Genomic DNA, 230,686 nt, shown 5'->3' on the forward strand with positions numbered 1-230,686 from the left:
TCGGCGTGCCCTTCTTGCCCTCGTTGCTGGCGAGCCCGAGGTTCGATCGGATCGGCTGGCCGGCCTTCAGCCGGGCGAACACCTTGATCGCGAGCGGGGTGGCGAGCAGCGAGACCAGGAAGGCCACTCCGATGGCGACGATGACCGCCCTCATGCGGCGCCGCCCCCCGTCCCCGTCGGGTTGGTCCCGTCGCCGGCGGCGTCCGCGCGCAGCGCGTCGGCCACCTCCCACGTCCGGTACCGGGAGCCCTTCACCAGGACGACGTCGCCCGGCCGTAACTCGCTCCGCAGCACCTCGACGGCCGCCGCCTGATCGGTGAGCAGCACCGACTCTCCTCCCCAGTCACCTACCGATGTCGCGCCTTCGTGGATCGGCGCGGCCGGCTCGCCCACCACGAGCAGCCGGTCGACGCCCAGTTCGGCCGCGAGCCGGCCGACCTCGGCGTGCCCGTCGCGTTCGAAGGGACCCAGCTCGGCCATGTAGCCCAGCACCGCGACGGTGCGCCGCTCCCGCCCGATGCCGGTCAGCGCGCGCAGCGCGACCGCCATCGAGGCGGGATTGGCGTTGTACGAGTCGTCGATCACGGTCACCCCGTCGGCGCGTTCGAAGACGTCCATCCGACGGGTGGAGACCAGCCCCATGGCGCCCAGCGCGGTGGCCAGCTCGGCCAGCGGCATGCCCAGTTCGCGGGCCACCGCGGCGGCGGCGAGCGAGTTGGACACCTGGTGCCGGCCGGTCAGCCCGAGCCGCACCGGCGCGGTCCCCTCCGGGGTGACCAGGGTGTACGCGGGCCGCCCCCGGTCGTCCAGCGTCACGTCCTCGGCCCGCACGTCGGCGTGCGCCGCCTCGCCGTAGCGGACGACCCGGGCGACCGTACGCGAGGCCATCGCGTCGACCAGCGGGTCGTCGGCGTTCAACACGGCCAGGCCGTCGGCGGGCAACGCCTCGACCAGCTCACCCTTCGCCAGCGCGATCGTCTCCACCGAGCCGAACTCGCCGATGTGCGCCACCCCGACGTTGAGCACCACGGAGATCCGGGGCGGCACCACGTCGCAGAGGTAGCGCACGTGCCCCACCCCCCGGGCGCCCTTCTCCATCACCAGGTAGCGGGTCTCGGGCCCGGCCTGCAACGCCGTGTACGGGTGCCCCAGCTCGTTGTTGAACGACCCGGGCGGGGCGACGGTCGGGCCGAGCCGCGCGGTGAGCTGCGCGATCAGGTCCTTGGTGGTGGTCTTGCCCGACGAGCCGGTCAACCCGACGACGGTGAGCCCGGGCAGCCGGTCGACCACCGCACGGGCCAGCCGGCCCAGCGCGGCCAGCGCGTCGTCGACCAGCACCATCGGCACGCCGGGCACCTCCCGGGTGCCGAGTACGGCCACCGCGCCGGCCGCCACCGCGCCGGCGGCGTAGTCGTGCCCGTCCACCTTCTCGCCCGGAAAGGCGACGAAGAGCGCGCCCGGGCGCACCTTGCGCGAGTCGAACTCGACCGGGCCGGTGACCCGGGCCTGCGGGTCGGCGTCGGCCAGCCGCCCGTCGACCGCCGAGGCGACCTCGGCCAGGCTGAGCGGGATCACCGCTGACCCGCCGGGTCGGCGAAGCGGGCGCGCAACGCGTCGGCCAGCTCGGTGCGGTCGTCGAACGGGTGCACCTCGCCACCGATCTCCTGCCCGCGCTCGTGGCCCTTGCCGAGCACCGCGACCACGTCGCCCGGCTCGGCCAGCCGGACCGCCGCGTCGATCGCCGTCCGGCGGTCGGCCACCTCCTCGACGCGCGCCGTCGTGCCGGTGCGCCGGGCGCCGGCGAGCACCTCGGCCCGGATCGCCGCCGGATCCTCGGTGCGCGGGTTGTCGTCGGTCACCAGCACCACGTCGGCTCCCTCCGCCGCGGCGGCGCCCATCACCGGCCGCTTGCCCCGGTCCCGGTCCCCGCCGGCACCGATCACGCAGATCAGCCGGCCCGCGCTGAGCTCCCGCAGCGCCGCCAGCGCGGCGACGATCGCGTCCGCCTTGTGCGCGTAGTCGACCACGCCCCGCACCGCGCCGGGGGCGTTCACCAGCTCCAGCCGGCCGGGGACCCCGCCGCACGCGGCGACCCCGGCGGCGGCGGTCTCCGGGTCCACCCCGGCGGCGACCAGCACGGCGATGGCCAGCAGCGCGTTGGCCACGTTGTGCCGGCCCGGCAGCGCCACGCCGGCCGCCACGGTCAGCCCGTCCGGGCCGTGCGCGGTGAACCGCTGCGCGTAGCCCTCGCCGCCGACCTCGTCGGCCCACCAGGTGGCGCTCGGGTCGCCAGCCGCCGAGTAGGTGACCGTCGCCGGGCGGTACAGCGACTTCAGCGCCGGGTCGTCGTGGTTGAGCACCTCCACCGCGCAGCGCCCGTCGAACAGCTGCGCCTTCGCGGCGAAGTAGTCCGCCGTGTCGGCGTGGAAGTCCAGGTGGTCGGAGCCGAAGTTGGTGTAGCCGCCGACGGTGAACCGGACCCCGCCGACGCGGCCCATCGCCAGGGCGTGGCTGGAGACCTCCATGACCACGGCGGTGACGCCGCGCTCGCGGGCGGCGGCCAGCATGGCGTGCAGGTCGGTGGCCTCGGGCGTGGTGCGCACGCTGTCGATCGCCAGGTCGCCGAGGCGGGTCTCGACGGTGCCGATGAGGCCGGTGGTGTGGCCGGCGGCGCGCAGGCCGGACTCGACCAGGTAGGCCGTCGAGGTCTTGCCGGCCGTCCCGGTCACCCCGATCACCGTCAGTCCCTCGGTCGGGTCGCCGTAGACGGCTGCGGCGAGGGTGCCCAGCGCGGCGCGCGGGTCGGACACCACCAGCGCCGGCAGGCCCGCCTCGGCCGCCGCGTCGGCGCCCGCCGGGTCGGTCAGCACGGCCACCGCGCCGGCGGCCGCCGCACCGGCGGCGAACTCCGCCCCGTGCCGGCGGGCGCCCGGCAGGGCCGCGTACAGGTCGCCGGGGCGGACCTCCTGGCTGGCGTGGGTCACCCCGGTCACCACCAGCTCGGCGGCGCCCTCCGGGGGCTCGACGGCGAGCCGGGCGGCGAGGTCGCCGAGCCGGACACCGATCACGGTACGGGGACGAGGATTGCCGGGCACGGCGTCAGACCCTACCCGGTCGTCCGGTTCCGGCCGCACTGCCGCCCCGGTGGTTCGTCCGCACTCACCGATGATGTCGCGGCGTGGCCGCTCAACGCGGATAGACCGTGAACTTCGGGGCCTTCTCCCCACTCGGCGGTACCCCGTAGTGACGCAGCGTGAACTGCATCATGTCCCGGAACGCGGGGGCCGCGATGTCCCCGCCCCCGCCGGAGGGGGTGTGCGCGAAGACCGCGATCACGTAGCGCGGCTTCTCGGCCGGGGCCATCCCGATGAACGAGGCCACCTCGCCGAGCTGCTTGCGCCCGTCGACCAGCCGCCAGCCGGTGCCGGTCTTGCCGGCGACCCGCCACTCGGGGATCGCCGCGGCCCTGCCGGTCCCGTCCTCGACCGTGGTGACCGCCTCCAGGATGTGCCGCAGCGCCGCGGCGTTCTCCGGGCTGAGCACCGACCGGGTGACCGGAGGGTCGGTCGGCGTGCGCTTCCCGTCCGGCCCGATCACCTCCTTGACCAGGCGCGGCTGCACGTACGTGCCGTTGTTGGCGATCGTCGCGTAGACGGCGGCCATCTGCAGCGGTGTGGCGTCCACGCTGTGCCCGATCGGCACCGACCCGTGCGACGACCCGCTCCACTCGTCGAGCGGCAGCAGCCGCCCGCTGGCCTCGCCGGGCATGCCCACCCGCGTCGGCTCCCCGAGGCCGAAGCGCTTCTGGTAGTCGATGAGCCGCTCCGGGCCGAGCTTGTCGGCGATCTGGATGGTGCCGACGTTGGACGAGTACGCCATCATGCCGGGCAGGCTCATCCGCTGTCCGTGCGCCTTGTGCGTGTCGAAGAACGGGGTGTCGCCCTTCGTGATGCTGTTGGCGATCGGCAGCGTGGTGTCGGGGGTGATCACCCGCTCCTGGAGCGCGGCGCCGAAGGTGATCGCCTTGTGTACCGAGCCGGGGTCGACCACGAAGCTGGTGGCGGCGTCCTCCCGGTCCTTCGGGTCGCTCGGCGTGGGCTTCGCCGCGTTGTAGGTGGGGTGGCTGGCCTGGGCCAGCACCTCGCCGGAGGGGATCTCGATCACCACGGCGGCGCCGGTGCTGCCCTTGCTCTGCGCCATGTGCCGGCTCAGCATCCGCTGCACCATGAACTGCAGGTCGCGGTCGACGGTGAGCTGGAGCGAGCTGCCCGGCTTGGCCTTCGTCGTCTCGCTGTAGCCGCCGGGGATCGGGGCGGCCAGGTCGCCGAGGCCGACCTCGTAGACCCGCTTGCCGTCCTTGCCGCGCAGCACGTCGTCGTAGCGGGCCTCCAGCCCCTCCAGCCCGACCATGTCCTGGCTGGTGAAGCCGAGCAGGTTGGCCGCGAGGTCGCCGCCGGGCACCTCGCGCCGCTCGTCGCGGTGGGTGTAGATGCCGGGCAGCTCCAGCCCCGTGATCTTCCGGGCCCGGTCGATGTCCACCCCACGGGCCAGGTACTCGAACTGCGAGTCGACGCCGTTGACCCGCTTGCGGGGCTTCATCTTCTCGGCCAGCTCCGAGGCCGGCATGCCGAGCAGCGGGGACAGCGCCCGGGCGGTGGCCTGCTGGTCCTTGACCTGGGTGGGGTCGGCGTAGACGTAGCGCGCCTCGACGCTGTGCGCCAGCGGGGCGCCGGACCGGTCGTAGATGGCGCCGCGCGCCGCCGGCAGCGTGACGGTGCGCAGCCGGTCGGCGAGACCACCGCCGGCGTACGCCGGAGTCTCCACGGCCTGGAGGACCACCAGCCGGATGCCGATGACGGCGAAGAGCGTCAGGGTGAGCACGGTGCCCAGCCGCAGCCGGCGACGGGGATCGGCCAGCCGGGGCGGCTTCGGCGGCTTACGCGACGGCCGCCGGGCGGCCGGACGGTCCGGCCGGCGGGCGGGGCGCGGGGCGGCGCGGCGGCGCGGCGCCGCCGGCTCGTCGTCGTGGCGCGGGGTGCGGGGCGTGACGGTGCGGACGACCCCGGAGCGGCCCGCCGCCTCCCGCCGGCCGGCGCGGCCGGCGCCGGCGCGCCCGCCGTCGAGGACCTGGAGGGCGGGGCGGAACGGGTCGCCGGAGCGCGTGCTACGTGGCGTCCGGCGCTGCTCGGCGGGGCCGGCGTCGGCGTCCCGCTCGGCGCGACCGCCGGCGCGCTGCTCGCGCACGGTGCGCCCGCGCGGGGTGTACGCCCGGGCGTCGGAGATGCCACCGACCCCCGGCTCACCGGAGCGCGGCTCGCCGCCCCGGCCCCCGCCGTTGCGCGACGAACCGCGCCGGGAGCCTGTGGCGTCCCGGCGCGGTTCCTCCGATCTCGGCGGCACGGTCGTCAGCCTCCCGCGCCCTGCTGGCTGGTGATCGAGGGCTTGCCCCCGGCGGGCTGCGGCACGCCGATGACCTTGCCGTCGGGCAGCCGGATGTAGGCCGGCTCGCCCGCCTCCACCAGACCGAGCTGGCGGGCCCGGGCCTCCAGGTTGCCCGGGGCCTCCGCGTCGGCGATCTCCTTGTTGAGCTGCTGCTGCTCCACGTCGAGCTTGGCCTGCTGCTCCTGGAGCTTCTCCAGCCGGAAGGCGTTCTCGTTGATCTTCGTGTTGACCGCCAGGATGCCGAGCACCCCGCCGACCACCAGCACCAGCACCAGGGCGGCGAAGGGTGCCCGCGGCACCTTCACCGGCGGCGGCGGCGCCACCCGCAGCCGGGGCGGACGGGCCGTGCCGGCGCTGTCCCGCTCGGCCGGCCGCAGCGCGGCGCTGCCCTGGGTCGGGAACTCGCGCGCCCCCCGGGCGCGAGTCTCCCCCTGCCGGTTCGCGCGGTCCGCCCGCGGCGCGCCGGTCCCGATGCGCGTGGCCCGCTCCGCCGCGGTCCGGCCCCCCGACCGCGGTGCGCGCTGCCCGCCGCCGGCGATGTCCCGACGGTCGCGCTTGTCAATAGTCATGTCCCTCCCCCTCTTCGTCCGTCCCTGTCCCGTCCCCCGGGGTCCGTCAGATCCGTGTCGGATCCGGGAGACCCCGCCCCTGGTTGGTGCATCGCCTTGACCCGCCGGCGGTACCGTTCGCGGTCGGTGCCGCCCTGCTGTGCCGCGTCCGGGTCGAGTCGCTCCGCGGCCCGCAGCCGCACTGACGCGGCCCGCGGGTTCGCGGCGACCTCCGCCTCCCCGGGAAGTTCGGCGCCCCGGCTGAGGAGCCGGAACGTCGGACCGGACCCGGGCAGTTCGACCGGGAGGTCGACCGGGCCCTTGCTGCGGACCCGGTCGCTGAGCGCCGCCTTGGTGAGCCGGTCCTCCAGCGAGTGGTAGGACAGGACCACCATGCGGCCGCCCACGTTGAGCTTGTCGAGCGCGGCTGGCAGCGCCGTCTCCAGCGCTGCCAGTTCCTTGTTTACCTCGATCCGTAAAGCCTGAAACGTTCTCTTGGCCGGGTGTCCCCCGGTTCGTCGGGCGGGTGCCGGAATGGACTCCCTGACCAGTTCGGCCAGCCGCGCCGACGAGGTGATCCGGGCCCGCTCCCGCTCGCGGATGATCGCCGAGGCGATCCGGCCCGCGAACTTCTCCTCGCCGTAGACCCGCAGCACGCGGGCCAGGTCCGGATGGGCGTACGTGTTGACCACCTCCTCGGCGGTCACCCCCCGGGTCTGGTCCATCCGCATGTCCAGCGGGGCGTCCTGCGCGTAGGCGAACCCGCGGTCGGGTGCGTCGAGTTGCAGGGAGGAGACGCCCAGGTCGAACAGGATGCCGTCGATCGCCGGATAGCCCAGCCGACCGAGCACCTCCGGCAGCTCGTCGTAGACGGCGTGCTCCAGGTGGACGCGGTCGGCGAAGCGGGCCAGCCGGACGCGTGCGTGAGCGAGCGCCTCGGTGTCCCGGTCCAGCCCGATCAGCACCGTCTCCGGATGCGCCTCGAGCACCGCCTCGGCGTGCCCGGCCAGGCCCAGCGTCGCGTCGACGTGGACCGTCCGTCCGCCCCGGCCCAGCGCGGGGGCCAGCAACTCGAGACACCGCTCGAGCAGCACCGGCACGTGCGTGCCGCGTAGCTCCCCCATGTCGACCCCCACTGGTGTGAAACCTTCGTCCTTCACGCGTCTGTCGTCGGACGACGCCGTGCCGTCGTACCGCCAGATCCCCATCCGCTCTCGCCCCTCGGAGGCCGCGGCCCTCCGATCGGATCGTGCGCCTGGCACCGGGGAAGGGGTGCCAGGAACTCGAAAGCGGGTGGAGATCTCGCAGTACGTCGGGCGCCGTCACGCCCTACAGACCGCCGGGCAGCACCCCCTCCTCGATGTCGGCGAAGTCGTCTTCGCTCTCCGCGAGGTAGGTCTCCCAGGCAGCCTTGTCCCAGATCTCCACCCGGGTGCTCGCGCCGATCACGACCAGATCCCGGTCGAGGGCGGCGTAGTCCCGCAGGTGGGCCGGGATCGTCACCCGGCCCTGCTTGTCGGGAACCTCGTCGTGCGCGCTGGCGAAGAAGACCCGGCTGTAGGCTCGGGCCGCCTTGTTCGTCATCGGTTGCGCGCGCAACTGCTCCGCGATCCGCTGGAACTCGGGCATCGGGAAGGCGTAGAGGCAGCGATCCTGCCCTTTGGTTATCACGACACCCCCCGCCAGCTCGTCCCGGAACTTCGCCGGGAGGATCAACCGGCCTTTGTCGTCCAGGCGCGGGGTGTGGGTGCCGAGAAACATCGGCCCAACCCCCTCGCCCTTGAGCGGCGTTCGCGGCGCCGCTGACCCCCCGGGCCGGTGGGCCCTCCCGGCCTCACCACTGCGCCCCACTCTACTCCACTTCCCTCCACCCGCAACCAGAATCGCCCGCGTGGCGCGGCCTTTCGGCGCGCAAAACCGCACGTCAACGGGGGTGGAGCGGAGTGGAGGGCCGCGGGGTGCCCCGGGCCGGTCCGCTTTCCGACATAGATCGACTCCGTCCGGCTGAGCGCGTCCCGACCACCCCGCCGGACCACCCCGGCCGAACGGTTCGCCGTCGGCGGCGATCTGGCGGGGTCGCCGGTCCGGTAACCTCGCTCGGGTGACGGACGCGAAGATGCCCCTGCGGGCAAAGGTGGCAAGCTCGGTGTCGCGGACCGCCGCGGCGCTGTCGCGGGCCGCGGGGCGCGGTGACGGCTCGGTGATCGGCGGCTGGATCGGCCTGAAGATCGACCCGGACCTGCTGGCCCACCTGTCGGCTGGGCGCGCCATCGCCCTGATCTCCGGCACCAACGGCAAGACCACCACCACCCGGCTCACCGCGGCGGCGGTCGGGGTGCTCGGCCGCGTCGCCACCAACTCGTTCGGCGCCAACATGCCGACGGGGCACACCTCGGCGCTCGCCAAGGCCGGCAGCACGCCCTACGCGGTGCTGGAGGTGGACGAGCACTACCTCGCCCAGGTGCTGGACGCCACCGAGCCGCACGTGGTGGCGCTGCTCAACCTCTCCCGCGACCAGCTCGACCGGGCCAAGGAGGTCGCCATGATGGCGCAGCTCTGGCGCGCCGCGCTGGTCCGGCACACCAACGTCCGCGTCGTCGCCAACGCCGACGACCCGATGGTGGTCTGGGCCGCGACCCCGCCGCCCAACCACGACCACCGCATCGCCCCGCCGCAGGTCACCTGGTTCAGCGCCGGACAACGCTGGCACGACGACTCCTGGGTCTGCCCCGAGTGCGGCTCCACCATCCAGCGCTCCGGCGACCAGTGGTGGTGCAGCGGCTGCCCGCTGCGCCGTCCCGAGCCGCAGTGGACGGTGGAGGACGACGGCGTGCTCGACCCGACCGGTGCCTGGCACAAGGTCAAGCTCCAGCTCCCGGGCAAGGTCAACGTCGGCAACGCCGCGACCGCGCTGGCCGTCGCCGCCGAGTTCGGCGTCCGGCCCGTGGACGCGGTGCTCCAGCTCGGCAGCGTCACCTCCGTCGCGGGCCGCTACGCCCAGGTCGACCGGGACGGGCGCAACATCCGGCTGCTGCTGGCGAAGAACCCGGCCAGCTGGCTGGAGGCCTTCGACATGGCCGACGTCGCCCCGACGCTGCTCTCCATCAACGCCCGGGACCCCGACGGGCTGGACACCTCCTGGCTCTTCGACGTCGACTTCGCCCCGCTACGGGGCCGGCAGGTGCTGATCACCGGGGACCGCGCGTACGACCTCGCGGTCCGGCTCGAGGTCAACGACGTGCCCTTCCAGCATGTGCGGACGTTCGACGACGCCGTCCGGTCGGTGCCCCCGGGGCGCCTGGAGGTCATCGCGAACTACACCGCGTTCCAGGACATCCGAGCGGAGTTGGACCGTGTCAACTGAGAGCCTGCGCATCGTCTGGATCTACCCCGACCTGCTCTCCACCTACGGCGACCGTGGCAACGCCCTGATCCTCGCCCGCCGGGCGCGGCAGCGCGGCTTCCCGGTCGAGGTGCTGGAGGTGCGTTCCGACCAGCGCCTCCCCTCCACCGCCGACATCTACCTCATCGGCGGCGGCGAGGACGGCCCGCAGGCGCTCGGCGCGCAGCGGCTGCTCGCCGACGGCGGCCTGCACCGGGCGGTCGCCCAGGGCTCGGTCGTGTTCGGGGTCTGCGCCGGCTACCAGCTGCTCGGCACCTCCTTCTTCGCCAAGGGCACCCTCTGCGCCGGGCTGGAACTGCTCGACCTCTCCTCCGACCGGGGGCCGACCCGCGCCGTCGGCGAGCTGGCCGGCGAGATCGACCCGCGGCTGGGCGTGCCGGCGCTGACCGGGTTCGAGAACCACGGCGGGCGCACCCACCTCGGCCCGGGGGTCTCCCCGCTGGCCCGGGTCACCGCCGGGGTCGGCAACGACGGCGCCACCGAGGGGGCGTGGCGGGGCAAGCTGCTCGGCACGTATTCGCACGGCCCGGCCCTCGCCCGCAATCCCGCCCTGGCGGACCTCCTGCTGCGCTGGGCCACCGGCGCGCACCAGCTCCCGCCGCTCGACGACACCTGGTCGGACCGGCTGCGCGCCGAGCGCCGCACCGCGGTGGCCGCCGCCGCCCGGGCATGATCCCGGCCGTCCGGCGGCTGCTGCGGCAGCCGTCGGCCGTCCGGTTCGCCCTGCTGCTGCTCCTGCTCGCCTCCTTCGGGGCGGTGCTGCTCGTCGTCGACCTGCCCGAGGCGCGGGAACTGCCCGGGCTGGCCGACCGGCTGGGCGGCCTCGCCCCCGTGGCGGCGGTCCTCGGCGGGGCTCTGCTGCTGGTCGCGCTGGTCCCCCGGACCTTCATCACGCTCGCCTCGGGCGCGATCTTCGGTGCGCTGGAGGGCGCCGCGTACGCGCTGGGCGCCGCCCTGCTCGCGGCGGCGCTGGGCTTCACGGTCGGCCGCCTGCTCGGGCGGGACTTCGTCGCCGAGCGGGTACGCGGCCGGCTGGCCCGGTTGGACGGCTGGTTCGCCCGCCAGAGCGTCCTCGGCGTGATCACCGTACGGCTGCTGCCGATCGCCGGCTTCGGGCTGGTCAGCTACGGCTACGGCACCACCGGCGCCCGGGTGCTGCCGTTCCTCGCCGGCAGCGTGATCGCCTCCGCGCCCACCGCGTTCGGCTACGCGGCGGTGGGCGCGACGGTCACCTCCCCGGGCGACGTCAACTGGTTCGGCGTCGCGCCGGCCGCGCTCGGCCTGATCGCCAGCGTCGTGCTGATCCACCGCTGGTGGCGCGCCGAGCGGCAGCGCCGGCTCGGGCCGAGCTGAGGCCGGCGGTGCGCGGCGGATCGCCCGGAGCGGGCGGGGCCACGGGGCCGGAACACGAGGGGCGGCAGCCGGCCGGCGCCACCGGTCGCGTCGACCCGATCGCCGCCGAGGAGCGGCTGCGGGGCGGCTTCATCGCCGAGGTGGTCCGGGTCGGCGACACCGTCCGGCGTACGCCGCCGGAGAACGCCGAGTTCGTCGCCGCGCTGCTGCGACACCTGGAGCGGGTGGGCGCGGACGTCGCGCCCCGCCACCTCGGCATGGACGAGCGGGGTCGGCAGGTGCTCAGCCACGTCGACGGCCGGGTGCCGTGGCGGGACAGGGAGGATCCGGCGTACTTCGCCGACCCGGCGCTGACCCGGCTGGCCGAGCTGCTCCGGCGGCTGCACGACGCCTGCGCGGGCAGCCCGCTGGCCGCCGACGCCGAGACGGTCTGCCACCGCGACCTGTCCCCCAAGAACACGGTGTACCGGGACGCTCCCGCCGGCCCGCTGCCCGTGGCGCTGATCGACTGGGACCTGGCCGCGCCCGGCCGGCGGGTCGAGGACGTCGCCTTCGCCGCCTGGCACTGGGCGGCGGTGGGGCCGGCAGCCGACCCGGTGGAGCTGGGCCGGCGCGCCCGGCTGCTCTGCGACTCCTACGAGGCGGCCGGCCCGGGGTCGCCCGCGCTGCCCCGCGCCGAACTGGTCGACGTGATGCTCGCCCAGATCGACGGCACCTGGCGCGGGATCGCGGCCGGCGCGGAGCGGGGCGATCCGACCATGTGCCGGCTCCGCGACGCGGGGATCGCCGACACGGTGCGCCGCTGGTACGGCTGGCTGGGCGAGCACCGCCCGGTGGTCGCGGCCGCGCTGCGCTGAGCGCCCCGAGCGCGTCCGGTCGCGTGCCTCATCCCGCCGGGGAGACCAGCCCGGCCTCGTAGGCGGCGATGACGAGGTGCACCCGGTCGCGGGCGCCCAGCTTGCTGAACAGCCGGGCCACGTGCGCCTTGGCGGTGGCCGCGCTGATCACCAGCTCGGCGGCGATCTCGCCGTTGGACAGGCCCCGGCCGACGAGCGTCAGCACCTCGCGCTCCCGCTCGGTGACGCCGTCGAGGGCCCGGGTCGGGGCGGTGGGGGTCGGCCGGCGGGCGAACTCGGCGATGAGCCGGCGGGTGACCCCGGGGGCGATCAGCGCGTCCCCGGCGGCGACCACCCGGACCGCGCCGAGGATGTCGTCCAGTGCCATGTCCTTGACCAGGAACCCGCTCGCGCCGGCGCGCAACGCGGCGTGCACGTGCTCGTCGTCGTCGAAGGTGGTGAGCACGAGGACGCGGGTGGCGCCGCCGTGCGCGGTGATCGCGCGGGTGGCCTGGATGCCGTCCATGCCGGGCATCCGCAGGTCCATCAGCACCACGTCCGGCACGACCTCGCGGGCCAGCCGCACCGCCTCGGCCCCCGTACCCGCCTCGCCGACGACGTCGATGTCGGGGGCGTCGGCGATGAGCACCCGCAGGCCGGCGCGGACCAGTGGCTGGTCGTCGACGAGCAGCACCCGGACGCTCACCGGTCCCCCGCCCCGGTCTGCGCCCCGGCCGACTCCGTCGCCACGTGTGCTGCCGGTGCTGCCGGTGCTGCCGGCGCTGCGGGGGGTGCCGGCGCTGCGGGGGGTGCCGGTAGCCACGCCGCCACCCGGAAGCCGCCCTCGGGGCGGGGCCCGGCGTGGAACCGGCCTTCCAGCAGAGCGACCCGTTCGCGCATGCCGAGGATTCCGTGCCCCTCACCGCCGACCCGGGCGCCCCGGCCCTCGTCGACGATCTCCACGGCCACCTCGTCGGGGCCGTGCTCGGCGGTGACCCGGCACCGGTCGGTGCCCGCGTGCCGTACCACGTTGGTGAGCGCCTCCTGCACGATCCGGAACGCGGCGAGGTCGACCTCGGCCGGGACGGGCCGCCGCTCGCCGACGCGCCGCAGGTCCACCCGCACCCCCGCGTCGGCGGCAGCCGCGACCAGTCGGTCGAGGTCGTCCAGCCCCGGCGTCGGGTCCAGCGACGCCGACTCCGACTGCGGGCGGCGCAGCGCGCCGAGCGTACGCCGCAGGCCGGCCAGGGTGTCGCGGCTGGTCGCCTCGATGGTGGCGAGCGCGGCGCGGGCCTGGGCCGGTTGGGTGTCGATGACCCGGGCGCCCACGCCGGCCTGGATGGCGATCACCCCGATGCTGTGCGCGACCATGTCGTGCAGCTCGCGGGCGATGCGCAGCCGCTCGGCGGTGACCGCCTCGGCGGCGGTGTGCGCCCGGACGGCCGCGGCGTAGCCGCGCCGGGCCTGGACCGAGTTGCCGACCGTCCACGCGGTGACGACCGCCAGCACGGCGAGCGTGGCCCGGTTGATGGGGTCGCTGGCCGGGTTCACGAAGCCGGCGGTGATCTGCACGACGAGCACCGCGACGGCCACCGGCACCGAGACGCGGCGCGACCGGTGCGCCGCGATCAGCCCCACCACCAGGTCGATGGCCAGGAACTGCGCGTACCAGATGTCGGTCAGGTAGCCGCCCTCCGGAACGTTGACGGCTGCGGTGACCACGCACGCCGCGACGACCATCAGGGCCAGGGCGAGCACCGGGCGGCGGCGCAGCAGGCCGGCGGGCGGGACCACGGCCAGCAACGGCACCAGGTAGCGCTCGGAGAACCACCAGTCGCCGAACCCCACGCCGCCCCGGCTCGACGCGACGGCCGGGGCGAGCAGCACGGTGACGGGCAGCAGCGCGACGCCGACCCAGGGCAGGACCGCCCGCGCCAGCGACGCGGCGCGGCGTGGCAGCGGCACGGTGGCGTCCATGCGCACACGGTAGACAGCCCGTCGCCGCCCGCGCATCGGCCCACGGGCGTACGCCCCGGGGCGGGTCACCGGCCGCCGGGTGTGGCCGCCGGGGCGACGCCCCGCCGGCCGCCGCCCGGCAGCGTGGGGCAGGTGATCGAACTTCAGTCCCTGACGAGACGGTACGGCCGCACGACGGCCGTCGACGACCTCACCCTGACCGTGCGCCCCGGCCACGTGACAGGGTTCCTCGGCCCCAACGGGGCCGGCAAGTCCACCACGCTGCGGATGATCATCGGGCTCACCGCGCCGACCAGCGGCACCGTCACCGTGGACGGGGTCCGCTTCGCCGCCCGGCCACGCGGGCTGCGCCACGCCGGCGCGCTGCTCGACGCCGGGGACGTGCACGGCGGGCGCAGCGCCGTCGCGCACCTGTCGGCCCTGGCCCGCAGCAACGGCATCGCGCGCGCCCGGGTCGACGAGGTGCTCCGGGAGGTGGGGCTGTCGGCCGTCGCCCGGCGGCGCATCGGCGGCTTCTCGCTCGGCATGCGGCAGCGGCTCGGGATCGCCGCCGCGCTGCTCGGGGACCCGCCCGTCCTGCTCTTCGACGAGCCGTTCAACGGTCTCGACCCGGAGGGGGTGCGCTGGGTACGGGACCTGTTCCGGCGGCTGGCGGCCGAGGGGCGCACGGTCTTCGTCTCCAGCCATCTGATGAGCGAGATGCAGAACTGCGTGGACCGGCTCGTGGTGATCGGCCGGGGCCGGCTGATCGCCGAGCAGGGCCTCGCCGAGTTCGCCGCCGGGAACACCCGGGCCGACGTGACCGTCCGTACGCCCGACCCGGCGACGCTGTCCGCCGTGCTCACCGCCGAGGGCGCGCACGTCCGCCCGGACGACGCCGGGGTGCTCGTCGTGACCGGCCTGACGGCCGCGCGGATCGGCGACCTCGCGCTCGCCCACCGCGTCGGGCTGCACGAACTGACCGCCCGCACCGCCTCACTGGAGGAGGCCTTCATGGCACTCACCGCCGACAGCGTCGAGTATCTCGCCGGGGAGGGGACCCGATGACCGCCGTGACCGCGCCGACCCGCCGACCGACCAATACCGACGTCCCGGCCCGGTTCCGCGACCTGCTGGCCGCCGAGTGGATCAAGCTGTGGTCGCTGCGCTCGACCCGCTGGACGCTGCCGCTGGTCTTCCTGTTCGTGGTCGGGGTCAGCGTCAACGCCAGCCTCGCCGACCACCGGAACTGGCCGACGTACCCGCAGGAGCGCCGGGAGATGTTCCGCATGTACGGGCCGGTGCGCGACGCCTTCCCCGAGGCCGGCTACCTGCTGCTGATCCTCGCCTCGGCCACCATCGGCGCACTGACCATCGTCGGCGAGCACCAGAGCGGGCTGATCCGGGCCACGTTCGCCGCCGTCCCCGCCCGCCGCGCGCTGGTCGCGGCGAAGGCCGCCGTGCTGGCCGGGGTCATGCTCGTCTTCGGCACGGTCACCGCGACGACGTCGTTCTGGGTGTCCCAGGCGATCCTCGCCGACCGGGACGCCGGCTGGTCGATCGGCGAGCCGGGGGTGCTGCGCGCGGTCGTGGCGAGCGCCGCGCTCGTGCCGGTGTGCGCGCTGGTCGGGATGGGTCTGGGCGCGCTCACCCGGCACGCCGCCGGTGCGGTGGCCGGCGCGACGGCGGTGCTCGTGCTGGTGCCGATGACGGTGGACAGCGACGAGCACCGGTGGATCGCCGAGGCGTACAACGCCCTGCCCCTCGCCGCCTGGCTACGACTGCTCGAGGTGCATCCCGACGTCGTCAACCTGGACCCGTACCCGGCCACCGTCACCGGCTCCTGGCTGACCCTGGCCGCCTGGTCCGCGGCCGCCACCCTGGCGGCGATCACGCTGACCCACCGCCGCGACCCCTGACCCGGCCCGCCCCAGCGCGCGGCCCGGCCCGACCTGGCGCGTCGATCATGCAGTCGTGGTGCCCGGCTAATCCCGCCCCGGGGACCTTGTCCCCCACCACAACTGCATGATCGACCGCGCACGGCGCGGCGTCAGGCCACCACGGAGACCATGCGGCCCTTGATGACGATGACCTTGCGGGGTTCCTTGCCGGCCAGCGAGGACGCGACCGCCTCCAGGGCCGCCGCGCGGACGGTCTCCTCGGACGCGTCGGCGGGGACCTCGACGCGGCCCCGCACCTTGCCGTTGATCTGCACCGGGTAGGTCACCGTCTCGGCCACCAGCAGCGCGGGGTCGGCGGTCGGGAAGTCCGCGTACGTCAGGGAGGTGTCGTGCCCCAGCCGGCGCCACAGCTCCTCGGCGACGTGCGGGGCGAACGGTGCCAGCATCAGCACCAGCGGCTCGGCCACCTCGCGCGGGGTCTCCGCCAGCCGGGTCAGCCCGTTGGTCAGCTCGATCAGCTTGGCGATCGCCGTGTTGAACCGGATCGCCTCCATGTCGCCGCGGACCCCGTCGACCACCTTGTGCAGCAGCCGCCGGGTCGCCTCGTCGGCGGGCGCGTCGGTGACCCGCAGCGCGCCGGTCTGCTCGTCGACGACCGCCCGCCAGACCCGCTGCAGGAACCGGTACGACCCGACGACCGCCCGGGTCTCCCACGGACGGGAAACCTCCAGCGGGCCCATCGACATCTCGTAGACGCGGAACGTGTCCGCCCCGTACGCGGCACACATCTCGTCCGGCGTGACCACGTTCCTCAGGGACTTGCCCATCTTGCCGTACTCGCGGTTGACCTGGGTGTCGCCCAGGTAGAAGCCGCCCTCGCGCTCGGTGACCTCCTCGGCCGGCACGTAGGCGCCCCGGGCGTCGGTGTAGGCGTACGCCTGGATGTAGCCCTGGTTGAACAGCTTGCGGAACGGCTCGAACGACGAGACGTGCCCCAGGTCGTACAGCACCTTGTGCCAGAACCGCGCGTACAGCAGGTGCAGCACGGCGTGCTCGGCGCCGCCGACGTACAGGTCGGTGCCACCGCAGTCGCCCTCGCCGCGCGGCCCCATCCAGTACGCCTCGTTCTCCGCGTCGACGAAGCGCTCGGAGTTCGTCGGGTCCAGGTAGCGCAGCTCGTACCAGCACGAGCCGGCCCACTGCGGCATCACGTTGGTCTCGCGGGTGTAGCGCTTCGGGCCGTCGCCCAGGTCCAGCTCCACCTCGACCCAGTCGCGCCGGCGCGACAGCGGGGTCTCCGGGTTGCTGCCGGCGTCCTCGGGGTCGAACGTGCGCGGCGAGAAGTCGTCCACCTCGGGCAGCTCGACCGGCAGCATCTCCTCCGGCAGGGCGATGGCCGCGCCGGTCTCGTCGTACACGATGGGGAACGGCTCGCCCCAGTAACGCTGCCGGGAGAACAGCCAGTCGCGCAGCCGGTAGGTCACCGCGCCCGTGCCGTGGCCGTTGGCCTCCAGCCACTCGATGATCCGGGCCTTCGCCTCGGTCACCCCCAGGCCGTTCAGGTCCAGGCCGCGCTCGGGCGCGGCGCTGTTGACCGCCGGGCCGTCCCCGGTGTACGCCTTGCCGTCGAAGCCCTCCGAGGGCTGCACGGTACGCACGATCGGCAGGTCGAAGACCTCGGCGAACGCCCAGTCCCGCTCGTCCTGGCCGGGCACCGCCATGATCGCACCGGTGCCGTAGCCGGCCAGCACGTAGTCGGCGACGAACACCGGGACCTGACCGCCGGTGACGGGGTTGGTGGCGTACGCCCCGACGAAGACGCCGGTCTTCTCCTTCGTGTCGGCCTGCCGCTCGACGTCGGTCTTGGCCGCCGCCGCCTTGCGGTACGCCTCCACGGCCGCGCGCGGGTTGGCGTGCCCGCCGGTCCACGCGTCCTTCGTCCCCTCGGGCCAGGCCGCCGGCGCCAGCGCGTCGACCAGCTCGTGCTCGGGGGCCAGCACCATGTAGGTGGCGCCGAAGACGGTGTCCGGCCGGGTCGTGAACACCCGGATCGGCGCGACGGCGGTCGGGAAGTCGATGTGCGCGCCCGTGGAGCGGCCGATCCAGTTGCGCTGCATCAGCTTGATCGGCTCGGGCCAGTCCAGCGTGTCCAGGTCGTCCAGCAGCCGGTCGCCGTACGCGGTGATCCGCATCATCCACTGCTTCAGGTTGCGCTTGAAGACCGGGAAGTTGCCGCGCTCGGAGCGGCCGTCGGCGGTGACCTCCTCGTTGGCCAGCACGGTGCCCAGCCCCGGGCACCAGTTGACCGGCGCCTGCGAGACGTACGCCAGCCGGTGGTCGTCGACGACGGCCCGGCGCTCGGCGACGGACAGCTCCGCCCACGGCCGCCCGTCGGGCGTGGGCCGGTTGCCGCCCTCGAACTCGGCGATCAGCTCGGCGATCGGGCGGGCCCGCTTCGCCCCGGTGTCGTACCAGGAGTTGAAGACCTGCAGGAAGATCCACTGCGTCCACCGGTAGAACTCGGTGTCGATGGTGGCCACCGAGCGGCGCTCGTCGTGGGCCAGGCCCAGCCGGCGCAGCTGCGCCTTGTAGCGCTCGATGTTGGCCACGGTCGTGGTCCGCGGGTGGGTGCCGGTCTGCACCGCGTACTGCTCGGCGGGCAGGCCGAACGCGTCGAAGCCCATGGCGTGCAACACGTTGCGCCCCGCCATCCGCTGGTAGCGGGCGAAGCAGTCGGTGCCGATGTAGCCCAGGGGGTGGCCGACGTGCAGGCCCGCGCCCGACGGGTACGGGAACATGTCCAGGACGTACAGCTTCTCCGCCCCGGCGCGCGGATGACCGGGGTCGGCCAGCGGGCCGGTCGGGTTCGGGGCGTGGAACGTCCCCTCCCGCGCCCAGGCGTCCTGCCAGCGCTGTTCGATCTCCTCGGCCAGGGCCGCGGTGTACCGGAACGGGGGAATGTCGGCCGGTGCTGCCTCACTCATGGCGTCTCCTCGCTTCGCTCGTCGCCGCCGGCCACGCCACGGCCGGGCTGGGTGCTGACCTCGCTCGGCGCGGTCATGTCGGTCTGGCTCGGGTCTGTCCGCCGCCGGCGCCGCGCCGCCCGAGGGCCGGCGCCGGTGCCGGGTGCCGATCGCCGGGGCGTCCGGCGGAGGGCACAAAAAAGCCCCTCGCGCAGGAGGGGCCGCCGTGCTGTCGCGCGTCAGCGCATCAGCACGGCCCGGTAAGAAGCAGGAAGAATCCGGCCATGCCCGGGAGTGTACCCCGCCGTCCGGTCCCGCACGTCGCCCGCCGCCACGGGTCGGGACGGCGACACCGGACGTACGCGCCGCGGCAGCCCTTTGTGATCATCAACGGCACCGAGAGCGACGGTCCGATCCCCCGACCCGGCGAATGTTCGGTGCGTAACCGACCGTCTACCTGCGGGGGTCGGCGACGGCGACAAACATGGTTAGCCTGAGAGACCAGTGAGATTTCTGCGGCAGACGAGGCTCGGCGTCGCGAACCCTACGGCGGGTCCAGCTGCTCTATACAGAGCTGCCGTCCGGCGACGAGGAGGAGGCCCGTGACACAACAGACCAGGGACGAGGTGGGCGGCGTGTTGCCGCACGACGAGTTCCGTGCCGCCAGCGAAGCCATCGTGTCGAACATCGAGCAGGTCATCGAGGGCAAGACCGCCACCGTGCGGCTCGCCCTGGCCGTCCTGCTCGCCGAGGGCCACCTGCTCATCGAGGACGTGCCCGGGGTCGGCAAGACCAAGCTCGCCAAGGCCATGGCCCGGTCGATCGACTGCTCCGTGCGCCGCATCCAGTTCACCCCCGACCTGCTGCCCAGCGACGTCACGGGGGTCAGCGTCTACAACCAGGAGACGCACGACTTCGAGTTCCGCCCCGGTGCGGTCTTCGCCAACCTGGTCGTCGGCGACGAGATCAACCGCGCCTCGCCGAAGACGCAGTCGGCGCTGCTGGAGTGCATGGAGGAGCGCCAGGTCACCGTCGACGGCGTCACCTACCACCTCCAGACGCCGTTCATGGTCGTCGCGACCCAGAACCCGATCGAGATGGAGGGCACCTATCCCCTCCCCGAGGCACAGCGCGACCGGTTCACCGCCCGCATCGCGATGGGCTACCCGGACCCGAGCGCCGAGCTGGCGATGCTCGACGGGCACGGCGCGACGGACCCGCTGGACGAGCTGCGTCCGGTCGCCGACGCCAACACCGTGCGGCAGCTGATCGGCCACGTCCGGCAGGTGCACGTCGCCGACGCCGTCAAGCAGTACGCGATCGACCTGGTCACCGCCACCCGCGAGGCCGCCGACCTGCGGCTGGGCGCCTCCCCGCGGGCGACCCTCCAGCTCCTGCGCACCGCCCGCGCGGTGGCCGCCCTGGAGGGGCGCGACTACGTCCTGCCCGACGACCTCCAGGTGCTGGCCGTGCCGGTGCTCGCGCACCGAATCATCCCCACCGCCGACGCCCAGCTCGCCCGGCGTACGACCGACGCGATCGTCTCCGAGCTGGTGCACCGGCTGCCGCTGCCGCACGACCGCGGGCGCTCCCCGTACGACACCCGCCCCACGGGCGAGGGCAACGGCCGAGCCACGTACGAGCCGCGGAGGCGGTGACGTGCGCGACGGGCTGCGCGGGCTGACCACCCGCGGCCGTTCGTTCCTGGCGGCCGCGGTCGCGGCGGCGGTCTCGGCCGGCATCCTCGGCGAGAAGGACCTGCTCCGGGTGGCCGTGCTGCTGGCCATCCTGCCGCTGCTCGCCGCGGCCTACGTCGGGCGCAGCCGCTACAAGCTGGCCTGCAACCGGTCGCTGGACCCGCACCGGGTGCCCGTCGGGGCCAGCTCCCGGGTGGTGCTGCGGTTGCAGAACATGTCCCGCCTGCCCACCGGCACCCTGCTGCTGGAGGACCGGCTGCCGTACGCGCTGGGCAGCCGGCCCCGGGTGGTGCTGGAGCGGCTCGGCGCCCACCAGGCCAGCTCGGTGGCCTACACGGTGCGCGCCGACGTGCGTGGCCGCTACGAGGTGGGCCCGCTGGTGGTCCGGATGACCGACCCGTTCGGGTTGTGCGAGCTGAGCCGCGCCTTCCCGAGCACCGATCATCTGACCGTCATTCCACAGGTCACGCCGCTGCCCTCGGTGCGCCTGCCCGGCGAGTACGCCGGCAGCGGCGACAGCCGGGCCCGCTCGGTGGCGGTGCACGGCGAGGACGACGCCGCCACCCGGGAGTACCGGATGGGCGACGACCTGCGCCGGGTGCACTGGAAGTCCACCGCCCGCACCGGCGAGCTGATGGTGCGCCGGGAGGAGCAACCCTGGGAGAGCCGGGCCACCGTCGTGCTGGACACCCGCGCGTACGGCCACCGCGGCGACGGGCCGACGGCCTCCTTCGAGTGGGCGGTCTCCGCCGCGGCCAGCATCGCGGTGCACCTGCGGCAGGCCGGCTACAAGCTGCGTCTGGTCACGGGTTCCGGCGCGGACGTGGACGCGTCCGAGGCGGCCGGCGACGGGGTGCTCCTCGACCACCTCGCCGAGGTCCGGCTCGACAAGAACGGTGAGCTCACCACCCTGGTGCAGCGGGTCCGGCAACGGGCGGACGGCGGCCTGATCATCGGCCTCTTCGGCTCGGTGAGCACGGCCGAGGCCGAGCTGCTGGCCGGGCTGCGGGGCAACGGCGCGACCTGCGTCGGTTTCCTGCTCGACAGCTCCACCTGGCTGAACCTGCCCGCCAAGGCGCGGGCCGAGGCCGACCACGCCCACGGCGCCGCCGCGCTGGCCATGTTGCAGAGCGGCTGGCGGGTCATCGGCGTCGACCACGGCACGCAGTTGCCCGCGCTGTGGCCGCAGGCGGCCCGCGGCTCGCAGGGCTTCGCGCTGCGGGCGGCCATGGCCGAGACGGTGGCCGGCGGCATGCGATGAACGGAAGGGTCCCCTCATGATCGCCCACCGGAACCTGGGCTTCGTGGCCGCCGCGGCGACGCTGCTCGCCGCCGCGCCGCTGTCGGCCATCTTCGAACGCTGGACGTGGCTGATCCAGGCGACGATCGCGGTGGCCGTGGTCGCCGCCGTGGCCGCGCTCGCCCGGCTGGCGCGGGTTCCGCTCTGGGGCCAGGCGCTGGGCATGCTGGCCGGCCTGACGCTCGCCCTGACCTGGCTCTTCCCCGGCGGCACCGAACTGCTGGGCATCGTGCCCACCCCGTCGACCTTCACGCACTTCGGCGAGCTGCTCGACGGCTCGCTGGAGGACATGCGCTCGTACGGCGTCAAGGTCCCCGACACCGACCCGCTGCTGTTCGTCACGGTGCTCGGGATCGGCGGGGTGGCCGTGGTGGTCGACGTGCTCACCGTCGGGCTGCGCCGGCCGGCGCTGGCCGGCCTGCCGATGCTGGCGATCTACTCGGTGCCCGTCGCGGTCTACGTGGACAGCGTCCCGGCGGTGCCGTTCGTCGTCGGCGCCGCCGGGTTCCTCTGGCTGCTGGTGACCGACAACGTCGACCGGGTCCGCCGGTTCGGCCGGCGGTTCACCGGCGACGGGCGGGACGTCGACGTCTGGGAGGCCTCGCCGCTGGCCGCCGCCGGCCGGCGGCTGGCGGCGGTGGGTGTGGCCCTGGCCGTGGTGCTGCCGCTGGCCGTGCCGGGGATGACGGGCGGGCTGCTGGACACGCTGGGCGGTTCGGGCAACGGCAACGGCAACGGGCGCTCCGGGCAGGGCGGCACCGGCCGGATCGACCTGTTCGCGGCGTTGAGCGGGCAGCTCAACCAGTCCGAGGTCGCCGATCTGGTCAAGGTCACCACGAACGAGCCCCGCCCCTTCTACCTGCGCTTCGGCGTGGCCGACAAGCTCACGCCGAGCGGCTTCCGTGAGGGCACCCCCACGGGCCGGCCCGTCGACGACCTGCCGGCGCCGTCCGCGCGGGGCGCCGAGCAGCGGACGTACCAGGCCACGGTCGAGGTGACGAAGACCCTCAACATGCCGCTGCTGCCGGTCTACACCGAACCGGTGCGCTCCGAGGGCCTCAACGGCAACTGGGCGTACGACCCCAGCCTCCAGGTGGTCTTCTCCCACCGGGACAACTCTCGCGACAAGCGCTACTCGTTCGAGTACGTGCGCTCGACCTACACGCCGGCGGCCCTGCGCCGGTCGTCGCCGTTGCCGGCCGACCACGCCGTGCGGCGCCTGCATCCCGCGCCGCCGCCGGTGCCCGAGGTCGAGGAGCTGGTCTCCACCCTGGTACGGGGCAAGGACACCGAGTACGACAAGGTCCGTGCGATCTACGACCACTTCTCCGCGGACAACGGCTTCACCTACTCGCTCAGCACCAAGGGCGGCACCAGCGGGCGGGAGATCGTCGACTTCCTCGACAACAAGGTCGGCTTCTGCCAGCAGTACGCCGCCGCGATGACGTGGCTGGTCCGGGCTGCCGGCGTCCCGGCGCGGGTGGCGTTCGGCTTCGCCAACGGCAGCAACTCCGGCGACGGCACGTACACGTTGACCAACCGGAACCTGCACGCCTGGACGGAGGTCTACTTCAACGAGATCGGTTGGGTGCCCTTCGACCCGACCCCGGCGTACGGCGTGCAGGGCTCGACCCGGTCGGCCTGGGCGCCGGACATCGACGCCCCGGAGGCGGAGACGCCGACCGCAGGCCCGACGAGTGCCCCCGGCGACGTCGACCCGTCGGCCGGCCCGGCGGGGCCGGAGGGCCCCGAGGAGGACATCGACTCCGGCCTGGCCCTCGACGGCACGGCCCCGACCGACCAGGCTCCGGTCTGGCCCTGGTACGCCGCCGCGGCGGTGCTGGCCCTGCTCGCTCTGCTCGCCCTGCCGGCGCTGCGCCGCACGGCACTGCGCCGCAAGCGCAGCGGCCCGGCGAAACCCGCCGCGGCGGCGGTGCGCCCCGGGGCCACCGACGACGCGCCCGTCGACGGGCGACGCATGGTGGTGGTGGCGGACGCGGAGCGGGCGCGGGCGGACGCGCACGCCGCCTGGGACGAACTGCTGGACACGCTTGTGGACTACCGGGTCCGGGTGGACCGGACGGAGACCCCCCGGGCGACCGCCGACCGGCTGTCCCGGGAGGCGCTCACGGCCGACGCGGGGGCGACCACGGCGGTACGCCTGCTCGGCCGCGCCGAGGAACGCGCCCGCTACGCCCGCGATCCGCTGACCGGCGAGCAGCTCCTGCCGGCCCTGCGCACCGTACGCGCCGCGCTGGCCGCACAGACCGACCGGCGTACCCGCCTGGTGGCGGCGGTGCTGCCGCCGTCGGTGCTGCTGCGCTGGCGCACCGGCACGGCCGAGGCGTCGTCCCGGCTGGTGGCGGCGGGCGGTCGGGCCCGGCACCGGTTGCTGCGCTGGAACCCGCGTCGCCTGGTGGCCGGCCGCATGGCCCGCTGACCGACGGACGAACGGGCCGGTAGGGGCACCCGCCCCCGCCGGCCCGTCGCGTTCGCGGGGCTCCCGTCGCGGCACGGGCCTCGGTCGGCGAGCGTTCCAGGTTCTCCAGGTTCGCTATGCCGGGTGCCGGGCCGTCACGGCTCGATACCCCCGGGGGTCGGGCCGTCGGGCCGCCAGCCGACGGCCGTCAGGCCGACCGGCGTCACGGCCGTCAGGGCCGACGGGGCCGGCCGAATGCCGGACATCGGGAGATGCGGAGGATGCACGCCCCGGGGCGTGCGGAATCGTCGGTGGCCGCCGGGCGTCCCGGCGGCCGAACTTTTGTCCGCGCGGCCCGCCTCAGGGGCGGGCCGGGCTCAGCGGTGCCCCTCCGGGCGCTGCCGCCACCGGTCCTCCATCCGGTCCAGGATCGAGGGCCGACGACCCGACCGGCCGCGGGGGCGACGACGACTCGTCGTCCCGCCCACGACGTGCAGGTCCGGTGACTGCCCCCGACGGTGCGACTGCACCGCGAACGCGGCCGAGGCCAGCATGACGACGAAACCCGCCACTGCCAGCGGCGGAAGCTTGATCACCGCGCCATAGACCAACAGGGCCAGCCCAGCGATGATCACGCCGGCAGCGACGAGCAGGCGACGCCGCGCGTGGAAGCGCGGATCGCTGGCGCGCACGGCCGAGGCGAATTTGGGGTCCTCGGCAAGCGACCGCTCGATCTGCTCGAACAGCCGCTGCTCGTGCTCCGAGAGCGGCACGGCACTCCTCCCCGGTCACGTTGGTCGGCCCGGTCGGGCCGACAGACCGTGGCAGCCAACCGGCTGCTTACCCGCAAGTCTACGAGGGCCCTCGCGCGTCGGAAAGCGGGACGACCTACGGCCGGGGTGGATTTTCATTTCGTCGCCCCTCGCGGACCCCGAGCAGACTGGCCGGACCTATGACGGACCGCCCGAAACGGGCAGCGGCGGCGTCGGCTGCGGCCTCCGCCTCCCGCCAGCCCCGCTCGGGCGCACCGAGGGTGAGCTGCCGCGGGGTCTCCCGCGCGGCGGCGAGCCCCTCGACCCGTACGCCGACCAGACGGACCGGCTCAACCGGGTCGAGCGCGGTGTAGAGCGCCCAGACGGTGTCGAAGATCTCCCTGGCGACGTCGGTCGGCACGCCCGTCGTGCGGGAGCGGCTGACGGTGCGGAAATCGGTCAGCCGCACCTTGAGCGACACGGTGCGCCCGACCTGCCCGGCCCGGCGCAGCCGGATGCCGACCTTCTCGGCGAGGGCGAGCAGCGCCCGGCGGATCTCCAGCGGGTCGGTGACGTCCACGTCGAAGGTCACCTCGGCACCGATCGACTTCTCCGCCTGCTCGGGGCTGACCCGGCGCTGGTCGCGCCCCCAGGCCAGCTCGTGCAGGTGGGCGGCGGACGCGTCGCCGAGCGCCTTGCGCAGCATGCCGACCGGGGCCTCGGCGAGATCGCCGATCGTGGCCAGGCCCAGCCGCCGCAGCGTCTCGGTGGACCGCTCCCCCACGCCCCACAGCGCCGACACCGGCAGCGGGTGCAGGAACTCGAGCACCCGGGTGGCCGGGACGACGAGCAGGCCGTCGGGCTTGGCGCGGGTCGAGCCGAGCTTGGCCACGAACTTGCTCGGCGCGACGCCGACGGAACAGCTCAGCCCCTGCTCCCCCGCGACCCGCTCGCGGATGCGCCGGGCGATGGCGGCCGGCGGGCCGAAGAGCCGCCGGGCGCCGGCCACGTCGAGGAACGCCTCGTCCAGGGAGAGCGGCTCGACCAGGGGGGTGACGTCCCGGAAGATCTGCATCACCGCGGCGGAGGCCGCCGAGTACTGCGTGAAGTCCGGCGGCAGGTAGACCGCGTGCGGGCAGAGCGCCCGGGCCCGGGCGGTGGGCATGGCGCTGCGTACGCCGTAGCGCCGGGCCTCGTAGCTGGCGGAGCTCACCACCCCGCGCGGGCCGGTCCCGCCGACCACGACGGGCCGACCGCGCAGCTCCGGCCGGCGACGGACCTCGACCGAGGCGAAGAAGGCGTCCATGTCGACGTGCAGGATCGGGCAGCCGGAATCGTCGGCGTCCGGCCCGAACCGGGGATCGCCACCCCGGGGCAACGACTGGCTGCGGCCCATCCCCGCAGGCTAGCCCGGACCTGCGACATCCCCGCCCGGCGGGCCGGCGCGTCAGCCGCGTACGACCAGCAGCGGGATCGCCATCTCGGCCGCAGTGTCCGCCCCGTGGTACGCCACCAGCCGGGAGACCGCCGGCGGCTCGGAGCGGGAGGCGGTCACCGCGTACGTGCCGTTGCAGATCACCACCACGTCGCCGATGCGCGCCAGGTGTTCCTCCGCCACCGGACCGAACCAGCCGGCGGCCACCACCTCGTCGCGGGTACGCACCCGGGCCGCGTCGCCGAGCACCGCCGACCAGGAGGCCACCACGTCGTCCACGGCGCCGGGGGTGACGTGCAGGTAGCGGACCCGCGGCTCCCCGGCGACCACCTCCAGCCCGGCGCGCAGCCGGGGGTCGGTGTCCAGGTCGAAGCGGTCTTCGGCCGGCACGTCGAGCTGGCCGTGGTCGGCGGTGACCAGCAGCGCGGCGTCGGGCGGCAGCCCGTCGACGAGCCGGGCCAGCAGCCGGTCCACCTCGGCGGCGGCGATCCGCCAGGGCGCCGAGTCGACACCGCTGAGGTGGCCGTGCCGGTCCAGGTCGGGGTGGTAGCCGGAGACCAGGGTGGGCCCCGGCCCGGCGGCCAGGGCGGCGAGCATCCGTTCGGCGAGCGCGTCGACGCCGGTCGCGCCGCGGTAGTCGCCGCCCCGGTTGGCGGCCAGCGTCAGCCCGCTGCCGCCGAACTCCGGCCGGCTCACCACGGTCACCGCGACCCCGGCGACCCGGGCCCGCTCCAGCTGGGTACGCACCGGCTGCCAGCGCAGCGGCGCCGGATCGGCCGCCCACTCGATGTGGTTGAGCACCCGGTCGGTCCCCGGCACCCGCACCGTGAACCCGAGCACGCCGTGCGCGCCGGGCGCGGCGCCGGTGCCCAGCGTCACCAGGCTGGTCGGCGTGGTCGACGGGAAGCCGGAGGTCAGCTGCCGCCCGACGGTGGCGGCGAGCCCCACCAGGGTCGGCGCGTACGGGGCGGCGGTCGGGATCTGGTGCCAGCCGAGGCCGTCGACGAGCAGCACCGCGATCCGGCGTACCCCGGGCAGCGCGGCCCGCAGCCCGAGCGGGTCGGTGGCGCCGGGCACGTCGAGAACGGCGAGCGCGGACGGCAGGACGTCGGCGAGGCTGGCGTCGCCGTAGCGCGGCCCGACGATCTCCAGCGTGGGCCCGGGCGGGCGGGGCGGGTCGGTCACGGGCGGCGGGCGAACAGGTGCAGCTGGGCGGCGAGGTCCCGCCAGGGCGCCCGCGCGGCGAGCGCCCGCTCCAACTCGACCAGGGCGGCGGGCTGGCCGTCGGCGACGGCGGCGGGGAGCAGGTCGGCGAGCACGCGTACGCCGTGGATCTGCTCGACCGCGAGCCCGGCGGCGGTGAGCAGCGCGGCGGCGCCGTCGGCGTCGTAGCGCCGGCGCAGGGTGTCCCGGGTGCCGGCGGTGCCGGCCGGATCGGCGGCCAGCGCGGCGGCGACGTCCAGGTGCCCGTTCATGGCCCGGCCGAGCACGGCGGCGGCCCGGCCGGCGACGAGCACGCTCGCGGCGCCGCCCGGCCGCAGCGCGGCGGCCAACGCCGCCACCACCGCCGCGGGATCGTCGACGACCTCCAGCACGGCGTGGCAGAGCACCAGGTCGGCGCTGCCCGGCTCGACCAGGCCGGCGAGCGCGTCGCCGTCGCCCTGCACGGCGCGGACCCGCTCGGCCACGCCGGCCTCCGCGGCCCGGCGGGTCAGTGCGGCGAGCGCGTCGGGACTGGCGTCGACCACGGTGACCCGGTGCCCGGCCTGGGCCAGCGGCACGGCGAAGCCGCCCGTGCCGCCGCCGACGTCGAGCACGGTCAGCGCGGTGCCGGCGCGGCGCTCCAGCTCGGCGCGCAGCACCGACCAGATCACGGCGGTACGGGGGGTCAGCGGCGGCCCGGCGAGCCGGCCTGGGGTCTGCTCCACCCGGTCGAGCCTAGTCACCCGGTCCAGCCGCACCGCGCCGCACCTGTGGCGGCCCGGCCTGCTCCGGGTGGGAGATCAGGACTCGCCGGCTGCGGCGTCGTCCTCGGCCCGCGACCGCAGGGCGTTGGCCACCGGGCCCTCGACGATCTCGTACTCGCGCGGCTCCGTGTGGTGGCTCGGGGTCCAACCGGCGCCGAGCCGGGTCCGCCGGGAGTTCGCCACCCCACCGCTACGGTCGTTGTTTCCCATGATCGTTCGTCCCCCTCGTGCTCGCGCGGGCCACTCTGCCCACGCGAGCTGGAGTGTCCCTCCATCCGGCGCGGAAAACCGTAATGTGGATCACTGCCGTCAGCGGAAGTCGCGCGAGGGCGGACTGACCGGGGGCTCGATGGCGTCCAGCCGGTCGGCGGTGAGGTTGATCACTCCCTCGTGCCGCTGCAACCGCCCCCGCACCACCAGGGCGGCGCTCGTGCGGGCCACCCGCCGGTAGCGCTGCCACAGGCCCGGGGAGCAGGTGACGTTGAGCATCCCCGTCTCGTCCTCCAGGTTGAGGAAGGTGACCCCGCCGGCGGTCGCGGGCCGCTGCCGGTGGGTGACGATCCCGCCGACCCGGATGCGCCGCCCCGGCTCCACCCGACCGAGCCGGGCGATCGGCACCGCACCGAGCGCGTCGAGCCGGGGGCGGATGAAGCTCGCCGGGTGGCTCTCCGGCGACAACCCGGTCGCCCAGACGTCGGCGACCAGCCGTTCCACCGCCTCCATCCCGGGCAGGGTGGGCGCGGTCGCGCCGGTCACCGTGCCCGGCAGCCGGCCCGGCCGGTCCTGGGCCGCCGCGCCGGCGGCCCAGAGGGCCTGCCGCCGGGACAGCCCGAAACAGGCGAAGGCGTCCGCGGTGGCCAACGCCTCCAGCTGCGCGGCGGTGAGACCCACGCGCCGGGCCAGGTCCGGCATGTCGCGGTACGGCCCGCGCGCCGCCCGCTCCGCCTCGATCCGCTCGGCCACCCCGTCGCCGAGGGTACGCACGCCGGAGAGCCCGAGCCGGACGGCGGGCCCGTCCAGCCCCCAGGCGTGCGGCGGCTCCCCCGGCGCGCTGCCCCACCGGGTCCGCGGGGTGGACTCCAGCACCGCCAGCGCGCCGCTGGCGTTGATGTCCGGCCGACGCACCTCCACCCCGTGCCGGCGGGCGTCGTCGACAAGCGTCTGCGGCGAGTAGAAGCCCATCGGCTGGGCGTTGAGCAGCGCGGCCAGGAACGGCCCCGGGTGGTAGCGCTTGAGCCAGGAGCTGGCGTAGACCAGGTAGGCGAAGCTCATCGCGTGGCTCTCCGGGAAGCCGTAGCTGGCGAACGCGGAGAGCTTGTGGAAGACGTCGTCGGCCAGCTCGCCGGTGATGCCCCGCTCGGCCATGCCCGCGTAGAGCCGGTCGGCGATGCGGGCCATCCGCTCGGCGGAGCGCTTGGCGCCCATCGCCCGGCGCAGCTGGTCGGCCCCCGCCGCGTCGAAGCCGGCCAGGTCGATGGCGAGCTGCATCAACTGCTCCTGGAACAGCGGTACGCCGAGGGTCTTCTCCAGCGCGTTGCGCATCAGCGGGTGCGGGTAGGTCACCGGCTCCTGGCCGTTCTTGCGCCGGATGTACGGGTGCACCGAGCCGCCCTGGATCGGGCCGGGCCGGATCAGCGCCACCTCGACCACCAGGTCGTAGAACTCGCGGGGCTTCAGCCGGGGCAGGGTGGCCATCTGCGCGCGGCTCTCCACCTGGAACACCCCGACCGAGTCGGCCCGGCAGAGCATGTCGTAGACCTCGGGATCGTCCAGCGTCATGTCCCCGAGGTCCAGGCTCATCCCGATCATGTCGTAGCCGTAGTGCAGCGCGGAGAGCATGCCGAGCCCGAGCAGGTCGAACTTGACCAGGCCGACGGCGGCGCAGTCGTCCTTGTCCCACTGGAGCACGCTGCGGCCCGGCATCCGCCCCCACTCCACCGGACACACCTCGATCACCGGCCGGTCGCAGATCACCATGCCGCCGGAGTGGATGCCCAGGTGCCGGGGAAACGTCTGCAACTCGTTGGCGTACGCGACCACCTGCTCGGGGATGTCCGCCACGTCGACCGGGGCCACGGAGCCCCAGCGGTCGATCTGCTTGCTCCAGGCGTCCTGTTGGCCGGGCGAGAACCCGAACGCCTTGGCCACGTCCCGCACCGCCGAGCGGGGCCGGTAGGAGATGACGTTGGCCACCTGCGCGGCGTGCTCCCGGCCGTACCGGGCGTAGACGTGCTGGATCACCTCCTCCCGGCGGTCGGACTCGATGTCGACGTCGATGTCCGGCGGGCCGTCGCGCTCCGGGGCGAGGAAGCGCTCGAAGAGCAGCCGGTGCCGGACGGCGTCCACGTTGGTGATCCGCAGCGCGTAGCAGACCGCCGAGTTGGCCGCCGAGCCCCGCCCCTGGCAGTAGATGTCCTGCTCGCGGCAGAACGTGACGATGTCGTAGACCACCAGGAAGTAGCCGGGGAAGCCCAGCTCCTCGATCATGTTCAGCTCGTGGTCGAGCTGCGCGTACGCCCTGGGGTGCGCCTCGGGCGGGCCGTAGCGCTCGCGGGCGCCGGCGTGGGTCAGGTGGCGCAGCCAGCTCATCTCGGTGTGCCCGGGCGGCACCGGGTACGCCGGCAGCCGCGGCGCGACGAGCTGGAGGTCGAAGGCGAGTTCGGCCCCGAACTCGGCGGCCCGGGCCACCGCACCCGGGTACGCGGCGAACCGGGCCGCCATCTCGGCGCCGCCGCGCAGGTGGGCGGTGCCGGCCGCGGGCAGCCAGCCGTCGATCTCGTCCAGGCTGCGCCGGGCCCGAACGGCCGCGACGGTGGTGGCCAGCCGCCGCCGGCCCGGGGTGGCGTAGTGCACGTTGTTGGTGGCCACCGTGGGCAGGCCGGCCGCCGCCGCCAGCTCGGCGAGCGCGTCGTTGCGGTCGGCGTCCACCGGGTGCCCGTGGTCGGTCAGCTCCACCGCCACCGTCTCCGCACCGAACAGGGCGGTCAGCCGGTCCAGCTCGCGGGCCGCCGCGTCCACCCCCTCGGTGAGCAGCGCCGACGGCACGTGCCCCTTGCGGCAGCCGGTGAGCACCAGCACGTGGTCGCGCAACTCGGCGGCGATCTCCTCCAGCTCGCCGTAGACCGGGCGGCCCTTCTCCCCGCCGCGCAGCTGGGCGCGGGCGATGGTCGAGGCGAGCCGGGCGTACCCCTCGTGGCCGTGGGCGAGCAGCAGCAGGTGCCGCCCGAGCGGGTCGGGCTCGCCGTTCTGCGGGCCGGGCAGGCCCAGGGAGAGTTCGGCGCCGAAGATCGTCGGCAGGTGCAGCGCGCGGGCCGCCTCGGCGAAGCGCACCACCCCGTAGAAGCCGTCATGGTCGGTGACGGCGAGCGCGGTGAGGCCCAGCCGGGCCGCCTCCTCGGCCAGTTCCTCCGGGTGGCTGGCACCGTCGAGGAAACTGAAGTTGGTGTGCGCGTGCAACTCGGCGTACGGCACCGCGTCGTCGGGGCGGGCCACCTCGGGCGGCTGGTAGTGCTCCCGCTTGCGGCTCCAGGCGGGAGAGTCGCCGCCGTCGGCGTCCACGGCCAACGGGTCGACCACGTGCAGGTGCCGCTCGTCGCGCACCCGGCTGCCCTCCCCGACCCGCCCCTCCCCCAGCCCGCCCGCACCCCCTCGTTCCGCCTCCGACCGGCCCGTACCCGCTCGGCCCGTACCCGTCCGCCCCGCACCCGACCGACCCGCACCCGACCGACCCGCACCTGGCCGATCCTCGTTCGTCGCCCCCGCAGCCACGCCCGGCCGCCCCGCACCCGCACCCGCACCCGCACCCGCACCCGACCGATCCTCGCCCGACGCCCCCGCGCCCGGCCGGCCCACACCCGTCCCGCCCGCACCCGGCCGACCCGCGCCCGCACCAGATCGTTCCTCGCCCGAGGCCCCCGCGCCCGCGCCCGGCCGACCCGCGCCCGGCCGACCCGCGCCCGTCCCGCCCGCACCCGGCCGACCCGCGCCCGTCCCGCCCGCACCCGGCCGACCCGCGCCCGATCGGCCGGTGCCGGATTCCCGACCGGAGAGCACACGCTCCAACTCCGACCAGGGCAGCTTCGGGTTGTGGAAGCTCATCAGAGCCCCTCCGGGCGGGCAGCCGAAGAGATCTTGGCGAGTTTGAGCCCCTGGAGGGGCCGAAACTCACCAAGATCCGAGAGCCTGCGTCCGGCGGTCCCGTCAACGGGGCAACTCGACAGCGTCGGCGGGACGGCTGGCGAAGCCTCACGCTGGCCGAACCGACCCTCCGGCAGGGCATCGGACCGGCCGGGCCGAGCCGCCGGCAGGGGCTCAACACGCCCGGACCGAGCCGCCAGCAAGACTCCACCCCTGCCGAGCTGAGCCGCCGGCAGGGCTCCGCCCCGCGCAGACCGGGCCGCAGGCGAGGCTCCTCCCAGGCCGAGCCGACCCGTCGGCAGAGCGTCGGGGCGACCCGTCGGCAGGGGTTCAACACGCCCGGACCGGGCCGCCAGCAAGACTCCACGCCGGCCGAGCCGACCCGCCGGCAGGGCGTCGGGTCGAGCGGGGCGGTGAGGGCGGGGCGGGGGCCGGTCGATGACCGCGGGCAGGCGCTCAGTCATAGATCGCCTCCACCAGCCACCGCCCGGCCTCGACGGCGAGCAGCAGGGCCGTACCGTCGGCCAGGCATACCTGGAACCGGGCCCGGCGGCGGGCCTCGGACGGCGCCCACCAGCGCTCGTCGACCGGCCAGGGGCCGGCCCAGCCGACGATCTCGACCGGCCGGGCGGCGCCCACGGTCAGCCGGGCCGGCTCGGCGCTGACCTGGAGCCGCGCGCTGACCTCGACCGGTGTGCCGGCGGCGTCGTGCACGACCGCGGCGAGCGGGTCGGGCAGCACCACGGCCGGTGCTGGTGGCGGCAGGCGGCCCGGCCACGGCGGCGGGACGGGCCGGGCCGGAAGGCGTTCGTCGCCCCACGGCACCAGGCGCACCTGGTCGGCCGGTGAGCGCCCGCCGCCGAGCACCGCGGTGACGACCGCCTCGGGGCCGAGGATGCCCTGCACCCGGCTCAACGCCCGGTGCGCCCGCTCCCGCTCCTCGCCGGTCTCCCCCCACAGGCCGGGTTGCAGGCCGGCCTGTGCGACCACCCCGTCCGGGACCAGCCGCAGCCGGATGATGCCCGCCGTCGGGCGGGTCGGGCGGGTGCCGGCCCGGCCGGTGCTGCCGGACAGCCAGCCGTCGAGTTGCCAGCGCACCCGGTCGGCGATGGCCGCGGCGGTGAGCAGCCCGTCGTGCCGCCAGACCCGGTGCAGTTCCTGGCCGTGCGCGGTGACCGCCTCGATGCCGAGACGGGTGCAGGCCAGCCCGTGCGCGGCGAGCCGGTCGTGCAGCCGTTCGGCCAGTGCCCGGGCGGCGAAGGCCGCCGCGTCGACCCGGTCGAGCGGCTCGTCGTGGTCGGCGGTGACCGCGAGGTCGACCGGGGGTTGCCGGACTGCGAGTGGACGGTGGTCCCGCCCGGCCGCCAGCCGGTGGGCCAACGCACCGTCGAAGCCGAACCGGGCCAGCACGTCGCCGGCGGGCAGCGCGGCGAAGTCGCCCAGGGTGCGTACGCCGAGCCGGCGCAGCAGGTCGGCCAGGGCCGGGCGGCCGAGCGCCTCGACCGGCAGGTCGGCGAGGAACCCCGGTGTCCCGCCGGGCGGAACGACCCGTCCGTCGCGGGCGGCCAGCCCGGCGGCGAAGACCCCGTCGGCGATGCCGACCTGGCTCTCCACCGCGCAGGCCTGGGCGACGTGCTCGACGATCCGCTCGGCGGCCACCTCCTCACCCCCGAGGTAGCGGCTCGGCCCCCGGGCCGCCACCGCGCACGCGCCGGGGCGTACCACCTCGACGCCGGCGACCAGTTCCTCGACGGCGGCGACCACCGGTTCGAACGCCCGGGCGTCCCGCCCGGGGTCGTACTCGACGGCGGTGAGCTGGGGGCATCGGCCCTGGGCCTCACGTTTGCGCAGCCCTCGGCGCACCCCTTCGGCGCGGGCCCGCTCGGAGCAGGCGACCACCCGGTTGGCGTGCAGCACGGCGACCGGGTCGGTGGCCGGCACCCCGTCGACGATCTCCGCGGCGAGCACCGGCCAGTCCGGGCACCAGAGCAGCAGGGTCCGCACGGGCGCAGCGGTCACGTCGGACCGACCAGGGTGAGCGCGGCGGTCACGTCGGACCGACCAGGGTGAGCGCGGCGCGACGGGACGGGGCGGTGGGCGTGGAGGCGACGGCCGGGCCGACCTGGCGGAGCCGGCCGGCGGTCGACCGGCCGGTGGCGGAGACGGCGGCGGCGGGAGCGGAGCGGGGAATGACCCGGGTCAGCCCGTCCCCGGGCAGCCAGACCTTGATCTCCTTGGGGCGGGCGGCGGCCCCGCGGCCCCGCGCGGAGACGGTGACCTCGCGGCGACGCAGCCGGCCCCGCCCCTGCCCGAGCCCCTCCCAGGCGCCCCGGACCACCTGGAGGGTCACGTCCGCGCCGTCCCACCGCCCGTACGGGACGAGGACGCTGCCGCGCTGCCGGGCCCGGGCGGCCAGCCGGTTGGCGACCGAGGCGGAGACCGTCGTCGGCACGGCGGCGACCACGACGTCCACCCCGTCGATCAGCGCGGCGATGACGGTGGCCCACTCCGGGCCCGGGTGGGGCACCAGAGCGAGCCGGTCCAGGGCGATGCCCAACTCGGCGGCGGCGCCAGCCCCGAACGTCGGAACCCCGACCACGGCGCACCACGAGCCGGCCCGGGACGCCTCGGCGAGCAACGCCAGAACCAGCGAGGTGCCGCCGCTGCGCCGGGGCTGGCCGGTGGCCACCGCGATCGTGCTGCCCCGCCGCAGTCCCCGGTTGGGCAGCAGCCCGGTCAGCTCGGGGGCCACCGGCAACAGCCGGTGACCGGTCGCCGGGTCCGGCGCGCTCGCCGGGCGCACCAGACCGGCCAGTGCGGCGGAACCGACCACCATCCGGCCCGCCATCGGACCTACCCCCCGTCGTGCTGTCGGATCAGACGTGCGCGTGCCGCGCCGGGGCACCCGGTCGCCGTCGGCTGGCCGGGTGCCCGGGTCAGGCCGCGAGGCCGTCGAGTGCCGGTTGGTGGGCCACGCCGAGCGCGGCCTCCACGACCGTGACGAACTGCTCGGCGGAGCGCAGCAGGTCGTCGGCCTCCCGGGCGGTCACGACCCGTGGGATGCCGGCCTCGGCGGCGGCCCGCTTGCCGGCGCCGAGGGCGAAGAACCGGGCCCACTCGTCGAGCTCGGGGGCGACACCGGAGAGCAGGATCCAGACGCTGGTCACCCGGTGGCGTCGGGTGGGGGCGGGACGCGCCCGGGCAGCGAGCACGGCCGCGGCCGCGCGGAGCGCGGCCAGGTGGGCGGCGGCGTAGCGGAGGCCGTCGGGACGGGTCTGGGCGGCCTCGGCCAGCCCGCGCCGGGCCACCGCGAGAAGCTGGGCGGGGGTGCGGTGCGGCAGCACGTGCGCCGGCACCGTCGGTGCCTGAGCCGGGTTGGTCGGCATGGGACTGTCTCCTCCACGTGGCCGAGGCGCCGTCCCGGAGACGGCCCTGGGCCGCCGGCGGGACGCCGGGTCGAGTGGTGCGGAGGAAGACGCACCGGTGGGGTGGCCGGCCGGGTGTGGACGCTTCCCCACACCACACCCGGCCGGCGTTACCGGCGGGTTCGTCGCCCGCCGCCCGGGGGTCGTGGGCGGCGGGCGACGCTCCTGCCTGACGGGCCCGGACTCGCGACTGCCCGGGACCCAGGTGCGGCCCGCGGAGCCGCACCGCCCGGAGCCGCGCCGCGAAACACCGCCCCGGATGGTTGGAACGGGCGTTCGAGGCAATCGAACACTCGTTCTAACTACTGCTGACAGTACACCCTCCCTCCGACGAAAATGCAACGTGTGACGCGCGGACCTCGGTCGACGTCCCGGCAGGTGTCGGCCCCGGCGTCCGCCGCCGCGGCTGTGCTGGACGCCGGCAGGGGACCGCGGCGGTAGCCTCCGCTCGTGACAACCCCCCGCCCCGTCCTCGGGGTCGCCATGGTGCTCGCCTCGGCCGGGCTCTTCGCCGTCAACGGCACCGTCTCCAAGCTGGTGCTCCGCGCCGGCCTGGACGCCCCGCAGCTCACCCTGCTGCGCGCCGCCGGCGCCGTCACCGGGCTGCTGGTGCTGAGCGTGCTGCTGCGTCCGGGGGCCCGCCGGCTCCGGGCCACCCCCGGCCAGCTGCCGCTGCTGATCGGGTACGGGCTGGCCGGGTTCTTCGCCGTACCGATGCTCTACTTCGTCGCCATCTCCCGGCTGCCGGTCGGGATCGGGCTGCTGTTCGAGTACACCGCCCCGCTGCTGGTCGCCCTCTGGGCCCGGTTCGGTCAGCGCCACCGGGTGCGCCCGCGGCTCTGGGCCGGTCTGGCGTTGAGCCTGGTCGGTCTCGGCTGCGTGGCCGAGGTGTGGGGCGAACTGAAGCTGGACGGCCTCGGCGTGCTCGCCGGTCTCGGCGCCGCGGTCTTCCTCGCCGCCTACTACGTGCTCGGCGCACACGGAGCGGCGCGCCGGGACACGTTGTCGCTGTGCACCTGGGCGTTCGGCGCCTCCGCCGTGGCGGGCCTGCTCACCCGCGCGGTCACCGTGGGCACCGGCGGCTGGGAGCCGCTGGCCGCCGACACCGAGGGGGGCGTGCCCGTGGCGCTGCTCTGCGCGTACGCGGTGGTGCTCGGCTCGATCGCGCCGTACCTGCTGGTGGCCGGGGCGATGCGGCACCTGCCCGCGACCAGCGTCGGGATCATCGGCATGGCCGAGCCGGTGCTCGCCTCGGCGGTCGCCTGGGTCGTCATCGGCCCCGGTGAGGCCCTCAACACCGCCCAGCTCACCGGCGGGCTCCTGGTGCTGGTCGGCGTCGCGCTGGCCGAGACGGCCCGGGTCGCCCCGGCCCGGGCCACCGCTCCGCCCACCCCGGACACCGCTCCGCCCGCCCAGTACACCGCTCCGCCCACCCCGGACACCGGGCCGCCCGCCCCGGACGCCGCCACCGTCCCGCCCGGAGCCGGCCGGACGTCGCCCCGCCCCGCCCGGTCGGGGCCCGGCACGGCCGGCTGAGCCGCCGACCGGCGTACCGGGAAGAATGGTCGACATGCAGCCACACCCGAACGTGCGGGCGGTGCAGGACGTGCTCGACGCCGCGGGCGCCCGGGACGGGTCCGGCGCGCCGAGCCTCGTCCGCCTGCTGCCCGACGCGGTCCACACCGCCGCTGCCGCCGCCGAGTCACTCGGCGTCGCGGTCGGCCAGATCGCCAACTCGCTCGTCTTCGAGGCGGACGGCGCGCCGCTGCTGGTGCTCACCTCCGGCGCGCACCGGGTGGACACCGCCGGCCTGGCCGCGTCCATCGGGGTCGGCCGGCTGCGCCGGGCCACCCCGGAGTTCGTCCGCGCGCACACCGGGCAGGTGATCGGCGGGGTCGCCCCGGTCGGCCACCCGCGCCCGTTGCGCACCCTGGTGGACACCGCCCTGGAGTCGTACGACGAGATCTGGGCGGCCGGCGGCGTGCCGCAGGCGGTCTTCCCCACCACGTACCCGGAGCTGCTGCGGGTCACCGGCGGCGTCCCGACCGGGGTGGCGTGAGCGAGCGGAGCGCGCGAACCATGGGGCTCAGCAGCGCGGCGCCTCGCGCCGCCGTGGAGCGGAGCGAGGCGGTGGCGTGAGCGAGCGGAGCGCGCGAACCGTGGGGGCCGACGTCCCGGAGCTGGTCACCCTGCACGTGTGGCGCACCTCCCGCGCCGCGCTGCCCCGGGCGTTGACCCGGATGGCGGTCGACCCCCGCCGGCTGCGGGCCGTGCCCGGCGTGCGGTTCGGCAAGCTGCTCGGCACCGGGACCGGCACCGGCTTCGGGCCGGGCGACGCCGACCTCACCCGGTGGGCGGCGCTGACCGTGTGGGACTCCCCCGCCGCCGCGGCCGGCTTCGACGGCTCGCCGGTGGGACGCGCCTGGGCGCGGATCGCCCGCGCGTCCGTCCGGGTCGACCTGCGCCCGCTGAGCAGCCGGGGCGAATGGTCGGGGCGCCGGCCGTTCGGGGAGCCGCCCGGCGGCCGGGTCACCGGCCCGGTGCTGGCGCTGACCCGGGCCCGGCTGCGGCCCCGTCGGGCGGCCACCTTCTGGCGGGCGATCCCACCGGTGGCCGCCGCGCTGCACGCCGCGCCCGGCCTGCTGGCCCGCTTCGGCATCGGCGAGGCCCCGCTGGGCTGGCAGGGCACGGTGAGCGTGTGGCGCGACCCGGCGGACCTCGTGGCGTTCGCGTACCGTCACCCGGAGCACCGGGCGGCGATCATGCGGACCCCCACCGAGGGGTGGTACGCGGAGGAACTCTTCGCGCGGTTCGAGGTGCGCGACGTGGTGGGTGACCGGGCGGTGCTGGGGTGGGTCGCGGACGGCGACCCGGGAGCGGCGGAGGGTGTACGGGCATGAGGTTGGTGCGGTGGACGCCGGACGATCTCGTCCGACGGCTGGACGACGTGGTGGCCGTCTACGGCGAGGCGATGGGCTACCGCCCTGAGCTGCTGGAGTCCCGACGCGGCTACATCGCCACCCACGTACGCCGGCCCGGCTTCCGCGCCGTCGCCAGCCTGACCAGCGAGGGCCACCTGGCCGGCTTCGGCTACGGCTACCTGGGCGGCTCCGGGCAGTGGTGGCACGACCAGGTCTGGCGGGCACTGGACGCCCCGACCCGGCAACGCTGGCTGACCCACTGCTTCGAGGTGGTGGAGCTGCACGTCCGCCCGCCCGCGCAGGGGCACGGCCTGGGCGCGCGGCAGCTGCGGGCCCTGCTCAGCCTGGCGGAGGGGACGACCACGCTGCTCTCCACCCCCGAGGCCGACGAGCAGCGGTCCCGGGCCTGGCGGCTGTACCGCCGGTTCGGCTTCACCGACGTCCTGCGCGACTTCCACTTCCCCGGCGACGAGCGTCCGTTCGGCGTGCTCGGCCGGGACCTGCCGCTGGAGCCGCCGACACCCACCCCGCCCGGCCGGCCCGTGCCATGACCCGACGGCTGTCCTGGGCGCTGCTGGCCGTGCTGGTGCTGGCGCAGATCTGCTACCCGCTGACCACCGGGGAGACCCGGGCCCGGCTGACCGTCGCCACCGTCGTGCTCGGCTACCTGCTCTCGGTCGGCCACGCGCTGCTCAGCCGGGGCCCGCGTACGGCGGCGGCGCTGGTCGCGGTGGCCACGGTCGGCGGGTTCGCCATCGAGGCGCTCGGCGTGGCCACCGGCTTCCCGTTCGGCAGCTACGACTACTCCGGCGAGCTGGGGCCGAAGCTGGCCGGGGTGCCGCTGATCATCCCGCTGGCCTGGACCTGGATGGCCTGGCCGGCCTGGCTCGCCGCCACCCGGCTGACCGGCGGCGACGCCAGCGCCAGGCCCGGCGCCGGGGACGGGCCGAGCGCCGGGGACGCGCCGGGACGCCGGGGCGGGCGGTTCCCCGTCCGGCGGATCGCGCTGGCGGCCGTCGGGCTGGCCGCCTGGGACCTCTTCCTCGACCCGCAGATGGTGGCCGAGGGCTACTGGGTCTGGCGGGACGCCACCCCCGCGCTGCCCGGCCTGCCCGGCATCCCGGTGAGCAACTACCTGGGCTGGCTGCTCTTCGCCGTGCTGATGATGAGCGCGCTGCGCCCGCTGGCCGGGCCCGCCGTGGCCACCACCGACGGGCGGGACGGCCCGATGTTCGCGCTCTGGCTGTGGACGTACTTCTCCAGCGTGCTGGCCCACGCGGTCTTCCTCGACCTGCCCGCCTCGGCGCTCTGGGGCGCGGTCGGCATGTCGGTGGCCGCCGTGCCGCTGGCGGTCACGCTGATCCGCTCCCGCCGCGACGACCGGCACGGGACCCGTCAGCCGCAGCGCCCCGGCGTCGACGCGACGGCATGACCGCCGTCCTCGCGCTGCTGCTCGGCGTGGCCGCGCTGACCGCGCACACCCTGCTCAACGCCGGCCGCTGGCTGCGCCGCCCGGCCGAGCGGCCGGCGCCGGTCACCGAGCCGGTGGCGGTGCTGCTGCCGCTGCGCGACGAGGCCGCGCGGGTCACCCCGTGCCTGCGCGCGCTGCTCGCCCAGCGGGGCGTGCCCCGGCTGCGCGTGGTGGTGCTCGACGACGGGTCCACCGACGGCACCGCGGACGTGGTCCGCGCGGTGGCCGGCGACGACCCCCGGGTCACCCTGCTCGACGGGGTCGCCCCGCCGCCGGGCTGGCTGGGCAAGCCGCACGCCTGCTGGCAGCTGGCCACCCGGGCGGCCCCCGCGGCGACCGCGCTGGTCTTCGTCGACGCCGACGTGGTGCTCGCCCCGGACGCGGTCGCGGCGGCCGTCACCGAGCTGCGTGCCGCGCGGGTGACGCTGCTGTCGCCGTACCCCCGGATCCTGGTGGCGACGGTGGCCGACCGGCTGGTCCAGCCGCTGTTGCAGTGGCTGTGGCTCACCTTCCTGCCGCTGCGGGCGATGGAGCGCTCGCGGCGGCCGTCGCTGGCCGCCGCCGGCGGCCAGTTCCTGGTGGTGGACCGGGCCGGCTACGAGACCGCCGGCGGGCACGCCGTGGTGGCCGGGAAGGTCCTGGAGGACGTCGAGCTGGCCCGCGCGGTCAAGCGGGCCGGCGGCCGGATCGCCCTCGCCGACGGCTCGCGGCTGGCCGCCTGCCGGATGTACGAGGACTGGCCGCAGCTGCGCGACGGCTACTCGAAGTCGCTCTGGGCGACCTTCGGCAACCCGGGGGCGGCGGCCGCCGTGGTGGCCCTGCTGCTCCTGCTCTACACCGCTCCCCCGCTGCTGGCGGTCGTCGCCCTGGCCGCCGGCGCGCCGACGGTGGCCGCCGCGGCGCTCGCCGCCTACCTGCTCGGGGTCACCGGACGGGCGGTCAGCGCCCGGGCGACCGGGGGCCGGTGGTGGCCCGACGCGCTGGCACACCCCGTGTCGGTCGTGGTCCTCGGTTGGCTGACCCTGCGGTCGTACCATCTGCGAAAGCGGCGTCGCCTGTCCTGGCGCGGCCGCCCCGTCACCTAGGGAGGCGCGGCATGGCGCGGATCGTGGTCGTCGGCGCCGGGGTGGGAGGGCTGGCCACCGCCGCCCGGTTGGCCGCCACCGGGCACCAGGTCACCGTGCTCGAACGCGCGGGCACCGTCGGCGGCAAGCTCGGCCGGTACGTCCGCGACACGCCGGCGGGCGCGTTCCACTTCGACACCGGGCCGAGCCTGCTCACCCTGCCCGACGTCTTCCACGACCTGTTCGAGGCGACCGGCGCGAAACTCGACGAGTACCTGGACCTGACGCCGGTGGACCCGATCGTCCGGCACGTCTTCCCCGGCGGCGGCCCGGCCCTCGACTCGTGCGCCGACCCGGCCGAGTTCGCCGCCCGGATCGGCGCGGCCTTCGGCGACCGGGCCGCCGCGGACTGGCAGCGGCTGTGGCGCCGGGCCACGCGGGTGTGGCAGGCCTCGGACCGGGACATCCTGCGCCGCCCGATCGACTCCCCGCGGGACCTGGCCGCGCTGGCCTGGCGGCTGGGCGACCTGGCCGCCATCGGGCCGGGCCGGACGCTGCGCGGGCTGGGCCGACGGCACCTTTCCGACCCCCGGCTGCGGATGCTGCTGGATCGGTACGCCACCTACACCGGCGCCGACCCGCGCCGGGCGCCGGCCGCGCTGGTCGCCGTGCCCTACGCCGAGCTGACCTTCGGCGGCTGGTACCTGCGCGGCGGGCTGGGCACGCTCGCCGACGCGCTGCTCACCCGCTGCCTGGACCTCGGCGTGGTCGTGCGGACCGGCGCCACGGTCACCCGGATCGACGCCGCGGGCGGCCGGGTGCACGGCGTACGCCTGCGCGGCGTCACCGCCCCCGTCCCCGCCGACGTGGTGGTGGCCAACGTCGACGCGCTCACCCTCTACCGGGACCTGCTGCCCAGCCCGCGCCGGCTGACCGGGCTGACCGACCGCAGCCTGGCCGGTTTCGTGCTGCTGCTCGGCCTTACCGGGGACTCCGGGCTGGCCCACCACAACGTGTTCTTCCCCGGCGACTACGACGCCGAGTTCGACGCGGTCTTCGGCCACCCGGGGCGCGGCGTGCGGGCCCGACCGGCAGCCGATCCCACCGTCTTCGTCACCGTGGCCGACGACCCGGTGGTCCGGCCAGCCGGCCACGAGGCGTGGTTCGTGCTGGTCAACGCACCCCGGCACGGCACCGCCACCGGTGCCGTCGACTGGCGCCGGCCCGGCCTCGCCGAGGCGTACGCCGACCGGGTCCTCGACGTGCTGGCCGAGCGCGGCGTCGACGTGCGGGACCGGCTGGTGTTCCGGGAGGTCCGCACCCCGGCCGACCTGGACGACGCGACCGGCGCGCCCGGGGGATCGATCTACGGCACCGCCGGCGGCCTGCTGCGCCCGGCCAACCGGGGGCCGGCGCACGGGCTGTGGCTGGTCGGCGGCTCCAGCCACCCCGGCGGCGGCCTGCCGATGGTGACCCTCTCCGCCCAGATCGTCGCCGACGACATCGGCCCCGCCTGGTAGCACCGGCTGCCGGGTAAGGAAGGGCACTGGTCAACGCCTGAGGTAGCGGAAGGGCACCTTCCTGACACCACGGCACCCGGTCAGAGGCCGTTCGGACGGGCCCGCGCGCGGTCAGCCGGCGTCGATCAGGGCGCGGCGGACGGCGGAGAGCAGCTGGCCAAGGCCAAACCCGGCCAACAGCACCCAGACGGCGGTCGCCATGGTGATCGTGCCGGCCGGCAGGTCCGGCTCGATCAGCCCGGTCAGCCCGGCCAGCAGCAGCCCGACCAGGGCCACCGAGACCCGGGTGGGACGCTCCCCCACGGTCACCGCGCCGAGTTCCCGCATGCCGGCGGAGACCGCCCGGGCGCGGACGTACTCGTGCAGCCAGGAGAGCGCGCCGGCGGTCACGACGAGCGCCCCCGGCGCGCCGATCAGCCAGAACGCGGCCAGCCAGGCGACCTCGCCGAGCCGGTCGGCCAGCGAGTCGTAGACGTAGCCGAGCCGGGTGGTCCGGTTCGTGGCCACCGCCACCGCGCCGTCGACGCTGTCCGCCACCGCGGCGAGCAGCACGAACAGCGCCGCGAGGAAGGGACCGTTCTGCGGCCGTACGGCGAACAGCGGCACGCAGGCGCAGAGCAGCACGCCGACCACGGTGACCGGGGTCGGGCCGACCCGCAGCCGGCCCAGCACGAACCCGACGTGGTAGGCGAACCGCAGCCAGGCGCGGACGACGGGGGCCGCCGCCCGGGGGTCGAAGCCCCCGTGCAGCCGTGCCCAGGCCGTGGCGTACTCGTCCCAGTTCAGCTGTGTGCCCACCACGGAACAACCGTCGCACCGCCGTTCAGGTGTCGCGGCACCGGGGTCACACCCGCGCGTCGACCTGGAGGTTCTGCCACACCTCGCGGGTGGCGGTGGAACGGTTGAGGGTGATGAAGTGGATCCCCGGCACGCCCTCGTCGAGCAGCCGCCGACACATCTCGCTGGCCTGCTCGACGCCGAGCCGGCGCACCGCCTCCGGGTCGTCGGCGACCTTCGCGAACCGCTCGGCCAGGGCCGGCGGGAAGGGTGCCCCCGAGAGCTGCGTGGAGCGCTCGATCGTGCCGATCTGGGTCACCGGCATCACGCCGGCCAGGATCGGGGTGTCGCAGCCGGTGGCGGCGACCCGGTCGCGCAGCCGCAGGTAGTCGTCGGCGTCGAAGAACATCTGGGTGATCGCGAAGTCGGCGCCGGCCCGGCACTTGCGCACGAAGTGCTCGGTGTCGCTGTCGACGTCGGTTGAACGCGGGTGCTTGTAGGGGAAGGCCGCCACCCCGACGCTGAAGTCGCCGGCGTCGCGCACCAGGCGGACCAGGTCCTCGGCGTAGAGCACGCCCTCGGGGTGGCGCACCCAGTCGCCGCCCGGGTCGCCCGGCGGGTCGCCCCGCACGGCGAGCACGTTGCGCACCCCGACCCCGGCGAGCCGGCCGATGACGTGGCGCAACTCGGCCACGGAGTGGTTGACCGCGGTCAGGTGGGCCATCGGCAGCAGGGTGGTCTCGGTGGCGATCCGCTCGGTGACCGCGACGGTGGTGTCGCGGGTCGACCCGCCCGCGCCGTAGGTGATCGAGACGAACGACGGACGCAGCGACTCCAGCTCGCGGATCGCCTGCCACAGCAGCCGCTCGCCCTGCGGGGTCTTGGGCGGGAAGAACTCGAAGGAGAAGGTCGGCTGGCGGTCACGGATGAGCTCCCCGATCGCCGGCTGCGGATTGGGAAGGACCGATGGAAGACCGAGCGCCACGCCCCGACTCTAGCGGGCCGGGCCCTCCAGGCCGAGACCTTCCCACACTGGTGGACGCCGGACCGCACGGCCGCCGGCCCCGCCGGGGCCGGAAAGCGTCGTACCCCCGGAGTAGTCATGGGGTTGCGCGGGGTGGGCCCGGCCGGAAGGCCGACCCGCCGGGGGCACGCGCGGGGGTCAGCATCCACCGGTGGCGCACCGGTCCCGTTCCGGGGCCCGCGCCGCCGCCTCGCCGACACCGTCCCGGAGGACCGATGACGCCGCCCCCGCCGCCCGGCCCGCAACTGCTCGGGCCGCTGCTCGCCCAGCTCCGGCTGGCCCGGGGCTGGAGCCAGCTGCGGGTCGCGGCCGAGCTCTGCGCCGCGTCCGGCGTGCCGACCCTCAGCCGGCACGAGGTCTCCCGGTGGGAGCGGCAGCTGCGCCTGCCCGGCGAGTTCTGGCTGGGCTGGCTCGCCGTGGTCCTCGCGGTGCCGGCCGACCTGCTGGCCACCGCCGCGGCCCGCACCCGCAGCCTCGGTCCGCCGCCGGCCTTCGGCGGGTCCCGGCCCCGGTCGGCGCTGCTCGCCCTGGCCCAGCGCTGGCTCGCCGACCCGCGCGCCGTGCTGCTGCCCGGCACACCCGCCCGGCCCGCCGCCCGGGACGAAGGCGCGGGGCCGCTACGGCTGGCGGAGCTGCGCCGGCTCGACGACCTCGTCGGCGGGGCCGACCTGGCCGGGCTCGGGGCGTACCGGCTGGGACGGGCGGTGCGGGCGCTGTCCGGGTGCGCCCCCTCCGCACGCCCCCGGCTGCTGCCCGAGCTGGCCGAGTCCGCCCAGCTCGCCGGCTGGCTCGCCGCGGACGCGGGGGACGGCGCCGGCGCCCTGGACGCGTACCGGCTGGCACTGCGCGCCGCCGCGACGGCCGGCGACCCGTCGCTCGCCGGGCACGTGCTCGGCTCGGCCAGCCACCTGCTCACCGGCGTCGGCGACCCGGAGGGCGCGCTGGTGCTGGCCCGCACCGCGTACGCGGGGACACGGCGGTCGGCCAGCCCCGGCCTGAGGGCCCTGCTGCTGCACCGGGTGGCCCTGGCCGCGGCGCTCGGTGGCCGGGCGGGGGCGGCCCGGCAGGCACTCGACGCGGCCCGCCGGGTGACCGACGCACCGGAGCCGGGCCGGGAGCCACCGTGGCTCTACTGGCTCGACGGGCCGGAGTTGGCGGCGATGACCGGGCGCACGCTGGTCGCTCTGGGCCGACCGCTCCCGGCCGAGGCGCCCCTGCACGCCGTCCGGCGGCGCGGCCCCCGCACCTCCGCGATCTACGGCGGCTGGCTGGCCCGGGGCTACCTGCAACTCGGCGAGGTGGAGCGGGCCTGCGCGGTGGCCGGCGAGGCGCTGCTCGACGCGGTCCGCGCCGGGTCGCCCCGCGCGCTGGGCCAACTGGCCGACGTACGCCAGCGGCTGGCCGGGCACGGCGACGAGCCGGCCGTCCGGCGGTACCGGGCGCTCGCCGCCGCGGCGGCTCCGTACCTGCCCCGGCCGGGGCCGCCACCTGGGCCGGCAGGCCGGCAGGCTCCCACGTGGCGTGCGGCGCGTCGGCCCCCCGGTGCCGCGACGGGGTCCGCCCCGACCGGCTAGCGTCGTGGCGTGACCCACGCTGCTCCTGTTTCCCCCGTCGACCGCGCCGGGCTGCGCCAACGGATCGACAAGGCCCTGACCGAGTTCCTGGCGAGCCAGCGCGCCTGGATGGCCGGGGTCGACGACGCCCTGGCTCCGCTCGCCGAGGCGATCGAGGCGTTCGTCCTCGGCGGCGGCAAGCGACTGCGCCCGGCGTTCGCCTACTGGGGGTTCCGGGGAGCCGGCGGGGTGGACACCGACCAGGTGGTCACCGCCCTGGCCGCGTTGGAGTTCGTGCAGGCCAGCGCGCTCATCCACGACGACCTGATGGACCGCTCCGACACCCGGCGCGGCGAGCCGGCGGTGCACCGGCGGTTCGCGGCCCGGCACCGGGCGTCCGGCTGGGGCGGCGACGCGGACGGCTTCGGCGACGCGGCGGCGATCCTGCTGGGCGACCTGTCCCTGGTCTGGTCCGACGCCCTGCTGCACTCCGCCGGCCTGGACCCGCGCACGGTGGCCCGGGCCCGGCCGGTCTTCGACGCCATGCGCACCGAGGTCACCGTCGGCCAGTACCTCGACGTGCTGACCCAGGTCACCGGGGACACCTCGGTGGAGCGGGCCGGCAAGGTCGCCCGCTACAAGTCGGCGAAGTACACGGTCGAACGGCCGCTGCTGCTCGGCGCCGCGCTGGCCGACGCGCCGGCGGAGGTCCGGGCGGCGTACTCCGCGTACGGGCTGCCGCTGGGCGAGGCGTTCCAGCTCCGCGACGACGTGCTGGGGGTCTTCGGCGATCCCGCCCAGACCGGCAAGCCGGCCGGTGACGACCTACGTGAGGGCAAGCGGACCTACCTGGTGGCGGCGGCCCTGGAGACGACCGACGGGGCGGGCCGGGAACTGCTGCTCGGCGGGCTGGGCGACCCCGGGCTGGACGAGGCCGGGGTCACCCGGCTGCGCGAGCTGATCGACGGCAGCGGGGCGCTGGCGCGTACGGAGCAGCGGATCGGGGTGCTGACCGACACCGCGCTGGCGGCGCTGGCCGCCGTCGACCTGGACACCGAGGCCCGGCAGGCCCTGGTCGACCTGGCCATCGCCGCCACCCGCCGCGCCGACTGACCCGCTGACCGGCCCACCCGCGCGGGGGCGAGGGGCAGGGGCGGGTCAGAAGCCCAGGGCCTGGGCCCGGCGCTTCACCTCGCGGGCCTGGTCGCCTGCGAGCGCCTTCGCGGGGTTGCCGCCCGGCAGGGTGTCGTCCGGCTCGTAGAGCCAGCGCAGCGCACCCTCGTCGTCGTAGCCCCCGTCGGCCAGCAGGTTGAGCACGCCGGGCAGGTGCTTCAGCACCGTCTGGTTGGCCACCAGGTCGGCCGGAATCCGGCGGACGCCGTCGCGGCGTACCGCGATCAGCTCCCGGTCCCGGATCATCTGGTGGACCTTGCTGATCGACACGTCGAGGCGCTCGGCCACGTCCGGCAGGGTCAGCCAGTCGGCGGCATCGGCGGGGCCGGCGGATTCGGGGCCGGGCACGGCCCGGTCGGCGGGTACTGAGTCGGTCACCGGACCACCCTGCCATGTCCCGCCCGATCGGGGTCAACGGCACCCCCACGAGCCGGCTGAGCAGGGCCGGCGGGGGAAGCGAGCGCGGCGGGGCAGTCCTGGTCGCACCCCATCTGTAGCATCCTGTTCAACCTTCACCCCCTGGACACATAGACTCCCTGCCGATGGACACACAGGTCGCCGACACGTTGCTGGGCTCGCTGATCGACGGGCGCTACCGCATCCGCGGTCGCGTGGCCCGTGGCGGCATGGCGACCGTGTACACCGCCACCGACGAACGCCTCGAGCGCACCGTCGCACTCAAGATCATTCACCCGTCCCAGGCCCCGGAACCAGGGGCGCGGACGGCGGGCTTCGTGGAGCGGTTCACCGACGAGGCGAAGACCATCGCCCGGCTGACCCACCCCAACGTCGTCGCCGTCTACGACCAGGGCAAACACTCGGGCCTGCCCTACCTCGTGATGGAGTACGTCCGCGGTCGCACCCTGCGCGACGTGCTCGCCGAGCGGCGTCGGCTCAACCCCGACGAGGCGCTGGCCATCGCCGAGCAGATGCTCGCCGCGATCGCCGCCGCGCACCGGGCGGGGCTGGTGCACCGCGACGTGAAGCCGGAGAACGTGCTGGTCGCCGAGGCCCCCACCGGCGGCGCGGCCAACCTGGTCGACAGCGTCGTCAAGGTCGCCGACTTCGGGCTGGCCCAGGCGGTCGAGGCGAGCGCCGACGACGAGAACGGCAACCAGTTGATGGCCACGGTCGCGTACGTGGCCCCGGAGCTGGTCACCGACGGGCACGCCGACCCCCGCACCGACGTCTACTCCGCCGGCATCGTGCTGTTCGAGATGCTCACCGGTCGGGTGCCCTACGACGGGGACCGTCCGGTCGACGTCGCCTGGCAGCACGTCGACAACGACGTCCCGACGCCGTCGACCCTGGTGCCCGGCCTGCCCAGGGCGCTCGACGAACTGGTCGCCCGGGCCACCCGGCGTGATCCGGGCGCCCGGCCGACGGACGCCGGCGCGTTGCTGGCCGAGGTGCAGGCGGTCCGGGACGACCTGGGCGACGCGAACACGCGTACCGCCGTGTTGCGCCGGGTGTCCGACGAGCCGATGGCCGGGCCGACCATGATGGTCGCGGCGGTCCAGCCGGCCCAGCGGCCCGCCTGGGCCCGGCTGCCCGAGGGCGCCGCCCCCCGGGCGGGCCGTCGCCGGGCCGAGCCCGACGAGGACGAGGGCCTGTGGTCGCGGCTGTCCGCGCTGCGCGCCCGGGTGATGGGCGACCCGCGCGGCCGCAGGGCGGTCATCGCCGCCGCGGTGGTGCTGGTCCTGCTGGTCGCCGGCGGCGGCTGGTGGCTGGCGGCCGGACGCTACACGGAGGCCCCGCAGCTGGTGGCGATGACCAAGGCCGACGCGGAGGCGCAGGCCGCCCGCGTCGGGGTCGTCCTCAGCTACGCCGATCCGCGCTACGACGAGAAGGTCCCGAAGGACGCCGTCCTGGCGCAGGACCCGGCCTCGGCCACCCGGATCGTCAAGGGCGGCACGATCACGCTGACCCTCTCGCTGGGGCCGGAGCGCTTCCCGGTGCCCGACGTGGTGGGCAAGGAATTCGAGCTCGCCGAGGCGGACCTGCTCGACGCGAAGCTGGTGGTGGCGAAGGGCACCGCCCGCTACGACGACAACCTGCCCGCGGGCGTCGTGTTGGAGACCAACCCGAAGGTCGGCGCCGAGGTGAAGCCGGGCGACAAGATCACGGTCGTCCTCAGCAAGGGCAAGGCCCCGATCTCCGTGCCCAACCTGGTCGGCAAGAGCCTGGGTGAGGCCAAGACGATCCTCGCCCAGCTGGGCCTGGAGCTGGTGGAGCCCACCTACAAGGACTCCGACAAGCCCAGGGACGAGATCCTCGGGCAGAGCCCGGCCGACGGCACCGGGGTGGAGCGGGGAGCGAAGGTCAAGCTGGAACTCAGCAAGGGCCCGCCGCTGGTCGCCGTGCCCCGGGTCATCGACCTGCCCTGCCAGCAGGCCAAGCAGCTCCTGGAGAGCCAGGGCTTCCCGGTGGCGATCCAGTTCAACCCGAACGGCATCACCCGGTTCCAGAACCCGCCGGAGAACACGCAGGTGCCGCCGGCCACCCCGGTCACCCTCGGATGCATGTAGCGATGCCGGCACCGCAGCGGCTGGTCGGCTCGCACACGCCCACCTCCGGCGGCCTGGCGAGGGCCGCCCTGCCGTACGCCGACGCGGCCGGCTCGCGGGTCGTGCAGGTCTACGTGTCCAACTCGCGGGGCTGGGCGCTGCCGCCCGGCGACCCGGCCCAGGACGTGGCGTTCCGCGACGGCTGCGGCGAGCGGGGCGTGCCCGTCTTCATCCACGCGTCCCTGCTGGTCAACCTCGGCTCCCCCACCGCCAACACGGTCGAGCGGTCGGCGGAGACGCTCGCCCACGCGCTGCGCCGGGGCCGGGCGATCGGCGCCGAGGGCGTGGTCTTCCACGCCGGCAGCGCGGTCGACGAGGGGTACGCCGAGGCCGCCATGCGGCAGGTACGCGAGACGCTGCTGCCGCTGCTCGACGAGGCGGCGGCAGCGGACGGCCCGCGGCTGCTGGTCGAGCCGAGCGCGGGCGGCGGTCGCTCGCTCGCCTCGCGGGTGGAGCAGCTCGGGCCCTACCTCGACGCGGTGGAGCGGCACCCCTGGCTCGGGGTCTGCTTCGACACGTGCCACGCCTGGGCCGCGGGGCACGATCTGGCCGCCGAGGGCGGCATGACCGCGACGCTGGACACGCTCGTGGCGACGGTCGGGGCCGACCGGCTTCGGCTGGTGCACGCGAACGACTCGAAGGACCTCTGCGGTTCCACCCGGGACCGGCACGAGAACATCGGCAAGGGCACCATCGGCGAGCCGGCGTTCGCCGAGCTGATGGCGCATCCGGCCACCGCTGGCGTCCCGGTCGTGGTGGAGACGCCGACGGAGAAGCACGTCGGCCACGCCGCCGACATCGCCATCCTCAGGCGTCTGCACCCCTGACGCGGGGCCGGCGGGGCGGTCAGCCCCGCAGGACGCGGGTGAGGACCTCGACGGCGCGCTCGATGCCGGCGTCGTCGACGTCCAGGTGGGTGACCAGGCGGGCGGTGCGGGGGCCGAGCACCGAGACCAGGACGCCCTCGGCGCGGGCGGCGGCGGCCAGGGCGTGCGCGTCCAGCGGCGCCTTGGTCAGGTCCAGCGGCACCAGGTTGGTCCGGACGGTCGTGGCCAGCACCCCGAACGGGGCGATCGCCTCGGCGAGCCGGGCCGCCTTCGCGTGGTCGGCGGCGAGCCGGTCGACGTGGTGGGCCAGCGCGTACCGGCCGGCGGCGGCCAGGATGCCGGCCTGCCGCATCCCGCCGCCCATCCGCTTGCGGATCACCCGGGCTCGCGCGATCTTGTCGGCGCTGCCGACGACCAGCGAGCCGACCGGCGCGCCGAGCCCCTTGGAGAGGCAGACCGACAGGGTGTCGAAGAGGGCGCCGTACCCGGCCAGCGGCACACCGTCGGCGACGTGCGCGTGCCAGATCCGGGCCCCGTCGCAGTGCAGGGCCACGCCCGCGTCGTCGGCGACCCGGCGCAGCTCGCGCAGGGTGGCCAGCGGGATCACCCCGCCGCCGCCCCGGTTGTGGGTCTGCTCGACGGCGATCGCCCGGGTGGGGACCGCGTGGTAGCCCTCGGGACGGACCATCGCGGCGACGACGCCCGGGTCGATGTCCGCGCCCACCGGTGACCAGGTCCGCGAGGAGATGCCGCCGTACGCCGCAGCGGCCCCGATCTCGTACGTCACCACGTGCGCGTCGGCGTCGCAGAGCAGCTCGTCGCCCGGCGGCACCACCAGTTGCAGGGCGATCTGGTTGGCCATCGACCCGCTCGGGGCGAACAGCGCCGCCTCGTGCCCGAACAGCGCGGCGACCTCGGCCTCCAGCGCGTTGACGGTCGGGTCCTCGCCGTAGACGTCGTCGCCGACGTCGGCGGTGGCCATCGCCTCCCGCATCCCCGGCGTGGGCCGGGTCACGGTGTCCGAACGAAGATCGACGAATACGTCAGCCACTGTCATCCTTTCGGCTGCCGACTGCGGGGCTCACAAGCTCACTCCTCGCGTCAGCCACTGTCATCCCTCCGGCTGCCGGCTGAGGGGCTCGCACGTCAGCCACGGAGCATCTCCGCCACGAGGAAGGCCAGCTCCAGCGACTGCTGGGTGTTCAGTCGCGGGTCGCAGGCGGTCTCGTAGCGGCCGGGCAGGTCGAGGTCCTCGATGCCCTGGGCGCCGCCCAGGCACTCGGTGACGTCCTCGCCGGTCAGCTCCACGTGCAGCCCGCCCGGGTGGGTCTCCAGGCCCCGGTGCACCTCGAAGTAGCCGAGCACCTCGTCCACGATGCGGTCGAAGTGCCGGGTCTTGTAGCCGTTGGACGACTCGTGCGTGTTGCCGTGCATCGGGTCGCACTGCCAGACCACCTTGGCGCCAGCGGCGGTCACCTTCGCCACGATCGGCGGCAGGGCGTCGCGGACCCGGTGGTTGCCCATCCGGCTGATCAGGGTGAGCCGGCCGGGGACGTTCTCCGGGTTGAGCTTCTCGCAGAGCTCGATGGCCTCGTCCGGGGTCGTCGTCGGGCCGAGCTTCACGCCGATCGGGTTGGCGATGCGGGAGATGAAGTCGATGTGCGCCCCGTCGATCTGCCGGGTGCGCTCGCCGATCCACAGGAAGTGCCCGGACAGCCCGTACGCCCGGCGGTCGGAGACCCGGGTCAGCGCCCGGTCGTACTCCAGGGCGAGGGCCTCGTGCGAGCAGTAGAGGGTGACGGTGCGCAGCGCCTCGTCGTCGGTCATCCCGCAGGCCCGGATGAAGGCCAGCGCCCGGTCGATCTCGCGGGCGATCGCCTCGTAGCGCTCGCCGGCCGGGGAGTTCTTGACGAAGCCCTTGTTCCAGTCGTGCACGGCGTGCAGGTCGGCCAGCCCGCCGGCCAGGTACGCGCGAAGCATGTTCATCGCGGCGGCCGAGTTCGCGTACGCCCGGATCATGCGCTGCGGGTCGGCGGCCCGTGCCTCCGGCGTCGCCTCCAGCGAGTTGATCATGTCGCCGCGGTAGGCGGGCAGCCCGCGCGCGTCGGTCGGCAGCGACCGGGGCTTGGTGTACTGCCCGGCGACCCGGGCCACCTTGACCACCGGCAGCGAGGCGCCGTAGGTGAGCACAATCGCCATCTGGAGCAGAGTGCGGGCGTTGGCCAGCAGGTGGCTCTCGGTGTTGTCGACGAAGGTCTCCGCGCAGTCGCCGCCCTGGAGCAGGAAGGCCTTGCCCTCGCACACCAGCGCCAGCCGCTGCCGCAGTTGGTCGACCTCGTAGGGCGCCACCACCGAGGGCACCGTGTCGAGCACCTTGCAGACCTCGGCGACCTCCGCCGGATCCGGCCACGGCGGGATCTGTGTGCGCGGCAGCTCCCGCCAGCGGTCGAGGCCGAGGGCCGCGTCCTCGGCGGAGTCGACGGTCGGACGGCTGGTCTGCAGCCCAGGGCTGCCCACCGCGGGATGGCTCAGCTGATGCCACTCATGGCGCATGACAGAAAGCGTACGGCGAGCGGCCCGGCGACCGACCGGCGAGGGGGATGGTTCCGGCAGGTGAGAGCGGGCTCACCGGGAGACGGGTCAGGGGGTGGCGGCGGGGGCCGGGGTGTTGCCGCCCGGCGCCTCGGCGGCGATGCACCAGTCGGCGCCGTCGCGGGTGACCGTGAACAGCAGCGGCCGGGTGAGTGTGCGGGAGCCGGCGGCGACCGAGATCGACGTGCTCACCTCCTGGCCCCGGGGCCCGGAACGGATGTCGGTGATCTCGGCCTGCGGCACCGTGAAGTGGTCGGCGAAGTCGCCGTTGGGGCCGGTCGCCGCGGCGTCGAAGCTCTCCTGGAGGGCGGCGCAGAGCTGGCTGCGCCCGGCCGCGACGTCCTTGGCGGTCATCGCGTCGAGGTAGGCCTGCACCCGCTCCCGCGACTTCGTGGTGGCCTCCTCGGCCGGGGCCCGCCCAGGCTTGGTCGCCGGATCCTCCTCCTCGCCGATACCGCAGCCGAGCAGGACGAGGGGAAGGGTCCCGAGCAGCACGGCGCCCGCCGCGAGCCTCCCGCGCGTCGCGCGCATCGCCACCTCCGTCGCCGTGGACATCGAGCCCGTTGAGCGGCGAGTCTGTCACATCGACGCACGTGCCCGGACGCCGCCGCGCCCGAACCGCCCGGTCACCGGCACGCGACGTGCCCGTCACCGAACGCCACCGGACGCCCGGCCGGGCCGACGCGGGACACTCCCCCGCGTCGGCCCGGACACAGCGGGCGGGGAGGGACCGGTGCGTGGTCCCTCCCCGCCGTGTGGGTGGTGCGTCGGCCCTCGGCTCAGCCGAGACCGCCCTTGATGGCGCCGATCAGCTCGCCGTTGCCGGTGTCACCGGAGAGCTCCCAGAAGAACGCGCCACCGAGGCCCTGGTTCTTCGCGTACGTCATCTTGCCGTTGATCGTGGAGGGGGTGTCGTAGCTCCACCAGTTGCTGCCGCACTTGGCGTACGCCGTGCCGGCGACGGTGCCGTTGGCCGGGCAGGTGTTCTTGAGGACCTTGTAGTCCTCGATGCCCTGCTCGTAGGTGCCCGGGGCGGGGCCGGTGGCGGTGCCACCCGGGGCAGCCTGGGTCACCCCGGTCCAGCCCCGGCCGTAGAAGCCGATGCCGAGCAGCAGCTTGTCCGACGGGATGCCCTTGCTCTTGAGCTTCTGGATCGCCGCGTCCGACCAGAAGCCCTGCTGCGGGATGCCGGCGTACGAGGTGAGCGGGGAGTGCGGGGCGGTGGGGCCCTGCGCGTTGAAGGCGCCGAAGTAGTCGTACGTCATCGGCATGATCCAGTTGAGGTGCGTCGCGGCGCCGGCGTAGTCGGTGGCGTCGATCTTGCCACCGTTGCTGCCGTCCGCCGTGATCGCGGCGGTGACCAGCGCGGACGAGCCGAACTTCGACCGCAGCGCGCTGACCACGTTCTTGAAGGCGTTCGGGCCGCTGCTGTCGCAGGTGAGCCCGCAGGCGTTCGGGTACTCCCAGTCGACGTCGATGCCGTCGAAGACGTCCGCCCAGCGCGGGTCCTCGACCAGGTTGTGGCAGCTCTCGGCGAACGCGGCCGGGTTCTGCGCGGCCTGGGTGAAGCCGCCCGACCAGGTCCAACCACCGAAGGACCAGATCACCTTCAGGTTCGGGTACATCTTCTTGAGCTTGCGCAGCTGGTTGAAGCTGCCGCGCAGCGGCTGGTCCCAGGTGTCTGCGACGCCGTCGACGCTGTCCGCCGCGGTGTAGGCCTTCTCGTAGTCGGCGTAGCTGTCACCGATGGTGCAGCGGCCACCGGTGGTGTTGCCGAAGGCGTACAGGATGTGGGTCAGCTTGGCGGCCGAGCCGCTCGTGTGGATGTTCTTCACGTGGTAGTTGCGGGCGTAGACGCCCCACTGCGCGAAGTAGCCGACGACCTTCTTGCCGCCCGGGCCCGGCGGCGGGGTGGTCGGCGGAGGCGTGGTCGGCGGCGGGGTGGTGGGCGGCGCCGTGGTCGGCGGGGTGGTGGTCGGCGGCGCGGTGGTGGGGGGCGGGGTCCCGCCGCCGCACGCCGCGCCGTTGATCGTGCAGTTCAGCGGCGCCTTGTACGCGCCGGTGCCGTTGTAGCCCCAGCTGAACGAGGCACCCGCCGCGATCGGGCCGGCCCAGCTCTTCTTGACCGCGACGTAGTGGTTGCCGGTGCGCGTGACGTCGGCGTCCCAGGAACTGCTGATGCTGGTGCCCGACGGCAGGTCGAACTCGATGCGCCAGGTGCTCACCGGGGCGCTCGTCCCGTTGGTGACGGTCACCCGCGTCTCGTGACCGGTCCCCCAGTCCTGCGCCTTGGCGAAGCCGGCGGTCACGCTGCCGGCGCCGAACGCACTGGCCATCGGGACCGTGGCGGCGGTCACCGCCATCACGGCGCCGACCCAGAGGGCCCGGCGGAGCGATCTCTTCATGCGGCGTCTCCCTAAACAGTTAGGAAACTTTCCAGATTGTTGGTGAGACGCTACTCACGCCATCATCCATTCGTCAAGATGTCGATGTATCGATTTACTTTGGGAGCGCGACCAGCCCTCCGGCCGCTCCCCCGGGCGACGGCCCGGCGACGGCGCGTAGCCTCGACCCATGACCGTCTTCGACACCCGGATCGACGCCCTGGCCGGAGGTCCGGCCGACCTCGCGCGGTACCGCGGACGCGCCCTGCTGGTGGTCAACGTCGCCTCCCGCTGCGGCCTCACCCCGCAGTACGCCGGCCTCCAGGAGCTGCACGACGAGTACGCCGACCGCGGCCTGGTGGTGCTCGGCGTGCCCTGCAACCAGTTCGCCGGCCAGGAGCCGGGCACCGCCGCCGAGATCAGCGACTTCTGCCAGGTCAACTACGGGGTGACCTTCCCGCTGACCGAGAAGGTCGACGTGAACGGCCCCGGCCGCCACCCGCTCTACGCGGCGCTGGTCGACACGGCCGACGCGGAGGGCCACGCCGGCGACGTGCGGTGGAACTTCGAGAAGTTCCTCGTCGCCCCGGACGGCACGGTGGCGGCCCGGTTCGCGCCCACCGTCGAGCCCGGCTCGGCGGACCTGCGCGCCGCGATCGAGAAGGTGCTGCCCCCGGCGGTCTGAGGGCACCCGCCTCGGCCGTGCCACTGTGTGCCGAACGGACTACGATCGGCGACACCTGGTCCGAGTGGAGGGGGCGGGATGTTCTTCGCGGTGCAGCCGGCGCTCACACCGGGCCAGGTCCCGCCCGAGCACCACGTCAGCATCCAGCGTCCGCTCGACGCCGGTCGGGTGGTGCTCGACGCCGCCGTGCCCGACGACGTGCTGCGCGACCACAGCCGCCTGCGCCACGTCCCGCCGGCTCACGAGCACCTCGACGGCTCGGGACGGCACCGCTTCACGTTGGAGCACCTGCTCGGTCGGGTCGGCGGCGCGACGTCCTACATCCGCATGTCGCCCGAGGACCTGCCGCCGTTCGTCTGGGCACTCTTCGCGGCGGCCAGGCCGGTGGTGTTCGTCTGGACCGACCCGACGACCGGCGTACGCGTCGAACGGGTGGTGGCGGCGGTCCGGCGCGACGGCGATCCGGGTGGTCGGTCGGGGCGCACTCCGCCCGGCCCCCGCCGGCCGTGACCTCGCCTCAACCCTCGACGACGACGGACCCGGTCGGATTGGCCAGCGCGGCCCGGATCGGGGCGAGCGCGGCGGCGAACTCGTCGAGCTCCCCGGCCTCGTCCCAGAGCTCGGCCAGCTCGGACCCGTCGGCGAGCACCCGGTCCAGCGCCCGCAGGGCCAGCGCCGGCAGCTCCGCGGAGAGCGTGAGGCGCCCGCCGGCGGTGAGGAAGTCCGGCGCGTACGCCGAGTCGACCGACGGGCCGCCGGGGAGGTGCGCGGCGACCACCGCCGACGCCGCGACCGCCTTGGCGCCGGGCCACGAGTCCAGGAAGTCGCCCTCCCCCGCCGCCTCGCGCAGCGCCTGCTCGACCAGCAGGGGCCGTCGCTCCGGCGACGCCTCGTCGAGGCCGCCGCACCAGTCCGCAGCCACGTCGTTGTCGAACGGTCCCGCCGCCCACGCACCCATCGCACTCCCCAATCCGTGTTCGCAAGTGGAGGCAGGCTAGCCGCCAGGGCCGACACCGTTCCCGCCGCGACGGCGATGCGGGCCGCCCGGCGGGCGTTGTCCCGAAGCCGGCCCCCCGCGCCCGGGCCGGCAGTACGTTGGGCGGGCGGCGCACCGGACACCAGACGGAATTGTCGACCACACCGGTGGGGAATACCGTCGCCGCGAACGAGGTTGGGAAGCGACATGACAACTGTGGGACTGATCGGCAGTGGACACATCGGCAGCACGGTGGCGCGGCTGGCGGTGGCCGCCGGCTACGACGTGGTGCTGAGCAACTCGCGCGGCCCGGAGACCCTGAAGGATCTCGTCGAGGAGCTGGGCCCGCGCGCCCGGGCGGCCACGGCCGGCGAGGCCGCGGAGGCCGGCGACCTGGTGGTCGTCACCATTCCGCTGAAGGCGTACCGGGACGTGCCGGTCGAGCCGCTGGCCGGCAAGCTCGTGCTGGACACCAACAACTACTACCCGGAGCGGGACGGCCGGTTCCCCGAGCTCGACTCGGGCTCCACCACCAGCAGCGAACTGCTCCAGCGGCACCTGCCGCAGTCGCGGGTGGTCAAGGTGTTCAACAACATCTTCTTCAAGCACCTGCACGCGCTGGCCCGGCCGGCCGGCGCCGACGACCGCAGCGCGCTGCCCGTCGCCGGCGACGACGCGGGCGCGAAGGCGGAGGCCACCGCCTTCCTCGACCGGATCGGCTACGACGCCGTGGACGCCGGCGCCCTCGCCGAGAGCTGGCGCTACCAGCCGGACACCCCCGCCTACGGGACCATCTACTCGGCCGACCCGGCGGACTGGGAGCGCGAGGCGCCGGCCGACGCCGCCAGGGTGCGGGCCGCGCTGACCGAAGCCACCCGCTGAGCGGTCGCGCCACCGCCCCGCCGGTCGCACCGTTCGATCGGGTCCTGCGTCGCCGTCACCACGGGCGGTGCGACCGGCCGGGGCCGGGCTAGGCTGCGACCGTGCAGCTCACCACCGTGGACGACATCATCACGGCCGAGAGGCGCATCGAGGGGCGGGTCGCCCGCACGCCGCTGCTGCCCTGCCCCCGCCTCGGCGACCCGCTCCGGCTCGACCTCGCGGTCAAGGCGGAGAACCTCCAGCACACCGGCAGCTTCAAGGTGCGGGGCGCGCTGAACGCGCTGCTCGCCCACGTCGAACGGGAGGGGGCGCCCGCCGGGCTGACCGCCTTCTCCGCCGGCAACCACGCGGCGGCCGTGGCCTTCGCCGGTCGCGCCTTCGGCCTGCCGACGGTCGTCTGCATGCCACCGCACGCGGTGCCGACCAAGATCGAGGCGGTCCGGCGGTACGGCGGGGAGGTCGTCCTCACCGACGACCTGCTGGGCACCTGCCAGGCCCTCGCGGCGGAGCGCGGCTACCACCTCCTGCACCCGTTCGACGAGCCGGACGTCATCGCCGGCCAGGCCACCGTCGGCAGGGAGATCCTGGCCGACGGCCCGCCGCCGGAGCTGGTCCTCGTCCCGATGGGCGGCGGCGGGCTGATCAGCGGGGTGGCGTCGGCGGTCCGGGCGGCCGTCCCCACCGCCCGAATCGTCGGGATCGAGCCGGCCACCGCCAACGCGGTCGGCCACGCGCTGCGCACGGACGGCGACGCCCTCGCGGTACGGCCGACGTCGATCGCCGACGGGCTGGCGGCGCCGTTCGCCGGGCGGCACACCCTGGCGCACGTCCGCGCGCTCGTGGACGAGGTGGTCGAGGTGTCCGAGGAGGACATCCGGGCCGCCTGGTGGGAGCTGCTGGACGCGACGAAGCTCCTGGTCGAGCCGTCCGCCGCCGTCACCCTCGCCGTGCTGCGGGCTGGCCTGGTCGACGCCGCGCCGGGCACCCGTACCGTGCTCGTCATCAGCGGCGGGAACGTCTCCCCGGCCATGCTCGCGTCCCTGGCCTGAGCGCCACCGGCGCGGGGCGACGGGCGCCCGGCCCGCGCCACCGACCCGGGCGGGGCGACCCCGCCGCGGCGGATCAGACCGGGCGGCGGCCGGCGAAGCCGCACTCCACCCGGTGGTACCAACGCACGTCGGTGTCCCCCTCCAGCCAGCACCAGAGCACCTGCCGGCCGCCGCGCTCGCCGGGGAAGTCGAGCAGCACCGGCGCGATGCCCTTGACCTGGATGTCGTGGGAGTGCAGCTCCTCGACGAGGGCGTGCAGCCGCGCCTCCAGCCCCTTGACCTCGGCGAGCCCGCCGAGGGGGCTGGCGCCCCGGTCGGCCAGGTCGACGCGCAGCTCGGCCAGGTCGGCCCGCAGCCGGATCAGCTCATCGACGCGCGGGCGCAGGGTGGCGATCAGGTGGCGGGACTGGGCGAGGGTGAACACCGGGCCAGTATGGAGCACCGTCCGACCGGTGGGTCCGCACCACGCGCCGCAGGATCGCGGTTCAGAAAGCGCCGCCGGCCGGCCCCGTCCACCCCGGCTTTGTAGCTAACCTTCCTTGACGGGGCATCAACGTGTAGCTAAGTTTCGACCAAACCGAGGGAGGGTCGACATGGAGCGAAGGAAGTTCCTGGCCGGAGCGGGTGCGGTGACCGCGGGCGCGGTCGCGGCGACGGCACCCGGCGCGGCCGGTCACGCCGCGCCCGGCATCCGGCACGTGGAGACCGGGCTCGACGTGCTCGTCCGGTCCGACTTCGCCGAACTCGCCGGCCAGCGGGTCGGGGTGATCTCGAACCCCACCGGCGTGGACTCGGCCTACCGGCACCTGGTCGACCTGATGCACGTCTCCGGCACGGTGCGACTGGCCGCCGCCTTCGGCCCCGAGCACGGATTCCGTGGCTCGGCGCAGGCCGGCGGCAGCGAGGGCACCGGCATCGACGCCCGCACCGGGGTCACCGTCTACGACGCGTACGGCGCCTCGCTGGCCAAGTGGGAGACCATGTTCACCCAGGCCGGCGTCGACACCGTCGTCTTCGACATCCAGGACGTCGGCGCCCGCTTTTACACGTACATCTGGACCATGTACACCTCGATGATGGCCGCGGCCCGCGTCGGCAAGCGGTACGTGGTGCTGGACCGGCCGAACCCGGTCGGCGGCCGGGCCTACGGGCCGATGATGACCGCCGGCTACACCTCCGGGGTGGGCCTGAAGGAGATCGTCCAGCAGCACGGCATGACCGTCGGCGAGCTGGCCCGGTTCTTCAACGCCGAGTTCCTGCCCGCCGAGGCCGGCCGCCAGGTCGACCTGCACGTCGTGAAGTGCCGGCACTGGAAGCGCGACAAGCTGGCCGCCGACACCGACCTGCCCTGGGTGCTGCCCAGCCCGAACATGCCCACCACGGACACCGCGCTGGTCTACCCCGGCACCGGCCTGTTCGAGGGCGTCGCCTCGCTCACCGAGGGCCGGGGCACCTGCAAGCCGTTCGAGCTGATCGGCGGGCTGGCCGAGGACTTCGACTACCACTGGTCCGACCGGCTCAACGCCCGCGAGCTGCCCGGCGTCGAGTTCCGCGAGGCGTACTTCACGCCGACGTCCGCCGGCCAGAAGCCCGCGCTGCTCAACAAGCTCTGCGCGGGGGTCGAGGTCAAGGTCGTCGACCGCGCGAAGTACGACCCGATCCGCACGGCGGTCGCGATGCTGGTGGAGGCGCACAAGTACGAGGCGTTCGCGTGGCGGCGCGACTCGTGGGACACCGTGCGTCCGTACTGGATCGACAAGCTCACCGGGTCGCCGCGGCTGCGCACGATGATCGACGCGGGCGCCGACGTGGACGACGTGGTCGGCGCCTGGGCCGACGAGCTGGCGGACTTCAACCAGCTACGCAAGCCCCACCTGCTCTACTAGGAACGTCCGGCCGTCCGTCGCCCGGATCGCGGGCGACGGACGCCGAACGGTATCTGCGGATCGGTGCCCGCATGCCCACCTCGACTGCGGTCACCTGCCAGTCCACGTCGAGGCCGCCGCGATCCAGTTTTGCCCGCGACAGGTTCCGGCCAGCGCGGGGTCGGCGAGCCCCGACACCCGCTGCAACACCTCGCCGAAGTCCTGAGGAAGCCGATCGTCGAGGCGGTGCTTACGCCGCCAAGCCGCCCATCGTGGTTGCGCCAGCGTTGCATATCCATCGAGCGCGCGACTCAGCGGCTCAAGCGTCACCTCGCGGTACTCAGCGACCCGCTGCACCGCCGCCGCCAAGTCGTCGCCATCGACATCGTGCCGATTCGACAACAGGTAGACGTCGGCGAAATCGCGCCAACGGGTATTCGCCTCGCCGCGCTGCAGTGCCGTCACCAATTTCTCCGCGTGCACCATCGGAAGCGGATAGCCGGTGACGATGATTTCCCCGTCGAGCAGACGCGGCAGCTAGACCTGCTGCGGATCGGGCCAGATCGGGTCGCCCACGTTGACGTCGACGTGGAAGGTCAGACGCGCGGCGGCGAGAGTGCCGGTCAGTGTGACGCGGACTCCGGAGTACACGTCGTCGTCTCGGAGCCTGCGCCCGCCGCGTCGAACACGAGGCCGTCGTCGAGGTGCAGAGCCGCGATCTGGCGGACGATGCCGAGCACCTGGTCGGTGTCGTTGGAGATCCATCGACCTTGGAGATCCACGTCGCGGGTAGGCCGCCGGGCAGCGTAGGCGGCGAGTAGCACACCGCCCTTGAGAACGAGCTTGTCCGCGTACGGGGAATGAGTCACCCGGGCGAGGAACCCCTCCAGGGCGTAGACCTGGTGCAGCTCATCCGTGGGACGACCCGTGCGGCGGGCGAGGTTCTGCAGGTCGAGATAGGCGCGGCCAGCGACGGTGGAACGGGTCGGGCGTGCTGTCACAGCAGGATCTCCAGCGCCTCTCGAAGGGGGCGCTCGGCCTTGGGGAAGTGCCGAGCCATCGTCAGCAGCGCCGACGGCGATGCGCCGCGCCGCCGCAGCCAGCGCCTCAGCGACGCGTACGCCAGTTCCGGCCCTTCCTGGTGCCGCAGGCGGACGGCATCGAGGATGCTGCGCTCAGGGTTGTAGAGCCCGATCGAGGTCTCCGGATCCAGTCGCAGCTCGGTCCGACCGATCTGGAACGTGGCCGGGTCGAACCAGTGCCAGGCGACCGGCGAGGTGGTGGCAGGTCGATGCTGCCCGCGAGGTAGCGCGACGTCGATGCGAGAGGGGATTTCATCAGTAAGACCGTGCCGGGCAAGGGCCGTGACCAGGCATAGCGTGGCTGACGGAGCGCGACTGGCGACTTCGATCAGATCGATGTCCGCCGCCTCGGCATCAGGTCGCCGATAGAGACCTCTGCCGACACGTTCAACGAGCCCTCGATCGCGCAGCCGGTACAACTGCCACTCGGAAAGGCCGGCTTCGAGGGCTTGGGAATAGGTGAAGGTCGCCGGGAGCCCTTGCAGCGGCGTGTTCTCAGCCTCCGACCCGTCCGCCGACTTCACAAGGAAACTCTATACAGGTTGGCAGCACCTGTAGCGGATTTCCTTGCCTGTCTCCCAGCGCGTCTCGCCGCGAGGCCATTCTCCGAAGTGCCAGCGAGGGCATGGGTGGCGACCTGGGCCGGGCCCCCAGGTCGGGCCGCCGCCCACCCCAGCGGCACAGCGCCGCCCCCGGGACCCGACGGCCGACGACCGTCGGCGGTGCGGCTCAGTCCGCCTGGGCGGCCAGTTCGCGTGCCCGGTCCCGGGCCGCCTCCAGCGCGGCGAGCAGCGCCGCGCGTACGCCGTGCTTCTCCAGCTCGCGTACGGCGGAGATGGTGGTGCCGGCCGGTGAGGTGACCGCCTCGCGCAGCTTCACCGGGTGCTCGCCGGAGTCGCGCAGCATCACGGCCGAGCCGATGGCGGTCTGCACGATCAGCTCGTGCGCGACCTGCCGGGGCAGGCCGAGCAGGATGCCGGCGTCGATCATCGCCTCGACCAGCAGGTAGAAGTACGCCGGCCCGGAGCCGGAGAGGGCGGTCACCGCGTCCTGCTGGGACTCGGGCACCCGGACGGTCGAACCCAGCGGCTTGAACATCTCCTCGGCCAGCGCCAGGTGCGTGCCGGTGGCGTGGGCGCCGGCGGAGATCGCCGTCATCGCCTGGTCGACCAGGGCCGGGGTGTTGGTCATCACCCGCACCACGGGCGTGCCCTCGGGCAGCCGGCGGTTGAAGAAGCTGGTCGGCAGGCCGGCGCAGAGGGAGATGACCAGCTTGTCGGCGGGCACCTTCGGCCCGATCTCGTCCAGCAGCGTCGCCGCGTCCTGCGGCTTGACGGAGACGGCGAGCACCTCCGCCTCGGCCACGGCGGTGAGGTTGTCGACCACCCGGATCCCGTAGCGGGCGGTCAGCTCCTCGGCGCGGGCGGGCCGGCGGGCGGTGGCGAGCAGCCGGTCGACGGGCCAGCCCGACCGCAACAGTCCGGAGAGCATCAGCTCGCCGATCTTGCCGGCCCCGATGACCGCGACCGTGTGCACCGAACCCGCCATCGCCGTCGTACCCCCTCGAAGTGGACCGGCGTCGCGACGGGCCGGACGGCCCGCCGCGACGCCGGGGATGGATCAGCTGCCGAAGAAGACCTCGGCCTCGGCGTACCGCTCCAGCGGCACGGTCTTCAGCTCGCGGGTGGCCTCGGCCAGCGGGACGCGGACGATGTCCGTGCTCTGCATGGCGACCATCTTGCCCCAGTCGCCCTCGTGGACCGCGTCGATCGCCTGGAGGCCGAGCCGGGTGGCGAGCACCCGGTCGAAGGCGCTCGGGGTGCCGCCGCGCTGGATGTGCCCGAGCACGACGGTGCGGGCCTCCTTGCCGGTCTTGGCCTCCAGCTGCTCGGCGAGCCACTGGCCGATGCCGCCGAGGCGGACGTGGCCGAACGCGTCGAGTTCCTGGTTGTGCAGGACCATCTGGCCGTCGAGCGGCTGGGCGCCCTCGGCGACCACGACGATCGGGGCGTACTGGTGCTGGAAGCGCTTCTCGACGTAGCCGGCGACCTGCTCGACGTCGAACTGCCGCTCCGGCAGCAGGATCACGTTGGCGCCACCGGCCAGGCCGGCGTGCAGGGCGATCCAGCCGGCGTGCCGGCCCATCACCTCGACCACCAGGGTGCGGTGGTGGCTCTCGGCGGTGGTGTGCAGCCGGTCGATCGCCTCCATCGCGATGTTGACGGCGGTGTCGAAGCCGAAGGTGTAGTCGGTGGCGCCGAGGTCGTTGTCGATCGTCTTCGGCACGCCGATGACGTGGACCCCGAGCTCGTGCAGCTTGGTGGCCACGCCGAGGGTGTCCTCGCCACCGATCGCGATGAGCGCGTCCACGCCCTGAGCGGCGAGGTTCTCCTTGATCCGCTCGACGCCGTTCTCGATCTTGAAGGGGTTCGTCCGGGACGAGCCGAGGATGGTGCCGCCGCGCGGCAGGATGCCGCGGACCTCCGCGATGCCCAGGGGGCGGGACAGGCCCTCCAACGGGCCCTTCCAGCCGTCCCGGAAACCCACGAACTCGTGGCCGTAGCTGGCGACGCCCTTGCGGACCACCGCCCGGATGACCGCGTTGAGACCTGGGCAGTCGCCGCCGCCGGTGAGCACGCCGATACGCATGATCGCTCATCCTCCTGGGAGCATCAGGTGAAGCCCGATTTGCCCCAGGATATGTGTCGAATCAAGACCATCGGCGCCGTTGCCGGCCCGGGGCGGGCCGTCAGTGCGCACTGTAGTCGCCGCGGGCGTACGCCGACACCGCGCCCCGGGCCGGTCTCACCGGCGGACGGCCTACCGGTCAGTAGCTGACCTCGCGGTTCTCCCCCACCTCCGGCGGCTTGCCGGTCACCGCCGCCTTCGCGTAGCCGAACAGGTTCACCACGGTGCTCGACGGAGAGTCCCAGTACTCCGCCGATCCGGCGTGCACCCTGAGCAGGGTGAGTCCGGGGGTCTCCAGCCCGTCCGGGAACCAGGCCTTGAGCACCGGGTTCCACAGCTCCTCGGCCTTCGCCCGGTCGTACTCCTCCCGGGCCGTGCCCGCGACCGACACCCAGGAGTTGCGCCGGGAGTCGGAGAAGGAGACGTTGACCTCGGGGTTCACGCGGACCTGCCGGACCTTGGCGGAGTCGGCGTACGCGAAGAACCACAGGTCGCCGTCGAACTCCGCCTCCTGCAACCCCATCGGACGGCTCACCATCCGGCCGTCCACGGCGATCGTGGTCAGCATGCAGATGCGGGCCTCGCGGACCAGCTCGGTCACCCGGCGCCGGGCCTCGGCGGCGTTGGTCGGTTCGTTGCTCATTGGGACTCTCCCTCACATCGGCTCGACGTCGCACCGGTGCCCGGGACAGAACCGACCAAACCTACGAACCGGTCATCGCCCGCCACCGGGCCAGGTTGTGCCGGGCATCGACCAACGCGTCGTGCCGCGCCGCGTCGGCGTCCGGCAGCGGCGGCCGGCCCCGGTCGTCCCAGAGTTGGCGCAGGTCCTTGGTGAACCGGGGGATCTCCCGGGGCAGCGCCGGCATGGCGCCCCACAGCTGGGCCAGGGCGACGTGGTCGTACGCGGCGTACCAGGCCCAGAGCTCCAACTGCTCGCCCGGGCGGTCGCGGACCGGCTCGACGAGGAAGTCGTACAGCTCGTCGCGGATGCGCTCCCGGGAACGCCAGGCGCGGTTCGCCGGGGAGGGCAGCTTGTCGAGCACGTTGCGGCGCACCCAGGGCACGGCCCGCGAGTCGTCGAACTCGGTCGAGACGGCGTAGAACTCACGGCCGTACTCGTCGACGACGCCGATCGACACGAGGTCGACGAGCCGGCCGTCCTCGATGAACTCGCAGTCGTAGAAATAGCGGTAGACCATCGCCCGTCATCCTCGCCCACGCCCTCGGCGGCGCGACGACCGGGGCGGTCGGAACGCCTCCCACCGCGCCGGTCGTCGCAGCTCGGGAGTGTCACGGAAGTGATTTGAGGGGTGTACAGCAAGCGACCGGACCGTCATGATCTGATGTGTACCGCTACCGGACGCCGAACCGGTGTCAGTTCACCTCGTCGAGGGCCTTCAGGTTCACCCGGTGAGCGAGTTGTGGTCCTTGACCGGGGAGGGGTTGGACCGTGGAGATGCGCCTGCCGGAGCCTGGTGACGCGCTCACGGGCGTGGAGATGTTCGCCGGGCTGGAGCCGGAGGTCCGGCAGCGGGTGATCGCCGCGGCGGTCCCCCGCACATACCGCAAGGGCCAACTGCTCTTCGTCGAGAACGACCCCGGCGAGTCCCTCATCGTCCTGCGTCGGGGCGCGGTCGCGGTCTTCCGCACCGCGCCGACCGGCGAACGCGCCGTCCTGTCGGTCATCCGTCCGCCGGACGTGCTGGGCGAGGTCTCCCTGCTCGACGCCTCCACCCGCTCCGCCTCGGCCGAGGCGATCGAGGACTGCGCCGCGCTCGCGCTGTCCCGGGGCGCGTTCATGGAGCTGGTGCACTCCAACCCGCGCATCCTCGACGCGGTGATGCGCTCGCTCGGCGGGCTGATCCGCCGGCTGACCGAGCAGAACGCCGACCACGTCTTCCTGGACCTGCCCGGCCGGGTGGCCAAGACCCTGGTCCGGCTGGCCGGCGAGAGTCAGGCCCCGATGATCACCATCGAGCTCAACCAGAGCCAGCTCGCGGAGATGGCCGGCGGCTCGCGACAGAGCGTCAACCAGGCGATCGGGTCGTTCGCCAACCGGGGTTGGCTGCGCACCGAGGGCCGGCGCATCGTGGTCACCGACGTCGCGGCGCTGCGCCGCCGCGCCGGCATGAGCGAGCGCTGAGGCGTACGCGAAAAAGGGCCGGAGCAGCCGCTCCGGCCCTTTCGTGCGGGGTGTCAGGGAGTGTTGCTGCCCGGCCCGACCCAGTTGGTGCTGCCCGGCCCGACCCACTCCGTGCCGTCCTTGCCGCCACCGGACTGCTCGCTGACGATCCCCTGCGCCTGGAGCGCGGCCAGCGTGGCGGCGTCCACGTCGACGGAGTCGCCCGCGAGGTGGCTGACCCCGCTGCCGTCGGTCCAGTCGCTCTGCAACATCACGTACACCATCGGGAATCCCCCTGTGGTCAATGGTCGACATTCAGCCGCCTGACTGTAACCGTAGGGCCGCCCGGTGGACTGTCCACAAGCCAACAGCCCGGTACCCGACAGCTGGGCGGACGGCGATACTGACACCGGAACGGTGCCGATCACGGCACCGGCGGGATCGCGAGTGGAGGGCGTCATCGCCACGCAGTGTGACCGCTGTGGACGCACGGCCGCCGCGGGCGACCGCTTCTGCGGCGGCTGCGGCAACGAGCTGGGTGCGGTCTGTCCGCACTGCCTGCGCCCGCTCGCCCAGGACGTGGCGTTCTGCACCTCCTGCGGCGCCGCCCGGCCGGGGAGCGAGCGACAGCCGGCCCCGCAGGAGGACCGCCGCCGGGTCAGCGTGCTCTTCGTCGACCTGATCGACTTCACCCCGTACGTCGAACGGGCCGACCCGGAGCTGGTCCGCGGCATGCAGACCGGGTTCTTCTCGGCCGCCCGTCGCGTCGTGGGGCAGTACGGCGGGGTGGTCGAGAAGTACATCGGCGACGCGGTGATGGCCCTGTTCGGCGCGCCCGTGGCGACCGAGACCGACGCGCTGCGCTGCGTGCGGGCCGGGCTGGAGCTGCAACGGGTGCTGACCCGCTTCGCCCCCACCGGCGCCGACGCGCTGCGCTTCCGGGTCGGGGTGGCCACCGGCGAGGCGCTGGTCGACGTCGCCGCCGCCCGCGACGGCGGCCAGGCGATCGTGGCCGGCGACGTGGTCAACACGGCCTCCCGGATGCAGTCGGTCGCGCCGCCGGGCGGGGTGCTGGTCTGCGGCGTGACGCATGCCCTCACCCGGGACGCGATCCGCTACTCGGAGCAGCCGCCGGTCACCCTGCGCGGGCGCTCCACGACGACCGAGGTGTGGCTGGCCCTGTCCCCGGTCCGCCGGCAGCCGACGGACCGGCAGCCGGACGTCACGCCGCTGATCGACCGCGAACACGAGCTGGGGATGCTGGTCAACGCCCTGCACCGGTCGCTGCGCGACCGCCGCCCGCAGGTGGTGACCGTCTTCGGCCGGGCCGGGCTGGGCAAGAGCCGGCTGGTCCGGGAGCTGTACCGGCACGTGGACCAGCTGGTAGACGAGCCGCTGACCTGGCGGATCGGGCGGTGCCCGCCGTTCGGCGAGAACGTGACGTTCGCGGCGCTGGCCGACATCGTCAAGTCCGAGGCCGGCATCCTGGACACCGACCCGGCGTCGAGCGCCGCCCAGCGGCTCGCCTCGGCCGTCGGCGAGCTGGTCGGCCCAGGCGAGCGGCAGCGCCTCGTCGACGCCCTGCGGCCCCTCGTCGGGCTGCCGGGGACCGCGCTGCCGGCCGAGGAGACCGGGTCGGCGTGGCGGCGCTTCCTGCTCGCCCTGGCCGCCCGACGGCCGACCGTGCTGGTCTTCGAGGACCTGCACTGGGCCGACGACGCGATGCTGCGCTTCGTGGAGCTGCTCGGCACCGCCGCCCGGGACGTCCCGCTGCTGCTGCTCTGCACCGCCCGGCCGGAACTCGTCGACCGGGACCCGAGCTGGGCGGGGACGATCACCGGCTCGGTGACCATCACCCTGCCCCCGCTGCGGGACACGGGCATCGCCGCGCTCTACGCCCACATGTTCGGCCGGGCGGCCTTCTCCGCCGACATGCTCAGCCCGCTGATCGAGGTCGCCGGCGGCAACCCGCTCTACGCCCACGAGTACGTCCGGATGCTGATCGAGCAGGGCGCGCTGCGCCAGTCCGTGCGGGGCTGGTCGCTGGAGAAGCACCTCGACCTGCCGATGCCGGAGAGCGTGCACGCCGTCATCGCCAACCGCATCGACCTGCTCGACGCCAAGGAACGCACGGTGCTGCTGGCCGCCGCCGTGGTCGGCGTGCAGTTCTGGCCGGGGGCCGTGGCCGCCGCGCTCGGGCAGCCCGTCGAGTCGGTGGAGCGCGCGCTGCGCCGGCTGGAGCAGCGGGACTTTGTGCACGAGCAGGCCGCCTCCACGATGGCCGGGCAGCCCGAGTACCGGTTCCGGCACGTGCTGGTGCGCGACGTCTGCTACCAGCGGCTGCCCCGCACCGAGCGGGTGGCGCGGCACGAGCGGACGGCGCAGTGGCTGGACATGCTCTCGCAGAGCCGGGACACGGACCTGGCGGAGGTGCTGGCCCACCACCGGTGGGCGGCCCACGAGATCGCCCGGTCGCTGGGCATGGAGATGGCCCGGTTCGCCGGCCCCGCCCGGGCCGCGCTGCACCGGGCGGCCCGCCGGGCGTACGCGCTGCACAGTCTCGACGTCGCGGCGAGCCACGCGGGCCGGGCGCTCGGGCTGGCCGACGACTCCGACCCGCTCGACCGGCTCCAGCTCGAGCTGCTCAGCACCGAGATCTCCTTCTACCGCGACGGCAACGTCTTCCTCTCCGGCGGCGGGCCCGAGCAGGTGCAGGCGCTCGCCGACCGGCTGCTGGCGCACGACGACGACGCCTGCGCGGCGCGCGCCTGGACGCTGCTCGGTCAGGCCGCGTGGCTGCGCGCCGACCGGGCCGCCGCGCTCGCCTGCCTGGACCGGGCCGTCGAGCTCTTCGACCCGCTGCCGGACAGCCCGCAGAAGGCGGACGCCTACGCCGAACTGGGCCGGCTGCACATGCTCAACTATGAGCGTGATCCGGCGGTCGCCGCAGCCGACCGGGCGGCGGAGATCGGTGAGCGGCTGAGGCTGACCGAGACCCGCACCAACGCCCGGATCACCTCGGCAATCGCCCGCTACCAGGCGGGTGACCGGTCCGGCCTGGACGACCTGCACGCGATCGTCGAGCTCAGCCGCGCCAACCAGCTGATCGCCCTGCCCCGGGCCATGCAGAACCTCGCCTACGCCGTCTGCGAGGAGGGCGACTGGCTGCGCTCGGACGCCCTGCTCTCGTCGTCGCCAACCCGCAAGGCCAGCGGGCAGACGCTGACCACGAGCTACTCGGCCGAGGCGATGCGCGCCTGGTTCGAGGGCGACTTCGACCGGCTGCTGGCCGCCGCCGAGGCATTCGTGGACACCCCGACCGGCAGCTGGGACATGCAGGTCCGCGGCCTGCGCTCCTGCCTGCTGGTACTGCGCGGCGAGCGGGTGCCGCAGGCGCGCTCCCACTCGGACGACGACGCCGCCGCCACGTTCAGCGACGACGTGGCGGCCGCGCTCGACGCCGCCCGGCGCAGCGGTTTCCACCGGCCGCACTGGACGATGCTGGGGATGGGCGCGCTCTGCCGGGCCCTGCAGGGACGCCGGCAGGAGGCGACGGCGCTGATCGACGAGCTGGCCGACTCCTGGTCGGTGGTGCCCGCCATCGCCAGCGGCGAGTGGATCCCGGCGGCCGGGTACGCGGCCAGCCTCGCCGGGCGGGAAGCGGCGGCACGGGTACGCGCGATGCTGGACCGGGTGGGTCACCGCACACCCTGGTCCGAGGCGGCGCGCCGGACGGTGGCCGGTGCGCTGGCCGCCGCTGACGGCGACCACCGGCGGGCCGCCGAGCTGCACCTGGCCGGCGCCGAGATCTACGCCGGCATCCCGGACGTGACGGACCGGATGCTGGCGTTGACCTTCGCGACGGTGGAGCTGGAGCGGGCCGGCGAGTCGACGGCGGGCCGCCCGGAGCTGGCCGAGCTGCGCGCCTTCGCGCTGCGCAACCACGCCCCCGTCCTGCTGGACCTGGCCCGCCCCCCGACGACCGCCGCCGACACCGCCCTGGCCTGCTGACCGGGCGACGCGGGCGGGCGGCCCGTCAGGCGGGGACCGGCTCGCGGGGGACCGGGCCGGCGGGCGGGCTCTTGGCCTTCTGGGCGTACATGTCGACGTACTCGCGGCCGGAGAGCTCCATCAGCTCGTACATGATCTCGTCGGTCACCGCGCGCTCGACGTACCGGTCACCGGCCATCCTGGCGTAGCGCGAGAAGTCCAGCGGCGGGCCGAACCGGATCCGCACCCGGGCGATCTTGGGGATCAGCTTGCCGGGCGGCTGGATCTCGTCGGCGTTGAGCATCGCCGTCGGGATGACCAGGGCGCCGCTCTCCAGGGCCAGCCGGGCCACGCCGGTCTTGCCCCGGTAGAGCCGGCCGTCCGGCGAGCGGGTGCCCTCGGGATAGATGCCGGCGATGCCACCGGCGCGCAGTACCCGCAGCTGGGTGTCCAGGGCCGCCCTGGCCGCCCGGCCGCCCGAGCGGTCGACCGGGATGGTGCCGGAGCCGACGAAGAACATCTTCGTCAGCCAGCCCTTGACGCCCTTGCCGGTGAAGTACTCGGCCTTGGCGATGAACGTCACCCGCCGCTTCACGACCAGCGGCGTGAAGATCGAGTCGGAGAACGACAGGTGGTTGCTGGCGAGGATCACCGGCCCGGTGTCGGGCACGTGGTGCAGCCCCTCGACCTGCGGGCGGAAGACCAGCCTCAGCAGCGGGCCGAGGAGCACGTACTTCATCAGCCAGTACAGCACCGGCGTCCTTTCCAGAGGTGGTCGCGAGGCCGCCGCGTCGCCACGGGTCGTCGTGGGCATGAGCCTACGAACCCGATGCGTGCCGCCACAACGTGATCCGGCCCGCGTGGCGCGGAGCGTCCATTCCGGACAGCCGCAGCCGGGCGGCGGGCAGCCGGCGGGCGGGCGGTGTCGCCTGTCGACGTACCGCCGCCCGTCGCGGATACGGCGCGGGGCGACGGTCGGTCGGGACACCCGTCGGCCCCGCGCGAAGGCCTGCGGCACCTACGCTCGTGGTGTGCGGGTGGCCGGGGTGCGGCGGGGAGCGGGCAGGCTGGTCCGGCTGCCCCGGGCCGCCGTGCTGGACCTGCTCATCGGCGTCGCCGTCTCGGCCGTCGTGGCGGCGGCGATCACCGCGAACCTGGGCGGCGACCGGGGCCGCGACGTCCCCGCCTACCTGTTCGCCGTCGGGCTCGGCGCGCTCGTGCTCCTGCGCCGCCGCGCGCCGACCACCGTGCTGGTGGTGAGCGCCGCCGGCCTGGTCGCCTACTACGTGGCCGGCTACCCGCCGGTCGGGCTGGCCCTCCCCCTCGCCGCGGCGCTCTACTCGGCGGCCGAGGCCGGGCAACTGCGCTGGGCGGTGCTCGTGGGGCTCGGCCTGCTCGTCGTCTCCACCGCTTTCCGCACGGCGGACGGCGCGAGCGTCGCGTACCTCATCGGCTTCGAGCTGGCCTCCAGCGTCGCCATCATGGCCGCCGCGGTCGCCCTCGGCGACGGGGTCCGGTCCCGGCGGCTGCGGCGCCGGGAGCAACGGTGGCGGTTGCGGCAACTGGAACGCGACCACGCCCGGGAGGCGGCGCGCCGCGTCGAGGAGGAACGGCTCCGGATCGCCCGGGACCTGCACGACGTCATCGCCCACCACATCTCCGTCATCTCGCTGCACGCCGGCGTGGCCGACGAGTCCCTCGACGACGACCCGGCAACCGCCCGTGCCGCCCTGGGGCACGTCCGCTCGGCCACCACCCAGGTCGCCCGGGAGCTGCGCACCACCCTCGGTCTCCTGCGCGACCCGGCCGTGGCCGAGCCCCGGCAACCGGTGGCGGGGCTGGCCGGGCTGGACGCCCTGGCCGCCGGCGCGCGGGCCACCGGGCTGCGGATCGCCGTCCACCGGCAGGGCGAGCTGACCGGGCTGCCCGCCGCGGTCGACTCGACCGCCCACCGGCTGATCCAGGAGGCGCTGACCAACACCCTGCGCCACGCCGGCGCGAGCACCGTCGAGATCGACGTCGTCCGTGGCCCCGGCACCCTCGCCGTCGCCGTCCGCGACGACGGCCGTGGGCAGCGCCAGGACACCCCGCGCGGGTACGGGCTCGGCGGCATGCGGGAGCGCACCGCCCTGCTCGGGGGCACCGTCACCGCCGGCAACCGACCCGGCGGCGGCTTCGAGGTACGCGCCGAACTACCCCTGGGAGGGACCACGTGATCCGGGTGGGACTCGTCGACGACCAGCACCTGGTCCGCGCGGGGCTGCGCGCGCTGCTGAACCGGGCGCCGGACATCGAGGTCGTCGGCGAGGCGGGCGACGGCGACGCGGCGTACCGGCTGGCGGTCACCGAGCGGCCGGACGTCCTGCTGATGGACGTCCGGATGCCGGGCACGGACGGCATCGAGGCCACCCGGCGGATCGTCGCCGACGAGCGGCTGACCGGCGTACGGGTCGTCGTGCTCACCACGTTCGACACCGACGAGTACGTCTTCGAGGCGATCCGGGCCGGCGCGTCCGGCTTCCTGCTCAAGGACACCGGCCCCGACGAGCTGCGGGGAGCGGTGCGGATCGTCCGGGCCGGGGAGGCGCTGCTCTCCCCCGCGGTGACGCGGCGGGTCATGGCGGCGGTGCGCGCCGGCGGGCGGGAGCCGGACCCGGCCCGGCTGGGCTCGTTGACCGCCCGGGAGCGGGAGGTGCTGGCCGAGGTCGCGGCCGGCCGGTCGAACGACGAGATCGGCGCGGTCCTGCACATCAGCCCGGCGACCGCCCGGACGTACGTGAGCCGGCTGCTGGCCAAGCTGCACGCCCGGGACCGCTCGCAGCTCGTCGTGGCGGCGTACGAGAGCGGCCTGGTGCGGCCCGGCTCACCGCCCGGCCCGGGCTGACCGGCGCTCGGCGCGCTCGCCGGCACCGGCGGCCCCTCGGGCGGCACGGCGCCGCAGGCGGGCTCCGTTGAAAAACATTCAGCAAGAACGGACATAAATCCCCGGTCGCGACCTGCGGCAGGGCCTCTGACTTCGTACGCCGCGCCACAAGGCACTCCCGGAACGGGGTCCGGACGTGTCACGATTCAAGGCACGGCGTGCGGGTCGGCGCCGAGGGGGCTCAGGCGGCCGCGCCGCGGGCGCGTGATGAGGAGGATGTCCGGTGTCAGCGGGTGGGGCCCGCCGGGGACGGCGGGACAACGGGCTCGACGCGAGCGAGTACGCCATCGCCGGCGACGTGGATCCGCGCGTCGGTGAGCACCTGCTCGACGTCCTGGCCGCCGGTGGGATCGCCGCCTACCTCCAGCCCTCGGCCGACCTGAACCCGGTCACCCGCACCACCACCGTCCCGCCCCGCCCCGTCGACCGGCTCTACGTCGACCGGTCGCACCTGACGACCGCGCGGGACTACCTGACCCAGCTCGCGGACGAGACGGCCCCCGAGAAGCCCCGCGAGGACGAGCCGGACATCGAGGCCGAGTGGGCCCGTATCGTCGCCGGCTTCCACACCACCGCCCCCCGCGGTGGCGACAACCCGTGGCCCGCCGCCGAGGACGTGGACGACCCGCCCGGGCCCGCCGGCGGCCCGGTGACGCTCGGCACGCCCGACGAGCCCGCCGGGCCGACCGCCACCGACGTGCGACGGTTGCCGTACGCGGCCGACATCTCGGGCGTCTCCCTGTCGCGGGGCCGGCAGGACGAGCCGTCGCTGCTCGACGGGCTGGACACCTTCGGCGCGGACCTGCCCGACGACGAGGCGGAGGACGAGCGCTACACCCCGCCGCCGCCCCCGCCCCTGCCGCGCTTCTCGAAGTACACGGTGGTCGGGGTGCTGGCCATCGTGGTCGGCTTCGTGCTCTTCCTGTTCCCGTCGCTCTTCCCGGTGGCCGACCCGTCGGTGGTCAACCTGTTCGGGTTCACCGGCATCCTGGCCGGCTTCGTCTCGCTGATCTGGCGGCTGCGCCCCGGTGGCGACGACGACGAGCGCGACCCGGACGACGGCGCGGTGGTCTGACCGGCGACCCGTCCGCCGACTCTCCTGCCCGCATCCCGGGACGACGGACGCCCCGAGCCCGGTGCGCAACACTGGTGTAACTTACTGTCAGTAGGAATACCGCTGTCCGTCACATCCCTCGCTGACTGCCCGGTTGTTCCTCCGCTGCGGCGGTCACTCCCTGCTGATCGGAATGCCCGAGATGCGACAGAGTTCCCTCGTGGTGGTGGCCAACCGCCTGCCCATCGACGACAGTGTGGCGCCCGACGGTGCCTGCGAATGGCGCCGCAGTCCCGGCGGCCTGGTCAGCGCCCTCCATCCCCTCCTGCGACACACTCCGGCGACGTGGGTGGGGTGGGCCGGCGGCACCGGCCCGGCGCCGGCGCTGCCCGACGTGGACGGCGTCCGCATGCACACCGTTGCGCTGACCGCCGACGACCTGCGCGACCACTACGAGGGCTTCGCCAACGCCACCCTCTGGCCGCTCTACCACGACTCCGTGGAACAACCGGAGTACCACCGCAGCTGGTGGGAGGCGTACCAACGGGTCAACCAGCGGTTCGCCAAGGCCACGGCCGACGTGGCCGAGCCCGGCGCGGTGGTCTGGGTGCAGGACTACCACCTGCAACTGGTGCCCGGCCTGCTCCGGGAGCTGCGGCCGGACCTGCGGATCGGCTTCTTCCTGCATGTGCCGTTTCCACCGCCCGAGCTGTTCATGCAGCTCCCGCGCCGGGCCGAGCTGCTGCGCGGGATGCTCGGCGCCGACCTGATCGGCTTCCAGCGCTCCCAGGCCGCGCACAACTTCGCCCAACTGGTGGCGAAGGTGCTGGACGTCCCCGCCACCGACCGGCGGATCACCGTCGACGACCGGGTGGTCCGGATCGGCGCCTTCCCGGTCTCCATCGACACCGCCGAGATGGCCGCGCTGGCCGCCCGGCCCGACGTCGCCGACCGGGCCAGCCGGCTGCGCCGCGACCTCGGCAGTCCCGAGCAGGTGATCCTCAGCGTCGACCGGATGGACTACACCAAGGGCATCGAGCAGCGGCTCAAGGCGTACAGCGAGCTGATCGCCCACGGGCACGTCAAGGTGCGCGACACCGTGCTCGTGCAGGTGGCGGTGCCCAGCCGGGAACGGGTCGGGCAGTACCAGATCCTCCGCGAACGGGTGGAGCGCGAGGTCGGGCGGATCAACGGGGAGTTCGGCCGGGTCGGCGAGCCGGCGATCCACTACCTGACCCAGCCGTTCGACCGCGCCGAACTGGCCGCGCTCTACCGCGTCGCCGACGTGATGGCGGTGACCCCGCTGCGTGACGGGATGAACCTCGTCGCCAAGGAGTACGTCGCCGCCCGGGTGGACGACACGGGCGCGCTGCTGCTCAGCGAGTTCGCTGGCGCCGCCGCCGAGCTGCCGCAGGCGTACCTGGTCAACCCGCACGACCTGGAGGGGCTCAAGCAGGGGCTGCTCGCGGCGCTGCGGGCGGGCCCGGACGACCTCGGCGCGCGGATGCGGGCCATGCGGGCACACCTGCACCGGCACGACATCCGCGCGTGGGCCCGCTCCTACCTCTCCGCCCTCGACGAGAGCGGCTCGCTGCTGACCCGACTGGGCGCCGCCGGCTGAGGCCGCCGGCCCGGCCCGGGGCGGTCAGGGTCGGCTGGTCGGTCACGTTCGGCCGGTCGGGCCGGGGCGTCAGGGCCGGCCGGTCGGCGCGGGGTCCTTCTCCAGCCAGTCCAGGATCGCGTCGACCGGCTCCCGCCACCGGGCGTCGAGCATCATGTCGTGCCCCATGCCGGGGAAGAGCAGCGGGGCTGAGCCGTACCGCCGGGCCGCCCGGGTCAGCGCCGACGACGGCACGATCCGGTCGTCGGGGCTGCCCAGCACCAGCACCGGCGGGTCGCCCACCGCCGGCTCGGCGGCCCGCCCGGTCAGCAGCTGCCACTGGGCGCGCCGGCCGGCCCGCCCCAGCCGGCCCGCGTAGCCCCGGGCCTCCGCCTCGGGCAGCTCCCGGCTGAACAGCTGCCGGCGGTGTAGCCGCAGCGGCCCGCCGAACACCGCCGGCAGCGTGCCGACCGGATTGCGGCGCAGCGCCGCCCCGAACGTCGCCCAGCCGCCGAACACCGGCGCGACCAGCACCGCGGCCCGGGCCGGGTAGCGGGCCAGCGCGTGGGCCACCACGAGCGCCCCGGCGCCGTGCCCCACCAGCACCGCCTGGCGCGGCAGGCCCGCCGCCGCCTGGGTCACGTCGTGGGCGTACGCCCGCAGCGTCGCCTCCGGCGCCGGCCCGCTGTCGCCGTGCCCGCGCAGGCTCAGCGCGTACGCCGGGAAGCCCCGGGACGCGGCGTGGCCGAGCCAGTGCTCGGCGAACGCCCAGGCGCCGTGCCCGAAGCCCGGTACGAAGAGCAGCGGCGGACGTCCCTGTTCCACCTCGGGGGTCGCGCCGAGCACCTCACGCCGGACCGGGCGGACCGGGCGGGCCCACTCCCGCCCGCGCATGATCCGCACCTGACTCACTGTTCCGGCCTTTCGTTCGCGACTGCGGGGCTCCGCTGCGCTGCACTCCTCGCGCTCACCGCGCCCACCCTTCGTTCGCGACTGCGGGGCTCCGCTGCGCTGCACTCCTCGCGCTCACCGGGAAGCCTCCAGGTCGAGCAGCGCGCGTTGGACCGCGCGCAGGTAGTCGGCGTGGCCCACCTCGAACCAGTGCCGGCTGCTGTCCTTGACGGGCCCGGCGTAGCGCTCCCCCGCCTTCGCCGACACCCGGGCGGCGAAGGCCGCCGCCCGGTCGGGACGGGTCACGCGCAGCCGCAGCAGCCGGGCGAAGAGCACCGACTGCCAGTGCGACAGGGGGAAGATGCCCGAGTCCGGCTGCACCAGCCCGGCCACGGCCAGCGTGGGACGACCGGGGACGAAGGCGTTCAGCCAGAGCTTCGGGCGGCCCTCCCCCGCGTCGTCGCCGAGCACCTTCGGGTCGAGGAACTCGAAGCGCGGCAGGTACCCGGTGGCGAAGACGACCAGGTCCGGGTCGATCTCCCGGCCGTCGGAGAGCTCGACGGCGTACGGGTGGAAGCGGACGACGTCCGGCACCGGCGCGATCCCGCCGTGGCCCACGTAGTAGACGAGCTGGCTGTTGGCGATCGGGTGCGTCTCGTAGACCCGGTGGTCGGGCTTCGGCAGGCCGAACCGGGTCAGGTCGCCGACGGTCAGCCGCAGCGTCCAGTGGTAGAGCCACTGCCGCACCCGCAACGGCACGCGCAGCGCCAGCAGCGCGTCGTTGACCTGGTCGGCGGGGCGGCCGAGGACGTACTTCGGGGCGTACCAGTAGCCCCGGCGGGTCGAGTGCCAGCAGCGCGACGCCTGCTGGGCGGCCTCGACGGCGATGTCGCAGCCGGTGTTGCCGGCGCCCACCACCAGCACCCGCTTGCCGCGCAGTTGCGCCGGGTCCTTGTAGGACGAGGCGTGCATGACCTCGCCCCGGAACTCCTCCAGCCCCTCGTAGCGGGGCAGCTTCGGCGACCAGTTGTGGCCGTTGGCGATCACCACGGCCGCGTAGCGGGAGGTGCGTTCCGGGCCGTAGCCGCCGGTGCTGCGGGTGGTCACGTCCCAGCGGTCACCGGCCACGGGCTCCACCCGGACGACCTCGGTGCCGAACCAGATGTGCCCGCGCAGGTCGAAGTGGTCGGCGTACCGCTCGAAGTACGACAGCAGCCGGCTGTGGTGCGGGTAGTCCGGCCAGTCGTCCGGCATCGGGAAGTCGGGGAACTGGGTGAACGGCCGCGACGAGATCAGGTGCGTGCTCGCGTACACCGGGCTGCGGTCGTGCCGCCAGTTCCAGGCGCCGCCGACGCCGGTCTCCCGCTCGTAGCAGTCGACGCCGAAGCCGTGTTCCTTCAGGTTCTTGATCGCCGTCAGACCGCTGGCCCCCGCGCCGACGACGCAGACGGTGTCGCCCCGGTCGGAGACCGGCCGGCCGTCGCGGGTCAGGGCGAGAGTGCTCGCCTCCGGGTCGGGCCGGCCGTGGTCGGTGGAGGTGGACACCGGGATCTCCTTTTGTGCGGCACGAGTGCCGGGTCGCGCAGCATCCTCTCCACAACGGAGCGGGTTGTCCAGCCCCGGCCGCGACGGACGGTCAGTCGGCGGCCGGCAGCAGCAGGTCGACCAGGACCGGGAAGTGGTCGCTGGCGCGGCGGGTCTGCGGGGTGTCCACCACGTCGTAGTCGACCACGGTGATCCTCGGATCGACGAAGAGGGCGTCGATGCGCCGCCGGGGGTCCGCGCAGGAGTAGGTGAGCCGGTCGGCCCGGTCCATCGCCACGGCGGCGTCGGACAGCCCGCGCGCCACAGTGGCCCAGGCCGGCCCGTCCGGCCCTTCGTTCAGGTCGGCCGCGGCGACCACCGGGCTGGTGGCGGCGTCCAGCTCGCGCTTGAACAGCGCGGCCTGCGCGGGCCGCTCGGCCGGGTCGGTGGACAGGTGCGACCCGGCCAGGGTGAACCGGGCCGCCCCGGCGACCACGCACTCGGCGTACGCGGCGCCGCGCAGGTGCCGGCCGGGGGTGAGCGGGAAGCGCTGGCAGCGGTCGGCCACCACCCGCACCCGCAGGCTGGTCAGCAGCAGGTTGCCGAGCGCGGGCAGCCCGCCGGCGGCCACCACCAGGCCGAAGGACTCCGCCAGCGCCGCCGACTTCTGCCGCCACCGGAACCGGCGCGGCCCCTCCTGCACGATCACCACGTCCGGCCGGGCGTCGCGGACCACCGCCGCCAGCGCGGCCGTGTCGTCGCGCTGGCTGTGGATGTTGTACGACACGACGCGCAGCGGCACGCCCGAACTCTGCGTCACGGTCACCGCCTCAGATCCGGCGGGCCAGGTCGGCGGCGCCGATGACGCCGGCGGTGTTGCCCAGCTCGGCCGGGCGGATCTCGGCGACGGGGAGGCGGCTGCGCTGGGCGAGCGCGTCGGCGAACGACCGGCGGGTCGGCCCGAGCAGCAGGTCCCCGGCCTCGATCACCCCGCCGCCGACGACGAGCACCTGCGGGTCGAGGATCTGCGCCATGTCGGCGAGGCTGGTGCCGAGCCACCGGCCGACCTGCGCGAACGCCTCGGTGGAGACCGGGTCGCCGGCCTGCGCGGCGGCGGTGACCATGGGCCCGGTGACCGCCTCGGCCTCGCCGCCGGCCAGTTCCAGCAGGCCGGTGGCGCGGTGCGGCTCCTGCCGGGCGGCGGCGCGGGCGAACCGCACCAGGGCGCTGCCGCTGGCGTACTGCTCGATGCAGCCGAGCCGGCCGCAGCCGCACTGGTGGCCGTCCGGCACCGTCAGCATGTGGCCCAGCTCGGCGGCGATGCCGTTGGCGCCCCGCAGCAGTTCCCCGCTGAGCACGATGCCGCCGCCGACGCCGGTGCCGATGGTGAACATGACCATCGAGTCGTCGGCCTCGCGGGCCGCGCCGTAGCGGAACTCCGCCCAGGCCGCCACGTTGCCGTCGTTCTCCACGATCACCGGCAGGCCGGTGGCGGCGCTGACGTAGTCGCGCAGCGGCTCGTCCCGCCAGGCCAGGTTCGGGGCGAACAGCACGGTCGAGCGGCTGGCGTCGATCCAGCCGGCCGCGCCGATGCCGACCGCCTCGATCGCGTGCCCGGAGGCCAGCTCGCGGACCAGTTCGATGATGACGTCGCGGGTCTTGGCGACGTCGTCGGCGGGGGTGTCCCGTCGGGCCTGCACGAGGACCGTGCCGGCGGCGTCCACGACACCACCGGCCACCTTCGTGCCACCGACGTCGACTCCGATGGTCAGCGTCACCGCCGCCACTCCCCTCTGCTGTGCTGCCCGCACCGGCGCCGGCGGACGACCGGCGCGTGGTCGGGATGTGCGTTGGTCAGGCCCCGTCGCCCGGGGGTTGTCCGCCCTCGTCCCCCGGTGCCCGGGACGTGGGGACCACGGGCCCGTCGGTGGACGTCCGGACGGTCCCCGGGGCGGCCTGCCCGGCGACGTCGACGGGCGGTACGGCGGCCGGGGCGGCCTCGTCCTCCGCCCGCGTGGCGGCGGACCAGACGTCCCGTTCCGGTGCCGGCTGAGAATCATGCCCGCTACGGGTGGCCTCGCGCCACACGTGGTCGTCCCCGCCACCCGGAGCCGGGGTGGCCGCCGGCCCGGCGGGGGCGTCGGCGGAGGGCTCGGGCGGGGTGAACGCGCGCAGCAGGCTGGCCACCCCGGCGGCCAGGTCGCCCGCGCCGGTGGCGAGGCGCTCGGCGAACTCGGGACTCGGATCGCGCAGGGCGGCGATGCCCCGGCAGACCGGGCAGACGCAGCATTCGGCCGCGCCGGTGGCGAAACCGCCCGCGGGCGGCCCGGCCGACGCACCCGGGCTGCCGCTGTGACCGAGGACACTCGACACGATCCCACCGAGCGGACCCCACTGGCCGCCCTTCGAGCCGGCCGCGGCCAGCCGGGCGGCGGCCAGCGCCGTGGCGACCAGACGTTCGGCCTCTTCCCGGGCCGAACCCGGATCCGTTGCACCCATGGTCGGCTCCCCTACCCTGCCGCGGGACGCGTCACTGCGCCGCACCGGATGCTTCTACCCGGCGCTTGAGCTGCTTCAACGCGGTATCCATGATCATTTTTTCGGCCTTGCGGCGGAACATGCCGAGCATCCCGACGGAGAGCTCGACCTCCAGGGTGTAGGTCACCGTCGTGCTGCCGTCCTGGTTGCCGTCCAGGTCGTACGAGCCGCGCTGGAACTTCTGCATCTTCGAGGGCGCCACCAGGTGCCACTCGATCCGGGAGAGGTCCTCGGCGTACTCGTAGGCCAGCACGTACTCGTCGGCCAGCACACCGGCGTCGATCGTGAAGCGGACCTGGCTGGCGTAGCCGTCCTCGTACTCCTCGATCACCTCGACCCGCCGCATCGCCTCGGTCCACTCCGGGTAGCTCGGGAAGTCGCAGATGACCGCCGCCACCCGCTCCGGTGACGCGCCGACGACGATCGACTGGGTGGAGGTGTCCGCCATGCAGGGAGGCTACCCGGCACCGGCGGCGCCCACGCCGCGCCGCCCCCGGCACGCCGGATCGAAGCGTCCGGCGGCGACCGGCGGGCAGCCTGGGCGACCTGCCTTTTCGCCCCGGCCGCCGGGGCGGGTAGGTTTCGACGGAGCCGACCCGTGGTGGCGGCCCGCCCGGCCAGTGTGAGCACGAGGGAGTGCAGGTGCGCGAGTTCTCCGTCCCGCCGATCGTCACCATCGGCGACGCGGCCAACCTCACCGACCCGGTCTGGGACAACGCCGAGGTCGCACCGGACGCGGTCCAGTTCGTCCGCCCCACCGGCGCGGGGGAAACCTGGGCCGACGTCACCTGCCGGCAGTTCCGCGACGAGGTCGTCGCCGCGGCCCGGGGCCTGGTCGCCGCCGGCGTCCAGCCCGGCGACCGGGTCGGCCTGATGAGCCGCACCCGCTACGAGTGGACGCTGCTGGACTACGCGATCTGGGCGGCCGGCGCGGTCACCGTGCCGATCTACGAGACCTCCAGCGCCGACCAGACCGCCTGGATCCTGTCCGACTCCGGCGCGGTGGCCTGCGTGGTGGAGAGCAGCGCGCACGCCACCCTGGTCGCCGGCGTCCAGGACCGGCTGCCCGACCTGCGGCACGTCTGGCAGATCGACCTCGACGCCGTGGCCGAACTGGTCCGGGCCGGCGAGGCGGTCGACCCGACGGAGATCGACCGGCGGCGGGCCGCCGTCCGCGCCGACGACCTCGCCACCGTCATCTACACCAGCGGCACCACCGGCCGCCCCAAGGGCTGCGTGCTGACCCACCGGAACATGTACGCCGACATCGCCAACGCCGTGCCGGTGCTGCCCAACCTGTTCCGGCCGGGCGCCTCGACCCTGCTCTTCCTCCCGCTGGCGCACGCCTTCGCCCGGCTCATCCAGATCGGCGTGGTGCAGGCGCGGGCCACGATGCGGCACTGCGCGGACACCAAGAACCTGGTCGGCGAGTTGCAGGAGTTCCGTCCCACCTTCGTGCTCTCGGTGCCCCGGGTGTTCGAGAAGGTCTACAACGGGGCCAAGCAGAAGGCCGAGGCCGACGGCAAGGGCAGGATCTTCGCCCGCGCGGAGCAGGTCGCCATCGCGTACAGCGAGGCGCTGGAGACCCCCGGCGGCCCCGGCCTGGCCCTGCGCGTCCAGCACGCGCTCTTCGACAAGCTGGTCTACCGCAAGCTGCGGGCGGCGCTCGGCGGCCGGTGCCGCGACGCCATCTCGGGCGGTGCCCCGCTCGGCGCGCGGCTCGGCCACTTCTTCCGCGGCATCGGCGTGAACGTGTGCGAGGGCTACGGCCTGACCGAGACCTCCCCCGCCGCCGCCGCGAACCTGCCCGACGCCACCCGGATCGGCTCGGTCGGCCGACCGCTGCCGGGAGTCACCATCCGGATCGACGACGACGGCGAGATCCTGATCGCCGGCGATCTGATCTTCAAGGGCTACTGGCGCAACGAGGAGGCCACCGCCGAGGCGCTCAGCGCGGACGGCTGGTTCCGCACCGGCGACCTGGGCCAGCTCGACGACGACGGCTTCCTGAGCATCACCGGCCGGAAGAAGGAGATCATCGTGACGGCCGGCGGCAAGAACGTCGCCCCGGCCGTACTGGAGGACCAGGTCCGGGCCCACCCCCTGATCAGCCAGTGCGTGGTGGTCGGCGACCGGGCGCCGTTCATCGCCGCGCTGGTCACCGTCGACGAGGAGGCGCTGCCGCGCTGGCTCGCCTCGGCCGGCCTGCCCGCGGACACCCCCGTCGAGAAGCTGCGCGACCACGACGGGCTGCGCGCCGAGATCCAGGGCGCCGTCGACGCCGCGAACCAGGCGGTCTCCAAGGCCGAGGCGATCAAGGTGTTCCGGATCCTGCCCCGCGACTTCACCGAGGCGACGGGCGAGCTGACCCCGTCGCTGAAGGTCAAGCGGCAGGTGGTGCACAAGTCGTACGCGGCGGAGATCGCCGACATCTACCGGGCCTGACTACGATCCGTCACGTGCCCGCCTCGACGCCCCCCCGGCCCCAGCCGCAACCCCTCGCCGCCGCCGCGCGCGTGGTCATGCTGGCGCTCGTCGCCGTCCTGACCCTCTACGCCACGCACGACCCCGGCCAGCTCTGGTGGATCGCGCTGCTGGCGGTCGCCGGGCTGCCCGCCCTGCTGGCGCCCGAACACCGGCCCGTCGGCCCGCTCAGCCGGGTGGCCGAGGTGCTGGTGCTGGGGCTGGCCGCGAGCCAGGTCGCCGCCGTGGCCACCGTCGGCGGGGACGTCGGCGGGCTGGGCGCCTCGGCGGTGCTGCCCTACCTGGCGGTCCCGGTGACCGTCACCGCGCTGCGCCGCCGGTTCCGCGAGGGCGTCGCCCTGCTGGCCGTCGCGGCGGCCACCCTGCTGGTGGCGGGTGCCCTCACCGAGACCGACGGCCAGCGGCAGATCGGCGAACTCGGCTACCTGGTGATCTGCGCCCAGTGGCTGATCCTGGCCGGGCTCGGCCTCGCCGCCGCCAGCGGCCTGCACCGGGTCATGCAGGTCCGCAACGAGGGCAAGCCCCAGCCGTACGCCGAGGCGACCCGGCTGCTCACCCAGCTGCGTACCGTGGCCCGGCAGCTGCCCGGGGCCACCCTGGACCCGGGCGGCATCTCCGAGCACCTGCTGGAGGAGCTGCGCACCGTGGCCCGGGCGGACCGGGCGGCCGTGCTGTCGGCCAGCGGCGGCGGCCGGCTGGTGGTGCTCGCCCAGGTGGGCGTGGAACGGGTCGACTGGGAGACGACGCTGGACGCGGACTCGGCCATCGCCGACGCGTGGGCCAGCCAGCAGCCGCACACCGCCGCCCGCTCGCAGGCCCGGTCGCACCGCGGCGGCGACGTGTCCGCCCTGATCGTGCCGCTGGTGGCCGGGGTACGCACCGTCGGGCTGGTGGTGCTGGAGGCGGACGCGGCGCAGGCGTACCCGCCCGGCGTGGTGTCCCGGGTGACCGGGCTGACCCGCCCGGCCGCGCTGCGGCTGGAGGCGGCGCTGCTCTTCGACGAGGTCCGCTCGCTGGCCACCAACGAGGAACGGCAGCGGCTGGCCCGGGAGATCCACGACGGGGTGGCGCAGGAACTGGTCATGGTCGGCTACGGCATCGACAACGCCCTGGCGTACGTCGACGAGGACCCGCAGGAGACCGCCGAGGCGCTGCGCACGCTGCGCGGCGAGGTGACCCGGGTGATCACCGAGCTGCGGCTGAGCCTCTTCGAGCTGCGCAGCGAGGTGGACCGGCACGGCGGCCTGGCCGCCGCGATCGCCGAGTACGCCCGCACGGTCGGCGCCTCCGGTGGGCTGCGGGTGCACCTGTCCCTGGACGAGTCCACCGCGCGGCTGCCCGCCGCCACCGAGGCCGAGTTGCTGCGCATCGCCCAGGAGGCGGTCACCAACGCGCGCAAGCACGCGGGCGCGTCGAATCTCTGGGTCACCTGCGAGGTCGACCCCCCGTACGCGCAAATTGAAGTGTCGGATGACGGTCAGGGGATCGCTGACCAGCGGTCCGACGGGCACTACGGTCTTGCGATCATGGCCGAGAGGGCGGAACGTATCCGGGGCCGGTTGGAGATCAGGCCGCGGCAACCGAGCGGCACGACCGTGGCGGTGGTGCTCGGCTCCTCGCCCCGGCGCGATAACGTGCGCGGTAGCGCAGCGGCAGTAGAAGGGGAGTAACCCGAGGATGACCACAAGTCCGACACCGGCCACCCGTACCAAGGTCCTCCTTGTCGACGATCACGACCTGATCCGCAAGGGCCTGCGGCACGCGTTCGAGCGCGACCGGCAGTTCGAGGTCGTCGGGGAGGCCGCCACGGCGGCGGAAGGGGTGCGCCAGGCGGGTGCGCTGCAGCCGGACGTGGTGATCATGGACCTGCGGCTGCCCGACGGCAGCGGTCTGGAGGCCACCCGGGCGCTGCGCAAGTCGAGCGCCTCGATGGGCATCGTCGTGCTCACCATGTACGCCGGCGACGACCAGCTCTTCGGTGCCCTGGAGGCCGGGGCCAGCGCCTTCGTGCCCAAGACCGCGCCGGCGGACGAGGTGGTCGCCGCAGCCCGGCACGCCGCCTCCTCCCCCAGCGCCTTCACGGCCGCCGACCTGGCCGAGGCGATGAAGCGCCGGCTGGCCCCGTCCGGGCCGCAGCTCTCCCCGCGCGAGGGGCAGGTGCTGCGGCTGCTCGCCGACGGGATGAGCGTGGCGGGCATCGCCAAGCAGCTCTTCGTCAGCGAGTCCACCGCCAAGACCCACATCTCGAAGCTCTACGAGAAGCTGGGCGCGGCGAACCGGGCCCAGGCGCTGATGACCGCGCTGCGGCTCGGTCTGCTCGAGGCGCCGGACGCCCCGAAGTTCTGACCCGCTCCCGCCGGGAGCCCGACGACGTACCACCGACGGGTCCGCGACCGCCGAAGGGCGGCGCGGACCCGTCGTCGTCGCATCGAGCGGCGGCGTCGAAGGGCTCGCGGCGCGCTATGGTCTCCCGGGCGGTCAGCCGGCAGAATACCGGCGCGGGCAACGGTGTCCCGCACACCGACAGGAGGGGTGAACGCATGCAGCGGCCGGACTGGGCACCCGACGAGATCGACATCGAACGCCCCAGCGTGGCCCGCATGTACGACTACTACCTCGGCGGCTCGCACAACTTCGCGGTCGACCGGGCGGCGGCCCAGGCGATGGTGGCGGCGGTGCCGGAGGCCCCGCTGATGGCGCAGGCGAACCGGGCGTTCCTCCGCCGGGCGGTGCAGTTCCTCCTCGACGCCGGCGTCCGGCAGTTCCTGGACATCGGCTCGGGCATCCCGACCGTCGGTAACGTGCACGAGATCGCCCAGCGCGACGCCCCCGACGCCCGGGTGGTCTACGTCGACGTGGACCCGGTGGCGGTGGCCCACAGCCGGGAGATCCTGGAGGGCAACGACCGCGCCGTCGTGGTGCAGGAGGACCTGCGCCGTCCCGAGCGCATCGTCGCCCACCCCGACGTCCGCCGGCTGCTCGACTTCGACCAGCCGATCGCCGTGATGATCGTGGCGGTGCTGCACTTCGTGCCCGACGACGACCGGCCGGCCGAACTGCTGCGGACGCTGCGCGAGGCGCTGGCGCCGGGCAGCTACCTGGTGCTGTCGCAGACCAGCGGCGACGGCCGTGGCGACGACGAGCTGGCCGACGCCGAACGGGTCTACCGGCGGACCGACAATCCGCTGTGGATCCGCAGCCGCGGCGAACTCACCGCCCTCTTCGACGGCTTCGAGCTGGTCGACCCCGGCGTGGTCTGGGTGCCGCAGTGGCGCCCGGATTCCCCCGACAGCGCCGAGGACGCCGAGCGGGCGGCCTTCATCGGCGGCGTCGGGCGACTCGGTGGCTGAGCCGCCCGGGGCGACCACCGTCGCCCCGACCGGCACCACCGTGCGGCACCCGTCCTGCCCGGGCACCTTCGCCCGGGCATGGGCCAAGGCCGTCTCCGGCACCAGTTACCTGCCGATGACCCAGGCCCAACTGGAGGCGCTGCTGCAACGCCTCACCGAGGAACTCGCGGCGGCGCTGCTGGCCGAGCCGATCGACCTGCGGGTCGGCCACCGGGTGGGCACCGAACTGGTGGCCGCCCACATCGCCTCGGCCGAGGCGCTGGGTCGTACGGTCGAGGTCGTCCAGCTCCGGCTGGCCCGCGACCTCGGGCTGGTGGAGGAGGAGGTCGAGGACCGGCTGGCCCGGCTGCTGGCCGCCGTGACCACCGGTTACGCCCGCGCGATGCGGGACCGGACGCTGGACGAGCAGGAGACGATCCGCCGGGCCGCGATGACCGCCCGGGCGGAGGCCGAGCGGGCGTTGCGCAGCAGCGAGGCGCGCTTCCGCCACCAGGCCACCCACGACCCGCTGACCGACCTGCCCAACCGCACGCTGTTGACGGAGCGCCTCAGCGCGGCCATCGACTCGCCCGCCGGGGGCTCGGCGCGCCTCGGCGTCTGCTTCCTCGACCTCGACCGCTTCAAGGTGGTCAACGACTCGCACGGGCACCAGGTCGGCGACGGGCTGCTGGTGGCCGTGGCGAACCGGCTCCGCCTGGCCCTCGACGGGCACCTGGTCGCCCGGCTCGGCGGGGACGAGTTCGTCGTCCTGGTCGAGGGCACCACCGGCACCGACGACGCCGTCGCCGTCGCCGATGCCGCCCTCGCGGCGGTACGCGAGCCGGTGCTGGTGGACGGGCACGAGCTGAGCGTCTCGGCGAGCATCGGCATCGTCGAGCGGGAGGTCGCCGGCACCTCCCCCGGTGACCTGATGCGGGCGGCCGACAGCACGCTGCACTGGGCGAAGGCTGCCGGTGGCGCCCGCTGGGCGCTCTACGACGCCGACCGGGACCGCCAGGACCTGGCCCGGTACGCGCTCTCCGCGGCCATCCCCGCGGCGCTGGAGCGGGGCGAGTTCTACCTCGACTTCCAGCCGCTGACCTCGCTGCGCGACGGCCGGGTTCTCGGCATGGAGGCCCTGGTGCGCTGGCGGCACCCGGAGCTGGGCGTCCTACGGCCCGACAGCTTCATCGGGCTGGCCGAGGAGACCGGGCTGATCGTCCCGCTCGGCGGCTGGGTGCTGGCCGAGGCGTGCCGGCAGGCCGAGAGCTGGGCCGTCGGCACCGGGCCCGCCCCGTTCGTCAGCGTCAACCTGGCGGTGCGGCAGGTACGCCGCGCCGGTCTGGTCCAGGAGGTGCGCGCGCTGCTGCGGCACACCGGGCTGTCGCCGGAGCGGCTCCAGTTGGAGATCACCGAGAGCACGATGATGAGCACCGCCGAGGAGCCGGTCCGGGCGCTGCGGGTGCTCGCCGACCTCGGCGTCCGGATCGCCATCGACGACTTCGGCACCGGCTACTGCAACCTGGCGTACCTGCGGAACCTGCCGGTGACCGAGCTGAAGGTGGCCGGGGAGTTCGTGGCCGGGCTGCGGGCGCCGGAGGCCCGGGCCGACGAGCGGATCCTCGCCTCGCTCGTCTCGCTGGCGCACGCGCTGGATCTGACCGTCACCGCCGAGGGCGTGGAGACCGCCGGGCAGGCGGAGCGGCTGCGGGCGATCGACTGCGACGCCGGCCAGGGCTGGCACTTCGGCCGCCCGGACTCCGCCGAACGCGTCCTGGCCCGCCTGCGCTGAGACCGCGGCGCCGTCAGCCGGCGAGCAGGGCGGCCATCCGCTGCGCCTGCGCCTCCCAGCGCCACTCCCGCTCCACCCACGCGCGACCGGCCGCGCCGAACTGGCGGGCCAGGTCCCGGTCGGCGAGCAGCGTGGCCACCCGGTCGGCGAGCTGGGCAACGTCGCGGCCACGGACCACGAAACCGGTCTCGCCCTCGCGGACCGCGTCCGGCGCGCCACCGGAGTCGCCGGCGACCACCGGCAGGCCGGTCGCGGAGGCCTCCAGGTAGACGATCCCGAGCCCCTCGACGTCCAGACCCCGGTTGCGGGTGCGGCAGGGCATGGCGTAGACGTCGCCGGCGGCGTAGTGGGCCGGCAGCTCGGCCGACGGCACCGAGCCGGTGAAGACCACGTCCCGATCGACGCCCGTCTGGCGGGCCAGCTTCTCCAACGTGGCCCGGTAGGGCCCGCCCCCGACCACGAGCAGCGCGGCGTCGGGCACCCGGCGGCGGATCTCGGGCATCGCCCGGATCAGCATGTCCTGCCCCTTGCGCGGCACCAGCCGGGACACGCAGACCACCACCGGGCGGTCGGCCAGCCCGAGCCGGAGCCGGACCGGTTCGCCGTCGACCGACGGGTGGTAGGCGTCCACGTCCACCCCGGGGGCGAGCCGGTGCAGCTCGGTCACCCCGTGCAGCGCCCGCTCCAGCCGCACCCGGGTGTACTCGCCCAGGTAGGTCGTCACGTCGACGCCGCGCCCGATCCGCCGCAACGCGGCCCGGGCAGCCGGCAGCGCGGCCCAGCCGACCTCGTGCCCGTGGGTCAGCGCCACCGCCCGGCGGATGCCCGTCCGGCGGCGCAGGCCCGCGGCGAGCAGCCCGAGGGGGGCCGCCGCGCCGAACCACACCGTGTCGCAGTCGTACGCGCGCGCCAGGCGGGCGGCCCGGCGGGCCACGAGCGGCGTGGGCAGCAGCACCCGCGTACGGTCCCGGACCACCTCGAACGGCTGGTCGGCGTCGAACTTCTCCGCGCCCCGCCACGTCGAGGCGTAGACGACCACCGAGCCGGCGGGCTGGCGCACCGCGAGGTTGTGCACGAAGGACTGGATCCCGCCGGGGCGCGGCGGGAAGTCGTTGGTGATCAGCAGCGTACGGCTCATCGGCCGGCCTCCCTGGCGTGGGCGCGGGCGGCGGCCATCCGCTCGACCGTGGACGGGTGCGTGGCGGAGTAGAGGTACTCCCAGCGTGGCGGATCGGGGTCGGCGAGGTTGATGCCGGCGAGCCGCCGCTGCATCGCCTCGAAGGCGGCCGGGTCGCCGGTCAACGCGAGCGCGTGCGCGTCGGCGCGCGCCTCCACCCGGCGCGACATCAGCGCCTGCGCTGGCGCGGAGACCAGCCCGGCCACCGTCACCAGGGCCACCAGCAGGGGGAACGCGCGCGGCTGGGCGACCGAGTCGACGCCGGCCAGCCGCAGCAGCGGGCCGGCGGAGCCGAGCAGGTAGAGCGCGACCACCGCGGCGGCGGCGCCCAGCGCCCCGGTCAGCGTGCCGACGGCGACGTCCCGGTCCTTGGCGTGCCCCAGCTCGTGGGCCACCACGGCGGTCACCTCGGCCGGCGTCGCCTCGCGCAGCAGCGTGTCGTAGACCACCACCCGCCGGGTCGGCCCGAGCCCGGAGACGTACGCGTTGACCGCCCGGGTGCGGCGCGAGGCGTCGGCGACCAGCACGTCGCGCACCGGGACCCCGTCCCGGGCCGCCAGCTGCGTCAGCTCGGTGCGCAGCGGGCCCTGTTCCATCGGGGTGAACCTGTTGAAGACCGGTTCCACGAGCACCGGCAGCACGAAGGAGAGCAGCACCACCAGGGTCGCCGCGCCGGCCGCGCCGAACGCCCACCACCAGCGCGGCGACAGCCGGACGACGGTGTAGAAGCCGAGCAGCGCCACCGCTCCGATGACGGCGCTGACGGCGTACGACTTGAGCAGGTCGGCGGTCCAGCCGCTCCAGCCGTTGGTGCTCAGTCCGTAGCGGGTGAGCACGGCCTGCCGCCAGGCGGCGAACGGGAGGGTCACCAGGTCGGCGACGAGCACCACGGCGAGCCCGCCGAGGACGGCCTGGGCGGCCCAGTGGTCGCCGAACGGGCGCCCGGCCAGCTCGACGAGCCGGCTGCCCAGCGGGGTCAGGCCGAGCAGCAGGGCCACCAGCAGGCCGATCGCGATGGCGACCCAGCCGGCGGGGCGCAGCGCGGAGCGGAACTCCCGGCTGCGGGCCACCTGCTCGGCGGGGAGGTCGCCCAGCGCGGCGAGCTGGTCGGCCCGGGGGGCCGGCGGCCGGTGCCACGGGATCAGCAGCGCCGCCGCGACGAGGAGGGCGAGGGTCAGCCCGGCGAGGGTGAGCAGCGCCCAGCCGCGCGGGGTCACCGCAGCCGTCCTGGCGCCGCGTCGTCGCGAGCAGTGCGCATCCGTACCCGCGTCATGCCGCCGCTCCCTCCGCCGTGACCGCCCATCCTATTGCCCGCCGCGCCGCCGCCCGCGCGGCCCGGCGGGCCACGGTCCCGGCGGCGGATCCACCTCCTGACGTCACCGCTTGCCATCATGACGCCATCCGAAGTCATTACGGCTTGCCATGACGTCATCTTGATGCCATAGTGACGTCATGGACCTGACGTCGTATGTCGACAACCTCCGGCAGGAACTGGCCGGCGTCGCCGAACTCGGCGGCGACGAGGCCCGCGCACTCGCCGAGCGACTGGCGGGGCCGCTCGACTCGGCGCTCCGGCTGGCGCTCCTGGACGCGCTGACCGCGGCGGCGGCCGAGATCACCCGCGACCTGGCCCCCGGGTCGGTCGAGCTGCGCCTGCGCGGGCGGGAGCCGAGCTTCGTCGTGACGCCACCACCGGCCGGCCCGGAGTTGCCGGGCGAGGCCGGGGCCCCCGAGCCGGCCGTCCCGCCGGCGGCGGACGCCGAGGAGGGCGCCACCTCGCGGATCAGCTTCCGCCTCTCCGAACACCTCAAGAGCCGCATCGAGGAGGCGGCCGCCCGCGACGGCCTCTCGGTCAACGCCTGGCTGCTCCGGGCGGCCACGGCCGCCGTGGCGTCCAGCGGGGCGGGCCGGCAGCCGCAGCGACGCGCCCCGTTCAGCGGGGAGCGCTACACCGGCTGGGCCCGCTGAGCCGCCCGCCGGTCCGCCGCACGCCTCCGACCATCCGTCCCGGTCCGGGACGTCCACCCGCCAGAAGGGACTGCGCCGTGCCCACATTCGACACCCCGACCCCCATCTCGGCCACCGTCGACCTCGTCGTCGGTGACGTCCAGCTCACCGCCACCGACCGCACCGACACGCACGTCGAGGTCCGCCCGAGCAACGCCGCCACCGAAGCCGACGTACGGGCCGCCGAACAGACCCGGGTGGAGTACGCCGACGGCCGGCTCGTCGTCAGGTCGCCCCGGCAGCGCGGGTTCGGGCTGTTCGGCAAGCCCGGCTCGGTCGACGTGACGATCGGGTTGCCCACCGGCTCGCACCTGCACGGCGACGCCTCCGTGGCGGCGTTCCGCGGCAGCGGCCGGCTCGGCAGCTGCCGGGTCCGGATCGCGACCGGCGACATCCAGCTGGAGCAGACCGCCGATGTCGACCTAGACACCTCCGCCGGCGGCGTCCGCGTCGGGCAGGTGACCGGTGCGGCCCGGATCAGCACCGGGTCAGGACGGATCCAGGTGCAGCAGGTCGACGGCGACGCTGTCGTCAGGAACTCCAACGGCGACAGCTGGCTCGGCACGGTCACCGGCGAGGTGCGGGTGAAGGCCGCCAACGGCGAGACCACCGTGGACCGGGCGCACGGTCCGGTCACCGCCACGGCCGCCAACGGCGACATCCGCATCGGCGAGGTCTCGGCGGGCACGGTGTCGGTCCGCACCGCGGCCGGCGGGCTCGACATCGGCGTCCGCTCCGGCACCGCTGCCCTGCTCGACCTGCACACCCAGCTCGGCCGCGTGGACAACCACCTCGAGGCGTACGAACCGCCCGGCGAGCCCGAGGGCGCCGTGCGGGTGACCGCCCGGACCTCCTTCGGCGACATCGTGATCCGCCGCTGCTGAACCACCGCTCCGCCCGCCCGACCGGCCCCGACGGCCGGCCCGCCCCGACCGGCCCGACGGCCGGCGTGAAGGAGAAGACATGCCACCCAGCTCGGCCCCGGCGGCCATCACGGTCACCGCCCTCCGGAAGTCCTTCGGCGACCACGTGGTGCTCGACGGGATCGACCTCACCGTCGCCGCAGGGACGATCTTCGCCCTGCTCGGCCCCAACGGCGCCGGCAAGACCACCACCGTGCAGATCCTGTCCACCCTGATCCGCGCCGACTCCGGCGAGGCGCGGGTGGCCGGTCACGACGTCACGCGGGAGCCCGACGCGGTACGCGCCGCCATCGGCGTGACCGGTCAGTTCTCCGCCGTCGACGGACTGCTCACCGGCGAGGAGAACCTGCGGCTCATGGCCGACCTGCACCACCTGCCCCGGGCCGAGGGACGGCAGCGCGCGCGGGGCCTGCTCAGGATGTTCGACCTGGTCGAGGCGGCCGGCAAGCCCGCCGGCAGCTACTCCGGCGGGATGCGCCGCCGACTCGACCTGGCCATGGGTCTGGTCGGCCGCCCCCGCGTCGTCTTCCTCGACGAGCCCACCACGGGGCTCGACCCGCGCAGCCGGCAGGCCATGTGGCAGATCGTCCGGGACCTGGTGGCGGACGGCGTCACCATCCTCCTCACCACCCAGTACCTGGAGGAGGCGGACCAGCTCGCCGACCGGATCGCCGTGCTCGACCACGGCCGCCTGGTGGCGGAGGGCAGCCCGGCGGAACTCAAGCGGCTCGTCCCCGGCGGGCACGTCAGCCTGCGTTTCGCCGACCGGGCCGCGTTCGACACGGCCGTCCGGGTGCTGCCCGGGCAGTCCCGCGACGCCGCCGAGCTCACCCTGCACGTGCCCGGCGACGGCGGGGTCCGGTCGCTGCGGGACCTGCTCGACCTGTTGGACAGCGAGTCGATCGCCGTGGAGTCGCTGTCGGTGCACACGCCCGATCTCGACGACGTCTTCCTGGCCCTCACCGGCCAGCCCGAGAAGGTGGGAACCCCCCGATGAGCACTGTGACGTACGCCGTCCGCGACTCCGGCACGATGCTGCGCCGCAACCTGCGCCGCTGGGTGCGCTACCCGTCGATGACGGTGCTGCTCGTCGGCATGCCCGTCATGCTGCTGCTGTTGTTCGTCTACGTCTTCGGCGGCACCCTCGGCGCCGGGCTGGGCGGCGGTGCGGGCGACCGGGGCGACTACGTCAACTACGTCACCCCGGGGATCCTGCTGATGACCGCCGGCCTGGCGGCCACCGGGACGGCGGTGTCGGTCGCGATGGACATGACCGAGGGCATCATCGCCCGCTTCCGGACCATGGCGATCGCCCGGGCGTCGGTGCTGACCGGCCACGTGCTGGCCAGCCTGGCGCAGAGCATGCTCGGCCTGGCGATGGTCACCGGGGTCGCCCTGCTGATCGGATTCCGACCCACGACGGGGGCGCTGGCCTGGCTGGCGGCCGCCGGCGTGCTGGTCATGACCGCCTTCGCCTTCATCTGGCTCTCGGTCGCGCTGGGGCTGGTCTCCAAGAGCGTCGAGACGGCGAGCAACCTCCCCATGCCGCTGACCTACCTGCCCTTCATCGGCAGCGGTTTCGTGCCCACCGACTCGATGCCCGACGGGCTGCGGCAGTTCGCCGAGTATCAGCCCTTCACCCCCATCATCGAGACCCTGCGTGGCCTGTTGACCGGCGGGCCGGTGGGGACGAACGCCGCGCTCGCGGCGGCCTGGTGCGCCGCCATCGCGCTGGTCGGCTATCTCTGGTCGAAGAAGCTGTTCAACCGGGACCCGTCCCGCTGACCGTCGTCACCGACGCCCGTTCCCCGAGCCACCGGCCCGGGGGACGGGCGTAGTCGGGGCACCGGCCGTGGCCTGTCACGCGACGCGGCGGCGTCGGGTGCGCCGCCCGGCCGGCCCGGGAGCGGGCAGGACCTCCACCTCGAACCCGGCCCGGGCGAACACCTCGATGGCCCGGGCCTCCGCGCCGTCCAGCCCGGCGGCCGGGGACGAATCGTCGAGCAGGGCGGTCACCAGGCAGTCGCCGCAGCCGGTCCCCCGGATACCGCACCCCGCGCAGTCGATGAGCATCTCGCCTCCTGATGCGCTGCGGTGACCGGGCGCGGCGTCACCGTCGCCGCCCGAGCACCGTCCGTCACCACGACGGTAGGCAGGGGGTACGACAGAAAAGGGACAACCGGTCGCGGACGGCCCGAAAGCGATCAAGCACCCCGATCAGGAGCGGGCCAGGCGGCGCAGCAGCGAGTCGGCACCGAGCGGGTACGCCCCGTGCCGGCGTACGCCGTCGGCGACCTCCCGGTCGGAGGAGACCACGACCACCGGCCGTCCCGGCGGCTCGGCGCGCACCAGGCGCCGGATCAGCTCGTCGGCGGTCTCCCCCTTGCGGGAGAAGAGCACCCGTACGCCGCGCGGCGCCGGCGGCAGGCCGTGCATCCGTTCGGCGCCGTCGAAGACCACCGTGACCTCGTCGCCGGTCTGCGCGGCGATCCCGCCCAGGCCGGTGATCAGCCGCTTGCGCTGCTGTTCCAGGGACATCTCGCCGAAGCCGCGCTTGGTCACGTTGTAGCCGTCGACGACGAGGTGCGCCCGGGGCAGGGCGAGCAGCTGGTCGAGGCGGGCCGGGTCGTCGGTGTCCCGGGCGCGCGTCGCGGCGCCGGCGGCCGGGGCGGCGGTCTGGTCGGCGAAGGCGTCGGCGACGAAGTCCGCGGGCAGCTTGTCGACCGGGTCGAGCGCCAGCTCGCGGCGCAGCCCGACGGCGGCCTGCCCGATGGTCTCCAGCAGCAGCCAGAGCCGGGCGTCGTCGACGGAGCGGGCCTCCTTGGCGCTGGCCCGGGCGACCCCCGCCGCCGCCTCCGCCTCGGCCAGCCGGGCCCGCACCCGGCGCAGCTCGGCGTCGGCGTCCGCCGTCGCGCGGGCGGCCCGCCCCCGCTCGGTGGCGAGCAGCTCGGTGGCCTTGCGCTCGCGGGCCTGCGTCTCGCGCAGCGACCGGGTCAGCTGCCGGCTCTCCTCGCGCAACTGGCCGAGCTCCTCGCGGACCCGGGCCAGCTCGTCGCGGAGCTTCTCCGCCTCGACCCGGGCCACCGCCCGGTCGTGCTCGGCGCGGGTGGCCCGCTGCTCGGCCTCGCGGACCAGCTCGGCGACCACCGCGCTGTCGGCCTCGGCGCGGACCGCCGCGCCGCTGGCCTCGATCAGCTCCCGCCAGCCCCGGGGGCGGGCCAGGTAGGCCAACGCGGCCACCTCGACCGGGTCGGCGGCGGCCGGCGCGGTGCCCTCCAGCACGGCGGCGCCCAGGTCGCCGGTGTCGGCGAGGACCCGGGCGGTGATCCGTTGGCGGAACAGCGGGTCCGCGGTGAGCTGGGCGGCGATGGCCGGGGCGCCGAGCCGGGCCCGGCGGTTGGGGGCGAACTTGGCGACCCGGCGCAGCGGGACCGGCACCTCGTCGGCGGGCAGCCCGGGCAGCACCGTCGCGGTGAGCGCCACGATGCGCTGCCTGACCGCCTCCGGCAGCACGGGCTCCGGCTCGGGCGCCGACGCAGACGCCTCAGGCTCGGAAGCCGACGCCGCAGGCTCGGGCGCTGCAGAATCGGACGCCTCGGACTCGGGCGCCGAAGCCTCGGCGGCCGCGGCGCCGGGCGGGGTGGTCCCGGCGGGGGCGCCCTCACCGGGGTCGCGCGCAGCGTCGACCGGATCCTCCTGCCGGAGGTGGTCGTCGTGCGGCTCGGTGAGGGGCATGTGGCAAGTCTCCCACCGCGACCGGGCCCACCGCCCGGTGAGTGAGCCGATCTCTCATCCTAGACCGGTGGTGACGTCTGATGCCGTTGGGACGGGAGTGTCGGACCGGACCGTTAGCGTGCCGCCGATGGCACAGACCGAGTACGTCCAGGAGCCGCTGGCCGGTTTCGACCCCGGCGCGGGCGGGGTCGACCCGGCGCTGCCGCTGTACGCGACGACGTTCGTGGTGGTCGACCTGGAGACCACCGGCGGCGCGCCGGACGGCGGCGGGATCACCGAGATCGGCGCGGTCAAGGTGCGCGGCGGCGAGGAGCTGGGGGTGCTGGCCACCCTGGTCAACCCCGGCGTGCCCATCCCCCCGTTCATCACCGTGCTCACCGGCATCACCCAGGCCATGCTGATGCCGGCCCCGCCGATCGAGCAGGTGCTGCCGAGCTTCCTGGAGTTCATCACCGACGCCGTGCTGGTCGCCCACAACGCCCCCTACGACGTGGGCTTCCTCAAGGCCGCGTGCGCGAAGCACGGCTACCGCTGGCCCAACCCGCGGGTCCTCGACACCGCCGCGCTGGCCCGTCGGGTGCTCACCCGCGACGAGGTGCCCAACCGCAAGCTCGGCACTCTCGCGGCCTACTTCCGCACCGCCACCCAGCCGACCCACCGGGCCCTCGACGACGCCAAGGCCACAGTCGACGTGCTGCACGGGCTGATCGCCCGCCTCGGCGGGCACCGGGTCGACACCGTCGGCGACGCCATCGAGTTCGCCCGGGCGGTCACCCCCACCCAGCGGCGCAAGCGGCACCTGGCCGAGGGCCTGCCCAAGGCGCCGGGGGTCTACATCTTCCGGGCCGCCGACGACCGGCCGCTCTACGTCGGCACCTCCGGCGACATCGCCACCCGGGTGCGCAGCTACTTCACGGCGGCGGAGAAGCGGGCCCGCATCTCCGAGATGCTCGCCGCCGCGGAGCGGGTGGAGGCGGTGGAGTGCGCCCACTCGCTGGAGGCGGAGGTCCGCGAGCTGCGGCTCATCGGGGCGCACGCCCCGCCGTACAACCGGCGGTCGAAGTTCCCGGAGCGGGTGCTCTGGCTGAAGCTGACCGACGGGCCGTACCCCCGGCTGTCGGTGGTCCGGGCCATCTCCCCCGGCGACGCCGCCTACCTCGGGCCGTTCAGCTCCCGTCGGGCGGCGGAGCTGGCCGCCGCCGGTTTCCACGACGCCGTGCCGCTGCGCCAGTGCACCCACCGGCTCTCGCTGCGCACGGTCACGCCGGCCTGCGCGCTGGCCGAGCTGGGTCGCTGCCCGGCACCCTGCGAGCACCGGATCTCCCCCGAGGAGTACGACGCCCGCGCGGTCGCGCCGTTCCGCACCGCCACCGCCAGCGACCCGCAGCGGGTGGTCGACGCCCTGCTCGCCCGGATCGACACGCTCTCGGACGCCCAGCGCTACGAGGAGGCGGCGGTGGCCCGGTCCCGGCTGGCGGCGGTGCTGCGGGCGACCGTGCGGATGCAACGGCTGACGGCGCTGACCGGGATCGCCGAGCTGGCCGCCGCGCGTCCGGCGGCCCGCGGCGGCTGGGAGCTGGCGCTGGTGCGGCACGGCCGGTTGGCCGGGGCGGGGGTCTCACCCCCCGGCGTCCACCCCCGACCGACGATCGCCGCGATCCGGGCGACCGCCGAGACCGTCCCGCCCGGCCACGGCCCGGTCCCGCGTGCCTCGGCCGAGGAGACCGAACGCATCCTGTCCTGGTTGGAGCGACCGGAGACCAGGCTGGTGGAGATGTCGTCCGGGTGGGCGTCCCCGGTGGCCGGTGCGGCCCGCTTCCGCGACCTGCTGCGCAAGGCCGAGAACGCCGCTTCCCACCAAAGCTCGACCGAACGCCCATGACCAAGTGACCGATCGGACTACCTCCACTCCCTTAGGCTGTTAGAGAAGTGCAGTCCTGCCCGTTTCGTGGGCCTGCTCCCGGCTGCCGGGTGTCGGCGGCCGCGGAGCCGGGGTGAGGAGGTGTCCCACGTGGACGTCGACGCCGGACGCGGCGCCGCCCTGGGGGGCGCGCTTCCGACCCAACCGGGCGAGCTGCCGCTGGCCCGCCGGCTGCGCTCGCTGCTGAGCTGGCCCACCGCCGACACCGACCCGGTCAGCCAACTCGTCCGGACCCACCGGACGATCCATCCCGGCACCGAGCCCTCCGTGCTGCGCCGGGCCTACACCATCGCGGAGAACATGCACCGCGGGCAGTTCCGCAAGAGCGGCGAGCCCTACATCACGCACCCGCTGGCGGTCGCCCAGATCTGCGCCGAGATCGGCATGGACGCCATCACCCTGGTCGCCGCGCTGCTGCACGACACCGTGGAGGACACCCGCTACACCCTCCAGGCGCTCGCCGAGGACTTCGGGCCGGAGGTGGCGCACCTGGTCGACGGGGTGACCAAGTTCGACAAGGCCTTCTACGGCAAGGCCGCCGAGGCCGAGACGATCCGCAAGATGATCATCGCGGCCGGCAAGGACGTCCGGGTCCTGATCATCAAGTTGGCCGACCGGCTGCACAACATGCGCACCCTGGGCGTCCGGTCCGCGGCGTCCCGGGAGCGGATCGCCCGCAAGACGCAGGAGGTGCTGGTCCCGCTCTGCGACCGGCTCGGCATCCAGACGCTCAAGCGCGAGCTCGACGACGTGGTGCTGCTGCACCTGGAGCCCGACGAGCACGCCCGGATCGCCCGGCACGTGCACGACCGGCCCGGCTGGGACGCGTACCTCGACGAGGTGGTCACCCACGCGAAGTCGGCCCTGCGCCGCAGCCGGGTGGACGCGGCGGTGACCCCCCGCTCCCGGCACCTCTACTCGATCTGGAAGGACACCGTGGCCGGTGGCCACAGCGCCCCCTTCGACCTGCCCCGCATCGTGATCGTGGTGGACGGCCCGGCGACCGACTGCTATGCGGCGCTCGGCGCGGTCCACGGCGTGTGGCGGCCGGTCCCCGGCCGGTTCAAGGACTTCATCGCCTCCCCCAAGAACAACCTCTACCGTTCGCTGCACACCACCGTCTGCGGGCCCAGGAACCGCACCGTGGAGGTGCTGATCCGCACCGTGGAGATGCACCGCTCGGCGGAGTACGGGGTCGCCGCCGACTTCCGTTTCCCGCGTTCCGGCGGCGGCACGGCCCGGGCGGAGCAGCTCGACTGGCTGCGTCGGGTGCTCGACTGGGAGCAGGACGCGGCCGACCCGGCCCAGTTCCTCGAGTCGCTGCGTTGCGACCTCGCCGAGGCGCAGATCCAGGTCTTCGCCGACGGGCGACAGGTCGTGCTGCCCGCCGGGGCGACCCCGGTGGACCTCGCGTACGAGTTGGGCACCGCACGGGGCGACCACTGCCTCGCAGCGCGGATCAACGGCCGGCTGGCCCCGCTCTCCTCCGAACTGGACGAGGGCGACGTGGTGGAGATCTTCACCGAGACCGACGCGGCGAACGGCTTCGACGCCGACGCCGCCCCGCGTGGCCCCCGCCGGGAGTGGCTCGGCTTCGTCAAGTCGCCGCAGGCGCAGATGCAGATCAGCCGGTGGTTCGCCGAGCACACCGAGCCCGGCATCTCCATCACCGACAAGGTCCGCCTCGGCCGGGCCACCATCGGGCTGGCCCTGCGCAAGCACGACCGGGGCCTCGCCAGCGACCTGCCGCTGCTGCGGCTGTCGGAGGAGTTGGGCTACCCCGACCTGGAGACGCTGCTGGTCGCGGTCTTCGACCGGGTGATCGAACCGGACACGGTCGTACGCCAGCTCATCGACCTGGTGGACCACCGGCAGTGACCGCCCCGGGCCCGGGTGGTCCGAACGCTCCTCGCGGCCACTAGCCTGGACGCATGATCCCCCGCTCGCGCGCCACCGGTCGAGCCGTCGCCTACCAGGTCTTCTACCGGCTGCCACTGCCGGTACGCCGCCGCCTGGTCCGGCTGGCCGTGCCGAAGTACATCGTCGGCGCGGTCACCCTGGTCCGGGACAGCGAGGCGGAGGGCGCGGGCCGGCTGCTGCTGCTGCGTCAGCCGCCCGGTAGGGGCTGGGGGCTGCCGGCCGGCCTGTTGCAGAAGGGCGAGGCGCCGGTGGTGGGCGCCGCCCGGGAGCTGCACGAGGAGTCCGGCATCCGGCTGTCGCCCCGGCAGTTGAGCCCCGCCGTGCCGAACGCCGTGGTGCACGCCAAGGGCTGGGTGGACGTCGTGTTCACCGCCGAGGTACCGGCGTCGAGCACCGAGTTGAAGGTCGACGGGGCCGAGGTCTACGAGGCCGCCTGGCACCCGCTGGACGACCTGCCCAAGCTGACCTGGCCGACGGCCCGGCTGCTCGCGTACTACGACATCGGGCCGCTGGCCGGACAGTTCCCGCCACCGGTGCCCGACAAGAAGCCGTGACCGCAGCCCCCGGCGAGCGCGGCCCGGCAGCCGCCACCGAGGCCGGTCGTAGCCCGGCAGCCGCCACCGGAACCGGCCGCGTCCCGGACCCCACCGCCAGGACCGGCCACGGCCCGGCAGTCGCCCGGGCGGAGGTCTGCGCGGTGGTGCTCGCCGCCGGCGAGGGCACCCGGCTGCGGCCGCTGACCGAGCGGCTACCCAAGGCGCTCTGCCCGGTCGGCAACGTGCCGCTGCTCGACCGGGCGCTGCACCGGCTGGCCGGGCTCGGCCTGGTCGGGACCGACCGGGTCGCCGTCAACGCCTGCTACCTCGGCGACCAGGTCGTCGACCACGTCGGGGACCGCGCCCACCTCTCGGTCGAGCCGGGCGACCCGCTCGGCACCGCCGGCGGCGTGGCGAACCTGCGGGACTGGATCGCCGGGCGCGGGGTGCTGGTCGGCAACGCCGACGCCTACCTCGCCGACCCGGCCCGTCCCCCGGGCCCCGACATCGCCGCGCTGCTGCACGACTGGGACGGCGACTCCGTACGCCTGCTCGGCCAGCCCGCCCCTGACCCGGCGGCACCGGGCACCTTCGACGGCCACGTCTTCACCGGCTTCTCGTTGCTGCCGTGGCGGCTGGTGCGGGGCCTGCCGGTCGGGTTCGGCGACCTCGTCCGGGCGCTCTGGCGGCCGGCGGAGGCGGCCGGTGCGCTGACCGTCGTGCCGTACCCCGGCACCTTCTACGACACCGGCACCCCGGCCGACTACCTGGCGGCCAACCTGCACGCGGCCGGCGGCGGCAACCTGGTGGACCCGACGGCCACGGTGACGGGCCGCTGCCGCTCGGCGGTGGTCGGCGCGGGCGCCGTCGTGCACGGCGACGTGGAGCGGGCGGTCGTCTGGCCCGGCGCCACCGTCGGCCCCGGCGAGCACCTGCGCGACGCGGTACGCGCCGGCACCGCCCTCACCGTCCCCGGCACACCGCCGTCCCCGGGCCGGGGAAGCCTCTAGCATGGGCGACGACGCCGACGAACGGAGAAATGTCCCGTGATCACCGCGATCGTGCTGATCGACTGCGCCACCGACTCGATCCCCGAGGTGGCCGAGAACCTGGCCAACCTGCCCGGCGTCAGCGAGGTCTACTCGGTGGCGGGCCACGTCGACCTGATCGCGATGGTCCGGGTCCGGGAGTTCGAGCAGATCGCGCAGGTGATCGCCGGCAGCATCTCCAAGGTGCCCGGGGTGCTCAACACCGAGTCGCACATCGCCTTCCGGGCGTACTCCCAGCACGATCTGGAGGAGGCCTTCGCGATCGGCCTCGCGAACGCCGACTGACGCGGACGCCGGGCGCCGCCGGCGGAGCGAGGCGGGCGGCGGCCGGGCCGGTACGCCGAACGGCCGGCCCACCCCTGGGGATGGACCGGCCGTCGTGGCGCGCGGACGTCAGCTCTGCGTGGGAGCCGGCGCCTCCTCGGTGCCACCCGGAGCCGGCGACTCGGTGGTGCCGCCCGGAGCCGGGGTCTCGGTGGTGCCGCCCGGAGCCGGCGTCGTGCCGCCCGGGCTCGGGGTGCCGCTGGCGCTGGTCTGCGGCACCGGGATGCCCAGCTGCTCCGCCAGCTGCACCAGCGCGTCGTAGTGCGCCTGCAGGGTCGGCAGGGCGGTCTGGGCCAGCTGGACCACCGACTGCTCGGAGCCCTGCGAGATCTCCGTCTGGGTGGCCTGGATGGCCTGGACGTGGCCGGCCAGCTCGCTGGTCACCCAGAGCCGGTCGAACTCCTCGCCGCTGGCGTTGTTCAGCTGGTCGATGACGGACTGCTGATCCGCGGTGGGCTCACTCGGCAACTCCACGCCCAGCTGCGACGCGGTCTGCTGCACCGTCTGGTCGAGCTGGGTGTGGTCCGTCTTTAGCCGGGCGCCCAGGTCCTTGACCCCCTGGCTCTGGCCCTTCTGCTGGGCCAGGTCACCCGCGGTGATCTCGAACAGATTCACCTGGTGCACGGCCTGCAGGTACTGGGTGTCCTGCTGTGACGGCTGCACCGCGGCCTGTGCCGCCGCGGCCGGCGCGATCCCCACCAGCACCAGCGCGGCCAGCAGGCCGAGGCGTTTGATACCCAACATGCTTCCCCCCCTTGAGACGTTGGATCGCACGGATACCCGGCTGACCGGGGTTATTCCTGCGATCCCCCGTCGGGGAGGCGACCGACCGACACGCCCGTGTCGGACCGTCGGGGGGCGGAAACGGACGTGGCGCCCGCCGGAGGACTCCGGTGGGCGCCACGTCGAGGTGTCGCAGGGTCAGCGGCGGCTCTCGCCGCTGCCGATCTCCTCCCGCTCCGGTCGGGGCTCGACCGGCGGGTGCCCCGGCGAGACCGGCGCCTCGGCCGGCTTCTCGATCGGGTAGAAGAAGCCCCGGATGGCCGGGCCGAGGGCACCGAGCCGGTTCATCTTCTTCGGCACGACCCAGCCGGCGTACGGCAGCGCGCCGTGGCCGTCGCCGTGCCCGTCGGCCGCCACGAGCGGCTGGTGCACCTCTTCGAACCGGCCGTCCGGCAGGCGCCGGATGATGCCGGTCTCGACACCGTGGGCGAGCACCTCCCGGTCGTGCTGCTGGAGACCCAGGCAGATCCGGTAGGTGACGTAGTACGCCAGCGGCGGCAGCACCAGCAGGCCGATGCGGCCGGCCCAGGTCATCGCGTTCAGGCTGATCTGGAACTTGTCGGCGATGACGTCGTTGGCGCCGGAGAGGGTCAGCACGACGAAGAACGCCAGCGCCATGGCGCCCAGGCCGGTCCGGGCCGGCACGTCCCGGGGACGCTGGAGCAGGTTGTGGCTCCTGGTGTCCTTGAGGCGCCGGGCCTCCAGGAACGGGTAGAGCGTCGACAGGCCGACCAGGATGCCCGGCAGCACGACCGTCGGCCAGAACAGCGGCGGGATCACGTACCCGTCGCCGATCGGGATGTTGATCTCCCAGTTGGGCATCAGGCGGGTCGAGCCGTCGAGGAACATGACGTACCAGTCGGGCTGGCTGGCGGCCGAGACCACCCACGCCTCGTACGGGCCGAACAGCCAGATCGGGTTGATCTGGAACAGGCCGCCCATCAGCGCGATCACGCCGAAGACGACCATGAAGAAGCCGCCCTGCTTGATCGCGTAGCGGGGGAACATCCGCTCGCCGACCACGTTGCCGTTGGTCCGGCCGGGGCCGGGCCACTGGGTGTGCTTCTGCTTGAAGACCAGGCCCAGGTGGGCGCCGATCAGCGCGAGCAGCAGGCCCGGGACGAGCAGCACGTGGGCGATGTAGAACCGGCTGATGATGATCGTGCCCGGGAACTCCCCGCCGAAGACCGACGAGGTGACCCAGGAGCCGATCACCGGGATGGAGAGCATGATCGCCGAGGCGATCCGCAGGCCGGTGCCGGAGAGGCCGTCGTCCGGCAGCGAGTAGCCGGTGAAGCCGGCGAGGAAGCCGACCCAGAACAGCAGCGAGCCGATGATCCAGTTGGTCTCACGCGGCTTGCGGAACGCGCCGGTGAAGAAGACCCGGAGCATGTGCACCACGATGGCGGCCATGAACAGCAGCGCCGACCAGTGGTGCATCTGCCGCATGATCAGGCCACCGCGGACGTCGAACGAGATGTCCAGGCTGGAGGCGTACGCGGCCGACATCGGCGTGCCCCGCAGCGGGGCGTAGCTGCCGTTGTAGACGACCTCGGTCATCGCCGGCTCGTAGAAGAAGGTCAGGAAGACGCCGGTCAGCAGCAGGACGACGAACGAGAACAGCGCGATCTCGCCGAGCAGGAACGACCAGTGGTCCGGGAAGACCTTGTTCAGCAGCCGGCGCAGCGGGGTGGCCACCTGGAAGCGGTCGTCCACCCCCCGGGCGACGTTCCCCGGGACTGCTGCCTTGTCAAACTTGCGCCGCTTCACGGCCGCTCCCAGAAGTCGGGCCCGACGGTCTCGGTGTAGTCGGACTTGGCCACGAAGTAGCCCTCGGAGTCCACCTCGATCGGCAGCTGCGGCAGCCGTCGGCTGGCCGGGCCGAAGATGGGCCGGGCGTTGTCGGTGATCAGGAACTGCGACTGGTGGCACGGGCAGAGCAGGCGGTTGGTCTGCTGCTCGTACAGGCTCGCCGGGCAACCGGCGTGCGTGCAGATCTTGGAGAACGCGGCGTAGTTGCCCCACATGTAGTCGCCGTGCTGCTCACGCTCGTTGGCCTGGCGCGACTTCTGCGCGTCGGAGTCCCGCAGGTGGATCAGCAGGGTCGGCGAGTCCGCGTGCAGGTTGCTCACGCCGTGGTCGATGCCGGGGAAGACGGTGATCTGGCCGCCCGCGCTGACGTCCGCCGGGCGGACCGGCCGGCCGTCCTCGCGGACCAGGCGGATCTTCTCGCCGCTCTCGGTCGGGGCGAAGCCCGTCCTGAACATCTGGTTGTTCTTGTGCGGCTGGGAGATCAGGCCGCCGACCAGGGGCGCCGCGGCGACCGCGCCGACCGGCGCGAGACCGGCCAGCAGCGAGATGCCGAGCAGCGGCCGGCGCTTCACGCCCAGCTCGTCGGCCATGTAGAGCATGGTCTGGCCGGTGATGATCCGGTCGTCGGAGGCGACGGCACCCTCGTGCCGGTCCTGGATCGAGACCTCCTTCGGCAGCAGCTTCTTGCCCCAGGTCAGGATGCCGAAGCCGATGCCGAGCAGGGCCACGCCGAGGGTGACGCCGAGCAGGGGCGTGTACCACTTGTCGCCGCCGCTGCCCGGGGAGTACTCCCACGGCCACCAGATGTAGATCACCAGGAACGCGGTCGCCGCCAGGCCGGTCAGCAGGAAGAACGACGCGACCGTACGGGTCAGCCGGCGCTCGGCCTTGCTGCCCGGCGCCACCTGCGGCTCGTAGTGGACGATCTCGATGTCGTCCCGGCGCGCGCCCTCGCGGACGATGTCGAACTGGCTGAGCCCGGGGGTGTTCACGTCGAGCGGCTCCCGGCCCTGCTGGGCCTGGTGCTCGGTGTGCGTGGTCATGCCGTCACCTCGCTACGGGCGGTGCCGCGCTGCGGCACCACGGCACTGAATCGGATGAGCCGCCCGGTCACGACTTGCCCGCAATCCACAGGCTCGCGAAGACGAGCGCGACGATGCCCACCAGGAAGATCGCCAGGCCCTCGGTGGACGGCCCGTACCGACCGAGGTTGAAGCCGCCCGGGTCCTGGTCGTGCTTCAGCGTCTCCTGGATGTAGGCGATGAGGTCCGCCTTCTGGTCCGGGGAGATCTGGTTGTCGCCGAAGACCGGCATGTTCTGCGGGCCGCTCAGCATGGCGGCGTAGATCTGCCGGTCGGTGGCCGGGCGCAGGCTCGGCGCGTACTTGCCGGAGGACAGGGCGCCGCCGCCGCCGCCGAAGGCGTGGCACTGCGCGCAGTTGATCCGGAACAGCTCGCCGCCGGCGGCCACGTTCCCGTCGGCGTGCAGGTTGTCACCGTCGGGCACCACCGGGCCGCCGCCGAGTTCCTGGACGTACTGCGCGAGCTGGCGGGTCTCCTCGTCGGTGAAGAGCTCAGGCTTGCGCTGGGCCTGGGCCTCCTGCCGGGCCATCGGCATGCGGCCGGAGCCGACCTGGAACTCGACCGAGGCCGCGCCGACGCCGATCAGGCTCGGCCCGCGCCCCTCGACGCCCTGCGCGTTGCGACCGTGACAGGTCACACAGCTCACGTCGAACAGCGCCTTGCCCTCCGCGGCGGCACCGGTGAGCGGGGTGTCCTGCGCCTGCACGCCGGGGGCGAAGACGGTGTAGGCGCCGCCGGCCAGCATCAGCGCGGCGAACAGCCGGACCGCGGCACCCAGCCGGCGGCGGCCCCTGCTGCGCGCCGCGGGCCGCTCGCGCAGCCGCGCGAGCAGACCGCGTCGGCGGTCGTTGTCAGAAGTCATGACCTGTGTCCTTAACCGGTTGGACCTTGTCTCAGGGGACGGAGCAGCGGCGCGGTTCGTGACGCGCCAAGATCACTGAAGCCAGTAGATCATGGCGTAGAGCCCGATCCACACGACGTCGACGAAGTGCCAGTAGTAGGACACGACGATCGCCGACGTGGCCTGCGCCGGTGTGAACCGGCCCATGGTGGTGCGGATCATGAAGATGACGAAGGCGACCAGACCGCCGGCCACGTGCAGGCCGTGGAAGCCGGTGGTCAGGTAGAACATCGACCCGTAACCGTCTTGGTTGATCTTGATGCCCGCGTGCACCAGCTCGCGGTACTCGTTGAGCTGGCCGAGGACGAAGATCAGGCCCATCACGAAGGTGATCGTGAACCAGCGCCGCAGCGCGTGGACGTCACCCTTCTCGGCGGCGAACACCCCGAGCTGGCAGGTCACCGAGGACAACACCAGGATCACCGTGAAGGTGGTCGCGTAGGGGATGTTGAGGTGCTCGGTGTGCTTCGCCCACTGCTCCGGCGCCGCCGCGCGGATGGAGAAGTACATCGCGAACAGCGCCGCGAAGAACATGAGTTCGCTGGAGAGCCACACGATCGTCCCGACGCTGACCATGTTGGGTCGGGTCAGGGAGTGGATCCGGCTCTTGTCAATGGCTGGGGCCGCAGTCACGCGGTCATTATTGCCCTTGACCGGGGCCGCCGATCAGCGGGGGGCCAAACCCGTGGCATCCACAGCCCGATCGGGGCAGTCCGGTTCGCCTGACCTAGGCTGAAAAGCGTGCTGCACGCCGATCCGATCTCCGCCGCAGCCGCCGTCGCCGCGCCGGCGGCGAGCGCGGCCACCCCGCCACCGTTCACCGTGACCTCGGTGTTCACCGAGACCAGGCTGGACAGCTGGCTCGCCGTCGGCCTGGTGCTGGCCGCCGGCGTCTACCTCTACGGGGTGCACCGGCTGCGGATCCGGGGCGACCGGTGGCCGGTAGCCAGGACGGTCTTCTTCCTCGGCCCCGGCCTCGGCGGCATCGCGGCGGTCACCGTCAGCGGCCTGCACGCGTACGACACGGCACTGCTGTCGGTGCACATGGTCCAGCACATGGTGCTCTCCATGATCTCGCCGATCTTCCTCGCGCTGGGCGCGCCGGTGACGCTGGCCCTGCGCACCCTGCCGCCGCGACCGCGCAAGCGGCTGCTGGCGGTCGTGCACAGCCGGATCGCCCGGATCTACAGCTTCCCCCTGGTGGCGTTCGCCATCTTCGTGGTGAACCCGTTCGCGCTCTACTTCACCGACCTGTACCGCTACACCCTCGAGAACGTGTGGGCGCACGAGGTCGTGCACGCGCACTTCATCATGACCGGCTGCGTGTTCTTCTGGCCGCTGCTCGGGCTCGACCCGCTGCCGGGCCGCTGGCCGTACCCGGCCCGGGCGCTGCTGATGCTGCTCTCCGTGCCGTTCCACACCGTGCTCGGACTCACCATCATGCAGAGCAGCACGCTCTTCGGCGGCGACTGGTACCCGTCGCTCGGGCTCACCTGGTCGGACCCGTGGCAGGACCAGGTGGTCGCCGGCGGCATCCTCTGGGCCGGCGGCGAGTTCGTCAGCGTGACCATGCTGGCCGTGCTGGTCGTGCAGTGGATGCGGCACGCCGAGCGGGAGGCCCGCCGCGTCGACCGCGACCTGGACCGCCAGGAGGCCCGTCAGCGCGCCGCGGAGTCCACGGCCTGAGCCGGGCCGGCCGGTACGCCCCCGGCGCCGCCGCCGGGCGGACGTCGCACACCTCACACCGACCGGTACGATCAGCGGGCGGCCACGAGGTGGGAGCCAGTCCGACCGACGAGCGCGCAGCGAACGAATCATCAAGCTCAGTGTGATGGTGCCGCACGACGGCACGGAGCGAAGCGGAGTGCCGGCATGAGCGATCGTCTTTGCACCGTCCTGCTCTACAGCGACGACCCGGAGGTCCGCGACCGGATGCGGCTCGCCGTCGGGCCGCGCCCCGCGCCCGGCCTGCGGGTCGAGTTCGTCGAGGCGTCCGACTACGCCGAGTGCGTCCGGCTCGTCGACGACTACGAGATCGACCTGCTGGTGCTCGACGGTGAGGCGAGCCCGGGCGGCGGCATCGGCATCGCCCGGCAGATCAAGGACGACCGGGCCGACGCCCCCCCGACCTGCGTGGTGATCGCCCGCGCCGCCGACCGGTGGCTCGCGGCGTACGCCGAGGTCGACGCCACCCTGGTGCACCCGCTCGACCCGGTGACCACCGGCACCACGGTGGCCGAGCTGCTGCGGACGCACGCACCCGCCTGACGTCCCCCGCTCCGGCCCGCCACGGCGCCGGGCCGACCGGTGCCGGTTCCATCCCACCCGCATCTCGCACGCTCGGGAGGCCCGCCTTGGGCGATCGGACCTGGCCGCACCTGCTCAACGCGCTGCTGCGCGGCGAGGAACTCGCCACCGCCGACACCGCCTGGGCGATGGGCGAGATCATGGCCGGCTCGGCCGCCCCGGCGCAGATGGCGGGCTTCGTCGTCGCGCTGCGCGCCAAGGGTGAGACCTCGGCCGAGCTGGCCGGTCTGGTGGAGGCGATGCTCGGCCGGGCGGTCCCGGTCGAGCTGCCCGACGAGCTGCGCGCCACCGCCCTCGACGTGGTCGGCACCGGCGGTGACCTCGCGCACACCGTCAACATCTCGACCATGGCCTCGCTGGTGGTGGCCGGCGCCGGTGTCCGGGTGGTCAAGCACGGCAACCGGGCGGCATCCTCCTCCTGCGGCACCGCCGACGTGCTGGAGTTCCTCGGCGTGCCGCTCGACCTGGGCCCCGAGGGGGTGGCCCGGTGCGTCGCGGAGGCCGGCATGGGCTTCTGCTTCGCGGCCCGGTTCCACCCCGGCATGCGGCACACCGGCCCGGTACGCCGGGAGCTGGGCGTGCCCACGGTGTTCAACTTCCTCGGCCCGCTGACCAACCCGGCGCGGCCCCGCGCCGGAGCGGTCGGCTGCTTCGACGCCCGGATGGCCCCGGTGATGGCCGGCGTCTTCGCCGCCCGGGGCGACTCCGTGCTGGTGATGCGCGGCGAGGACGGGCTGGACGAGTTCACCACCGCCGCGCCGACCCGCGTCTGGGCGGCCCAGGGCGGCGTCGTCAGGGAGTCGCTGCTGGACGCCGCCGACCTCGGCGTACCCCGGGCCACCCTGGCCGACCTGCGCGGCGGTGACGCCGCCTTCAACGCGGACGTGGTCCGCCGGCTGCTGGCCGGCGAGACCGGCCCGGTGCGCGACGCGGTCCTGGTCAACGCGGCGGCGGCGCTGGCCACGCAGGGCCCGCTCGACGGCGACCTCACCGCGGCCCTGCGGGCCGGGATCGACCGGGCCGCCGAGTCCGTCGACTCCGGGGCCGCCGCCCGCGTCCTCGACCGCTGGATCGAGGTCGCGCGCGCCCTCTGAGCCCCGGGCCTCGCCGAAGGTTGTCGGACCCCCGTGGGAAACTACAGCTGAGTAGTTCCCACATTCGTCCTGCGCCGTCGAGCGCGGCGATCCCCGTCGGGCGTGTGCGACGCGCCCCCGCGGGACCGGAGCGAGAGGAGACGCCCGTGTCGGAGCGCGAGCTCTACTGCGACACCTGTGAGGGCGTCGAGCCGTTCGAGGCGCCGCCGTGCGCCGACGGCCACGGCGCCGACTGCCCCGAACTGGTCTGCACGGGCTGCGGCGCGGCCGTGCTCGTCACCACCTTCACGTTCCGCCTGGCGCGTCCGAGCGGCCGGCACCGCCCGGCGAGCCGCCGCCGCGCCGCCTGAAACCGCCGCCACCGCTGAGCGGGCGTCGGGCCCCCGCGGTGTCCGCTCAGCGCCGCTGCCGACCACGTCCCGCGCCCGCGCCACCCGTTCCACGCCGAAGGCCCGCCTCCCCGGGGAGGCGGGCCTTCGGGACGTTCGCGGGTGACCGACCGATCAGTGCTCGGCGGTGCGCCGGGTGCCGCTGTAGTACTCGAACAGCAGGCCGCAGACGGAGAACGTGACCGCCAGCATGCCGAGGCCGAGCAGCCAGAACTGCCAGAACGCGAGGCCGAAGCCGGCCATCCCGACGGCGATCGCCAGGCCGAACGGCCAGTAGCTGCCCGGGCTGAAGAAGCCGATCTCGCCCGCGCCGTCGGCGATCTCGCCGTCCGGCCGGTCCTCCGGCCGAAGGTCGATCCGGCGGGAGACGAACCAGAAGAAGCCGCCGCACATCGTGCAGAGCAGGAAGCTCAGCAGCAGGGCGACCGTGCCGACCCACTCGACCTGGCCGCCGGAGTCGGCGGCGGTCCACCCGCCGTAGAGGGCGGTGGCGAAGAGCAGGAACCCGGCGATGACCAGGAAGATGCGCCACTCGGTCTTCATGCCCGATCCCTCAGCTTCCCGCGCCGGCCGGCGCGTCGTCCGGGTTGAAGTTGGCCTCGGTGCGACGGGTCTCGAAGGGCTTCGTGGTCTTCGCGTACGGGTCCTCGCCGATGGCCGTCAGCGCCTCCTGCGTGGACCTGCCGTCCCGCTTGGCCGCCAGGAACTGCTCGTACTTCTCCGGGGAGACGACCCGCAGCTCGAAGTTCATGAAGGCGTGGTAGCTGCCGCAGAGCTCCGCGCAGCGGCCGACGTAGGCGCCCTCGGACTCCAGCTTCGAGACCTCGAAGACGTTGCGGATCTTGCCCGGCATGACGTCGCGCTTGAACAGCAGCTCCGGCACCCAGAACGAGTGGATGACGTCGCGGCTGGTCTCCTCGAACCGGATGGACCGGTCGGTCGGCAGCACCAGGATCGGGATGACCTCGCTGGTGCCGAGCACGGAGGCGACCGTGTTGGCGTCCTGGCCCTGACCGTCGCGGTAGTTGAACTGCCAGTTCCACTTGAACGCGACCACCTCGACCGTGACGTCGGGGTTCTTGGTCGTCCGCACCACGTCGGTCTGCACGACCGCCGTGTAGTAGAACAGCACGGAGACGATCAGGATCGGCGCGATGGTGTAGAGGAACTCCATCGGCATGTTGTAACGGGTCTGCACCGGCAGCTCGTTGCCCCGCTTGCGGTAGCGCACGACGCACCAGAAGATCAGGCCCCACACGAAGACGCCGACCGCGAGCGCCGCGATGCACGAGGCGATCCACAGGTCGTACATCCGGTGCGACTCGGGCGTGATGCCGCCCTGCGGCCAGCCGAAGCCGCCGAACGCCGCGCCGACGTCGCAGCCCGTGAGCAGGACCAGCAGCGCCGCTCCGCCGAGACCGAGCCCGGCGATCCGACCGGCACCACGTCCCCGGCGCCCACCGGCTCCTGGGGAAGCGCTGTGCCGTACGGCCGACGGCCGTACCTCCGAACTCCTTGCGACCACCTGGTCCTGCCTCCCTAGCGCGCCGCGGTGTCTTGTCCCTGCCCTCCGCCTGCGGAGCGACAGCACCAGCGGCAAAGGCGTCACCGACGGTCGCAGATTACTCGACCATGACGGGCTGGACCGTGTTGGGGTCGCTGTCGGCCCCCATCGGGGGGATCTTGGGCATACCGGCGCGATACGTTGGCTCGCGTGAGCGCATCCCCGGTCTACCTGGACGCGGCCACCGCCGCGCCGCTGCATCCGGTCGCCCGACAGGCGCTGTTGGCCGCCCTCGACGACGGCTGGGCCGACCCCGGCCGGCTCTACACGCAGGCCCGCCGCGCCCGTCAACTCCTCGACGCCGCCCGCGAGGCCTGCGCGCAGACGCTCGGCGTCCGCGCCGACGAGCTGTCCTTCACCCCCAGCGGTACGACGGCCGCGCACTCCGCCGTGCTGGGGGGCCTGACCGGCCGGCGTCGGGTGGGCGCCGGCCTGGTGCACTCCGCGATCGAGCACTCGGCGGTGCTGCACGCCGCCGAGAAGCACGTCGCGGCGGGCGGCACGGCCACGTCCGTACCGGTGGACCGGCTCGGCCGGCTCGACCTGGACCGCTGGGCGGCGGCGGTCCGGGCGCCGGGGGTGGCGCTGGCCGCGCTGATCGCCGCCAGCCACGAGGTCGGCACGCTCCAGCCGGTGGCCGGGGCCGCGCGGGAGTGCGCCGAGGCCGGGGTGCCGCTATGCGTGGACGCCGCCCAGGTGGTGGGCCGGGCCCCGGTGCCGGCGGGCTGGTCGGTGCTGACCGCCAGCGCGCACAAGTGGGGCGGGCCGCCCGGGGTGGGGTTGCTGGTCGTGCGCAAGGGCACCCGCTGGGAGTCGCCCTGGCCGGCCGACGAGCGGGAGGCCGGGCGTACGCCGGGCACGCTCAACCTGCCGGCGGTGGTGGCGGCGGCGGCGAGCCTGCGCGCGGCGGCGGCCGACGCGGCGGCCGAGGCGGCCCGGCTGGCGCCGCTGGTGGCCCGGATCCGGGACCGGGTGGCGGCCGAGGTGCCCGACGTGGAGGTGGTGGGTGACCCCGACCACCGCCTGCCGCACCTGGTGACCTTCTCCTGCCTCTACGTCGACGGCGAGGCCCTGCTGCACGCGCTCGACCGGCGCGGGTTCGCCGTCTCCTCGGGCTCCTCGTGCACGTCGTCGACGCTGCGGCCGTCGCACGTGCTGGAGGCGATGGGGGTGCTCTCGCACGGCAACGTCCGGGTCTCGCTGCACCGGGAGACGACGGAGGCCGACGTCGAGAGGTTCCTCACCGAACTGCCCGGCGTCGTGGCGCGACTGCGCGCCGAGGCCGGGGTGGTGGGGCTGTGACGGCGCCGGCGGAGATCCTCGACTGCCGCGGTCAGCGCTGCCCGCTGCCGGTGATCGCGGCGGCCCGGCGGCTGCCCGAGCTGCCCGTCGGCACGGTGGTGCGGGTGCTCGCCGACGATCCGGCCGCGGCGGTGGACATCCCGGCCTGGTGCCGGATGCGCGGCCACGAGTTCCTCGGCACGGTCACCGGCCCGGACGGCCCCGCCTTCGACGTCCGCCGCCGCCACTGACCCGGGTGGCGCGGGGGCCCGACCCGCACCACGCCGCCGTTCCCGCCGATGCCGGCGGCCGCCGGGGGTGTTCCTCACCACCCCCGGCGGCCCGGCGACGCAACCAGCGCCGGTGTCACGTCACGGCACGAGGTGCGGGCGGACGTCCTCGGCGGCGACGTCGCCGTACGACTCGGCCAGGCGCTTGACGAACAGGTCGCGGCGGACCTCGTACTCCTGGGTGCCGACGGTCTCCAGCACCAGCGTGGCGAGCAGGGAGCCGACCTGGGCAGCCCGCTCCAGCCCGAGCCCCCACGAGAGGGCGGTGAAGAAGCCGGCCCGGAAGCCGTCGCCGACGCCGGTCGGGTCGACCGCCTGGGTCTCCCGCGCGATCGGCACGTGGATCGGGTCGAAGTCCCGCCCGGCGATCTCCACCCCGTCCTTGCCCAGCGTCGTGACCCGCACCTTGACCCGGTCGAGCAGCTGCGCGTCGGTCAGCCCGGCCTTGCTCTGCAGCAGCGACTTCTCGTAGTCGTTGGTCATCAGGTACTCGGCGCCCTCGATCAGCCCGACGACGTCCTCGCCGTCCATGCGGGCGAGCTGCTGGGACGGGTCGGCGGCGAACCGGTAGCCGCGCTCCCGGCACTCGGCGGAGTGCCGCAGCATCGCCTCCGGGTCGTTCGCGCCGACCAGGACCAGGTCCAGCCCGTCGAGGCGGCGGGCCACCGGCGCCAGCTCGATGTTGCGCGCCTCGCTCATCGCCCCGGCGTAGAACGAGGCGATCTGGCACATGTCGGTGTCCGTGGTGCAGACGAACCGGGCGGTGTGCGCCACCTCGCTGATGTGCACCGAGTCGCAGTCGACGCCGTGCCGCTCCAGCCAGGAGCGGTAGTCGGCGAAGTCCGCGCCGACCGCGCCGACCAGGACCGGGCGCAGGCCGAGCTGCCCCATGCCGAAGGCGATGTTGGCCGCCACCCCACCACGCCGCAGCACCAGGTCGTCCACCAGGAAGGAGAGCGAGACCTTGTGCAACTGGTCGGCGATGAACTGGTCGGCGAAGCGACCGGGGAAGCTCATCAGATGGTCGGTGGCGATCGAGCCGGTCACGGCGATCTTCATGTCAACCCTCGGGGTCGGGAGCAGGGCGCCGGTCAGCCTACCGGCCCGGCCCCCTCAGGATGACCGGTCGGTCGGCCCCGGGTCATCTTCCCGACGGCTCGTTTCCGACCGGAAGACGACGGCGGGGCCGCCCCGGAGGACGGCCCCGCCGTGGTCAGCGGAGGTCTGGCTCAGCTGAACGAGTCACCGCAGGCGCAGGAGTTGCCCGCGTTGGGGTTGTCGATGGTGAAGCCCTGGGCGTCGATCCGGTCGGCGAAGTCGATGGTGGCGCCGGCCAGGTAGGGGGCGCTCATCCGGTCGACGACGACCTCGACACCGTCGAAGTCGGTGACGACGTCACCGTCGAGCGACCGCTCGTCGAAGAAGAGCTGGTACCGCAGGCCGGAGCAGCCACCCGGCTGCACGGCGACCCGGAGCCGCAGGTCGTCGCGGCCCTCCTGCTCGATCAGGGCCTTGACCTTCTGCGCCGCGACGTCGGTGAGGACGACGGACGTGGGGGCCTTGGCCTCGGTCGACTCGGTCTGCGCTGGCGTGGTCACGTGAAATCTCCCTGCGCGGTTGGGTCCGGACGCACTGGCCAACATCTCCTGTCGCCCAGCCATTCCCGGTGTGGTCCAGATCCGATGGTACGCCGCCACGGCCGGCCCCACCCGTCCGGCGTGACCAGGGCCGCCGCCCGGAGCGCCTCCGCACCGGCCGTGGTCAGCGGCTCCACTGCCGGGCGAGCCGGGTGCCGAGCGCCCGCAGCCCCTCGGCCGGGCGCTCCATCGCGGCGGCCAGCCCGCCGCGTTCCTCGCCCCCGAAGTGCTCCACCAGGCTGTACGCGTCGGTCACCCCGGCCGCCCCGGCCTCCCGCCGCCCGGTGCTCACCCGGCCCGCGACCACCACGCAGGGCACGCCCCGGTCCCGGGCGGCGCCGGCCACCCCGGCCACCACCTTGCCGCGCAGCGACTGGTGGTCGAACGAGCCCTCCCCGGTGATCACCAGGTCGACCTCGTCGAGGGTGACGTCCAGCCCGATCGCCCGGGTGACCAGGCCGATGCCCGACTCGCAGTGCCCGCCCAGCGCCAGGACGGCCGCGCCCAGCCCGCCGGCCGCGCCGCCGCCGGGCAGCGCGCCCAGCCGTTCGGGGCAGCCGGGCAGGTCCCGCTCCAGCACGGCGGCGAAACGCTCCAGCGCGGCGTCGAGCAGCAGCACGTCGGCCCGGTCGGCGCCCTTCTGGGGGCCGAACACGTTGCTGGCCCCGTGCAGCCCGAGCAGCGGGTTGTCCACGTCGGTGGCGGCCACCAGGCGGGCGTCGCGCAGCCGGGGCGCGCCGTCGAGGGCGTCCGCCGCGCCGAGCGCGCCCCCGCCGTACGGCAGTGCCTGGCCGGTGGCGTCCAGCGGGGTCACGCCGAGCGCGGTGAGCATGCCCGCGCCGCCGTCGTTGGTGCCGGAGCCGCCCAGCCCGATCACGACCGTCCGGGCCCCGGCCTCCAGGGCGGCGGCCACCAGCACCCCCAGCCCGTACGAGGAGGTGGTCTTCGGGTCCCGCTCGGCCGCGTCGAGCAGGTGCAGCCCGCACGCCTGGGCGCTCTCCAGCCAGGCGGTCGCACCGCCGTCGGTGAGCAGGATCTCACCGGTCGTCGGGCGGCCCAGCGGGTCGACGGTCGGCACCGGAATCCGGCGTCCGCCGAGGGCGTCGGAGAGCACGTCGATGAAGCCCGGCCCACCGTCCGACAGGGGCCGCACGAGCAGGTCGTCGCCGGGGGCGACCTCCCGCCAGCCGGTGGCCACGGCATCGGCGACCTGCGGGGCCGGCAGGGTGCCGGCGAACTTGTCCGGACAGAGCAGCACGCGCATGTCGAGCAGTGTGGCAGCACACACCGCTGGAGGCTGCGCCGAGGCCGCACTGTGGGACCATGGGGCACGTGACTTCGACCTGGGTGGAACCCTCCAACACCGCGACGGCACTGCTGCTGCTCGGCCGGGGCAGCGACCCCGCCACGGAGCGCGGCGTCGAGTGTCCGGGTGACCTGCCGGCGCCCAGCGACCCGGACCTGGTGGCCCGGGCGACGGCGGCGAAGGCGGCGCTGGGCAGCAAGGTCTTCGTGCTGGGGCACCACTACCAGCGCGACGAGGTGATCCAGTTCGCCGACGTGACCGGTGACTCGTTCAAGCTGGCCCGCGAGGCGGCGGCCCGGCCCGACGCGGAGTACATCGTCTTCTGCGGCGTGCACTTCATGGCCGAGAGCGCCGACATCCTCACCTCGGACGCGCAGAAGGTCATCCTGCCCGACCTGGCCGCCGGCTGCTCGATGGCGGACATGGCGGTGCTGTCGCAGGTCGAGACCGCCTGGGACGTGCTCACCGAACTGGGCATCGCGGCGGAGACCGTCCCGGTGACGTACATGAACTCCTCGGCGGACATCAAGGGCTTCGTCGGCCGCAACGGCGGCGTGGTCTGCACCTCGTCGAACGCGAAGCGGGCGCTGGAGTGGGCGTACGAGCAGGGGTCGAAGGTCTTCTTCTTCCCCGACCAGCACCTGGGTCGCAACACGGCGGTGCTGGAGATGGGCTTCTCGCTGGACGACTGCGTCCTCTACGACCCGCACAAGCCCAACGGCGGGCTCACCCCGCAGCAGCTGCGTGACGCGCGGATGATCCTGTGGCGCGGGCACTGCTCGGTGCACGGCCGCTTCACGCTGGACAGCGTCGACGACGTGCGGGAGCGGGTGCCGGGGGTGAACGTGCTGGTCCACCCGGAGTGCCGGCACGAGGTGGTCACCGCCGCCGACTTCGTCGGTTCGACGGAATACATCATCAAGGCCATCGAGGCGGCCCCGGCCGGCTCGGCCTGGGCGGTCGGCACCGAGCTGAACCTGGTCCGCCGGCTCGCGCTGGCCCACCCGGACAAGCAGGTCATGTTCCTGGACAAGGCCGTCTGCTACTGCTCGACCATGAACCGGATCGACCTGCCCCACCTGGTCTGGGCGCTGGAGGAGCTGGTGGCCGGCCGGCTGGTCAACCAGATCACCGTCGACCCGGACACCGCGCACCACGCCCGGGTGGCGCTGGAGAAGATGCTGGCCCTGCCCGGGGCCGACACCCCGCCGCCCGCAGCGGGCTGATCACCCTCCGTAGCCGTATTGGCACGGAAAAGGGTCCGATCACCGATAAGTACCCTCAGGGACGATGTGACCGGGTCCATGATCGTCACCGAGGGCTATGCTGCCGGTGCGACGACTCACGCGGGCCGTTTCGACATGGCCGCATTCCGGGTAGCGATGACAATCGTGTGCCCCACCATCAACACGGCAGCACCGACGCGCTGGAGGTTGCGTTGACCGACGACGTCCTGGTCGTACACGGAGGTACCCCGCTCGAAGGGCGGATCCGCGTGCGCGGCGCGAAGAACCTGGTCTCGAAGGCAATGGTCGCCGCCCTGCTGGGTGACAGCCCGAGCCGGCTGTACGACGTACCGAAGATCCGCGACGTCGAGGTGGTCCGGGGCCTGCTCGGCCTGCACGGGGTCAAGGTCACCGACGGCGGGGAGGACGGCGAGCTCGTCTTCGACCCGGCGAACGTGGAGAGCGCCAGCACGGACCAGATCAACGTGCACGCGGGCTCCAGCCGGATCCCGATCCTCTTCTGCGGGCCGCTGCTGCACCGCCTCGGCCACGCCTTCATCCCCGACCTGGGGGGCTGCCACATCGGGCCGCGCCCGATCGACTTCCACCTCCAGGCGCTGCGGGAGTTCGGTGCGACGGTCGAGAAGACCCCGGAAGGGCTGCACCTGTCGGCGCCGAACGGGCTGCACGGCACCAAGTTCGCCCTGCCGTACCCGAGCGTCGGCGCGACCGAGCAGGTGCTGCTGACGGCCGTGATGGCCGAGGGCGTCACCGAGCTGCGCAACGCCGCGGTGGAGCCGGAGATCATCGACCTGATCTGCATCCTGCAGAAGATGGGCGCGATCATCAAGGTGCACACCGACCGGGTCATCGAGATCCAGGGTGTGCCGAAGCTGCACGGCTACACGCACCGGCCGATCCCGGACCGGATCGAGGCGGCGAGCTGGGCGGCGGCGGCCCTGGCCACCCGCGGCCACGTCGAGGTGCTCGGCGCGCAGCAGGCCGACATGATGACCTTCCTGAACATCTTCCGCTCCGTCGGCGGCGAGTACGAGGTCACCGACGCCCGGCCGCCGAAGCTGGGCGACCCGGGCCAGGAGGGCGGGATCCGGTTCTGGCACCCGGGCGGCGAACTGCACGCCGTGGCGCTGGAGACCGACGTGCACCCGGGCTTCATGACCGACTGGCAGCAGCCGCTGGTGGTGGCGCTCACCCAGGCCCGGGGCCTGTCCATCGTCCACGAGACGGTCTACGAGCAGCGGCTGGGCTACACCGAGGCGCTCAACTCGATGGGCGCCAACATCCAGGTCTACCGGGACTGCCTGGGCGGCACGCCGTGCCGCTTCGGCCGGCGCAACTTCAAGCACTCGGCCGTGATCGCGGGGCCGAGCAAGCTGCACGCCGCCGACCTGGTCATCCCCGACCTGCGGGCCGGTTTCAGCCACCTGATCGCCGCGCTGGCCGCCGAGGGCACCTCCCGGGTCTACGGCGTGGACCTGATCAACCGGGGCTACGAGGACTTCGAGGCGAAGCTGGCCGACCTGGGCGCGCACGTCGAGCGCCCGTAACGTCGACCACTCCCGTACGCGCCCGGTGCACCGCGATGTGCACCGGGCGCCGTCGTTTGGCTACCCTTTCCGCGTGCCCTCGCTGTTTCGCCGCAAGTCCTCCGACCTCGTCGACGAGGCCGTCACCCCGGTGACCCCCGACGAGGAGTCCACGCTTGCCCAGCCCCGGGGCTACACCCCGAGCAAGAAGGAGCTGGGCAAGGCCACCCCGAAGCGGCCCACCGCCGGCCGTCGGCCGGCCGCGGCCACCAAGCCGTTGACCAAGGAGGAGCAGCGGGAGCGCAAGCGCCAGCTGCGCGCCGAGGCGGCGGAGGAGTTCCGTCGTGAGGGCGGTCCCCGCGACCGCGGCCCGGAGCGGCTGCTGGCCCGCAACGTGGTCGACTCCCGGCGTACGGTCGGCACCTGGTTCTTCGGTGGGGCGCTGATCGTGCTGATCGGCTCGAACGCCGCGATGCCGCCGGTCGTCCGCCTGGTCTCCAACATCCTCTGGGGCGCGCTCGCCCTGGGTGTGGTGGTCGACTCGCTCCTGATCTCGCGCAAGATCCGCAAGCTGGTCGGGGAGCGTTTCCCGAACACCGGGCAGCGGATGGGCTCGCTCTACCTCTACGCCATCATGCGGTCGATCACGTTCCGCCGGATGCGCGCCCCCGCGCCCCGGGTAAACATCGGCGACCCGGTCTGAGCCTGCCGCACCGACGGCCCCTACCGCAGCGCGGTACGGGGCCGTCGCCGTCACGGCCTCGGCGGCTGGCCTCGCGGCGGCGTCAGCGGCTCCGGTAGAGCCGGGCCACCACGTCCTCGATGTCCGGCTCGACGATCGAGACGTCCCGCAGCGCGCCCAGCCCGGCCAGGGCCGCCACCACCTCGGCCACCCCCGCCGACTCCAACGCGAAGACCAGCCGGTGCCCGTCGGCCTCCTGCCGTTGCAGCGGCGCGCCGGGCAGCACCGGCGGCTCGGCCAGCGGTGCGTCCAGGTCGGCGACGAGCAGCCGGCGCGACCCGTACCGCTCGTGCAGCGCGGCGATCGACCCGTCGTGCACCACCCGCCCGTGGTCGACCACCACCAGGCGCCGGCAGAGCCGCTCGATGTCGGCCAGGTCGTGCGTGGTGAGCACCAGCGTCGTGTCCCCGGCCCGGCCCAGCTCGCCGAGGAAGCCGCGGACCGCCTGCTTGCTGACCACGTCGAGGCCGATGGTGGGCTCGTCGAGGAAGAGCACCTCCGGGCCGTGCAGCAGCGCGGCGGTCAGCTCGCCGCGCATGCGCTGCCCGAGGGAGAGCTGCCTTACCGGGGTGTCCAGAAACGGATCCAGGTCGAGCAGGCTCCGGCAGCGGCGCAGCCGGGCGGCGTGCGCGGCGGCCGGCACCCGGTAGACGTGCCGCAGCAGCGCGAACGAGTCGCCCAGCGGCAGGTCCCACCAGAGCTGCGAGCGCTGGCCGAAGACCACGCCGACGCGCAGCGCGAGCCGGGTCCGCTCGGCCACCGGGCGCAGGCCGCACACGCGTACCTCGCCGGCGGAAGGCGTCAGCACGCCCGTGAACATCTTGAGCGTCGTCGACTTGCCGGCGCCGTTGGGCCCGATGTAGCCGAGCATCTCGCCCCGGGCCACCCGCAGGTCGATCCCGTCCACGGCGGTGACCCGCCGCTTCTCCCGCCGCAGCCGGCCGGTGCGCACCCGGACGGTGAACTCCTTGCGCAGCCCGTCGGCCACGATCACGTCGTCGCTCACGACCCCGTACTCCGGTAGTGGCGGACCCCGGTGCGCCAGGCCGCCGCCGCCCCGGCGGCCGCGACCAGCGCGACGGCCGGCGCGGTGAAGCCCACCCACGCCGGCAGGCCGAGCGGGTCGGCGCGGCCGAGCAGCGCCAGCGCCGGGTGGTAGCTGACGAAGGCGAAGCCCAGGCCGTACGCGAACACCGCGCGGAACCAGCCCTCGAAGACGGTGACCGGGTACGAGGCGAAGTCCCGCCCGCCGTAGGTGACCGAGTTGGCCAGCTCACCCGAGTCGACCCACCAGAACGAGACGGTGGCGGTGGCCACGAAGACCGACCCGAAGAAGACCACCCCGGCCAGCGGGGCGAGGACCACCAGCAGCGCCCGCGCCGGGGTCCACTCGACGCCGGCGGAGCCGACCGCGACGACCAGCACGGCGATCCCGAAGACCGCCCGGGACACCTTGCGCAGCGGCAGGTCCATCAGCAGCAGCTGGGGCAGGGCGCCGAGCGGGCGGACCAGCACGGCGTCGAAGAGCCCGGTGCGCACGTACCGGGGCAGCCGCTCGATGTTGCCCACCAGCAGGTCGGCGACGGCGAACGCGCACGTCGAGAGGCCGACGACCACCAGCGTCTCGCGCAGCGTGAAGCCGCCCAGCTCCCGGGTGACCCCGAAGATCACCAGCACGGTCAGCACGTCGAAGACGGTGGACCCGACGTTGCCGACCACGTCGATGACGAACGAGGTCCGGTACGCCGTCTGCGCGCGTGCCTGCGCGCCGAGCAGCGCCCGGTACGCGGCCAGCGCCCCGCCCGACGCCTCAGCCACCCTGCACCACCAGGCGGCGTTCCGCGCGCCGCTGCACCAGCCGGCAGGCGGCCAGGATCAGCACCGCCCAGGCGAGCTGGAGGCCGACCAGCCCGACCTGCGTGCCGGTCGGATCCCGCTCGACCAGCACGTCGAGTGGGGTCTGGAGCAGGCTCGGGAAGGGGGTGCCCAGCCACAGCACGAGCTGGAGCCACTCCGGCAGGAAGCGCAGCGGGAAGTAGAGCCCGGCGAGCACGCCCGACGCGAGGGTCCAGAGGATCACCGGCCCCCGGACGTCCTGCAACCAGTACGCGGTCGCGTTGACCAGGAACCGGCAGCCGAAGCAGAGGACCACGGCGACAACGGCGGAGAACGCGAAGATCGGCAGGGTGGCCCAGCGGCGGGGCACGTGGACCTCGAAGAAGAGCGGCCCGACCAGCACCGGCGGCAGGAACCGGACCAGGGCGGCGTGGCCGGCGCGACCCAGGTCGGCGGCGAGATGGCTGGTCACGGGGTGCACCGGCCGCAGCAGGTCGCTGGCGACGTCGCCGGTGCGGATCCGGTCGGCCAGCTCGGTCCAGCCCCAGAGGAGGACGACCGCCAGCAGGCCCTGGCCCACCCAGACGAAGGTGGCGAGCTGCCCCCGGTCGTACCCGGCCACCGTGCCGGCCGCGCCGACCGCCGCGAGCAGGACGTAGCACCGCAGGAAGCCGAAGACCGTGTTGGTCACGACGCCCGCCACCGATGCCTGCCGGTACGTGGCGTAACGTCGGAAGCCTGATCCGGTTATAGCCTTAAATGTCCGGAACCATAGGATAACGTTTGGGGTGGTGGGCGGTGCCACAGTGGCGGTGAGCGAGCCCACGCCGCTACCCTCCTTCCGCAGCCACGCCGTACCGGAGGGGCGACTCTACCGGCACGTGGAGCGCCCAGCGCGACAATTTCCAACGAGGTGACATCGCCGTGAGCGAGCGGACGCGGGCCGGCCACCGGGGCGCCGCCGTGAGCGGACGGACGCCAGCCGGGCACCCGGGCGCGCCCGCTCCCCGGCGGCTGGCACCGGGCGTTCCGCCTACCCTCCGTGGCGACGGGGCAACCGGATGAGCCGCTACTACGACCACTGGCACGACTCCGCCGAACCGGCCTGGATGATCGAGCCCACCACCGAGTGGCATCCGCAGTTCCCCGGCCAGCGCTACGCGGGCGACATCGGCGTCGAACACGCGCCGGCCGCGCCTCGGGGCCGCTCCGCCGTGGGCCGGGCCGAGGTGCCCCCGCTCGCACCCACCCGGCCGGACGGGACCTACATCGGCCGGTCGTGGGACGACCTGCCCGACGGGCGGCCCGGTCGGCAGGACGCGTGGCACGGCCAACCGGACGGCCCCGACGCGCGTCGGTACGGCGACGAGTCGTACCGACGCCCGCCCGCCGAGCCGCGCCGGCCGGACGACCGGCAGTGGCCGCCCCGACAGGAGCCGCCGCACCGCAACGACCGGGGTCAGTTCGACGCCCCCGGCCGGCCCGTCGACTCCCCCCGGCAGCGCGACCACGCCGGTCCCGACCGCTACGACAGCCGCACCCCCCGGTACGAGCCGGCCGGGCGGGACCGTCCCGTCTCCCCCGCCGGCCGGCCCGAGCCGGGCTGGCTCCCGGAGCCCGACGAGGACGCGCCGCCCCGCCGCCCCACGGCGTACGAGCGCCCGGACGCCGGCTACGACCGCCGGCCGGACCCCGGCCACGACCACCGCCCCGGGCGCGTTCACGACCGTCCCGCCGCGTCCGGCCACGACCGCCGAGCGGAGACCGTCCACGACCGCCAGGCGGACGCTGACGAGCGCCGCTACCAGTGGGCGGCCCCGGCCCCGGAGCCCCGCCCCTCCGACGGCCAGCGGGAGCGTCCGGTCGACGGCCAGCGGGAGCGTCCTTCCGACGGCCAGCATGACCGTCTTTCCGACGGCCAGCGTGAGCGTCCTTTCGATGGGCAGCGGGAGCGTCCTTCCGATGGGCAGCGGGAGCGTCCTTTCGATGGGCAATGGGGGCGTTCGGCTGCCCCGCAGCCGGAGCGCTCGGCCGACTCGCAGTGGGACCGCGGCCCCGGCGGGCGGGGCCGCGAGGCCGGCGTACCCGCCGACGGGTGGCCACGCCCCGACCGGGCTCCCGCCGGCCAGCAGGCGCCTCCGGACAGCCAGCGGCGGCAGCAGGAGCCGGACGAGCGATGGCGGGCGCACGAGGCGGCGCGCGCCGAGACGTACCCGGAGCGGGGGCCGCGCGGGGTCGCCCGGCCCGACGCCCCTCGGGAGGCCGAGGCGTACCGGGGACACCCGCGGCAGGACGGCGGCCTGCCCTGGCCACCGCCCGGCCCCCTGCGGCCCGGCTCCGACCGGGACGCGGCGCGGCGCGCCGAACCCCGCCCCGAGCACCGGCGACCGGCCGACCGCCCCCAGGACGCCGCGACCCCGCCGCTCCCGCCCGGGTACGACCAACGGCCGCAATCCCCCACCTACGGTGCCCCGACGACGTCCGGGGCGCCGGCTCCCGGACCGGCGGGCTTCCGGGCCCCGGCCGGGGACGTTCCGCCGCCGGGCCGCCCCGTCTCCCCCGCGCCGGCCCGCGACCTGCCACGCTCCGACCGGCCCGACCCGACCGCGCCGGTCCACGGTCGGCCGGTGTCGCCCGCCGGCCCTCTGTCCGGGCCTGTCTCGCCTGCCGGCCCGGTCTCACCCGCCGGGCCCCTCTCCGGCCGGACGTCGCCAGCGGGTCCCGCCCCGGCCCCGGTCTCGCCGGCGGGTCCCGCCTCGGCCCCGGTCTCGCCGGCAGGCCCGAGCGTCAACCGCCCGGTCTCGCCGGCGGGCCCGGACGTCCGCCACCCGGTATCGCCAGCGGGCCCGGAGTTCCACCACCCGGTATCGCCGGCAGGCCCGGACGTCCGCCACCCGGTGTCGCCGGCAGGCCCGACCGTCGGCCGCCCGGTGTCGCCGGCAGGCCCGGTGGACCAGGTGGTCGGGCGGCCGGCGCCGCCAGCGGGTCCGGCCACCGGCCACACGCCCCGCCCTGCCCCGGAGGACGACGCCACGCCGATCTCGGCGCCTCCCGCCGCCCGACTGCGCCTGGAGTTCCTGCCGGCACCGGAGGCGACCGCCAGCAGGGTGTCCGGTCCGGCCCCGGAGACGACCGCCGACGCGACCCGGCAGGCGACAGCCAGCGCGGTGCCCGGTCCGACCCCGGAGACGACCGCCGACGCGGCCGGTCCGGCCCGCCAGTCGACCGCCAGCACGGTCCCCGGTCCGGCCCCGGCACACCCAGGACCGGCCCGGCCGGACGCACCGACGCCGCACCCGGGCACCGGGCACGGCGAAGCCCGGTCCGTGGCCCAGCCCCCGGCCCCCACGCCGTCGGGGCAGCCGTCCGCCACCCGTCCGAGCGCACCGCACCGCTCGCCGGAAGCCCCGGCAGCCGCAGGCACGGCCAGGCAGGACGTCCCGGCACCGCAGGCGCCCATCGCGCCCGACAGGCCCAGGCGGTACGTCCCGCCACCGCCGAGCGACCCGCCCACACCGGCCGCCCCGCCGCCTCCCCAGGCGCCCACCTCGAGCGGACCGGACGCCTGGTTCCGACCGTCCCGGCCCGCGGCACCTGCCCCGGTCACGCCCGACGGGTCTCGGCCCGCCGGCCAGGCTGTCTCTCCCCCGACCACCACGCCTCCCCCGACCACCACGCCGCCCCTGGGCGGCACGGCGACTCCGAGCGGCACGGCGACTCCGAGCGGCACGCCGGCGCAGAGCGGCGCGGCGGCGCAGAGCGGCGTGTCGACTCCGAGCAGCACGGCCGCATCGAGTGGCGCGGCGGCACCCAGCCAGGCGCCGGACCCGAGTGGTACGACGGCTGCAAACGGCACGGCGGCTGCAAGCGGCGTGTCGACTCCCCACAGCACGCCGGGCGTAGACGCCGTGCCGAACCGTGGCCTCGACGGGTCGGTACCGAATCCGCCCGACGGCGGTGCCGCCTCGCCCGAACCTGCCACCTCGTCGTCGGCGAGATCCACGTCACCGTCTCACGACCACCCCGAACCGCCGACCGAGGTCGCCCCGGCGGAATCGGCCCCGGTCCTGCCGGCCATTCCAACGGTGTCCGGCCCACGGGTCGTACCGGCCACAGCGCCGGCACCGCCCGCGTCCTCCCTTTCCGAGCAGGCGTCTGGTCCGCCCGCTGGGCTGGCACCGCCCGCGCCCACCCTTGCCGAGCCGGTACACGTTTCGCCCGCTGTGCCGGCGCCTTCCGAACCCGACCCGGTGTCCGCTCCGCCCGCCGCCCCGGCCCCAACGCCTGCCCCGACATCCCCTGCGCCTGCCGTCCCGACGCCGTCGCCCGTCCAGCAACCGACGCTGGCGGACCTGCCGCCGGTCGCCGTCCCGCCGGAGCAGCCAGTCGCCGCAGCGCCCGTGCCGCCCGTGCCCGCACCGCCCATCCCCGCACCGTCCGCACCGCCCATCCCCGCACCGCCCGTGCCTGCACCGTCCACGTCGCCCGTCACCGCACCGTCCACGCCGCTGGCGCAGAGCAACTCCGCAGCGCCCGTCTCCGCGCCTCCCGGGCAGGCCAACTCCGCGTCGCCCACGCCACGCCCGGTCTTCGCAACTCCTACCCGGCCCGTGTCGGCACCACCGTCCGGCCCGCAGGTTGCGGCGCCGGTCGTACGGCCGATGCCGGAAGCACCGACGGCGGCAGCAGCCCAGGCACAGCCGGCCGGGCCCGATGCCGTCACGGCGAATGGCACCGCCCCGAAGACAGCGGCACAGTACGAAGCAGCGCCGCCGCCCTACCCGAGCGCGGCGGGCACGGACACATCGGCCCCGCGCATGGACGGGCACGCCACCACTCCCACGCTCGAATCGGTCGAGCGGGTGCCGAACGACCCGGCTGCGCCCACCGGTGGAACACCATGGTTGTCACCGAAGGCTTTTGACACCCGTGGTGTTCCACCCACCGCGGCCGATCCGCGTCCCGTGTCCGCTCCGCCCGTCGGCGCTGCGACATCGGTGTCCACACTGCCGGTCTCCCCCGTCGCCGGCCCTCCGGCCGAGCCGGCGGAGGTGTCCCGGGCCGGTTCTGTCGTCGGGGCGACGGCCGAGACGAACGAGTCGGTCCCGGCCGCACCGGCCCCGCGCCCTGTCTCCGCGCCACCGGCCCAGCAGGTCTCCGCGCCACCGGCCCAGCAGGTCTCCGCGCCGCCGGCCCAGCCCATCGACGCGCCAGCGGCCCAGCAGGTCTTCCCGTCGCCAGCCCGGCTCATCGACTCGCCAGCGGCCGAGCAGGTCTCCGCGCCACCGGCCCCGCGTCCTGTCTCCGCTCCGCCGGCCCAGCCCATCGCCGCGCCGCCGGTACCGCCTGTTTCCGGGCCGCCCGTCGCGTCGGATGCGTACGTGCCTGCGCGGGACGCGTCCGCCACTGCCGCGCCACAGGCCGACGCGGTGTCGGCCCCGCCGGGCGAGCCTGTCTCCGCTCCGCCCGCCGCGTCGGCGCCGCCCCCGCCCATCGTCCCTGGCGCGTTGTCGCAGGCACCGCAACCTGTCTCCGCACCCGCCGCAGACCTCGTGCCGGCCCGGCCCGTTTCCGCGCCGCCGACGGCCTCGGCACCGCCCACGGACGCCTCGCCGGTACCGCCCCCCTCCGAGCCGTCGGCGCAGCCGGTGTCCGCGCCGCCTGCCGCCGCTTCGCCCGCCGCCGCGCCCCCCATCGCCACCCCGCCCGCCGCCACCCCGCCCGCCGCCACGCCGCTCGGCGGGCAGGTGCCATCGACGAGCGCGGAACGGACCTCCGCGTCCCGCACCGCCGAGCCAGCCATCGCCGCAACGAACACCACCGAACCCCACGCCGTCGGAGCCAGCACCGCCGAACCACGGACCACCCAACCGGGCACCACCAAACCACGGACCACCCAACCGAGCGCCACCGAGCCGCAGACCACCGCACCAAACACGGCCGGACCACGGGCCGACGGACCACGGGACGCCGGAGTGGGCAGCAGCGGACCGCGGGCCGCCGGGATGCCCGTCGGGTCGCGGGACGCCGGGCACCAGAGCGCGGCGCAGGGCGATCCGGAGCAGGTGCTGGCGAGCTACCGGTGGCGGCTCGATCCGGCCACCCTGCGGGAGGTCGTGGAGGAGCCGGACGAGTTCCGGACGATCCGGCGGCGGCTGACCGAGAAGCTGGGCGCGGCCGTGGACAACAAGTCGCGCGCCCGGCTGCTCAGTCTGCGGGCGGTGGTGTCCCGGATTCTCGGCGAACTGGACGATGCCCTGGCGGACGGTCGGCTCGCGCTCACCTACGCCGAGGCCACCGGGGAGTTGCGGCGTACGGCGGTGGCTCAGGCTCGGCTGGCGCACGTGTTGCGCTGGCGCGGCGAGTTCGTCGAGGCCGACCGGCTCTTCGCCGAGGCGAACTCCACGGAGTTGCCACAGCGGCTGCGCGCGGTGCTGCACGAGCACGCCGGGCGGTCCTGCTACGACCAGGGTCGGCTGATGGAGGCCTGTCACCACTTCGAGCGGGCCCTGGACCTGCGTGGCACCGAGGACCCCGAGTTGCAGGCCCGGATCCGGCTGAGCCTGGACGCGGTGGCGGAGCGGGTCGCGGAGACGGGCTTCGGGCCGTACCCGCGCAGCCGCGAGGAGGTGCTGGAGCGTGACCGGCCCCCGATGCCGGCCCGCGACGGCGACCTGTGGGGTTTCTCCGACCCGGACGGCGACCTGGTCATCGCGGCCGGGTACGCGGAGGCGCAGCCGTTCCGCGACGGGCTGGCCTGGGTGCGGCGCCCCGAGACCGAGCGGTGGTCGCTCATCGACCGTACCGGCGCCACGGTGCTCGAACCGTCGTACCCGGTGGTCCGCTCGTTCTCCGACGGGCTGGCCTGGGTGTCCGACGGCGGCGACGCCGGCTGGGTGGCGATCGACGCCACCGGCGAGGTGGTCGTGCCGCACGGCTTCGCGGACGTACGCCCGTTCCAACGCGGCGTGGCCGTGGTCCGCCGCGACGGCTGGGGCGCGGTCGACCGCAACGGCCGGATCGTGGTGCCCACCCGGCACCACGGGTTCGCCACCGTCCTGGCCGACGGCCGGTACGTCGACGGCTTCACCGAGGAGGGGCTGGCCGTGGTGGAGGTGGCCGGCCGGCGCGGCGTGGTGAACCGGGCCGGGAAGGTGCTGGTGGCGCCCAGCTATCCGGCGCTGGTCGTCCACCCGGTCGCGTTCCTGGTCGGCGACGGCACGGGCCGCTGGGGCGCGCTCGACCGGCGGGGCGAGCTGCTCATCGAGCCGGTGCACCGCGACCGCGACGAGGTCGTCGCCGAGATCGAGCGGCTGCTCGTCGACACCAGCCCCGTGCTCTGAGCGACAGGGTGGCCCGCCACGAGGGGTGGGCATGATCGGAACGGGCTAGGGTCGACTCATGGAATTCCGTCACCTGGGCCGTTCCGGCCTGATGGTCAGCGAGATCTCGTACGGCAACTGGATCACCCACGGCTCGCAGGTCGAGGAGGACGCGGCGTTCGCCTGCGTCCGGGCCGCCCTGGACGCCGGCATCACCACCTTCGACACGGCCGACGTGTACGCGGGCACCCGCGCCGAGGACGTGCTGGGCCGCGCGCTGGAGGGCGAGCGGCGCGAAGGGCTGGAGATCTTCACCAAGGTGTACTGGCCCACCGGGCCGGGCCGCAACGACCGGGGCCTGTCCCGCAAGCACATCATGGAGTCGATCAACGGCTCGCTGCGCCGGCTGCGCACCGACTACGTGGACCTCTACCAGGCCCACCGGTACGACCACAGCACGCCGCTGGAGGAGACGATGGAGGCGTTCGCCGACGTCGTGCACTCCGGCAAGGCGCTCTACATCGGCGTCTCCGAGTGGAAGGCGTCGGAGATCCGCGCGGCCCACCAGCTCGCCCGTGAGCTGCACATCCCGCTGGTCTCCAACCAGCCGCAGTACTCGATGCTCTGGCGGGTCATCGAGTCCGAGGTCGTCCCCACCAGCGAGGAGCTGGGCATCGGGCAGATCGTCTGGTCGCCGATCGCGCAGGGCGTGCTCTCGGGCAAGTACCTGCCGGGCCAGCCGCCGCCGGCCGGCTCCCGGGCCACCGACGAGAAGTCGGGCGCGGGCTTCATCTCCCGGTTCATGACCGACGAAGTCCTGACCCGGGTGCAGCGGCTCAAGCCGCTGGCCGAGCAGGCCGGACTGAGCATGGCGCAGCTCGCCGTCGCCTGGGTGTTGCAGAACCCGAACGTCTCCTCGGCGATCGTCGGCGCCTCCCGCCCGGAGCAGGTGCACGACAACGTCAAGGCGGCCGGTGTGAAGCTCGACGCCGAGCTGCTCAAGGCGATCGACGAGATCGTCGACCCGATCGTCGAGCGCGACCCGGCCCGCACGGAGTCTCCCGCCGAGCGCCCGTGACGCGTCCCGGCCCGGGCCGGCCCGCACCACGGGCCGCCCGGGCCGGACCGTGCCGGCGGGGGCGCGGGTCAGCCCTGCCAGAAGCGGATCAGGTCCAGGCCGAGGGCGTAGAGCCACGGGGGCAGGCCGAGGAAGTCGCCGACGGCGAAGACCGCGTCGAAGAACCAGCCGCCGATCCGCGGGTTCCACAGCAGCGCGAACAGCAGGATGAAGCCGAACGGGGCGAACAGGTCGTACATCCTGCGCCACTGCGGGTTCAGCCACGGCTGGATCATGTTGCCGCCGTCCAGGCCGGGCACCGGGAGCAGGTTGAGCACGCTCGCGGTGAGCTGGAGGAACGCCAGCAGCGCCACGGCCGCCCAGAACTCGACCGGCCCGCCGCCGGCCGCCCCGAGGCGTACGGCGAGCACCAGCAACAGCGTGAACAGCACGTTGGTGGCCGGGCCCGCCAGGCTGACCAGGGTGTGCCGCAGCCGTCCCGGGATGGCGTGCCGGTCCACCCACACCGCCCCGCCGGGCAGGCCGATGCCGCCGAGCAGCACGACCACCACGGGCAGCCCGATCGACAGCAGCGGGTGGCTGTACTTCAGCGGGTTGAGCGTCAGGTAGCCCCGGTGGGCGACGCTGCGGTCGCCGGCCCGGTAGGCGACGACGGCGTGGGCGTACTCGTGCAGGCAGAGCGAGACCAGCCAGCCGGACACGACGAAGAGGAACACGTCGAGCCGGACGTTGCCGAACCCGTTCCAGGTGAGCACCCCGCTGGTCACGAAGAGCGCGACCAGGGCGAGGAAGACGGGACTGGGCCGGAACGCCGCCCGGGGCACGCCGAGCACCAACGGCTCGCCCCCCGGGCGGTCGCCGGCCATCACTCCGCCGGAGGCAGCAGGCTCATGCGGTAGTCCACCCGGTCGTCCTCCACGAGCGTGACCGAGGTGACGCCGGACGCCGCGAGCTCCCGCCAGGCCTGACCGATCCAGGACTCGGCGTCCGCCTGGCTGCTGAACGACTCCGCCGGCCCCTCGACCGACTCACCGTTCGCGCCCTCGTACCGCCAGCTCCACGCCATGCCGCGTCTCCCCTCGCCGCTGATGTCCCGTGGGACGAACCCCCGCCAGCGTAGTCGGCCGGGCGCGGGGCGGCCCGACATCCGTACGCCGGGCGGGCGGCGCAGGGTTCCCCGGCCCCTGTCCGGGTATGGGCCTCCTGACGCGCGACGGGGCGGTCGCCGACCGCCGACGGGCCTGGAGGAGGCGACGATGGACGAACCGCTGCACGACAAGGACACCGAGGCGCTGCGGGCGATGGCGGTGCGCGGCGGCATCGTGGGGGCCGCGCACATGGAGCGGGAGGACCTACTGGACGCCCTCGTCGCCCGCCCCGGGGAGGGCGCCTGGCAGGAGGACCCGAAGCCGGCGGCGGTCAACCCCAACGACTTCCAGTACCAGACACCCCGGTAGTCCGTCGCCGCCCCGCCGGGCGGCCAGCCCCGCTCCGCCGCCCCGCCGGGCGGCCAGCCCCGCTCCGCCGGGCCGGTACGGTGTCGCGGTGCTTACTCGGGGAGTGGTGCTCAGCGACCGGTACCGGCTGGACGACCGGGTGGCGATCGGCGGCATGGGCGCGGTCTGGCGCTGCACCGACCTCATGCTGGAACGTACGGTGGCGGTGAAGGCGCTGCTGCCGGCGTTGAGCGCGGATCCCGAGTTCACGGCCCGGTTCCGGGCGGAGGCGCGGATGCTGGCGGCGCTGCGCCACCCGGGCGTGGTCGCCGTGCACGACGTCGGCCGGTCCGTCCTCGACGACGGCAGCCAGGTCGACTACCTGGTGATGGAGTACGTCGACGGCCAGCCGCTGAGTTCCTGGCTGCGGCGCGGGGGGCAGCTCGACCCGGCGTCGACCATGTCGGTGGTGGCGCAGGCCGCCGAGGCGCTGCACACCGCCCACCTCGCCGGCATCGTGCACCGGGACGTCAAGCCGGGCAACCTGCTGGTGAAGGGCGACGGCCGGGTGGTGCTGGTCGACTTCGGCATCGCCCGCTCCGGCTCCATGGCGGGCATCACCGCCGCCAACGTGATGCTCGGTACCGCCTCGTACATGTCGCCCGAGCAGGCCGCGAACCAGCCGGTCTCCCCGGCGACGGACGTCTACGCGCTCGGCGCGGTGGCGTACTTCTGCCTGACCGGCCAGCCGCCGTTCGACGGGGACAACCCGCTCCAGGTGGCGTTGCGGCACCTCCAGGAGGAGCCGCCGCCGCTGCCGCCCGACATCCCGGCGGCGGTGGCCGCGCTGGTGCAGCGGGCGATGGCGAAGCGCCCCGGCGACCGGTTCGGCGACGCGGCGGCGATGGCCGACGCCGCGGCCGAGGCCCGCGACGCGACCCTGGCCGTGGTGCCGACGTCCGCCCGCCCGCCGTGGGCCGTCGCCGGCCCGACCTCGGCGGCGCCCGCCGCCGCGCAACCGGACCAGGGCGGTACCCCGGCGGCCGGTGACGCCGTTGCGCCGGCCCCCGCCGGGCCGGTCGCCCCGCCGGATCCGTGGGCGCCGCTGCCGCCCGTCGCCGCCCGGCCGCACCCGGGACCGGCGACGGGAAGCGACGCCTGGGGACCGGTCCCGCCCACCCGGGAGGACCCGGTCGTGCCGCAGCCGGCACGGCGGCGTCGGGCCGCGCTGCTCGGCGCGGCGGCCACCGGGCTCGTGGTGCTGGTCGGGGTGGCCGCGCTCGCCCTGGCCCCCGACGACGGCCCGGCCGGCGGAGACGTCCCGGCGGCGCTGACCGGCGAGTCCGCGGCGGCGGGCCCGTCCGGCGCGGCGGCCGACGACGGTACGGGCCGGTTGCGCGTCGAGCCCACGCCGGGTGCCACCCGCGCGACGGCGTCGTCGGCGGCGTCCCGCAGTCCGTCGGCGTCGCCGCCCGGGCGCTCCCCGGTCCCGACGGCGGGCAGCGGCGAGCCGACCGCGACCGCTCCCGGCGGACCCGGCCCCGGACCGACGGCCGGACAGCCGAAGCCGAACCCGTACACGCCGGTCGAGGCGTGCGGCAGCGGGTACAGGGTGATCGACTCGGCCCCGCTGACCGCCTCGGGCAGCCGGAAGGGCAGGGTCTACCTGCTCTACCACGCCGGCAGCGGCAACAACTGCGTGGTCACGATGAAGGCGACCGCGGTGGGCACGGCCACGGCCGCCTCGGCGTGGCTGGAGGTGCGGGGCCGGGCCCGCAGCACCGACAGCGGGTCGTTCTCGTACTACGCGGGGCCGGTGCGAGCCAGGGCCGCCGGGGTGTGCGTGAAGTGGGGCGGGTCCACCGGCGGGGCCAGCTACGCCAGCGGTTTCGAGCACTGCGACTGAGCCCCGCCCGGGGGTGCCCCTGCCCGCGGCGGCGACCGGCCGCCTCGCCGCGGGGCCGGGCCGGCCGTACCCCGCACCTCCGGGGGGCCGCACCCGGGCGCTGGCTCTAAAGTACGGGCATGTCCGTTGACGGGTGGAACACGGTCCTGGTGCTCGGCGGTATCCGGTCCGGAAAGTCCGAGTTCGCCGAGTCCCTGGTCGCCGACGCGCCGACGGTCCGCTACGTGGCCACGGCCGCCGACGCGCCGGCCGACGACGCGGAGTGGGCGGCCCGGCTGGCGGCGCACCGCGAGCGCCGACCGGAGACCTGGACCACCGAGGAGACCGCGGCCGACCCGCGCCGCCTAGCGGACGTGCTGGCCTCCGCCGGGCCCAACGAGACGCTGCTCGTCGACGACCTCGGCGGCTGGGTGACCGTGCTGCTCGACCCGGCGCACCAGCCGGCGGACGACACCGCCACCGTCGCCGAGCTGGCGGCGGCGGTGCGCTCCTGCGCGGCCCGGCTGGTGCTGGTCAGCCCCGAGGTCGGGCTCTCCCTGGTGCCCACCACCCCGCTCGGGCGGGCCTTCACCGACGCGCTGGGCGCGGCCAACCGGGCGGTCGCCGACGCCTGCGACGCGGTCGTCCTCGTGGTCGCCGGCCAGGCCGCCTGGCTCAAGCCCGGCGCCCCGCACCCGGCCACCGTGCCCGCACAGGCCGGCCCCGCACAGGGCGGGTCCGCACAGCCCGGCCGGGCGCAGATCGGCGCCCCGGGCGTTCCCGGCGGCGCTGGCGGGTCGGTGGCCGCGTCGGAGCCCTCCCCGGACGTGTTCACCCCCACGCCGCCGACCGCACCGGACGCGGTGCCCGGCGCCGAGCCGACCGGCACCGCCTGGGCCGCCCCGACCATGGCGCTGCCGATGGTCGCCACGGGCCTGGTCATCCAGCCCGGCATGGAACTGCCCATGCCCGACGAGTACGCCGGCCCGCAGGCGATCGAGCGGCTCGCCACCCTGGACGTGCCCGGGTCGGGGCTGGGCGTGCTGGAGCGGGCGGTCGGGTTCGCCGCCGCCACCCAGGGCACCGTCACCCCGGCCCCGTGGGGCCGGGTGCGGGTGCTGCTGCTGCACGGCGACCACCTCGGCGACGCCGCCGCCGGCACCGTGGAGGGCGAGTCGACGCGCCGCGCCCGGCAGGCCCGCGCCGGGCAGGGGGCGCTGGCCCGGCTGGCCGCCGAGAGTGGCGCCGAGCTCCAGGTGGTGGAGGTCCCGGCGTCCGCGCCGATGGAGACCGAACCCACGCTGACCGGAGAGCAGGTCGAGGTCGCCCTGCGCTACGGCTGGCGGCTCGCCGAGGAGGCCGCCGACGCGGGCGTACGACTGCTGGTGCTCGGGGCGTGCGGCGCCGGCACCGAGGCCGCCGCGGCGGCGGTGCTGGTGGCGACGGCGGGCGCCGAGGCGCCGGGGGTGCTCCGGCGGGTGGTCACCGACTCGGGCGAGATCGACGACGCGGCCTGGATGCGGCGGTGCGCGGCGGTACGGGACGCGCTGCACCGCACCCGGAGCTCGCCGCGCAGCGCCAAGGACGTGCTGGCCGAACTGGGCGGCGGGGACGTCGCCGTGGCCACCGGCGTGCTGCTCGGCGCCACCGCCCGCCGGCTGCCGGTCATGCTCGACGGTCCGGTCGGGGTGGCCGCCGGCATGGTCACCCGCGACCTGGCCGGGCAGGCCCGGCACTGGTGCCTGCTGGCCGACCACGGCGGGCACCCCGCCGTCCAGCTCGGCGCCGACGTGCTCGGCCTGACCCCGCTGCTCGACCTGCGGCTCGACCTGGGCGAGGGCGCGAACGCGCTGGCCGCGCTGCCGCTACTGCGCTCGGTGCTGGCGCTGGCCGCCGCGCTGCCGGCCCACCCGTCGCTCGGCGGCGGCGAGGACGACGAGCCGGACACCGCGTCGGACACCGATGATCCCGACTTCCGCGAGCCGGAGCCCGCCGGCCCCGGACCGACCAGCACCGAACCCGACTTCCGCGAGCCGGAGCCCGCCGGCCCCGGACCGACCAGCACCGAACCCGACTTCCGCGAGCCGGAGCCCGCCGGCCCCGGGCCGACCAGCACCGAACCCGACTTCCGCGAGCCGGAGCCCGCCGGCCCCGGACCGACCAGCACCGAACCCGACTTCCGCGAGCCGGAGCCCGCCGGCCCCGGGCCGACCAGCACCGAGGCCGACCTCCGCGAGCCCGGCAGCGCCGGGCCGGACACGGAAGCGGTGGACCCGTCCGGCCGGCGTGCCGGCTGAGTCACGGCTCGCCGACGGGGCGCGGCTGGCGCTGACCACCTTCACCACCCTGCCGGTACGCGCCGGCCGCATCGACCGGTCGGTGGCAGGCACGGCGATGGCGCTCGCCCCGGCGGTCGGCGCGCTGCTCGGCGTCGTCCTCGCCGGCGTCCTGCTGCTTCCCGGTGCGCTCGCGCCCCCGCTGGTCGCGGCGGCGGTGACCGTCGGCGTCGGGGCGCTGCTCACCCGTGGGCTGCACCTCGACGGGCTGGCCGACACCGTGGACGCGCTGGGGTCGTACCGGCGGGGGGACGCCGCGCTGGAGATCATGAAGAAGCCGGACGTGGGCCCGTTCGGGGTGGTCGCGCTGGTGGTCGTACTCCTGGTGCAGGCGGCGGCCCTCGCGGAGCTGGCGGGACGGTCGTGGCCGGCGGCGCTCGCGGCGGTGGTCACGGCGACCGCCGCCGGCCGGCTCGGGGTGGCGGTGGCCTGCCGGCGCGGGGTGCCGGCCGCCCGCCCGGAGGGGCTCGGCGCGCTGGTCGCGGGCACCGTCGGGCCGGTCGCCCTGGCCGCCGGGGCGGTCGCCGTCGCGCTGCCGGCGCTCGCGGCCGTGCCGGGCCGCCCGTGGCAGGGGCCACTCGCCGTCGCCGTGGCACTCGCCGTCGCGGTGGGGCTGCTGCGACACGTGGTACGCCGGCTCGGCGGCGTCACCGGCGACGTGCTCGGCGCGACCGTGGAGGTGGTCACCACGCTGGTCTACCTGGGAGTGGTGCTGTCCGGCTGAACGGGGCGCACCGCGCCGGGTAGCGTTCTCCCACGACAGCACCGGCGCGGCCAACCGGGGGACGACATGCTCATCACGGACGACTTCCTGCCCGTACCGGTTCCGGAGTCGCTGAGCGCGACCTACCTGGTGCCCATGACGGGGCTGCCGAAGGTGAGCGCGAAGACGGCGGTGGCGCGGCTCACCGGCCGGCTGGCGGAGCCGGTGCACGGGCTCGCGCGGCACATGCTCGACAGCCCGCTGATGAGCGTCGACACCCGGCCGATCGGCGAGTTCCCCGAGCTGCCGCCGGACCTGCTCACCGCGTTCGGCGCCACCGAGGCGCAGCTGGCCCGGCTGGCCGCCGCGAGCCACCTGGTCGTGGTGCAGGCCGAGTACCGGCCCGGCTGGCCGCCGGCCCACGAGTGGGCGGCCCGGGCGGTGGCCGCCGCCGTCGCCGAGTCCGTCGACGGCGACGTGGTGGACGTGTTCGGCCTCCAGTTCCTCGACCCGGCGACGGCGCTGCGCTCGCTCCCCGACGACCAGGGGCGGATCCGGCTGGTCGACTGGGTGCTGGTGCCCTACTCCTCCGACGCCGAGGGGCTCTGGTTCACCACGAAGGGGCTGCGCCGCTTCGGGCTGCTGGAGTTGCAGACCCAGGGCGTGCCGGACCACCTGACCCGGGCCTGGGGCGCGGTGATGACCGGGGCCGCCCGGCGGCTGCTGCGGGACTGGACCGACGGGCTCTCCGGGGAGGAGGTGCCGGCGTTCGTGCAGCTGCCGGTGCTGGCCACGGTGACCGGGCACGACATCGCGGTGGCGTACGGCAATCCGGAACAGCACGGCGCGACGGCGCCGGTGCTGCTGCGCCTGGAGCTGGACCCGGCCACCGACCCCGACGCCGACTCGTTCCTCAGCCTGCGCCCGCCCGCCGGGCATCCGGGGCCGGACGGCCGCTACTACGCCGCCGCCTGCGCCACCCTCTTCGCCGGCATCCAGCCGGACGTGCGCTACGCCCGGGCGGGCGACGCGATGAGCAGGGCGGTCGCCACCGCCCGGGCCGGGCTGGGCGACATCCGGGCCCGGTTCCTCGCCGGCCAGCTCCCGCCGGAGACGCAGCTCGTGGTCAAGTACGGCCTGCCCGGCGACGACGGCCCGGAGCTGGTCTGGGCCGGGGTGACCTCGTGGGACACCCCGGAGCGGATCGTGGCCGCCAGCGCCAGCGACGCCAACACCGACCCGACCGTGCGCATCGGCTCACCGGTCATCGTGGAGGCCACCGACGTCGTCGACTGGGCCGTCCTCGACGGCACCGGCGTCATCGAGGGCGGCTGGACCCAGGCCGTCCTGGACGCCGGCGAACGCCCCCACCCCCCACTCTGACCCCCGCTCGCCCCCTCACCCTCCCCCTCCCACTCTCGCGTTGATCATGAAGTTGTTGCCGGGACACGCCGGTCCGGGTGGCAACAACTTCATGATCAACGGGGGGAAGGGGGCCGGGGCCGGGGCCGAGGGTGAGGGGGGTCAGCGCACCGAGGGGGTTACGAACGGGGGGCGGGTGACGCGCATCTGGGCGCGGCGGCCGCGGATGTCCACCTCCACCAGGTCGCCGTCGGTCAGCTTCGCGGCGGTGTCGAGGAGGGCGAGGGCGACGCCCTGCTTCTTCGTCGGCGAGAACGTGCCGCTGGTGATCGTGCCGACCTCCGCGTCGCCGGCGTGCACCGTCATGCCGGGGCGCGGGATCGCCCGGTCGACCGCCTCCAGGCCGCGCAGCGTACGCCTCGGGCCGGCGGCCTTCTCCGCGAGCAGCGCGTCGCGGCCCCAGAAGGCCGGCTTGTCCCAGCCGACCGCCCAGCCGGAGCGGCCCTGCACCGGGGTGATCTCCGGCGACAGGTCCTGACCGTGCAGCGGGTAGCCCATCTCGGTGCGCAGGGTGTCCCGGGCGGCCAGCCCACAGGCGCGCAGGTCGGCGTCCGCCGCGAAGAGCGCGTCCCAGACCGCGACCGCGTCGGCCGCCGGCACCACCAGCTCGTAGCCCAGCTCCCCGGTGTAGCCGGTGCGGCACACGGTCAGCTCGACCCCGTCGAGCGTCGCCGTGGAGAAGCTCATGTAGTCGTGCCCGGTCGGCAGGCCCAGCGCGCCGAGCAGCTCCGCCGAGCGCGGGCCCTGCACGGCGAGGACGGCGTACGCCTCGTGCTCGTCGGTGACCGTGACCGACGCCGGGGCGGCGGCGCGCAGCCGGCGCACCACCTCGACGGTGTTCGCGGCGTTCGGGATGAGGAAGACGTGGTCGTCGGCGTGCAGGTAGGCGATGATGTCGTCCACCACGCCGCCGGTGGCGTCGTCGCAGCAGAGGGTGTACTGCGCCCGGCCCGGCCCGATCCGGCCCAGGTCGTTGCTGAGGCAGGCGTTGACGAACTCCGCCGCGCCCGGCCCGGTCACCCGCGCCTTGCCCAGGTGGGAGACGTCGAACACGCCCACTCCGGTCCGCACCGAGGTGTGTTCCTTCAGCACCCCGCCCCCGGCGTACTCCAGCGGCATCTCCCAGCCACCGAACGGGGCGAACTTGGCGCCGCGAGCGGTGTGCCGCTCGTGCAGCGGGGAACGGCGCAGCCGGGTCGCGGCGGCGTCGGAGGTCACGTCGGTCATGGGTGGGAACTTACCGGGAGCTGGGCGGCTGGTTAGCATCGGCGGGACCCGTCGGAGCCGTCGACGGGACAGCCCCGACCTCCGACGGGTACGTTCCGCCGGAGACCTCCATCGCCGGTACGCGACGACGCGACCGGCCCGGCCCGCCCGGAGTAGCTTCAGTGACATCGCCCAGCACCACCCTGAGCCTGGTCGACACCGACCCCGCCGAGCTCGCCGTCGACGCGATCGTGATCGGCCTGCACAGCCAGACCGGCGAGCAGGACGCCACCACCGGCCTGGCCGGAACCCTGCTGCTGGCCAGCGGCGCGGAGAGCATCGCCGCCGCCTTCGACGGCAAGCTGACCGAGACGCTGGCCCTGCTCGGCGCGACCGGCGCCCCCGGCGAGGTGATCAAGCTGGCCACGCTGGGCACCGTGACCGCCCCGGTGGTCGCCGCCGTCGGGCTCGGCCCGGAGCCGACCGGCGCCGCCCCTGCCCCAGAGACCCTGCGCCGGGCCGCCGGCGGGGCCGTACGGGCGCTCGCGGGCGCGCCGCGGGTGGCGCTCGCGCTGCCGCTGCCGGACGACGCCGACGCGCCTGCGGCGCTGCGCGCGGTGGCGGAGGGCGCGCTGCTCGGCGGCTACCGCTTCGCCGGCTACAAGACCCGGCCGCAGCCGTCCCGGCGGGAGCCGGTGGCCGAGGTGCTGGTCGCCGTGCCGGACGCCGGTGACGCCGGTGCTCAGGCCGAGATCGCCCGCGCCCAGGTGGTGTGCGGCGCGGTCCGGCGCAGCCGGGACTGGGTCAACACCGCCCCGAACGAGCTGCGCCCGCCGTCCTTCGCCGACTCGGTGGCGGACTCCGCCCGGGAGGCCGGCCTGACGGTCGAGGTGCTCGACGAGGCGGCCCTGGCCGCCGGCGGGTACGGCGGCATCATCGCCGTCGGGCAGGGCTCGGAGGCCCCGCCGCGGCTGGTGAAGCTGACCTACACCCCGGCCGGCGGCGGCAACGGCAAGCGGGTGGCGCTCGTCGGCAAGGGCATCACCTTCGACACCGGCGGCATCTCGATCAAGCCGGCGCAGGGCATGTGGGAGATGAAGTCCGACATGGGAGGCGCCGCGGCGGTGGCCGCGACCATGCTGGCGGTCGCCGCGCTCAAGCCGTCGGTGGCCGTGACGGCGTACCTGCCGATGGCGGAGAACATGCCGTCCGGGCGGTCGTACCGGCCGGGTGACGTGATCAGCATGTACAACGGCAAGAAGGTGGAGGTGCTCAACACCGACGCCGAGGGCCGGATGATCCTGGCCGACGCGATGGCGCGGGCCTGCGAGGACGGCTGCGACTACCTCTTCGAGACCTCCACCCTCACGGGCGGGCAGGTGGTCGCGCTGGGCAAGCGGATCGCCGGCGTGATGGGCAGCCCCGAGCTGTGCGAGCGGGTCCGCACCGCCGGCGACGCGGTCGGCGAGCCGGCCTGGCCGATGCCGCTGCCGGACGACGTGCGCAAGGGCATGGACTCCGACGTCGCCGACATCTCCCAGGTCAACGCCGGCATGGACCGGGCGGGGCACATGCTCCAGGGCGGGGTGTTCCTGCGGGAGTTCGTCAGCGCCGACGTCGACTGGGCACACATCGACATCGCGGGCCCGAGCTACCACTCGGGCGAGGCGACCGGCTACTGGACCAAGGGCGGCACGGGCGTGCCGGTCCGCACGCTCGTCCAGCTGGTGGAGGACGTCGCCGCCAACGGCTGACGTACGCGAAGGAGGGCCCCTCGTCGAACGAGGGGCCCTCCTTGCGTTCTCACCCGGCCGGGCGCCGGCTCAATACAGCTCGGGGCGGCGCTTGCGGCGCTCGTTGTAGTCGCGCATCCGCTGCGGGTAGCCCATCAGCCGCACGTCGTAGACCGGGATGCCCATCCGGTACGCGAAGCGGCGGGCGCCGTCGGGGCCGTCGATGCGGCGGCGGGTCCACTCCCCGTCGTCGGCGATCAGCATGACCGTGGTCTCGGTGACGGTGGTCCGCGGCTCGATGTAGGCCTCGACCCCGCGCCGGCTGCGGACGAAGCCCTCCAGGTGCTCCAGATCGGCGCGGTCGGCGGCCCGGTCGAGGCTGACCGCCCGCGTCTTCTTGCGTCGCCGGAACAGTCCCACCGAGCGTCTCCCCCTCAGTCCGTCATCGAAGCCAGGGCCAAGCGTACGTGTCACGGACGTGTCGTTGGGCACCTCACTACGCGGGCGGCGGGCGGTGGTGACAAGATGACCGAGGTGGGGTGTGCCCGTTGTTGCCCCGCCGTGACCCCCGAAGCAGTGACGCGACCTGGGAGTTGAACGTGAGCGAGCCGAACGACGCAACCTTCGACATCGTCATCCTCGGAGGTGGCAGCGGCGGCTACGCGACCGCCCTGCGCGCCGTCCAGCTGGGCCTGAAGGTCGCGCTGGTCGAGAAGGGCAAGCTCGGCGGCACCTGCCTGCACAACGGTTGCATCCCGACCAAGGCGCTGCTGCACGCGGCCGAGATCGCCGACCAGACCCGCGAGTCGGAGCAGTTCGGCGTGAAGGCCGAGCTGGTCGGCATCGACATGGCGGGGGTCAACGCCTACAAGGACGGCGTGATCTCCCGGCTCTACAAGGGCCTGCAGGGCATGCTCAAGGGCAACAAGTCGATCACCATCGTCGAGGGCCACGGCAAGCTGGTCGGCAAGAACGTCGTCGAGGTCGACGGCAAGCGCTACACCGGCCGCAACATCGTGCTGGCCTCCGGTTCGTACGCCAAGAGCCTGCCCGGCCTGGAGGTCGACGGCGAGCGGGTCATCACCAGCGACCACGCGCTCACCCTCGACCGGGTCCCGGCCTCGGCGATCGTGCTCGGTGGTGGCGTGATCGGCGTCGAGTTCGCCAGCGTGTGGAAGTCCTTCGGGGTGGACGTCACGATCGTCGAGGCGCTCCCCCGGCTGGTCGCGGCCGAGGACGAGGAGTCCTCGAAGGCGCTGGAGCGGGCGTTCCGCAAGCGGAAGATCAACTTCAAGGTCGGCAAGCCGTTCGAGAAGGTCGAGAAGACCGACAAGGGCGTCAAGGTCAGCATCGCCGGCGGTGACACCGTCGAGGCGGAGCTGCTGCTGGTCGCCGTCGGCCGCGGCCCGAACACCGCCGACCTCGGCTACGAGGAGCAGGGCGTCAAGATGGACCGCGGCTACGTGCTGACCGACGAGCGGCTGCGCACCAGCGTGCCGAACGTCTACGCCGTCGGCGACATCGTGCCCGGCCTCCAGCTCGCCCACCGGGGCTTCCAGCAGGGCATCTTCGTCGCCGAGGAGATCGCCGGGCAGAACCCGGCCGTCATCGACGAGGTCGGCATCCCCCGCGTCACCTACTCCGACCCGGAGCTGGCGTCGGTCGGCCTGACCGAGGCGAAGGCCAAGGAGCAGTACGGCGCCGACAAGGTCAAGACCTACAACTACAACCTGGGCGGCAACGGCAAGAGCCAGATCCTCAAGACGGCCGGCTTCGTCAAGCTCGTCCGGGTGGAGGACGGCCCCGTCGTCGGCGTGCACATGGTCGGCGCCCGGGTCGGCGAGATGGTCGGCGAGGCGCAGCTCATCTACAACTGGGAGGCGTACCCGGCCGAGGTGGCGCAGCTCGTGCACGCCCACCCGACGCAGAACGAGGCCCTGGGCGAGGCGCACCTGGCGCTCGCCGGCAAGCCGCTGCACGCACACGCCTGATCACGACAACCGCGGCGTCCGGCGACGGGCGATGATCCCACCAGGGGAATGAAGGAGTCTTTGAAGATGCCGGTATCGGTCACCATGCCCCGGCTCGGTGAGAGCGTCACCGAGGGCACCGTCACGCGCTGGCTCAAGCAGGAGGGCGACACCGTCGAGGTCGACGAGCCCCTGCTCGAGGTGTCGACCGACAAGGTCGACACCGAGATCCCGTCCCCGGCGGCGGGCGTGCTGAGCCGGATCGTGGTCGGCGAGGACGAGACCGCCGAGGTCGGCAGCGAGCTGGCCGTGATCGCGGGCGAGGGCGAGTCCACCGGCGGCGGCGAGACCGCCCCGCAGCAGGAGGAGCCGGCCGAGGAGGCCGCCGAGGCCGCCGAGGAGCCGCAGGCCGAGGCGGAGCAGCCGGCCGTCGAGGAGCCGGAGACCCAGGCGCAGGCCGCGCCGGCGCCGTCGGGCGAGGGCACCCCGGTCAAGATGCCGGCCCTGGGCGAGAGCGTCACCGAGGGCACTGTCACCCGCTGGCTCAAGCAGGTCGGCGACACCGTCGAGGTGGACGAGCCCCTGCTGGAGGTCTCCACCGACAAGGTCGACACCGAGATCCCGTCGCCGGTGGCCGGCACGGTCCTGGAGATCAAGGTTCCCGAGGACGAGACCGCCGCGGTCGGCGCCGACCTGGCCGTGATCGGCGCCGCCGGCGCCGCCCCGGCCGAGGCGAAGCCGGAGCCGAAGCCCGAGCCCAAGGCGGAGGCCAAGCCCGAGCCGAAGGCCGAGGCCAAGCCGGAGCCCAAGGCTGAGGAGCCGACCCCGGGCATGTCGTACAACGAGCCGTCGGCGGAGGCCGAGACCTCGGCGCAGCCCGCGCAGGCCGAGCAGAAGGCCGTGCCGTCGGCCCCGGCCCAGCAGCGCCCGTCGGCGCCCGCCCAGGGCGGCGAGGAGGCCGCCGGCTACGTGACCCCGCTGGTGCGCAAGCTGGCCAGCGAGCACGGCGTCGACCTCTCCTCGGTCAACGGCACCGGCGTCGGTGGCCGGATCCGCAAGCAGGACGTGCTGGAGGCGGCGGAGAAGGCGAAGGCCGCCAAGGCTGCGCCGGCCCCGGCGCAGCAGCCCGCCGCGGCTGCCCCGGCCAAGCCGGCCGCCAAGCCGCAGCCGAGCGCCAAGCGCGGCAGCACCGAGAAGCTCCCCCGGATCCGCGCGACGATCGCCAAGCGGATGCAGCAGTCGCTGCACGAGATGGCGCAGCTGACCACCGTGGTCGAGGTGGACGTCACCAAGGTCGCCAAGCTGCGGGCGCAGGCCAAGGAGTCGTTCCAGCAGCGGCACGGCGTCAAGCTGTCGTTCCTGCCGTTCTTCGCCCTCGCGGCGGTCGAGGCGCTGCAGGCGTACCCGATCGTCAACGCCAGCATGGACCTCGACGCCGGCACGATCACCTACCCGGACTCGGAGAACCTCGGCATCGCCGTGGACACCGAGCGGGGCCTGATGGTGCCGGTGATCCACGGCGCAGGCGACCTGAACCTGGGTGGCATCGCCAAGCGGATCGCCGACCTGGCCGAGCGCACCCGGACCAACAAGATCAGCCCGGACGAGATCGCCGGGGCGACCTTCACGCTGACCAACACCGGCAGCCGGGGCGCCCTCTTCGACACCCCGATCGTGCCGTCGCCGCAGTCGGCGATGCTCGGCACGGGTGCCGTGGTCAAGCGTCCGGTCGTCGTCAACGACCCGGAGCTGGGCGAGGTCATCGCCGTCCGGTCGATGGTCTACCTGGCCCTGTCGTACGACCACCGGCTGATCGACGGCGCGGACGCCGCCCGCTTCCTGGTCGCGGTCAAGGAGCGGCTGGAGTCGGGCAACTTCGAGGCCGAGCTCGGCCTGTAGTTCCCGCCCGACGGCACGAAGGGCGCCCCGGTCACCGACCGGGGCGCCCTTTCGCCGTCCGGCCGCCCGGCCTGCGCGCCGTCTGGTTCCCCGCCGCCCGACCGGCCCGCCGTCCGGCCGCCCGTCGCCTGGTTCGCCCGCCGCCCGGCCCGCGCGCCGCCGGGCTGGCGCGATTCCGGCCCGGCCGGGACAGGGCGCTGCCAGAGTGGTTGGGTGGGTGTCATCCGGTGGCGCGAGCGGCTGGGACCGGCCGTCTCGATCGCCCCCGGCGCCCGGGTCGACCGGTTCGAGGTCTTCTTCGACCTGGTCTTCGTCTTCTCGTTCTTCATCATCACCCGGACCACCGCCGCCAACATCTCCGGTTGGTCGCTCGTGCACGCCATGCTCGTGCTGGCCGTGCTCTGGTGGTGCTGGGTGGTGCACTGCGTGGTCGCCACCCGGGTCCGGCTCGGTGAGGGCTTCGTCCCCGTGCTGATGGTCATCGGCATGGCCGCGCTGTTCTGCTTCGCGCTCTCCCTCCCCCAGGCGTTCAGCGACGCGACCGACGTGGCCGCCGGGCCGATGGTCGTAGCGCTCAGCTACGTGGTGATCAGGGGTGTGCACCTGGCGCTGTACTGGCACGTCGCGCAGGAGAGACCCGGGGAGCGGCGGCTGCTGCTGAAGTACTCCCCGGAGGTCACGATCAGCACCATGCTGCTCACGGCCGCCGCGCTGATCCCGCCCCAGATCGAGGACCCGGACCGGGCGGCGATGCTGCGCGACGGCCTGTGGGTCAGCGTCGTCCTGCTCCAGTACGGCATGGGCCTGGTCGCCGGCGCCTGGGGCTGGATGGTGACCTCCGCCGAGCACTGGACGGAGCGGTACGACCTCATCCTGATCATCGCCCTGGGCGAGTCGGTCATCTCCGTCGGCGTCGGCAGCAACCTGCTCGGCCAGCCGCCCACGTGGCCGGCGGTCGCCGCGGCGGTGCTCGGCATCTTCTTCACGGCCGCGCTGTGGTGGGCGCACTACGACGTGATCGCACCGGCCGCCCGGATAGCCCTGCACGCGGCCGAGGGCCGGCCCCGGGTCTCGATGGCCCGCGACGCGTACGCCTACATGTACCTGCCGATGATCGCCGGAATCATCCTGTTCGCCCTCGGCGCCGAGGAGATCGTGCACCAGGTCGCCGATCCGGACACGCCCGTCGGGGACCCCACGATCGGCCCCGGTGTCCTGCTGCTGTTCGGCGGGGTCGCCTGCTACCTGTGCGCGAACATGCTGTTCCAGTGGCGCACCCTGCGTACCGTCTCGTGGACCAGGGTCGGTGCCGTGCTCCTCCTGGCCGCCACCGTTCCCGTCGGCCAACGGCTGCCGGGGCTGGCCGCCCTCGCCCTGCTCACCACGATCTGCGTCGGGCTGGTGGCCGTCGAGGCGGTGGTCATGGCGGACTCCCGGCGCGCCCTGCGCGAGATGGTCTTCGAGGAGAAGACCACCCACGAGGCGCACGAGGCCGCCTGGCGCGCCCGCTGGCGCGAGCCCACCCCGGACGAGCCGTCGACCTGACACCTGGGCACCGGAGCACCCGGATGTCATCCCTCGGCCCACGGCGCCGGGTAGCACCTCGTAGCACGCTCGTCAGGATTACGCCGTGGTCACCATCCGGCCCGTCCGTCGGCCCTGACGGGGCACGTGGCCTCGCGCCTGCTGTCGTAGGCTGGCCACAGCGTCGCGGTGCACCCGGCAAGGAGACCGCCGAGGGCATGGAGGCGCGGGACCGCATGGGAAACACATGCCTCCGTTCACGCCCGACGAGCGCCTGCGGGCCTTCGGCAACCAACTGATCGAGATCCACCTCTGGCTCCGCGAGGAGCTCGCCCGCCTGCGCGACGGCGTGGGCGACCCCGGCGTACGGCCGAGGGACCTGCGGACCCACTGCCTGGCCTTCTGCGCGGCGCTGACCCGGCACCACACCGGCGAGGACGCCGGGGCGTTCCGGGTGCTGGCCGAGCAGGTGCCCGAACTGGTCCCCGTGCTGCGCGAGCTTGAGGCCGACCATCACATCGTGGCCGAGGCCCTGCACCGGGTCGAGGAGCTGGCCGACGCCACCGCGCCGCCGCACGAGGTGCGGGCCGAGCTGGACACCCTCGCCGCGCTGCTCGAGACGCACTTCGTCTACGAGGAGAAGAAGCTCGTCGGCGCGCTCAACGCGCTGACAGCCGGCAGCACCAAGGGGCTCCTCGGGGTGCCCCTCCCGCCGCTCGACCGTGACCCTGGACCGGTCCACTGACCCGTACCCGGGCGAGCGCGCCGGCGGCACCACGGGGTCCACGCGACGTTCGGCCCGGCCCGGGTCTGCCGGTAGCAGAATCGCCGCGGTCGGGCTTTGTCGGCGGGCCCGGGCCCGGCAGGGTGGGCGCATGGCGATCTTCTCTCTCCAGGCGGTCCCGTCCGACGGCCCGGGCTGGCTGGACCTGGCCCGGCGGGCCGAGGCAGCCGGCTTCGACACCCTGTTCACCGCCGACCATCCGGGTTCGGCGGCGTCCCCCTTCGTCTCGCTGGCCGCCGCGGCGGCGGTGACCTCGACGATCGGCCTGGGCTCGTACGTCTCCAACGCCGGCGTCCGCGAGCCGATGCTGCTCGCCTCGGACGTGGCCTCCCTCGACCTGTTGTCGGGCGGGCGGGCCCGGTTCGGCCTCGGCGCCGGCCACACCCCCGCCGAGTGGCGCGCGGTCGGCCGGGAGCGCCCCGACGTCGCCGGGCGGGTACGCCGCTGCCTGGCCGTGGCCGAGGCCGTCCGCGCCCTGCTCGACGGCGAGGAGGTCACCGTCGACTCCCCCGACCTGGTCCTGCGGGGCGCGCGGCTGGAGGCCCCGCGCCCGGTGCAGCGGCGGATCCCGTTCACCCTCGGCACGGCGAACTCGGCGATGCTGCGCTGGGCCGGCGCGCACGCCGACGTGGTCGGGCTGTCCGGCCTGGGGCGCACGCTGCCTGACGGTCACCGGCACGACGTGCGCTGGCGCGAGGCGGACATCGAGGCGCAACTGGCCTGCGTCGCCGCCGGGGCGGAAGGGCGGGCCGAGCCACCGGTGCTGGAATCGCTCGTGCAGCACGTCGCCGTCACCGACGACGCCGAGGCCGCCGCCGCGCCGACCGCCGAACGGATCGGGCTGAGCGTCGCCGAGCTGCTCGCGACGCCGTTCGTGCTCATCGGCACCGAGGACGAGATCGTCGCGGCAGTCGCCGCACACCGGCGTCGCTGGGGCGTCACCCGCTTCGTCGTACGCGAGGACGCACTCGACCCGCTCACGCCGGTGCTGGCCCGCCTCGCCGCCTGAGCGACGCATCGACGGCAATCGGGGCGGGGACGCTTCCGGTCATCGAAACTTTCTGACATCATCCGGCAGATAGATCGAAGGTTATGACCATGGAGGTTCGGATGCGTACCCGCCTGACGAGTTCCCTCAGCGTCGCCCTGCTGGCGACCGCCGCCTTCCTGGTGCCGGCGTCGCCCGCCGCCGCCGCGCCGTCGTTCCGCACACCCTTCCCGTGCAACCAGACGTGGTCCGGCCAGACCCGCACCGCCCACAGCCCGCAGTACGCGATCGACTTCAACCGGACCGACGACCACGGCGATCCGGTCAAGGCCAGCGCCCCGGGCACGGTGGACGTCGTCGCCAACCTCGGCGACACCAGCTACGGGCGGTACGTGCGGATCAACCACGGCAACGGGTACACCACCTACTACGCCCACCTCAGCGGATTCAACGTCTCGGTCGGCCAGTCCGTCGGCTACAGCACCACCATCGGGTACGTGGGCAACAGCGGCGGCTCCTCCGGCTCGCACCTGCACTACGAGCAGCGCCTGAACGGCAGCGACATCAAGGTGCGCTTCAGCGGCAACCTGGCGCTCTACTTCGGGACGCAGAACTACACGCGTACCGCCGGCTGCTGATCCGGCGCGACGCCGCCGGCCGGCCGGTCGGCGGCGTCGCCCCGGTACGGTGCGCGCCCGCCACAGCGCATCCGATCCGCCGTCCGTACCCGAAGATGGGAGCATGCGGATCCTCATGGCCGGCGCGTCCGGCTTCCTCGGCACCCGGCTGGTCGACCGGCTCACGGCGGAAGGCCACCAGGTCACCCGGCTGGTCCGCCGGCCGCCGCGCACCGCCGACGAGCGGCAGTGGAACCCGTCCGCCGCGCAGCTCGACCCGGCGGTGGTGGCGGAGGCGGACGCGGTCGTCAACCTGGCCGGCGCGGGCGTGGGCGACAAGCGGTGGAACGACGGGTACCGGCAGCTGATCCGGTCCAGCCGGGTCGACACCACCACCACGCTGGCGATCACCATCGCCGGCCTGCCCGAAGCCGACCGGCCGAGGACACTGCTGAACTCCTCGGCGGTCGGCTGGTACGGCAACACCGGCGACCGGGCGGTCGAGGAGGACGCCCCGGCGGGCGAGGGCTTCCTGGCCGACGTCTGCCGGGTCTGGGAGGCCGCGACCCGGCCGGCCGAGGACGCGGGCGTACGCGTCGTGCGGCTGCGCATCGGGCTGCCGCTGCACCGCGACGGCGGGCTGCTCAAGCCGCAACTGCTGCCCTTCCGGCTGGGCATCGCCGGGCGGCTCGGCAGCGGCCGGCAGTGGCTGCCATGGATCTCCATGGCGGACTGGCTGGACGCCGCGCGGTTCGTGCTGGACCGCGACGACCTGGTGGGGCCGGTCAACCTGGTCGGGCCGGCCCCGGTGACCAACGCCGAGTTCACCCGGGAGCTGGCCCGGCAGCTGCGCCGGCCGGCGATCGTCCCGATCCCGGCGCTGGCGTTGAAGGTGGTGCTGGGCGGCTTCGCCCACGAGGCGCTGACCAGCACCCGCGTCCTCCCGGGCGTGCTCACCGGGGCCGGCTTCACCTACCGCCACCCCACTTTGGCCGCCGCCCTGCACGCGGCCCTCACCGCCCCCTGAGCCGGTCGACCATGAAGTTGTCGTCACGCCGCGCGGGGCGGGGTGACGACAACTTCATGATCGGCGCGTCGGGAGCGGGATCAGCAGCCGATCACCCAGTGGTTGGGGCCGGTCTGCTTGAGGGTGCTGGTGTAGAAGGTGTTGTAGAGGCCCATCCGCTGGTTCGAGCCGTTGGCGTAGGCGTAGCCGCCGGACTGGTAGGCACGACCGGCGGCGACGTGCGCGTAGTTGCTGGCCGTGACGCAGGTCGGCGCCGTGGTCGGGCTGGCGGTCGGGGAGGCGGTGGGGCTCGCGGTCGGGGACGCGGTGGGGCTCGCCGTCGGCGTCGGGGTGGGGTTCGTCCCGCCGTTCAGGCCGAAGAAGACCGCGTCGTGGTACGCCGAGCAGATGGTGTCGAGCATGTACGCGGCGGCGGTGCCGCACTGCTCGGCACCCGGGCCCGGGTCGACCGGGGTGCCGTGACCCATGCCGGAGACCCGGTAGACGCGCACGTCGTTGTTGCCGTACACCTCCAGGCTGGTGTTGGCGGGCAGCGACGCGGTGCTGGTGGGGGTCTGCGAGACGCCCCGGACGTTGGTCCACTGGTCGCGCAGCTCGGTGGCGTTGGCCGGCACGACGGTGGAGTCCGACGTGCCGTGCCAGATGGCGACCCGGGGGCGCGGGCCGGTGTGCCCGGGGTACGCGGCCCGGACCACGTTGCCCCACTCCTGCGGGGTCTTGTTCACCCCGCTGTACTGGCAGGTGCTGGTGGAGGCGGGCGGCGAGCAGCGGTACGGCAGGCCGGCGACGACCGAGCCGGCGGCGAAGACGTCCGGGTAGGTGGCCAGCATGACCGCGCTCATTCCCCCGCCGGCGGAGAGGCCGCTGACGAACACCCGGCGGGCGTCGGTGCCGTAGTTGTTCCGCGCGTGGTCGACCATCTGCCTGATCGACAGGGCCTCGCCGGAGCCTCGGGTGATGTCCTGCTCGACGAACCAGTTGAAGCAGCTCAGCGGCTGGTTGGCGCTGGACTGCTGCGGCACGATCAGGGTGAACTTCCACTGGTCGGCGAACTTCTGCCAGCCGGAGTTGGCGAAGTAGCCGGCCGCGTTCTGGGTGCAGCCGTGCAGCAGCACGACGGCCGGGGCGCCCGCCGGCAGGTTGTCCGGCCGGTACGCGTACATGGCGAGGTTGCCCGGGTTGGAGCCGAAGTTGGTGACCTGGGTGAGGGTGGCGGCCTGGGCGGGGGCGGCGACGGTCGCCACCGCGGCGGCGGCGAGGACCATCCCGGCGACCGCGCCGGTCAGCCGGGAAAGCAGGGACGGGGAGCGACGCACGGGGCCTCCTGGGGACGGGGTGTGAACTGGGTCACCCGCGAATTGCCGCGACGTTACGTCGATACGTCGATGTTGTGACATGGGGCACGGTCACACATTCCGCGCCCGAAGGATGTGCGTCCTGACCGGCGTGCCCCGGTGCGGTTGGTAACGTCCGCTGCGTGCCGACCTCCCCGTCCCTGGCGCCTTCGCCGGCCTCGCCGCCCCGCGTCGTCCGCCACCGGCGGGCCGACCTGATCGTGGCGCTGGTCGCGCTGGCGCTCGCCGTCTGGGTGACCAGCGGGCTGTGGCAGGACCCGAACGCCCGCGCCATCACGGTCAACTCCAGCGACCAGGCGCTCTTCGAGTGGCTGCTGGCCTTCGGCGGCCACGCGGTGACCCACGGCGACGACCCGCTCTTCACCTACCTGGTCAACGTCCCCGACGGGGTGAACCTCGCGGTCAACACCTCGATCACCGTGTACGCGGTGGTCTTCGCGCCGCTGACGTACCTGATCGGGCCGCCGGCCACGTTCCTGGTGATCCTCACCCTCAACCTGGCCGCCACCGCGTTCGCCTGGTACTGGCTGCTCTCCCGGCACCTGGTCCGCAGCCCGCTCGCCGCCGCCGTCGGTGGGCTGTTCATCGGCTTCTCCCCCGGCATGGTCTCGCACGCCAACGCGCACCTGAACTGGACGGCGGGCTGGCTGGTGCCGCTGCTGATCTGGCGGACCTTCGCGCTGCGCGGCTCCCGGCACCCGCTGCGCGACGGCGCGATCCTCGGCCTGCTCGTCGCCGTCGCCTTCTCCATCGCCGCCGAGGGGCTCTTCTTCACGGCGCTGGCCCTCGGCGTCTTCGTCGCCGTCTGGGCACTGCACCCGGCCCGCCGCGCCGAGGCCCGCGCGGCGCTGCCGACCTTCCTGCGCGGCCTCGGCGTGACCGCCGTCGTCGCGGGCGTGCTGCTGGCGTACCCGCTGTGGCTGCACTTCGCCGGCCCGCAGCGCTTCCACGGCACCGGCTTCGACGCGGTCATCCACTCCGAGGACGTCGTCGCCTACGGGGCGTACCCGCGCCGCTCGCTGGCCGGGGAGGTGGGCCTGGGTACCCGGCTGGCGCCGAACCCGACCGAGGAGAACTCGTTCTTCGGCATCGGGCTGCTGCTGCTCACCGTCGCCTGCTTCGTGGCGCTGTGGCGCCGGGCCGACGCGGCCCGCCGGGCGACTCTCTGGGCGCTGGGCGTGACCGCCGTCGTGTTCACCGTGCTCTCCTTCGGCCCCGAGGCCAAGATCGACGGCCGCCGTACGGACCTGCCGATGCCGTTCGACCTGCTCGGGCACCTGCCGGTGGTGAACGCCGCCCTGCCCGCCCGGCTGGCGCTGGTCGTGGCGCCGGTGATCGGGGTGCTGCTCGCGTACGCCGTCGACCAGCTCCGCGCCGATCCGCCCCGGCGCCGCCGGACGCGGCTGGCCTGGTGGGCGGGGTTCGCGCTGGCGCTGCTGCCGCTGGTGCCGACGCCGCTGCTGACCATCGAACGCGAGCCGATCCCGCGCTTCATCACCGCCGGGACGTGGCGGGAGTACGTCTCCCCCGGCGGGGTGCTGACCCCGGTGCCGCTGACCCTCGACGTCTACCCCGACGGCCAGCGCTGGCAGGCGTACGCGCTGGCGCACCGGCAGGGCGAGTTCGCCATCCCCTCCGGTTTCTTCCTCGGCCCCGGCGGCCCGGACGGGCGGGGACGGATCGGCCCGCCGCCGCGCCCGTTCAGCGCGCTGGTGGACCAGGCCGGCCGGACCGGGCTGGTGCCGATCATCACGGAGGGCAGCCTCCAGGAGGTCCGCGCCGACCTGCGGCACTGGCGGGTCGAGACGATCGTGCTGCCCGACGAGGTGCACGGGGCGAAGTGGCCGGTCGACGAGGAGGCCGTCCGGCGTACGGTGACCTCGCTGCTCGGCCCGCCCGAGCGGGTGGACGACGTGTGGCTGTGGCGGGTCCCGCAGGGCTGAGCCGTCGCCCCGGCCGATCGCGGGCAGCCGGCCCCGCCGCCGGGTCCCGCCGTGAGCCGCGTCACCGCTGGTGACCGGCCGGTACGGGTCTAGGCTTGGCGGCGTGACCACGACGACCTCCGGCCTCACGGCCGTCCGCGCCGGTGTCCTCGACTACCAGGCCGCCTGGGACGAGCAGCGCCGGCTGCACGAGTCGGTGGTGGCCGGCGAGCGCGGCGACACCGTGCTGCTGCTGGAGCACCCGAGCGTCTACACCGCCGGCAAGCGCACGGAGCCGTGGGACCGCCCCATGGACGGCACCCCCGTCGTCGACGTGGACCGGGGCGGCAAGATCACCTGGCACGGCCCGGGGCAGCTGGTCGGCTACCCCATCGTGCGGCTGCCCGACCCGGTCGACGTGGTCGCCTACGTCCGCCGCACCGAGCAGCTGCTGATCGACGTCTGCGCCGAGTTCGGGCTGACCGCCGGCCGGGTCGAGGGGCGCAGCGGGGTCTGGGTGCCCGAGGACGACCGGGGCCCGGCGCGCAAGGTGGCGGCCATCGGCATCCGGGTCGCCCGCGGGGTGACCCTGCATGGCTTCTCCATCAACTGCGACTGCGACCTGGGTCACTTCGACCGGATCGTGCCCTGCGGCATCCGCGACGCCGGGGTCACCTCGCTCACCGCCGAGCTGGGCCGCCCGGTGTCCGTGGCCGACGTACTGCCGGTAGTGGAGCGCCACCTCCCCACCCTCGTCACGGCCTGACGGGTGCGGATCGACCTGGTCACGATCGTCGTGGCCGAGTACGACCCGGCCATCGAGTTCTTCACCGGGGTGCTCGGCTTCGAGCTGGTGGAGGACTCCCCGTCGCTCACCAACGACGGCCGGCCGAAGCGCTGGGTCGTCGTCCGCCCGCCCGGCGCGCAGACCGGGCTGCTGCTGGCCCGCGCCGACGGCGACCGGCAGGCTCGATCGGTCGGGGACCAGGTCGCCGGCCGGGTCGGCTTCTTCCTCCAGGTCGACGACTTCGACGCCGTCCACCGGCGGATGGTCGAGGCGGGCGTCGAGTTCGTGAAGCCCCCGCGCACGGAACCGTACGGCCGGGTCGCCGTCTTCCGCGACATAGCCGGCAACCCCTGGGACCTCCTCGGCCCACCCTGAACACCCCCGCCCCTCCCCGCCCCCGCCCCGCCCCGTCCCGCCCCGCCCCGCCCCGCCCCGTTGATCATGAAGTTGTTGTCACGACACGCCGATGCCGACGACAACAACTTCATGATCAACGCGGGCCAGGGGGAGGGAGGGGGCGGCCGGGGGGTGCTATGGGGTTAGGCGGTGGAGGTCGCGGGGGAAGGCGGTGACCTCTCGGACGTTGGTTGCGCCCGTGAGGCGGGCCACGAAGCGTTCCAGGCCGATGGCGAAGCCGCCGTGCGGGGGCATGCCGTGCCGGAACGCGTCCACGTAGCCGGCGTACGGCTCGACCGGCTCGCCCCGGGCGGCGAGCGCCGCCAGGTAGTCGGCGTGCCGGTGCAGCCGCTGCCCGCCCGTCACCAGCTCCAGTCCCCGAAAGAGCAGGTCGAACCCGTTGGAGTACGCGGGCCGCGCCGGGTCCGGGTGGGTGTAGAAGGGCCGCTTCGCCATCGGGTAGCCGGTGACGAAGAGGAACTCCGAGCCGTGCTCCCGCCGCGCCCACTCGCCCAGCGCCCGCTCGTGCGCCGGGGCGAGGTCCGGCTCGTCGGCCGGCGCGCCGGCGATCCTGAGCGCCTCGGTGAAGTGCACGGCGGGGATCTCGGCCGGCACGTCCGGGGCCGACACCCCGAGAGTGGCGAGCGCGCCCCCGGCCCGCTCCCGTACCGCGTCGAGCATCCCGGCCACGGTGTGCCGCAGCACGGCCATGACGTCCCGGTGGTCGGCGACGAAGCCCAGCTCGGCGTCGAGCGAGGTGTACTGCGCCAGGTGCCGGACGGTGTCGTGCGGCTCGGCCCGGAACACCGGCCCCACCTCGTAGACGCGCTCGAAGACGCCGACCATGAGCTGCTTGTAGAACTGCGGCGACTGCGCCAGGTACGCGGGCCGGCCGAACCAGTCGAGCGCGAAGACGTTCGCCCCGCTCTCGGTGGACGAGCCGACGACCTTCGGCGTGTGGATCTCCACGAAGTCGCGGGTGTCGAGCGTGGCCCGGAACCCGGCCACCGCCGCCGCCGAGACGCGCAGCGCCGCCGCCCGGGTCGGGTGGCGCAGCGCGACGGGCGCGTGGTCGAGCTGGGTGGGCAGGCTCGCGGTGAGCGCCGGCCGGTACAGGTCGAACGGCGGCGGTACGGCGGGCGGGCCGAGCGGTCGTACCGTCGGCGCGGTCAGCTCGACCCCGGCGGGCGCGGTCGGGTTCGCGACCACCGTGCCGGTGACCTCGACGACCGTCTCCTCGGTGAGTGCCTCCACCTCGACGCGCACGGTCGGGTCGGTGACCACCACCTGGGTCAGGCCGGCGGCGTCCCGGACGATCAGGAAGGCCACCGACTTGAGCAGCCGGCGGCGGTGCACCCAGCCCGCGATCCGGACGGGTACGCCGACATGGGCGGAGAGTTGGCGGGACAGGACACGTTGCATGGCAGGGCTGCCTCTCGGTCGATCGCGACGCCTGCCAGCGGGGTGGCGGGCGTCGCCCCAACCCCGTCAGGTGTGGGCGAGCGGGAAACCTCGCGGTGCCACCACACCTTCGCCCCCGCGGACGGGGGCCTCGTTCGTCGCCTTTTCACCGGGGCCAACCGGGCGGGCTCTACTGGGCTCTGCGTGTGGAAGGGGCCCTTCCTCCACCGGAGGCGTTGAGAAGGTGCCCTTCCTTGCATGCCGTTCTTCCCGCAGCTCGGGAGGGTCTTCGCGGGCCCGGTGCCAGACCGCCTCGCAGCAACCGGCGGCTCTCTTCAACTGGCGGGTCGGGGCGCTACTCGGCTCCGTCACAGCTCTGGCGGGCACGCTAGCACCCCCGCCGAGGCTCCTGTGACTGGTTTTTCCCGGCCCCGGTGTCCGGCGTCACAAGACTCCCGGGGTGACGCCGGTCGCCCGAACTACATCGACGGCGGCCGTCGGGCGTAGGCTCGGTTTTGTGACGATCGAGCACTCCGCGCCGACGACCGGCCAGGCAGCGCGCACGACGACGCCCGCCCCCGAGGGGCGGCGCCTCCTGCGGATCGAGGCGCGCAACGCCGAGACGCCGATCGAGCGCAAACCGCCGTGGATCAAGGTCAAGGCCAAGATGGGGCCGGAGTACACCCAGCTGCGCGGGCTCGTCTCGCGCGAAGGGCTGCACACCGTCTGCCAGGAGGCCGGCTGCCCCAACATCTACGAGTGCTGGGAGGACCGGGAGGCCACCTTCCTCATCGGTGGCGACCAGTGCACCCGACGCTGCGACTTCTGCCAGATCGACACCGGCAAGCCGGCCGAGTTCGACGCCGACGAGCCGCGCCGCGTCGCCGAGTCGGTGGTCTCGATGGGCCTGCGCTACGCGACCATCACCGGGGTGGCCCGCGACGACCTGCCCGACGGCGGCGCCTGGCTCTACGCCGAGACCGTCCGGCAGATCCACGCCCTCCAGCCGGGCTGCGGCGTCGAGCTGCTGATCCCCGACTTCAACGCGGTCCCCGAGCAGCTCGCCGAGGTCTTCGGCGCCCGGCCGGAGGTGCTCGCCCACAACGTGGAGACCGTGCCGCGGATCTTCAAGCGGATCCGGCCGGCCTTCCGCTACGAGCGGTCGCTGGACGTGATCCGGCAGGCCCGCGCCGACGGGCTGGTCACCAAGTCCAACCTGATCCTGGGCATGGGCGAGGAGCGCGCCGAGGTCTCCCAGGCGCTGCGCGACCTGCACGAGGCCGGCTGCGAGCTGATCACCATCACGCAGTACCTGCGCCCCACCCCCCGGCACCACCCCGTCACCCGCTGGGTCAAGCCGGAGGAGTTCGTCGAGCTGCGCGAGGAGGCCGAGGAGATCGGCTTCGCGGGCGTGATGAGCGGGCCGCTGGTGCGCTCGTCGTACCGCGCCGGGCGGCTCTACCGGCAGGCGCTCGAGGCCCGCGAGGGCCTTCCGGTCACCGCCGGCTGACCACCCCGGCGACGCGCCGGCACCGTTCGACCACGGGCCGGCGGCAAACTGCCATGATCGGCTCATGACGGTCGGCGTACGCCAGCGGTGGCGTGACTCGCGTCCCGCGCTCCCGCCCGACCGGCGGCGCGTGCTGCCGACCGTCCTCGCCGTGCTCGCCGTCGTGGCCGGGACCGGCTACCGCCTCGGTCTCCTGCTGCACGACGCCCCGCCGACCAACAGCGACGAGGCCACCATGGGCCTGGCCGCACTGCACATCTCCCGCGGGCAGGAGTTCCCCGTCTGGTTCTACGGCCAGGCGTACATGGGCACGCTGGAGGCCTACCTGGCCGCGCCGGTGTTCGCGCTGGTCGGCCCGTCGACGCTCGGGCTGCGCCTGCCCACCCTCGCCCTGTACGCGGTCTTCGTCGTGCTCGCCTGGCGGCTGACGCTGCGGCTGACCGGGGACCACTGGTTCGCCCTGCTCGTCGTGGTGCTGCTGGCGCTCGGCTCGGACCGGGTGGTGAAGAACCAGCTCATCGCCGGGGGCGGCTACCCGGAGATGAACGCGGCCGGGGTGGCGCTCGCCGTGCTGGCGTACGACCTGGCGGCCGGCCGCCCCGGACGCCGACTGCCGCGCTGGGCGGGGTGGGGATTCCTGGCCGGGCTGATGCTCTGGGTGGACCCGCTGGTGCTGCCGTACGTGGCCGCGACCGGCGCGGTGCTCCTCGCGTACGGCCGGCGCGAGCTGCGCGGCCGGGCCGGGGTGCTGCTCGGTGCCGCCGCGCTCGTCGGGGCCGGGCCGCTGCTGGTGCACAGCCTGGCGGCGGGGCGCAATCCGATCGCGGCGGTGCTCGCCGCCGGTGGCTCCGGGCAGCCCGCCGGCTGGGCCGACCGGCTGCACGGCGGGCTGGTGCTCGGCCCGCCGCTGGGCATGGGCTTCTGCTCCCCGAGCCACTGCACGCCCGGCCAGTCGTGGTGGGCGGTCGCCCTCCCGCTGCTGCTCCTCGCGGCCGCCCTTTCGGCCTGGCGCACGCTGCGCCCACCCGTCGCAGATCTTGGACAGTTGCCGTCAGCTCTGAACGGCAACTGTCCAAGATCCATCGTGGCGGCGGGCGGGGCGGTCCGGCTCGCCCTGGTGGTCGCGGCCGTCGGGACGCTCGCCCTGTACACGGCCAGCAGCGCTGCGGGCCGCACGCCGGTGGAAAGCTCCCGGTACCTGTCCTGCCTGCTCATCTCCGTTCCGGCCCTGCTCTGGCCGCTCTGGTCGGCCGCCCGCCGCGCACTCCGACCGGTCACGGACGGCACGGTCACGGCCGGCACGGACACGGCGGGGCCAGGCCTGGCCGGAACGGTCACGGCCGGGGCAGACATTGCCGGAGCGGACGGTGTCCGGACACGCGGTGGCGCGGGGGCCGGGGCGCGGTGGCGGGGCATGACGGGCATCGCGGCGGCCATGGTGCTCGCGGCGACGCTGGGCACCGCCGCCGTGGCCACCGGCGGCGCGGTCGACGCCGCGCCGGCAGCCCGCGCCGCCGAGGCCCGGCACGCCGGACTGGTCGCCGCGCTACGCCAGCGGGGCGTCCGGCACGTGTACGGCGGCTACTGGACCTGCAACCGGCTCACCTTCGCCACCCGCGAGGACGTGCTCTGCGCGGTCGTCGACGACGACCTGCGCCCGGGACACGACCGGTACCTGCCGTACCGCCGGGCGGTGCGGCAGGCGGCGGCGCCGGGCTGGATCGCGCCGGCCGGCTCACCGCTGGCGGCCCGCCTGGACGAGCGCCGGCGCACCGATCCGGCCGCGCTCGACCTGGTCACCGTCCCCGGCTGGCGGATCTACCTGCCCCGCCCCTGACCGGCTCCTTCGCTCCTGGTCCCACGCCCACCGGCCGGTCGCCCGACCGGTCGCCCTCGACTGGCGCCCGCCGGGCGACAGGATCAGCGGGGCGCGGTGGGAGCGCCGAGCAGGCCGAGGCGGTGGGCCAACGCGGCGGCCTCGACGCGGTTGCTCACGTCGAGCTTGGCGATGATCCGGGAGACGTGCACGCTGGCCGTCTTCGGCGAGATGAAGAGCCGCTCGGCGATCCGGCTGTTGCTGTGGCCCTCGGCGACCAGCCGCAGCACCTCCCGCTCGCGCTGGGTGAGCAGGTCCGCGCCGGGACGCCCCCGGGTCGCCCCGCGCAGGCCGACCCGGCGGGCCAGGGTGGCGGCCTGCGCCGCGAGCGGTACCGCGCCCAGCCCGTCGGCGATCGCGGCGGCCTCGGCGACCGCCGCCGCCACCTCGTCCCGCTCCCCCGCCGCGGCCGCCGCCTCGGCGAGCGACAGCAGCGCCCGCCCGAGGGGGTACGGCTGCCCGTCGGTGCGCCACGCGGCGACCGCCGTACGCCATGCGGCAAGTGTCTCGCCGCCGACGGCCAGGAGGGCCGCCACCTGGGCGGCGTGCGCCCGCTCGGCCGGATGACGGGCCGGCAGCCCGGCGGCGAGGGCGGACACCGCGCCGGCCAGTTCGGCGTCCCCGGTCCGCTCGGCGGTCCGGGCGACGGCGCTGAGCACCGGCCAGCCCTCCCGGGGAAGCTGCGGCAGGCGCTCGTCGGCCAGCGCGGCGTGTGCCGCGCGTACCGCGCCGGCCGGGTCGTCGGCCGCCAGCGCCGCCTCGATCCGCAGCTCCCGCAGCGGCAGCCGGTGGTTCGGCCACAGGTAGGGCCGGGCCAGGAAGGCCAGGGCGCGGTCCACCAGTTCCTCGGCGGTGGGGTGGGCCCGGGCCAGCCGCAGCCCGGCGCGGAGCTGTAGCCAGTGCAGGCCGGACACGCCCGGCAGGTCGATCCGGGCCGCCTCCGCGCAGGCGGCGTCGGCCTCGTCCCAGCGCCCCAGGGCGATCAGCGCCTCGGCCTGGTTCGACAGCAGGTACGCGCCGGTGGAGCGGCTGACGCCGACCCGGCGCGCCTCGGTCGCCCCGGCGGCGGCCGCGTCGGCCGACTCGGCGTACCGGCCCAGCTCGAACAGCACGTCGGAGAGGTGGACCAACGCGCTCACCAGCGCCGGCGCCGAGCCGGCGGCGCGGGCCCGGTCCTCGGCCAGACGCAGCCCGGCCAGGCGACGCTCGGGTGACGGCTCGGTACGGCAGAGGATGGCGATCCGGGTCGGCAGCAGCTCCAGGTCGTCGCCGAGCGCCTCCACCGCCTCCGCCGCCTCGGCCGCGAGCGTCCCGGCCTGCTCGGGGTCGAGCCGGAACAGCTGCGCCGCGATGTCGGCAAGCAGCCGGACCCGTTCCGGCCCGTCCGGCGCCCCGCAGGACAGCCGGTACGCCTCCCGCAGCTCGGCCGCGCCGTCGCTCTTGCCGAGCATGGCAAGCATCCGGCCGCGCCGGTCCAGCAGCCGCGCCGCGCGCAGCGGCTCCGCCTCGACGTCCACCTCGGCCAGGGCGGCCCGGGTGAGGGTGAGCGCGCGCTGGTAGTCGCCGGCGGTGGTGGCGGCGGCGATGGTCTCCTCCAGCACCGCGAGGTGGTCCATGTCGAGCCGGTCGGCCGCGTCGGGCACCAGCTCCCACACCTCCAGCACCCGTTCCAGCAGCCGGCTCTGCTCCGCGTACGCGTACCGGTCGGCGGCGGCGCGCGCCGCGGTGCGGGCGGTCACCAGGGCCCGGGGGTGGTCGTGTGCGGCGTACCAGTGGTGGGCCGTCTCGGCGGGGGCACGGCCGGCGGCGACCAGGTGCGGCTGGGCCTCGATGGCCGCCGCCCAGCGGGCGTGCAGCCGGGCGTGCTCGCCGGGCAGCAGCTCGTCGTGGACGGCCTCGCGGACCAGCGCGTGCCGGAACTCGTAGTCGCCCTCCGGGTCGGCCACCACGAGCTGGGCGGCGACGGCGGCGCGCAGCGCGTCCTCCAGCTCCGGCTCGGGCAGCCCGGCGACCTCGGCGAGCAGTTGGTGGGCGAACCGGGTGCCCCCGGCGGCGGCCATCCGCAGCACCCGCTGGGCGGCGTCGGGCAGCCGGTCCACCCGGGCCAGCAGCAGGTCGCGCAGCGTCTCGGGCAGCGTGCCGCAGCCGACCGGGCCGCCGGCCGCGGCCAGCTCCTCGATGAAGAACGGGTTGCCCTGGGTGCGCTGGTGGATGTCGTCGACCGCGCGGGCGAGCGGCTCGGCGCCGAGCAGGTCCGCCAGGACCGCCCCGGTGCCGTCCCGGTCGAGGCGGCCCAGCTCGATCCGCTCGACACCACGGGCCCGGTCCAGCTCGGCGAGGAAGGGCCGCAGCGGGTGACCACGGTGCAGCTCGTCGGTGCGGTAGGTGCAGACCAGCAGCAGCCGGGCGGTGCGGGCGGCGCGCACGAGGAAGGCGATCAGGTCGCGGGTGGACCGGTCGGCCCAGTGCAGGTCCTCGATCACCAGCACCAGGGGCTGCCCGGCGGCGAGCCGCTGAAACAGCTCGGCGACCAGGTCGAACAGGTAACCGCGCGGGGCGTCCGGGACGAGTGCGACGGCGGGCGCGGCGACGCCGGCCGGTCCCCGGGCGAGCTCCGGCAGGAGGCGGGCGAACTCGGCCTCGTACCCGTCGAAGACGCCGGGACCGTCGCGGCGCAGCACCGCCCGCAGCGCGGCGGCGAACGGCGCGAAGGGCAGCCCGGCCTCGCCGAGTTCAAGGCACTGGCCGACCAGCAGCCGCGCGCCGGCCTCGGTGGCCGACCGGCCGAACTCCTCCAGCAGCCGGGTCTTGCCCACCCCGGCCTCGCCGCCGACCAGGACCGTGGTCGGTTCCCCGGCGCGGGCCCGGCCCAGGGCGTCGCGCAGGGCCGCGATCTCCCGCTGACGGCCCACGAGGACGGTGCTGGCGGCGCGTACGGTCACGGCTCCGAGCATGCCACGGCCCTCGCCGCCGCCGGCTCCGCTGACCGGCCGGTCAGCGGATGGCACCCGGTGCGGGTCGCGGGCCGGCCGATCGGCACGCTCGGCCTGTCGCTGGCCGGCCCGCGCGCCGTCGTCCCGTCGACGGTCGGCCCGGGCGGCGTCGGCCCCCGGCGGTTCGGTGGCGACCGCCGGGGGCGCGGGGCCGCTCACCGACGCACGTCGCCGGCGCGTCCCGGGTGATGCCGTCGACTGAGCCAGGCGCGCGTGGTGCGGCGCGGCAGGGCCCGGGCGAGCCGGTCGACCGCGGCCTCGGCGTGCAGCTCGGCGGCGTGCGTACGGTGGATCGAGAGGATGAAGTCTGCGTCGTTGCCGAACATGTGGGGCTCCCTGGGTCGTCTTCGGCTGTCGACTCCGACTCTGCGCGCGAAGGTGCCCCCGGGGCATGGGTCCGCCGCCCGATCTTCGCCCGCCTGCCCTCCTTACTCCCGCCCCTCGGCGGCGCTACGGCGGCGTAAGGTACTCAGCCTGGCCGCGGACAACGCGACGTGCGGCGACCACTAGACTCTGCGGCATGGCAAAGCCCCAGGAGAAGGTCTCGTTCGGCCAGCGGCTGAAGCAGATCGGGATGGTGTTCAAGTTCACCGCCAAGCAGGACCGGTGGTTCGCGCCGTTGGCCGCCGGCGCGGTGCTGATCCCGCTCGCTCTCACCGTGGTCGCGGTCCTGCTCTGGAGCTGGATCTGGCTGCCGCTGGGCATCCTGTTCGCCCTGCTCTGCCTGCTGATCGTGCTCAACCTGCGGTCCAACCGGGCGATGATGAACGCCGCCGAGGGGCAGCCCGGCGCGGCGGCCCAGATCATGGAGAGCATGCGGGGCGACTGGCGGGTCACCCCGGCGGTCAGCTCCACCACGCAGATGGACATGGTCCACCTGGTCATCGGCCGGCCCGGGGTGATCCTGCTGGCGGAGGGCAACCCGCAGCGGGTACGCGGGCTGCTCGGCCAGGAGAAGCGGCGGCTGGCGAAGGTGATCGGCTCCGCCCCGCTCTTCGACTACGTGATCGGGCAGGAGGAGGGCGAGCTGCCGATCCGCAAGCTGCGCATGACGCTGATGCGGCTGCCGCGCAACCTCAGCGGCAAGGACGTCAACTCGCTGGACAAGCGGCTCAAGGCGCTCACCGCCCGCCCGCAGATGCCCAAGGGCGCGATCCCGAAGAACATGCGGCCCTCGCGGGGCGCGTTCCGCCAGACGCGCGGTCGCTGACTTCCGACGCGTACGCGAAAGAGCCGGGCCTGTTCGCAGGGCCCGGCTCTTCGTGTGTCTCAGGGGCGGGGGGCGTCGGTGACGACGGAGCCCGCCAGGCGGTCGTGCAGGCCGCGACGGTGGCCGTCCATCAGCAGGGCCGGGACGACCAGGGCGAGCAGCAGGCCGCGCAGCAGGGCCCGGGCCACCCCGATGCGACCGCCGTCGGCCCAGGCGACGCAGCGGATCTTCGTGATGAACATGCCCGGCGTCTGCGCGAAGAGCCCGAGGAAGAAGCCGTACTCGACGATCAGCACCAGCACGGGTGCCCACCCGTCACGCACCGGGTCGGCGAAGCCCCCGGCGATGAGCAGGCAGAGCACCCAGTCGATCACCAGCGCGCCGAACCGGCGTCCCAGGCTGGGCGGCGTGAAGGCGGGATCCGACGCGGGCGGTACGGGGCGATCATGCGGCTTGGTCACAACGGTCAAGGGTATCCAGGGGGTGTGGACGGATCGGGGACGGTCGCCCGCACCCGGGCAGCAAAAAGGGGCGAAAGCGAGCAAGTGTCAATAGAATGGCACAGCCGGTGGCGTCCCGTCGCACGGCCCGGCCCCGCCCGAGCGGCGCGGATGACGCTCCGCGAGGGACGTAACACGGCAGAAACACTCAAGACATGGCCGGGCAACCGCGCGGCCATAGCGTCGCCAAGAGCCTAGCCACCCGTGGACGTGCCAGGAGGACGTGTGTTCGCCAATCCCGAGGAACTCCTGCGATACCTCAAGAACGAGGACGTGAGGTTCGTCGACGTACGGTTCTGTGACCTGCCCGGCGTGATGCAGCACTTCAACCTGCCGGTCGAGTCCGTCGACGATGCCTTCTTCACCGAGGGCCTGGCCTTCGACGGGTCGTCGATCCGCGGTTTCCAGGCGATCCACGAGTCGGACATGCTCCTGCTCCCGGACGTCGCCACCGCCTTCATCGACCCCTTCCGGGCGCAGAAGACCCTCGCGCTCAACTTCTTCATCCACGACCCGTTCACCCGCGAGGCCTACAGCCGCGACCCGCGCAACGTGGCGAAGAAGGCCGAGGCCTACCTGGCCGCCAGCGGCATCGCCGACACCGCGTACTTCGGCGCGGAGGCGGAGTTCTACATCTTCGACTCCATCCGCCACGAGACCTCGGCGCACCAGTCGTTCTACTACATCGACTCGATCGAGGGCGCCTGGAACACCGGCCGCGAGGAGCCGGGCGGCAACCGCGGCTACAAGACCGCGTACAAGGGCGGCTACTTCCCGGTGCCGCCGGTCGACCACCTCGCCGACCTGCGCGACAGCATCGTGCGCCGGCTGGTCGACAGCGGGTTCACCGTGGAGCGCTCGCACCACGAGGTGGGCACCGCCGGCCAGTCCGAGATCAACTACCGGTTCTCGACGCTGCTGCACGCGGCCGACCAGCTCCAGCTCTTCAAGTACATCGTGAAGAACGAGACCTGGGCCAACGGCAAGACCGCGACGTTCATGCCGAAGCCGCTCTTCGGCGACAACGGCTCCGGCATGCACACCCACCAGAGCCTGTGGCTCAACGGCGAGCCGCTGTTCTACGACGAGACCGGCTACGCCGGCCTGTCCGACATGGCCCGCTGGTACATCGGCGGCCTGCTGCACCACGCCCCGTCGCTGCTGGCCTTCACCAACCCGACGGTCAACTCGTACCGCCGGCTGGTTCCGGGCTTCGAGGCGCCGGTCAACCTGGTCTACTCGCAGCGCAACCGCTCCGCCTGCACCCGCATCCCGGTGACGGGCAGCAACCCGAAGGCCAAGCGCGTCGAGTTCCGCGTGCCGGACCCGTCGGCCAACGTCTACCTGGCCTTCTCGGCGATGATGATGGCCGGCCTCGACGGCATCAAGAGCAAGATCGAGCCGCCGGCGCCGATCGACAAGGACCTCTACGACCTGCCGCCGGAGGAGTGGGGCGACGTCAAGCAGGTGCCAGGCTCGCTGTCGGCGGTGCTCGACTCCCTCGAAGCCGACCACGACTACCTGCTCGACGGCGGGGTGTTCACCCCCGACCTGATCTCGACCTGGATCGAGTGGAAGCGCACCAACGAGGTCGACCCGGTGCGTCTGCGCCCGACCCCGCACGAGTTCGCCATGTACTTCGACTGCTGACGCAGCAGGACACCCAAGGAAGGCCCCGGGTCCCCCGGGGCCTTCCTGCGTTCACCGGCACCCCTGCCGCGCGCCGCACCTTCCCCGCCCGGCCCATCCGCCCCGGCCCGACCGCCCCGGCCCGACCAGCTCTGGCGGCAGGGGCGAATGCGCCAAGGTGCGCCCCATGCGCCCGTGCGCCGCATGCGCCCCCGTGCGCTGCGCCGCGTGCGCCAGGTGCGCCCCGCGCGCCAGGTGCGCCCCGCGCGCCAGGTGCGCCCCGCGCGCCAGGTGCGCCCCGCGCGCCAGGTGCGCCGCGTGCGCCGGGTGCGCCGGGTGCGCCGGGTGCGGTCGGGCCGGTGGGGTTAACCGGGAGCGGGTGGGCCGGGGCGGGTGGGGCCGGGGCGGGTGGGGCCGGGGCGGGTGGGGCCGACCAGCTCCGCGATCGCGGTCGGTGGAACACCACGGGTGTCACCGGAGCGCTTTGACACCCGTGGTGTTCCACTCGACGCGCGATCGGCGTCCATACCTCGCCCGTCGCGGCGCCGATTGGCGGCCCTGGCTGTACTGCCCAGGGACGTTGTTTGAGGTCGTGTGGACGACACGACGTAGATAGGCGTGATGACGAAGACCTCCGGTTGTGGAGTGGACCGCTCCGCCGACCAGGAGGCTTCGTGTCCCGCGCTGACGCTGCTTTGCCGCCTCGTGCACGTCTCCGTCTGGCGCGCCTGACCGTGGACGAGGGCTGGCCGGCCGCTCGGGCGGCCGAGCGCTATGACGTGTCCTGGCCGACCGCGAAGCGGTGGGCCGTGCGGTATGCCGAGCAGGGTGCGGCCGCCGGACGGCGCGGCCGGAGCAGGTTCAGCACGTAACGGGCCGCTGCATACCTTTGCGTCCGTTATATTGCTGGCGTGGACACACCGCTGCGCGAACCCACCTTCCTGATCCTCACCGCGCTGGCCGGCGAGCCGATGCACGGCTACGGCCTGATCGGCGAGGTCGCCGCCCTCTCCGACGGGCGCGTGTCGCTGCGGCCCGGCACCCTCTACGGCGCGCTCGACCGGCTGACCGACGCCGGCCTGGTCGAGGTCGACCGCGAGGAGGTGGTGGACGGCCGGCTGCGCCGCTACTACCGCCTCTCCCCCGCTGGCGACGCCACGCTGAGCGCCGAGACCGAGCGCCTGCGCCGCAACGTCGAGGCGGCCACCGCCCGCCTGCGCGCCCGCGCGGCCCGACCGCTCGCCGCGCGTACCGCCGGGGGGTTGGCATGAGCGGCCTGGAGCGGCGCTACCACCGCCTGCTGCGCGCCTACCCGGCCGAGTACCGGCGGGCGCGCGGCGCGGAGATCGTCGGCACGTACCTCGACCTGTCCGGGCCGGGGCGACGCTGGCCCTCGCCCGCGGACGCCGCGGACCTGGTGCGCGGCGGCCTGCGCCAGCGGCTGCGGGCCGCCGGGGCCGCCGGCCTGATCCCGGGCGTACGCCTCGCCGCCGTCCTCGCCTTCCTCACCGCGACGGCGTTGGCGGGGACCTGGTCGGTGCTGGAACTGCGGCCACCGCCCGCCGAGTGGGGCACGCCGACCGCGGGGCCATTCGTCTCGATCGGCGTCGCGGTGTGGCTTGGCTGGCTGTTGGCCGCAGTGGCGCACGCCGCCGCGCCGGCCCGCTGGGCACGGCGTGTCATCGCCGTCGCGGTGCTGCTGACCCTCGCGGTCATGCCCGCCGCCGCCCTCGCCGATCTGCCCCGCCCGCCGCTGCTGGTGCTGGTGCCGCAACTCGGGCTGGGCCTGGTGGCGCTCGCCCTTCCCGACCGGCTGCCGGCGCCGGTGCGGAGCCTGCCGCTGCTCGCCGCCGGGGCCGCAGCGCTCGCACAGACCAATCTTCAACCCCCGGTCGACTTCGTCGCGACCTCCTACCAGTGGGTCGGAAGCCAGGTTCTGCCCTGGACCGCCGCGGCGATGCTCGCCGTGGTGTCGTTGCTCGGCACCTGGTGGGCGGCGCGCGCGGACCCCCGGGGCGGGTGGGCGTTGCTCGTCCTGCTCACCCCGCTGGGCCTGCTCTCGCTGCACATTCTGGCCGGTGCGGCGGATGGCCTGCTGCATGGCGCACCCAGACCGGGCTGGGCCGCGCTCGCCGCGACGGCCGTCGTGGTCGCGTTGGTCGGCCCGGCGCTGCTCCCGCTGGCGATCGCCCTGCGCGGGCGGGCGCGCGGGGCCGGCCCGCTCGGAGCGGACGCCCGCTGCCCCACCTGTGGGCACACCGCCGAGCGGGTCCTGTAGAGCAGCGGCCGCAACATCCGTGCGGTCGGGTGGAACGCCACGGCTGTCTCACCCGTGGCGAGAGGGAGGGCGGTCAACGCAGGGCCGCCTCCCATTCCCGCGTGTGGGCGGCGAGGTGGTCGGCGGTGGCCAGCCAGTACGGACCGTCCTCGGTCCAGATCCGGGCCCACGGCTCGCGCCGCTGCTCCGCGCCCTCGCGCAGCAGTTCGTACATCGCCCGGGCGCGGCGGCCGAGCATTCCGGCCAGGGCCGGGCGGGACGCCTCGTCGAGGCGGTAGCCGTCGGCGAAGGCGCGCAGCCGGGCCGCCGACTCGGCCACCGGTCGGTCCGGACGCAGGCCGGCCATGCTCTGCGCGGCGTACGCGACGTCCCACAGCCGGGAGCCCGGCGCGGCGGCGTCCCAGTCGATGAGCACCCAGCCCCGGTCCGCCCTGATCAGGTTCCAGGGGGCCACGTCGTTGTGGCAGACGAGTTCCTCCCGGTCGGGCGGGATGAGCCGCTGCCACGCCGCGCCGGCCGGCGGGGTGAAGTTGGCCAGCGCCTCGTGCAGCTCGGCCAGCATCCGGCCGATCGCGAACAGGTCCGCCACCGGGTACGTGCCCGACGCCGCGCCGACCTCGCCGGGGACGTACTCCAGCACCTGCCGGCCCTGCGCGTCCCGGCCCAGGGGTCGGGGCGCACCGGAGAATCCCACGGCGTGCAGGTGTTCCAGCAGGGCGTCCACCGCGTCGGTCCAGGGGCCGACCGGACGGCGCACGGTGTCGCCGACGCGCACCACGCCGGCGGTGGCGTTGCTCGGCAACGGTTCCTCGGCTGCGCTCATCCCACGATCATGGACCCGCCAGCCGCAGCGCGCGTCACGGACCTCAGCCGGGCGCGCGTCACGGACCTCAGCCGGGCGCGCGGCACGGGCGCGACGCCCCGAGGACGCGGCGCGAACCCCGCCGGCCGGAACGCGCGGCGTGGCCCCTCAGTCCGGGCGCGCGGCACCGGTCCGGCGGAGCCGGCGCAGGCCCCACGCCGCCAGCCCGGCCGTCAGCGCGGTCATCGCCAGCGCGCCCGGGGCCTTGCTGAACCGGGCCAGGTTGGTGCCGTCGGGCAGGGCGAGGAAGGCCGCCGCCGCGCAGGGCGCCACGAACCAGGTCGTACGCGCCGCGGCGACCGCGAGCAGCGCCAGTGGCCAGGTGGCGTACCAGGGGTGGAAGACCGGGGCCAGCGCGACCGTGGCGGCCAGCGCCAGCCCGGCGCCGAGCAGCGCGGCCCGGGGGCGGGCGGCGTCCGGGCGGGCCACCCGCTGCCCGACGCCGCTCGCCCGGCGCAGCCCCGACCAGGCCCGCCACCACAGCGCCGCCACCAGCACGGCGAGCAGCAGCAGGGCCGCCGCGCGGGTGACCGGCACCGCGCCCGGCTCCCGGCCGGCGAGGCCGCCCGCGTAGTCGACGACGAAGCCGACCGCCGTGGGCGGGGACGTCCACTGCTCCGAGTCGCCGCTGCGGGTCAGCCCGCCCACCCAGCCGAGGCCAAGACCGGAGAGCAGCGAGGTGACGGCCACCGCGCCGAGCGCCCCGCCGGCCAGCCAGCCGCCGTCGCGCAGCAGCGCCCGTACGGTGTGACGGCCGTGCACGGCGGCCAGCGCCGCGAACGGGAGCACCACCACGGCGGTCGCCTTCACGGTCACCGCCAGCCCGAGCAGCGCCCCGGCCAGCAGCAGCGGCCCCGGCCTGCCGGGACGGCGGACCAGCACGAGCAGGCCCAGCGTCAGCAGCCCGAGCATCACCGCGTCGTTGTGCGCACCGGCGATCAGGTGCACCCCGACCAGCGGGCTGGCCAGCGCCAGCCAGGCCGCCCGGCGGGTGGGCACGCCGGCGGCCCGGGCCAGCCCGACCAGGCATCCGGCGGTCAGCAGCACCCCGGCGACCGCGAGCAGCCGGAACGCCACGATCGCGCCCACCAGCCCGCCGCCGAGGGTCACCGCGAGCGCGGCGAGCAGCACGAAGAACGGACCGTACGGCGCCGGCGTGTCCCGCCAGATCGGTGCCACCGCGTCCACCCAGGGGCAGCCGGCCCCGGCCACGCCGACGGCGTACGGGTCGACGCCGTGCGCGTACGCCCAGCCCTGGCAGGCGTACGAGTAGACGTCCCGGCTGCCCAGCGGCGGCGCGGCCAGCAGCGGCAGCGCCCACAGCCCGGCGGTCCGGTACGCCCACCGCGTCGACGGCGCGCCCCGGCGCAGCGCCCACCAGGCGCCGACCAGCAGCCCGGTGCCGACCAGCCACAGCGCGACGGTCCACGGCTCGTCGGCAGGGCTCGGAGCAGGGGTGGCCCGGGGCAGCGCGCCGCCGAGCCAGCCGGCGACGGTCAGCAGCACCGCCCCGGCCAGGCCGGCCCACCGGGCGAGCCCGGCGGGACCGGGCGACGGCGGGGCAGGTCCGGGCGACGGGGATCCGGGCGACGGCGGGGGCCCGGATGGCGGGCCGGGCGGGGGCGGGATGCCAGGCGGTCGCGGGGTGCCGGGCGGGACCGGCGGAGCGCCGGAAGCGGTCACCGGCGTCCCTCTCCTCAGTCCACGGCGGCCGGTCGACGGGCCGCTCGGGCCGACCGTACCAAGCGGACCACCACCACGATCACGAACAGCGTCATCAGCGGCGCCCCGACGGTCTTGGTGTACCGGGCCAGCCCCGTGCCGTCGGCGAGCACCAGGAACGACGAGACGATCGCGACGACCGCGAACCACCCGGTGCGCCGGGCCGTGGCCGCGAGCACCGCGAGCGGCCACGTCCAGTACCAGGGGTGGAAGAGCGGGGCGAGCGCGACGGTGGCAGCCAGCGCCAGGCCGGCGTGCCAGATCGGCTCCCGGGTGCGCGCCCGCCACCACAGCCAGAGCAGCACCAGCGCCAGCGCCGCCATGCCGATCCCCCGGGTGGCCGGCAGCGGGTCGCCGTGCCAGCCGAACGGCGCGGCGAGGTAGGCGACGGTCTGCCCCACCGCCGTCGGCGGCGAGGTCCAGGCGATCACCAGGCCGCCCTGTTCGAGCCCGGTCACCCAGCCGAAGCCCAGGCCGGTGGCGAGGGTCGCGCCGACCACGGCGGCGACCGCCCCTCCGACCACCCACCCGCCGTCGCGCACCAGCGCCCTGATCGAGTACGCCCCGACGATCGCGGCCAGCGCCGCGAACGGCACCACGACCAGCGCGGTCACCTTGATCGCGACGGCGAGGCCGAGCAGCACTCCCCCGCCGAGCAGCGGGCCGGGGCGACCCGGCCGGGACACCACCACCGCCAGCCCCGCGACGAGCAGCCCCACCATCAGCGCGTCGTTGTGCGCCCCGGAGACCAGGTGCACCCCGATCAGCGGCGAGCCCAGCGCCAGCCAGACCGCCCGGCCGCCCGGTACGCCGCAGCGGCGGGCCAGCGCCGGCAGGCAGGCCGCCGTCAGCCCCACCCCGACGACGGCGAGCAGCCGGAACAGCACGATGCTGCCGTACAGGGATCCGGTGGCCTTCACCACCGCCCCGGCGAGCAGCACGAACAGCGGCCCGTACGGGGCCGAGGTGTCCCGCCAGATGTAGGAGATGGTGTCCAGCCACGGGCACGGCAGCGCCGAGACGCCCTGCTCGTACGGGTTCAGGCCGGCGGAGAAGCTGGCCCCCTGGCAGGCGTACGCGTAGACGTCCCGGCTGCCCAGCGGCGGCGTGAGAAGCAGCGGCAGCAGCCAGAGCCCGACGGTGACCAGCGCCCAGCGGGTCGACGGCACCCGGTCGCGCAGCGTCCACCAGGCGTACGCCATCGCGCCGGTGCCGACCGCCCAGCTCGCGATGATCAGCGGGCCGTACGGGCCCTGCCAGATGCTGACCGGGGTGGGGCGCAGGTCGCCGTCGGGGAACGCTCCGCCGAGGAACGCGGCCACGGCGAGCAGCGTCGAGCCGGCGAGGCCGATCCAGCGCGCGAGGTGGTGAGGCACGCCGGACATGCTGCCAGTACGGTGGTCGCGGTACGGAGGTGGGCATGCGGCGCAGTCGGGTGGTGGCGGTGGCCGCCGTCTCCGCCGTGCTCCTCGCAGTGGCGTACGTCGCCCTCCCGCCGACCGGCTCCGACCTCGCCGCCCAGGTGGCCCGGGCCGACTTCTTCGCCGCGCACGGCCTCGCCCCGGTGGACCTGCGCTGGTACGGCGGCGTGCAGCAGTTCGGCTACAGCCTGGTCTCCCAGCCGGTGATGGCGCTGCTCGGGGTACGGGTCACCGGCGCGCTGGCCCTGGTGGCGGCGGCGACCGCGTTCGCGGCGCTGCTGGTGCGTACCGGGGTGCCCCGCCCGTTGCTCGGCAGCCTCGTCGGGGTGCTCACGATCGCCGCCAACCTGGTCTCGGGCCGGGTGACGTACGGCCTCGGGGTGGCCTTCGGCCTCGGCGCGCTGCTGGCCCTCACCCTCGGCCCGACTGCCCCCACCGGCGGCGCCCGGGGTGGACCGACCGATTCCGGCCCCGAGGGACCGACCGGCACGGGCCCGGGTGGGCCGACCGGCGCGGGCCCCGACAGGCGGGGGCGGCGACGGCGGCTCGTGCGGCTCGGCTTGGTGGCGGCCGGTGCGCTGCTGGCCTCGGCGACGAGCCCGGTCGCGGGTCTGTTCGTCGGCCTGGCCGGGGCGGCGCTCCTGCTGACCCGCCGGTACGCCGACGGCCTGGTGCTCGGTGTCGCCGCCGCGCTGCCGCTCGGGCTGACCGCCCTGCTCTTCGGCGACGGCGGCTGGATGAACATCAGCCGCACCGACACGGTCCGCGCCGTGCTGACCAGCCTGCTCGTGGCCGCGCTCGTGGGCTACCGGCCGGTGCGGGCGGGTGCGTTGCTCTCGGCGGCCGGGGTGCTGGCGGCGGCGCTGGTGCACACCCCGGTGGGGCTGAACGCCACCCGGTTGGCCGTCATGTTCGCCCTGCCCCTGCTGGCCGCCGCCGCCCGCCCACCGGCCCGGCTGACGGCATGGCTGGGCCGGGGCGGCGCGTCACCCGCCGACGGGCCCGGGGCGGCCGGGCGGACCGGCGTAGGAGCCGCCGGAGCCGGCGGCACGCGGGCCTGGGGCGTCGTGCTGGCCGGGCTGCTGGCGGCGGTGTGCTGGTGGCAGCCGCCGGTGTCCCCCGCCGACCTGCGCAGCGTCGAGGACCCGACCAGCCGGGCGGCCTACTTCGCGCCGCTGCGGGCGTTCCTCGACGGGCAGCGCCTCACCGGCCGGGTGGAGGTTCCGCCGACCCGCAACTACTGGGAGGCGGCGAGGCTGGGCGAGGTGCCCCTGGCCCGGGGCTGGCTGCGGCAGGCCGACATCGACCGCAACCCGCTCTTCTTCACCACCGTGCCGGGGGCCGCGGGCACCGGGGTGCCACTGACCGCGGCGAGCTACCGGGACTGGCTCACCGACAACGCGGTGCAGTTCGTCGCGGTGCCGGACGCCCCGCTGTCCTGGGTGGGGCGGGCCGAGGCCGAGCTGGTGGCGGGCGGGCTGCCCTACCTGACGCCCGTCTGGTCCGGCCCGCACTGGCGGGTCTGGGCGGTGACCGACCCGAGCCCGATCGTCGAGGCGCCGGCCGAGCTGGTCGCGCACGACGGCGCGTCGGTGACGTTCCGGGCGCCGGGCGCCGGCACGGTGCCGGTCCGGGTGCGGCACAGCCGCTGGCTGACCGCCTCCGGCGGGGCCACCGTCGCCGCCGACGGCGGCTGGACGGCGGTGACGGTGCCGCGCGCCGGGCAGTACCGGCTCGGCAGCTGACCGGTCACCACCTTTTGCCAACCCGGCAACAATCTTTGCTCCCACGCTGCCGCCACGCCACGATCGACGGGCAGGGACGACCTCGTCGCAGTCGGCATGCTCGGCGAGGAGGCGGCAGCGCACCAGGAGGACGAGACGTGCAGCACGACGCGACGACCGGCGAGCACCGGCACGACGACACCAGGGTGGCCTCCGGCCACGACGGGCGGCGGCACCCGGACGTGGACGAGGAGACCGCGCGGTTCTGGGAGGAGCACTACGGGCGGCACGAGCGGGTCTGGAGCGGCCGGGCGAACCCGATCCTGGTCGACGTCGCCGGCTCGCTGCCGGCCGGCACCGTGCTGGACCTCGGCTGCGGGGAGGGCGGCGATGCGCTCTGGCTGGCCGCGCGGGGCTGGCAGGTGACCGCCGTCGACGTCTCCGAGACCGCCCTGGCCCGGGCGGCCGAGGAGGCGGCCGCCGCCGGGGTCACGTCCCGCATCGAGTTCCGCCGGCACGACCTCACCCGGACCTTCCCGCCGGGCGCGTACGACCTGGTCTCCGCGCAGTTCCTCCAGTCGCCGCTGGAGTTCCCCCGGGCGGAGCTGCTGCGGTCGGCGGCCCGGGCCGTGGCCCCCGGCGGCCGGCTGCTGATCGTCGAGCACGGCGAGGTCCCGCCCTGGGGGCGGCACGACCACGCGCACGCCCGCTTCTCCACCCCGCAGGAGACCCTGGCCGCGCTCGACCTCGACCCCGACCGGTGGGACACCGAGCGGCTCGACGCCCCGCGCCGGCAGGCCACCGGCCCGAACGGCGAGCTCGGCGAGCTGGTCGACCACGTGGTGCTGGTCCACCGCCGCCGCTGAGTTCCGCAGCGACGACCCGGCCGGGCGGCGGGCTCAGGAGTCGAGCACCCGTTCCATCGCCGCCCGGGAGCGGCGGCAGGTGCGCAGGTACTCGTCGAGGAACTCGCCGGGATCGTCGCGGCCGAGCAGCCGGACCACCCCGGCCAGCTCGACGCCGTGCCGCGGCAGCTGGTCGCCCTCCCGGCCCCGGACCAGCATCAGCGCGTTGCGGACCTGCGCGGCCAGCGTCCAGCCGGCCGCCATCTCCGTGGCGTCCGTCGGGTCGACCAGGCCCGCGTCCCGGGCCGCCGCGAGGGCGTCGAGCGTACGCGTGCCGCGCAGCGCCGGGAGTGCCCCCGCGTGCCGGAGCTGGAGCAGCTGCACCGCCCACTCGACGTCGGCGAGGCCACCCCGCCCCAGCTTGGTGTGGGTGGCCGGGTCGGCGCCCCGGGGCAGCCGCTCGTGCTCCACCCGCGCCTTGATCCGGCGGATCTCCACCACCTGCTCGCGGCTCAGCCCGTCGGCCGGGTGGCGCACCGGGTCGATCATCGCCACGAACTCGGCGCCGAGGTCGGCGTCGCCGCAGACGAACCGGGCCCGCAGCAGCGCCTGCGCCTCCCACACCTTCGACCAGCGGGCGTAGTACTGCGCGTACGCGGCGAGGCTGCGCACCAGCGGGCCCTGCCGGCCCTCCGGACGCAGGTCGGCGTCGACGCCCAGCGGCGGGTCGGGCGCGGGCATGCCGAGCAGCCGGCGCAGCTCCTCGGCGATCGCGCGGGCGGCAGCACCCGCCGCGCCGTCGCCCGCGCCGGTCGGCGCGTCGTAGACGAAGAGCACGTCGGCGTCGGAGAGGTAGTTCGACTCGTACCCGCCGAGGCGGCCCACGCCGATGACGGCGAAGCGCAGCCCCGGCACGGGCGGTTGGGCCGCGCGGGCGGCCCGCAGCGCGGCGGCCAGGGTGGCGTCGGTGACGTCCGCCAGGGCGGTGCCGACGGCGGTCACGTCGGCCAGGCCCAGCGCCGCGCGCCCGCCGTCGGGCCGGGGCGGCGACGGGGCCAGCGAGCCGGCCCGGCACAGCAGGTCGGCGCAGGCGATCCGGACCAGTTCCCGACGGCGCAGCGCGCGGATCGCCCGGGTGGCCTCGACCGGGTCGGAGTGCCGGGCCGCGGCGGCGGCGAAGCCCTCGCAGAGGACCGTGCTGGGCCGGGGCACCAGCTCGCTCTCCTCGGCCAGCAGCCGCAGCGCCTCCGGCTCGCGGGCCAGCAGGTCGGCGGCGTAGCGGGAGGAGGAGAGCACCCGGGCCAGCCGGCGGGCCACCGGCCCGGAGTCGCGCAGCAGGCGCAGGTACCAGGGGGTGCTGCCGAGCTTGTCGGAGACCTGCCGGTAGTTGAGCAGGCCGCGGTCCGGCTCGGGGGCGTCGGCGAACTCGCTGAGCAGCACCGGCAGCAGGGTGCGCTGGATGGCGGCGGTGCGGCTCACCCCGCCGGTGAGGGCCTGGAGGTGACGCAGCGCCCCGGCGGGGTCGGCGAAGCCGAGGATCTCCAGCCGGTGCCGGGCCGCCTCGGGGGTCAGCCGCAGCCCGTCGGCCGGCACCCGGGCCACCGACTCCAGCAGCGGCCGGTAGAGCAGCTTGGCGTGCAGTCGGCGTACCTCGGCGGCGTGGGTGACCCACTCGGCGCGGAACTCCTCGACGGCGCTGCGGCCCGGCGTGGCGGTGTGGCCCAGCGCGGCGGCCAGCCAGCGCAGCGCGGCCGGCTCGGTCGGCACGGTGTGGGTGCGGCGCAGCCCCTGGAGCTGGAGGCGGTGCTCGACGCCGCGCAGGAAGCGGTAGCCGCGCAGCAGCGCCTCGCCGTCGGCCCGGCCGACGTAGCCGCCGGCGACCAGCGCGCGCAGCGCCGGGATGGTGCCGGGCACCCGCAGCGACTCGTCGCCCCGGCCGTGCACGAGTTGCAGCAGCTGCACGGCGAACTCGATGTCGCGCAGCCCGCCCGGACCCCGCTTGATCTCGCGCTCCAGCTCCTTCGGCGGGATGTTGTCGATGATCTTGCGCCGCATGGCGCGGACGTCCTCGACCGCCTCGGGCCGCTCGGCGGCCCGCCACACCAACGGGGCGAGCTGGTCGATCCACTCCCGGCCCAGCGCCAGGTCACCGGCCGCCGGCCGCGCCTTGAGCAGCGCCTGGAACTCCCAGGTGCGCGCCCACCGCCGGTAGTAGGCGAGGTGGCTGGCCAGCGTCCGCACCAGCGGCCCCCGGTTGCCCTCCGGACGCAGGGCCGCGTCGACCGGCCAGGCGACCAGTCCGCAGACGTGGATGAGCCGGGTGGCGACCGTGGTGGCCGCGGCGAGGTCGTCGTCCTCGGCGGCCACGAAGATCACGTCGACGTCGGAGACGTAGTTCAGCTCGTCGCCGCCGCACTTGCCCATCGCCACGACGGCCAGCCGGGGCCGGGGGGTGCCCTCCGGCAGCTCGCCGACCGCGATCTCGTACGCCGCGGCCAGGGTCGCGTCCGCCAGCGCGGAGAGCGCGGCCATGGTCTGCTCCAGGCCCCGGCCGCCGGTCAGGTCGGCCGCCGCGATCCGCAACAGCGCCAGCCGGTACGCCCTGCGCAGCACCGCCACCGGCTGCCCGTCGCCGGACAGGTCGAGCCGCCCCTCGGCGGTCGGCGCCAGCCCGTCCGGGGCGGTGCACAGCGCCGGCCACTGGTCCGGGTTGGCGACCAGGTGGTCGCCGAGCGCCGACGAGGCGCCGAGGACGGCGATCAGCCGGCGGCGCAGGCCGGGGTCGTCGGCGAGCCCCGCCAGCAGCGCCGACGGCGCCTGTTCCGGGGCCTCCCGACGCTCGGCCTCGACCGGCGTCCCGGGGTGGGCCTTCCCCCCGGACCGGCCCGTGGCGGGGCCGGTGCCGTTCGCGGCCATCCGGCGCTCGGCCTCGACGATGCGGTGCAGCTGGCGCAGCGCCAGGTCGGGGTCGGCGGCCCGGGAGAGCGCGGCGAGCAGCTCCGCCGCGCGACCGTCGGTGGGCTCCTGCACGTCCGGCCGCCACAGCCCCAGCCCGTCCGGGCCGAGCAGGTCGGCGGCGCGGGTGGCGCCGGCACCGCCGTCGGTGCCGAAGCCGTAGCGGGCGAGCCGTCCCGCGGCCCTGGCCGGCCGGCTCATCACTGCCCGAGCAGGGGCAGGCTGCGGCGGGGCGTGGCGTCCTCCAGCTCACCCAGGGCCAGCGCGGCGAACCGGGCGGCGAACGGCTGCCAGACCTCCTCGACGTCGACCATCACGTCGTGGCAGGCCGCCACCACCAGGTCGGGGTCGTAGCCCAGCTCGGCCAGCAGCCTCGAGTCGGCTGCCCAGTCGGCGATCATGGCGGTGTCGCACTCGATGTGGAACTGCAACCCCCAGGCCCGGTCGCCGAGGCGGAAGGCCTGGTGGGGGTAGCGGGTGGAGGCCGCCAGCAGGGTGGCGCCGCGGGGCAGCTCGGTGATCTCGTCGGCGTGCCACTGGAACACGTCGGGGATCAGCGGGACGTAGCGGAACAGCGGGTCGGTGTCGGCGGCGTCCCGCTTGCCGACCACGCAGGGGCCGACCTCGGGGCCGCTCGGGCTGCGCACGACCTCGCCCGCGTGCGCCGTGGCCAGCAGCTGCGCGCCGAGGCAGATGCCGAGGGTCGGCACCCGGTGCCGGACGGCCTTGCGCAGCAGCCCCTCCAGCGCCGGCAGCCAGGGCGCGGCGGGCGACCCGTCCGGCAGCGGGTACGGCGCCATCGCGCCGCCGAGCACGACCAGCGCCGAGTATCCCTCCAGGTCGGCGGGGATCTCGTCACCGGCGTGGGCGCGAACCACCCACAGGTCGAGGCCGGCTTCGGTCAGCCACTCGCCCAGCCGGCGGACGTCGTCGGTCGGGTCGTTCTCGATCACCAGCGCGGTAGCCACGACGTCGAGGCTAGCCGGTGGCCCGGACGGACCCCGGAACGCCTCCACCGGCGCGGCGGACGATCGAACTCAGGGGGCGCGCAGCGCGTCGAGCATCCGGGCCAGGGCGGTGCGGGTGTCGGCCAGGGCGGTCGGGTCGGCCGCCCTGGCGATCCAGAGCGCCGCCTCGTTCATCGCACCCGAGAGCAGGTGGGTGATGGGCGCCACCGGCTGCGGCGCGATCAGCCCCTCCTGGATCAGCAGGGTCAACGCGTCGGCCAGGTGCCGGCCTGACGCCGCCTCGTCCAGCGCGCGCCACTCGTTCCAGCCGAGCACCGCCGGGCCGTCGATCAACATGATCTGCTGGATCTCGGGATCGGTGCTCGCGGTGAGGAACGCCTGGCAGCCCGCCGTGAACCGGGCCCACGGGTCCGCCTCGGCGTCGGCGGTCGTGGCGACCCGGTGTGCCACCTCCCGCTGCACCTCCGCCAGCACCGCCCGGAACAGCTCGGCCTTGCCGGCGAAGTGGTGGTAGAGCGCGCCCTTGGTGACTCCGGCCACCCGCACGATCTCCGCCAGGCCGACCGCCGCGTAGCCCCGGGTGGCGAACAGCTGCCGGCTCTCGGCCACCAGGGCCCGCCGGGTCTGTTCCCGCTGCTGCGCCCGGACACCCTCGGTCATCGCATCTCCTCGTTGACATACCAACGGTATGTGAAATACGGTCCTCGACATACCGACGGTATGCGAAAGGGCCGAGATGAACCTGACCAGCTTCTACCCCGTCGTCTGCACCGCACAGCTGCGCGAGTCACACGACTTCTACCGACGCTTCTTCGGCTTCGAGACGACCTTCGAGGCCGACTGGTACGTGAGCCTGCGCCGACCGGGGCCGCCCGCGTACGAACTGGCACTGCTCGACCACCAGCACCCGACGCTGCCCGAGGCGTACCGGGCACCCGTGCGAGGATTCCTGCTCAACCTGGAGGTGACCGACGTCGACGCCGAATGGGAGCGGCTCGTCGTCCGGGGCGGACTGCACGCCGAACTGCCGCTGCGTGACGAGGACTTCGGGCAGCGGCACTTCATCGTCGCCGCACCCGACCGGGTGCTGATCGACGTGATCACGCCCATCCCACCGTCGGGGGCGCACGCAGAGCAGTACCTCGACGGCTGAGCCGCCCGCGCGACTAGGCTCTGCCGCTGTGTCAGACCTCGCCCGCACGAGTCCCGCCACCGCCGTACGACCGCCGGCGCTGCGCCCCGGCGAGACGGTGATGCTGGTGTCGCCGTCCGGGCCGACCCGACCGGAACGGGTGGCCCGGGGTGTCGAGCTGCTCACCGGCTGGGGACTGCGGCCGGTGCTGGCGCCGAACGCGTACGCCCGGCAGGGCTACCTCGCCGGCACGGACGACCTGCGCGCCGCCGACCTGAACGCGGCGTTCGCCGATCCCGAGGTGCGCGGGGTGATCTGCACCCGGGGCGGCTACGGCGCGCAGCGGATCGTCGACGCGATCGACATGGCCGCCGTACGCCGCGACCCGAAGGTGGTCGCCGGCTTCTCCGACATCACGGCGTTGCAGTTCGCACTCTGGCGGGGTGCCCGGCTGGCCGGCGTGCACGGCCCGGGGGCGGCCTGGCTGGACGAGCGCACGCCGCTCCGCTCGGCCGAGTCGCTGCACGCCGCCCTGATGACCACCGAGCCGGTCACGGTCAGCGCCGTCGCCGAGGAGGAGACCTTCGCGGTACGCGTGCCCGGCCGGGCCACCGGCCCGCTGCTGGGCGGCAACCTCTGCCTGGTCGTGGCGTCGCTGGGCACCCCGGACATGCCGGACCTGACTGGCGCGCTCCTGCTCGTCGAGGACGTCCAGGAGCCGCCCTACAAGGTGGACCGGATGCTCACCCAGCTCCGCCGCGCCGGGGTCCTGGACGGGCTGGCCGGGGTGGCGGTGGGCCAGTTCACCGACTGCGCGGACGGCTGGTCGGTCGGCGTCGCCGACGTGCTCTCCGAGCGCCTCGGCGACCTCGGGGTCCCGGTCCTCGGCGGCCTGCCGATCGGTCACGGCCCCGGCCAGCTCACCGTCCCCGTGGGCACCGAGGCCACCCTCGACGCGGAAACCGGCACCCTGACGGTCACCCCCGCCGTCCGCTGACCCCACCCACCCACCCCACCCCGCGCCCCGCGCCCCGCGCCCGACGCCCGACGCCCGACGCGTTGATCATGAAGTTATTACCGCAAGACGCCCGTATTGCCGTAATTAACTTCATGATCAACGCGCCGAGGGCGGGGGCGCGGGCCGGGGGGATGGGTGGGTGGGTCAGGGGGTCAGGTGGGCCAGGGCGCCCGTTTCCAGGGCGGCCCAGACCGTGGCGTCCGGGGCGACCGTGAGGCCGTGGGGTTCGGAGGCCGGGGTCGGCAGGTCGTAGGTGTCGATCGTGCCGTCCTGGGCGACGTGGCCGATGCGGTTGCCGCCCCACTCGGTGTACCAGCAGCCGCCGGCCGGGTCGGCGACGATCGCGTGCGGCCGGGCGGACCGGTCCGGCAGCGGGTACTCGGTGATCCGCCCGTCCGGGGTGATCCGACCGAGCTGACCGGCGCCGATCTCGACGAACCAGAGCGCCCCGTCGACGCCGGCGGTGATGCCGACCGGCGCGGCCCCCTCGGTCGGCAGCGCGTGCAGGGTCACGGCGCCGTCCATGCCGATCCGGCCCACCGCGTTCGCCTGGTTGAGCGTGAACCAGACGGCCTCGTCCGGCCCGGCGGCGACCATCGAGGCGAAGCCGCCGCTCACCGGCAGCGGGAACCGCGTCTGCTCCCCGTCGACGGTGACCCGACCGATCGCGTCGGCGTTCATGGCCGCGTACCAGAGGGCGCCGTCGGGACCGGCGGCGATGCCGCAGGGGCCGGTCCCGGCCGGAAGCGCGACGGCGCTCAGCACGCCGTCGGTGGTGATCCGGCCGATCCGGTCGTCGCCGGAGCGGGTGAACCAGAGGGCGCCGTCGGGGCCCGGGGTGATGATCAACGGTCGGCTGTCGGGCGACACCGACCAGGTGCGCAGCTCACCGCCCGTACCCATCCGGGCGATGCCGCCGGCATGGGCCAGCGTCAGCCAGAGCGCGCCGTCGGGGCCGACCGTGATGCCGTACGGGCCGCCGCCCGCCCCGGCCAGCGGGACTTCCCTGATCTTCGCGGACGTCGTCACGAGGGTCACCTTCCGTCACCTGCTCCGCCCCGGCGGGGCCCTGCCGACCGCACACCCTCGCCGCTAGCGCGCGTCGATGCAACCCGTTTGTCCGGTCGGGCGGCCCCCGGATTGCCAGCTCGCTGACAGGGTCGCCACGGCATCCCCTCAGCCCTACCGGTCACTGTCGGTGAGGTCATCGCACGACCCATCGACGAGTTGGAGGACGACATGTCCCGCACCACGAGGAAGAAGCACCTGCTGGCCGGGCTGGCCGCGGCCGGCGTACTCGGCGTGGGCCTCGCCGCCCCGACGGTCGCATTCGCCGCGGACGGCGACACCCCGGCGCCGGGCGCCAGCACCAGCGCCGCCGAGGGCGGCGACCGCCAGCAGCAGCGGGCCGACCGGCAGGCGGAGTTCGCCGGGAAGCTGGCCACAGAGTTGGGCGTCGACACCGACAAGGTGACGGCCGCGCTGGAGAAGCTGCGCGAGGAGCACAAGCCCGCCGACCGGCCCGGGAAGGGCGACCGGCCCGAGAAGGCCGGTAAGGGCGACCCCGCCGACCGGCAGGCCGCGATGAAGGAGCGCCTGGCGCAGGCCGTCGAGGACGGCAAGCTCACCCAGGAGCAGGCCGACGCCGTCACCGCCGCCGCCGAGGCCGGCGTCCTGCCCGGCCCTGGCGGTCGGGGCGGCCACGGCGGACCGGCCGGCAAGTGACGTACGCCGTCCGCCCCGGCGACCCGGCCGGGGCGGGCGGCGACCCGGCCGGTCTTGCTCAGGCCCCCGGTGGCGGGGCGTAGACGCCGAAGTGGTTGCCGACCGGGTCGGCCAGGTGGGCGAAGGTGAGCCCGTTGTCGTTGGACCTCGGCGGCACCAGCACCTTGCCGCCCGCCGACGCCGCCCGCCGGGCGGCGTCGGCCACGTCGGCCACCTGGACGTAGAAGATGGCGTAGTTCGGGCTCGCCCCGCCGGTGTCCCGGATCGCGCCCTGGATGGAACCCGCTGGCCCCGCCTCCGTCACCCGGTACGACGCCTCCGGCGTCCCCTGCTCGCCGAACGCCCAGCCGAACAGGTCGGTGTAGAAGCGCCCGGTCTCCTCCGGCCGGTCCGTGCCGACCTCGAACCAGTTGACCCCGCTGGTGATCGTGGACATGTGTCGCCTCCCGTTCGCGCGCCGGCCGTTCGGCCGGCGCCGTCAGGAGTCAGCCTCCGCCCCGTCCGCGACACCGTCCTGTCGGTGTTTGCGACCAGACCGCTACTCGGACGGGTCGGTGAGCGGAATCAACCGGTCGACCAGGTCGGGGCGGCGCGATCCGTGGCGGGCGCGGAAACTCGCCGCTTCGGCCACCGATACCGGGTACCGCCGCACGCCCGCCTCGTACGTGCGGACGACCAACTCCGCGGTGTCGGTGTCGGTGTCGAGCCAGTCGAGCGGACTGCCGCCAGCGGCGGCGTACCACTGTGCGCCGGCGATCAGGCGGTCGGCCTGCTCAGCCAGCCTGACGTCGGTCTCCCGGTCGCGGCCGAGGAAGGCAAGAACGCAGCGGGCGGCCGACGCCAGCAGGGAGCCGACGAGCGTCACGTCCTGTTGGAGAAGACACAGCACATCGGCGACGAACGCGGCGGACAACCCGTGATCGGTCGAGATCCGATCCAGCACGAACTCCGCCACCGGCAGCTGCGGTGTCTCGTCCGGCTCCTCCACGATGGCCAGCAGGCGTTGGTAGGCCCGCTCCCGCTCCCGAGCCCCCGCGCCGAGGATCGGGAGAAGCGACACGTCGAGCAGGAGCCGGGCTTCCGACCGGTCGCCGTCCCTGAAGGTCCAGAAGCCGTCGAGCGCGTCGAGCGGATGCCCCAGCGGTCCCAGCGCGTGCAGCGCCGTGTCGAGATTCGGATCGCACTCGAAGTGCGCGGTCCGAGCGAACAGGGCGAAGTCTGTCCCGGTCATCAGGTAGTAACTCGCCGCGTCCTCCACGGGGCTGTCGTCCCTGGAGCCGCTGATGAACCACCTGGGGTCGCCCGCCGGTGGCGGCGACTTGTCCTGACCTTCCTCGATGGAGAGGAGCAGATCCCGTCGCGTTCCCGACCACGCCCGCTCGACCCGCACCGCGCCCAACAGGCCGGCGTACTCGCTGTCGCTGAGCTGGGAACGCCAGAAGAGAGCCAGTCGGTTCCACCCGGACACGACGTCGCCGCTGTCCAAGGGGAGTTCGCTTCCCCGCAGTTGCCCGCTCGCGGCGAGCAGCAGCACGAGCAGGTTCACGCCGTACACGGCGTGGCGCTTCGGAACCGACAACTGCCGAGGCTCATACGACTCGAAGTGGCGCGCCGGTCGCCGGCCGGTCGCCGCCCGGAACAGGCGCAGCAGCATGTCGACCACGGCGTCCCGCCGGCTTCCGCCCCACGACGTCAGGATCTCGGTGAGGAAGGTGACGATCGGGGTGCGTCCGGTCAGTGTCGCGAAGGACAGCAGGGCGTGGAGCGGATCGTCGTCCGTCGGCGTGGCCCCCAGCAGGGCGCTCGCCTCCCGGGCCACCAGGTCGTCCAGCACCAGCGCGGTCGTCCGGGCGATCAGGAACTCACCGAAGGTGGCGTGCAGGAACTCGTAGGTGCTGGCCCGGGTCTGGTCCCGCATCGCCTGTGAGCGGTGCACGAAGAAGAAGCGGCCCAGGACGATCTCGGCAGGTCGCAGCGGGGTACGCAGGTGTCCGTCGGTCGTGACAGCCGCCGGACGGCTGCCCAGGAACGGCAGCGCGGCGAGATCCGACTCGAAGTCGTTCTCGGTGACCCACTGGACGCCCCGGTTGAACATGCCGAACGCCACGATCGACAACCTGCGCAGCTCGTCCTCCGTCACCCGGTCCAGGTCCCGCTCGGACAGGCCCGGCCGGTGCTTCATGACCTCGCGGCGGGCGAAGCTGCGCAACAGGCGTTCGTAGAGCTCGCCCCGGCGCAGCCCGCCGGCCGATCGCAGGTCGTTGCCCTCGGCGTCGTAGAGCGCCAGCATCAGCAGCAACAGCGGCTGTTCGGCCAGCTCACGGTGGGCCAGCACCGTCGCCGGCTCCAGCGGCTGCACGCCGAGCGCGCGGAACGCCCCGTCGTTGACCCGGTTCCAGGTGGCGGTCCAGGCCCGCACCCGCTCGCCGTCGAACGGTTCCAGCCGTACCGCCACCGTGCCGGGCGGCGGCTGCGCCCGGTCGGCGACGCTGGTGCGGCTGGTCACCAGCATCGCCACCGGACGCCCCTGGTCGGCCTCGCGCCGTTGGAAGGCCGCCACCCGGCGCAGGTAGTCGGTCTGGCTGACTCCGGTGGCCTGGAGCAGTTCGTCGAAGCCGTCGAGCAGCACGACCGGCAGGGCGTCGCCGGCCGACCTGGACAGGCCGGGCCAGTCCACCCTCTCTCCGGTGTCGTTACGGACCGCCTGCTCGATCTGGTCCTGGAGCTCCCCGGCGGCGTGGACGTCGCGCAGCACCACCCGCACCACCATGAAGTCGGCAGGCGGCAGCTGCGCGGCGAGGACCCGGGTCAGCACGGACTTGCCGGAGCCCGGCTGGCCGAGCACCAGCAGCGGGGCCCGGGTGGCGTTCGGCGAAGTGAGGTGCACGACCAGGGACTGCCACAGGTCGTCACGCAACGGCCGCCCATCCCACCACGCCTCGTCGCTCGGTCGCGCGTGGGCGGGCAACTCCTCGATCCGGCACAGCGGCGGCACGTACGCCTCGCCGAGCGTCGGCACCGTCAGCCCGGTCGGCACCTCCCCGGACGAGATGATCGGCCGTCCCAACTCCGCGGTGTACGCCACGGCGAGCGCCGCCCGACGGCCGTCGGGTGGGCCTCCCGCGGAGAGGGCGACCAGGGCCTGCCGCATCTCGTCCAGCCCCACCGAGAGGGCACGCACCTGCGTCCGGGTCGCCTCGTGCTCGTGCAGGCCGATCCAGAACGACACCTCGACGTAGTCCACCGCGAGCTGGGTCAGCAGGTCGCGGTGCCGGTCGGCGGCGGTCATGGGCAGCCGGAGCAGCACCTTCTCCGTCGCCTGTCGCCGCCATTCGTCGACGGCCTCCCACACGGCCAGGCCGCGTAGGAGGTGTTGCAGCCGGCCGACGAGCCCGCCGTAGTAGGCGACCAGGGCATGACGGAACGCGGGATAGGGCAGTTGCGGACCAGGCAGCGGCGCCGCGGTGGCGAAGAACGCGTCGGTGAGGGCCGCCTCGTGCACCGCTCCTGAGCCGGCCAACGACAACTGCTCGGCCTTGCTGATCCGGGCGCTCGCCACGTCGAAGGGCAGGTCGATCTCGCTCAGCACCTCGAAGAAGGCGGTCACCGCGATGACGGCGTGCGCCGCCTCCAGGCGCTGCGTGCGGTCGTACCGGGACAGCCCGGAGCGCTTCTCGGACATGCCGCGTACCAGCTCGTGGCCGAGCCGGACGAACTCCGCCTTCGCGTCGAAGATCCCCAGCAGCGCCGGCACCGGCACCGAGGCGGCCAGCAGGGCTCCTCCGGTCAGCTTGTCGAACCAGTCGACGACCCTGCTCTTCTCCCCGCCGAGCAGGCGAACGGCGTCGGCGTAGCTGAGCGCGTCGGGCACGTGGTGACCTCCTGCGGGGAACATGCGGAAGAGACAGCATGCCGTGCACGGGAGGGCCGCGCTGCCCCGTGTCAGACCAGGCTGAGCCGGCGGATCCGCTCCTGGGGGATGTCGATGTCGTCGGCGGACAGCTCGCGCTCCGGCACCCGCTCGGCGAGGGTCGTGACCGAGGTGATCCGGTCGACGCGGAAGGCGCGGATGCCGGCCCGCAGCCGGCACCAGCCCAGCAGGTACCAGTGGCGGGGGTTGCCGAGGTAGCCCAGCGGCTCCACGTCGCGCAGCGAGCCGGCACCGGAGCGGTCGGCGTAGCGCAGGCGCAGCACGCGTCGCGCGCGCACCGCGTCGGCGACGGCGGCCGGGACGGGCGTCACCGGGCCGTCGCCGATCAGGTGCACCCGGGCGGCGAGCCGGTGGGCCTCGGCGGCGTCGGCGGCCGGCATCACGGAGATCAGTTTGCGCAGGGCGGTGCCGGCCGCGGCGGCGAACGGCGTGCCGCGCATCCGGTGCAACGCCACCGCCATCGCGACCGCCTCGACGGGGGTGAGGTTGACCGGCGGCAGGGTGCGGGCCCGGTCGAGCGCGTAGCCGCCGGTGCGACCCGGCTCGGCCCAGATCGGCACGCCCGACTCCTGGAGGGCGCCGATGTCGCGCTCGATGGTGCGGGTGCTCACCTCGAAGCGGGCGGCGAGCCAGCGGGCGCTGCGCGGCCGTGGCGACACAGCGCGCAGCTCCTCGACCAGGGCGTAGAGACGGTCCGTCCGGTTCACCCCCGCAACCTACGACGGGGGTGTGACGGGACAGGTCAGGCGATGCAGGCGCAGACGATCAGCGCGGCGCCGAAGTGCGTGGCGGCGCTGACCCGCGCCGCCGGGTGCGGCTCGTCCGAGCAGATGATCTCGCCGAGCTTGCCGGGGGTGAGCAGGTCCAGTACGAAGAACGCCAGCGCCATGATGACCAGCCCGACCAGGCCGAAGACGAGAGTCGAGGCGAGCCCTCTGGCGAAGTCGCTGTAGCTGGTCAGGATCGCGGTGAACACGATCCCGGCGATGCCGAGCTGGTTGGCGGCGAGCAGCAGCGCGGCGTTGCCGTTGCGCCGCACCCAGATCAGCTCCCGCAGCCTGCCGGGGGTGAGCATGTCGACCAGCCCGAACCCGGCCGCCATCAGGGCCACCCCGACGACCCCGAACACGACGCTCTGCCAGGCTCCGCTGAGCAGGTCTTCCAGCACCGACTGCCTCCCGAACTCTGCGCCCGGCGGGGATGCCGGCGCGGTGACCGAGACGATAGCGGCACCGCGCCAGCAGCGGGAGCCCCGCTCCGGCTCCGGGAGGCGGGCCTACAGCGACAGGTATCGCTGCCGCTCGTAGGGGGTGACCTCGCGGCGGTACTGCTCCCACTCGGCCCGCTTGTTGCGCAGGAAGAAGTCGAAGACGTGCTCGCCGAGCACCTCGGCGACCAGTTCGGAGCCGGCCATCACGTCGATCGCCTCGGACAGGTTCTCCGGCAGCGGCTCGTAGCCCATCGCCCGCCGCTCGGCGCTGGTCAACGACCACACGTCGTCCTCGGCGCCCGGCGGCAGCTCGTAGCCCTCCTCGATGCCCTTCATCCCGGCGCCGAGCAGCACCGCGAAGGCCAGGTAGGGGTTGGCCGCCGAGTCCGGCGAGCGGACCTCCACCCGGGCGGAGTTCGGCTTGCCGTAGGCGGGGACCCGGACCAGCGCGGACCGGTTCAGGTGACCCCAGCAGACGTACGCGGGGCTCTCGGTCACCCGGTCCGGCAACGCCTGCGGGAACAGCCGCTTGTAGGAGTTGACCCACTGGTTAGTGACGGCCGTGTACTCCCGGGCGTGCACCAGCAGCCCGGCGATGAACGCCCGGGCCACCTTGGACAGCTTCATCGGGTCGCCGGCGTCGTGGAACGCGTTGCGCTCCCCCTCGAACAGCGACAGGTGGGTGTGCATGCCGCTGCCCGGCTGGTCGGTGAACGGCTTCGGCATGAAGGTGGCCTGCACGCCGGTGGAGAGCGCCACCTCCTTGACCACGTGCCGGAAGGTCATGATGTTGTCGGCCGTGGTGAGCGCGTCGGCGTAGCGCAGGTCGATCTCCTGCTGGCCGGGGGCCACCTCGTGGTGGCTGAACTCCACGGAGATGCCGATCCGCTCCAGCGCCAGCACGCCCTGCCGGCGGAAGTCGCGGGCCACGGCGTGGGTGGTGTGCTCGAAGTAGCCGCCGGTGTCGACCGGGATGGGCACCGAGCCGTCCAGCGGGCCGTTCTCCAGCAGGAAGAACTCGATCTCGGGGTGGGTGTAGAAGGTGAACCCCTTCTCGGCGGCCTTGGACAGCGCCCGGCGCAGCACGTGCCGCGGGTCGGCCCAGGACGGACCGCCGTCGGGCAGCAGGATGTCGCAGAACATCCGGGCGCTCTCGCCGCTGGCCCCACCCTCGAACGGGAAGACCTGGAAGGTCGTCGGGTCGGGCATGGCCACCATGTCGGACTCGAAGACCCGGGCGAAGCCCTCGATCGCCGAGCCGTCGAACCCGATGCCCTCCTCGAAGGCCGCCTCCAGCTCGGCGGGGGCCACCGACACGCTCTTGAGCGTGCCCAGCACGTCGGTGAACCACAGCCGGACGAACCGGATGTCCCGCTCTTCCAGCGTACGGAGGACGAACTCCTGCTGACGGTCCACTTCCACCCCTCGCGACACCGTTGCGCACCTGCGACCGGGGTCGACCCGGCCTGACCGACCAGTCTCCACCGGCCTCGTTACGCCGACGTTACGCGACCGGCCGGCGGGCGTCCCGCCCTGTCCCGCGGCTCCCGTGGTCTCGCCCCGCCCCGCGTGTCGGGTCCGCACGGCTGGGGCAAGATGAGGACATGCCCACCCTGCGTCTCGCCCTGTGCCAGGTCAACCCGACCGTCGGCGACCTCGCCGGCAACTCCGGCCTGGTCCGTGACTGGACCCGCCGGGCCGCCGACACCGGCGCCCAGATCGTCGCGTTCCCGGAGATGATGCTGACCGGCTATCCGGTCGAGGACCTGGTCTTCCGCCGGTCCTTCGTCGCCGCGTCGAAGGCCGCGCTGGAACGCCTCGCCGCCGATCTCGACGCCGACGGGCTGGGCGCCCTACCGGTGCTGGTCGGCTACCTGGACGCCGACGGCCCGCCGCAGGTGAGCGGCGACGCCGAGCCCGGTCGCGGCGCCCGCAACGCGGCGGCCCTGCTGCACCACAGTCGGATCGTCGCCACCTACTTCAAGCACCACCTGCCCAACTACGGCGTCTTCGACGAGGACCGCTACTTCGTCTCCGGCGACGCGCTGAGCGTCGTCCGCGTCGGCGGGGTGGACGTGGCGCTGACCATCTGCGAGGACCTGTGGCAGGCCGGCGGCCCGTTCGCCGTCGCCCGCCAGGCCGGGGTCGGCCTCGTCCTCTGCGTCAACGGCTCGCCGTACGAGCTGAACAAGGACGACGTCCGGCTGCCACTGGTCCGCCGCCGGGCCGCCGAGGCCGGGGCGATGATCGCGTACGTCAACATGGTCGGCGGGCAGGACGAGCTGGTCTTCGAGGGCGACTCGATGATCGTGGGCGCCGACGGCACGCTGCTCGCCCGGGCCCCGCAGTTCGTCGAGCACCTGCTGGTGCACGACGTGGAGCTGCCCGCCGCCGGCGAGCCGGCCGCCCCGGAGCAGGAGCTGGCGGACGGGATGCGCGTGGTGCGGACGGAGGCCGGGGACATCCCGCCGGCGCCCACCGGCCCCGCCGCCACGGGCGGGATCATCGCACCGGTGGCTGACGAGGCCGAGGTGTGGCAGGCGCTCGTGCTGGGCCTGCGCGACTACGTCAACAAGAACCGGTTCCCCTCGGTGGTGCTGGGTCTCTCCGGCGGCATCGACTCGGCGGTGGTGGCCGCGCTCGCCGTCGACGCGCTCGGGCCCGACCGGGTGGTCGGCGTCTCGCTGCCCAGCCAGCACTCCTCCGAGCACAGCCGGGATGACGCGGCCGAGCTGGCGAAGCGGACCGGGCTGGACTACCGGGTCGAGCCGATCCAGCCGATGGTGGACACCTTCCTGGCGAACATGTCGCTCTCCGGGGTCTCCGTGGAGAACCTCCAGGCGCGCGTACGCGGGGTGATCCTGATGGCGCTGTCGAACCAGGAGGGGCACCTGGTGCTGACCACCGGCAACAAGAGCGAGCTGGCGGTCGGCTACTCCACCCTCTACGGCGACTCGGTCGGCGGCTTCAACCCGGTCAAGGACGTCTGGAAGACGCTGGTCTGGCGGCTGGCGAAGTGGCGTAACGCCGACGCCGCCCGCCGGGGCGAGACCCCGCCCATCCCGGAGAACTCCATCGGCAAGCCGCCGAGCGCCGAGCTGAGCCCGGGCCAACTCGACAGCGACACGCTGCCCGACTACGACGTGCTGGACCCGATCCTGATCGGCTACGTCGACGGTGACCTGGGCCGCGACGGGCTGGTCGCGTCCGGCCACGACCCGGCCGTCGTCGACCGGGTGCTGCGGATGGTGGATACCGCCGAGTACAAGCGCCGCCAGTCCGCGCCGGGCGCGAAGATCTCGATGAAGGCCTTCGGGCGGGACCGGCGGCTGCCGATCACGAACCGGTGGCGCGAGGACGGCTGAGCCATGTCGCTCCCGGGCCGGCGGCGGCCCGGGAGTGACATCCTCCACTGCGCTCTGCCGCCGGCCGGTCGTCGGGTGCGACGATCGCGGCGGAACCCGGGGACCGCGCACGCGGCCTCGAGGAAGGAGAGAGCCATGGTGGAGTCCACCCCGTCCGAGGTGACCGCCCTCTACGGCGGCCCGGCCACCCGGCGGGTACGCACCCGCGACCTGATCGCCGCCAAGGAGCGCGGCGAACGGTGGCCGATGCTCACCTCGTACGACCAGTACACCGCCTCGATCTTCGACCAGGCCGGCATCCCGGTGCTGCTGGTCGGCGACTCGGCGGCCAACAACGTCTTCGGCTACGAGACCACGGTCCCCGTGACCACCGAGGAGCTGCTCCCGCTGGTCCGTGCGGTCGTCCGGGCGACCCGGCACGCGCTGGTCGTCGGCGACCTGCCGTTCGGCTCCTACGAGGAGGGCCCCACGCAGGCCCTGCGCACCGCCGTGCGGTTCATGAAGGAGGGCGGCTGCCACGCAGTGAAGCTGGAGGGCGGCCGGCGCTGCGCCGCGCAGATCGCCGCCATCACCGGCGCCGGTATCCCGGTGATGGCGCACATCGGCTTCACCCCGCAGAGCGAGCACGCCATCGGCGGCTACCGGGTGCAGGGGCGCGGCGACACGGCCGACGACGTGATCGCCGACGCCCGGGCGGTGGCCGAGGCGGGCGCGTTCGCCGTGGTGCTGGAGATGGTGCCGGGGCAGGTGGCCAAGCGGATCACAGCGGAGCTGCCGATCCCGACCGTGGGCATCGGCGCCGGCGCGGACACCGACGCCCAGGTGCTGGTCTGGCAGGACATGGCCGGCCTGCGTACCGGCAGAGCGCCGCGCTTCGTGAAGCGCTACGCCGACCTGGCGGGCGCCCTGACCGACGCGACGCGGCGCTTCGCCGACGAGGTCCGCGGCGGCGACTTCCCCGCCGAGGAACACACCTTCTGAGCCGTCCTACGGGCGGTGCGACCCTGCGGGCCGCACCGCCCGCCGGGCCGGCCCACCACGCCCCGCTCATACAGCCCGGCCCACCAGCCCCGCTCGCGATCCCCGCTCAGTGGCTTCGCTCGCAGGCCCCGCCCAGTAGGCCCGCACGCAAGCCCCGCACAGCGGCCTCGCACGCAGGCCCCGCCCAGTAGGCCCGCTCAGTGGCTTCGCTCGCAGGCCCCGCCCAATGAACCTGCACGCAAGCCCCGCACGCAGGCCCGCTCAGTGGCTTCGCTCGCGGGCCCCGCCCAATGAGCCCGCACGCAAGCCCCGCACAGCGGCCTCGCTCGCAGGCCCCGCCCAGTGAACCCGCACGCAAGCCCCGCACACGGCCTCGAGCAGAGATCTTGGTAGGAAACGGCCCCCCGAGGGGCCGTTCCGTACCAAGATCTCGGGGCGGGGCGGGGCGGGGCGGGGCGGGGCGGGGCGGGGCGGGGCGGGGCGGGGCTAGACCGGGTCGAGCACGCCAAGCAGGGTGCAGCACGCCCAGCAGGATCGAGCCGGGCAGGGCCAGACCAGACCAGGCCGGGCCAGGCCGAGCAGGGCAGGGCAGGGCAGGGCCGAGCAGGGCAGGACCGAGCCGAGCGGGGCGGGTGTTGTCAGAGGTCGGTAACGCGGATGCCGGCGTGCGCCTTGTAGCGCTTGTTGATGGCGATCAGGTTGGCGGTGAACGCCTCGATCTGGTGGGCGTTGCGCAGCCGGCCGGCGTAGATGCCGCGCATGCCGGGGATCCGGGCGGCCAGCGCGGCGACGACGCCGACCAGCTCGCGGTCCTCGGTGCAGATCAGCACGTCGAGGTCGATCCGCTCGATCTCCGGGTCGGCGAGCAGCGGGGCGCTGACGTGGTTGAACGCGGCGCAGACCCGGGAGTCGGGCAGCAGCGCGGCGGCCTGCTGCACGGCGCTGCCCTCGGCGACCGTGAGCGCGTACGGGCCCTGCTTGTCGAAGCCGAGCGGGTTCACGCAGTCGACGACGATCTTGCCGGCGAGCGGCTCGGCGAGCGCGGCGACGGTGGCGGCGTGCCCGTCCCACGGCACCGCGATGATGACCACGTCGCTGCGCCGGGCCACCTCCTCGTTGCCGCCGCCGGCCACCGGTGCCCCGGTGGGCACGCCGGGCAGGGCCGCGATCTCCTCGGCGGACTGGACGGCCCGCTCGGCGGTACGGGACCCGATCAGCACGGGCTGGCCGGCCCGGGCGAACCGGTAGGCGAGACCCCTCCCCTGGTCGCCCGTGCCGCCGATGATGCCGACGGTCAGCCCGGACACGTCGGGCAGCGTGCTCGCGTCGTAAGCCATGCCGCCATCCTCGCAAACCCGCAGGCCGGCGGCACCGGCGGGCGCTGTGACAATCCCCGCTGCCGCCGACGGTGCCGAGGCATCCGCCGGCGGGACCGGACCGGCCCGGCGGTCACCGCGCAGGGCGACCGAGCCAGCGGGATCAAGACAACCCGGCGGCCACCGCGCGGACCGACCGGGCAGAGCGGGCAGGCGGGACCGGGCCCGCCCGGCAGCCATCACGCAGAGGTGGGCGGGCCTGCGGGATCAGGCCAGTTCGAAGGCCACCGTGCGGGTGGCGGGGTCGGCGGTGACCAGGCGGACCCGCACCCGCTCGCCGAGCGGCAGCTCGCCGAGGCAGCGGGCGCGCACCGGCGGTTCGTCCAGCGCCACGGTGCCGCCGGGCCGACGGCCCGGGCGGGCCTTGCCGTCCGGGGCCGCGTCGACGTCCAGCACCGCCGCGTCGAAGGTCTCCTCCACCCGGTGCTCCAGCAGCACCGCCTCGGCCAGCTCGATCGCGCCCCGGGTGGCCGCCGAAGCGGTCCGGTCGGTCGTGGCCATCACCTCGGGCAGCCGGGGCAGCGCCGCGCGGGCCCAGTCGGGCACCGCCCGGCCCTCGTGCAGGGCCAGGCAGACCTCCGTGGCGTACCTGTCGGCCAGTCGCCGCAGCGGCGCCGTGACGTGGGCGTACGCGGCCGCGACCCCGCCGTGCTCCCGCTGCTCGGGCGGCGCGCCGTCGAAGGCCGTGTACGCGGCGCCCCGCATCAGCTCGGCGGCCTGGTCCACGAAGGCGGCGGCCCGGGGCTGCGACGGGTCCAGCCCGGCGATCACCTCGCCGGGGCCGGCGCCGTCCGGCCAGTGCACGCCCAGCGGGGCGGCGGCGGCCCGCAGCCGCGCCACCGCCTCGGGCTTCGGCGCCGGCATCGTACGCAGCAGGCCGATGCCCCCGGCGAGCATGATGTCGGCGGCGGCCATCCCGGTCAGCAGCGAGATCTGGGCGTTGTGCTCCTCCATCGGCACCGGTCCGCGCAGCACCAGCCGCCAGCCGTCGCCGTCTGCCTCCACGTCCTGCTCGGGCAGCGGCAGGTTGATCGCTCCCCGGCGCAGCCCCCGCGCGGTGAGCAGGGCCCCGATCTCGGGCAGCAGGGCGATGGGATCGGGTAGCCGGCCGGCGTCGGCGTCCGCCTGGACGCCGACGTAGTCCAGCTTGGCCCGGCTGCGCACCAGCGCGCGTTCGAGCGTGACCCCGACGGTGCCACCGTCGGCGTCCAGGTCGATCGTCCACAGCACGGCGGCCCGGTCGACGTCCGGCAGGAGGCTGGCCGCGCCCTCGCTGAGGGTCTCGGGGTGCAACGGCACGGTGCCGTCGGGCAGGTAGACGGTCTGCCCGCGCCGCCAGGTCTCCTCCTCCAGCGCGCCGCCGGGGCGGACGTGCGCGGCGACGTCGGCGATCGCGTACGACACCCGGTAGCCGCCACCGGGGCGGCGGGCGAGGTGCATCGCCTGGTCCAGGTCGCGCGAACCGGCGGGGTCCACGGTGACGAACGGGACGTCGGTGCGGTCGGCGGCGGGCCGGGGCGGCGCGGCCGCCGCGGCGTCGGCCTCGCGTTGCGCCTCGGCCGGGAACCCCTCGGGCAGCCCCAGTTCGCGGCGCAGCGCGCCGAAGTCGATGCGGGGTGCGAGTACGCGTCGGATCACCACGGGGTCAATCCTGACAGTGTGGCGGATGATCCGCTTCCCGGCGAGTGCCGGTCTCCGCGTCGCGGTCAGCCGGTCGCCCGGCGCGCGCTCGCCCGTACGCCCCGGGGGGCGGTGGCCCGGGCCGCCGTCGTCGGGGCGGGTGCCTTGCGGGCGGTGACCTTCTTGGCCGGCGCCTGGGCGACGGTCGTCTTCTTCGCCGGCGCCTCGGCGACGGTCGTCTTCGCCGGGGCCTTCTTCGCCGCCGCCTTGCGGGTGGTGGCCGAGGAGGTCGCGGTGGCCTTGCTGGCGGGGGCCTTCGTCGCGGCGGCCTTGCGGGCGCCGCCGGTGGGCCGGGTCGCGGCCGTCTTCCTGGCTGCCATCGTCTTCTTGGCTGGCGTCGTCTTCTTGGCGGTGGCCTTCTTCGCCGGGGCCTTCGCCGCCGTCGTGGTCCTCTTCGCCGCCGTGGTGGTGCTCTTCCTCGCCGCCGTGGTGGTCTTCTTCGCCGCCGAGGTGACCTTGCGGGCGGGGGCGGTGCCGCCGGCGGTGGCCTTCTTCGCCGGCGCGGTGGCCTTCTTCGCCGTGGTGGCCTTCTTCTCCGTGGTGGCCTTCTTCGCCGTGGTGGCTGCCTTCGTCGCCGCCTGCCGGGCTGGCGTCTTCGCCGAGGTCGTCTTCTTCGCCGCCGTGCTCTTGGCCGCCGCCGTCGTCCGCTTCGCCGCGGCGGGCGCCTTCTTCGCGGCGGTGGCGGTCGTCTTCTTCGCCGCGGCCGTCGTCCGCTTCGCCGCGGTGGCGACCCTGGACGCCGCCTTCTTCGCGGGAGCCTTCGCAACGGGGGCCTTCGCAGCGGAAGCCTTCGCGGTGGGGGCCTTCTTCGCCGGGGCCCGTCCCGCGCCGCCGGTCGCCTTGCTGGCCGGTGCCTTCTTCGCCGCCGTGGACGTGGCGGACGGGCGCGTCGTCCGCGCCGTGCCCGCGGTCCGCTCCGCCGCGGCGGTCTTCCTGGCGGTCGTACGTCTGGCGGCCGGGCGGGTGGTGGCCTGCTGTGCTTCGGCCATCTCGGTTCCCTTCCTGGGGACGTGCTCTCGCCCTCGCGGAGCACCACGTGCCTCGGCGCGGGCCGTCCCGCGCCGCCTATCTGTTCTCCCCGGCCCAGCGGGCGTCCTCGGCCTCCCACGCGTCGTTGCGCTCCCGCACCGTCTGCAGGGCGTTCTCCGCGTCGGCGGCTGAGGCGTACGGCCCCAGAACGTGCCTGGCGGGGCACACGTCGGCGTCGGTCTCGACCCGGTGGTGCCGGGTGCACCAGTAGAAGTGCCCACCGCTTCCGCTGTCGCTCATGGGATCACTGTGCACCGCGAACCACCCGGCCGCCACCGGAACACCACAAGTCGCCGATGTTCTCCACAGTAGACGTGTTCCCGCCGGCAAGGGCTGGAACTGCGAAAACAGGGCCGCCCGGGGGTACGGCGCCCACCCCGTCGGCCCGCGACGGGGCAGCCGCGGGGCGGGCCCGTGGCGCACAATCGCCCCGTGCGACACGGGGGTGGGACATCGGTGTGGCCGCGGCGCGTACTGACGGTGGCGGCGCCGGCGATCGTGCTGACGGTGGCCGGGGCGGCCGCCGGGCTGCCGCTGCTGCGGGACCGGTCACAGCAGCGGCTGGAGCGACAGGCCGAGCGGGAGGTGACCGCCACCGCGCAGCTCGCCCGCGCGCGGTTGCTCGCCGAACCGGCGGCCGGGGAGTCGACGCTGCGGCGGGCCGCCGACGCGGTGGACGGGGTCGAGGTGCTGACCGTACGCAGCGACGGGCCCCGCGCGGAGGCGACCGTACGGCTGGTGTTCCGCGTCCGGGTCGCCAAGACGGCAGCCTCCGTCTTCGGCTGGCAGCGGGCCGACTCGGCGGCGTGCTTCGCGCTGGCCGTGCCCTCCGACGCCGGTCCCGTCGCCCTCGAACGGCTGCCGTGCCCCGACTGACGGACGGGGGGCGGGTTAGGGTCGCCGGATGGGCGTTCCGGACCACATCCTGCGGCTGCGCGAACGCGTCGGCCACGACCTGCTCCTGCTGCCGAGCGTGAGCGCGGTGGTGCGCAACGACGCCGGCGAGCTGCTGCTCGGCAGGCGCGCCGACGACGGGCGCTGGTCGGTGGTCAGCGGCATCGTCGAGCCGGGCGAGCAGCCGGCCACGGCGGTGGTCCGCGAGGTGCGGGAGGAGACGGGCCTGGAGGTCGAGCCGGTCCGCCTGAGCAGCGTCGTGTCGCACCCGCACACCTACCCCAACGGCGACCGCTGCGAGTTCTTCAACCTCGGCTTCCACTGCCGGCTGGTCGCCGGCACGGCCCGGGTCAACGACGACGAGTCGGTGGCCGTGGAGTGGTTCCCGCCGGACCGGCTGCCCGCGCTCGACCGGCACGCCCGGCTGACCGTCGCGCACGCCCTCGGCACCGAGGCGGGCGCGTGGTTCCTGCCCGCCGGGACGGCCTGGACCGAGTCCGGTGACTGACCTCGACCCGCCCCTGCGCCGCTACCTCGCCGACCTGGTCGCCGCCGCCCGCGACGTGCTCGGCGACGACCTCGTCGGGGCGTACGCGGCCGGCTCGGTCGGATTGGGCGCGTACCAGCCGGGGCGCAGCGACGTCGACGTCGCGCTGGTCTGCGCCGACGCCCTCGACCTCGGGCGCCGGCAGGAGCTGGTGGCGCGGCTGCGGCACGAGGCGCTGCCGTGCCCCGCGCGCGGGCTGGAGCTGGTCGTGTACCGCCGGGCGGTCGCCCGCTCCGGCACGCCGGAGCCCGGGTTCGAAGTCGAGCTGAACACCGGGGCGCGGATGCCGTTCCGGGCGACGTGGGCCGCCGCCGACCGCCCCGCCGAGGACGGCCTGTTCTGGTACGGCCTGGACCGCAGCATCCTGCACCAGTGCGGGCACGCCCTGCTCGGGCCGCCAGCCGCCGAGGCCTTCGCCGACCTCTCCCCCGCCGACCTGCGCCGCCTGCTGACCGACGCGCTGCGCTGGTGGCTGGCCCTGCCGACCCCGCCCGGCGACGGTCCCGCCCCGGGGGCCGAGGACGCGGTGCTCGGCGCCTGCCGCTCCCTGGTCAGGGTCCGCCACGGCGTCTGGCTGTCGAAGGTCGACGCCGGCCGCCGGCTGGCCGCCGACGGTCGGCGGGCCGACCCGACCGACGACGGCGCGGCTGCCGACCCGGTCGGCGGTGGGGCCGCCGACCTGATCGAACGGTCGATCGCGGCGCGGGCCGGCGGGCCGCCGCCGAGCGGTCCCGAGGCCCGCGCCTTCCAACAGGGTGTGCTGGACGAGATCAGCCGGTGACGGGCTCCACCGGGATCCAGAGTTCGGCGTCCGCCTGCGTGCCGTCCGCCGACAGCCGGGTCCGGGAGATCTCCGGTCCCGGCCGGCTGCGGTACGGGTTGGACGGGAACCACTGGGTGAACACGTCCCGCCACAGGTACTGCACCGCCTGCGGAAACTCCCCGGAGGTCTCGAAGACCGCCCAGGCGCCCGCCGGCACGGGCAGCGCGTCCAGGTCCTCCGGCGCGTCCGCGCCCGTCACCACGCCGTACCAGTAGTCCAGCTCGGTGCCCTCCGCGCGGCTGTCGGCCACGTCGGCGCTGACGTTGACGACGCCCTGCGGCTCCTGGTCGGACAGGGCCTCGATCCGGCGTACCGTCTCCGGCGGGATGCCCTTGACGAAGGCGACGATCGACGGATTCATCCCCTCGTGCACCAGCGGCACCCGGGCCTTGCGGCCCACCAGCTGGAACCCGTCCTTGTGCACGATCCGGTATCGCATGCTGCTGCTCCCTTCGACGACGAGTCGGAAGGACATCCGGGGCTGGGAGTGCAACGCCGCCCCCGTACGCCGGGCCTCGCCGGGGCCCACGCCGTGCACGGCGTGGAACGCCCGGGCGAACGCCTCGGTGGAGCCGTAGCCGTAGCGGACCGCGACGTCGAGCAGCGTCCGCTCCCCCGCGAGCACCTCCGCGCCCGCGACCGTGAGCCGCCGCCGCCGGATGTACTCGGACAGGCCGACGCCCGCCAGCGCGGAGAAGATCCGACGGAAGTGGTACTCCGACGTCACCGCGATCCGCGCCAGCTCGGCCACCTCGATCTGTTGGTCGAGGTGCCGCTCGATGTGCTCCATGGCCTGGTTGAGCCGCTCCAGCACCCGGTTCTCCTTCCCGTTCCGAACAGCAACGCTAGGCGCGCGGGATGTTGGCGCACCCGACATGCTGTGCCCGGATCGGTCGCCCCGGTCGCGGCATGGGCATTATGGCTCAGGAAAGACCCGGATCGGCCCCGCCGCCGTTGGTTCGTGGCTGGTCGAAGCGGTGCCGGGCGAACGCGTCCGCCCTGCCCCAGCGGCCCGGGATGTCCAGCAGTGCGAGCCGGTCGAGGCCGGGCGGCAGCGCCGGGTTCACGGCGAGGTGGTCCTCGTGCGGTTCGATACCGAGCATGATCCGGATGAGCAGCAGGGACGCTCCGCTGGACCACGCCTGCGGGCTGCCGGCGGTGGGGTACCGGACCGGGTACCGCGTGGTGTGGCGGTCGAATCCGCCGAAGGCTTCGGGAAGCCGGCCCTGGAAGTAGGTGGCGGCGTCGATGACGCCCTCGGCGATGCGTCCCGCCTCGTCGGCGAATCCGTAGCGGCGCAGACCCCAGGCGATGAACGAGTTGTCGAAGGGCCAGACGGTGCCGCGGTGGTATCCGAGCGGGTTGTAGCGGCCCTGCCCCTCGGCGAGGGTCCGCACTCCCCAGCCGGAGTAGAGCGCCGGCCCCATCAGGTGCTCGGCGACCCGCCCGGCACGCTCCGGCGGCACGATCCCGCTCCACAGCAGGTGCCCGATGTTGGAGGAGAGGCTGTCGACGGGAGTGCCGTCGCGGTCGAGGGCGAGCGCGTAGTAACCCCGGTCGTCGAGCCAGAAGTCCCGGTTGAAGCGCTCGTACAGCGCCGCCGCCTCGCTTTCCAGCCGGTCCGCGTAGGCCGGGTCGTTCCAGAACGTACGGGCCAGCCGCGCCGCCCGGATCTTGGCGTCGTAGGCGTAGCCCTGGGCCTCACAGGTGGCCCTGGGAAAGCCCGGCAGCCTGCCGTCGGCGTAGGAGATGCTGTCCCAGGAGTCCTTCCAGCACTGGTTCTCCAGCCCGGTGACCCGGTTGCGTCGCTCGTACCAGAGGTAGCCGGTGGACGTCAGGTCGGCGTACTGGTCGATCCACGCCAGGGCCGCCCGGGCCTCCTGTTCCAGCTCCATCACCAGCGCCGCGTCGCCGCTCCACCGTTCGTACTCGTCGAGCAGCACCACGAACAGCGGCGAGGCGTCCACGGTGCCGTAGTACGGCGAGTGCGGCTGCTCCTCGAACGCGGCCGACTCGCCGTAGCGCAGCTCGTGCAGGATCCGACCGGGGTCCTCTTCCAGCACGTTGTCGGTCCGGGCGCCCTGCAACGAGGCGAGGATCCGCAGCGTCGGCGGGGTCAGCGACGGGGTGAAGGGCAGGGTCTGCAGGCAGGTCAGCAGGCTGTCCCGGCCGAACAGGGTCATGAACCAGGGCAGTCCCGCCGCCGGTACGGCCGCGCCGCCGAGCGAGAGCGGGGCGAAGCGCAGCGCCGCCAGGTCCACCAGGCTGCGGTGGTACACCTGTTGCAGTGCGCTGCTGTCGGTGTCCAGCTTCGGGGCCTCCGCGAGCCACTCCCGCACGCTCGTCGGCAGGGTGGCGGCGTCCGGGCGCAGCGCCCGCACCGAGGCACGGAGGTCGACACCGTCCGGACGCAGCGCCCGCATGACGACCCGCAGCTCCGTCGACCACCGGGCGCCGGGCGGCAGCCGCAGCGTGAAGCGGAGCCCGTCCCGGTCGAAGTCGGCGGGCTCACTGGCCGAGACGGACACCTCACGCTGGAACGTGCCGCGCCGGTAGCCCAGCCGCAACTCGTCCGGACCGACGTGGAGGTAGTGGCTGCCGGCCTTCTGGCGGACGTCGAACTTGATGTCGAAGATGTCGGCGAAGTCGGCCGCCACCTCCAGTCGTACGTCGAGGTCCATCTCCTTCTCGCCGTAGTTGAACAGCGTCAGCGACTCGGTCAGGTCCGGTCCGATCCGCCGCCGCCGGATCGCCGACACGTCGGCCTCCACGTAGTCGGTCTGCCCGCCCGGCACCACGAAGAACGCCGCCTCGTAGTACTGGCTGTCGTCCACCGACAGCGCGGTCAGCCGCTCGCCGTTGACGGTGAGCACCCATCGGGACAGGAAACGCGAGTCGGCGGCGAACAGGCCGACCGGGGTCGCGGGTGACGACTCCACGTCACCGCTGGAATCCGAGACGATGAAGGTGCTGCCGTCGATGCACGACACGGTGCCCGGGATGTCCTTCACCGGGTCACTCCCCGCGACCGGAGACGGCCTGCTGCCGTGAGGCGGGGGGCACCGGGAACAGCCGCCCGACCCGCATCGCCAACGCGAGGTTCCCGTCGACCATGATCTCGCCCCGGGTGATCCCGGCCAGGCCGTTCATCTCACCCCGCGACATCGCCTCCGCGACGTCGGCGGTGACCGTGATGACCGTTTCCGCCGGGGCGTCGCTCTGCGTCACCTTCAGGCTTCCATGGTCGATGTCCAGCAGCCACCGCTCCACCCGGTCCCCCTCCCGGATGTCGAACCGGACGGTGCCACGGACCTTGCACAACCGTGGATCGTGACCGACATCCGCCAACTGCTCGAAGAAGGCACTGGTCGCCGTCATACGACCTCCCCGCCACTTGTCAGGAGCGCTCGCCGACTACCCGTCGTACGGTGGCACTAACGCTCCCACCGGCGCCCCGGCCCGCTGCACCGAGTTGCGCATGCTTCGCATCGGCCGGCCAGCCGGCGCCCGGCCGATGCCGGCACGGCCGAACCGGCCGCTCAGGTGGCGTCGCCGCGGGGCGAACCGACCGCCGTGAGGAGGCACTGCGCGGGTGAGGAGTCAGCGGCGGCCGCACCAGGCGCGGGCCGGCGCGGTACGGACCAGGAGCCCGCTGACCAACAGCGCCAGCACCGCCAGCAGCCCGCCCGCCGTCGCCGCGACGAAGGCCAGGTCGACCGGGGGCGTGATCAGCGACCCGAGGCGCGGCCCGAAGAGCAGCATGATGCCGGCCCCCACCAGGAACGCGACGGCGACCGGCGCGGCGAACCCGTGCACCACCCGCCACGCCGTCGGGCCGCCGTGCCAGAGCCCCCGGAGCACGGCTGCGGCCGCCGCCGTGCAACAGGCCAGGGCGAGCCAGTTTCCCGCGCCGCCGACCGCGCCGAGCAGCGTGACGGCCACGACGATGGTGTACGCCCACCAGAGCGCGAGCAGCACCATGCTGATGACGATGCTGGACGGCCGCCGCATCGGCTCCCGACCGGCGGGCAGCGGGCCGGACTCCAACGGCTCATCGGTCATCGCCGGATCCTATTGCGCCCGACCAATCGGGGTTCGGCGGCCGAACATCGTGGAAGATGTGCGGCTCTGAGCTGGTGGGCGACGGTCTGCCGCACCGGGCCACACCCCGCACCGGCCCCTCCGGAAGAAGGCCTGATGGTCTTTCAGCACCCCCATGGCATCGGGCACCAGGGCCTGGGACCGCTCGCGCATCGCGGCGCGTGGCCGACTGCGTTGCGCGTTGTCAATCCGCGGGTGCCGGCTCGGTGGGCCGTGGTGTGAAGAAGCGGATGATGTCGTCGGCAGCGGTGGGGGACAGCATCATTGCCTGGACCCGTGCGGACATTTCGGCGATCGGGTGGATTCTGGTGAACATTGCCTCCTCGTACGCCTGGATCGCCGAGTCCGGGTCGGCGGGGTTGGCGGCGAGTTCGCCGGCGAGTTCGGCGGCGTCGAGCATGGCCTGATTGGCACCCTCGCCGACCGGTGGCATGAGGTGCGCGGCGTCACCGATGAGGGTGACGCCCGACTGGTGTGCCCAACGTGTACCGATGGGCAGCGTCTCGATCCTTCGAGGCGTCGGCGCGCTGTCGCCGGCTTCGACGAGTGCGGTGAGATTCGAGTCCCAGCCGTCGAACATGTCCAGCAGAGCGCGCTTGCTGCGGTAGGTGTCCAGGTGCCGATCGTCCGCGCGGAGGGAGATGCCGACCCGGATGCCGCCGTCGCCGAGGCGTTGCGCGGCAAGGATCTGGTTCACGCCGATGCACCACAGGTTCCCGGGGCCGACCAGCTCGGCGAGATCCGGGTGGCGCCGGTCGGCGTCGCTGATGCTCAGCTCGACCAGGGTGGCCACGTAGGACAGTTTCGCGTCGGTGAGCAGCGGCCGGACGACCGAGCGCGCGCCGTCCGCGCCGATGAGGACGTCGCAGTCGGCGCGGTGACCACCGTCGAACGTCAGTCCGAAGCCTCCGTCGGGTCGCGGCGTCGCCGCGACGAGCCGGTGCTGCCAGGCCACCGTGTCGCCGGGGAGCGAATCGAGCAGAAGATCCCGCAGTGCGGCGCGGTCGATCTCGGGGCGTCCGGAGAATGAGCCGGGTTGCGGCGTGTGGTGCACGAGGGTGCGTCCGGCCGGGTCGAGGATGCGATGTTCCTCGCCCTCCGGCCGCGCCTCGGACCGGAACCGGCCGGCGAGGCCCGCCTGGGCCAGGGCCCGCTGCCCGGACTCCGGGTGCAGGTCGAGCGATCCGCCCTGCGATCGCGCGGATCGGCTCGCCTCGCGTTCGTACACCACCGCGTCGATGCCGTGCCGGTGCAGGATTCGCGCCAGTGTCAGGCCGCCGAGGCCACCGCCGGCAATCGCGATCCGCATCATCACCTCCGTTAGCGTACGCTGTATCTTATGGATACGCCGTACGGTAGCGCGCCGTTGCCCGTCTGGGAACGGCCCGAGCCTCAGCCGCGAGCAGCGCCGGTGCCGCTGAGCCGCGCGAAGATCGCCGCCACGGCTATCGGGCTCGCCGACGCACACGGCCTCGACGGCCTGTCGGTTCGCAAGATCGCCAAAGAGCTCGGCGTCGGTCCGATGCGGCTCTACGACTACGTGTCCAACAGATCCGAACTGCTCGACCTGATGGTCGACGCCGTGTACGCCCAGATCGCCGAGGCCGGTCAGCACTCCGAGTGGCGCGCCACGCTACTGGCCGTCGTCCACCGGACCCGCGACGCCGCTCTTGAGCATGAGTGGTTCGCCGACCTGCTCGGCGCAAGGCCGCACCTGGGACCTCATGCGCTTGCCGTGGGCGAATCGACCGCGGCGGCGCTCAGCCAGGCCCCTGGCGTACGCGGCATCGACGACCTCCAGCGGGCCATGGGCGCCCTCAACGCGTTCATCATCGGGGCGCTCCGCAGCGAGGTCACCGAGCGACGCACCGCCCGTTCCACCGGCACCGACGTGCCCGCCTGGCAGGCCGCCCTCGGGCCCTACCTGACACGCATGCTCGAAACAGGCCGCTACCCCACCATCGCCCGGCTCGTCATCGACGGCGCCCACCTCAACGCCGAGGAGACCTTCCACCACAACCTGATCACCGTCCTGGAGGGCATCACCGGCCATCCCCAGACGTGACCACATGCTCCGAGGCCAGCCGCCCGCTGAGAGCCTGCACCTCGGTCAGACATCCGGATCTGCTGCAACCAGCGCGCCGAGGGTGTGGCAGATCAGTTGACGGACTGCCACCGCCCGGCGATCGTGCACCTACGATTCTGGCCAGTCAGCCACGATGACCAATGGGACCAGGTCCGGCGACCGGTAGTCGTCGCCAGGGAGGTACTCAATGTGCTGATGCCGACGGACTGTCCGATCATCGGCAGTCTCGGCCTGCTCAGCCACCCCGTCCAGCATGTCCCAGATGATGTCGAGATACTCACGCCCGCCGGAGAAGTGCAGCGTGGTTCCGCCTTGCAGACCGACAAGCAGCGGGCCTGCGGTCGCCTTCTGACTGACGACCCCGTCGGTGACCGCCACCTCAATGGGCTCGGCATGTTGGCGAAGCAGCCGGCTGAGGGCGCGGAGCGCAGCCGGCGGACCGGCAAGCTCCAACTCGTCGTCGCTGACGGAGACACGGCAGCGTCGGTGATCCTCCATCGACGCATTGTCCCTCGCCGCGCGATCCTTGCGTCGCCCGCCGCGAAGGCCTCCGCGAGCGCCTTGAGGAACATGTCGGGCATCAGGTGGGACGCGAGCGTCAAGCATCTCCCGGAGGCGAGGACGTCCATCAACATCGCCGTGGCGCCAGCGAACGCCTCAACCAGGTCGCGGCTATCTGCCGCGTGCCATTGCACCGGTGCCATTCTTAGCGCTGCTCGTGGTTCTGTCCAGAATGACCGCATCTCACGCGCGTACCTGACCCGCGTCCTATGCGCAGAGACGAGGGAGCAGTTTTATCGTGGTGCGCCGATCGTTGGCTGGTGCCCACCAATCGTGGCCTGCCTACTGGCCGAAAGTGGAGCGCAGGTTCGCGTTGATCAGTTCGTTGAGCCGCTTGCGTAGGTGTCCCAGCAGTGACGGGTCGGGCAAGGGCTCGGCGACCAACAGCGTCCAGCGCAACTGCGTGCCTTGTGCACCGTCGGGCACCAGGTCGAAACGCACCTGAGCATCGGGGCGCCTGGGCCATAGTGACGACCACATGACCAGGCGCGGATGCTCCGCGTGCAGGATCTGCGGAGTTTGCTCGTCGTCGAGCAGCCGCAGCCAGGGGCGCGCCGGGTCGCGGTCAGGCTCGGTGAGCGCCTCGAAGACGATGGCCGGTGGGGGTGGCTGGCTACGGGTGCGGCTACCGGCTTCGAGCATGCCTCAGAATAAGGGCGAACAACTCATCGTGATGAAGGGCGCCTGATCAGGACACGCGACGGTGTGTCGCTGCTCCAGATGGAACGAGGCTCCGGTAGGACAGCAGTCGACCAAGAACAACCGGCCAGTACGGAAGCCTCGTTGCTGACCTATCTTGCCGGCGTCTCACTGTCCACGCGCAGCCTGACCCGTCTGACCGAGCTGATCCGTGACCGGCACTGCACGCTCGTATCGTCAGGGCTTCCGGCTGCCGCGCCAGTCCAACCCCGGGACTGGTTTGCCACCGGGTCACCGGGTCGCGGCACCAGCTCCGCCGCCAGGACGTTGCGGGGCCTCCCCCACAGCAGCCGGCCATCGAGCCAGGTCCCCAAGCGCCGGACCGGAAAAGGCCCTCACGACGGCAGAGCGCGCCGTACCGAGGCAAGACCAACTGACCCAGCACTCAGGGCGTCTCCAGGGCGTCAGGGCGTCCGCAGGGCGTCAAACGCCGGCCAAAGTTGACCAAGAACGACCATCGACATCCAGACATAGAACCAGCTCAGAGCCTTGATCAGGGCTGGGAGCTGGTGGGCGACGGACGAGTCGATTTGTACGCCGGATTGCGATCATCGCACCCGCGTTGACCTGGGGCGGAGCCTGGCAACAGCCACTGTAGGCCGTCGCCAGGCCGTCAGGCGTCGCAGGTGCGAAGATCGCATGTCGTCGGTTGTCACACGGACGGGTCCCAGGCGGCGAGTTGATCGAAGATACGGCGGTCGCCTTCGAACTCCAGCGACTCCAGCGGTATGCGGCCGTAGAAGAACAGGACCAGGTCGCTTGCCGTGCCCCGGGCGGAGACGTGGGCCTTTTTGGGATCCTCGCCGGCAGCGGGCGTGAAGCGGGCGACCTGTGCCCCGTCGCGGGAGAGCCGAAGGCGCCAGGAGTGGCCCTCGGTGGCGTGGTAATCGACGATGGCGGGGTCGTGTGGCCAGGCAACCGTGGTTGCGCAGACCGTGAACTGGCAGTCGTCGAAACCGTCGAGGGCGACCTCGTCTGGTAGCGGCTGCGGGGCACCCAGGGTGAGCTGGGCGTCGTAGGTGTACACCGCGATCTCGGGGACCTGTCGCCGCGCCCAGGCACCTGAGGTTTGCGGTGACGGCGAGTCATCCCACCACGTCCAACAACTGCGATCCGGGCCGGCCTCACGCAGCGCGCTCGTCAGGTGCTCGATGGACTCGGTCCACCAGGCCAGCAGTGCCTCGCGCTCCCGAGGCGCACCCATGCCGTCGTCCCAAGCCGACTTCTCCGGGGGCGCGTCTGCCGGCCCTGCGGCGACGATGGCGGCCGATTTGCGGCGAGCCATGCCCACGTGTTGCACAAGATCGAACAACGTCCGCTCGGGATGGGTCGGAACCTGCATGTCGAGGCGGGGCGCCGCGGCGACCGCGGCGCGGAAGGCGGTCGACCGTTCGTTGATCAGCCGCAGATGATCAGGGAACGTGAGAACTTTATGCACCCGGCTTTCTACCACTGTGCTCCGACGACCGGACAGCGAATTTCGCGACCGATCGCGCCGGCCGCCCCGGCACTGATACGTGCCCTTGGTTCACGCGCGGAAAGCGACATCCGCGTTGATGCTCTCCCCCCGCGTCGAGCAACGCCGAGGCGTAGAAGTGACGCAGCGCGTGCATCCCGGTGGCCCGGGTCGGCGCGCGGCGTCATGCCCGGCACCGAGGACGCAGAACGCACCATCAGGTACGTCACGAAGTACATCACCAAGCACACCGGCGACTGCCACAGGATCACGAGCGGCCGGCAGCGTGCACACCTCGACGCCGTCCAGGAACTTGCCGACCTCGGATTGGTCAAGACCACCACCATCGAGGTACGCGTCCGGGTTCGCGATCAACTCCAAGATCCGCCGCCAGGATTACGCGTTCAAAGCTGCATGACGAGGCACTAGGTTGGCGGCGTGGGTTCCTCGCCAACGGAAAGAAGGAGGAGGCTGTCCGTTGGGCTACACGCTTGATGCCCTCATCGGCTCCGTCGGCGCTCTCCACGCCGCTGCAAGCCAGTGGCCGGCTGCTGTGCCCGTGCCGCTGGCGCATGACCTCGCGCTGCTGCCAATGACCGACGAACTGTTCGACGCCGTCACGGACGGCACGACGGAGCGGGTACTCGGATTCTGGAAGCTGCCGGGCGGCTTCGACCGTGAGCTGTCGTCCTGGTCCTCAGTGGGACCGGTCGGCTATGTCGAGGCGGACTTCTTCGGGGGCGTGGGCAGCCAGCGCGCGGCCCTCTGGGTTGCTGGCGAGTTGGTGTTCGGACCGCTGTTTGTGGGCGAGGGTGAACCGTTCGCTCCCCAAGGAAGCCCTATCTCTCAGCTGCTGGCGCGCCTTGGTGTCGAGCGCCACAGGTACCGCGATGAGTTCGAGGCGGTCGGCCTCGGACGCCACCGCGAGACGGCGGACTGGCTGCCATAGCGGCGAGGAACGTCGATCATGTCAAGCATCGGCTGGGACGCAGGTGTAAAGCATCAGCCGGGACACGACAAGCCTCTTGCGAGAAGCTGCCGTCGCAACACGACCTCGTCGAACGGTTCAGCGTCGCCCGCGAGACGATCAAGGCTGCCCTTCGCAAGCTGCAAGATGAGCGGCTGATCGTCACCCGTCAGGGCAGCGGCACCTTCGTCCGCGCCAACACGGAACGCCCGGTCGGACTCCGGCCGCACATCGAACGAGCCTTCGAGGCCACGAACGTCACGATCGACTTCGCCGGCTTCTCCGGAGAGACGATGTACAACGCGATCCAGGAGACCTTGGACAAGGTCCGCATCGGGCGCCTCACCCCGGAGTCGATCCGGGTACGCGTCCTGATCTCCGACATGACCTCACCAATGGCGATTCCCTGCCGCGCCGAGGACCAGGCCGACGACCCCGGCATCCGCGCCCGCGCCCGCCGCATCACCGACCGGTCGATCCATGCCCTCACCGACGCCGTCCAGGAACTTGCCGACCTCGGATTGGTCAAGACCGCCACCACCGAGGTACGCGTCCACAGGGCCGCCCCGCTGTTCAAGCTCTTCATCATCAACGAGCAGGAAGCCTTCTTCGGCTTCTACCCGGTCGTCGAGCACACCGTCTCCGTCGAGGGCAAGCCGATGGCGATCTACGACGCGATGGGCAAGGACGCGATCCTCTTCCCGTTCACGCCCAGCGACGAGGACAGCAGCAATGACGCCCTCTACGTCGAGCAGGCCCGCGCCTGGTTCGACAGCATGTGGGGCACCATCGCCCGCGAGTACGCCTCGTGACCGCCCCCGACCTGGCCAACGTGATCGACCGCGCCCGCGTGATCCTGCTCGACTTCGACGGCCCCGTGTGCAGCATCTTCGCCCAACACTCCGCGTCGACCGTCGCCCATGAGTTGCGCCGGCTGCTCGTCGACCAGGCCGTCACCCTGCCGCCCGAGATCCTGGCCGAACGCGACCCGCTCGCCGTGCTCCGCTTCACCGCCACCCTTGGCCGCCCTGCCGTAGTCCGCCTGGTCGACGAGGCCATGACCCGCGAGGAAGTCACCGCGGCCCGCACCGCCGAGCCGACCCCGTACGGCCGGGAAGTCATCGTCGCCGCCCACCAGACCGGCCGCCGGATCGCCGTGGTGTCGAACAACTCGGCCGCTTCCGTCCACGCCTACCTGAGCGCCCGCCGGCTCACCTCGTACGTGCACCCGGTCATCGGCCGCCCCGAGGCAGCGCCCGAGCGGATGAAGCCGGACCCGTTCCCGGTGCTCGCAGCCGTACGGGAGCTGGGCGCGGAGCCGGCGGAATGCGTCCTGGTCGGTGACTCGGTCAGCGACATCGAGGCCGCCCACGCCGCCGGAGTCGCCGCCATCGGATACGCCAACAAGCCCGGCAAGCGCGAACGGTTCGCCGCCGCTGATGTCGTCATCGACAGCATGGCCGAACTGGTGACCGCCTTCGCCGTCGACGAGCTGTAGCACCACCACACCGCACACGAGCGCCCCGGAAGATCATCACCGGGGCGTTTCTCGTGTCGTCAGCTCACCTCAGGCCCGAGGACGCGGTGCAGCCGCCCTGGGCTAGTCCAGGTCCCCGCGCTTGGCAGCGATCCACGCCTCAACGTCTTCGGCAAGCCAGACGTTGCCCATTTGGAGCGTGGCCACGGGCTCCGGGAAGTCGCGCCGGTTGGTGATCTGGTAGACGCGCTGGCGCGAGACGCCACCGAGCATGGTCCGGATCTCCCCCGAACCCACCAACCGCAGCTTCCTGCCCATGACGCTGACGCTAGGCACACGCCGACTAGGCGTGAGTCAAGTTGATAGACACCTAGATAGCGCTGCCACTGGTCGCTTACCCTTTACGCATGACTAGGTCCAAGTGGTTCCAACGCCCCGACCAACCTGTCGACTACGTAGCCGGCGAGCCAGCCCCATCGAGGTACGGCCGGGAGCCGCAGAGATGGACTGGTCGCGCCGCCGTCCCCGCACCAGAGCCACCCCTGATGACCAAGGCAGGACTCTGGCGCTCCAGGAACACCGCGACGTGCCTCAACCAGAGGTAGGCCATGTCGATCCCGCAGCAGCGACCAGAGCCCCCGTTCCTCGTCCTGATGGCCGGCAACGTCGTCGACTTCCATAACCGCGCCACCTGCCGGCAGTGCTCCGACGACGGATGCCCACGCCTGTCGGCGGCCGGCGAAACCCTACGCGCTTGGCGCGACAGGAAGAGCCGACGTGAAACCCGGTGATGTCCTGCACCTGACCCGTGCGGCAAGTCCCCAGTTCGTACGACCGATCTTCTTCCGCCTCATTAAAATCCGGGCGGAACTCCACACCTATGACGGATGGATGTGGCTTGACGGCTACCAGCTCAACCCAATAGGGGAAGCCGTGGCACGTCGAGAGCTATTCGTTCTGAAAAAGGGAGTGCGGCTGGCACATCTACCCGCCCCGCAGCAACGATACCCCAAAATCGGCATGCGAAGGCGCCAGTAAGCCAAAGCGTGCGGCGCCCTGCACTTCACTGTCTTCGACTCAGTCCTCTACGCCTACCGCGAACACCAGCATATGAACCTTTGCGGTCGGCCCTAACACCGGACCCGGGCGATTCGGTGAGCGAAAGATTTCGCCTCTTCTCCAAAATCTTTAGCTTGAGCAGGACCGCTCGACACTCTCGCACAAGGAAACCGCCAAATACCTCTTGCCTCTTCCGCTCATTAAGAAAATGAAGAACGGGAGCCAAGGCGCCGCAAAATAATCCAACCAATACAAACCCGTGCACAAAAATGGGCACCACCTCACGAGATAAACCGCAGAAAATGACAACCGCTGTTGCAAGAGGTGCAGCGAATGCCACTGCGAGCATCCGTCGAAGTTCCTTGTCACCCATATAAACAAGGGCCCACTTGCGAAATCTCATCAAGCGGGCTACATCTATCAGCCTTTCACCTACACTAGCGTGCCGACGCAGTTCTGCCGTCAAGCGCTGAGCGCTCTCAAGCGACACGAAAGGATCCTCAAGGCCAGCGGATATCTTCATAATTCGTCGAGCCAGCGCTCGCGCGCTTGACTGCGGGCGATAGCTAGCCGCTAGCGTAAAACCAAAGATCAAGAGCGCAGATACGCCTAAAAAAATCAATTGCAATCCGGATAAGAAGTCATCGCGCGTTCCGCCTCCCGTAACGAGATTCACTCCAACGCCGGCCAAGATGGCCATGACGGCGGAAAGCATAGGTAAAGTCACTAGGGCACGGAACGCATCCAAAGACAGAAGCCAAAGGCGGTAGGCCGCCTCAATCTGAGTTCTAAGGATGAAATAAACAACAACCTGGAATGCAAGGTAGATCACGCCTACTGCCAACGACAGAAATCCTGCCAGCGCAAGCGTCCGCAGAGGAAAGAGCAACACATCCACGCATTCGAACCTAGCAGCTCACCGCCACACGGTCACGACTTCCTTTTTCTAAGGAATACTTCAAGCGCATGAAGAACCTCAAAGTCCTTCACCGTTTCGGGATGATCGGGACCGAAAACCGACAGATCTATTTCGTATGCTTTACGGATAGCCGCCAAAGCTAGCTTCGATTGACGCAAAGCGAAACACGCCTGTCCGTAGTGCAGCAAAGCAGCCGGCAGCGAGAGCTTTGCTCGCGGAAGCTTCTCAAGCGCTTCAATCGTTGGCCCAAGCAGTTGCACTGTCTCTTTATATCTACGCTGATGGAAGCGTAGGCGCCCTAGTTTGAGATTGTACTCGTATCGCACCTCCGGATTCTGCCCAAAATCTGCGTCAATCAGCCGTTCCGCCTCCTTGAGTTGGCTGGCTGCCTCCTTCAAATCTTCGATATCGATTGCTCCATCCGCGAGCGAAAGGTACGAATAAACCAACGGGATGTCGGACCGAGTTCCACTTCGACGCATTTGGACTTCATGATACTTCTTATCAAAGAGATACGACCTTTCCATATCGTTCACGTCCTTCGCCAGGAGCGAAGCAAGCCTGTAAGAGTCGGCGCGAAGATTTAGCGAGAGCCCGGTCGGAAGATCTGCGAGGAATCTGTTCAGGCGCTCAGTGGCATCGACACCTCTGCCAAGCATCCGCAATAGCTCAATCCGGACAAGCTCCACGCGGGCCGCTGGCTCTCCCTCGAAAATCCCTTCGGGTGGCAGGTCGGAAAGAATGGTCGCTGCAAGATCACGTCGACCTGTTTCCGCCGCGATGACCCCAAGATCACAGACAGCGTTCGCCATCGTCTCGCCATGTCGCAGATCGCGTCCTGTCTCCAGGTTCGCACTCAGTAAATCTATTGCTTGGTCAATCTCGCCAGACCAGAAGTATGCATGAGAAGCAGACTGCCGCTGCACCACAAGCGCCATCAGCGGCATGCGACCACGATCGACTCCGGCCGAAACCAGCTCGAGCCCTTGAGCGGCGAACATCACTGCACTATGGGGCCCGGCAGCACCGCCAAGCAACGGAAGGCGACGCGAGAGGAATGAGCAAGCCTTAACGATGGCTAAGCCATCGCAGCCAGCAGACAGTCCATGAACTGTCAGCGCTGCAATGTGACCAACATAGGGGTCGCATTGCGGATCATCTTCGGAAGTAGACGGTAGATTAGTACTGACTAGCCCTATCCCAACCTCAAGCAAGGACACGGGGTCGGAATTCATGTTACGCACAATCATGGCGATAATCGGGTGCAACACCAGCCCATTCCCACGACGTTGAACCAACGATGTTTCAACGAGGGCGTCGATCGAGTCTTGCCGCAGAGAATCTTTGTGAAGGTTCTGAAATATCTCCCAACCCCTCCTAGACACGCCTCGAACGAGATCGGCCCGCAGCTTTCTTAAGATAGTCGATTTTATTTTATCGAGCCGCCGCGGGAACGATGCCTGGCTGCGTAGATAGGCGATGGGCCAGTCCGACTGAAAGAGTGATAGATCAACGGGATCAGACCCATAGTACGAGAGGACACCTAGGAGGTCAGCAGCAACTGGCGCTCTCTCGGACAGCGCCGAAACGCTCAGCTGGACGGTTTTTACAACGCTTTCGGGATGCCCCGAAGCGGCCCCTTTGTTGAGTATTCGCAAGGGCTCGTGCGCGAGTCTCTCAAGGAATATGGAAGGGGACGTGTTCGTGGACCGGCAATAGCTGGTGGCCTGAACAACAGCAAGAGGGTGATCGTGGAGTGCCGTAGCGACACTGTCGAGTTCGGCGTCCATCGCGTCAGGTATGCCGGCCTTAAGAAAGCGCAGCGTTTCTCGCCGACTCCAGGTAGGTAGCTCTATGTGGCGAAACCCTAAGTCAAGGAAAGGGACGGTGCTGGTGATCAGTACACGGCATGCCGCTCGTCGCGGTATTACGCCTCGTATGACAGCCGCGTCAGTTACACCATCAACAATCAGAATTGTTCGGTGACCATAGGGAAGGGATGGTGTAACCGATGTACCCAAGCTTGACAGACCTGCCACTCCAGGGAGATCTTCTTGTGGATTGATTGCCCACAAGTCTCTCAGCAACGAGGCCTTGGTGCTTCCATTGACAATAACAGGACTGAATACGTCGCTCCTGAGAGCCGCAAATTGGAGGGCAAAGCTGGTTTTACCGCAGCCGGGGACGCCATGGATCACTACCGGAGCTACAGGATCCTCGATTTCCACATCAAGAAGCTCTGCCACCTCGTCAAGATAGGACTCTCGGCCAACGAATCCCGGGTCGGGTTCCCAAGAGTAGGGGTATGCAGTTGTTGTCGGGTCTAACCGATTTCTGTCCTTCAGTGGCTCGAGCAACGCCCGCATAAGCCGATCGCGGGAGAGCCAAGAGCTTCCCATACGTATATCAGCCTCGCCTCGGGCTGCGGCATGCAGGGTGGCCCCGAGCCCAATCTCGTCTACAGGGCTGTCGGTACTGGCTTCCGCTATCAAGGCAACGAGGGCTTCATACGATTCCTGCGCCTCGTTTCCCGTTGGGTCGCCATGCCGCTGGAGAAGTCGTTGCACCTTGCTAATCCCCACTGCGGAGATTTCTTTCCGCCGAGGGAGTGGCTGTCGAGGTATGGTTAAGGCACGAATAAAATCTTCAGCCTCAGCCACGTTCACCTTAAGGTGGGCGGACATCTGCCTGACCACTTCCGATGTTAGCGGCTCTTGCAGCGCACACGTCTTCCACAATGCATACGTTCCCCCCGTAAACCCGCCATTACTCCAAAACGCGACGCTACATCTCTTGCTTGAAGCAGTCCAAGCGAGATGCAAGTGCCGCAGAACATCTTGCTTTTTTAGGGCAGACCAAGACCAAGAAGGTTCAGCGTACTGGTTAGGTTCACGGTGTTTAATCGATACGAGCTCTGGAGCCCCACGCGACGGGACTAGGATTACATCAGTCGAATATTCTACGATGATTCCAGCCAGGCTATCGCTAGGAAGATGGTTCAGCACAGCCACAGCGACACACTCGTCCTGGTATCGGAATCTGGCGCGGGTTTCCGGGGCTGTATTCCGAGAATCGAAGCCTAGCGACTTTAAGTTCTCCAGTGAGACTGGTTCTATGCTGTAGTCGTCACCGTTCGCTGCCATCCGGTTACTATATTATATTGAGGCCCGAGCTGGAAAGTGGAAGTTCATCTGCCGCAGTCGCGCTCGGACTGTCATACCGCGATGTGGTTTTGCTACCTGCACCATCGCATACCGGTCGGATCGCGAGTGTGAGTCCTCCACGTCTGTTGCCGATTTCCTCTGTTTTGGATCAAGGCACCGCGCTCCGCGCGGTGCGGGGCGGCAAGCCCGGCCGGCGGTAAGCCACCGACAGCCGCCGGGACACCGCCCCACGGTCGGATCTCAGCTCAGCGCGAGTTCGTCCGGGAAGCGCTCGTGAAGCGCGGCGACCGCATGCTTCAGGCAGTAGTCGAGGCTATGGCTGTCGACCCTGATCGCCGCGCCGTCAAGCCGCTGACCCGAGATCACCACGGTCCAGGGCTTACGCTCCCGCTCCCCGTCAATCTTGACCAGTCCTACCAGACCCATCTCCCCCAGGTGCTCCAGCAGCTCCGGCACGCACTCGTCCCACCTCATGCACGAATGGGACCACCAAGACCGCTACGGGAGCCAGCGGGGTCGGCCTGGTCGTGCGTCGGGGCTTCCGGCTGCCGCGCCAGTCCAACCCCGGGACTGGCTTGCCACCGAGTCACCGGGTCGCGGCGCCAGCTCCACCGCCAGGACGTGCCCGACCCTGCTCCACAGCCGCCGGCCCCGATTCCGGAACCACCGAGCGCCGGCCCGGAGAGGCCCCGCGACGGCACAGCCAGTCCGACCCGAGACGAGGCCAACTGAGCCGGCGCTCAGGGCGTCTCCAGGGCGTCAGGGCGCCCTCAGGGCGTCAAACGTCGGCCAAAGTTGACCAAGGACGACCATCGACGCCCGAACATAGAACCAGCTCAGAGCCTTGATCGAGGCTCTGAGCTGGTGGGCGACGGACGAGTCGACCTGTACGCCGGATTCTGTGACCGGCGCGCGCCCCGAGGGGCTCGCGCCGGCGGCGGCCATCCATCTAGGCCTGCCGTCGCCGGCAGGCTCGAGCGGCCTACCCGCAGACATCGGGCGGGCAGCCCTCAAGCGTCTGCGCCGGGTCGTCATCATGTCTGGTGACGGCCCTTGCTTGGCCTTGCTCCGGGTGGGGTTTACCGAGCCACCCCGGTCACCCGGGGTGCTGGTGGGCTCTTACCCCACCGTTTCACCCTTACCGTCCCCGATGGGGTCGGCGGTCTGTTTTCTGTGGCACTGTCCCGCGGGTCGCCCCGGGTTGCCGTTAGCAACCACCCTGCCCTGTGGAGTCCGGACGTTCCTCGGCGGCGGGCCGGAGCCCGCCGACGCGACCGCCCGGTCGACTCGTCCGTCGCGCACCCATCCTAACGACGCCACGGCCGCGTCCATTGCCGCCCCGGGACGACCGGCACCCGTCCTGCCGAGGCCGGGTACTAGCCTCTGGTGACCATGGATGTCTCCGACGCCGCGCTGCTGCTCGCCGCCGGTCTCGCCGCGGGCACGGTCAACGCGGTGGCCGGCGGGGGCTCGCTCATCACCTTCCCGGCGATGATCGCGGTGGGCCTGCCGCCGGTGCCGGCCAACGTGAGCAATTCGGTCGCGGTCTTTCCGGGGTACGTGGCGAGCGTGGCGGGCAGCCGGCAGGACCTGCCGCCCCGGCGGATGCTGGCCACGCTGGTGCCCACCACGATCGTCGGCACGATCGCCGGCGCCCTGCTGCTGCTGGCCACCCCGGCCCGGGCGTTCGAGCTGGTGGTGCCCTTCCTGGTGCTCGGGGCGACGGCGGTGCTGGCGTTCCAGGATCCGCTGCGCCGGCTCGTCGGGCATCCGCGCGACCTGGCGCCGCGCCGCCGTACGGTCACCGTGCAGGCCATGGTCGCCGTCGGCGCGGTGTACGGCGGCTACTTCGGCGCGGCGCTCGGGGTGATGCTGGTCGCGGGCCTGGCCCTGGTGCTGGACGCGACGCTGGCCCGGGTGAGCGCGATCAAGAACCTGCTCTCCGCGCTGGTCGGGTTGACCACGCTCGTGGTGTTCGCGCTGTTCGGGCCGGTGAACTGGGCGGCCGTCGCGGTGGTCGCGCCGGCGACGCTGGTCGGCGGGTACGCCGGCGCGCGGCTGGTGCGCCGGCTGCCGCCGGTGGTGCTCAAGGTGCTGATCGTGGTCTTCGGCACGGCGATCGGGCTCTACCTGCTCTGGCGCGCGCTGCGCTGAGCCTCGGCGACACGTGGCCGGCCTGGGGCACCCGAGCGGCTAGTGGTCGTGGAGCGTGAAGCGGGGGCCGCCTGACCGGCCTTGATCGGGATGGTCGCCTTGATCCCTCGGCGGCGCAGGTACTCACGGTTGGCCCGCGAGCTGTAGGCCATGCCCGCCATCGCACCCACTTCGAAACGCGGCCCAGGGTGATCAGCCCACCAGTGTGATCAGCGCGCTACCGGCGGGCGGCAGCGCTGCGCTGGCGTGCCGATTCGTAGAGCACGACGGTCGCGGCGACCGCCGCGTTCAGGGAGCTGGCGGCCCCGGACATCGGGACCCGGACGAGCTGGTCGCAGGCCTCACGCCAGCCGACGCTGAGACCGGTGGTCTCGTTGCCGATCAGGGTCAGCGCGGGTTGCGTGAAGTCGTACTCGGCGGCATCCAGTGCGCCGTGCTCATCGGCACCCACGATGCCGATGTCGACGCCGTCGGCGCGCACGTCGGCGACCCAGGAGAGCACCGCCTGGTGTGAGGGCGCCCGGACCACGGGCAGCGCGAACAGCGAGCCGGTGCTCGCCCGCACCGCCTTCGGGTCGTACACATCGGCGGCATGGCCGGTGACGATGACGCCGGACGCGCCGAAGGCGTCTGCGGACCGGATGAGCGTCCCGATGTTGCCAGGGCTGGTGGGCCGGTCGAACACGACGGTGAGCATGGTCGGCCCGGCCGGGATGCGGCGCAGGTCGTCCTGCGGCAGCGCGACCACGGCCAGCAGCTCCGGAACCGTGTCCGCCTTGCCGCCCAGCATGTGCATCAGTTCACGGGAGACGGCGAACCTCTCGGCCCGGACGGTGTCCAGGGCCTTGCGTGCCCAGCCGGAGAGCTGGACGTCGGCGTCGTAGAGCAGCTCTCGAACCTGCCAGCCGTGTTCGATGGCCATGGTGATCGGGCGCACGCCCTGCACGAGGAACTCGCCGCGACGCTGCCGCTTGGTTCGATTGCGGAGCAGTGCCTCCCACTGCTGGAATCGTGCATTGCGGCCACTCACCCGCACCCTCACCGTTGTCCCCGCCTTCCCCGTACATCAGGAACGGGGGTGTCCTGCCCGAGTCCTCGGCGAATCGCGATCTCCACGGGCGAGTACGCACCGTCGGCCCGTTCCAGTTCGAACGGCGCGGCCGGCACCAGCGGCGGCTGGGCCATGAAGCGCGGCCGCGTCCCGTGGTGCGGTTGCGCCGCGTGCACCAGGAAAGGATGGCACAGGAATACATCGCCAGGAGACCCGGTGGCCAGGGCGAGTGGCCGGTGGTCGGACGCCGCCACCAGCTCGGGCGCGAGGTCCAGCCCGCTCGCCCCGTCCTCCCCGTACTTCTCCAGCACCTTCGGCACGTCGAGGTGTGAGCCGACCCGGATCCGTGTCGGGGCGTCCTCCGCACCGATCTCGCTGAACAGGAACAGCATCAGCAGCGCCCGGCCCCGGGAGCGAACGTTCGTGAAGTACCAGCTCGCACCCTCAGGCAGATAGCTGCCCTCGATGTGCCAGCCCGCGTCGTTCGGCTCGTCCTTGTGCGGGAAGCGCAACGGGAACGTGCCCAGCGAGTAACGCGGCTCCCAGCGTCCCGCGCCGACGAGCAGGTCGTACGCGTGATGGAGGAACGGTGAATTGGGTGCGGCGGCGAACGGCCCCTGCGCCATGCCGGGCACCCAGTGCACGGGCTGCGTCCAGGTGGCTGGGTCGTCCGGGTCGCAGCCCGTCTCCCGCCACAGCAGCCGCGCGCAGTCCGCGGCCACGCGCGGTGCGACGGCGCCCGCCAACTTCACGAAGCCGTCGCGAAGGAACCGGGATACCAGTGTCGTGTCGTCCATGCCCCCATCGTGTGGCGGCACCGATCCCGATCACCCGACACTTTCCGCTCCGCCTCTGTCGGGTGTGCCGCAACAGAGCCGGTCACGATACGGAGGCACTGTCGCACAGCACTACAGCTTGAGGTTCCGCCCAACTGCCGAAGGGAGCGAACGCATGGAAACCCGCATCGTCGACCATCCCGCGTTTTGGCTCGTGGGGCACGCTGTCCGGGTTCCACTGATCCACCGAGGCATCAACCCGCACATCCAGCAGCACATCGCCGCGCTGCCGGCAGAGGAGCACCTGCGCTTGAAGGCACTCGGCGACACTGAGCCGGGCGGCCTGCTCGCGGTCTTCGATGACCTCGACGCGGACTACGACGAAGGCAGCGAGCTGACCTACCTGCACGGGGTCGCCGTGTCCCCGGGCACGCCGGTCCGGGGCGATCTCGAGGTCATCGAGGTCCCGGCGGGCCGCTGGGTGGTCATCCGGGCCGTGGGGCCGCAGCCGCAGACCCTGCAGAAGATCTGGGCCGCGGCCGCAGCCGAGTGGTTTCCCTTCAACCCGTGGCAACTGCGGCCGGGCCCGGAGATCGTCGCGGTGCCCGAGCCGACGGACGACCTCAGCACCGCGACCCGCGAGCTCTGGCTGCCCGTCGAGCCGGCGTAGCCCGCCTCTGGAATACGGCCTAGTGGTCGTTGAGCGTGAAGAAGAACGTCCGGTGCTCGACGTCCAGGAAGGCGGTCCGCCACCGCGTGGACGGGGTCGCCTCGTCGTACGCCCGGCTGTGCAGCCAGCGGGGCGCGGCCGGCAGGAACGGCGCGAGAGCGGGCCAGGCGTCCGCCGGGCTGCCGGAGTGGGGAGCCTTGGCGGCGGGCGCGTACGGCACGAAGTCGTACCGCTGCGCCAGCGTCCGCGCGTCCTCCGGACGCAGCCGGACCACGCCCTGGTAGGCCCAGTCCACCGGACCCGGCGCGCGGCCGCACGGCTCGCCCGAGAGGGAATGGACCTGCCAGTGGATCTCCAGGTAGTCGCCGAGGTCCGGCAGCTCCTGGGGCGGGTCCCACCGGTTGGTGCGCACCTTCGCCTCCTCGGCGCGCACGGACTCCCGGCACTCGGGGGTGTCGCCCGGGTCGTCGCTGACGACCCGGATCACGGCCCCCACACACCCGACGACCACCAGCAGCAGCGCGGCGGAGCCGCCGAGGACGGCCACCAGCGCGCGTCTCGTCATGGTCGTCAGCGTACGAAGGGCGTCCACTCCCGCCGCGTCGCCCCCGGCCGCAGGGGGCCGGGGGCGACGCGGTCCGGGAGACGCTCAGGCGACCGGTTCCGGGGCGGCGTCGGCGTCCCGGTTCGGGCCGGGTACGACGCGCGGGTCGCCCTCGTCGGCGAAGTAGTCGTCCGACGTGGTGCCGTCGCCGCCGTCGCGCACCTTCGCCGCCCGCAGCACCACCGTGAGCAGCGCCGCGACCGCGAGGTTGACCAGCACCGCCACGATCCCGACGTAGATCGTCTTCGGGGTGTCGAAGCCGAAGTCGGCCAGCGGGAACGCCGAGCCGCCGAAGTGCTTGCGGCCGGTCGCGGCGTTCGGGATCTGGTAGAGCATCCACATGCCGAGTCCCATGCCCGCGATCCAGCCGCCGATCAGCGCCCCCCGGTGGAACCAGCGGGTGTAGAGGCCGAGGGCCACCGCCGGCAGCGTCTGGAGGATGATCACGCCGCCGATGAGCTGGAGGTCGATGGAGAACTGCGGGTCGAGGAAGACGATGCACGCCACCGCGCCGACCTTGACCACCAGCGAGGTGATCTTGGAGACGTTCGCCTCCTGCGCGGGGCTGGCGTCCCGCTTCAGGTACTCCTTGTAGATGTTGCGGGTGAACAGGTTCGCCGCCGCGATCGACATGATCGCCGCCGGCACCAGCGCGCCGATGCCGATGGCCGCGTACGCGACGCCGGCGAACCAGTCGGGGAACTGCTGGTCGAACAGGACCGGCACCACCGTGTTGCTGTCCACGGTGCCCTCCTTCGACCCGGGCAGCGGCTTCACCCCGGCCGCGATGGCCATGAAGCCGAGCAGCGCGATCAGGCCGAGCAGCAGGCTGTACGCGGGCAGCGCCGACATGTTCCGCTTGATCACGTCGCGGTTCCGGCTGGCCAGCACGCCGGTGATGCTGTGCGGGTAGAGGAACAGCGCCAGCGCCGAGCCGAACGCCAGCGTGACGTACTGGAGCTGGTTGTTGGCGTTGAGCAGCACCCCGTCGTTGGGGTTCGGCGACGCGTCGAACTTCGCGTCGGCGGCGTCGAAGATCTCGCCCCAGCCGCCCAGCTTGTACGGCAGGTAGAGCACCGCCACCAGGATCACGATGTAGATCAGCGTGTCCTTGACGAACGCGATCAGCGCCGGCGCGCGCAGCCCCGACTGGTAGGTGTACGCGGCCAGGATCGCGAACGCGATGATGATCGGCAGGTGCCGGGCCAGGGCGCTGTCGCCGGTCACCCCCATGGTCTTCAGCACCGCCTCGATGCCGACCAGTTGCAGCGCGATGTACGGCATCGTCGCCACGATGCCGGTGATCGCGATCAGCAGCGCCAGCACCGGCGAGTCGAACCGCTTGCGGACGAAGTCCGCGGGGGTGACGAAGCCGTGCCGGTGCGAGACCGACCAGAGCCGGCACAGCACCAGGAACACCAGCGGGTAGATGACGATGGTGTACGGGACGGCGAAGAAGCCGGCCGCGCCGGCACCGAACATCAGCGCCGGCACCGCCACGAAGGTGTACGCGGTGTACAGGTCACCGCCGACCAGGAACCAGGTGATCCAGCCGCCGAAGTTGCGCCCGCCCAGCCCCCACTCGTCGAGGTGGGCCATGTCCTTCGGGGCCCGCCACCGGGCCGCCACGAATCCCATCCCGCTGACCAGCAGGAAGAGCACCGAGAAGACGATGATCTCGGTGAGGTGGTCGCGCCACATCAGCGATCACCCGCAGCCGTGTCGCCCGGCCCGTCCGACGGCGCGCCGGCCCGCTTCTTCGTCATCTGGTACACCAGCGTGGTGGTGGCCACGCCGAGCAGGATGTAGACGAGCTGGAGCCAGTAGAAGCGCGGGAAGCCGAGGAACCGGGGCGAGTCGGCGTTGAAGAAGACCGGGATCAGGGGCACCACGATGGGGATGAAGAGCAACCAGTTCCAGGGGCTGTGGTCCTTCGCCCTGGAGCGCGCCGCGGTCGGCGCCTCCGGTTCGGGTGCGGCCATTGCGACAAACCTCCGCGAGTCGTAGATCGACACAGATGACGGCCGGAGGCTACGACCCTGTGACCCGGGTCACGTTCTACGGGAGGAGGTTGCTGCGCCGAACGGCGGACGGCGTGCGCCGAACGGCGACCCCGGGCGGCCGGACGGCCGGCCGCCCGGGTCAGATCCCGGCGAGGTGCGCGGTGTCGTTGACCGTACGGACGGCGACCCCGCCGTCCGGCCACGTGTCGAGCACCGAGATGCCGGCCGCGTCCAGGAAGAGCCGGTGCAGGAAGCCGTCGCCGGCCGCGAGGGCGTCGCGCAGCACCAGCTTGATCGGCGAGACGTGCGAGACCACCACCACGGTCTCCCCCGGGTACGCCCGGCACAGCCCGTCGACCACGCGGCGGCAGCGCTCGGCGACGTCGACGAACGACTCGCCGCCCGGCGGGGCCACCCGGGTCGAGGCCAGCCAGGCGTCCATCTCGCCCGGCCACTCCTGGCGGACCTCGGCGAAGGTGCGCCCCTCCCAGGCCCCGAAGTCGCACTCGATCAGGTCGTCCTCGCGGCGCACCGGCACGCCGCCGAGTGCCCCGGCGATCGCCTCGGCGGTCGCCGTACACCGGGACAGGGGCGAGCTGACCACGGCCGCGACGGTCGGGGCCAGCTCGGCCACCCGGGCGGCCGTGGCCCGGACCTGGGCCCGGCCGCGCTCGGAGAGCGGCACGTCGCCGCGGCCCGAGTAGCGGCGCTGTTCGGTGAAGGCCGTCTCGCCGTGCCGGACGAGGACGAGCCGGGTGGCGGTGAAGCTCGGCCGCGGCTCCCAGGAGGCGGGCGCGGTGGCCGGGTCGGTGCCGGTGCTCGTCGCCGACGCGGCGCGGGCGGCCACCTCCCGGGCTTTCGCGCGGGCCGGCGAGTCGGGACCGGCGACCTCGCGCGGCGGCTCCACGACGCGCGGCGGCGCGACGGCGGGCCGGGCCGGCGCCTTGCCGGCGGCAGCGTCCATGGCGGCGTTGGCGAGGGCGTCGGCGTGCCGGTTGCGTTCCCTGGGAATCCAGTGGAACCGCACGGCGGCGAAGCGGTTGACCAGCCCGGCGGCCTGCGCGGCGAGCGGGCGCAGCCCGGGGTGCTTGATCTGCCAGCGGCCGCACATCTGCTCGACCACCAGCTTCGAGTCCATCCTGGCCTCGACCTCGGCGGCACCCAGCTCGGCGGCGGCCTCCAGCCCGGCGATCAGCCCCCGGTACTCGGCGACGTTGTTGGTGGCGACGCCGATCGACTCGCCCCGCTCGGCCAGCACCTCACCGGTGTCCGCGTCGCGGACCACCGCGCCGTAGCCGGCCGGGCCGGGGTTGCCCCGGGATCCGCCGTCGGCCTCGACGACGACCACGCGCGGCGCCACGGGACTACAGGCCGGACTCGTTGGTACGGACCATGATCCGCCGGCAGTCCTCGCAGCGGACGACCTCGTCCGGGTCGGTCTTGCGGATCCGGGCCACGTCGGCGCCGGAGAGCGTCAGACGGCAGCCGCCGCACCGGCCGGCGGTCAGCAGCGCCGCGCCGAGCCCGGTGTCCTCGCGGATCTTGTCGTAGAGCTGCACCAGGTCGGCCGGGAGGTCGCCCGCCAGCGGCTGGCGGGCGCCGCGCTTGAACTCCTCCTCCTTGGCGATCTCCGCCAGGCTCTCGTCGCGGCGCCGCTCGGCGTCGTCGCGCTTCTCCCGCACCTCGGCGAGCCGCTGCTCGACGCCGTCCAGCACGCCCTGGGCCGTCTCCCGCTGCTCCATCAGCTCCAGCTCGGCGTCCTCCAGGTCGCCCTGACGCCGGTTGAGCGAGACCAGCTCGTGCTGCAGGGCCTCCAGCTCCCGGGCCGGGCCGGTGCCGGCGGCGAGCCGGGCCTCGTTCTTGGACTTGCGGGCCCGCACCTGGTCGACGTCCTTCTCCATGCGGGCGATGTCCCGGTCCAGGTCGTCAACCGCGACCTGGGCGCGGACCCGCTCGTCCTCCAGCGCGGACAGCTCCCGGGCCAGCGCGTCCAGTTCGGCCCGCTCGGGCAGCGAACGCCGCCGGTGGGCGAGCTGGGCGAGGGTGGTGTCGATCGCCTGGAGGTCGAGCAGGCGGCGCTGGACCTGGGGGTCAGCCTTCACGTTCTGGGCTCCTTGTCGTCCACCGCGGGTGGGGCGGCGTGTACGGTCCACGGGTCGGTGGCCAGGTCGGACACCAGCGTCTCGACACCCGTCGCCTCCCGCAGGAGGACGGCCAGGTCGTCCAGCCACGGTCGTTCCGTCGCCCAGTGGGCGGCGTCGAGCAGGGCCGGGCCGTCGGCGGCCAGGTGCTCGCCGGCCGGGTGGTGGCGCAGGTCGGCGGTGAGGAACGCGTCCACCCCGGCCGCGGTCGCGTCGGCGAGGAAGCCGTCCCCCGCGCCGCCGCTGACCGCGAGGGTACGAACCATACGCCCGGGATCCCCGGCGGCGCGAACTCCCCAGGCGGTGGCGGGCAGTACGGCGGCGGCGTGCCGGGTCAGCTCCGCCAGCGTCATCGGCTCCGGCAGCTCGCCGATCCGGCCGATCCCCCGGCCGTCGCCGTGCGCGGGCGAGCCGGGTGCGGGCCGGTGCAGCGGGCGAAGCCCGGTCAGCCCGAACCGGGCGGCGAGGGCGTCGGAGACACCCGGGGCGGCCACGTCGGCGTTGGTGTGCGCGACGTACAACGCCACGTCGGACTTGATCAGCCGGTGGACGATCCGGCCCTTGAAGGTCGTGGGCGCCACCGAGGAGACGCCGCGCAGCAGCAGCGGATGGTGGGCGACGATCATGTCGACGCCGGCGTCGAGCGCCTCGGCGACCGTCTCCGGCACCACGTCGACGACGCAGAGGACCCGGCGCACCGGGGCGCAGGGCTCGCCGAGCACCAGCCCGACCCGGTCCCAGTCCTCGGCCCAGGCCGGCGGATAGCGCCGCTCCAGCTCGGCGACCACGTCGGCGACGGTCGGCGGGACTGCGTTGGTGCTCACGGCGGGCCAGCTTACCGGCGCGAGCCGTGGCCGGGGCCCTCGCCCACCGACGCGGCGGCGTGTCCCAGCGCTCCCCCGGTGCCGAAGGGTCCCCGGCGGACGCCACACGTCAGCCGGGGACCCGTCGGCACGCGTCAGGCGACGGGGCAGAGCCGGTCCCGTACGGCGGCCAGACCCAGGGCCCACGGGAAGGCGTGCACGTGCCGCTCGCCGGTGCCCGGCGGGTGCAACGGGAAGACGTCATCGCCGAAGAGCACCGTGACCCCCCACTCCGCGAGCCGGGCGATGCCCGCCCGGAAGGCCGGGTGGGCCGCCATCGCCGCGTTCGTGTACGGCACCGCCACCACCGGCACGCCCAGGCCCTGCGCCTCCACCAGCAGACCGAGGGCCAGTGTGTCGGTGATGCCGGCCGCCCACTTGTTGACGGTGTTGACCGTCGCCGGGCAGACGATCATCGCGTCGGCCTGCGGCAGCACGTCGAGATCGCCCGGATTCTTGTAGTGGGTGCGGACCGGATGGCCGGTCTGCCGGGCCAGCGCGGCCCGGTCGACGAACTTGGCGCCGTCCGGCGTGGTGACCACGCAGACGTCCCAACCGTCCTGGTGGGCCAGCTCGACGAGCCGGCCGACGTGGCGGGCCAGCGGCGAACCGCAGGCGATGACGTAGAGCACCTCGCGGCGCTCGCTGCTCGGGTGCGGGCCGGTCATCAGGCCGGCTCCGCGCTCATACCCCAACTCCCATGTGCTCAGCCAACTCCGCAATCGGAGAAGGCGGCGCACCACGTGTGCGACGCAGGATGTCCGACATCACCTCGTGGGCGATCGGCCGGCAGCGGATCTCCGACGGGGCGAGGCGGTCGCCGCGCAGCAGCATCTCGCCGGCGTTGGCCACGTCGCCGATCTGGGCGAAGCCCCGGGCGATGTCGAGCAGGTGGTGGGCCCGGCGTTCCGGCAGCAGGGCGCCGAAGGCCGGCTCCTGGATGCGCTGCTGGTGCACCTCGACCGCCCGGCCCCCGTCGCCGAGCTCGACCGCCGCCGCCGCCCGGTGCAGTTCCACGTTGGTCGGCCCGAACGAGGTCCAGTAGTGGTTGTGGTCGCCGCCCAACAGGACGGCCGCCTCGTGCGCGCCGTTGATCAGGTCGCCGACCGTGGCGGAGTCGCCGATCCGGGCGGCGGCCATCGCCCCCTGGAGCAGCAGCATCCCGTAGACCGAGAGCAGGGCCGGGTCGGCGGCGTTGCCGCAGCCGGGGGCGAGCCGGTTGGCGATGGTGACGTTGAGTTCGAGCGCGGGCCGGGGCCGGCCCATCGCCACCAGCGCGTTGCAGACCCGGGTGGTGGCGATGCCGGCCAGCAGCGGGTCGTCGGCGCGCTGGGCCACCGCCATCGAGCGGTCGGCGGCCAGCCAGGCCAGGTCGCACTCGCCCAGCTTGCGCAGCACCGACGAGGCGATCTGGTAGACCTGCCCGAGCAGGTGGGCCGCCTCGACCGCCTGGTCGCCGCCGTGGCCGGCGTCGGCGGCCTGGGCGTCGCGCAGCAGCTTCGGCAGCGCCCGGGTGAGCATCCCGTAGCGGCCGTACTGGTAGGTGAGCCAGGCGTGGTTGACGGCCTTGCGCATGTCGCCCAGGGGCGGCGGACACGGCGCGGCGTCGAAGTACGCGCTCATCGAGTCGTACCGCTCCAGGGCCGCCCGGATCTCCTGCACCTCCACCTGGTCGATGCAGTTCAGCGCGTCCGTACGCCGCTCCGGGTCCTTGCCGAGCAGCAGCTGCACGTCGACCTGGAGGATGTCGGCGATCTCGTAGAGGACGGAGAACTTGTCCAGCCGGCGCACCCCGCGCTCGACCTTGTCCACCCAGCTCTTCGACTTGCCCAGCCGGTCGGCGAAGACCTGCTGCGACATCTTGCGCCGCCCCCGCCAGTAGGCCACCCGCCGCCCGATGGGTAACTCGTCCATCCACCCGTTCCTTCCCCTGTGCCTGCTCGAGCGGGCGTGCCGGCCGGTCCTGCCGGGTGCGGCGATCGATCCGTACGTCTCAGGTTTTCGCTGGTCGCACAGCGTGTGCGTCAGCCATACAGCCAGTTCTCGTAGTTTTCGTGCAAGTTGCACGAGCCGTTCGTCAGCTCAACGATCGCGGGTTACGGCAGTGACGGTGCTCGACATGCGACCTGGGCACCGGCCGGGTCCGGCGAGGGGAGATGGCACATGTGGGGGAATGTCGCGCCGCGCGTCGTTCAACTGTCCCCGTTGGAACGGGTGCGGCTGCGCCGGGTGGCCGTGCGGTACGCCCTGCACGGCTGGGACGTCACCCCCGGCGCCTGCCTCGCCCGCAGCCGCTTCGTCTGCGGGCGGGCCGGCTGTCCGACGGTCGGCTGCCACCCCGCCCTGGAGAACTGGGAGCACGCGGCGAGCGCCGACCCGGCCCGGGTCGCGACCTGGTGGCGCACCCGGCCGCACGGGGTGCTGCTGCCCACCGGGCGGGCGTTCGACGTGCTGGAGGTCCCCACGCACCTCGGCCGGCACGTGCTGGACGCGGTCCGGACGCACCCGGCCGGCGTCGGCGTACGCGGGCCGGTGCTGGTGACGCCGACCGGCCGCTGGATGTTCCTGGTCCGCACCGGCGACCCGCTCCGCCCCGAGTTGGACCACTGCTTCCACGTGGTCCGGCACGGTCCCGGCTCCTGGATCCCGGCCCCACCGACCCGGCTGCCGGAGGGCACCGTCCGGTGGGCGGTCGCGCCCGAACAGGCCCGCTGGCAACTGCCCGACTCCTACCTGGTGCAGAACGCGCTGATCGAGGCCCTGCGGGCCACCGGGGTCAGGATCACCTCCGACCTGCTCCCCGGGCACCTGCCGCTGCCGCGCCGGGGCATGTGACGGCGGCGCGGCAGCGACGCCGGAGGGCCGGCGCTCGTTGAGCACGGCGACGGCGCACCCGCGCCGGGAGCGGGGGGTTACATGTCCACCGATGACACCGCGCGCCAGCCGGACGGCGCGGAGCCGCCGCCCCGGCACCGGCCGCGCCGCCGCTGGCCGGTCACCCGTCCCGTCGGCTCCCGCCCGGGCCGCCCGCGACCCCTCGGCTCCCGCCCCGCCACCACCCGCCCCTTCCGCTGATCCTCAGCCGGCCAGGGGCAGGGCGGCGGAGTGCAGGAGGCGGGCGTCGTCGGTGACGACCGCGTGCTGGTGCCCGGGCAGGCCGTCCAGCCAGCCGATGCCGGCCGGGCCCATCGCGACGGCTGCGGTGGCGTACGCGTCGGCCAGCCCCAGGTCCGGCCCGACCACGGTGACCGAGCGCAGCCCCCGGGCCGGCACGCCCCGGCGCGGGTCGAGCACGTGGTGGCCGCGCTCGTAGACGCCGGACGTGGCCACGGCCAGGTCGGTGCCGGTGAGCACGAGGCAGGTGGACATCGCGTCCCACGGGTGGCGGACGCCGACCCGCCACGGTCGCCCGGTCGAGGAGTGGCCGCGTATCCGCACGTCGCCGCCGGCGTTCAGGCAGTGGTTCGCCGCCCCGGCCGCGAGCAGCCGGTCCGAGGCGACCTGCACCGACCAGCCCTTGACGTAGCCGGACGGGTCGAGCCGCCCGGTGGCGTACGCGTCGAAGAAGCCGTCGGTGGCCTTCCACAGGTCGGCGCAGCGCGCCAGCACGTCCCGCAGGTCGGCGCCGGCCCCGGAGAGCGGCAGCTCGCCCCGGTCGACGCGGCACACCTCGCTGTCCGCCCGGTACGTGCTGAAGCGGGCGTCCACCTCGCGCAGCCAGGCGAACACGTCCCCGGCCAGCCCGTCCAGCTCGGCGGCGGGCAGGTCGTCGGCGAGGTCGAGGCTGATCGCGGTGCCCATGACCTGCTCGACCCGGCGCAGCCCCGGCCTGGTCGCCGACGGACACCCGCCCGACTCGCGCCGCCCCGCCGCCGGCACCGGCACGTCACCTCGCCCGGTCGATCGCGGCCTGCAACGACTGCTTGTACGAGGTGCTGGTGGCGGTCGCCCCGGAGACGGTGTCCACGTCGGCGCTCTGCCGCTGCACCACCAGCCCGGAGCCACCGCTGTAGCGGCCGTCGACCTGCTCGCTGCGCTGGTCGGACTGGGCGGTCTCCTCGGGCAGCTCCAGGGCCACCACGTCGACGATCCGCGTCCCGGAGAGGGTGATCTGCACCTGCACGTTGCCGTACTCGTTCTCCACCACCGGCCCCGTGACGGTGCGGGTCGTCGGCGCGGGCGGCGGCTTCGTGGTGGTGCGCGGCGCGGACGGCGCCCGGCTGGTGACGCTGGGCCGGCTCGCCGGCGCCCGGGTGGCGGTGCGACCGGGCCGGGGGGACGCGCTGGTGCGGGCCGGCGACGGCGGGGCGGAGACCTCCCCGCCGCCCGGGGCCGGACCGGCTGGCGCGGGGACCACCGGTGGGGGCGCCGCCGGCAGGTCCTGGGCGACCGGGCTGGTGCCCGGCGAGCCCTTCAGCACCACCATGGCGGTGGTGCCGGCCGCCAGGCCGGTGATCGCGAGCAGGGCGCGACGCATGGAAGCCTTCCTACAGCTCGAACGTGGCCAGGTGGATCTGCCGGCGGGGCACGCCGGCCTCGCGGAGCACCCGCAGCGACTGCTCGACCAGGCCGGGCGGGCCGCAGAGGTAGACATCGCGCCGGGCGAGGTCGGGCACCAGCCGGCGCAGCCCGTCCGGGCTCATCACCTGGCGGGGGCCGGGATCGTGGCGGGAGCCGACGACGTACCAGATCGCGGTGTCCCGGGCCTCGGCGAGCCAGTCCAGCTCGCGGTGCAGCAGCACGTCGTCCGGGGTGCGGGCGCGGTAGATCAGCGCGGCGCCGGGCGGCAACTCCTCCAGCATGGCCCGGATGGGGGTGATCCCGCTGCCGCCGGCGATCAGCAGGGCCCGCTCGCGGGTGCGGTGGGCGGCGGTGAAGGTGCCCGACGGGCCCTCCGCCCAGACGCGGGTGCCCGCTTCGAGGTCGCGCAGGTCGGCGGTGTGCCTGCCGACCACCTTGACGGTGAGCCGCAGCCAGCGGCCGTTGGCGGCGGCCGAGACCGAGAACGGGTGCGCCTGCCACCAGCAGCCCCGGGCGAGGAACCGCCAGCGGAAGAACTGCCCGCCGAGCATTTCCAGGCGCTCCAGCCGGTCGCCGGTCAGGTAGATCGAGATCGTGTCCGGGCTCTCCGCGACCACGTCGGCGACCCGCAGCCGGTGCCGCAGGTTGAACGCCAGCGGCGCGACGACCCGGCCCCAGAGCAGGGCGGCGAGCACCACCACGTACATCGCGATCCAGAAGGTGCGCACCGGGCCGGGCCGGAACAGCTGCGCGCCGTTGCTGAACTGGTGGGCGAAGCCGAGCAGCAGCACCGCGTAGCTCGACAGGTGCAGGGCGTGCCACAGCTCGTAGGGCAGCGCGGTCCGGATCGCCCGGACGCTGGTGAGGCCGACCAGCACCAGGATGCCGGCGGCGGCGAACGCCGAGACCATGTCCTCGTAGTCGCGCAGCAGCACGCCGGCCTCGGTGAGCACCGGGTTGTCCTCCAGGTCGGCGTAGCCGACCAGGATCAGCGACGCGTGCGCGAGCACGGCCACCAGCAGGGTGGCCCCGACGTCGCGGTGCCAGCGGGCGATCCGCTCGCCGCCGGCCCACCGCTCCAGGATCGGCAGCCGGCTCATCATCAGCACCTGCACGAGCAGCAGGTAGCCGGCGACCAGCCCGGTG

At 73.9% G+C, this 230,686-nt stretch carries 205 protein-coding genes, 1 other RNA gene and 3 pseudogenes (2 of these 209 running past the window's edge); 98 read left to right on the forward strand and 111 right to left on the reverse strand.

Translation table 11 applies throughout. The features are described 5' to 3' along the window. The 7 genes and pseudogenes from mraY to mraZ form a co-directional block, all read right to left on the reverse strand. Positions 1-154 carry the 5' end (the start) of a phospho-N-acetylmuramoyl-pentapeptide-transferase gene (mraY, locus tag OG989_RS29530; RefSeq protein WP_151457328.1) on the reverse strand. Its footprint begins 974 nt before the window's first position, so 154 of the gene's 1,128 nt are visible here — the first part of the coding sequence; its start codon is at positions 152-154; the stop codon falls past the left edge of the window. Next, entirely contained in the window at positions 151-1,575 is a 1,425-nt protein-coding gene (locus tag OG989_RS29535) for a UDP-N-acetylmuramoyl-tripeptide--D-alanyl-D-alanine ligase (RefSeq protein WP_327029127.1), read from the reverse strand. The genes mraY and OG989_RS29535 overlap by 4 nt, the downstream gene beginning before the upstream one ends. Next, on the reverse strand, positions 1,572-3,134 hold the full coding sequence (locus OG989_RS29540; RefSeq protein WP_327029128.1) for a UDP-N-acetylmuramoyl-L-alanyl-D-glutamate--2,6-diaminopimelate ligase: 1,563 nt from the start codon (positions 3,132-3,134) through the stop codon (positions 1,572-1,574). Before OG989_RS29540 ends, OG989_RS29535 begins: the two co-directional genes overlap by 4 nt. 52 nt (positions 3,135-3,186) lie before the next feature. Further along, the gene (locus OG989_RS29545; RefSeq protein WP_327029129.1) at positions 3,187-5,400 is read right to left on the reverse strand and encodes a peptidoglycan D,D-transpeptidase FtsI family protein; all 2,214 of its coding nucleotides are present in this window, start codon (positions 5,398-5,400) and stop codon (positions 3,187-3,189) included. Between the two features lie 5 nt (positions 5,401-5,405). Continuing rightward, positions 5,406-6,011: a septum formation initiator family protein gene (locus OG989_RS29550; protein WP_151457256.1), complete on the reverse strand. Its 606-nt coding sequence runs from the start codon at positions 6,009-6,011 to the stop codon at positions 5,406-5,408. Beyond that, positions 6,001-7,114: pseudogene (gene rsmH / locus OG989_RS29555) on the reverse strand (16S rRNA (cytosine(1402)-N(4))-methyltransferase RsmH). Before rsmH ends, OG989_RS29550 begins: the two are co-directional and overlap by 11 nt. 205 nt (positions 7,115-7,319) lie before the next feature. After that, positions 7,320-7,751 carry a division/cell wall cluster transcriptional repressor MraZ gene (gene mraZ, locus OG989_RS29560; protein ID WP_132236289.1) on the reverse strand — a complete coding sequence of 144 codons (432 nt, stop codon included), beginning with the start codon at positions 7,749-7,751 and terminating at the stop codon, positions 7,320-7,322. Positions 7,752-8,106: 355 nt separating this feature from the next. Between mraZ and OG989_RS29565 the strand changes: the two genes are divergently transcribed. The 4 genes from OG989_RS29565 to OG989_RS29580 are packed head-to-tail and all read left to right on the forward strand — an operon-like array spanning position 8,107 to position 11,603. Then, on the forward strand, positions 8,107-9,354 hold the full coding sequence (locus OG989_RS29565) for a MurT ligase domain-containing protein (protein ID WP_151457258.1): 1,248 nt from the start codon (positions 8,107-8,109) through the stop codon (positions 9,352-9,354). Next, complete coding sequence (locus OG989_RS29570; protein ID WP_132236287.1) at positions 9,344-10,066, forward strand: type 1 glutamine amidotransferase; 723 nt, start codon at positions 9,344-9,346, stop codon at positions 10,064-10,066. Before OG989_RS29565 ends, OG989_RS29570 begins: the two co-directional genes overlap by 11 nt. Then, complete coding sequence (locus OG989_RS29575; RefSeq protein WP_327029130.1) at positions 10,063-10,746, forward strand: TVP38/TMEM64 family protein; 684 nt, start codon at positions 10,063-10,065, stop codon at positions 10,744-10,746. Before OG989_RS29570 ends, OG989_RS29575 begins: the two co-directional genes overlap by 4 nt. A gap of 8 nt (positions 10,747-10,754) precedes the next feature. Then, positions 10,755-11,603, forward strand: a complete 849-nt coding sequence (locus OG989_RS29580) for a phosphotransferase (protein WP_327029131.1) — start codon at positions 10,755-10,757, stop codon at positions 11,601-11,603. 28 nt (positions 11,604-11,631) lie between these two features. Here the strand turns inward: OG989_RS29580 and OG989_RS29585 are convergent, their stop codons facing one another. After that, positions 11,632-12,288 carry a response regulator transcription factor gene (locus tag OG989_RS29585; protein ID WP_327029132.1) on the reverse strand — a complete coding sequence of 219 codons (657 nt, stop codon included), beginning with the start codon at positions 12,286-12,288 and terminating at the stop codon, positions 11,632-11,634. Next, entirely contained in the window at positions 12,285-13,559 is a 1,275-nt protein-coding gene (locus OG989_RS29590) for a sensor histidine kinase (protein WP_327029133.1), read from the reverse strand. The genes OG989_RS29585 and OG989_RS29590 overlap by 4 nt, the downstream gene beginning before the upstream one ends. Before the next feature lie 132 nt (positions 13,560-13,691). On the opposite strand from OG989_RS29590, the gene OG989_RS29595 reads away from it, so the two are divergent. Beyond that, positions 13,692-14,606 carry an ATP-binding cassette domain-containing protein gene (locus OG989_RS29595; protein ID WP_442791893.1) on the forward strand — a complete coding sequence of 305 codons (915 nt, stop codon included), beginning with the start codon at positions 13,692-13,694 and terminating at the stop codon, positions 14,604-14,606. Further along, positions 14,603-15,457, forward strand: coding sequence for an ABC transporter permease subunit (locus tag OG989_RS29600; protein WP_327029135.1), 855 nt, complete (start codon positions 14,603-14,605; stop codon positions 15,455-15,457). The genes OG989_RS29595 and OG989_RS29600 overlap by 4 nt, the downstream gene beginning before the upstream one ends. Before the next feature lie 131 nt (positions 15,458-15,588). Here the strand turns inward: OG989_RS29600 and leuS are convergent, their stop codons facing one another. Beyond that, positions 15,589-18,423: a leucine--tRNA ligase gene (gene leuS, locus OG989_RS29605; RefSeq protein ID WP_327029136.1), complete on the reverse strand. Its 2,835-nt coding sequence runs from the start codon at positions 18,421-18,423 to the stop codon at positions 15,589-15,591. Positions 18,424-19,004: 581 nt separating this feature from the next. Here leuS and OG989_RS29610 point away from each other — a divergent pair. The 3 genes from OG989_RS29610 to OG989_RS29620 are packed head-to-tail and all read left to right on the forward strand — an operon-like array spanning position 19,005 to position 23,839. Continuing rightward, positions 19,005-20,060: an AAA family ATPase gene (locus tag OG989_RS29610; protein WP_151455428.1), complete on the forward strand. Its 1,056-nt coding sequence runs from the start codon at positions 19,005-19,007 to the stop codon at positions 20,058-20,060. Between the two features lies 1 nt (position 20,061). After that, positions 20,062-21,360, forward strand: a complete 1,299-nt coding sequence (locus tag OG989_RS29615) for a DUF58 domain-containing protein (RefSeq protein WP_151455427.1) — start codon at positions 20,062-20,064, stop codon at positions 21,358-21,360. A 16-nt stretch (positions 21,361-21,376) separates the two neighbouring features. Further along, the gene (locus OG989_RS29620) at positions 21,377-23,839 is read left to right on the forward strand and encodes a transglutaminase TgpA family protein (RefSeq protein ID WP_327029137.1); all 2,463 of its coding nucleotides are present in this window, start codon (positions 21,377-21,379) and stop codon (positions 23,837-23,839) included. 356 nt (positions 23,840-24,195) lie between these two features. On the opposite strand, the gene OG989_RS29625 is transcribed toward OG989_RS29620, so the two are convergent. From OG989_RS29625 to OG989_RS29665, 9 genes are all read right to left on the reverse strand, one after another. Further along, positions 24,196-24,591 carry a DUF3040 domain-containing protein gene (locus OG989_RS29625; protein ID WP_132236265.1) on the reverse strand — a complete coding sequence of 132 codons (396 nt, stop codon included), beginning with the start codon at positions 24,589-24,591 and terminating at the stop codon, positions 24,196-24,198. A 115-nt stretch (positions 24,592-24,706) separates the two neighbouring features. Then, entirely contained in the window at positions 24,707-25,966 is a 1,260-nt protein-coding gene (locus OG989_RS29630; protein ID WP_151455425.1) for a DNA polymerase IV, read from the reverse strand. A gap of 51 nt (positions 25,967-26,017) precedes the next feature. Beyond that, a complete protein-coding gene (locus OG989_RS29635; RefSeq protein ID WP_327029138.1) occupies positions 26,018-27,190 on the reverse strand; it encodes an alkaline phosphatase family protein in 1,173 nt (390 codons plus the stop codon). Further along, positions 27,187-27,951: a methyltransferase domain-containing protein gene (locus tag OG989_RS29640; protein ID WP_151455434.1), complete on the reverse strand. Its 765-nt coding sequence runs from the start codon at positions 27,949-27,951 to the stop codon at positions 27,187-27,189. Before OG989_RS29640 ends, OG989_RS29635 begins: the two co-directional genes overlap by 4 nt. Before the next feature lie 57 nt (positions 27,952-28,008). Continuing rightward, positions 28,009-28,182, reverse strand: a complete 174-nt coding sequence (locus OG989_RS29645; RefSeq protein WP_192581451.1) for a hypothetical protein — start codon at positions 28,180-28,182, stop codon at positions 28,009-28,011. A 99-nt stretch (positions 28,183-28,281) separates the two neighbouring features. Next, the gene (locus OG989_RS29650; RefSeq protein WP_327031259.1) at positions 28,282-31,605 is read right to left on the reverse strand and encodes an error-prone DNA polymerase; all 3,324 of its coding nucleotides are present in this window, start codon (positions 31,603-31,605) and stop codon (positions 28,282-28,284) included. A 960-nt stretch (positions 31,606-32,565) separates the two neighbouring features. Beyond that, entirely contained in the window at positions 32,566-34,128 is a 1,563-nt protein-coding gene (locus tag OG989_RS29655) for a DNA polymerase Y family protein (protein ID WP_327029139.1), read from the reverse strand. 28 nt (positions 34,129-34,156) lie between these two features. After that, positions 34,157-34,957 carry a hypothetical protein gene (locus OG989_RS29660; protein WP_327029140.1) on the reverse strand — a complete coding sequence of 267 codons (801 nt, stop codon included), beginning with the start codon at positions 34,955-34,957 and terminating at the stop codon, positions 34,157-34,159. 88 nt (positions 34,958-35,045) lie between these two features. Further along, positions 35,046-35,495, reverse strand: coding sequence for an SAV_6107 family HEPN domain-containing protein (locus OG989_RS29665; protein WP_132236251.1), 450 nt, complete (start codon positions 35,493-35,495; stop codon positions 35,046-35,048). A gap of 489 nt (positions 35,496-35,984) precedes the next feature. Between OG989_RS29665 and OG989_RS29670 the strand changes: the two genes are divergently transcribed. The 7 genes from OG989_RS29670 to OG989_RS29700 all read left to right on the forward strand — a co-directional run bounded on the left by OG989_RS29670 (position 35,985) and on the right by OG989_RS29700 (position 42,510). After that, positions 35,985-37,070 (forward strand): EamA family transporter, encoded by a 1,086-nt coding sequence (locus OG989_RS29670; protein ID WP_327029141.1) that lies wholly within the window; start codon positions 35,985-35,987, stop codon positions 37,068-37,070. 34 nt (positions 37,071-37,104) lie between these two features. Then, the gene (locus tag OG989_RS29675; protein WP_311411600.1) at positions 37,105-37,593 is read left to right on the forward strand and encodes a YbaK/EbsC family protein; all 489 of its coding nucleotides are present in this window, start codon (positions 37,105-37,107) and stop codon (positions 37,591-37,593) included. 76 nt (positions 37,594-37,669) lie between these two features. Next, positions 37,670-38,434 carry a monooxygenase gene (locus OG989_RS29680; protein ID WP_327029142.1) on the forward strand — a complete coding sequence of 255 codons (765 nt, stop codon included), beginning with the start codon at positions 37,670-37,672 and terminating at the stop codon, positions 38,432-38,434. Next, positions 38,431-39,006 (forward strand): GNAT family N-acetyltransferase, encoded by a 576-nt coding sequence (locus OG989_RS29685; RefSeq protein WP_151457008.1) that lies wholly within the window; start codon positions 38,431-38,433, stop codon positions 39,004-39,006. The genes OG989_RS29680 and OG989_RS29685 overlap by 4 nt, the downstream gene beginning before the upstream one ends. Continuing rightward, positions 39,003-39,887 (forward strand): carotenoid biosynthesis protein, encoded by an 885-nt coding sequence (locus tag OG989_RS29690; RefSeq protein WP_151457009.1) that lies wholly within the window; start codon positions 39,003-39,005, stop codon positions 39,885-39,887. Before OG989_RS29685 ends, OG989_RS29690 begins: the two co-directional genes overlap by 4 nt. Then, positions 39,884-41,011 (forward strand): glycosyltransferase, encoded by a 1,128-nt coding sequence (locus tag OG989_RS29695; RefSeq protein ID WP_327029143.1) that lies wholly within the window; start codon positions 39,884-39,886, stop codon positions 41,009-41,011. The genes OG989_RS29690 and OG989_RS29695 overlap by 4 nt, the downstream gene beginning before the upstream one ends. Positions 41,012-41,022: 11 nt before the next feature. Beyond that, positions 41,023-42,510 (forward strand): phytoene desaturase family protein, encoded by a 1,488-nt coding sequence (locus OG989_RS29700; protein ID WP_327029144.1) that lies wholly within the window; start codon positions 41,023-41,025, stop codon positions 42,508-42,510. Between the two features lie 111 nt (positions 42,511-42,621). On the opposite strand, the gene OG989_RS29705 is transcribed toward OG989_RS29700, so the two are convergent. Together OG989_RS29705 and metF are read right to left on the reverse strand one after the other, a co-directional pair. Continuing rightward, a complete protein-coding gene (locus OG989_RS29705; protein WP_151457012.1) occupies positions 42,622-43,311 on the reverse strand; it encodes a CDP-alcohol phosphatidyltransferase family protein in 690 nt (229 codons plus the stop codon). Positions 43,312-43,354: 43 nt separating this feature from the next. Next, positions 43,355-44,272 carry a methylenetetrahydrofolate reductase [NAD(P)H] gene (gene metF, locus OG989_RS29710; protein ID WP_151457013.1) on the reverse strand — a complete coding sequence of 306 codons (918 nt, stop codon included), beginning with the start codon at positions 44,270-44,272 and terminating at the stop codon, positions 43,355-43,357. A 254-nt stretch (positions 44,273-44,526) separates the two neighbouring features. Between metF and OG989_RS29715 the strand changes: the two genes are divergently transcribed. Together OG989_RS29715 and OG989_RS29720 are read left to right on the forward strand one after the other, a co-directional pair. Beyond that, on the forward strand, positions 44,527-45,885 hold the full coding sequence (locus tag OG989_RS29715) for a transcriptional regulator (protein ID WP_327029145.1): 1,359 nt from the start codon (positions 44,527-44,529) through the stop codon (positions 45,883-45,885). A 9-nt stretch (positions 45,886-45,894) separates the two neighbouring features. Beyond that, positions 45,895-46,977: a polyprenyl synthetase family protein gene (locus OG989_RS29720; RefSeq protein ID WP_327029146.1), complete on the forward strand. Its 1,083-nt coding sequence runs from the start codon at positions 45,895-45,897 to the stop codon at positions 46,975-46,977. 45 nt (positions 46,978-47,022) lie between these two features. Here OG989_RS29720 and OG989_RS29725 read toward each other — a convergent pair whose 3' ends face one another. Next, positions 47,023-47,415, reverse strand: coding sequence for an Rv2175c family DNA-binding protein (locus OG989_RS29725; RefSeq protein ID WP_425856117.1), 393 nt, complete (start codon positions 47,413-47,415; stop codon positions 47,023-47,025). Between the two features lie 164 nt (positions 47,416-47,579). Here OG989_RS29725 and pknB point away from each other — a divergent pair, with 164 nt between their 5' ends. Beyond that, positions 47,580-49,565 carry a Stk1 family PASTA domain-containing Ser/Thr kinase gene (pknB, locus tag OG989_RS29730; RefSeq protein WP_151456992.1) on the forward strand — a complete coding sequence of 662 codons (1,986 nt, stop codon included), beginning with the start codon at positions 47,580-47,582 and terminating at the stop codon, positions 49,563-49,565. A 2-nt stretch (positions 49,566-49,567) separates the two neighbouring features. Next, complete coding sequence (locus OG989_RS29735; RefSeq protein WP_327029147.1) at positions 49,568-50,431, forward strand: deoxyribonuclease IV; 864 nt, start codon at positions 49,568-49,570, stop codon at positions 50,429-50,431. A 19-nt stretch (positions 50,432-50,450) separates the two neighbouring features. Here the strand turns inward: OG989_RS29735 and OG989_RS29740 are convergent, their stop codons facing one another. The 4 genes from OG989_RS29740 to OG989_RS29755 all read right to left on the reverse strand — a co-directional run bounded on the left by OG989_RS29740 (position 50,451) and on the right by OG989_RS29755 (position 55,428). After that, on the reverse strand, positions 50,451-51,482 hold the full coding sequence (locus OG989_RS29740) for a threonine aldolase family protein (RefSeq protein WP_327029148.1): 1,032 nt from the start codon (positions 51,480-51,482) through the stop codon (positions 50,451-50,453). Positions 51,483-51,577: 95 nt separating this feature from the next. Continuing rightward, positions 51,578-52,984: a class II 3-deoxy-7-phosphoheptulonate synthase gene (locus OG989_RS29745; RefSeq protein ID WP_151456989.1), complete on the reverse strand. Its 1,407-nt coding sequence runs from the start codon at positions 52,982-52,984 to the stop codon at positions 51,578-51,580. Between the two features lie 87 nt (positions 52,985-53,071). Further along, positions 53,072-53,554 (reverse strand): hypothetical protein, encoded by a 483-nt coding sequence (locus OG989_RS29750; RefSeq protein ID WP_327029149.1) that lies wholly within the window; start codon positions 53,552-53,554, stop codon positions 53,072-53,074. A 248-nt stretch (positions 53,555-53,802) separates the two neighbouring features. Continuing rightward, the gene (locus OG989_RS29755; protein WP_327029150.1) at positions 53,803-55,428 is read right to left on the reverse strand and encodes a glycosyl hydrolase family 18 protein; all 1,626 of its coding nucleotides are present in this window, start codon (positions 55,426-55,428) and stop codon (positions 53,803-53,805) included. Positions 55,429-55,597: 169 nt separating this feature from the next. On the opposite strand from OG989_RS29755, the gene OG989_RS29760 reads away from it, so the two are divergent. Both OG989_RS29760 and OG989_RS29765 read left to right on the forward strand, forming a co-directional pair. Continuing rightward, positions 55,598-56,092 (forward strand): glutathione peroxidase, encoded by a 495-nt coding sequence (locus tag OG989_RS29760; RefSeq protein ID WP_327029151.1) that lies wholly within the window; start codon positions 55,598-55,600, stop codon positions 56,090-56,092. 78 nt (positions 56,093-56,170) lie between these two features. After that, complete coding sequence (locus OG989_RS29765) at positions 56,171-56,602, forward strand: hypothetical protein (protein WP_327029152.1); 432 nt, start codon at positions 56,171-56,173, stop codon at positions 56,600-56,602. A 7-nt stretch (positions 56,603-56,609) separates the two neighbouring features. Here the strand turns inward: OG989_RS29765 and OG989_RS29770 are convergent, their stop codons facing one another. Then, positions 56,610-57,050: a DUF4259 domain-containing protein gene (locus OG989_RS29770; protein WP_327029153.1), complete on the reverse strand. Its 441-nt coding sequence runs from the start codon at positions 57,048-57,050 to the stop codon at positions 56,610-56,612. Positions 57,051-57,125: 75 nt separating this feature from the next. Here OG989_RS29770 and OG989_RS29775 point away from each other — a divergent pair, with 75 nt between their 5' ends. Further along, on the forward strand, positions 57,126-57,950 hold the full coding sequence (locus tag OG989_RS29775; protein WP_327031261.1) for an NADPH-dependent F420 reductase: 825 nt from the start codon (positions 57,126-57,128) through the stop codon (positions 57,948-57,950). A gap of 101 nt (positions 57,951-58,051) precedes the next feature. Beyond that, complete coding sequence (locus OG989_RS29780) at positions 58,052-58,999, forward strand: threonine ammonia-lyase (RefSeq protein WP_327029154.1); 948 nt, start codon at positions 58,052-58,054, stop codon at positions 58,997-58,999. Between the two features lie 73 nt (positions 59,000-59,072). Here the strand turns inward: OG989_RS29780 and OG989_RS29785 are convergent, their stop codons facing one another. Further along, on the reverse strand, positions 59,073-59,423 hold the full coding sequence (locus tag OG989_RS29785; protein ID WP_327029155.1) for a DUF2203 domain-containing protein: 351 nt from the start codon (positions 59,421-59,423) through the stop codon (positions 59,073-59,075). A 169-nt stretch (positions 59,424-59,592) separates the two neighbouring features. Here OG989_RS29785 and OG989_RS29790 point away from each other — a divergent pair, with 169 nt between their 5' ends. Then, a complete protein-coding gene (locus tag OG989_RS29790; protein WP_327029156.1) occupies positions 59,593-60,885 on the forward strand; it encodes an exo-beta-N-acetylmuramidase NamZ family protein in 1,293 nt (430 codons plus the stop codon). A gap of 90 nt (positions 60,886-60,975) precedes the next feature. Here OG989_RS29790 and OG989_RS29795 read toward each other — a convergent pair whose 3' ends face one another. The 7 genes from OG989_RS29795 to OG989_RS29825 form a co-directional block, all read right to left on the reverse strand. Beyond that, positions 60,976-61,401 (reverse strand): nucleotidyl transferase AbiEii/AbiGii toxin family protein, encoded by a 426-nt coding sequence (locus OG989_RS29795; protein ID WP_327031262.1) that lies wholly within the window; start codon positions 61,399-61,401, stop codon positions 60,976-60,978. An 86-nt stretch (positions 61,402-61,487) separates the two neighbouring features. Continuing rightward, positions 61,488-61,865, reverse strand: a complete 378-nt coding sequence (locus OG989_RS29800) for a nucleotidyl transferase AbiEii/AbiGii toxin family protein (RefSeq protein WP_327029157.1) — start codon at positions 61,863-61,865, stop codon at positions 61,488-61,490. Beyond that, positions 61,862-62,470 carry a type IV toxin-antitoxin system AbiEi family antitoxin domain-containing protein gene (locus OG989_RS29805; protein ID WP_327029158.1) on the reverse strand — a complete coding sequence of 203 codons (609 nt, stop codon included), beginning with the start codon at positions 62,468-62,470 and terminating at the stop codon, positions 61,862-61,864. The genes OG989_RS29800 and OG989_RS29805 overlap by 4 nt, the downstream gene beginning before the upstream one ends. Positions 62,471-62,675: 205 nt before the next feature. Next, complete coding sequence (proC, locus tag OG989_RS29810) at positions 62,676-63,494, reverse strand: pyrroline-5-carboxylate reductase (RefSeq protein ID WP_327029159.1); 819 nt, start codon at positions 63,492-63,494, stop codon at positions 62,676-62,678. 72 nt (positions 63,495-63,566) lie between these two features. Next, positions 63,567-64,595 carry a 6-phosphofructokinase gene (locus OG989_RS29815; RefSeq protein ID WP_132236203.1) on the reverse strand — a complete coding sequence of 343 codons (1,029 nt, stop codon included), beginning with the start codon at positions 64,593-64,595 and terminating at the stop codon, positions 63,567-63,569. Between the two features lie 178 nt (positions 64,596-64,773). Then, positions 64,774-65,277, reverse strand: a complete 504-nt coding sequence (locus OG989_RS29820; RefSeq protein WP_327029160.1) for a pyridoxamine 5'-phosphate oxidase family protein — start codon at positions 65,275-65,277, stop codon at positions 64,774-64,776. 61 nt (positions 65,278-65,338) lie between these two features. Next, a complete protein-coding gene (locus tag OG989_RS29825; protein WP_089003323.1) occupies positions 65,339-65,836 on the reverse strand; it encodes a polyadenylate-specific 3'-exoribonuclease AS in 498 nt (165 codons plus the stop codon). A 251-nt stretch (positions 65,837-66,087) separates the two neighbouring features. Here OG989_RS29825 and OG989_RS29830 point away from each other — a divergent pair, with 251 nt between their 5' ends. After that, positions 66,088-66,780, forward strand: a complete 693-nt coding sequence (locus tag OG989_RS29830; RefSeq protein ID WP_121400498.1) for a Crp/Fnr family transcriptional regulator — start codon at positions 66,088-66,090, stop codon at positions 66,778-66,780. 53 nt (positions 66,781-66,833) lie between these two features. Here OG989_RS29830 and OG989_RS29835 read toward each other — a convergent pair whose 3' ends face one another. Continuing rightward, on the reverse strand, positions 66,834-67,043 hold the full coding sequence (locus OG989_RS29835; RefSeq protein WP_091629607.1) for a hypothetical protein: 210 nt from the start codon (positions 67,041-67,043) through the stop codon (positions 66,834-66,836). 163 nt (positions 67,044-67,206) lie between these two features. Between OG989_RS29835 and OG989_RS29840 the strand changes: the two genes are divergently transcribed. Beyond that, positions 67,207-70,770, forward strand: a complete 3,564-nt coding sequence (locus OG989_RS29840) for an ATP-binding protein (protein ID WP_327029161.1) — start codon at positions 67,207-67,209, stop codon at positions 70,768-70,770. A 25-nt stretch (positions 70,771-70,795) separates the two neighbouring features. On the opposite strand, the gene OG989_RS29845 is transcribed toward OG989_RS29840, so the two are convergent. Beyond that, a complete protein-coding gene (locus tag OG989_RS29845; protein ID WP_327029162.1) occupies positions 70,796-71,503 on the reverse strand; it encodes a lysophospholipid acyltransferase family protein in 708 nt (235 codons plus the stop codon). Between the two features lie 277 nt (positions 71,504-71,780). On the opposite strand from OG989_RS29845, the gene OG989_RS29850 reads away from it, so the two are divergent. From OG989_RS29850 to OG989_RS29865, 4 genes are all read left to right on the forward strand, one after another. Beyond that, positions 71,781-72,965 carry a sensor histidine kinase gene (locus OG989_RS29850; protein WP_327029163.1) on the forward strand — a complete coding sequence of 395 codons (1,185 nt, stop codon included), beginning with the start codon at positions 71,781-71,783 and terminating at the stop codon, positions 72,963-72,965. Further along, entirely contained in the window at positions 72,962-73,633 is a 672-nt protein-coding gene (locus OG989_RS29855; protein ID WP_151454539.1) for a response regulator transcription factor, read from the forward strand. The genes OG989_RS29850 and OG989_RS29855 overlap by 4 nt, the downstream gene beginning before the upstream one ends. Before the next feature lie 262 nt (positions 73,634-73,895). Then, positions 73,896-74,747, forward strand: a complete 852-nt coding sequence (locus tag OG989_RS29860) for a DUF308 domain-containing protein (RefSeq protein WP_151454538.1) — start codon at positions 73,896-73,898, stop codon at positions 74,745-74,747. Positions 74,748-74,928: 181 nt separating this feature from the next. After that, positions 74,929-76,347 (forward strand): alpha,alpha-trehalose-phosphate synthase (UDP-forming), encoded by a 1,419-nt coding sequence (locus OG989_RS29865; RefSeq protein WP_151454537.1) that lies wholly within the window; start codon positions 74,929-74,931, stop codon positions 76,345-76,347. Between the two features lie 69 nt (positions 76,348-76,416). Here the strand turns inward: OG989_RS29865 and OG989_RS29870 are convergent, their stop codons facing one another. From OG989_RS29870 to OG989_RS29895, 6 genes are all read right to left on the reverse strand, one after another. Next, on the reverse strand, positions 76,417-77,220 hold the full coding sequence (locus OG989_RS29870) for an alpha/beta hydrolase (protein ID WP_327031263.1): 804 nt from the start codon (positions 77,218-77,220) through the stop codon (positions 76,417-76,419). Between the two features lie 132 nt (positions 77,221-77,352). Then, a complete protein-coding gene (locus tag OG989_RS29875; RefSeq protein WP_327029164.1) occupies positions 77,353-78,762 on the reverse strand; it encodes a flavin-containing monooxygenase in 1,410 nt (469 codons plus the stop codon). 91 nt (positions 78,763-78,853) lie between these two features. Then, on the reverse strand, positions 78,854-79,561 hold the full coding sequence (locus OG989_RS29880) for an endonuclease/exonuclease/phosphatase family protein (protein WP_151454535.1): 708 nt from the start codon (positions 79,559-79,561) through the stop codon (positions 78,854-78,856). Positions 79,562-79,571: 10 nt separating this feature from the next. Then, positions 79,572-80,519: an ROK family glucokinase gene (locus OG989_RS29885; RefSeq protein ID WP_151454534.1), complete on the reverse strand. Its 948-nt coding sequence runs from the start codon at positions 80,517-80,519 to the stop codon at positions 79,572-79,574. A 76-nt stretch (positions 80,520-80,595) separates the two neighbouring features. After that, complete coding sequence (locus tag OG989_RS29890; RefSeq protein ID WP_151454533.1) at positions 80,596-81,240, reverse strand: hypothetical protein; 645 nt, start codon at positions 81,238-81,240, stop codon at positions 80,596-80,598. 31 nt (positions 81,241-81,271) lie between these two features. Then, positions 81,272-81,727 carry an SRPBCC family protein gene (locus OG989_RS29895; protein WP_151454532.1) on the reverse strand — a complete coding sequence of 152 codons (456 nt, stop codon included), beginning with the start codon at positions 81,725-81,727 and terminating at the stop codon, positions 81,272-81,274. Positions 81,728-81,921: 194 nt separating this feature from the next. On the opposite strand from OG989_RS29895, the gene OG989_RS29900 reads away from it, so the two are divergent. The 5 genes from OG989_RS29900 to OG989_RS29920 all read left to right on the forward strand — a co-directional run bounded on the left by OG989_RS29900 (position 81,922) and on the right by OG989_RS29920 (position 88,884). Next, positions 81,922-83,724: an AMP-dependent synthetase/ligase gene (locus OG989_RS29900; RefSeq protein WP_327029165.1), complete on the forward strand. Its 1,803-nt coding sequence runs from the start codon at positions 81,922-81,924 to the stop codon at positions 83,722-83,724. 14 nt (positions 83,725-83,738) lie between these two features. Next, positions 83,739-85,433, forward strand: a complete 1,695-nt coding sequence (locus OG989_RS29905; protein ID WP_327029166.1) for a sensor histidine kinase — start codon at positions 83,739-83,741, stop codon at positions 85,431-85,433. Positions 85,434-85,440: 7 nt separating this feature from the next. Then, positions 85,441-86,109: a response regulator transcription factor gene (locus tag OG989_RS29910; protein WP_007072219.1), complete on the forward strand. Its 669-nt coding sequence runs from the start codon at positions 85,441-85,443 to the stop codon at positions 86,107-86,109. Positions 86,110-86,303: 194 nt separating this feature from the next. After that, complete coding sequence (locus OG989_RS29915; protein ID WP_151454480.1) at positions 86,304-87,113, forward strand: SAM-dependent methyltransferase; 810 nt, start codon at positions 86,304-86,306, stop codon at positions 87,111-87,113. A gap of 115 nt (positions 87,114-87,228) precedes the next feature. After that, complete coding sequence (locus OG989_RS29920) at positions 87,229-88,884, forward strand: putative bifunctional diguanylate cyclase/phosphodiesterase (protein WP_327031264.1); 1,656 nt, start codon at positions 87,229-87,231, stop codon at positions 88,882-88,884. A 13-nt stretch (positions 88,885-88,897) separates the two neighbouring features. Here OG989_RS29920 and OG989_RS29925 read toward each other — a convergent pair whose 3' ends face one another. Further along, positions 88,898-90,022, reverse strand: coding sequence for a glycosyltransferase family 4 protein (locus OG989_RS29925; protein ID WP_132236171.1), 1,125 nt, complete (start codon positions 90,020-90,022; stop codon positions 88,898-88,900). Then, positions 90,019-91,278 (reverse strand): M48 family metallopeptidase, encoded by a 1,260-nt coding sequence (locus OG989_RS29930; RefSeq protein ID WP_151454481.1) that lies wholly within the window; start codon positions 91,276-91,278, stop codon positions 90,019-90,021. Before OG989_RS29930 ends, OG989_RS29925 begins: the two co-directional genes overlap by 4 nt. 235 nt (positions 91,279-91,513) lie before the next feature. Between OG989_RS29930 and OG989_RS29935 the strand changes: the two genes are divergently transcribed. The 4 genes from OG989_RS29935 (at position 91,514) to OG989_RS29950 (ending at position 94,776) form a co-directional block, all read left to right on the forward strand. Next, positions 91,514-92,029 carry a hypothetical protein gene (locus OG989_RS29935; protein ID WP_327029167.1) on the forward strand — a complete coding sequence of 172 codons (516 nt, stop codon included), beginning with the start codon at positions 91,514-91,516 and terminating at the stop codon, positions 92,027-92,029. A 77-nt stretch (positions 92,030-92,106) separates the two neighbouring features. Then, positions 92,107-92,952, forward strand: a complete 846-nt coding sequence (locus tag OG989_RS29940; protein ID WP_327029168.1) for a DUF4097 family beta strand repeat-containing protein — start codon at positions 92,107-92,109, stop codon at positions 92,950-92,952. Between the two features lie 79 nt (positions 92,953-93,031). Further along, positions 93,032-93,988 carry an ATP-binding cassette domain-containing protein gene (locus OG989_RS29945; protein WP_151454484.1) on the forward strand — a complete coding sequence of 319 codons (957 nt, stop codon included), beginning with the start codon at positions 93,032-93,034 and terminating at the stop codon, positions 93,986-93,988. Beyond that, positions 93,985-94,776, forward strand: a complete 792-nt coding sequence (locus tag OG989_RS29950; RefSeq protein WP_151454485.1) for an ABC transporter permease — start codon at positions 93,985-93,987, stop codon at positions 94,774-94,776. The genes OG989_RS29945 and OG989_RS29950 overlap by 4 nt, the downstream gene beginning before the upstream one ends. Positions 94,777-94,851: 75 nt before the next feature. Here the strand turns inward: OG989_RS29950 and OG989_RS29955 are convergent, their stop codons facing one another. Then, on the reverse strand, positions 94,852-95,064 hold the full coding sequence (locus OG989_RS29955; protein ID WP_151454486.1) for a hypothetical protein: 213 nt from the start codon (positions 95,062-95,064) through the stop codon (positions 94,852-94,854). 144 nt (positions 95,065-95,208) lie between these two features. After that, positions 95,209-96,726: an NYN domain-containing protein gene (locus OG989_RS29960; RefSeq protein WP_327029169.1), complete on the reverse strand. Its 1,518-nt coding sequence runs from the start codon at positions 96,724-96,726 to the stop codon at positions 95,209-95,211. Positions 96,727-96,853: 127 nt separating this feature from the next. Here OG989_RS29960 and OG989_RS29965 point away from each other — a divergent pair, with 127 nt between their 5' ends. The 5 genes from OG989_RS29965 to OG989_RS29985 all read left to right on the forward strand — a co-directional run bounded on the left by OG989_RS29965 (position 96,854) and on the right by OG989_RS29985 (position 102,437). Continuing rightward, positions 96,854-98,608, forward strand: a complete 1,755-nt coding sequence (locus OG989_RS29965; RefSeq protein ID WP_327029170.1) for a DEDD exonuclease domain-containing protein — start codon at positions 96,854-96,856, stop codon at positions 98,606-98,608. Between the two features lie 129 nt (positions 98,609-98,737). Continuing rightward, positions 98,738-100,525: a RelA/SpoT family protein gene (locus OG989_RS29970; protein ID WP_151454500.1), complete on the forward strand. Its 1,788-nt coding sequence runs from the start codon at positions 98,738-98,740 to the stop codon at positions 100,523-100,525. A gap of 53 nt (positions 100,526-100,578) precedes the next feature. Beyond that, a complete protein-coding gene (locus OG989_RS29975) occupies positions 100,579-101,121 on the forward strand; it encodes an NUDIX domain-containing protein (protein ID WP_132236153.1) in 543 nt (180 codons plus the stop codon). 143 nt (positions 101,122-101,264) lie between these two features. Continuing rightward, the gene (locus OG989_RS29980) at positions 101,265-102,113 is read left to right on the forward strand and encodes a nucleotidyltransferase family protein (protein ID WP_327031265.1); all 849 of its coding nucleotides are present in this window, start codon (positions 101,265-101,267) and stop codon (positions 102,111-102,113) included. Between the two features lie 36 nt (positions 102,114-102,149). After that, positions 102,150-102,437, forward strand: a complete 288-nt coding sequence (locus OG989_RS29985; RefSeq protein ID WP_088999172.1) for an Lrp/AsnC family transcriptional regulator — start codon at positions 102,150-102,152, stop codon at positions 102,435-102,437. A 108-nt stretch (positions 102,438-102,545) separates the two neighbouring features. Here the strand turns inward: OG989_RS29985 and OG989_RS29990 are convergent, their stop codons facing one another. From OG989_RS29990 to ctaE, 5 genes are all read right to left on the reverse strand, one after another. After that, a complete protein-coding gene (locus OG989_RS29990; protein ID WP_151454489.1) occupies positions 102,546-103,220 on the reverse strand; it encodes a DUF4142 domain-containing protein in 675 nt (224 codons plus the stop codon). Positions 103,221-103,397: 177 nt separating this feature from the next. Further along, complete coding sequence (qcrB, locus tag OG989_RS29995) at positions 103,398-105,029, reverse strand: cytochrome bc1 complex cytochrome b subunit (protein ID WP_151454490.1); 1,632 nt, start codon at positions 105,027-105,029, stop codon at positions 103,398-103,400. After that, complete coding sequence (qcrA, locus tag OG989_RS30000; protein ID WP_151454491.1) at positions 105,026-106,114, reverse strand: cytochrome bc1 complex Rieske iron-sulfur subunit; 1,089 nt, start codon at positions 106,112-106,114, stop codon at positions 105,026-105,028. Before qcrA ends, qcrB begins: the two co-directional genes overlap by 4 nt. 67 nt (positions 106,115-106,181) lie before the next feature. Continuing rightward, positions 106,182-107,015, reverse strand: a complete 834-nt coding sequence (qcrC, locus tag OG989_RS30005; protein WP_132236145.1) for a cytochrome bc1 complex diheme cytochrome c subunit — start codon at positions 107,013-107,015, stop codon at positions 106,182-106,184. Positions 107,016-107,087: 72 nt separating this feature from the next. Then, positions 107,088-107,687 (reverse strand): aa3-type cytochrome oxidase subunit III, encoded by a 600-nt coding sequence (gene ctaE, locus OG989_RS30010; RefSeq protein WP_327029171.1) that lies wholly within the window; start codon positions 107,685-107,687, stop codon positions 107,088-107,090. Between the two features lie 108 nt (positions 107,688-107,795). Here ctaE and OG989_RS30015 point away from each other — a divergent pair, with 108 nt between their 5' ends. The 4 genes from OG989_RS30015 to OG989_RS30030 all read left to right on the forward strand — a co-directional run bounded on the left by OG989_RS30015 (position 107,796) and on the right by OG989_RS30030 (position 110,805). Next, on the forward strand, positions 107,796-108,740 hold the full coding sequence (locus OG989_RS30015) for a cytochrome c oxidase assembly protein (RefSeq protein WP_327029172.1): 945 nt from the start codon (positions 107,796-107,798) through the stop codon (positions 108,738-108,740). A 186-nt stretch (positions 108,741-108,926) separates the two neighbouring features. Next, on the forward strand, positions 108,927-109,322 hold the full coding sequence (locus OG989_RS30020) for a hypothetical protein (protein WP_132236139.1): 396 nt from the start codon (positions 108,927-108,929) through the stop codon (positions 109,320-109,322). An 86-nt stretch (positions 109,323-109,408) separates the two neighbouring features. Then, positions 109,409-110,455, forward strand: coding sequence for an anthranilate phosphoribosyltransferase (gene trpD / locus OG989_RS30025; protein WP_151454494.1), 1,047 nt, complete (start codon positions 109,409-109,411; stop codon positions 110,453-110,455). A gap of 146 nt (positions 110,456-110,601) precedes the next feature. After that, entirely contained in the window at positions 110,602-110,805 is a 204-nt protein-coding gene (locus OG989_RS30030; RefSeq protein WP_151454495.1) for a hypothetical protein, read from the forward strand. 153 nt (positions 110,806-110,958) lie between these two features. Here OG989_RS30030 and OG989_RS30035 read toward each other — a convergent pair whose 3' ends face one another. Both OG989_RS30035 and ctaC read right to left on the reverse strand, forming a co-directional pair. Next, positions 110,959-111,387, reverse strand: coding sequence for a cytochrome c oxidase subunit 4 (locus OG989_RS30035; protein WP_151454496.1), 429 nt, complete (start codon positions 111,385-111,387; stop codon positions 110,959-110,961). 10 nt (positions 111,388-111,397) lie between these two features. After that, entirely contained in the window at positions 111,398-112,369 is a 972-nt protein-coding gene (ctaC, locus tag OG989_RS30040; RefSeq protein ID WP_132236131.1) for an aa3-type cytochrome oxidase subunit II, read from the reverse strand. A 189-nt stretch (positions 112,370-112,558) separates the two neighbouring features. Between ctaC and OG989_RS30045 the strand changes: the two genes are divergently transcribed. Next, positions 112,559-113,710, forward strand: a complete 1,152-nt coding sequence (locus tag OG989_RS30045) for a cysteine desulfurase family protein (protein ID WP_327029173.1) — start codon at positions 112,559-112,561, stop codon at positions 113,708-113,710. Then, positions 113,707-113,940 carry a sulfurtransferase TusA family protein gene (locus OG989_RS30050; protein WP_151456658.1) on the forward strand — a complete coding sequence of 78 codons (234 nt, stop codon included), beginning with the start codon at positions 113,707-113,709 and terminating at the stop codon, positions 113,938-113,940. Before OG989_RS30045 ends, OG989_RS30050 begins: the two co-directional genes overlap by 4 nt. Positions 113,941-114,060: 120 nt before the next feature. On the opposite strand, the gene OG989_RS30055 is transcribed toward OG989_RS30050, so the two are convergent. The 3 genes from OG989_RS30055 to OG989_RS30065 form a co-directional block, all read right to left on the reverse strand. After that, the gene (locus tag OG989_RS30055; RefSeq protein WP_151456659.1) at positions 114,061-115,038 is read right to left on the reverse strand and encodes a carbohydrate kinase family protein; all 978 of its coding nucleotides are present in this window, start codon (positions 115,036-115,038) and stop codon (positions 114,061-114,063) included. 170 nt (positions 115,039-115,208) lie between these two features. After that, positions 115,209-115,577 carry an iron-sulfur cluster insertion protein ErpA gene (gene erpA, locus OG989_RS30060; protein WP_091104634.1) on the reverse strand — a complete coding sequence of 123 codons (369 nt, stop codon included), beginning with the start codon at positions 115,575-115,577 and terminating at the stop codon, positions 115,209-115,211. Between the two features lie 163 nt (positions 115,578-115,740). Continuing rightward, entirely contained in the window at positions 115,741-116,880 is a 1,140-nt protein-coding gene (locus OG989_RS30065; protein ID WP_151456664.1) for a glycerate kinase family protein, read from the reverse strand. 68 nt (positions 116,881-116,948) lie between these two features. Here OG989_RS30065 and nadA point away from each other — a divergent pair, with 68 nt between their 5' ends. From nadA to OG989_RS30080, 3 genes are all read left to right on the forward strand, one after another. After that, the gene (nadA, locus tag OG989_RS30070; RefSeq protein WP_151456660.1) at positions 116,949-118,148 is read left to right on the forward strand and encodes a quinolinate synthase NadA; all 1,200 of its coding nucleotides are present in this window, start codon (positions 116,949-116,951) and stop codon (positions 118,146-118,148) included. A gap of 212 nt (positions 118,149-118,360) precedes the next feature. Next, a complete protein-coding gene (gene murA / locus OG989_RS30075; RefSeq protein ID WP_151456661.1) occupies positions 118,361-119,716 on the forward strand; it encodes a UDP-N-acetylglucosamine 1-carboxyvinyltransferase in 1,356 nt (451 codons plus the stop codon). A 73-nt stretch (positions 119,717-119,789) separates the two neighbouring features. Beyond that, on the forward strand, positions 119,790-120,398 hold the full coding sequence (locus OG989_RS30080) for a DUF3043 domain-containing protein (protein WP_151456662.1): 609 nt from the start codon (positions 119,790-119,792) through the stop codon (positions 120,396-120,398). A gap of 82 nt (positions 120,399-120,480) precedes the next feature. On the opposite strand, the gene OG989_RS30085 is transcribed toward OG989_RS30080, so the two are convergent. Genes OG989_RS30085 through OG989_RS30095 form a run of 3 tightly spaced genes read right to left on the reverse strand, consistent with a single transcriptional unit; the run spans position 120,481 to position 123,099 of the window. Continuing rightward, a complete protein-coding gene (locus tag OG989_RS30085; protein WP_327029174.1) occupies positions 120,481-121,443 on the reverse strand; it encodes an ABC transporter ATP-binding protein in 963 nt (320 codons plus the stop codon). After that, complete coding sequence (locus OG989_RS30090) at positions 121,440-122,255, reverse strand: ABC transporter permease (RefSeq protein ID WP_327029175.1); 816 nt, start codon at positions 122,253-122,255, stop codon at positions 121,440-121,442. Before OG989_RS30090 ends, OG989_RS30085 begins: the two co-directional genes overlap by 4 nt. Next, entirely contained in the window at positions 122,248-123,099 is an 852-nt protein-coding gene (locus OG989_RS30095) for an ABC transporter permease (RefSeq protein ID WP_151456663.1), read from the reverse strand. Before OG989_RS30095 ends, OG989_RS30090 begins: the two co-directional genes overlap by 8 nt. Positions 123,100-127,861: 4,762 nt before the next feature. Here OG989_RS30095 and OG989_RS30105 point away from each other — a divergent pair. Beyond that, a pseudogene (locus OG989_RS30105) lies at positions 127,862-129,616 on the forward strand (WG repeat-containing protein); the annotation flags it as partial. Positions 129,617-129,674: 58 nt separating this feature from the next. Further along, entirely contained in the window at positions 129,675-130,673 is a 999-nt protein-coding gene (locus tag OG989_RS30110) for an aldo/keto reductase family protein (protein ID WP_327029177.1), read from the forward strand. Positions 130,674-130,741: 68 nt separating this feature from the next. Here OG989_RS30110 and OG989_RS30115 read toward each other — a convergent pair whose 3' ends face one another. Together OG989_RS30115 and OG989_RS30120 are read right to left on the reverse strand one after the other, a co-directional pair. Beyond that, complete coding sequence (locus OG989_RS30115) at positions 130,742-131,539, reverse strand: site-2 protease family protein (RefSeq protein WP_327029178.1); 798 nt, start codon at positions 131,537-131,539, stop codon at positions 130,742-130,744. Next, positions 131,539-131,739: a hypothetical protein gene (locus tag OG989_RS30120; RefSeq protein ID WP_151456671.1), complete on the reverse strand. Its 201-nt coding sequence runs from the start codon at positions 131,737-131,739 to the stop codon at positions 131,539-131,541. The genes OG989_RS30115 and OG989_RS30120 overlap by 1 nt, the downstream gene beginning before the upstream one ends. 190 nt (positions 131,740-131,929) lie before the next feature. Here OG989_RS30120 and OG989_RS30125 point away from each other — a divergent pair, with 190 nt between their 5' ends. The 5 genes and pseudogenes from OG989_RS30125 to OG989_RS30145 all read left to right on the forward strand — a co-directional run bounded on the left by OG989_RS30125 (position 131,930) and on the right by OG989_RS30145 (position 138,416). Continuing rightward, entirely contained in the window at positions 131,930-132,130 is a 201-nt protein-coding gene (locus OG989_RS30125) for a hypothetical protein (protein WP_121400450.1), read from the forward strand. Between the two features lie 88 nt (positions 132,131-132,218). Next, positions 132,219-134,015 carry a serine/threonine-protein kinase gene (locus tag OG989_RS30130; protein ID WP_327029179.1) on the forward strand — a complete coding sequence of 599 codons (1,797 nt, stop codon included), beginning with the start codon at positions 132,219-132,221 and terminating at the stop codon, positions 134,013-134,015. A gap of 119 nt (positions 134,016-134,134) precedes the next feature. Next, a pseudogene (locus OG989_RS30135) lies at positions 134,135-136,144 on the forward strand (bifunctional adenosylcobinamide kinase/adenosylcobinamide-phosphate guanylyltransferase); the annotation flags it as partial. 136 nt (positions 136,145-136,280) lie between these two features. Next, complete coding sequence (gene cobS / locus OG989_RS30140; protein ID WP_151456668.1) at positions 136,281-137,054, forward strand: adenosylcobinamide-GDP ribazoletransferase; 774 nt, start codon at positions 136,281-136,283, stop codon at positions 137,052-137,054. 66 nt (positions 137,055-137,120) lie between these two features. After that, entirely contained in the window at positions 137,121-138,416 is a 1,296-nt protein-coding gene (locus tag OG989_RS30145; RefSeq protein ID WP_327029181.1) for a DUF2314 domain-containing protein, read from the forward strand. 141 nt (positions 138,417-138,557) lie between these two features. Here OG989_RS30145 and gcvT read toward each other — a convergent pair whose 3' ends face one another. Further along, positions 138,558-139,682, reverse strand: coding sequence for a glycine cleavage system aminomethyltransferase GcvT (gene gcvT, locus OG989_RS30150; RefSeq protein ID WP_327029182.1), 1,125 nt, complete (start codon positions 139,680-139,682; stop codon positions 138,558-138,560). 161 nt (positions 139,683-139,843) lie between these two features. Between gcvT and OG989_RS30155 the strand changes: the two genes are divergently transcribed. After that, on the forward strand, positions 139,844-141,415 hold the full coding sequence (locus OG989_RS30155; protein WP_151456449.1) for a leucyl aminopeptidase: 1,572 nt from the start codon (positions 139,844-139,846) through the stop codon (positions 141,413-141,415). Between the two features lie 69 nt (positions 141,416-141,484). On the opposite strand, the gene OG989_RS30160 is transcribed toward OG989_RS30155, so the two are convergent. Further along, positions 141,485-141,814 (reverse strand): hypothetical protein, encoded by a 330-nt coding sequence (locus OG989_RS30160; protein ID WP_151456448.1) that lies wholly within the window; start codon positions 141,812-141,814, stop codon positions 141,485-141,487. 179 nt (positions 141,815-141,993) lie between these two features. Here OG989_RS30160 and lpdA point away from each other — a divergent pair, with 179 nt between their 5' ends. From lpdA to OG989_RS30195, 7 genes are all read left to right on the forward strand, one after another. Further along, on the forward strand, positions 141,994-143,385 hold the full coding sequence (gene lpdA, locus OG989_RS30165; RefSeq protein ID WP_151456447.1) for a dihydrolipoyl dehydrogenase: 1,392 nt from the start codon (positions 141,994-141,996) through the stop codon (positions 143,383-143,385). A 66-nt stretch (positions 143,386-143,451) separates the two neighbouring features. Beyond that, positions 143,452-145,263: a 2-oxoglutarate dehydrogenase, E2 component, dihydrolipoamide succinyltransferase gene (gene sucB / locus OG989_RS30170; RefSeq protein WP_327029183.1), complete on the forward strand. Its 1,812-nt coding sequence runs from the start codon at positions 143,452-143,454 to the stop codon at positions 145,261-145,263. Between the two features lie 213 nt (positions 145,264-145,476). Beyond that, positions 145,477-146,808 carry a low temperature requirement protein A gene (locus tag OG989_RS30175; RefSeq protein WP_151456445.1) on the forward strand — a complete coding sequence of 444 codons (1,332 nt, stop codon included), beginning with the start codon at positions 145,477-145,479 and terminating at the stop codon, positions 146,806-146,808. A gap of 226 nt (positions 146,809-147,034) precedes the next feature. Then, positions 147,035-147,532 carry a hemerythrin domain-containing protein gene (locus OG989_RS30180; RefSeq protein ID WP_327029184.1) on the forward strand — a complete coding sequence of 166 codons (498 nt, stop codon included), beginning with the start codon at positions 147,035-147,037 and terminating at the stop codon, positions 147,530-147,532. Between the two features lie 130 nt (positions 147,533-147,662). Continuing rightward, positions 147,663-148,580 carry an LLM class flavin-dependent oxidoreductase gene (locus tag OG989_RS30185; RefSeq protein ID WP_327029185.1) on the forward strand — a complete coding sequence of 306 codons (918 nt, stop codon included), beginning with the start codon at positions 147,663-147,665 and terminating at the stop codon, positions 148,578-148,580. A gap of 101 nt (positions 148,581-148,681) precedes the next feature. Beyond that, the gene (locus OG989_RS30190) at positions 148,682-149,197 is read left to right on the forward strand and encodes a M23 family metallopeptidase (protein ID WP_151456451.1); all 516 of its coding nucleotides are present in this window, start codon (positions 148,682-148,684) and stop codon (positions 149,195-149,197) included. Positions 149,198-149,300: 103 nt separating this feature from the next. After that, the gene (locus OG989_RS30195; RefSeq protein WP_327029186.1) at positions 149,301-150,203 is read left to right on the forward strand and encodes a TIGR01777 family oxidoreductase; all 903 of its coding nucleotides are present in this window, start codon (positions 149,301-149,303) and stop codon (positions 150,201-150,203) included. 80 nt (positions 150,204-150,283) lie between these two features. On the opposite strand, the gene OG989_RS30200 is transcribed toward OG989_RS30195, so the two are convergent. Next, positions 150,284-151,519 carry an extracellular catalytic domain type 1 short-chain-length polyhydroxyalkanoate depolymerase gene (locus OG989_RS30200; protein WP_327029187.1) on the reverse strand — a complete coding sequence of 412 codons (1,236 nt, stop codon included), beginning with the start codon at positions 151,517-151,519 and terminating at the stop codon, positions 150,284-150,286. A gap of 161 nt (positions 151,520-151,680) precedes the next feature. Between OG989_RS30200 and OG989_RS30205 the strand changes: the two genes are divergently transcribed. The 3 genes from OG989_RS30205 to OG989_RS30215 all read left to right on the forward strand — a co-directional run bounded on the left by OG989_RS30205 (position 151,681) and on the right by OG989_RS30215 (position 154,642). Next, positions 151,681-153,501: a DUF2079 domain-containing protein gene (locus tag OG989_RS30205; RefSeq protein WP_327029188.1), complete on the forward strand. Its 1,821-nt coding sequence runs from the start codon at positions 151,681-151,683 to the stop codon at positions 153,499-153,501. 103 nt (positions 153,502-153,604) lie between these two features. Beyond that, complete coding sequence (gene lipB / locus OG989_RS30210) at positions 153,605-154,246, forward strand: lipoyl(octanoyl) transferase LipB (protein ID WP_327029189.1); 642 nt, start codon at positions 153,605-153,607, stop codon at positions 154,244-154,246. Positions 154,247-154,249: 3 nt separating this feature from the next. Then, a complete protein-coding gene (locus OG989_RS30215; RefSeq protein WP_327029190.1) occupies positions 154,250-154,642 on the forward strand; it encodes a VOC family protein in 393 nt (130 codons plus the stop codon). Positions 154,643-154,798: 156 nt separating this feature from the next. On the opposite strand, the gene aspS is transcribed toward OG989_RS30215, so the two are convergent. Further along, the gene (aspS, locus tag OG989_RS30220) at positions 154,799-156,085 is read right to left on the reverse strand and encodes an aspartate--tRNA(Asn) ligase (protein WP_327029191.1); all 1,287 of its coding nucleotides are present in this window, start codon (positions 156,083-156,085) and stop codon (positions 154,799-154,801) included. A 439-nt stretch (positions 156,086-156,524) separates the two neighbouring features. Between aspS and lipA the strand changes: the two genes are divergently transcribed. Then, positions 156,525-157,574 carry a lipoyl synthase gene (lipA, locus tag OG989_RS30225; protein ID WP_192581533.1) on the forward strand — a complete coding sequence of 350 codons (1,050 nt, stop codon included), beginning with the start codon at positions 156,525-156,527 and terminating at the stop codon, positions 157,572-157,574. A gap of 64 nt (positions 157,575-157,638) precedes the next feature. Further along, positions 157,639-159,411 (forward strand): hypothetical protein, encoded by a 1,773-nt coding sequence (locus OG989_RS30230; RefSeq protein ID WP_442791894.1) that lies wholly within the window; start codon positions 157,639-157,641, stop codon positions 159,409-159,411. A gap of 83 nt (positions 159,412-159,494) precedes the next feature. Here the strand turns inward: OG989_RS30230 and OG989_RS30235 are convergent, their stop codons facing one another. Continuing rightward, positions 159,495-162,392 (reverse strand): helix-turn-helix transcriptional regulator, encoded by a 2,898-nt coding sequence (locus tag OG989_RS30235; protein ID WP_327029192.1) that lies wholly within the window; start codon positions 162,390-162,392, stop codon positions 159,495-159,497. 206 nt (positions 162,393-162,598) lie between these two features. Continuing rightward, positions 162,599-162,769: a hypothetical protein gene (locus tag OG989_RS30240; RefSeq protein ID WP_192581532.1), complete on the reverse strand. Its 171-nt coding sequence runs from the start codon at positions 162,767-162,769 to the stop codon at positions 162,599-162,601. A 194-nt stretch (positions 162,770-162,963) separates the two neighbouring features. Here OG989_RS30240 and OG989_RS30245 point away from each other — a divergent pair, with 194 nt between their 5' ends. Continuing rightward, positions 162,964-163,653: a DUF4191 domain-containing protein gene (locus OG989_RS30245; protein ID WP_327029193.1), complete on the forward strand. Its 690-nt coding sequence runs from the start codon at positions 162,964-162,966 to the stop codon at positions 163,651-163,653. 59 nt (positions 163,654-163,712) lie between these two features. Here the strand turns inward: OG989_RS30245 and OG989_RS30250 are convergent, their stop codons facing one another. Further along, positions 163,713-164,114 (reverse strand): RDD family protein, encoded by a 402-nt coding sequence (locus tag OG989_RS30250; protein WP_151456559.1) that lies wholly within the window; start codon positions 164,112-164,114, stop codon positions 163,713-163,715. Positions 164,115-164,378: 264 nt separating this feature from the next. Between OG989_RS30250 and glnA (OG989_RS30255) the strand changes: the two genes are divergently transcribed. The 4 genes from glnA (OG989_RS30255) (at position 164,379) to OG989_RS30270 (ending at position 168,060) form a co-directional block, all read left to right on the forward strand. Continuing rightward, positions 164,379-165,803: a type I glutamate--ammonia ligase gene (gene glnA, locus OG989_RS30255; RefSeq protein ID WP_132236059.1), complete on the forward strand. Its 1,425-nt coding sequence runs from the start codon at positions 164,379-164,381 to the stop codon at positions 165,801-165,803. Between the two features lie 653 nt (positions 165,804-166,456). Continuing rightward, entirely contained in the window at positions 166,457-166,654 is a 198-nt protein-coding gene (locus tag OG989_RS30260; RefSeq protein WP_425856177.1) for a helix-turn-helix domain-containing protein, read from the forward strand. Positions 166,655-166,693: 39 nt separating this feature from the next. Then, positions 166,694-167,053: a PadR family transcriptional regulator gene (locus OG989_RS30265; protein WP_327029194.1), complete on the forward strand. Its 360-nt coding sequence runs from the start codon at positions 166,694-166,696 to the stop codon at positions 167,051-167,053. Then, complete coding sequence (locus OG989_RS30270) at positions 167,050-168,060, forward strand: hypothetical protein (RefSeq protein ID WP_327029195.1); 1,011 nt, start codon at positions 167,050-167,052, stop codon at positions 168,058-168,060. Before OG989_RS30265 ends, OG989_RS30270 begins: the two co-directional genes overlap by 4 nt. A gap of 73 nt (positions 168,061-168,133) precedes the next feature. On the opposite strand, the gene OG989_RS30275 is transcribed toward OG989_RS30270, so the two are convergent. From OG989_RS30275 to mptB (OG989_RS30285), 3 genes are all read right to left on the reverse strand, one after another. After that, positions 168,134-168,883 (reverse strand): phosphotransferase, encoded by a 750-nt coding sequence (locus OG989_RS30275; RefSeq protein ID WP_327029196.1) that lies wholly within the window; start codon positions 168,881-168,883, stop codon positions 168,134-168,136. Positions 168,884-169,030: 147 nt separating this feature from the next. Beyond that, on the reverse strand, positions 169,031-170,551 hold the full coding sequence (gene mptB / locus OG989_RS30280) for a polyprenol phosphomannose-dependent alpha 1,6 mannosyltransferase MptB (protein WP_425856433.1): 1,521 nt from the start codon (positions 170,549-170,551) through the stop codon (positions 169,031-169,033). A gap of 68 nt (positions 170,552-170,619) precedes the next feature. Further along, positions 170,620-172,020 (reverse strand): polyprenol phosphomannose-dependent alpha 1,6 mannosyltransferase MptB, encoded by a 1,401-nt coding sequence (gene mptB / locus OG989_RS30285; RefSeq protein WP_327029197.1) that lies wholly within the window; start codon positions 172,018-172,020, stop codon positions 170,620-170,622. A 44-nt stretch (positions 172,021-172,064) separates the two neighbouring features. On the opposite strand from mptB (OG989_RS30285), the gene OG989_RS30290 reads away from it, so the two are divergent. After that, a complete protein-coding gene (locus OG989_RS30290) occupies positions 172,065-173,810 on the forward strand; it encodes a hypothetical protein (RefSeq protein ID WP_327029198.1) in 1,746 nt (581 codons plus the stop codon). Between the two features lie 137 nt (positions 173,811-173,947). Further along, positions 173,948-174,655 carry an SAM-dependent methyltransferase gene (locus OG989_RS30295; RefSeq protein WP_327029199.1) on the forward strand — a complete coding sequence of 236 codons (708 nt, stop codon included), beginning with the start codon at positions 173,948-173,950 and terminating at the stop codon, positions 174,653-174,655. Positions 174,656-174,688: 33 nt separating this feature from the next. On the opposite strand, the gene OG989_RS30300 is transcribed toward OG989_RS30295, so the two are convergent. The 3 genes from OG989_RS30300 to OG989_RS30310 form a co-directional block, all read right to left on the reverse strand. Continuing rightward, on the reverse strand, positions 174,689-177,790 hold the full coding sequence (locus tag OG989_RS30300; RefSeq protein WP_327031267.1) for a bifunctional [glutamine synthetase] adenylyltransferase/[glutamine synthetase]-adenylyl-L-tyrosine phosphorylase: 3,102 nt from the start codon (positions 177,788-177,790) through the stop codon (positions 174,689-174,691). Then, the gene (locus OG989_RS30305) at positions 177,790-178,557 is read right to left on the reverse strand and encodes a type 1 glutamine amidotransferase (protein WP_151456099.1); all 768 of its coding nucleotides are present in this window, start codon (positions 178,555-178,557) and stop codon (positions 177,790-177,792) included. Before OG989_RS30305 ends, OG989_RS30300 begins: the two co-directional genes overlap by 1 nt. 69 nt (positions 178,558-178,626) lie before the next feature. Continuing rightward, the gene (locus OG989_RS30310; RefSeq protein ID WP_151456100.1) at positions 178,627-179,217 is read right to left on the reverse strand and encodes a TetR/AcrR family transcriptional regulator; all 591 of its coding nucleotides are present in this window, start codon (positions 179,215-179,217) and stop codon (positions 178,627-178,629) included. A 76-nt stretch (positions 179,218-179,293) separates the two neighbouring features. On the opposite strand from OG989_RS30310, the gene OG989_RS30315 reads away from it, so the two are divergent. Then, the gene (locus OG989_RS30315; protein WP_327029200.1) at positions 179,294-179,710 is read left to right on the forward strand and encodes a VOC family protein; all 417 of its coding nucleotides are present in this window, start codon (positions 179,294-179,296) and stop codon (positions 179,708-179,710) included. 100 nt (positions 179,711-179,810) lie between these two features. Next, positions 179,811-180,686 carry a S66 peptidase family protein gene (locus OG989_RS30320; protein WP_327031268.1) on the forward strand — a complete coding sequence of 292 codons (876 nt, stop codon included), beginning with the start codon at positions 179,811-179,813 and terminating at the stop codon, positions 180,684-180,686. Between the two features lie 165 nt (positions 180,687-180,851). Here the strand turns inward: OG989_RS30320 and OG989_RS30325 are convergent, their stop codons facing one another. Beyond that, positions 180,852-181,736, reverse strand: coding sequence for a Vgb family protein (locus OG989_RS30325; RefSeq protein ID WP_327029201.1), 885 nt, complete (start codon positions 181,734-181,736; stop codon positions 180,852-180,854). Between the two features lie 210 nt (positions 181,737-181,946). Here OG989_RS30325 and OG989_RS30330 point away from each other — a divergent pair, with 210 nt between their 5' ends. After that, positions 181,947-182,432: a hypothetical protein gene (locus tag OG989_RS30330; RefSeq protein ID WP_327029202.1), complete on the forward strand. Its 486-nt coding sequence runs from the start codon at positions 181,947-181,949 to the stop codon at positions 182,430-182,432. A 58-nt stretch (positions 182,433-182,490) separates the two neighbouring features. Here the strand turns inward: OG989_RS30330 and OG989_RS30335 are convergent, their stop codons facing one another. The 5 genes from OG989_RS30335 to glnA (OG989_RS30355) form a co-directional block, all read right to left on the reverse strand. Beyond that, positions 182,491-182,868, reverse strand: coding sequence for a VOC family protein (locus OG989_RS30335; protein ID WP_327029203.1), 378 nt, complete (start codon positions 182,866-182,868; stop codon positions 182,491-182,493). Between the two features lie 102 nt (positions 182,869-182,970). Continuing rightward, on the reverse strand, positions 182,971-186,303 hold the full coding sequence (locus OG989_RS30340) for an NACHT domain-containing protein (RefSeq protein ID WP_327029204.1): 3,333 nt from the start codon (positions 186,301-186,303) through the stop codon (positions 182,971-182,973). Between the two features lie 71 nt (positions 186,304-186,374). Next, the gene (locus OG989_RS30345; RefSeq protein WP_151454026.1) at positions 186,375-187,070 is read right to left on the reverse strand and encodes a helix-turn-helix transcriptional regulator; all 696 of its coding nucleotides are present in this window, start codon (positions 187,068-187,070) and stop codon (positions 186,375-186,377) included. Positions 187,071-187,105: 35 nt separating this feature from the next. Continuing rightward, positions 187,106-187,531 (reverse strand): DUF350 domain-containing protein, encoded by a 426-nt coding sequence (locus OG989_RS30350; RefSeq protein ID WP_151454027.1) that lies wholly within the window; start codon positions 187,529-187,531, stop codon positions 187,106-187,108. 108 nt (positions 187,532-187,639) lie between these two features. Next, positions 187,640-188,989 carry a type I glutamate--ammonia ligase gene (gene glnA, locus OG989_RS30355; protein WP_151454028.1) on the reverse strand — a complete coding sequence of 450 codons (1,350 nt, stop codon included), beginning with the start codon at positions 188,987-188,989 and terminating at the stop codon, positions 187,640-187,642. 188 nt (positions 188,990-189,177) lie between these two features. On the opposite strand from glnA (OG989_RS30355), the gene OG989_RS30360 reads away from it, so the two are divergent. Both OG989_RS30360 and panB read left to right on the forward strand, forming a co-directional pair. After that, complete coding sequence (locus OG989_RS30360) at positions 189,178-190,938, forward strand: NAD+ synthase (RefSeq protein WP_327029205.1); 1,761 nt, start codon at positions 189,178-189,180, stop codon at positions 190,936-190,938. A 135-nt stretch (positions 190,939-191,073) separates the two neighbouring features. Further along, positions 191,074-191,919, forward strand: a complete 846-nt coding sequence (gene panB, locus OG989_RS30365) for a 3-methyl-2-oxobutanoate hydroxymethyltransferase (RefSeq protein ID WP_151454030.1) — start codon at positions 191,074-191,076, stop codon at positions 191,917-191,919. 638 nt (positions 191,920-192,557) lie between these two features. Here panB and npdG read toward each other — a convergent pair. The 4 genes from npdG to OG989_RS30385 form a co-directional block, all read right to left on the reverse strand. Further along, positions 192,558-193,256 (reverse strand): NADPH-dependent F420 reductase, encoded by a 699-nt coding sequence (npdG, locus tag OG989_RS30370; RefSeq protein WP_327029206.1) that lies wholly within the window; start codon positions 193,254-193,256, stop codon positions 192,558-192,560. 246 nt (positions 193,257-193,502) lie between these two features. Next, the gene (locus OG989_RS30375) at positions 193,503-194,936 is read right to left on the reverse strand and encodes an RNB domain-containing ribonuclease (RefSeq protein ID WP_327029207.1); all 1,434 of its coding nucleotides are present in this window, start codon (positions 194,934-194,936) and stop codon (positions 193,503-193,505) included. A gap of 65 nt (positions 194,937-195,001) precedes the next feature. Further along, positions 195,002-195,964 (reverse strand): histone, encoded by a 963-nt coding sequence (locus OG989_RS30380; RefSeq protein WP_327029208.1) that lies wholly within the window; start codon positions 195,962-195,964, stop codon positions 195,002-195,004. Positions 195,965-196,040: 76 nt separating this feature from the next. Next, positions 196,041-196,244, reverse strand: a complete 204-nt coding sequence (locus OG989_RS30385; RefSeq protein WP_151454033.1) for a hypothetical protein — start codon at positions 196,242-196,244, stop codon at positions 196,041-196,043. Between the two features lie 216 nt (positions 196,245-196,460). On the opposite strand from OG989_RS30385, the gene OG989_RS30390 reads away from it, so the two are divergent. Genes OG989_RS30390 through OG989_RS30400 form a run of 3 tightly spaced genes read left to right on the forward strand, consistent with a single transcriptional unit; the run spans position 196,461 to position 198,226 of the window. Beyond that, complete coding sequence (locus OG989_RS30390) at positions 196,461-196,880, forward strand: hypothetical protein (RefSeq protein WP_151454034.1); 420 nt, start codon at positions 196,461-196,463, stop codon at positions 196,878-196,880. Positions 196,881-196,908: 28 nt separating this feature from the next. After that, positions 196,909-197,406 carry an NUDIX hydrolase gene (locus tag OG989_RS30395; RefSeq protein ID WP_151454035.1) on the forward strand — a complete coding sequence of 166 codons (498 nt, stop codon included), beginning with the start codon at positions 196,909-196,911 and terminating at the stop codon, positions 197,404-197,406. After that, positions 197,399-198,226 (forward strand): nucleotidyltransferase domain-containing protein, encoded by an 828-nt coding sequence (locus tag OG989_RS30400; RefSeq protein ID WP_327029209.1) that lies wholly within the window; start codon positions 197,399-197,401, stop codon positions 198,224-198,226. The genes OG989_RS30395 and OG989_RS30400 overlap by 8 nt, the downstream gene beginning before the upstream one ends. On the opposite strand, the gene OG989_RS30405 is transcribed toward OG989_RS30400, so the two are convergent. From OG989_RS30405 to OG989_RS30425, 5 genes are all read right to left on the reverse strand, one after another. Next, positions 198,216-199,082 (reverse strand): AraC family transcriptional regulator, encoded by an 867-nt coding sequence (locus OG989_RS30405; RefSeq protein WP_151454038.1) that lies wholly within the window; start codon positions 199,080-199,082, stop codon positions 198,216-198,218. The genes OG989_RS30400 and OG989_RS30405 overlap by 11 nt on opposite strands. 109 nt (positions 199,083-199,191) lie before the next feature. Continuing rightward, positions 199,192-201,270: an amylo-alpha-1,6-glucosidase gene (locus OG989_RS30410; RefSeq protein ID WP_151454054.1), complete on the reverse strand. Its 2,079-nt coding sequence runs from the start codon at positions 201,268-201,270 to the stop codon at positions 199,192-199,194. 13 nt (positions 201,271-201,283) lie between these two features. After that, positions 201,284-201,646, reverse strand: coding sequence for an SCP2 sterol-binding domain-containing protein (locus OG989_RS30415; RefSeq protein WP_151454039.1), 363 nt, complete (start codon positions 201,644-201,646; stop codon positions 201,284-201,286). 222 nt (positions 201,647-201,868) lie between these two features. Then, entirely contained in the window at positions 201,869-202,330 is a 462-nt protein-coding gene (locus OG989_RS30420; RefSeq protein WP_151454040.1) for a hypothetical protein, read from the reverse strand. A gap of 223 nt (positions 202,331-202,553) precedes the next feature. Further along, the gene (locus OG989_RS30425; RefSeq protein WP_327031269.1) at positions 202,554-203,681 is read right to left on the reverse strand and encodes an FAD-dependent oxidoreductase; all 1,128 of its coding nucleotides are present in this window, start codon (positions 203,679-203,681) and stop codon (positions 202,554-202,556) included. A 99-nt stretch (positions 203,682-203,780) separates the two neighbouring features. On the opposite strand from OG989_RS30425, the gene OG989_RS30430 reads away from it, so the two are divergent. After that, entirely contained in the window at positions 203,781-204,434 is a 654-nt protein-coding gene (locus OG989_RS30430; RefSeq protein ID WP_327029210.1) for a TetR/AcrR family transcriptional regulator, read from the forward strand. Positions 204,435-204,563: 129 nt separating this feature from the next. On the opposite strand, the gene OG989_RS30435 is transcribed toward OG989_RS30430, so the two are convergent. The 3 genes from OG989_RS30435 to OG989_RS30445 all read right to left on the reverse strand — a co-directional run bounded on the left by OG989_RS30435 (position 204,564) and on the right by OG989_RS30445 (position 207,153). Continuing rightward, on the reverse strand, positions 204,564-204,953 hold the full coding sequence (locus tag OG989_RS30435; protein ID WP_327029211.1) for an Imm32 family immunity protein: 390 nt from the start codon (positions 204,951-204,953) through the stop codon (positions 204,564-204,566). 345 nt (positions 204,954-205,298) lie between these two features. After that, positions 205,299-205,658, reverse strand: a complete 360-nt coding sequence (locus OG989_RS30440) for a hypothetical protein (RefSeq protein WP_327029212.1) — start codon at positions 205,656-205,658, stop codon at positions 205,299-205,301. Between the two features lie 709 nt (positions 205,659-206,367). Continuing rightward, the gene (locus tag OG989_RS30445; protein WP_327029213.1) at positions 206,368-207,153 is read right to left on the reverse strand and encodes a maleylpyruvate isomerase N-terminal domain-containing protein; all 786 of its coding nucleotides are present in this window, start codon (positions 207,151-207,153) and stop codon (positions 206,368-206,370) included. Between the two features lie 496 nt (positions 207,154-207,649). Here OG989_RS30445 and OG989_RS30450 point away from each other — a divergent pair, with 496 nt between their 5' ends. The 3 genes from OG989_RS30450 to OG989_RS30460 are packed head-to-tail and all read left to right on the forward strand — an operon-like array spanning position 207,650 to position 209,636. After that, on the forward strand, positions 207,650-208,120 hold the full coding sequence (locus OG989_RS30450; protein ID WP_151454047.1) for a hypothetical protein: 471 nt from the start codon (positions 207,650-207,652) through the stop codon (positions 208,118-208,120). 32 nt (positions 208,121-208,152) lie between these two features. Next, on the forward strand, positions 208,153-208,950 hold the full coding sequence (locus tag OG989_RS30455; protein ID WP_327031270.1) for a winged helix-turn-helix domain-containing protein: 798 nt from the start codon (positions 208,153-208,155) through the stop codon (positions 208,948-208,950). Further along, on the forward strand, positions 208,947-209,636 hold the full coding sequence (locus tag OG989_RS30460; RefSeq protein ID WP_327029214.1) for an HAD family hydrolase: 690 nt from the start codon (positions 208,947-208,949) through the stop codon (positions 209,634-209,636). The genes OG989_RS30455 and OG989_RS30460 overlap by 4 nt, the downstream gene beginning before the upstream one ends. 102 nt (positions 209,637-209,738) lie before the next feature. Here OG989_RS30460 and OG989_RS30465 read toward each other — a convergent pair whose 3' ends face one another. After that, on the reverse strand, positions 209,739-209,933 hold the full coding sequence (locus OG989_RS30465; protein WP_244164556.1) for a helix-turn-helix transcriptional regulator: 195 nt from the start codon (positions 209,931-209,933) through the stop codon (positions 209,739-209,741). Between the two features lie 459 nt (positions 209,934-210,392). On the opposite strand from OG989_RS30465, the gene OG989_RS32000 reads away from it, so the two are divergent. Then, positions 210,393-210,653, forward strand: coding sequence for a hypothetical protein (locus OG989_RS32000; protein ID WP_442791895.1), 261 nt, complete (start codon positions 210,393-210,395; stop codon positions 210,651-210,653). A 25-nt stretch (positions 210,654-210,678) separates the two neighbouring features. Here OG989_RS32000 and OG989_RS30470 read toward each other — a convergent pair whose 3' ends face one another. From OG989_RS30470 to rnpB, 4 genes are all read right to left on the reverse strand, one after another. Next, positions 210,679-211,572 carry a hypothetical protein gene (locus tag OG989_RS30470; protein WP_327029215.1) on the reverse strand — a complete coding sequence of 298 codons (894 nt, stop codon included), beginning with the start codon at positions 211,570-211,572 and terminating at the stop codon, positions 210,679-210,681. 32 nt (positions 211,573-211,604) lie between these two features. After that, positions 211,605-213,839, reverse strand: a complete 2,235-nt coding sequence (locus tag OG989_RS30475; RefSeq protein ID WP_327029216.1) for a tetratricopeptide repeat protein — start codon at positions 213,837-213,839, stop codon at positions 211,605-211,607. Positions 213,840-214,997: 1,158 nt separating this feature from the next. Beyond that, positions 214,998-215,213, reverse strand: coding sequence for a hypothetical protein (locus OG989_RS30480; RefSeq protein WP_327029217.1), 216 nt, complete (start codon positions 215,211-215,213; stop codon positions 214,998-215,000). A gap of 416 nt (positions 215,214-215,629) precedes the next feature. After that, positions 215,630-216,047, reverse strand: an RNA gene (gene rnpB, locus OG989_RS30485) — RNase P RNA component class A. A 102-nt stretch (positions 216,048-216,149) separates the two neighbouring features. Here rnpB and OG989_RS30490 point away from each other — a divergent pair. After that, positions 216,150-216,911, forward strand: a complete 762-nt coding sequence (locus OG989_RS30490) for a sulfite exporter TauE/SafE family protein (protein WP_327029218.1) — start codon at positions 216,150-216,152, stop codon at positions 216,909-216,911. A gap of 217 nt (positions 216,912-217,128) precedes the next feature. On the opposite strand, the gene OG989_RS30500 is transcribed toward OG989_RS30490, so the two are convergent. Both OG989_RS30500 and OG989_RS30505 read right to left on the reverse strand, forming a co-directional pair. Beyond that, complete coding sequence (locus OG989_RS30500) at positions 217,129-217,947, reverse strand: TrmH family RNA methyltransferase (RefSeq protein ID WP_225852377.1); 819 nt, start codon at positions 217,945-217,947, stop codon at positions 217,129-217,131. 2 nt (positions 217,948-217,949) lie between these two features. Beyond that, on the reverse strand, positions 217,950-218,759 hold the full coding sequence (locus OG989_RS30505) for a phytanoyl-CoA dioxygenase family protein (RefSeq protein WP_151456231.1): 810 nt from the start codon (positions 218,757-218,759) through the stop codon (positions 217,950-217,952). Between the two features lie 154 nt (positions 218,760-218,913). On the opposite strand from OG989_RS30505, the gene OG989_RS30510 reads away from it, so the two are divergent. Beyond that, a complete protein-coding gene (locus OG989_RS30510) occupies positions 218,914-219,408 on the forward strand; it encodes a GyrI-like domain-containing protein (protein ID WP_225852378.1) in 495 nt (164 codons plus the stop codon). Positions 219,409-219,427: 19 nt separating this feature from the next. Here the strand turns inward: OG989_RS30510 and OG989_RS30515 are convergent, their stop codons facing one another. The 8 genes from OG989_RS30515 to OG989_RS30550 form a co-directional block, all read right to left on the reverse strand. Then, entirely contained in the window at positions 219,428-219,973 is a 546-nt protein-coding gene (locus tag OG989_RS30515) for a hypothetical protein (RefSeq protein WP_327029219.1), read from the reverse strand. 84 nt (positions 219,974-220,057) lie between these two features. Then, positions 220,058-221,713, reverse strand: coding sequence for a monocarboxylate uptake permease MctP (gene mctP / locus OG989_RS30520; protein ID WP_327029220.1), 1,656 nt, complete (start codon positions 221,711-221,713; stop codon positions 220,058-220,060). Next, positions 221,713-221,994 (reverse strand): DUF3311 domain-containing protein, encoded by a 282-nt coding sequence (locus OG989_RS30525; RefSeq protein WP_151456234.1) that lies wholly within the window; start codon positions 221,992-221,994, stop codon positions 221,713-221,715. The genes mctP and OG989_RS30525 overlap by 1 nt, the downstream gene beginning before the upstream one ends. Positions 221,995-222,154: 160 nt before the next feature. After that, a complete protein-coding gene (locus OG989_RS30530; RefSeq protein WP_151456235.1) occupies positions 222,155-223,375 on the reverse strand; it encodes a bifunctional RNase H/acid phosphatase in 1,221 nt (406 codons plus the stop codon). A 4-nt stretch (positions 223,376-223,379) separates the two neighbouring features. Beyond that, entirely contained in the window at positions 223,380-224,117 is a 738-nt protein-coding gene (locus OG989_RS30535) for a zinc ribbon domain-containing protein (RefSeq protein ID WP_151456236.1), read from the reverse strand. Next, entirely contained in the window at positions 224,114-224,944 is an 831-nt protein-coding gene (locus OG989_RS30540; RefSeq protein WP_192581510.1) for a Nif3-like dinuclear metal center hexameric protein, read from the reverse strand. The genes OG989_RS30535 and OG989_RS30540 overlap by 4 nt, the downstream gene beginning before the upstream one ends. 170 nt (positions 224,945-225,114) lie before the next feature. Beyond that, on the reverse strand, positions 225,115-225,687 hold the full coding sequence (locus tag OG989_RS30545; protein ID WP_151456238.1) for a flavoprotein: 573 nt from the start codon (positions 225,685-225,687) through the stop codon (positions 225,115-225,117). A gap of 16 nt (positions 225,688-225,703) precedes the next feature. Beyond that, entirely contained in the window at positions 225,704-226,933 is a 1,230-nt protein-coding gene (locus tag OG989_RS30550; protein ID WP_151456239.1) for a helix-turn-helix domain-containing protein, read from the reverse strand. A gap of 249 nt (positions 226,934-227,182) precedes the next feature. Here OG989_RS30550 and OG989_RS30555 point away from each other — a divergent pair, with 249 nt between their 5' ends. After that, on the forward strand, positions 227,183-227,854 hold the full coding sequence (locus OG989_RS30555) for a bifunctional DNA primase/polymerase (protein WP_327029221.1): 672 nt from the start codon (positions 227,183-227,185) through the stop codon (positions 227,852-227,854). Positions 227,855-227,935: 81 nt separating this feature from the next. After that, positions 227,936-228,094 (forward strand): hypothetical protein, encoded by a 159-nt coding sequence (locus OG989_RS30560; protein ID WP_158619084.1) that lies wholly within the window; start codon positions 227,936-227,938, stop codon positions 228,092-228,094. A 3-nt stretch (positions 228,095-228,097) separates the two neighbouring features. Here the strand turns inward: OG989_RS30560 and OG989_RS30565 are convergent, their stop codons facing one another. The 3 genes from OG989_RS30565 to OG989_RS30575 form a co-directional block, all read right to left on the reverse strand. Further along, positions 228,098-228,820 carry an FAD:protein FMN transferase gene (locus OG989_RS30565; protein ID WP_327031271.1) on the reverse strand — a complete coding sequence of 241 codons (723 nt, stop codon included), beginning with the start codon at positions 228,818-228,820 and terminating at the stop codon, positions 228,098-228,100. An 85-nt stretch (positions 228,821-228,905) separates the two neighbouring features. Beyond that, on the reverse strand, positions 228,906-229,496 hold the full coding sequence (locus OG989_RS30570) for an FMN-binding protein (RefSeq protein ID WP_151455175.1): 591 nt from the start codon (positions 229,494-229,496) through the stop codon (positions 228,906-228,908). Positions 229,497-229,506: 10 nt separating this feature from the next. Beyond that, positions 229,507-230,686: the 3' portion of a ferredoxin reductase family protein gene (locus OG989_RS30575; RefSeq protein ID WP_327029222.1), read on the reverse strand. Its footprint extends 242 nt past the window's final position; the window shows 1,180 of its 1,422 coding nt (coding positions 243-1,422); its start codon lies off the right edge, out of view — the gene reads right to left on this strand; the stop codon is at positions 229,507-229,509.

The sequence above is a fragment of the Micromonospora sp. NBC_01740 genome (genome assembly GCF_035920365.1).
In the GTDB taxonomy this organism is placed as follows: domain Bacteria; phylum Actinomycetota; class Actinomycetes; order Mycobacteriales; family Micromonosporaceae; genus Micromonospora; species Micromonospora reichwaldensis.

Bases quoted from the DNA above. Each gene is read 5' to 3' on its own strand.
- OG989_RS29550 (WP_151457256.1), bottom strand. From the start codon at position 6,011: ATGACTATTGACAAGCGCGACCGTCGGGACATCGCCGGCGGCGGGCAG.
- mraZ (WP_132236289.1), bottom strand. From the start codon at position 7,751: ATGTTTCTCGGCACCCACACCCCGCGCCTGGACGACAAAGGCCGGTTG.
- OG989_RS29565 (WP_151457258.1), top strand. From the start codon at position 8,107: ATGCCCCTGCGGGCAAAGGTGGCAAGCTCGGTGTCGCGGACCGCCGCG.
- OG989_RS29575 (WP_327029130.1), top strand. From the start codon at position 10,063: ATGATCCCGGCCGTCCGGCGGCTGCTGCGGCAGCCGTCGGCCGTCCGG.
- OG989_RS29590 (WP_327029133.1), bottom strand. From the start codon at position 13,559: ATGGACGCCACCGTGCCGCTGCCACGCCGCGCCGCGTCGCTGGCGCGG.
- OG989_RS29600 (WP_327029135.1), top strand. From the start codon at position 14,603: ATGACCGCCGTGACCGCGCCGACCCGCCGACCGACCAATACCGACGTC.
- leuS (WP_327029136.1), bottom strand. From the start codon at position 18,423: ATGAGTGAGGCAGCACCGGCCGACATTCCCCCGTTCCGGTACACCGCG.
- OG989_RS29620 (WP_327029137.1), top strand. From the start codon at position 21,377: ATGATCGCCCACCGGAACCTGGGCTTCGTGGCCGCCGCGGCGACGCTG.
- OG989_RS29630 (WP_151455425.1), bottom strand. From the start codon at position 25,966: ATGGGCCGCAGCCAGTCGTTGCCCCGGGGTGGCGATCCCCGGTTCGGG.
- OG989_RS29645 (WP_192581451.1), bottom strand. From the start codon at position 28,182: ATGGGAAACAACGACCGTAGCGGTGGGGTGGCGAACTCCCGGCGGACC.
- OG989_RS29660 (WP_327029140.1), bottom strand. From the start codon at position 34,957: ATGGCGGGCCGGATGGTGGTCGGTTCCGCCGCACTGGCCGGTCTGGTG.
- OG989_RS29665 (WP_132236251.1), bottom strand. From the start codon at position 35,495: ATGCCGACCAACCCGGCTCAGGCACCGACGGTGCCGGCGCACGTGCTG.
- OG989_RS29675 (WP_311411600.1), top strand. From the start codon at position 37,105: ATGCAGCCACACCCGAACGTGCGGGCGGTGCAGGACGTGCTCGACGCC.
- OG989_RS29685 (WP_151457008.1), top strand. From the start codon at position 38,431: ATGAGGTTGGTGCGGTGGACGCCGGACGATCTCGTCCGACGGCTGGAC.
- OG989_RS29690 (WP_151457009.1), top strand. From the start codon at position 39,003: ATGACCCGACGGCTGTCCTGGGCGCTGCTGGCCGTGCTGGTGCTGGCG.
- OG989_RS29695 (WP_327029143.1), top strand. From the start codon at position 39,884: ATGACCGCCGTCCTCGCGCTGCTGCTCGGCGTGGCCGCGCTGACCGCG.
- OG989_RS29700 (WP_327029144.1), top strand. From the start codon at position 41,023: ATGGCGCGGATCGTGGTCGTCGGCGCCGGGGTGGGAGGGCTGGCCACC.
- OG989_RS29715 (WP_327029145.1), top strand. From the start codon at position 44,527: ATGACGCCGCCCCCGCCGCCCGGCCCGCAACTGCTCGGGCCGCTGCTC.
- pknB (WP_151456992.1), top strand. From the start codon at position 47,580: ATGGACACACAGGTCGCCGACACGTTGCTGGGCTCGCTGATCGACGGG.
- OG989_RS29735 (WP_327029147.1), top strand. From the start codon at position 49,568: ATGCCGGCACCGCAGCGGCTGGTCGGCTCGCACACGCCCACCTCCGGC.
- OG989_RS29745 (WP_151456989.1), bottom strand. From the start codon at position 52,984: ATGCGCCATGAGTGGCATCAGCTGAGCCATCCCGCGGTGGGCAGCCCT.
- OG989_RS29750 (WP_327029149.1), bottom strand. From the start codon at position 53,554: ATGCGCGCGACGCGCGGGAGGCTCGCGGCGGGCGCCGTGCTGCTCGGG.
- OG989_RS29755 (WP_327029150.1), bottom strand. From the start codon at position 55,428: ATGAAGAGATCGCTCCGCCGGGCCCTCTGGGTCGGCGCCGTGATGGCG.
- OG989_RS29760 (WP_327029151.1), top strand. From the start codon at position 55,598: ATGACCGTCTTCGACACCCGGATCGACGCCCTGGCCGGAGGTCCGGCC.
- OG989_RS29765 (WP_327029152.1), top strand. From the start codon at position 56,171: ATGTTCTTCGCGGTGCAGCCGGCGCTCACACCGGGCCAGGTCCCGCCC.
- OG989_RS29770 (WP_327029153.1), bottom strand. From the start codon at position 57,050: ATGGGTGCGTGGGCGGCGGGACCGTTCGACAACGACGTGGCTGCGGAC.
- OG989_RS29775 (WP_327031261.1), top strand. From the start codon at position 57,126: ATGCGGGCCGCCCGGCGGGCGTTGTCCCGAAGCCGGCCCCCCGCGCCC.
- OG989_RS29790 (WP_327029156.1), top strand. From the start codon at position 59,593: ATGGAGCGAAGGAAGTTCCTGGCCGGAGCGGGTGCGGTGACCGCGGGC.
- proC (WP_327029159.1), bottom strand. From the start codon at position 63,494: ATGGCGGGTTCGGTGCACACGGTCGCGGTCATCGGGGCCGGCAAGATC.
- OG989_RS29815 (WP_132236203.1), bottom strand. From the start codon at position 64,595: ATGCGTATCGGCGTGCTCACCGGCGGCGGCGACTGCCCAGGTCTCAAC.
- OG989_RS29820 (WP_327029160.1), bottom strand. From the start codon at position 65,277: ATGAGCAACGAACCGACCAACGCCGCCGAGGCCCGGCGCCGGGTGACC.
- OG989_RS29825 (WP_089003323.1), bottom strand. From the start codon at position 65,836: ATGGTCTACCGCTATTTCTACGACTGCGAGTTCATCGAGGACGGCCGG.
- OG989_RS29835 (WP_091629607.1), bottom strand. From the start codon at position 67,043: ATGGTGTACGTGATGTTGCAGAGCGACTGGACCGACGGCAGCGGGGTC.
- OG989_RS29865 (WP_151454537.1), top strand. From the start codon at position 74,929: ATGCGACAGAGTTCCCTCGTGGTGGTGGCCAACCGCCTGCCCATCGAC.
- OG989_RS29870 (WP_327031263.1), bottom strand. From the start codon at position 77,220: ATGCGCGGGCGGGAGTGGGCCCGCCCGGTCCGCCCGGTCCGGCGTGAG.
- OG989_RS29890 (WP_151454533.1), bottom strand. From the start codon at position 81,240: ATGGGTGCAACGGATCCGGGTTCGGCCCGGGAAGAGGCCGAACGTCTG.
- OG989_RS29895 (WP_151454532.1), bottom strand. From the start codon at position 81,727: ATGGCGGACACCTCCACCCAGTCGATCGTCGTCGGCGCGTCACCGGAG.
- OG989_RS29910 (WP_007072219.1), top strand. From the start codon at position 85,441: ATGACCACAAGTCCGACACCGGCCACCCGTACCAAGGTCCTCCTTGTC.
- OG989_RS29915 (WP_151454480.1), top strand. From the start codon at position 86,304: ATGCAGCGGCCGGACTGGGCACCCGACGAGATCGACATCGAACGCCCC.
- OG989_RS29920 (WP_327031264.1), top strand. From the start codon at position 87,229: ATGACCCAGGCCCAACTGGAGGCGCTGCTGCAACGCCTCACCGAGGAA.
- OG989_RS29925 (WP_132236171.1), bottom strand. From the start codon at position 90,022: ATGAGCCGTACGCTGCTGATCACCAACGACTTCCCGCCGCGCCCCGGC.
- OG989_RS29935 (WP_327029167.1), top strand. From the start codon at position 91,514: ATGGACCTGACGTCGTATGTCGACAACCTCCGGCAGGAACTGGCCGGC.
- OG989_RS29945 (WP_151454484.1), top strand. From the start codon at position 93,032: ATGCCACCCAGCTCGGCCCCGGCGGCCATCACGGTCACCGCCCTCCGG.
- OG989_RS29950 (WP_151454485.1), top strand. From the start codon at position 93,985: ATGAGCACTGTGACGTACGCCGTCCGCGACTCCGGCACGATGCTGCGC.
- OG989_RS29955 (WP_151454486.1), bottom strand. From the start codon at position 95,064: ATGCTCATCGACTGCGCGGGGTGCGGTATCCGGGGGACCGGCTGCGGC.
- OG989_RS29960 (WP_327029169.1), bottom strand. From the start codon at position 96,726: ATGCCCCTCACCGAGCCGCACGACGACCACCTCCGGCAGGAGGATCCG.
- OG989_RS29965 (WP_327029170.1), top strand. From the start codon at position 96,854: ATGGCACAGACCGAGTACGTCCAGGAGCCGCTGGCCGGTTTCGACCCC.
- OG989_RS29975 (WP_132236153.1), top strand. From the start codon at position 100,579: ATGATCCCCCGCTCGCGCGCCACCGGTCGAGCCGTCGCCTACCAGGTC.
- OG989_RS29990 (WP_151454489.1), bottom strand. From the start codon at position 103,220: ATGTTGGGTATCAAACGCCTCGGCCTGCTGGCCGCGCTGGTGCTGGTG.
- qcrA (WP_151454491.1), bottom strand. From the start codon at position 106,114: ATGACCACGCACACCGAGCACCAGGCCCAGCAGGGCCGGGAGCCGCTC.
- qcrC (WP_132236145.1), bottom strand. From the start codon at position 107,015: ATGACTTCTGACAACGACCGCCGACGCGGTCTGCTCGCGCGGCTGCGC.
- OG989_RS30020 (WP_132236139.1), top strand. From the start codon at position 108,927: ATGAGCGATCGTCTTTGCACCGTCCTGCTCTACAGCGACGACCCGGAG.
- OG989_RS30035 (WP_151454496.1), bottom strand. From the start codon at position 111,387: ATGAAGACCGAGTGGCGCATCTTCCTGGTCATCGCCGGGTTCCTGCTC.
- OG989_RS30055 (WP_151456659.1), bottom strand. From the start codon at position 115,038: ATGAAGATCGCCGTGACCGGCTCGATCGCCACCGACCATCTGATGAGC.
- OG989_RS30065 (WP_151456664.1), bottom strand. From the start codon at position 116,880: ATGCGCGTGCTGCTCTGTCCGGACAAGTTCGCCGGCACCCTGCCGGCC.
- OG989_RS30110 (WP_327029177.1), top strand. From the start codon at position 129,675: ATGGAATTCCGTCACCTGGGCCGTTCCGGCCTGATGGTCAGCGAGATC.
- OG989_RS30115 (WP_327029178.1), bottom strand. From the start codon at position 131,539: ATGGCCGGCGACCGCCCGGGGGGCGAGCCGTTGGTGCTCGGCGTGCCC.
- OG989_RS30120 (WP_151456671.1), bottom strand. From the start codon at position 131,739: ATGGCGTGGAGCTGGCGGTACGAGGGCGCGAACGGTGAGTCGGTCGAG.
- OG989_RS30125 (WP_121400450.1), top strand. From the start codon at position 131,930: ATGGACGAACCGCTGCACGACAAGGACACCGAGGCGCTGCGGGCGATG.
- OG989_RS30145 (WP_327029181.1), top strand. From the start codon at position 137,121: ATGCTCATCACGGACGACTTCCTGCCCGTACCGGTTCCGGAGTCGCTG.
- gcvT (WP_327029182.1), bottom strand. From the start codon at position 139,682: ATGACCGACGTGACCTCCGACGCCGCCGCGACCCGGCTGCGCCGTTCC.
- sucB (WP_327029183.1), top strand. From the start codon at position 143,452: ATGCCGGTATCGGTCACCATGCCCCGGCTCGGTGAGAGCGTCACCGAG.
- OG989_RS30180 (WP_327029184.1), top strand. From the start codon at position 147,035: ATGCCTCCGTTCACGCCCGACGAGCGCCTGCGGGCCTTCGGCAACCAA.
- OG989_RS30185 (WP_327029185.1), top strand. From the start codon at position 147,663: ATGGCGATCTTCTCTCTCCAGGCGGTCCCGTCCGACGGCCCGGGCTGG.
- OG989_RS30190 (WP_151456451.1), top strand. From the start codon at position 148,682: ATGCGTACCCGCCTGACGAGTTCCCTCAGCGTCGCCCTGCTGGCGACC.
- OG989_RS30195 (WP_327029186.1), top strand. From the start codon at position 149,301: ATGCGGATCCTCATGGCCGGCGCGTCCGGCTTCCTCGGCACCCGGCTG.
- aspS (WP_327029191.1), bottom strand. From the start codon at position 156,085: ATGCAACGTGTCCTGTCCCGCCAACTCTCCGCCCATGTCGGCGTACCC.
- OG989_RS30230 (WP_442791894.1), top strand. From the start codon at position 157,639: ATGACGGTCGGCGTACGCCAGCGGTGGCGTGACTCGCGTCCCGCGCTC.
- OG989_RS30240 (WP_192581532.1), bottom strand. From the start codon at position 162,769: ATGTTCGGCAACGACGCAGACTTCATCCTCTCGATCCACCGTACGCAC.
- OG989_RS30245 (WP_327029193.1), top strand. From the start codon at position 162,964: ATGGCAAAGCCCCAGGAGAAGGTCTCGTTCGGCCAGCGGCTGAAGCAG.
- OG989_RS30270 (WP_327029195.1), top strand. From the start codon at position 167,050: ATGAGCGGCCTGGAGCGGCGCTACCACCGCCTGCTGCGCGCCTACCCG.
- OG989_RS30275 (WP_327029196.1), bottom strand. From the start codon at position 168,883: ATGAGCGCAGCCGAGGAACCGTTGCCGAGCAACGCCACCGCCGGCGTG.
- OG989_RS30290 (WP_327029198.1), top strand. From the start codon at position 172,065: ATGCGGCGCAGTCGGGTGGTGGCGGTGGCCGCCGTCTCCGCCGTGCTC.
- OG989_RS30300 (WP_327031267.1), bottom strand. From the start codon at position 177,790: ATGAGCCGGCCGGCCAGGGCCGCGGGACGGCTCGCCCGCTACGGCTTC.
- OG989_RS30310 (WP_151456100.1), bottom strand. From the start codon at position 179,217: ATGACCGAGGGTGTCCGGGCGCAGCAGCGGGAACAGACCCGGCGGGCC.
- OG989_RS30315 (WP_327029200.1), top strand. From the start codon at position 179,294: ATGAACCTGACCAGCTTCTACCCCGTCGTCTGCACCGCACAGCTGCGC.
- OG989_RS30320 (WP_327031268.1), top strand. From the start codon at position 179,811: ATGCTGGTGTCGCCGTCCGGGCCGACCCGACCGGAACGGGTGGCCCGG.
- OG989_RS30330 (WP_327029202.1), top strand. From the start codon at position 181,947: ATGTCCCGCACCACGAGGAAGAAGCACCTGCTGGCCGGGCTGGCCGCG.
- OG989_RS30335 (WP_327029203.1), bottom strand. From the start codon at position 182,868: ATGTCCACGATCACCAGCGGGGTCAACTGGTTCGAGGTCGGCACGGAC.
- OG989_RS30360 (WP_327029205.1), top strand. From the start codon at position 189,178: ATGCCCACCCTGCGTCTCGCCCTGTGCCAGGTCAACCCGACCGTCGGC.
- panB (WP_151454030.1), top strand. From the start codon at position 191,074: ATGGTGGAGTCCACCCCGTCCGAGGTGACCGCCCTCTACGGCGGCCCG.
- npdG (WP_327029206.1), bottom strand. From the start codon at position 193,256: ATGGCTTACGACGCGAGCACGCTGCCCGACGTGTCCGGGCTGACCGTC.
- OG989_RS30380 (WP_327029208.1), bottom strand. From the start codon at position 195,964: ATGGCCGAAGCACAGCAGGCCACCACCCGCCCGGCCGCCAGACGTACG.
- OG989_RS30385 (WP_151454033.1), bottom strand. From the start codon at position 196,244: ATGAGCGACAGCGGAAGCGGTGGGCACTTCTACTGGTGCACCCGGCAC.
- OG989_RS30395 (WP_151454035.1), top strand. From the start codon at position 196,909: ATGGGCGTTCCGGACCACATCCTGCGGCTGCGCGAACGCGTCGGCCAC.
- OG989_RS30415 (WP_151454039.1), bottom strand. From the start codon at position 201,646: ATGACGGCGACCAGTGCCTTCTTCGAGCAGTTGGCGGATGTCGGTCAC.
- OG989_RS30420 (WP_151454040.1), bottom strand. From the start codon at position 202,330: ATGACCGATGAGCCGTTGGAGTCCGGCCCGCTGCCCGCCGGTCGGGAG.
- OG989_RS30425 (WP_327031269.1), bottom strand. From the start codon at position 203,681: ATGATGCGGATCGCGATTGCCGGCGGTGGCCTCGGCGGCCTGACACTG.
- OG989_RS30435 (WP_327029211.1), bottom strand. From the start codon at position 204,953: ATGGAGGATCACCGACGCTGCCGTGTCTCCGTCAGCGACGACGAGTTG.
- OG989_RS30440 (WP_327029212.1), bottom strand. From the start codon at position 205,658: ATGCTCGAAGCCGGTAGCCGCACCCGTAGCCAGCCACCCCCACCGGCC.
- OG989_RS30465 (WP_244164556.1), bottom strand. From the start codon at position 209,933: ATGGGCAGGAAGCTGCGGTTGGTGGGTTCGGGGGAGATCCGGACCATG.
- OG989_RS30490 (WP_327029218.1), top strand. From the start codon at position 216,150: ATGGATGTCTCCGACGCCGCGCTGCTGCTCGCCGCCGGTCTCGCCGCG.
- OG989_RS30505 (WP_151456231.1), bottom strand. From the start codon at position 218,759: ATGGACGACACGACACTGGTATCCCGGTTCCTTCGCGACGGCTTCGTG.
- OG989_RS30510 (WP_225852378.1), top strand. From the start codon at position 218,914: ATGGAAACCCGCATCGTCGACCATCCCGCGTTTTGGCTCGTGGGGCAC.
- OG989_RS30515 (WP_327029219.1), bottom strand. From the start codon at position 219,973: ATGACGAGACGCGCGCTGGTGGCCGTCCTCGGCGGCTCCGCCGCGCTG.
- mctP (WP_327029220.1), bottom strand. From the start codon at position 221,713: ATGTGGCGCGACCACCTCACCGAGATCATCGTCTTCTCGGTGCTCTTC.
- OG989_RS30525 (WP_151456234.1), bottom strand. From the start codon at position 221,994: ATGGCCGCACCCGAACCGGAGGCGCCGACCGCGGCGCGCTCCAGGGCG.
- OG989_RS30545 (WP_151456238.1), bottom strand. From the start codon at position 225,687: ATGACCGGCCCGCACCCGAGCAGCGAGCGCCGCGAGGTGCTCTACGTC.
- OG989_RS30550 (WP_151456239.1), bottom strand. From the start codon at position 226,933: ATGGACGAGTTACCCATCGGGCGGCGGGTGGCCTACTGGCGGGGGCGG.
- OG989_RS30555 (WP_327029221.1), top strand. From the start codon at position 227,183: ATGTGGGGGAATGTCGCGCCGCGCGTCGTTCAACTGTCCCCGTTGGAA.
- OG989_RS30560 (WP_158619084.1), top strand. From the start codon at position 227,936: ATGTCCACCGATGACACCGCGCGCCAGCCGGACGGCGCGGAGCCGCCG.
- OG989_RS30565 (WP_327031271.1), bottom strand. From the start codon at position 228,820: ATGGGCACCGCGATCAGCCTCGACCTCGCCGACGACCTGCCCGCCGCC.
- OG989_RS30570 (WP_151455175.1), bottom strand. From the start codon at position 229,496: ATGCGTCGCGCCCTGCTCGCGATCACCGGCCTGGCGGCCGGCACCACC.